Below are 230,686 nucleotides of genomic sequence, written 5' to 3' on the forward strand. Positions count from 1 at the left end.
CAAATCACCCTGACACCGAAGAAGCGGAAGTTGGGCAAACGCTATGGTTAACAACAGACGTCGCACGTCAGTTTATTTCTATTTTAGAAGCCGGTATTGCAAAAATAGAATCCAGTGACTACCAGGCAAATGAGTACCGGCGACATTAATGTCATGTCTAAACCTCACCCAAAAAGGCACCTTACGGTGCCTCATTTATTTCGGCCTTGTATAACCGTCACGTCTTAATTACCCTGCTAAGCAACGAAACGCGTAAAGAGAATCTGATGAAATACGATTTAATTATTATTGGCAGCGGATCTGTCGGTGCAGCGGCAGGTTATTACGCAACACGCGCCGGTCAAAACGTCCTGATGATCGATGCCCATATGCCGCCCCACACCGAAGGAAGCCATCACGGCGACACCCGCCTGATGCGTCACGCTTACGGGGAAGGTGAACGCTATGTGCCGCTGGTTTTACGCGCGCAGGCGCTGTGGGATGAGCTGGCCGACATCAGCGGCGAACCGGTCTTCGAACGCACGGGGGTGGTCAATCTGGGACCGTCCGATTCCTCGTTCCTGGCAACCGTTGAGCAGAGCGCCCGCCAGTTCAATCTTAATCTTGAGCGGCTGGACGCGGCGGCGGTGATGAAGCGCTGGCCTGAAATCCAGGTTCCTGAGGGTTATATCGGTCTGTTTGAGGCCGAGTCCGGGGTCCTGCGCAGCGAGCTGGCGATCAAAACCTGGATTGCGCTGGCGAAAGAGGCGGGCTGCGCGCAGCTGTTTAACTGCCCGGTCACCGCCATTTCCCATCAGGACGACGGCGTCACCGTCGAAACCCCGGAGGGTCCGTATCGTGCGGATCGCCTGCTGGTAAGCGCCGGTACCTGGGTATCGCGTCTGGTGCCCGGCCTGCCGATCCAGCCGGTGCGCAAGGTCTTCTCCTGGTTCCAGTCCGACGGGCGTTACAGTCATCAGAATCGCTTCCCGGCCTTTACCGGCGAGCTGCCTGACGGAGATCAGTTCTACGGCTTCCCGTCAGAGAAAGATGCGCTGAAGATCGGCAAACACAACGGCGGGCAGGTTATCAACTCCCCGGAAGAGCGCAAACCGTTCGGTGCCTGGCCTGGCGACGGCTCCGAAGCATTCAAGTTCCTGCGCAACGTGTTGCCGGGTATCGGCGGCCTGTTATACGGGGCAGCCTGCACCTATGACAACACGCCGGACGAAGACTTCATCATCGATACCCTGCCGGGCCATGATAATACGCTGCTGATCGCCGGCCTGAGCGGCCACGGGTTCAAATTTGCCAGCGTGCTGGGTGAGATTGCCGCGCAATTCTCACAGCAGATCGCCCCGCCGTTTGATCTCACGCCTTTCTCCCTGTCGCGCTTTAGCCGATAATGCTGTCAGGCTTCGGGTTGCCGAAGCCTTTCATCATCTCCATTACCGGTATCCTCATGCGTCGTATTGTTAATTATGTGGTCAATAATATTCGCGAGCATCTGATGCTCTATATTGTGCTGTGGTCGTTACTGGCGATCCTCGATATTCTGTACATTGTATTTTTCTGATGAGACATATTGACAAAAACTGACGATTCTTAAGATAACTATAATTTCACAATAAATTATTTGAACATTATAAAATCGTCATAACCCGCCTTAAATCAGCCTGTATCACAAAGTATTAACAGCTATATTGACCATCATTACTTATTTTGATTCAAAATAATTGAACAACTAAAATTAATAATGAATATCTGTAAATATCATTTGCATTAATGTTTCCTCCACGCCATTTTGAGCGCTTACTTATTAATGACGGTATTCACAATGCAGGTGCGTAATTCCCCCACACGCTATGGCGTTATTTCCATGAGTTTACACTGGCTAATGGCTATTGCGGTGTATGGCATGTTTGGCCTTGGATTATGGATGGTGACCCTCAGCTATTACGATGGTTGGTATCACCAGGCACCAGAGCTGCACAAAAGCATCGGTTTTATGCTGATGCTGGCGCTGGTGGTGCGTCTGCTGTGGCGCCGTTTTTCCCCGGTGCCGCCGGCGCTGAAAAGCCAGTCGCGCGTCACGCGTCTGAGCGCCGCAGCCGCGCATTTTGCCCTGTATGCGGTGCTGTTCGCCATTCTCATCAGCGGCTATTTAATTTCCACCGCCGACGGCAAGCCGATCAGCGTCTTTGGCCTGTTTGACGTCCCTGCCCTGCTGGCGGATGCCGGGGCGCAGGCCGATCTGGCTGGGACCGTCCACCTGTGGCTGGCCTGGGGCGTGGTCTCGTTATCTGCACTGCATGGTCTTGCGGCCATCAAACACCACTTTATCGACAAAGACGCCACCCTGACACGAATGTTGGGCAAAGCGTCACCTGACTCTGGAGCATAAAATGAAAAAAAGCCTGCTGGGATTAACCTTAGGTTCTCTGCTGTTCACCACCGGCGCCGCGGTGGCAGCCGACTACAAAATTGATAAACAAGGTCAGCACGCCTTTGTGAATTTCCGCATCCAGCATCTGGGCTACAGCTGGCTGTATGGCACCTTCAAGGATTTCGACGGCTCCTTCACCTTTGATGAGGGTAATCCGGCGGCCGATAAGGTCAACGTGACCCTGAATACCAACAGCCTGGATACCAACCACGCCGAGCGCGATAAGCACCTGCGCAGCGCAGATTTCCTCAACGTGGCGAAATACCCGCAGGCGACCTTTACCTCGACCGAGGTGAAGAAGGATGGCGAGGGTCTGGATATCACTGGCGATCTGACGCTGAACGGCGTAACCAAGCCGGTTAAGCTGGATGCAAAACTGATTGGTCAGGGTGATGACCCGTGGGGCGGCAAACGTGCCGGGTTTGAAGCGACAGGCAAAATCCACCTGAAAGACTTTAACATCACCACCGATCTGGGTCCGGCGTCGCAGGACGTGGAGCTGATTATTTCGGTGGAAGGGGTACAGCAGAAGTAATGCCCTCGCCCGGTCAGCATGGCGCGACCGGGCAAGGTTACAGGGTTACTCCGGGTCAGGAATACCCAGGCGGGTGTTCAGACGCCCACGCGATTTATTAAAGATCTTATTGCCGTTCTCGCGGCCCGCACGGCGGCGGCGCTGCTCCTCTTCCGGCAACATACTCTCCTCGCTACACAGCTCGCTGCAGCAGCCGTTGAACTTCTCGGCGCAGGCAGGGCACTGAATAAACAGCAGGTGACAGCCGTCGTTTTTGCAGTTGGTATGGGTGTCGCAGGCGGTGCCGCACTGATGGCAGTGGGCGATCACATCGTCAGAGATACGCTCCCCCATCCGCTCGTCAAAGACGAAGTTCTTGCCGATAAAACGCACCGGCAGCCCCTGTTCACGCGCGCGACGGGCATACTCAATGATCCCGCCCTCGATATGCCAGACTTTATTGAAGCCCTGATGCTTCATGTATGCGCTGGCTTTTTCGCAGCGGATCCCCCCGGTGCAGTACATGACAATTTTCTTGTCCTTATGCTCCTGCATCATCTCAACCGCTTTAGGCAACTGCTCGCGGAAGGTGTCTGCCGGGATTTCAAGCGCGTTTTCAAAATGGCCCACTTCATATTCGTAGTGGTTACGCATATCGATAAACACGGCGTCGGGATCGTCGAGCATGGCGTTAACGTCGGCCGCTTTCAGGTACTCACCCACATCGCTGGCGTCAAACGTCGGGTCGTCAATGCCGTCGGCCACAATGCGTTCGCGCACTTTCAGGCGCAGCACCCAGAAAGATTTGCCGTCATCGTCGAGGGCAACGTTCAGGCGCAGGCCGTCCAGCGCCGGGTCAAAGGCGTACAGGAAATCACGCAGGGCCTCGACGTTGCTTTCAGGCACGCTGATTTGCGCATTGATACCTTCGTGCGCCAGATAGATGCGGCCAAAGACGTTCAGGGCAGTTAACGCCTTATACAGTGCGTCACGCGTGGCCTGTGGGTTAACGACGGTGAAATATTTATAGAACGAGATCGTCGTGCGCGGCTCGGTTTCAGCTAACATGCGCGCTTTCAGCTCTTCGTTCGAAATGAGGTTGTGTAACACTGGCATGGTGTACGGTTCCTGCAATCGTAGTGAGAATGAAAATCGGGCGGCATCATATAGCAAACAATGAGAATTTACATCCCTTCATTTTGCGCTACATTTCATACCTCTTAATGCCCGGGCAATAACATTTGACGTTTTTATGAACATTCCGTTGTCATCCGTTTTGGATATGAAACGAATAATGCGACAATCTGCCGACAGGACGTATTAAAAACAGGAACGACATGACTCAATTACCTAAATTTTCCACTGCGCTATTACATCCTCGTTACTGGCTGACCTGGGCTGGCATCGGTTTATTATGGTTACTGGTGCAGCTGCCCTACCCGCTGATCTACCGTCTCGGCTGCGGCCTGGGTCGCCTGGCGATGCGCTTTATGTCCCGCCGCGCCTGGATCGCCCGACGCAATCTGGAACTCTGTTTTCCTGAGATGAGCGAGCAAGAGCGTCACGACATGGTGGTCAAAAACTTTGAATCCGTCGGCATGGGGCTGATGGAGACCGGGATGGCATGGTTCTGGTCCGATAAACGCATGGCGCGCTGGACCGAAGTGACCGGCACCGGCATGGAGCCCGTGCATCAGCTCCAGGCGCAGAAAACCGGCGTACTGCTGATTGGCGTTCATTTTCTCACGCTGGAGATCGGCGCGCGGATGTTCGGCATGCAGGCCCCCGGCATCGGCGTCTATCGCCCGAACGACAATCCGGTGATCGACTGGCTGCAAACCTGGGGCCGGATGCGCTCCAACAAGAGCATGATCGACCGTAAAGATCTCAAGGGGATGATCCGGGCGCTGAAATCCGGCGAGGTGATCTGGTATGCGCCGGACCATGACTACGGCCCTGGCGCCAGCGTCTTCGTTCCGTTCTTTGCCGTCGATGAAGCGGCCACTACCACAGGTACCTGGACGCTGGCCCGTCTGTCGCAGGCGGCAATTGTGCCCTTCGTACCGCGCCGCAAATCCAACGGTAAGGGCTATGAGCTGATGATGCTGGAACCAGAGTGTTCCCCACCGCTGGACGATGCGAAAACCACCGCCGCGTGGATGAATGAGGTGGTTGAGAAGTGCATCCTGCTGGCACCGGAACAGTATATGTGGCTGCATCGCCGCTTCAAAACCCGCCCTGAAGGCGTACCTTCCCGCTATTAACGTTCTGCCCTGCGGCCTCTCCGGCCGCACCACCCTTTTGACTTATCATGCTTTCCCGCATTGCAGCAACCATCACCCAGGCGCATAATTAGCAGGCTTATTACTTCTTTAAATGATGATGCCGCTGCGCATCATAATGCGGATAGCTATGTCTCCCTCAGAAACGCCAATTAACTGGAAGCGGAACCTCATGGTGGCCTGGCTGGGCTGCTTTCTCACCGGGGCCGCCTTTAGCCTGGTCATGCCTTTCCTGCCGCTGTATGTCGAACAGCTGGGCGTCAGCGGCCACAGCGCCCTCAACATGTGGTCGGGGCTGGTCTTCAGCATCACCTTCCTCTTCTCCGCCATCGCGTCTCCGTTCTGGGGTGGGCTGGCCGATCGCAAGGGGCGTAAGATTATGCTGCTGCGCTCGGCGCTGGGGATGGCGATTATCATGCTGCTGATGGGGATGGCGCAAAACATCTGGCAATTTCTGATCTTACGCGCCGTGCTGGGACTGCTGGGCGGGTTTGTGCCCAATGCCAACGCGCTTATCGCCACGCAAATTCCTCGCCATAAAAGCGGCTGGGCGTTAGGCACCCTCTCCACCGGTGCGGTGAGCGGCGCTCTGCTCGGCCCGTTGGCCGGCGGGCTTCTGGCGGACAGCTACGGTCTGCGCCCGGTCTTTTTCATCACCGCGGGCGTCCTGTTTGCCTGCTTCCTGCTGACCTTTTTCTGCATTCGGGAAAATTTTACTCCGGTGCCCAAAAAAGAGATGCTGCATGCCCGCCAGGTGTTCGCCTCGCTGAAAAACCCCCGACTGGTAATCAGCCTGTTTGTCACCACCATGATCATTCAGGTAGCGACCGGGTCCATCGCGCCGATCCTGACCCTGTATGTACGCGACCTCGCCGGCCACGTCAGCAATATCGCCTTTATCAGCGGCTTAATCGCCTCGGTGCCGGGCGTGGCCGCGCTGATCAGCGCCCCGCGGCTGGGTAAACTGGGGGATCGCATCGGCCCGGAAAGGATCCTGATTGTCGCCCTGGCGATCTCCGTCCTGCTGCTTATCCCGATGTCCTTCGTGCAATCGCCGTGGCAGCTGGGCGTACTGCGCTTTTTGCTCGGGGCGGCCGATGGTGCCCTGCTGCCTGCGGTCCAGACCCTGCTGGTCTATAACTCCACCAATCAGATTGCCGGCCGTATCTTCAGCTATAACCAGTCGTTCCGTGATATCGGCAACGTCACCGGCCCGCTTCTCGGGGCCGGTATCGCGGCCAGCTACGGTTTTCGCGCGGTGTTTATTGTGACCGCCTGCGTGGTGATGTTTAACGTCTTTTACTCCTGGGTAAGTCTGTCGCGGGCCGTTCGCCAGCCGCGGTCTTTCCACGAGCCGGATAGGGTATCTGCGCCAGATTAAGACAACTTCGTGAATGCTTTTACGGCTTTCATACTTGCAATTATGGAGAATCAGCTATTCTTTCCCTGAACACCATGTCAAATCACAGGGAGACGCCGATGACTATGTTTGCCACTCTAGAGGCAGAGTAAAACAAAATACATATTGTTTTATTTGCGTTTTTTCTTGAGCTGATTGCTAGTACTTTAACCGTCCACCAACACATGTATCACTACCGCCCCGTCATGTACCACTCAAAATCAGCACCAGCATCTTGATCACATCGTCCAGTACTACAGGTGGCAGCCATACGCCGAACACTGCCAGTACAAGAGGTGCAATGACATAGTTGTATACGATGAGAAAAACGAACACGTAAGCAATGTAGTGCTTCCATGAACTATCAGCCTTAACACTACCCTTAGTCTTTACCTTGCCAGGCTTTGTAGTCTTACCCTGCCCCAGTAGCTTTAGTAGCCATCCCTTCACGAACTCAATCATGTTAAGTCCTCCAGGAGTTCACGAATTTTCTGCATGTGCTCTTTATCCATTCCTGCTGTGAACTTGAATTTCGCCATCAACGCTTTATTCAAACTGCCCCACTGAGAACACAACATACAGATCAGTGCAGACTCACAGTGAAGTGCTTCGGCATATGTTGGATAACACGCCAAGATGCTCTTTTTATACGGTTCACCCGCTTCGATCATTTCATTCACTGACCTACTTGAACTGGTGTAATCGTTCCAGTTCGACTGTTTAGAAGTACTCTTAATCTCTGAGACACTTTTTACCGATTTCCATACTCGTTTCTGACCAATATAGAATTCACCACTATTCGGAAACTGGATTATATATACGAAACACGCTGTTTCTTCTGGAATGAAGTATTCATCCTGATACCACATTGCCCATTTCATTTCTTGTTCTGCATTTGACGCCATTTTTTACCTTCCTTGATAAATAAGTCATACAACTATTTATGAGGAAACATCAAAATGAGCATCGAAACAGACGCAATCGAGTTACTGAAAAAACTTGAAGGTACTAAACAATACCAGACCAAAATGAAGTACTTCAGAAATGGAATGTTTCATATTTATAAAGACTCAGAAGGCTTTGAAACTATCGGGTACGGTCATCTGGTTAAACAAAGTGAACGTATTAAATTCGTGAACGGAATTACAGAACAGCAAGCCGATCAATTACTCCTGGTCGATTACCAGAAAGCAAAGCGTGATGCTGATTCATTCAATCTGGATTTACCGGAACGCTGGAATGCATTAGTCTCTATTCTCGTATTCCAGTTGGGTAAAGCTGGTTACTCTAAGTTCGTTAAGCACCTTGCCGCACTGAAAAACCACAATTACGCTACTGCAATTGCAGAACTGAAAAACAGCAAACTTTATCAACAAACACCAAATCGTATTGACCAGTTACTGTACTGGGTAACAAACTAAAACAACAAAGGCCAGCTATTATGCTGGCCTTTGTTGTTTTTCATGCTGCAATTCTAAAATGGTCAATACGCGTGACAGTTTCACATCAATTTCGTTGATTTTCATCTGAACGTTTTTCAATTCAGACTCTAAAACAACCTGCTCATTTTCAATTTTGTCTAAACGTTGTTTCAGTAGTTTCTGTTCAGATTGCAAGTCTGCAATGCGACGTTCCAGAGCCTCTGTATCCTGTTTGAACTCACGGTATCGTGTGAATGCAAAACCCAGTACTGCCACGGTCGCACTTACACCCGCAATTAATGTACCTGTAATCATCATACGCAAATCCCGAGAAACAGACTCAGCGTAACGATTGTCCATAATGGCAAGCCAACAGTATGCAGTGCAGCAAGTCCTACTACTGCTGCTGCATAAATGCCAAACTTGATTATTTTTTCTTTATCCATATTATTATCCTCTCTCAATTGTACTGAGAGTATTTATTATTTTTATTGTAAAAACGGCTGTTTTAACTGTACCAGGTAGTACTGAATGTCCAGACCCTTAACGAACAATTTGTATACGTCAATTACCTGCACCTGGTACACATCATCGTAATATTGCCAGTCAACAATATCACCACGGTTCAGTACTGGATCGTTAACCTGCATGAATGCAATGTTCATACAATCATTACCCATTACATCAAGTCCGTAATCGTTAAAGTACTTTGTATTGATGAATGCCTGATTGAATGGCTTATTGCACATCAGAACGTCCTTACACGCTAATTTGATGTTCTCTGTAACTTCTACGCTGAAATGCTCTTGCATTAGTTTCTCCTGAATATAAATATTCCTTTCATATTATTTATCACTAATCTCGCTTTTTGTTCAGTTTCATCAAAGAAGTCATAAATCATATTGCGTTTTTTCTTCTCATATTTACCGATAATACGTTTACTCCGTTTTTTCTTTTTCAGACTGGTATCAATCAAATACTTTTTACCGTTCTGTTCCACTACCTTGTACTTTTTACCCATCTGGGTATGCAGTCCTGCAATGTTGCCCTGTGCAGTCATACGAGCGTTAGCAGTTGGAATAATTTTGTTAAACGTTGCCGGATCATCTGTCAGTACTGAACGCAGATAAGCAGCCTGTGAACCTCGTACTATGATCTGGTTCGTTCTCGTACCATTACCGTGCTGAATGAAATTGAAGAATATCGCCCGTTTGGTAAAAGCAACAGAACCACCCTCAACACTGTTGTTGATGTCATCCTGAATCTGTTTCGATAATGCACGGCATCGTTTTGTTAATTCTGACTGAAAATCTGTTATAAACACTTTGCCCTGACTATTCAGTACTCGTACTGCGTCGGCGGGAGTTGGCCCCCGCCTAAAATCGCCTGATATCATTTTGTTCTCCTTATGCTCTACCCACGATTACAGTTATATTTGCACCGTTGTAAGCACCCACATTATTGTTAGAACGCTGTTCAATTGTTAGTGTTACCGCTACGCCTGCTGGAATTGTCATCGTACCCGACCCCACTGCAATATCGGATGACAGACCTGTAGCAGAAGCACTAGTGAATACAAGGCCAGCACCATTTGCATATATGTTTACACCACGAATATTAGTAGACTCTCTAGGTGGGTTGTAATTTCCGTCATAACCGCCTTTTACAGTGACCGGAACGCATGGGATTGACAGAATACGGGCAAATTGTGGTTCTGCTGGGATAGTGATACCGCCACTGCCTAACAGGAATACACGCATAATATCGCCCTGAATACTGTTCGCTTTCAGGTTATCAATCGTACAGTTACTGAAATAGCCATTAGTGAATGAACCGCCTGACGCATATACAGTACCCTTGAAATAGCCGCTCTCCGCGTAAACGTCACCTTTGAAATAACCGTTCTCCGCAAAAACACTACCCCGGAAATATCCGTTATTGAAGTAGCTCGTACCATCTTTTCTTATGCACCAGCCTTGTCCGCCATTAGCAGGCCATGCATCATTCCAGTTGTTTGAACTAATCTGATTACCAATCTTAGCGTTATTAATACTACCGTCCTGCACCTGAAGTGACCCCACACTCGCTGATCCGAGGTGAGCCTGACCTATACTTGCGTTAGCAATCATTGCTGAATTGATGTAAACGGTATTGTTCTGTACGGCAAACGGAATTACCGGGTTAGATACTGCACCAGATGTTTTAGCCGTGATAATTTTAAAATCATCTGCTACAAAATATACAGCACTTGCTTTTGTATTTGCATCAGCATAGATACCCATACCTGCAATAGTACCGTTAGCATTTACTTTCAATTCGTAATGGCTATTAACGGTATTTTTTAATGCATCGATATTGGTAGTCATGGCAGTACTGACACTTGAAATATTACCGTTCAGTTCAGATTTTGCCTGAGATAGTGCAGTACTTTGAGCCGTGTCTTTACTGGTGATAGTACTGTTCAGTGTTGCAACCTGGGACGTAATATTACTGTTGATACTACTAACCTGTGCATTCAGTGCCTGTGTCTGAGCCGTATCTTTAGTCGTAATAGTCTGATTCAGTGTTGTGACTGCTGCACTGATATCTGTAGCTGTTTTACTGGTTAGCTGGGTAATACTGGTCGCGTTTGCCTTATCTCCATCAGTGATTGCCTTATTCAACGTAGTGACCTGTGCTGATAAATCCGCTGCTGTAGTTGCCTGCAAATTGGTAATTGCCGTTGCGTTAACCTTATCACCGTCATTAATCAACTTTGTCGTTTTGGTTTCTGATGCACCTATCTTAGTAGTGGTGTTCACGTTGGCCTGTGACACTGCGTCGTCAATAGCAGTACTAATCTTGTCGTCCAGATGTAGAAAATCGTTCAGTGACTGTTCATCCTGTGCTGACCAGTTAACTTTTGATTGCAGATCAACATATACCCCTGCCGTGAAAATAATTGCGTCCTGTCCGAACTCGTCATAAGCACCTGCACGTACATAGTACTTCCCATCATCAACAGGGAAACTGTGCATGAACGGACTGTTAGTACCGAACGTTTTCAGATTCTGTGTGAACGTACTGTTCGTGGCAACCTGTACCTGTACACCTGCGAAATCACTGACACCTGCTTCCGGGTTATTGTACGTCACGAAAATAGACTCATAACCAGCGTTAGCCGTAAACCCGGTCAATGCCGGGCATTGTGGGTTAGTCACCGTGATACGGGCTTCTGCACTGTAGATACTGCTGTTATGACCCCATGCCACAACACCGAAAGTACGGGTACGGCTGAGAGTGTCTAATTTGTTCATCGCATAGGTGTACGTGAATTGGTTAGCCTGAATGAAGTACGACCGCTTCTTAACCATGCCAGTGTCATACACAATGATTTCGTATTTGTTGAAATACTCGCTGAACTTTTTGCCGTTCACGTTCAGATATGACTGATCATCCCAACCGATTATGAAGTCCAGAGCATCTGTAGTATTGGCAGTACTGCCACGGTTGATCAGATTCAGGCCAGTAATAGCAGGCAGGGTAAACGCGAAATCAGGTACAACACCGTTCTGTGTCACCTTGTCTGACACAATGCCGAGGTTGTTGAATGCTGCTACTGCAAAATCATACTGAACGCCTGCTGTGAGGCCGTATAGCTCGTAACTCTGTACGTACTGGTTCGTGCTGCCACCATACGTCCAGGTTTGCGTACCCGTCTGACGGTAATAGACGTAGTAACCCCTTAAGTACTGATCGACACTAGCCGCCCATGAAAGTACTACAGTCTGCCCCTGATTCGTTGCACCCTTCTTAACAACAGATAGGTTTGACGGTGGCAGTACTGCTACTGGCTTCGGTAATGTACCTTCCCAGCCGTACATCGGAACGTCTACGCCTTCATAAATGCCCTGGTGATACTCTACGCATTGCAAATTAACCATGCCGATACTGTCGGTATTCGTGCTAATCGATTTACCCGCAACCCTGAACAGCTTATTTTCGTAGCCATGTTCCGGGAGAGTTACCGTAATTACATCCCAGACCTTTAGATCCCAGCCTGAGTCAGTATTGAAGCTGATTGTATTATGGCTGTATTTGCCCTTCAGCAATTCGATGTTAATCAGGTGTTCAACCTGGTCTTTGTCATATACCCATGAATAATCGAGACTCTTAGCAATAACAAGGCCATCACTGGTTAATACATCACTGGCAGGAATATCTGACGGTATACGCAAGATATCATCACTATAATTGTTAGTGGTGTTCTTCCATGTTGCATCGATGGTATTGAAATAGTCACTGATACCACTCGTAGTACTGACAAATTCACCGAAAATTGTTGATTCGTCAAATGTCTGTACTGACAGTGCCGGAATATCTACAGTTAAATATAGCTTACCGCAATGAATGCTTGTGATGCCCCCAAATGTCATCAACATCTTTTCAATGTTTGATTTATAAGTGGACTGATAATCAATAGCACCATTACTGAACATCTGATAACGGGTACAGTACTGTGCTGCTGTCTGGAATGATGGCAAATCAATATTACCAGGACTGACACCGAGACCATACTCTGTATTGGTCACATAATCGTATAACTGGTTTACTGGGTTATTACTGACAATAGTAGTTCCAGACACTAAATCGTAAATTTTCTTACCAGAACATTCAGCTGTTAATACGTAACTATCGTTGACCAGTAGATTATCTTCTAATGATTTTTGAGTTTTCTTGATAACGGTATAAATCTGTACAATCCCGTTACCTTTGAACGTACTGTTATTCCATTGAGTACCCGCATACGTACCAGCTAATACTTTACCCCCCGTGTAATTAGGCTTCCCGAAATATACCTCTAACTGCAAAATATCACGGTATTTCGCATCGATACTGGTATTCGGTACGACCCCTTCAACAGTGACAGGAGTTGTTAAAATCGGCTCGTCATCAAGCCAGATTTGGCTGACCTTGTTGATCTCTCCCATTGCCAGGGCATGACTCGTAAACAGGTACTGGCTGCTGCTGTTCTGGACGTTGTACCAGTTAACGATTGAACCGCATTTAACCTTTTCACCGTACAGGATAGGTATACCCGTTTGTGGGCTAGTAGAACGGCTGAGAGTCGTTGCACTGTCTGTATGAGGTGTAATACCCGGCATCTGTGACAACATCGAGGTTGCGATCAAACTCGCAGAACCAGCAGCGGCTCCCCATGCCGCCGCTGCTGAAAGACTTGCACCGCCCGTATAGACCGCTGCCGCTACAGCTACAGCCGTGATCAGTGCACCGACAATACTCATTCCTGAGATTTTACCGCCCATTATTCACCCCCTTCCGTGCCTGCCGTGCCTGCATCAGGAGTGATCCGGTAAAACGTCCAGTCATGTAGCCAGGGCAGTACTGCCAGGTTGAATCCAGTACTGTCAGCATTAAGGGCAATATACTTACCATCCAGTACTACAGAACCGTGAATACCGTTAACCATGATGTCACCGAACACTGGCTGATCGACCTGTACGCCATGCTTCTTACAGATCTGTTCCAGTGAACCCAGTTCGTGTTTAGTGAACAGTTTCTGACCTGCTTTGATGGTTTTATATTTCCCCATTGCTAAATCGGTATATGCAGTACCGCATACCTGATCGATAACTTTCAGTACCAGAATATTGCAATCATTTTTGCCTAACAGGAATTCAGTACTGATACATTCCTGAGCAATGTTGTGAATCTTAATTATTTGGTTTCTCATTTCTTATACTTCCATGTTTGCTGAGAGTTAATTTTTCCTAGTAATGAAAAGTACGCGTCATTCTTATGTGTACTTTGGTGTACTGAGTTAGCGGCTAAGGTACGCTGCTGTACGTCCAGCTTCTTCCATATGCTATTGACGTATACGGTTAATTCATTTTTTAAATCATCGTTATTCGAAATCGATTCGAAATAATCTATATAGCCACTGAACATTAGAGAGTTATCCAGTACTGTAGCGTCTGCTGGATTCAAAATAGTCAGCCACATATTTACCTGTGCATTTTTCAGACCTCCTGATAATGCCAGCACCTGGAACGACTGTGATACATTGCTAACTTTGAATGACATTGAATCATTACTGATATCTTTCTGTTCACTGAATGAGCCGAAACTGTCATTAATGAAGTCCGGGAATGAGGTGTACAAATTACCGCTGATATTCAGATCGATATAACCATCATTTAGATGAAGTGCCTGAACACCCGACCCCTGAACGGGGTAGATATCAATACATTTAACGGTCACGCCTAATTGCATAACTTCTGATACTGATAACTGTGTTTTATTACCGCCCCTGGTAGCATTCCAGTACTTCAATAGTGCTGAATTCGTAAATACTGCCTGATTCATTATAACGCCTCCGTCGCTTTGACTTGCAGAGTCATAATGTTTTTGGATTGCAGATTTAAATCACAGTCAATATCGATAATGAATGTTCCGGTGATACCCTGAAAGCGGATTACTTCACCCGCCTGTACGTTCTGACGTAACGCCGGGAAAACGGTAATTGAAGTGCCTGTATTGGCGATAATGCGATGAATTTTAGTACTGTTCTGGAAGGTTACTAACGTTCCAACTTCAAGCATATTTGCTGTGCAAGGGATAACAGACCCGCCTTTATTAATAGTTGCAGTACTGTATACTGTTGCAAAATGCTTGCCTGTATATTGACTGTAATAACCTAAATCTGTACTGAAAGGTTTGCCCTGCGAATATTGAGCAATAAAATTCAGTACTTCCTGTCGGTCTGCCTGATTGAACTGGATATTGAATGTTAATTGATAGTACTGAATACCCGTACTGCGGCGTATCTGTGAGCCTGTCCAACTTTTATTAGAGTATGCTGGTTCAATACTCTGCATTTGGAAGTCACTAATTTTAATGTCGTTCGAAAATAAAGCCATTTGAAATCTCCTGATTTATAGTATTTATCAGGAGAACGAAAACAAAAAAGCCAGCGTGAATGCTGGCTTTTGATATTAAGTGTTTCTCTTTTGTGCTGCCCGAACTGACTGCATAACGTTATTAGAATGCTTCTTTAACATTGTCTGGAATTGTTCATCAGTAATTTGACCACCACCATTAACTACCAGTGGTGCATTAATGACAATCTGACCAGTACTGTTACTCTCCTGCTTATCCTGCTGTTTCAGGAATTGAGTTAAATCACGGTTGTTATCGTTATTCAGAACACGTTCACCCGCTTTCAATACCCATGTTGATTCATCTTTGCCACCCAGTTTAGGTACTGAATCAATACCGCTGTGTGCCTGCCCCTGAATCTGTGTACCACGTGCAGTACTGATAATGGATGCCCCTAAACTTGCCACCTGTGCATAGTTCGCAAAGTTGGCAGGCCACGGCGTAGCCATCGCATTCGCTAATGCTTCCTGAATTTTCATAACAATATTGGCAATCGATATACTCTTACCTACCACAAAAGCGGCTTGAGCGGCCTTGTTGCCCTTTCCTGCAACACCTTCAAGCATGGTTCCAATATTCATGGCTGAATCTGCAAACATCTGGATCTGTGCCTGGCTGTTCTGCCGTTCCACTTCTGCCGCTTTGTTATTGTATTTTGCAGTCAAATCAGCTTTACGTTTTTCAAACTGTTCTTTACTAATCAGTTTGTTCTGGTACATTTGTTCATCAACCTGAATTTCAAAATCACGCTGTTTATATATTTCATCCTGCTGCTGTTTGATATCTGCCTGATTGCCAAATGGGTTAGTTGGATCATGCAGTCCAGAACGGATATCCTGTGCTGAAAGCATTTTTGAAATATGTTCGGATGTAATATTCTGGGTATTACCGATAGTCAGTGCTGCCAGATTCTCACTTAATTGTTTAGGATCTGTTGCTTCCAGCATCTCAGTAATAATACGTTTAGAACCTTCAAGCCTCGCTGTTTCCTGCCGGGAAATAATATTTGTTTTCTGGGTTTCATTTAGATTTAGAATAGTTAAGGACTCATCCAGTTTTTTACGTAACTCGTTCTGTGTGTAGTTATATTGCAGTACTTGCTGTTCGGCGGAATTCTTACCCAGTTGAGACATTACCTGATTAAGGTTAATTTTTGCCTGTAGCTGTTTAAGCTCCAACTGTTTAGCGGCATCTGCGGCTTTTTTGGCTGCGTCTGATGCTTTCTTCTCACCTTCTGGATCTTTGAGTTTATAGGGCTTGCTGGTTGGCTGTTGCGTAGGTACTGCACCTGCCGTTGTACTGTTAGAGTACTGACCTTTGCCCCATGAATCCGGCAACGCATGATGATCACCCAGTGACGCAAAATCATATGCAAATCGTTTAAGATTTCCTCCCATCTGATCGAATGATGGTAATTTCCATTCACCAGAAAATATGTTGCGTAGCTCGTTGAGTGCTTCGATGACGGGTAATAGTGCGTTAACTCTGAGTTCCTGGAAGTTGCGATCCAATTGAGCAATATTCTGTTGATAGCGTCCGTATGCCTGTGCCGTTTCAGTAGTAATACCAGCATGTTGTTTTTCAATAGCATTGATCGCTTCAACTTCTGATTTGTACTGTCTCAGTACTGGCAATAGCTTACTACTGTCACTGGCGATAGACTCCATAGCGTTCGTGATCTCAGCATTCGACTTACCCGCTTTTTGCAGTTCGTAGAACGTCTTGATAATCATCTTGATACCGCCATCAGCATCATTCATGTACTTCGTAAAACCCTGTAGATTGACACCCCAGGCTTTCAGGTCATCCCCGAAACCACCCTTGCCTTCACGGAAGAAATCACCCATGTGATCAAGAGCATCTTTGTTGAAATCACTGAATTTGTCATATTCGATGTTCAGTGAACCAAAAGCACCCTGTAGCTTCTGTAATTGTTCTACGGTCATTCCAGAAGTTTGTGAGGCTTCATTCAGTACTTTAACGTAATCAGATGCTGCATTTACCTGGCTGATTGTAATAGCGGTTAGTGCACCGAACCCTGCACCTACAGCAAGTAGACCTGAGTTCATCCCGGCCAGCTTGCCAGTAATATCACCGAACCCACCAGATAATGAAGCGAGCGAACCGCCCGCCTCACGACTGAATGCATTTAAGCTGTTCCCGGCTGTACCTAAAGCACGTTGCAGGCCAGTAGCATCACCGTTGATATTGTGATCTTGACCCGCCATCTCCGGACAGCTTTTGTATCTTAAGTTAACGATGTCCGCTGCCGCCGATATTCCCTCGGGGAGTGATATCCCAGCGCGCTGTGCGGGTGGTTTTCATTGTAATGTGTGAACGCTGCTGCAAGGTTTCGCAGGGCTGTTCTCACATCTGGTTTTGCCATGAACGCGATATAGTCTTCCTTCATCGTCTTCACGAACCGTTCGGCCATGCCATTGCTCTGCGGGCTGCTCACCGCTGTTGTACACGGCTCCAGATTCAGCTCTCTGGCGAACCTCCGCGTTTCATGCGCGGTATATGCTGAACCGTTATCCGTCAGCCATTGAACCGGTGTGGTCGGCAGCCCGTCGCCGAAGCGCTTTTCCACCGACCTCAGCATCACATCCTGCACCGTCGAACTGTCGTAGCCTCCTGTGCTCGCTGCCCAGTCTATGGCTTCTCTGTCGCAGCAGTCCAGCGCGAACGTGACCCGCAGCTTCTCACCGTTGTCGCAGCCGAACTCGAAGCCATCTGAACACCAGCGCATATCGCTTTCTGCCACCGCGATTTTGCCCTTATGTTCACGCTTCGACCGCTCTGGTTTGTCATGCAGTAACAGCAGATTATGCTCGCTCATAAGCCGGTAAAGCCGTTTGGCGTTCACGGGGGCAGTCCCTCTGTACGACGTTGCGTACGCAGGATGCCCCACACACGGCGATAGCCGTAACTGGGCATATCGCTGATGATATCGAGGATCTCTGACAGTATTTCAGCGTCTGCTTCGTCATCACGCCGGTTACAGCGCCTGTCCTGCCAGTCGGCAGAACGGTTAATTCGCAGTGACAGCTGCGCACGCGACACGCCCATGGTGCGGCTGACCAGGGCTATTCCCCGTCCTTTGGCAACAAGGGCGCGTGCGCTATCCATTTTCGCGACTGAGCGTACTCCACGGCTTCTTTCAGGATCTCAACTTCCATCGTCTTCTTGCCCAGCAGGCGCTGAAGCTCCCGGACCTGCTTCAGAGCAGCAGTAAGCTCAGAAGCTGGAACAACTTCTTCTCCGGCCGCAACGGCGGTGAGGCTGCCTTCCTGATATTGCTTCTTCCACTTAAACAGCAGGCTGGGCTGGATGCCATGCAGGCGGGCGACATGGGAGACATTCATGCCCGGCTCCATCGTCTGCTGGATAATGGCGATCTTCTCCTGAGGAGTTTTACGTTTACGGACTTCTTGTCCTAACAGGATCCCGGTCATCTCAAAATTGGCGTTAGTGTTAGACATATATTCAAGCCTATCTCGGTGATGCTGCCAACTTACTGATTTAGTGTATGATGGTGTTTTTGAGGTGCTCCAGTGGCTTCTGTTTCTATCAGCTGTCCCTCCTGTTCAGCTACTGACGGGGTGGTGCGTAACGGCAAAAGCACTGCCGGACATCAGCGCTATCTCTGCTCTCACTGCCGTAAAACATGGCAACTGCAGTTCACTTACACCGCTTCTCAACCCGGTACGCACCAGAAAATCATTGATATGGCCATGAATGGCGTTGGATGCCGGGCAACCGCCCGCATTATGGGCGTTGGCCTCAACACGATTTTTCCGCCATTTAAAAAACTCAGGCCGCAGTCGGTAACCTCGCGCATACAGCCGGGCAGTGACGTCATCGTCTGCGCGGAAATGGACGAACAGTGGGGATACGTCGGGGCTAAATCGCGCCAGCGCTGGCTGTTTTACGCGTATGACAGGCTCCGGAAGACGGTTGTTGCGCACGTATTCGGTGAACGCACTATGGCGACGCTGGGGCGTCTTATGAGCCTGCTGTCACCCTTTGACGTGGTGATATGGATGACGGATGGCTGGCCGCTGTATGAATCCCGCCTGAAGGGAAAGCTGCACGTAATCAGCAAGCGATATACGCAGCGAATTGAGCGGCATAACCTGAATCTGAGGCAGCACCTGGCACGGCTGGGACGGAAGTCGCTGTCGTTCTCAAAATCGGTGGAGCTGCATGACAAAGTCATCGGGCATTATCTGAACATAAAACACTATCAATAAGTTGGAGTCATTACCGCCTATCTCTTATCTGGAGATACAGCTACTGTCTGGTGTTTCAGGGGGCTACATCATATTGAATACTAATTGTTGATTGTTCTGTGCCATCCTTAGCCCCCAGTACCAATACTGCCAGTAATGAATTGCATCATGGCTGACTGTTGTAATTGTTGTTGTGTCAGTTGTTTTTGTTCTTCATCCTGCATACGTTCATATACAGTTTTATTAGAAAGCAGGCCGTGCATATCCCAGTCATGTACAGTGGCCTTCTTCATCCCGTCCTGTGTCAGATTGCCACTGCTCATTAATATCAGGTGGGCAAGGTTTGAGTATTTGATATGTTCAAACCTTGCTCCTGATGGCTCAATACTGGAATCGTAAATCATCATGTACTCAAATAGTTCAGGATCTAATGACTCCAGTTCTGATGGACTCAACCCACGTTTGTTTAATAGTTTCAGGGTAAACATCAAACGCGGATTGTTTCTTATTTTTTTTCGATCTGATCCTGAACTTGTGGTTCGTCTGCTTTAGGCCACAATTTCATTACTGCGGTGTTAATTTCACCTACGATCAGTGCATCAATAGAATTAACGTTAATTTTACCGTCTTCATCTACATCAGAGAAAATAGGTGTACCGTTTTCATCTGCAACTGTGTAAAGAAGAGTTGATTTTGCATCAATGCATTTTTCGAAATTGCTGATAGCAGGTCGATGAATATGCAGTACTGCACCGTTCTTGAGGGTAATTTCATGCAATTCCGGTTTCAGGGCTGCAAATAGAGTATGAATATCCATTATGGCAGTAATCCCTGTGCTACTGGTGCACCGTCGCAAGCGAAATTAAGAGTCAAGTTCACTACTTTATCCCGATCACTCTCGATCTTGCGTTCTGTAATAAAACCGTTATAGGTGACATATGAACCAGTAGTTTTAGTGGCATCGTTGAAATAACTGAACTTCAACTGAATACGTGTACCGTTTTCAAAAGCGGTAACAAGTTGTTGATGAACTGTGTTATCTGGCATCCAGTTAAGCTGTAAAGTCACGTCGGCGTTAGTCTTTGAACCTACTAGTTTACGATTGTATGAAGTATTGAAAGAAACTACTTCGATTACTGTTGCAGTACTACCAGTACCTGGGAATGCTGCAATTTCTGGAATATTGGTAAATGTGGTAGCTTGAGTAGCTCCGGCTGTACCGATGCCTACTGCAAGATTACTACCCGTGAAAACATCCATTGGCATAATGATATCCTTATCATGTTGTTAATATTCAGTACTGGCATCCTTGCCAGTACTGAATTGTTGTTTTGTTTACTTACTTATTTATGGCTGCAATCATTGCCCGTAATTCAGCAATTTCATTTTCCATTGCTTCAATTTTTGCAATTGAATGATTTAGTGCAAGTGCGGTATCCATCATAATGACGTTATTATCAAGGGCCAAGGTATCATCCTTATCACAACGATTACCTTCATCGTCATATTCCGGTGCGGCTGGTACTAACTTGACATACTCACTATCAATATCGCGTAATGCGTCCTGTGCAATAATGCCACGGCGTTCACGTTCCATCGGATCGAAGTTATATATGAAAGTGCAGGGTTTCAGCTTTTTGATATTTTCATAAGATTCTTTACCATCGTTATATTCAATATCATGTTTTAGTGTTGCATCAGAGGTTGCTGCTTTCTGGAATGTGTAACTACCTGACCAACCGCCACCCGCTGTACAGCTCAAATCACCTGAAGCTGGAGTAAAGTACCAGTACCGGGTTCCCGCGTTACCTGAATCACCAAACTGAGTTAAAGAGGTGTTACCCCAGGCAATGTTTCCGTTTCCAACGTTGCCCCACATTGATCGCAGTTCATAACCACCGTTATGTCTATATGCCCATGACAATGCACCAATAGCACTGACACCAGCGGGATCGGTAGTCATATTTTGATAGATACCGGATTTACCTGACTGTGCTGATTCCCACCACGGTGCAGGAACTGGCGAACCTATTGATAAGAGGCTTCTGAAAGTACCATTAGTCGCTAATAAACTACCATCCTGACCGATATCAAAATAACTCTGATTAGAGGGAGAACCACCCGAGGCGATAATACGTGCCTTACGTGTTTCAACACCGCTTGAGGATTTTTCATATACAGAGAACATATAAGCGGCTGATAATTCTGCACCAGCAGCACTAATTGTAGATCTAACAAGACCACCAGCACCCGAGAAGTTATTAGGCGGTGTTGCCGCTAAAACTTCATCTGCCTCAATAACACGGGTAGTTAATTCACCTGTATTAGACAATTTGAGTAGCTCAGTTGTATCAGTAGTTCCCGTCGCAATTCTATAAGTGGTTCCCTGTACGGTTTCATGGAAAGTAGCATCAGTGGAACCCGATCCGCCTTTGAACTTTCTAAGGTATGACTTACCACCCGCTGTACCAGTACTCATAGATGTATGACCGTAGGTACTTTGGGCAACTGAATCCTGGTTGATAGTGTTCTTAACAGTGAGAGTACTGTTGAAAGTACTGGCACCTGTTACCGTGCCACCTGCCAATGCAAAACCACCCAGTGCTGCAAGGCCAGCCGCTGCTGTTGTGGCTCCTGTACCACCACCACTGATCGGGATAGTACCGCTGAAATCACCCTGAGTCAGTGTGATGTCACCAGTTAACGGAATGCCGTTAATCGTCAGTGATGAAGGTACAGTACCTTCGATATCAGCCTGTGTAAGAACCACATTACCCGTAAGAGGCTTACCATTAATGGTGCGACTAGTCGGTACTGCTCCAAGATTCGTTAAAGCTGCGGCTGCTGTTGTAGCTCCCGTGCCGCCACCAGTGATCGGGATTGCTGTAGTCAGTCCGGTAAGAGACTTGATAGTACTGTTCACACCTGCACTGGTAATATTTGCAGTACGAACCCATGCAGACCAGGTTACAACACCACTGCTATTACTTGTTCCTGTACGGTTATAGATATCATCAGCATTAGCCGGGTAATAGACCTGAGTACAGCTATTAGCATGTGTTAATCCATTTTTAAGTACAGCTAACGTACCTGCTGCAACTGCTGGATAATTCAATGCCACGGTAGCATTTGCACTTACAGGCTGTTCGTATATGCCATGAACAGAGCCGTTCAGGGTATTCAGATTGACGCCAGCCCCGATGGTTCCGTAGTACGGCATTGCTGATACATCGAGTGCCCCCAGTACTACATCATCGCTGAGTACTTGCCCGTTGATCGTTCTTGACGTTGGTACTGCTGATACATCTGCTGCATTCAGAACGATGTTGGCACTTAAAGGTTTCGAGTTCACTGTTACAGTTTTCGCTACCCCGCCGAGATTTGCTAAACCGGTTGCGGCTGTAGTACTTCCTGTGCCACCACCAGAAATAGGGATAGCAGTAGTCAGTCCAGTAAGAGACTTGATAGAACTGTTAACGCCTGCGGTAGTGATGTTTGCAGTACGAACCCATGCTGAGAAAGTGACTGTACCAGTGTCGTTAGAAGTTCCTGTACGGTTATAGATATCGTCAGTACTGGAAGGATAATAAACCTGAGTACATGAATTCGCGTGAGTTACGCCACTCTTCAGTACAAACAACGTACCACCCACTGCAACCGGATAGCTTAAAGCTGTTGTTGCGTTTGCCGTAACGGGTTGTTCATATACTCCAAAAACACCGCCGTGCAGAGTATTAAGATTAATTCCAGCGGCGATAGTTCCGTAGTACGGCATTGCTGATACATCGAGTGCTGAAAGGTCTACGTTAGAACTCAGAGCCTGACCATTAACAGTACGGCTGGTTGGTACTGTTCCGGCAATATCAGCCTGTGCCAATACAATATTTGTAGAAAGAGCCTTACCGTTAACGGTTAGAGTATTCGGTACAGAGCCTGCAATATCAGCCTGTGCTAATACAATGTTTGCAGAAAGAGCCTTACCATTTACTGTACGGCTGGTTGGTACTGTTCCGGCAATATCAGCCTGAGCAAGCGTAATATTACCTGTTAAGGCTTTACCATTCACAGTTAATGAAGTTGGTACAGTCCCTGCAATATCAGCCTGAGATAATACAATATTGCCTGATAATGGTTTGCTATTAACTGTTAAAGTACTGGGTACTGTGCCTGCAATATCAGTCTGAGATAATGTAATATCTGAGGTTAAGGGATAACCATTAACCCTACGGGCAACGTTCGAACCAGTACCGCCAGAACTGATAGGCAAAGGCGTACTTAACGTTGCACCAGTCGCCGTCAGAGCACCAGTAATCGTCAGGTTGCCAGTACTGGAAAGTGTCAGGGCATCAGAACTATCGGTAGTTGCACCAGTGGCTAATCGGTAGTTCCCTGCCTGTACGGTTTCATGAAAAATAGTATCACCAGTACCGCCACGCATTTTACGTAGATATGATTTCGTACCTGCGGCTGCTGAACTCAGTGATGTATGACCATAGGTTGCTGCTGCAACACCGTCCTGGGAAATTGTGTTGTTTACCGTTACTGCACCTGTAAGAGTACTGGCACCTGTCACGGCTAAAGTACTGGATAGTGACAGTGTTGTGCCTGTGACCCCACCAGTGAATGCACCGCCCGTTTTCGGCATCCCGCCGAGGTTAGAGAGTGCAGTACTTGCCACGGTTGCCCCTGTGCCGCCAGAACTGATAGGCAATGTTCCGGTTACGCCCTGCGTTGCACCTGCGGCCAGAGAGGGCTTATTTGCAGTACTGTAGACCTGATCCCATCCAGTACTGTCAGTGTTCCTGATGTACATGCGAGGTGTTGCAGTCTCAGACACTACGATCTGTGCCTTATTAGTGCCACCACCATCAACCATGCCTACACCCAGTAGATCTACACCCAGCGGGTTATCGGTACGTGTTGCACCAACTTTGATAAATGCGTTACCAGTTGGATCGGCTTCGTAATGTGGGACGGTTGTACCGTCTGCACCCAGACCATAATTACCGATTAATAATGGGGCTGGTTCGTCAATGCTGCCCTGATTGACTACAGAAGTCGGGGTATATGTCCATGTACGCCCGTACACCTTATTAATATCAGCATCGTCTTTCTGTGCGGTTATCTTTCCGTTCAGAATAATGAAGTGCTGACGTAAACTGGTTGGGCTTTCATAGATACTAAATTTCAACTGGAATACTTTGTTAGTACTGTATGCACTATTCAGAAATTGATGACCAACGTTTGACGGGTCATAATGTACAACAATACTGATGTTGCTGATCTTCAAATCACCTCGCAGTACTGCTAGGTATTCTTGATCATATGTTTCGATAGTCTGATTTGAACTACTGATTTTTACTTCTGGAAATGCACCGAGGTTATCAATGTTTGTATATACTGCTGTTGGGTAGTAGTTATTGATGTCAGTACTGTAAGATAGCAACGTGCGGTTGCCGAGCATGATCCCTGCCATTATTGTTATTCTCCATTATTTGTAGGACGTGCGATGTAATTAATCTGGCACGTTGTCATAATGGTATTTATGGCTAGACTTGCATCAGGGTCTGTATCATCGACTACTGAAATCAATTTTAGTGAACTAACATTAATACCCTGCTCCAGTAGGCCAGTAATTAATTCAGTACTGAAAAGTACTTCCTGTACTTTTGTCATCGTTTGCTGTGCTTTTAATTCACTCTGCGATGTAACCAGTACATCCATTGTCAGCATTACAGAATGACGATTGCTGTATTCAAGTTGTTCGTATTGTTCGGTTACATTACTGATCATCAGAATGTAATCATTGGCTGTCTGAGTGTTAGTTTTAGCGGCCTTGCGTACCTTCAAACCATTAGATACAAAAAGGCTTGATACATGATTTTTAATAATTGAAATATTCATGTGATCAAGCCTCTCTGTAATAAACGTTACATAGACCTGACAGATCATCAATGATGTTGTAAACCTCGTGCCGAACATTATTCAGTACAAAAGAGTCATCATAGGTGATTTTATCACGGCGGCATGTAAAGTAATTTTCTGTTGTTTGTATAAGTCCTTCGGTAGTTTGAATTGCTATTTCGGACTGTTCGAAAATGACAGTAAGAGTACTGCCATTATCTAGTACTAAAGGTTCGCCAAAACTGTTAATCAGAGCATCCATACATTGCGTATTAAATGCTCTCATCAGATTAAGCCAGTTTGATGATACGGAAGGCTTCAGGCACCAGTACTGCGAAGTCCAGATCAGCCCAAACGCGAGCGATTACAGAACCACGATTACGGTTAGTGGTATCGTCCATATCCAGCTCAAGAGAATCACCCCACTGTGCAATAGCAACTTTGGAGAAGTCACCGAGGATAATGAAGTTCTGACCAGCCAGTACTTTAGAGTCGTAGGCAGGTACACCACACAGATCGCCTTCATCGAACAGGTAAACGCCTGCGGTGTTCTCACCACGCAGAGTACTACGCAGAGTAGCTTTGGTCTGTGGAGACATTACAGCTGCAATAGAACCGTAAGAAACGCCTTCATCACCCAGTTGGCCTTGTGCTGCTACGATGCCTGCATAGGTATATGCGTCTACAGTTTCGACTTTACCCGCTGCTACTACTGCATCTACGATTCCTTTCAGGATCAGGGCTTCCAGACGTTCAGCAGAACCGGCAACAATAGCCTGTGAAACAATTTGTTCTACTTGTGGGCATGAACGAACCACCGAACGTGATAACGGAACTGAACCAGTGAAGGTCTTAGGTTTCAGTACTACAGATTCGAAATTAGCATCAACTTCTGGTGATACACCATTCTCAGAAATAAAGCCGAAACCTGCGGTGAAATCGCCAGCCAGTTTAGGTACTGCAATTTCAGAGGTCAGTCCGGTAAACATCTGTACTGGGAAATTCTTAAGAACAGATTCAGCACGCAGAATATCTACGAATGAACCGTACAGTACATCAGTGTGAATAATATCCTTTGCAGTAGTGGTAGTTACACCAGCACGTACAGCCTGTGCGAAATCAGCGTTAGCAACTACTGCACCGTTTTTACCGGATGGCAGAGATTTGTCACCGTCCATAATAGAACGGATCAGAGTGTTTAGAGAGAATTCCATTTTATCATCCTTGATAATGGGTTTATTTTTAATTTGTTGGCGAAACGCATCAATGCTTAAGCCAGTTTCGATTGCCTGATTTGTAATTTCAGCGTGGATATTGAATGCACGTGAAATAGCGTTAATTTCGGCAATGCGTTTTTGATCTTCTTCGGCCTGTTCTTCCTGAACGGCTGAATCATCATTTTGTTCTTCTGGTTCCGGCTGTTCGCCATCGCCATTACTTTCACTGTTATTTATCGTTTCCGCTTCGGTATCGATTTCGGGATCAGACTCAGTAGCAGTAGTAGTACTTTCAGTATTTTCATCGGGTTCATTTTCAGTTTCCTCGTTTCGTTCCTCTTGTTCGGCTGGCTGCTCGTCGTTATTTTCGGGTTCAGGTACTTCTGGTTCCTGCTCTTCTTCAAGAGAACGCCCTACTCCGACTAGATCGTCAGCAGGCACGGATACAGTACTGATCTCAAATGGAGTCCACTTAGTAATTAAGAGGTTGTCGCCTTCAATACGATATTCGTCGATTGAGTACCCTAATGATACTTTGGTCAGTGTACCCTCACGTACCATTTCATATTTTTCAGCACCCATACCTACAGAACTAAAACGTACTAAAGCACGTCCTACGCGGTCAGCATCAATACTGGCTGATTCAACGACACCGATATGATTGTCAAAATCATGATTGAAAAGCAGAGCGGCCTTATTCTGTAGTCGTTCTAGATTGACGTTCTCAGGGTTATGCAGAAGGATTTCGTTATATTCCTGACCACCAATAGTACGTACTACTGGATTTTCAGAACTGAAAGCTAACAGTACTGTACGGTCGTTATTATCTGAGAGTACGTCACTCGTTAACGTCATCTCCCGTTTTTGGTTCTTGAATTTCATTTGAACTATCCTTGTTCATTGTTTCTTTTTTATTTATCTCCGCTTCTCGTTTGAGTTCTTCAAATACGTGCTGTGGCTCCATGCCTAAATCACGGATAATTTGCGATTTCGATTTAACACCCATATCTAATAGTGTCTGCTCGTACTGAGCATCTTTATTAGGATCGAGACTTACCTGTTTGACAGTTATGAAAGTACTGTTAGCGATGTTCTCAAAGTTCGTGAAACTCAATTCTTTAAGTTCAGTAACCATAATTCTTTTAATAAACTCACGGTAGATAGGCTTGAGTACTTTAGAAATAAGAAGATTTGAACGAGTCTTAAACCCTTCACGGCTGATTCTGTCTGCCATCTTCGCAGCACTGAAACTAGCGTTTTGTGTGTCGCCAGTTAACATAGACTTTGGTACAGATAATCCAGTACTGATAGTTGTTAAAACAGCGTCTGAAAACTCTGTGATTTTGTCAGTACCTGCCTGCGGGTTCAGAGTCTGAATCTGTTGGCCTGGTGCAAGTTCTTTAATACTGCCCGGTTCAAAGTGTTCAACGTATTCACGCTGGTCTGGTTCACCGTCTAAGAGTTCATCCTGTGTATTATCGCTATTGGTAATGAACCCCATAGCCGAACTTGCGATCTTCTTCTGTAGTACTGCCGCTTCGTTATAGCTATTAAAGTCCTCCAGGGTTTTCATTACTGCAATACAGTCCGGGAAACCTCGCTCCTGTCCTGGGAATTCTGGAATGAAATAATGCAGTACTTCACTGGCTGGTACACGTTGAGTACTGTTGGTCTGAATCGTGTAATTCAATGGGTTAATATCGGCTACGTGATAGGCCAGTACTCGACCGTGCTGATCACGTTCTATCCCATTACTGATGTACGAACCATTTTTCAGTAACTCGTTCTTAGTACTGGGAATACGACTAGCATCGATAATTGATACCTGTAGTTCATCACCGTCTGTATGTAGTCGAACAAAACATTCACCATCGGTAGCTCTTGCACGCTCTACCAGTTGTTGAAAGATGTCGAATGACAGAGAACCATCAGTACTAAAGCGGTTTGCATCTGATGCCCACTCGTAAAACAGCTTGTCTAAGCGGTCTGCCAGTACTGGATCGGTTTGACCATCGAGGCCAATCGGTGAAGGTCTAACGGTGATACCGTCTGCCCCTGCAACTGTGCCAGAACTCAGTGACACGTATCGACGTGCATACGGGTTTTGCAGTACCAGTGAACGGCTTGCATCACGTAGCGATGTTAGAGACTGTCTCAGTACTGCATTGATGTTGACGTTCTGAACACCAGTACCGTAAGAGCCGATAATCTTTGTTGGTAGGCCGGTTAGTGAACGGCTTTGGGGTTTGAATTCAGTACTGGTAGGTTGATATTTACGGGTTTGTTTGGCGGGTTTCGGGGCTGGTACTGCGGGTTGTTCAATTTGCCGTTTGTTAAAAGGCCACATTCCGTGTGATCTCCTGTTATTAGCGGCAATGAATAGTACTTTTAAAGAACGTATTGCTGCTTGTTTTGTTTAGTTTTTTCTTGAGGTCATTGACCTGTTTAGTAATACCATTTCTCAGACTGGTCAAAGTATTAAGATCTTCTTTTACGAGAGTCTTGTTGTTTATAGTCAGAGTACTGGTATCACCTGTAATTCTTGCACTGATGATTTTATTAAGGTCATCAAGTTGTGATTGCAGTTCTGTTAATCGTGATGTCTGTGCCATCGGGTCAATGACGGTGACAGTACTGATAGTTAATTCACCATTATTGTTATATACGACTGAGTAATAACCCGGATTCCAATTTGTGGTGTCGATAGTTACCGTTTCAGTATCGTTCTGTGTGTTGTGTGTGAATAACGTATCAGTACTATTCCCGATTTTTAATTTTGTATTAGGTTGTAGTACTTCGTGAAGTACTTGACCGATATATACTGTTTCTTTCATGTTTATTTATCCTTAGCCGAACCATGATTTACCAATACTTTTAGCAGTTGGTTTAGTGTATTTATTGTTTTGTTCGGAAGGTTGTTTGACGGGTTGTGATTGTTCAGTACTGGTAGTTTCGGTACGTTTGCTACTGCGATATTCACGCAGTTTCTTGAACGGTTGACCGCCTAGTTTACTCAGAGCCAGTTTCATCATGCAGAGGCTGTAGAACAGCGTATCAAGTGCCTCATTACGACGGCCTGTGATCTGCTTCCATCGAACACCACTACCCGAACGTTCTAGGTTCTCTGCTGTGACCTGTTCGAAATAGTCATCAGGCAAATCGTGTGCAAAATGTATGGTTAACGGTGCATCCGTTTTATCTGCTACTGCGTTGTTAAGTAGGCTACGTACCCAGTTCTTACCCTCGTGTACGTTCAGCATGTAGAACTGACGGCCTTCTGAGGTACTGCGTTTGAACAAGTCACCTTTGGTATTCGAGCTGCCTTTAATCATTTCGAACTTCTTATACTGCTGACAGAAACTGTGTACCGTCTGCATTGCCCTACCGTTACCACCGTCAACAGCTACTTTCAGTACTGGCAAATCACGCCCGGATACTGTTTTGAAACGTTGATTACAGAATGTCGCAAGGTCTGTATAGGCTTTTGCCCCTTTGATTTCACAGTTAGGGCTATAGAAGTAACGATGACCGAGTACGAATAGTTCTGTTTCGTTAAAACCTAATACAGTTGCTTCAAGTCGGTCTAACTGTTGGTCACAACCTACGACAATTCCCAGTACTGAATCCGGTATATTCATTAAATCGAATGAGTCATCACGTAAGTTCTCTAATGCTAGATCGTCAATTTCTTCTTGTAGGTCTGAATAATGAAGTCCGAGTACTGTATTGTAAAATGACTGGTAGTTGTATTCGAACCATGCTAGTTCAAACTCTTTTGCAATAGCCTGAATAGTACTGTTAGGACTGTACAGGCGGCTAATATAGAAACCTGCTGTATCAGTTACAGATGGGTTTTGTGCTATCCAACGTCCACCAGCTACCATCTTAATACGCTGTGATTCTGTTATTTCATTATTGCATTCTGGGCAGTGTAATTTTGCAGTACTGGAATCTGGAATATCTCGCTTGCCGTTCTTCTTCCAATCGAATTTTACGTTTTCCCATTTCAACGTGTGTTCATGCTGGCAGTGTATGCACTTAACAAAGTATTCTCGTTGGTCTGAGTTCTGATATTCAACATCTATTGCATCGCCTGAAAATGTAGGAGTACTTGAAATGAGGATTTTGGCTTCCTGTCCGAAGTCAGTAGCCCTCTGCTCTGATAAGCGGATCGGGTTCCCCTCTTCTGAGTGCTGATCGATTGCAGATACTTCATCAAGTATGATTCGCTTGAGGGTTTTACCGCGTAGTGCTTTAGCAGATCCGAGAGTCATGAAATACAAGAAAGAACCGTCTTTTAGTTCTGTCTGCTGTTGGTTATTTGCTTTCGTCTTGTCGTTCTTGTCTGTTACTAATTCTTGAAGTATTGGTATTTGCTCTATGGTCTTGTCAATCTTCGCTGACTTCCACTGTTTTAATTCTGACAATGAACTCTGGGCAATGCCAATATTAGAACTATCAGTACCCATCCAATAGAACAGTGCTGAGTTCAGTAGTGTAGTCTTTGCAATCTGGGCACTAGTTTTATAAACAACTTTGCGGTACTGGTCAGACTCAATAATATCTAGCATCTCTTTCTGAAATGAATATAGCTTTAACTTCTGTCCGGCTGCTGCACCATCAGGGAGTACTAAATGAGTCTCAGCCCATTCACTGGGCTTTAACTTCTGTGGAGGTTTGATTATTGGTACTGCATTTTTCAGTACTGCTATTGTCTTGTTCATTATCGGCATCCTTGCCTTGTTCGTCCTCTTCTGGTACTTCGAATTTCATATCGCCAATTTCATTGAGCATTTCGTCAATTCTGGCCTGTAATACTCGCTTAACTTTCAGTACTGAATCTTGTTCGAATACTTCGTGTTGAATTTTGTTCGGTAGTGAGCGGATATAATCACGCAACGTCTTAAAGTACTGGGTAAGTTCTCTATGAACTTCATCGGCTTCGATTAGTTGATCTAGTTTTAACTTTACTTCTGCTTCGGCTAAATCTGCCTCTGCCTGCATTTTGCGTAGTCGTGCCTGGTCAATCTTGTCTCGTACATCACCATCACGTAGCGGCGTTAAAATGTTGTCTACGATCCATGCACGTGCATTCTCTTCTGTGTCTGTAGGCATCCCGCGTTTCTGCCATGCCAGTACAGTACTGTGTTCATAGCCGTAATCACGGCCTAACTTTCTGATTGAAATTGAGGTGGACATAATATTTCCCTGACTGTTGTTCTTATATTTATCAGGGTTCAGTACTGCATCTGGTGATAACAAGTGATCCACATCTTTTTCAGTATTATAAGGATCACTATTAGGATGTGGATCACTTGCCATTACTGAACATCTAAATGACGAACGGATTCAGTACTGCATATTTTGTGGTGTGGTTCGTTGATCAAAAATCGCACATACGCAAAAAAGAACTCGCTGCCGAAACTACGCGAGGCTTCGCCCGTCTGGGAGTACCTTTTAATGCTTCTGTATCTCTCTGTATGCGTCTGTACTGAATTAAACGCGTCCGTGCGTGAATAATTTTAGCGTTGTTTATGAAGTGATACAGGCTGTTCTATGAGGTATTCTAAATAGTAATCACGGATTGCAATAACTTCTTCTTTATAGAACGTATGGTTAACACCAGAATATAGCTCTTCTACAGTTTGCCAGTACTGAACATTCATGAAGTCTTCTGCGACAGTCAGTAATAGGCAACAAGCCCTGCCCAGTTCTTTAGCGGTTGGTTCTTCCGAACCTTGTTCAAACTTCGAAATTAGTTCTAAAGCGTTGTGGGTCAGTTTGATACTTTCATCAGCAGACAATGATTCAAATACCAGTGTATCGCCTGCGATACTTTGTACGATTTTCATACACTTCCCGGTGTTATTGTTTAAACTCCGGCCAGTCTGGATCTTATTCTTACTGTCTGCAATACTGTACAAACATACAGTATAAATGGAGGGTATAGGGATGGGGAACAAAGATGGCTACGATGCTTCAATCACCAGTGGTATACAGCGGTTCGTACATCATGGGCAGTGGGCTACTGTGTGCTATTGGGGTTCAGCTCTAGATGAGTTCAGGATGGGTGATAAAGTCTTCTTTCAGAACGAGCATAGGCAGTACTGGTTAGGTCAGATTCAACCTGATTGCTTTGTACTGCTCTACCCTGAACCTCTACCACGAGTGCTAGACGGCCTTACCTATCTGGACTCAGTACACCGTATGCATCTGATGCATGACGATGATGATTGGTTCTGTGACCAGGGTGAACTGCCGTTCTAACAGTGCCAGTGGTAATCAGCGCAATAGAGTAATACCAGGCCCTGCATGAAGTTCTGTTGATCGGGTTCTGGATGGCTAAAAAAGATGTGCAGTACTTCACTATGTTCATCGTACTGCATATCTAATTTGATTAGTGGTTCTGTATCGATGACTGCTAGTAGTTCCTGAACCTGATGTAGCCCCCTGAAACACCAGACAGTAGCTGTATCTCCAGATAAGAGATAGGCTTGAATATATGTCTAACACTAACGCCAATTTTGAGATGACCGGGATCCTGTTAGGACAAGAAGTCCGTAAACGTAAAACTCCTCAGGAGAAGATCGCCATTATCCAGCAGACGATGGAGCCGGGCATGAATGTCTCCCATGTCGCCCGCCTGCATGGCATCCAGCCCAGCCTGCTGTTTAAGTGGAAGAAGCAATATCAGGAAGGCAGCCTCACCGCCGTTGCGGCCGGAGAAGAAGTTGTTCCAGCTTCTGAGCTTACTGCTGCTCTGAAGCAGGTCCGGGAGCTTCAGCGCCTGCTGGGCAAGAAGACGATGGAAGTTGAGATCCTGAAAGAAGCCGTGGAGTACGCTCAGTCGCGAAAATGGATAGCGCACGCGCCCTTGTTGCCAAAGGACGGGGAATAGCCCTGGTCAGCCGCACCATGGGCGTGTCGCGTGCGCAGCTGTCACTGCGAATTAACCGTTCTGCCGACTGGCAGGACAGGCGCTGTAACCGGCGTGATGACGAAGCAGACGCTGAAATACTGTCAGAGATCCTCGATATCATCAGCGATATGCCCAGTTACGGCTATCGCCGTGTGTGGGGCATCCTGCGTACGCAACGTCGTACAGAGGGACTGCCCCCGTGAACGCCAAACGGCTTTACCGGCTTATGAGCGAGCATAATCTGCTGTTACTGCATGACAAACCAGAGCGGTCGAAGCGTGAACATAAGGGCAAAATCGCGGTGGCAGAAAGCGATATGCGCTGGTGTTCAGATGGCTTCGAGTTCGGCTGCGACAACGGTGAGAAGCTGCGGGTCACGTTCGCGCTGGACTGCTGCGACAGAGAAGCCATAGACTGGGCAGCGAGCACAGGAGGCTACGACAGTTCGACGGTGCAGGATGTGATGCTGAGGTCGGTGGAAAAGCGCTTCGGCGACGGGCTGCCGACCACACCGGTTCAATGGCTGACGGATAACGGTTCAGCATATACCGCGCATGAAAACGCGGAGGTTCGCCAGAGAGCTGAATCTGGAGCCGTGTACAACAGCGGTGAGCAGCCCGCAGAGCAATGGCATGGCCGAACGGTTCGTGAAGACGATGAAGGAAGACTATATCGCGTTCATGGCAAAACCAGATGTGAGAACAGCCCTGCGAAACCTTGCAGCAGCGTTCACACATTACAATGAAAACCACCCGCACAGCGCGCTGGGATATCACTCCCCGAGGGAATATCGGCGGCAGCGGACATCGTTAACTTAAGATACAAAAGCTGTCCGGAGATGGCGGGTCAAGATCAGTGCCTTCTCAACATCTTCTTTCAGGGCTTCGTCGACGGCGAAAGCTATGATAGAAGCAAATAATAAACCTAACCCAATCATTTTAGTCATTAAAATTCTCCAGCCCCTAGAGGTTGCTTATCCGTTGCAAAAAGGTGCATCACTTTATCGATCGGTCAAACCTTAAATAATTACCGTATTAATAGCCTGGGACGCTCAATATTTAAGACATTTCTCCTACCAACTTTGGTAGTACAGGGATACCGATAAATTACGTTTACCTCTAAAGTGGTGGTGTTCAGGCTTCGCTTGGGGCGGTTTTGTGGGAGAAAGTGACTAGATGCAGAGCGGCGTATACAACACGTACAGGAATCGTTTATAACTGTTTCTATACCCTTATGTTTGGTAGGGGTAAACAGTCAATTACGAGAGCTTAAATCAAATGACATAATGTTGTGGCTGACAGGGTGCAGTACTTGCAATTCTAATTATTCAAATTCAAATCAAGAAACATATATTATATAGCGGGTTAAATATGGAAATCATCGGCTTACTACTTTTAGCATGGTTAGGTTACGTAATTTTTGGAGGTTACAACAAAGCAAAAACACGCAGGTATCATGCAGTAGTTGCACGAGCAAAAAGAACCATAGATGAAACGAATGAACTTTATCGTCCAACCTGGATTAATAACGATAACAAAAGGAATGAGTTTATCGATGTCGTGAGAAGTCTCAGCTCAAAACAAGGTGTGCCAGGTAATTACTTAGACCACCTTTTTAACAATGAGGCTTTCAACCGCATGGTGCTAATGAAATTCACAGCCATCTTAGAGCAAAATAAGTTGAGTTTTACAGATCAGAAGAATGCTGTTAGTGAACTCATTCGGGATTTGTGGAAAGATGGCGTTGAAATGCCGCCATCAAATTCTAATCTGCAACAGATTGTCAGTTTTCTTGATACCAAAATTTTTAATAGCTTTGATGCTTCTGCTGTTGCAGCACGTCTATATCTGGATGCTAATTTCATACACGCGGTTGAAACATTCAATAATCCATCTGCTGTTTCTTTTGAAGAGAAATATGGTCATACCATTTCAAGTGAAGCTAAAGAATTCTTTGACAAAATTGAAGTCACGAACGGTGCTCAATATATGGAATTGAATTACCAAAGTCACGGTGTTAATCTTACCGAAATCAGTAGATACATTTCATCATTTAGTAATAATAAATCATCAGAAGAATTAATTCTTAAACTGTTGACCGCTGAGCATCTGATTGAAACCTGGAAGCTCCGCTAATAACTTCTACTTATTTTGGTAGTACTCAGTACTGGTAGCATCCCTACCAGTACCGAACCCTAATCAACAAACCCCAAACGGTTCAGTACTGGCAGGGATTCACAGCTTACCATGACTTAACAAACATCGTAACGACTAGATTGATGTCAAACATGTACCAGTACTGTGTGGTAATGTAGAATCTCCGAACAAACAATAACTAGCGGTGTAACGTATGAACAAACCCATACCTGCCATCCTGTACAAATATAGAGCGTTCAGTATTAACAGCCTGGACTCACTGATCAACGATACTGTTTACCTAGCTGATCCTATTACGTTCAATGATCCTTTTGATTGCCAACCCTATTTAGTTAATGATGTTAAAGAAATACATAAATTGCGTGAGATAACTGCTTCGTTGATGTTCGAAACTCAAGCACGTGAAATTATACTGCGAAAAGATGCTGTCATGGATTTTTTAGAATACAAGCATACTTCCAAATTGAAATCCGCACCATTATCTTTAGGCCTTTATAATGAAACTCCTCTACAGATGTCTGATAAGTTCAGAAAAGAAAGCAGGAAAGATTATACCAACTTGACCTGCCCCCACGATTAGATACAACACTCAGTTAGTAACGTCGGAATCTTCATTCTCAGAATGACCCTTTCTCCAGCCCGCTGCAAATTCAGACGGTGTCTGATAATTCAGCGTGGAGTGCGGGCGGCATTCGTTATAATCCTGCCGCCAGTCATTAATAATTTTCCTGGCATGAACGATATCGCTGAACCAGTGCTCATTCAAACATTCATCGCGAAATCGTCCGTTAAAGCTCTCAATAAATCCGTTCTGCGTTGGCTTGCCCGGCTGGATTAAGCGCAACTCAACACCATGCTCAAAGGCCCATTGATCCAGTGCACGGCAAGTGAACTCCGGCCCCTGGTCAGTTCTTATCGTCGCCGGATAGCCTCGAAACAGTGCAATGCTGTCCAGAATACGCGTGACCTGAACGCCTGAAATCCCAAAGGCAACAGTGACCGTCAGGCATTCCTTTGTGAAATCATCGACGCAGGTAAGACACTTGATCCTGCGACCGGTGGAAAGTGCGTCCATGACGAAATCCATCGACCAGGTCAGATTGGGCGCCGCCGGACGGAGCAGCGGCAGACGTTCTGTTGCCAGCCCTTTACGACGTCTTCTGCGTTTTTACGCCCAGGCCACTGAGGTGATAAAGCCGGTACACGCGCTTATGATTAACATGAAGCCCTTCACGGCGCAGCAACTGCCAAATACGACGGTAGCCAAAACGCCTGCGCTCCAGTGCCAGCTCAGTGATGCGCCCTGATAAATGCGCATCAGCAGCCGGACGGTGAGCCTCATAGCGGCAGGTCGACAGGGGATAAACCTGTAAGCCTGCAGGCACGACGTTGCGACAGACCGGTCGCATCACACATCAACATCACGGCTTCCCGCTTCTGGTCTGTCGTCAGTACTTTCGCCCAAGAGCCACCTGAAGCGCCTCTTTATCCAGCATGGCTTCGGCAAGCAGCTTCTTGAGTCTGGCGTTCTCTTCCTCAAGCGACTTCAGGCGCTTAACTTCAGGCACCTCCATACCGCCATACTTCTTACGCCAGATGTAAAACGTGGCATCGGAAATGGCATGCTTGCGGCAGAGTTCACGGGCGGGTACCCCAGCTTCGGCTTCGCGGAGAATACTGATGATCTGTTCATCGGAAAAACGCTTCTTCATGGGGATGTCCTCATGTGGCTTATGAAGACATTACTAACATCGGGGTGTACTAGGTTTTGTACGAAAAGTCGTTGTGGCTAAAATTGCCGCCATGACCGGTTGGAGGCCCGTATGGCAAGGCGTTACGAACTTTCTGATGCGTCATGGGAGCTGATCAAGGATTTGGTTTCTCCAGAACAGAAAATGGGCCGTCCTCGCAACAATGATCGTCAGGTTCTCCACGGAATTCTGTGGATCCTGTGCTCGGGCGCTCCCTGGCGCGACCTGCCTGAACGCTTTGGGCCTTGGTCAACGGTGTATCAGCGTTTTCGTGACTGGCGCGACGACGGCACATTCGAGCGAGTACTGGAGCGTCTGCATATTCGGCTGAACCGGGAAGGACTGATCGACTTGGACACCTGGATGATCGACTCCACCGCAGTACGAGCAACCCGAGCCTCTTCAGGCGCCGGGAAAAAGGGGGGCCTGAAGAACCGTTAGACCATGCCTTGGGGCGCAGTCGAGGCGGTCTGACCACCAAGATTCACATGGTGTGCGATGCCAATGGCGTGCCATTGCATTTCAGGCTTTCACCAGGACAAGCCAGTGATGTCTCCCACGCTCAGCCGCTGCTGGATGCTGTAAGAATTGCTGGCAAGCCAGGACGACCGCGTAAACGTAGCCGGTGGTTGCTGGCTGACAAGGGATACGATGCCGAGCACCTGCGCCAGTACTGCGACCGTTACCGAATGCAGCCGGTAATCCCATTGCGCGCTATGCCGCGCAAACCTCGACCTGGCTTGCCCCGACTGTTTGACCGGCCCAAATACCGGCAACGGAACATCATTGAGCGGATGTTTGGCTGGCTGAAAGAAAATCGCAGGATCGGCACTCGCTATGACAAGCTGGCCAAGAGCTTTGCAGCCATGGTCACCTTGGCCTGCAGCCTACGTTGCATGCGGCAATACTTTTCGTACAAAGCCTAATCAACGGGGAGCAGGTCACCACTATCTTTAGCTACTGCTTTCCCTACCACTCTACCTAAATATTGTGCCTAAAATTCATATTTACATACAGATAATGCGATTTTAATGAAAACTCGTTGTTCACTAATATATATTAAGGCACAAACTCACTTCGCTGTCGCTTCAGTTCGTTCGGCCTGCGAATCCTCATACTTCGCTTTGCTCCGTATTCGTATTCCCTGCTCTTCTTTACTATTAGTTTTACAACTCATGAAAAAAGCAAAGGTTTGAGCGTTTTAGAGTCGTCGCAGACGGCGATAAAACCGATAAACCGCATGCGTAGTTCAATAGCGAGCACGCGAGCTATTGGACTATTTCATTAGTCATTACACTATGTATTGAGGCACAAACTCACTTCGCTGTCGCTTCAGTTCGTTCGGCCTGCTCTTCGAAAACTCGCCTGCTCGTTTCCTGTGAGCTGGTTTTTTTAATGAGTTATTTAGTAGATCTTGCGTTCGCTCCGCTCACTACGCCTCTTGAGTTCTGACGCCCTCAACTCGCTTTGCTTCGTTCGGTTGCCCCCGCTCGTATTAAACTCGCATTGTCAGTACTGTTATCTGTCTGAGCGAAGCGAGTACAGTAATGGTAATATTATATTGAGTTACGGTTATTCGTTAAAATGCATAATACCACTGCATTTAGCATTGTTATGCAATTTTGCCACCAAATATTGATTAAGCATTCACTCCCGTACAATAATAACCGTATTTCCCCATTTTCTAATACGGTTATAGTTACGGTTATTATTTGAGTAATGTTCGTAGGTATGCAATACGCTCCTGTACTGTAAATTTATTCTCAGTGACCTGCCCCCAGGATTAGATACAACCTTCAGTTAGTAATGTCGGTTGGTTTTTCTTCATATTTCCCGTTTCGCCAGCCAGCTGCAAATTCAGCTGGAGTCTGGTAATTCAGCGATGAATGAGGACGGCACTCGTTATAATCTTGTCGCCAGTTATTAATGATTTTCCTGGCGTGAACAATATCGCTGAACCAGTGCTCATTCAGGCATTCATCGCGAAAGCGTCCGTTAAAACTCTCAATAAATCCATTCTGGGTCGGCTTGCCCGGCTGGATAAGTCGCAGCTCCACGCCATGCTCAAAGGCCCATTGATCCAATGCGCGGCAGGTAAATTCCGGCCCCTGATCGGTTCTTATCCTCGCCGGATAGCCGCGAAACAGTGCAATGCTGTCCAGAATACGCGTGACCTGCACGCCTGAAATCCCGAAAGCGGCGGTAATCGTCAGGCACTCTTTCGTGAAATCATCCACGCAGGTCAGACACTTGATCCTGCGACCGGTGGCCAGTGCGTCCATGACGAAATCCATCGACCAGGTCAGGTTCGGCGCATCTGGGCGCAGAAGGGGAAACCGCTCGGTCGCCAGCCCTTTACGACGTCGTCTGCGTTTTACGCTCAGGCCGTTAAGGTGGTAAATGCGGTATACCCGCTTGTGATTGACGTGAACGCCCTCCCGACGCAGTAACTGCCAGATGCGCCGGTAACCAAAACGCCTGCGTTCAAGCGCCAGTTCAGTGATGCGCCCTGATAAATGCGCATCCGACGCCGGACGCTGCGCTTCATAGCGGCAGGTCGACAGGGACAAACCTGTCAGCCTGCAGGCACGACGTTGCGACAGACCGGTCGCACCACACATCAACTCCACGGCTTCCCGCTTCTGGTCTGTCGTCAGTACTTTCGCCCAAGAGCCACCTGAAGCGCCTCCTTATCCAGCATGGCTTCGGCGAGCAGCTTCTTGAGTCGGGCGTTCTCTTCTTCAAGCGACTTAAGGCGCTTAACCTCAGGCACTTCCATACCGCCATACTTCTTACGCCATGTGTAAAACGTGGCATCGGAAATAGCGTGCTTGCGGCAGAGTTCACGGGCAGATACCCCGGCTTCAGCCTCGCGGAGAATACTGATGATCTGTTCGTCGGAAAAACGCTTCTTCATGGGGATGTCCTCATGTGGCTTATGAAGACATTACTAACATCGGGGTGTACTAATCAACGGGGAGCAGGTCATCAGACATCTGTGAATAATGTTGCTCTTGTTCTTCGGTCATTACTTTACCAGGCCTGTACTTAGCAAACCCACACAGATCGATACCCTCATCCAATAATTTCTCAAACGATATAGCAACGAGTGTTGTCACTCTTTTGTATTTTTCAATTGATGATTCACCATGAATCGTCTTTTCTTTATTTTTTATACGATTCATGTTCAAATGATGTTCCGTGAGTTCCTTACTAATCTCGAAACATTCACGAACAATGTAGAATACATCGTCTTCAGCCACTTTGTACTTGCCTAGGAATTCACAACCCTGAATAGTATCTGTTAGTGCTTTACGGGCTTCTGGTGATAATGATGCATATGATTTTCCGACGAGTGCCGATTGGATACGTGCGTTATCGTAAATTGTTTCTCTTTTTGCCATGATAAATATCCTTATGAATTTATTTTACTTAATATAGAAGGGCATACACTCCAATGTATGCCCTTTTGAAAGTACTAGAGTCGCCAGTACTTTATGTTTACAGTTTTACTGTTATGCATTTATTACGAATATCATTTTTCAGTTTCCGAATACGCAATTTCAGTGCTGCAATGATTTCACGTAACGGCATTGGTTCAGTTTTATACCTCGCTATTACTTTTTCAATTGCTACTATTTTTGCTGTTTGCCATTCACGGTGTGCCAGTTCAGGTGTTTTGAATGTCCCAAAAGCTACTGATTTCGGTTTACCGTTTATTTGCATTTGACTGCAATGGGCCTGAAAACCTTTACCGTGCATACTGACTCCAAGCGGCAGTATTCCGCGATATTTACCACGATCTAGCAACACGTTATTGACGTATTGCGGTACATACCTACAAGCAGTTTCTGAATACTGTTTATTGCCAGGAACTAGAATATCCTTGTCCAAGCAATAACCCGGTATATAGTGATCGTGAATTTTCGAATTTTTGAAATTCGAAGCTATCAACCAGTCGGGATGGACTGTCACATTTGCATATGTGGGTCGCCTCATTTTGAGTTTTGGGCAATATCCCCGCCTCATTACTTGACACCAATTTTTTCCTTCACGTGTTTTTGAAAACCCAAGCACATCATTGATGCCAATACCATATACTTTTTTCTTACTCATTTTATGCATCCTTGCATTGTTGAACCGGAATTCCTTTCCGGTAGTTGGGAGTACCGCCATTTCTCATAAAAATTACAGTACAGTTATATGCAGAGCCTGAATTACTTCATGTTGTTCAGGCTTTTTTATTTCAGTACTACGAATTCAGAACTGTGCTCTGATTTATTAAGTACTGTATTGCCGCTGCATTACCCGGTTTTAAGTTCTTAGTACTGCTAATACGTTCTAATTCTGCAATTTGTGCAGGGGTGAGCCTTACCATTACTGGTACTGTTTTTTTATCGGTCATTGGATTTATCCTGTAATCATTTGGACTCAAAATCGACGTGAAGAAACGCCCCTAATTGCAAGGGGCTTACATAATCACAATCGAAAAGGAGTCGAACTTGTCTTGATATACTGATTGTAACGCATCATGGAAAACCATCCCAAAAAAGGGCGTTATTTTTCTGTTCTTACATGTTTATTTATCAAATTACTCAGAAATGACGCTGAAACGAACCCAGAAACAAGAAAACCCGCTTAGACGGGTTCTCTGTATGTTCTAGTACTGAAAAATTTTAGAAGTCTAGTTCTAGGAGTGCCTTATTACCTTGTTCAATGACCTGTACTGTTTCGCATAACAACTTGAAGCGTTGAATAATCAGTTCATTTCTACAGGTGGCAATCATAGGATTAAGAGTACTTATAACAGCCTCTGCATCCTTCAGTACTTGATCAATGTTATCACCATCAGCAAACGTACTTTGAAGTCCTTCTACCTTACTGCTTAAAGTGTCCAGTACTTTAATTGTCTCGTTATCAATTAGTTCAAAAGCGATTTCAAACCCTGTATTCAGATACTCTAAGAATACTTTGGTCATTTCAACTTCCGTTACGGTAGGCTGTCTAATCATGTCAACACGATGATTCATTATGTCAATTTTCATGTAACCTACATCTAAAACACAATTATTCCATATGGTAATCATGCTTTTCAGATTGCATCTATTATCAGTAATTAATACATGTTTTAGCACGTCCTTGTGATAACTAATGTCGTAAATGTAAATAGTCCCATCTGACAGATCGAAACGGCCACATTTAATTGAACTGATAACATTGGAAAAGTGCATGTTTGTTTTGCGTCTGAGCACTGTATTATCCTGATCACTAATAGCTTTCATATCGTAATCATAATTCATCTTCACAATATGGCTTTCGTTCTCTATTTTGTAGATTTTTTCAGTGATCGTTTCGCGTTCTGTAATGCGTTTACGCTTGAATCCCATCAAAAGGAACAGCTCTTCCTCGTCAGATGCACTCTGCATTTGCACATTTAACGCATCAATTTTAGAACTGATATCTGATAACTGACTTTTGAGCGATTCAACTGATGACTGTTCTGTATCTTGTCCATAGATAACATTAAGATCTAAACCTTTAATATGGTTCAGCAGGAAACGTTCACTATCTCCATAACGTATCAGTTTAGAATCACAGTGCTCGTCCTTTGTACGCTGTCTATAGCATCTAAAATACTGGCTACCGTTTGACATACTCTGAACGTTCATGGGACTACCACATACAAGACACCTGCTAATGCCGTTAAACAAATTACGCTGTTTAGTTGTAGTACTTCTAGGTTTTCTGGCCTGAATGTTTTTATCCATAAGTGATTCAACTTTTGAAAAAAGTTCATCCCCTATTACGATTGGATAGATCCTAATAGCATTCAGGTTTGCCTCATGTCTTGCCTTACGATTTTTCAGAAGTCTTTTTTCAGCTTCCTCATCCGTTTCATCATCTCTCTGAGACACGGTTTTATATTTACCGACCAAATAGCCATTTAACCGTCTGTCGCGTAATTTATTGTAAACAGTGACGAGGTTCCAACCCCTGTCGTTGTATCTGTCACCATTAGCGTTCAGAGTTTTTACGATTTCAGTAACACCCATACCGTTAACATACATTTTGAAAATGTTTGTTATTTTTTCGACATTTACAGTATTAATTATATAACCCTGCTTATCTTCAGTCAGTGAAAGCCAGTCAGGAGTATTGTTATTTAATGCAGTACCATGTTCTTCGGCGGCTGCTTTTCGCTTTTTCCACGACTTCTTACTGAAATTGGATTTCCGCAAAGACTCATTGTACGCACGACTAATAGACATATTGAGTACTGTACTGGATTCTGGAATCTTGTTACTGAAACAGCTACCGGACTCTACTTCTAGAATGTCTATCCCATTCATAATAAGAGTACTTAACTTGTTGTAAGCCTCGTAATTGCTAAGGCGTACTAGGCGATCAACGTTCTCACAGACTAGTACACCACTAGTTATTTTTCTGTCTACTACAGCTTTGTAGAACTTTCCGAGCGAACTTTTAGCAGCCCAGTTTGCCCCCTTGAATGCAGACTTCCCAATGTCTGAATCTAGGATTTCATAATTTTCTGGATCGAGTTGATAACCCAAACGCTGATCTAGGGTCGCAAAACTGAGGTAGTCTTTAACAGTAGAAATCTGCCTGTCAATCCCGAATCCGTGCTGTTGTTGCATCGTCGATACACGACTGTAAATGAACGCTTTGACACTTTTCATTATGAGACCTATAAGTTTTGGTAACGCCAATTAACCCTTTGCGAGGCACATTACCATGTCACATGAAGATTATGTATTTTATAGTACCCTGCAGGAAGCGATTGATGCCGCGCGCGAGGAGTTCCTCGCTGATAATCCCGGCATTGAGGAAGATGACGCGAATATTGAGCAACTCAATATCCAGAAATATGTCATGCAGGATGGGGACATTATGTGGCAGGCCGAATTTTTTGCCGATGACGGCGAAGACGGCGAATGTCTGCCGGTGCTGAGCGGTGAAGCGGCTCAGGCAGTGTTTGATGGCGATTATGACGAAATTGAGCTCCGTCAGGAGTGGCTGGAAGAGAACACCCTGCATGAATGGGATGAGGGTGAATTCCAGCTTGAGCCGCCGCTGGATACCGAAGAGGGCCAAACCGCAGCGGATGAGTGGGATGAGCGTTAGTTACTCATAGGGCCCATGCTGAGCGTCGATGGGCAGCAGCAGGGTATCAAAAACCAGCGAGAATGGCAGATCCAGCACCGTCAGGTAACGCCACGCGGAGTCGCGAACGTCCCACTGCACGCCCGGATAGTATTGATTGCCGTGTCCCTGCCCCGGGATGGTCCGGCTGATAATACTCCCGCAGCCGCTCAGTAATAATGCCATCGTAATGACGATGAAAAATCGCATTTAATACCTCAAAGATAAAAATACCGGCCCTGGAGCCGGTATTTATTTGCCGGGTGGCGCTACGCTTACCCGGCCTACACGTCATGCAACACTGACGGCTTATTTGGTCTTCAACGCCTGCGGGTTCATCTTCAACGTCTGATAATGGTTCACCCATGAAGAGTATTTCTCCGGGGCGGACCAGACACGATAATGCAGGCGCGACAGGGTGACCGGGTCGCTCAGCAACACCAGACGACGATCGCGGTTCAGCTTCTCCGGGGTCTCGTTCAGCGCCTGCTCAACGTGACGATCGCGGGCGATCTCCAGCACATGGCTGGCACGGTGACGGGCAGTCGCCATGGCGGTGGCCAGCGCGTTGAACGATGGGTTAAACACGGCGTGCATAAAACCATCTTCCAGCGAACGGCTGCGGTTGAGCTCCAGATACCTGTCGGTATCCACCAGCACCTGCGGCGGGGAATACTCTTCCGGGATCAGGAACAGCTTCCAGCGTTTGGTGCGCAGACCCACGGTCGACCGGCTGGAGATCACCGACACGAACGGCGACAGGATCAGCGAGAAGACAATCGGTGCCAGCCAGAACAGGAAGCGCAGATCCAGCCACGCCATCCCTACGGCCCACACCAGGCCAAGCAGCATCTGCGAGCCGTGACGCATAAAGGCTTCACTCCACGGGGTGGAGTCATCGTCACGCTGCGGTGAGTTCCAGACCACTTCCCAGCCGAGGAACGCGCTGACCACGAAGACGGTGTGGAACAGCATACGCACCGGTGCCAGCAGTACTGAGAACAGCACTTCCAGCAGCAGGGAGAGCGTTACGCGGAAGAAACCGCCGTACTCTTTCGAGCCCTTACACCAGATTAGCACGATACTGAGCAGCTTCGGCAGGAACAGCAGCACCATCGTCGAGGCAAAGAGCGCGATCGCCAGCTCAGGACGCCACTGCGGCCACACCGGGAACAGCTGGCGCGGTTGCAGGAAGTACTGCGGCTCGGTCAGGGCGTGCACTACCTGCAGCGCGGTCGACAGGGCCAGGAACATAAACCACAGCGGCGCGGAGAGGTAGGACATCACGCCGGTCAGGAACACGGCACGGTGTACCGGGTGCATCCCTTTGACGAGGAACAGGCGGAAGTTCATCAGGTTACCGTGACACCAGCGGCGGTCACGCTTCAGCTCATCCAGCAGGTTCGGCGGCAGCTCTTCATAGGAGCCCGGGAGGTCATAGGCAATCCACACCCCCCAACCAGCACGACGCATCAGCGCGGCTTCCACGAAGTCATGCGACAGGATCGAGCCCGCAAACGAGCCTTCACCCGGCAGCGGTGCCAGGGCACAGTGCTCGATGAACGGCTTCACGCGGATGATGGCGTTATGCCCCCAGTAGTGGGATTCACCCAACTGCCAGAAGTGCAGACCGGCGGTAAAGAGCGGCCCATACACGCGCGTTGCAAACTGCTGGCAGCGCGCATACAGCGTGTCCATGCCCGACGCTTTTGGCGAAGACTGGATGATCCCGGCGTTGGGGTTGGCTTCCATCAGGCGCACGAGACCCGTCAGGCAGTCACCGGTCATCACCGAGTCCGCATCCAGCACCACCATGTAGCTGTACTGGTTGCCCCAGCGACGGCAGAAGTCATCGATATTGCCGCTTTTACGCTTCACGCGACGACGGCGACGACGGTAGAAGATCTGCCCTTCGCCCTGCACTTCGGCGATCAGCTCCATCCAGGCTTTCTGTTCCGCTACGCAAATGTCGGGGTTGTAGCTGTCACTCAGGATGTAAACGTCGAAGTGTTCGCCGTTACCGGTAGCTTTCACCGACTCCCAGGTAGCGCGCAGGCCGGCGAAGACGCGATCGACGTCTTCGTTACAGATAGGCATGATCAGCGCCGTGCGGTGCTCAGGATTGATAGGTTCATCCCCCACCGTCGACGCAGAGATGCTGTATTTGTCCCGGCCGATCAACAGCTGCAGGAAGCCCATCAGCGCGGTCCAGAAACCGGCCGATACCCAGCAGAAGAGAATGGCGAACAGCAGCAGGATGCCGCTCTGCAGAATATACGGCAGCAGCTGCATAAACGAGACCAGCAGATCCTGGCCGAACATATCGGCCGGATTGATCAGCGCCCAGCCCTGGTAAGGCAGAATGGTCTTCATATACCAGGTGGCGACGACGGTCTGCGCGATGGTCAGCAGCAGCAGGATGTAGCGGCGAATACTGCCGACGGTGCGCCATTTTTCCTCGCTGGCCTGCTGCTCTTTGGTCAGGCGAGAGAGGTAGCGCGGGGTCACGTCGCGGCCACGCAGGCGATCCCAGAAACGGCCCACCGGGTTGGTGCGCCAGGGATCCGGGAACATTGAGGAACGCGTCGCTTTCGGCATCGCCTCAAGCTGGGTACGCCCTTCGTCATCGCGAATCAGCTGGCCTTCGGCCAGTGAGTCGGGCCAGGCCTGCTCAAGGCGGCTTTTAACCGAGCCCAGCGGGGTATCATCTTCACGGGTAAACGGATGATGATCGGCATCCAGCGCGGTATGCACCGCGCTGATGTCACCCTTCGGCAGTGCCGCCTTCTCGATATCGGTCAGCGGCATGGCATCGATATACTCAGTTGTCTTATTCATTGGCAGGTAGCTGATAGCTCCAGGTTTCACTCAGCGGCTGGTCAGCGTTCACCAGAGAGGCACGCATCTCAGTCGGTTGTTTCGCGTCTTTCAGTTTCACACGCAGGGTTAAACGCCAGCCTTTAGTGACCGGGTTATAACGCACGTTGTTTTCAACGATTTCACCGTTATCACCGATGCTTGCCTGCGCGGTGACCGGGGTTTCCGGCGCCAGTTTAGCCATCTCCTGACCGGTGAAGTCCACCACGAACGCGATAGTGCCATCCGGCTGACGGATAAGATTCGACTGCTTCACGTCACCGGTTGAACGGCGCGTCTGCAGCACATACGCGTTTTCTGGCGCATGCAGTTTGTCTTCATCGCGGCTCATGGTGATGGAGTAGTTGAAGTTCATCTCCTTCCCGGCTTCCGGAAGCTGATCCGGCGTCCAGTACGCGACGATGTTGTCGTTGGTTTCGTCGTTGGTCGGGATCTCTACCAGCTCAACTTTACCTTTGCCCCACTCGCCTTTCGGGGTGATCCAGGCGCTTGGGCGCAGATCGTAACGATCGTCCAGATCTTCAAAGCGAGAGAACTGACGACCGCGCTGCAGCAGGCCGAACCCCTGTGGATTTTCCATGCTGAAGCTGCTTACCGCCAGATGTTTCGGGTTGTTCAGCGGACGCCAGATCCACTCGCCGTTCCCGGCAAGAATCGACAGACCGTTAGAGTCATGCAGTTCCGGGCGGAAGTTGGTGGCGGACGACGGCTGGTTAGGCCCGAACAGGAACATACTGGTTAATGGCGCAACGCCCAGCTTGCCGACTTTATCGCGCAGATAGACTTTTGACTGCACGTCAACCACGGTGTCTCGGCCCGGAATAATGACGAAACGATAGGCACCGGTCGCACGCGGAGAATCCAGCAGGGCATAGATAGTCAGGCGTTTGTCGGTCGGTTTTGGACGCTCAATCCAGAACTCGCGAAAACGAGGGAACTCTTCCCCGGAAGGCAGGGCGGTATCGATCGCCAGACCACGCGCAGAGAGGCCGTACACCTGGCCGCCGCCGATCACGCGGAAATAGCTCGCCCCCAGCATGCTGACAATTTCGTCGTTCTTATCTTTACTGTTGATAGGATAAAGCACTTTAAAGCCCGCAAAGCCCAGATCTTTCACGGTGTCTTTATCGTGTTGCACATTGCCGAAATTAAAATAATCCGGGCTGTACTTGATCTTACGTACCGCATTGGCTGTCACTTCATTAATAGTAACAGGCGTGTCGAAGTACATCCCCTGATGATAAAACTCAAGCTTGAATGGGGTCTTAATCTTATTCCAGTACGCTTTATCGTGATTAAACTGGATCTGCTGATAGTCCGCATATTTCATGTCGCGGAAAACGGAGGGCAAGTTACTTTTTGGCGCTTCGTACCCTTTACCCGCCATCGATTTTGCCTGTTTTGCGACGTCGTCGATGGTAAAGGCCAGGGCCGATGAGGTATACAGAGACAACAAGACGGCTGCCCCTAACCAACGCATTTTCATCATATGTGGTGTATGTTTCATAATAAGTAAGCACTTCCCCCTTTGTGTGCTTATATCGATCCGATCCATTTTAATGGAAAATCAGGCATTCCGACAACATAATCACCGCTTTGTTCAGCGTGCTGGCTCATGGATTAAGCAAATGAAAGTAACCCGTTTTCACTTTGCGTGCTTATCCTGGAGACAGTATGTCGGACTTCGTGTAGGGTTGGCCCCGAATGTAACCACTATTGGTCTTAGGGATAAGGCGATAAGTCTGAGAATGCGCAACGTCATATGAGTACCGTACCCGCACAACGCGAATATTTCCTTGATTCTATTCGGGCCTGGCTCATGCTGCTGGGGATCCCATTTCACATCTCATTGATCTATTCGAGCCACGTCTGGCACGTCAATAGCGCCGAGTCCTCGTGGTGGCTGACGCTATTCAACGATTTTATCCATTCCTTCCGGATGCAGGTCTTTTTCGTTATTTCGGGCTATTTTTCCTACATGCTTTTTCTGCGCTACCCGCTTAAACGGTGGTGGAAAGTGCGCGTCGAGCGCGTCGGCATCCCGATGCTCACCGCTATTCCCCTGCTCACGCTGCCGCAATTTATTATGCTGCAGTACGTAAAAGGCAAAGCGGATACCTGGCACAACCTGTCGCTGTACGAAAAATACAACACCCTCGCCTGGGAACTGATCTCGCACCTGTGGTTCCTGCTGGTGCTGGTGGTGATGACCACGATCTGCCTGTGGCTGTTCAGCCGCATGCGCCGCCATCTCAGTACCCGGACGGAGACGTTTTTTGCCGACATCAGCTGGGGCAAACTGTCGATTCTGTTTTTACTGCTGGGCATTGCCTATGCTGCGCTGCGCCGCACGCTGTTAATGGTTTACTCGCCGATCCTCAGCGACGGTCTGTTTAATTTTGTGGTGATGCAGACGCTCTTCTATCTTCCTTTCTTTATGATTGGCGCGCTGGCATTTGTGCATCCCAAACTGAAAGCCCTGTTCACTACCCCATCGCGCGGCTGCACCCTCGGGGCGGCGCTGGCGTTTGTCGCCTATCTGCTGAATCAGCGTTATGGCAGCGGTGATGCGTGGATGTATGAAACCGAAAGCGTGATCACCATGCTGCTTGGGCTGTGGATGGTAAATGTGGTCTTTGCCCTGGGGCACCGCCTGCTGAACTTTAAATCCGCGCGCGTGACTTATTTTGTCAACGCCTCGCTGTTTATCTATCTGGTGCATCACCCGTTGACGCTGTTCTTTGGCGCTTATATCACGCCGCATATCAGCTCAAATCTGCTGGGCTTTATCTGCGGGCTGGTGTTCGTGGTCGGGATTGCGATTGCGCTGTATGAAATTCATCTGCGTATTCCGCTGCTGCGCTTCTTATTTTCCGGTAAACCGGCCAGCAAACCCAATAACACCCCGCAGGCCACCAGCTAAATGTTGTGCGCCGGTCACTGAACCGGCGCCGCTTTAAAGTAGCCACTCTACGGGTAGCCAGTAGGCCAGCCGCACCAGCATCCGCTGCCAGAAACGGGTTTTGGGTTCCTTTGTGTGCACAATTTCCTCTCCATCCTTGCGCTCAATCCAGTTCAGTCGTCCCAGACTGTCCAGCTTTATCTGCCAGGCCTCATGGCGTTGACTGCGGACAAAACGGGTATGGATCAGTCTCGCCAGCACCTCGCTTTCAATGACAAAGCCCATCTCGGTATTGAGCATGGTTGACCGGGGATCAAAATTAAGCGAACCAATAAACACTTTCTCACCGTCGATACTGAACGTCTTGGCATGCAGGCTGGAACCGGAGTTCCCGGTAATACCGCGGTCGTGCACCACCGGTACGCCATCCTGGGTCGGCTTAAGTTCATACAGTTCAATGCCGTGGCGTAACAGCTTCTTGCGCCAGCGGGCATAGCCTGCATGCACCACGGCGACATCGTTAGCCGCCAGGGAATTGGTCATAATGGCGACTTTTACCCCTTTACGTACCATCTGCAGCAGCAGGGCTACCCCCGCCCGGGTCGGAACAAAATAGGCGGAGATAATCGCAATTTGCTCCACCGGCGAGCCCATGACGTCCAGCAAACGCTGCGGCAGCAGCGAATGGCGTTTTGCCCTGCCCTGCCCTTTACGCGGATCGTCACTGAGCAACCGGGTTTTCGCCCAGATCAGCGGCAAATTACCGGCCTCGAGGCGGGTAATAAACTCGCTGGACTGGAGTTTATCCAGATAGCGGCGGGTGATATCGTCCCGATACCACTCTTCAGGCGGGTGAATTTTATCTTCGATCTCGGTCTCCGACAGCTCCAGCACCTGCTGGAGCGTGGAAACCGAGGCGCAGTTCCAGTAGCGTTCAAAATCATCGGCCACGTCCTGAACTACCGGACCTGTTGCCATCACATCCAGATCGGAGAATAAAGGCTCCTCGCCCGCGCCAAAATAGGCATCCCCGATATTTCTGCCACCAACAATAGTGACCTCCCCGTCCACGGTAAAACTCTTGTTATGCATTCGCCGGTTGAGTCGGGCGAAGTCCGTGAGGTAACCAAGGGCGCGCAGGGTGCGAAATGAGAAAGGGTTAAACAGACGAACGGAGAAATTAGGATGTGCGTCCAGCAGGCGCAGGATAGCGTCCAGCCCCTGCGTATTGTTGTCATCCAGCAGCAGACGCACCCGCACGCCGCGCATGGCGGCGGAGAGCAACACGGAAAACAACAGTCTTCCGGACATGTCATCTTCCCAGATGTAATACTGCACATCGAGGGTCTTTTCCGCCATCTCCGCCAGCCGGTAGCGGCAGGCGAAGGCGTCAAGACTGTTATCAAGAGGGAGAAGACCACAAAGGCCAGGATGAGCAGAGCTGACCGGCGCAATAGCGCGCCCAAGTCGCGTGTTATGCGTCGGTTTCCTGACCTCGTTGGGTAAGCAGTCGCTTGTATAGCCGGGCATTTTCTTCATCATAGCAGACAAAGTATACCCGCTCCGGCAGAGGCTTGCGGGTGAGATAATCCGAAACCGTATTAACGGCGATTTCTGCCGCTGCGGCACGCGGATAACCGTACACACCGGTGCTGATTGCCGGGAATGCGAGGGTATGATAGCCGTTGGCTGCCGCCAGGTTCAGGCTGTTGCGATAAGCCTCTTCCAGGATCCGGGCTTCATGACGATCGCCTCCATGCCAGACGGGGCCAACGGTGTGGATCACCGCTTTGGCTGGCAGGTCGCCTGCCAGCGTAATGACCGCCTGGCCCGGCGCGCATTCGCCCTGCTGCTGACGTACCACCTTGCAGGCCTCCAGCAGTGCGGGCCCGGCCGCCCGGTGAATGGCGCCATCCACGCCGCCACCGCCCATCAACGAGGGATTGGCGGCATTGACCACCACATCGACATGCAGGGTGGTGATATCACCGAGAAAAACTTCAATACGCGAGTTCATAATCAACCTCTGCTGACGCTTTTTTCTTAAGTGTATCGCAGAGGATGGGGTGTGTAAGCCCTGCAATCAGAAAACCGCCCCGCCTTAGCGGTAATCCACCTGAACAATAGCCAACGATTTTTCAGGGTTAATGTACTTCATACTGATGGTCGCGCGATCCGTTACAGCAGCCCCATATAAGGCATCTGAATAGCTCACCTGTTGGGTATGCATTTTTGTATTCTGCGGACAGGTCACCGAAATGGTGTGCGACGCCGGGGAGATCACGCAGGGATCTTCGACAACCTGTCCGGTGAAATGGATGACTGTCGCGGCATAAGCCGGGGTGAACGTCACCGCCATCACGAGCGCGGCGGAAAGTTTGATACGGGACGAGATCATCGGTGCGATCCTTAATGAAAATCGTCCTTGATGATAATAAGACAGGCCCCGGGCTGGGCTGTCGACTGGCATCGACGATGCCAGCAACATCAGAATAACCACACACAAACATTTACGCTACATTAATCAATCCATTGATTTCATGAATATTTTACCCATTATGCTTTTGACGGCGGCCACTGCTGCGACAGGTGCAGTGATTTGCCATCCGACACCGTAACAATGACATTCACTTTGTCGTTGGGTCCCGAGTTAACGGTCATTCGGGAAAGATTGACCGTTTTATTAGCCGGTAATGAGACGGTATTTTGCTGCCGCGAGGTACTCTGCCCGCCGGGTCCGCTGCGCGAGGTGAGGATCTGCACCTGGCATAAACAGGGTTCGGTCACCGTTACCTGAGGAATAATGGTTAACATTTCGCCTTCAGTGGCCGTCTGAAAGGTAATCTGGCTGGTGAGCGCAGCAAGCAGTAAAAGTGTATTCATGATCTTCTCCCAAAAAAAAACAGGGCCTCAGCCCTGTTTTTTCGTCGTACGGACGTCAGCGTTAGTACTGGCCAGCAGTAACGGTGTTGCCGAAGCCAACCTGAGTGATGTTAGCGGTAGCACCATTAGAGGTCTGATTCAGACTCACTTCGTTACGACCACCAGACTGACGAACGTTAGCGGTGAGGTCACGACCACTCCACTGGCTGATGGTTGCTTCGTTACCCTGGCCACGCTGGTTCAGATCGATTTCGCTGTTATCAGCGCCCTGTGACAGGTCAGCATCGTTACCGAAACCGTTCTGAGTTACGGTGATTTCAGACCCACGAGCGTCGCTCTGCAAAGCGTCTACGTTGTTACGACCACCGTACTGATAAACAGTCAGGGTTTCTGGGCTAACGTTATTTCCACCATTGTTACCGCCGCCATGATTATTGCCCCATTGTGGAATGGAGCCAGCCATAGCACTGCCAGAAACCACGATTGCTGCAATTACTGCCACTTTTAAAAGTTTCATTGTAAAGCCCCCATCGGATTGATTAATTCATCACTCAATAGCTAGCGTTGGATTACGCGAATCGCCATTTGTGACTGTCTCTGCACTACAACTGCCGTTTTTTGCGTACCGTACTGCGTAATATTCGCTCTGTTACCAGAACCTTTCTGAATAATCATTGCGGTATTACCATATGCACCTTGATTAATACTCGCACTGTTCGAGTTCCCTTTTTGATCAACGTAGGCAAGGTTATAACTGCCTGATTGTTCAATGTTCGCCCGATTATTTCCGCCTTCCTGGGAAACGACAGATAACAATTTCGTGCCCTGCTGGAGAACAGTTGCGTTATTATTAACGCCCTGCTGTCCAATAATAGCGGCCTGGTTATAGGATGATTTACTCAATTCATTAACCGCAAAATTGTATTCTGAAGCTGCCAAATCAGGGGTAGCGAAAACAAATCCAGGTGCACCCAGTAATGTAAACATCAATAACAACTTGTTCTTCATGTTATCACCCTGGACCTGGTGGTAAAATAACTTGCGTTAACAAGGTGAAATATTTTGTTAACCCGGCGTTACGATGAAGAGTATGTCTGCCGAAACAATTTTAATATCTCACCCGCCAGTTGTATTTTTATTTCCATCGTCACCCCAAAGTATTAAAAAAAATTAAACACCCCGGTGATACAGCGGTTTAACAGGCCTTTTAAAAAGCGCATATACAGATTTCGGAAATGGATAGCGGTGAAAATGCTGATTTGCCGTTTCGCCTGCCTTGCAGGTGAGTTTGACGATATATCCATGAATGCGTGACAAACTCCGTGATTTCTTAAGACGTTTACACATTGTAAAAATAGGCTTAGCGTTTTGACCAAGCTCATACCTTACCCTTAACGGCACCTTAAATATATATCTCTTAATAATCAACAAGATAATATAATTTGTATGATTTTTAAAATGTGTGCATCAATATGTTTGTGTACAACTTTTTGATGAAGCCTCATCAATTCATGAACTCAAATTTTACAAGTTAATATTGATTTTTACATCTTGTTACACGTTTAACACTTGCTTTAAAAATCGTAATAGCTAGATTGAAAACAGAAGTTCGGCATTGTTATTTTATTTTCCCTTACTTCAAGGGATATGGTCTTTCTTCTACACACAGCAGTGCAACATCTGTCAGTGCTTCTGGTGCCCCCAATAATATTATTGGGGGCAGCTGCCAGATGTTTCAAAAAAGGGGTTTCATCATGTTTAATGAAGTCCAAAGCTTTCATGGTCAGACATTATTGTTAGTGACCAAGCCTTCTTTACAGGCGACAGCCTTACTACAGCATTTAAAGCAAAGTCTTACATTGAGCGGAAAATTGCATAGCATTCAACGCTCTTTCGATGACATTGCGCCTGGCAGTATTATTCTTTTCGATATGATGGAAGCGGATAAAAAACTTATCCAATACTGGCAAGATATTTTAAGCAGAAAAAACAACAATATCCGTGTGCTATTGTTGAATACGCCTGAAGAGTATCCTTTCAGGGATATTGAAAGCTGGCCGCATATCAATGGTGTCTTCTATGTCAACGAGGACGAGACGCGCGTGGTTGATGGCCTGCAGGGCGTTCTGCGTGGTGAATGCTACTTTTCGCAAAAACTTGCCAGCTACCTCATAACGCATTCCGGAAATTATCGCTATAACAGTTCAGAGTCTGCGTTGCTGACCCATCGCGAAAAAGAGATTCTGAATAAATTACGCATCGGAGCTTCAAATATTGAAATCGCCCGTTCGTTATTTATCAGCGAAAATACGGTTAAGACCCATCTTTATAATCTTTTCAAGAAGATAGCTGTTAAAAACCGGACGCAGGCGGTTTCATGGGCGAACGATAACCTCAGGCGTTAACAGTATGAAACGCACAATGAGTTGGATTGCCGCAGCAGGCTTTTGGCTTGCTGCCGGGAATCTGCATGCGGTTGAAGTTGAGGTTCCAGGATTGTTAACCGACCACACTGTCTCGGCAGTTGGACACGCTTTTTATCGCGAGTTCAGCGACAAATGGGAAAGTGACTATCCTGGGAACTTAACGATTAATGAACGGCCCAGTGCGCGATGGGGAAGTTGGATCACCATAACGGTCAATCAGGACGTTATATTCCAGACATTTTTATTCCCAACGAAAAAAGACCTCGATCAAAACGTGGTCTTCGCTCTGGCTCAAACCGAAGAAGCAATAAATCGTCTGCAGATCGATAAAGCTCTGCTCAGTACCGGCGATTTAGCGAAAGACGAATTTTAATTCGGAGGCATTCATGCGTGTTGTCCATGCAGCTATTGCTTTAATGCTCATTCCATCGTTGAGCTGGGCCGGAAATATGACCTTCCAGTTCCGGAACCCTAACTTCGGTGGTAACCCCAATAACGGCTCTTTTCTTTTAAACTCGGCCCAGGCGCAAAACTCCTATAAGGATTCGAGCGCCGACGATGACTTCGGTATTGAGACCCCAAGCGCCCTGGATAACTTTACCCAGGCGATCCAGGCCCAGGTTCTGGGCGGATTATTGACCAACATCAACACCGGCAAACCGGGCCGTATGGTGACCAGCGACTTTATTGTCGACATCGCCAATGCGGACGGACAAATGCAGTTAAATGTCACGGACCGGAAAACGGGGAGAACGTCCACCATTCAGGTTGCTGGCTTGCAAAATAACTCTACCGACTTCTAAGCAATGTCGAGATAAGGACAATAATCATGCAGCGCTTTCTCATACTTGTTGCAGTATGCTTATTGAGCGGTTGTTTAACTGCTCCCCCGAAACAGGCGGCAAAACCGACATTAATGCCTCGCGCCCAAAGCTATCGTGATTTAACCCAGTTACCACTGCCAACGGGTAAAATCTACGTGTCGGTTTACAATATTCAGGATGAAACGGGTCAATTTAAACCTTATCCGGCAAGTAACTTCTCCACTGCTGTCCCGCAAAGCGCCACCGCGATGCTGGTCACGGCGTTAAAAGATTCTCGCTGGTTTATTCCTCTGGAACGCCAGGGGCTGCAAAACCTGCTCAACGAACGCAAAATCATTCGTGCAGCGCAGGATAACGGCACCGTGGCGATGAACAACCGTATTCCGTTGCACTCACTCACGGCGGCAAACGTCATGGTTGAAGGCTCGATTATCGGTTACGAAAGTAATGTGAAATCGGGGGGCGTGGGGGCGCGCTACTTCGGTATCGGCGGTGACACCCAGTACCAGCTTGACCAGATCGCGGTGAACCTGCGTGTGGTCAACGTCAGTACCGGGGAGATCTTATCCTCCGTCACCACCAGCAAAACGATTCTCTCTTACGAGGTTCAGGCCGGGGTGTTCCGCTTTATCGACTACCAGCGACTGCTGGAAGGCGAAATCGGCTATACCTCGAACGAACCGGTGATGCTGTGTCTGATGTCGGCTATCGAAACCGGGGTAATCTTCCTGATTAACGACGGTATCGATCGCGGCCTGTGGGACCTGCAAAACAAGAACGAAGTGAAAAACGATGTTCTGGTGAAATACCGCGAGATGTCATCGCCGCCAGAATCCTGACAGAAAGCGCATTAAAAAGGCGAGACCAGGGTCTCGCCTTTTTTATTTGCTTAACGCCGTGACGTTTCGCGTCCTGTCCCTGCGCGCCGCCAGCCACAGGCCGCTGTTTTTCATCGCGTAGCCAAACACCAGCCCTAAGGCCAGCGAAGGAACCACCAGCCGCCAGTCCCCCTGCCCTGCAAAGGTGGCGCAGGCGCCCATAAAGGTGCCGGGTACAAACGACAGCAGCAGATGTTTCGCCTGGATACACATCAAAAACGCCACCACGCCGGTCATGACGTAGCCGACAATCTCCAGATGGGGTGCCAGCGCGCTGCCGTGGATAATAATCATTGCCCACACCACACCGCTGATCAGCGTACACGCCGAGATAAACAACCCCTTCACGCCACCCTGTGGACAGGCGAAATAGGCCGTGCAGCCCAGAAAACCCGCCCAGCTCAGGAGGCCAAGGGAGACGGCGACCCATCCCCATATGCCGGAGAGGATCCCTGTTGTGATTGCAATAGAAAGTAATATGTTCATGGCGCGCATCTTAGCAGATACGCGGCCATGAAATGAGATCAAGAACACATAATATGCAAATTGAGATTTGCTGTTACATTAATAAGGTGATACAGATCACTCTTCGTTCTCTTCCTGCAGTTCGTCCCACATAGCGGCAACGGCGTCGCGGGTGAGAGGTGCCATAGTGCGCCAGAACGGCGACGCAGCATGCGCCTCTACCTTGCCGAGAAACGCCCCACACCAGGGTAAAATGTACTCCCCAAAGAGCGTTTCCAGCGCCTCGTTTTCGTCTTCTGCCGCGTGATCTTCAATCCACGATGCCGCCAGCAGCAGCGTGCCGATATGATCGGCTGGCGTATCGGTCAGCGGCATACCGCGTGAAGAGAGAAACGCACGTACTTCAGCTTCGGTAGCCCCCTCTTCCCAGGCGGAGCGATAAGGCGACACGCGACACTCTTCCCCGACAAACAGCGCGTTGTAATCGGCTGCAATCTGCTGCATGTCGCAGCTGTTTTGCAGACGCAGCAGCAGCTCATCCTGCTCAAGCGGCCAGCTCTGGGCCAGCTTGCCTTCGCGGATCAGGGTAAACAGCGGCACCAGCAGCGGATCCTGCGGCTGACGATAGTAGAGGGAACCCAGTACGCGGCAGAGGATGGAAAACTCGTTCATTTATTTAGTCCATTACACAGTTAAAATTCAGCAAATTCGGCGATCGGCGCCATACCACGCGACGCCAGGAAGTCGAGTAAACGACGTGGCGTCACGTTCAGAATGCGCTCTTCAGGGAAGCCTACCGCATCGAGGATCTTGCGGCACTCGCTAAAATCACCCAGCGTAAAGGCGGTATGGGAGTCGGATCCCAGCGCCACGTATCCGCCAGCGTCACGCACCGCCGCCGCGACGTCACGGCAGTTCGCTTCACTGCCCTTGCGGGAGTGAATAAACGAGGAGTTGTTGATCTCCAGCGCTACGCGATGCTCTGCCGCCGCACGGGCGACGGCCTGAATGTCGATAGGGTATTTCGGGTTGCCCGGATGGCTGATGATATGCACGTTGCCGCTGGCAATAGTGGCAATCATCGCCTCGGTATTGGTGGCTTTGTCCTGCGGGGCAAATACCGGCTCATGAAAACCGGCGAGGATCATATCCAGCGAGGTCAGCATCGGGCCGGTACAGTCAATCTCACCCTGGGTGTTTTTGATGTTGGCCTCAATTCCGCGCAGGATCCCCACGCCATCCACCACCCGCGGCCAGATACGCATATTCACAAAGTGCCAGTAGTGCGGGGCATCTGCCATATCCGGACCATGATCGGTGATCGCAAAGAGCTTGATGTTCTTTACCTTTGCCTGGGCGATGTAGTCATGAAGATTGCTGTAGGCGTGAGTGCTGGCGACGGTGTGCATATGCAGGTCAACGGGGTACATCGTTCTCTCCTCTCGTGTTTCCCAAAGGATAGCAGTTATCCCAGGCGTTTATTAGCAAAAACCCGGCGATGGCCGGGTTTGACTCAGTAACCGCGCTGCCTGTCGACCTGCCCGGTGACCGGCTCGCCTTTTTCCAGCTGGGTGATGGTGCGCGCGATATAGGCCACGGCTTCGGCCGGACGCGTCACCGCCGCCACGTGTGGTGTCATGGCCACGCGCGGATGGGCCCATAAAGGATGGTCGGCAGGCAACGGCTCTTTACTGTAGACATCCAGCATCGCCCCTTTCAGCTTGCCACGCTCAAGCGCCGCCAGCAGATCGGCCTCCACCACGTGAACGCCGCGCGCCAGGTTCATCAGATAGCTGTTATCCGCCAGCTGATTCAGCAGACCGCTATTGATGATACCGACCGTCTCCGCCGTATTTGGCAGGAGGTTAATCAGCACCCGCGTGCCCTGTAAAAACTGCGGCAATTCATCCATACCGGCAAAGCTGGTCACGCCAGGGTAGTCCTTACGGGTGCGGCTCCAGCAGCGCAGCGGGAAGCCCCAGGGCGCCAGCGCCTCGGCCACCTTAGAACCCAGCACCCCGGCCCCAAGAATACCGATGGTAAAATCTTCGCGCTGATAATCTGCCAGCGGCTCCCAGCGGGCCTGCTGTTTTAACGCCTGATAGTCATCAAAACGGCGGAACCAGTGCAGCACCTGACTTACGGCATACTCCTGCATCTGCTGGCCCATGCCGGTATCTTCAAGGCGAAACAGGGGGATCGTCTCCGCCAGCATTTCCGGGTGCGCTTTCAGTTTGCTGAGGATCGAATCCACCCCGGCGCCGAGGGCAAACACCGCCTTCAGATTACGCCCCTGCAGCATCTCTACCGGGGGATGCCACACCAGCGCATAATCCGCCGGTTCGTTATCACCGCGTTTCCACTCGCGAACCCGCGCGCCCGGCAGCGCCGCCGTAAGCGTTTTAATCCAGTAAGCGTTATCAAATGTTGGGTGGTAAAAAATGATGTCCATTGCGATTGCCTTCTGTTGCGCTGTTTTACGTTCATTTTCAACTGCATCGCAGCATAGCAAAATTTGTTGCCGCGGTCGTTGTTGATAAAAAAGGCACTTTCAGCACAATTAGAAATCAGGTTGGTTGAAGTTTGTCTCAACGCGCTAATTTACTGAAAAAGTTGATTGACGTAAGTAAGGCTTTTCCTTACATTAGCGCCCGTCCCAGCAACAACGGGATGACAATATGGTGAGGTGTCCGAGTGGCTGAAGGAGCACGCCTGGAAAGTGTGTATACGGCAACGTATCGAGGGTTCGAATCCCTCCCTCACCGCCATATTTAAAGAAGAGCTCGCATGAAAATGCGGGCTTTTTTTTCGCATGTAGCACGCCGCCGGGAGGGATGAGACCCCTCGACTGAGGGTTCGACAACTGGCGACAGCCAGTTGGACAGCCTGAGAGCGCAGCGAACAGGCTGCCCGCAGGGCGAGCGAAGCGAGTCAATCCCTCCCGGTGCTATATGCAACACCGTGCAGTCTGGAAATGTCGGGTGGCGCTAACGCTTACCCGACCTACAAAATCCAGACCCGGCCTCGCCCCGTAGGCCTGATAAGCGCAGCGCCATCAGGCGTTTTCACCAAATGCAACACTGTGCGGTCTTCATGTCGGGTGGCGCTAACGCTTACCCGACCTACAAAATCCAGACCCGGCCTCGCCCCGTAGGCCTGATAAGCGCAGCGCCATCAGGCGTTTTCACCAAATGCAACTCCGTGCGGCCTGCTTGTCGGGTGGCGCTAACGCTTACCCGACCTACAAAACCCAAACCCGGCGTCACTCCTCCACCATCCGCGCATACTCCCCGGTCAAAAAATCCACCAGCGTTCTGACGGACGGTAACAGCCCACGCCGCGAAGGATAGACCGCGTGGATCACCTCCCGCCGTGGCTCCCACGCCTCGAGCACTTTTATCAGCTCCCCCGACGCGAGTTGATCCTTGACCATCAAAATCGGCAGCTGGACCAGGCCCACCCCTGCCATCGCCGCTTCCCGCAGCGCCAGCATGTCGGTCGTAATCAGGCGCGGTTGAAAATGAATCTCCGCCCTGGCCCCTTCCGGCCCGCTCAGCGCCCATTTGTGCACCTGTTTTCCCTCCCCCATACTCAGGCCGGGCCAGGCGCTGAGTTCAGACGGCACCACTGGCGTGCCCAGCCTGTCAATCAACTGCGGCGAGGCCACCAGACAGTGCCCTCTGTCGGCCAGCACCCGCAGGACCAGATCGCTGTCGTCAAAGGGGCGCGGGCGCACGCGGATCGCCACATCAATGCCCTCCGCCACCAGATCCACTCGCCGGTTAGTTGCCTCAAGCTGCAAATTGATGCCGGGATAGCGCGCCATAAACTTCGCCAGCATCGGCCCGACGTGAACATGCAGGAGCGTCACCGGGCAGGTGATCCTGACCATGCCGCGGGGTTCAGCCTGCAATGCCGCGACGGCTTCCTCCGCGGCCTCGGCTTCTACCAGCATCGCCTTACAGTGCTGGTAGAAGGTATGCCCCACCTCCGTAACCGCAAACTGGCGTGTGGTGCGCTGGATCAAGCGCACGCCGAGCCGCTCTTCCAGCTGGGCAATCCGGCGGCTAAGTTTAGATTTTGGCTGATCGAGCGCCCTGCCTGCCGCCGCGAAGCCGCCATGATCCACCACTTTCACAAACCATACGAAATCATTGAGATCCTGCATAACGTCCTCATCGTTCCATTTCTGGAACAGTGCATGTCATTTTCGCTATCTACCGGGATATTAAACCTGAATATAAGCTAATTACATCAACAGAACATCAGGAGAAGACGATGAAAAACGTAACAGGCATTTATACCGCACCCCGCCAGCACTGGGTTGGCGACGGTTTCCCGGTGCGCTCGATGTTTTCTTACCAGACCCACGGCGAACCGCTTAGCCCGTTTTTACTGCTGGACTACGCCGGGCCGCACAGTTTCCCGGCAGATGGGGCAAAGCGCGGCGTGGGTGAACATCCCCACCGTGGCTTTGAGACGGTCACCATCGTCTATTCCGGCGAAGTGGAGCATCGTGACTCGACGGGTAAAGGTGGCGTGATTGGCCCGGGTGACGTCCAGTGGATGACGGCCGGTTCCGGCATTCTGCACGAGGAGTTCCACTCCAGCGCCTTTGCGCAGCAAGGGGGCGAATTAAAAATGATGCAGCTGTGGGTCAACCTGCCGGCGAAAGACAAGATGGCGACACCGGGCTACCAGAGCATCACCAAAAACCAGATTCCGGTGGTGGCCCTGCCCGATAACAGCGGCGAGCTGCGGGTGATTGCCGGGCGCTACGAGGACGTGACCGGCCCGGCCCACACTTACTCCCCGCAGAACGTCTGGGACATAGCCCTGCGTCAGGACAGTCATCTGACGCTCGCTCAGCCAGAAGGCTGGAGCACGGCGCTGGTGGTGCTGGAAGGCAACGTGACGGTGAACGGTTCCGCCCAGGCGGGTGAAGCTCAGCTTGTTGTCCTGAGTCAGGAAGGCGAGAAGCTGCATCTGGAGGCCAGCAGCGACGCCAAAGTGCTGCTGATGGCCGGAGAGCCGCTGAACGAACCGATTGTCGGCTACGGCCCGTTTGTGATGAACAGTAAAACCGAAATCGCTGAAGCTATTCGCGATTTTAATTCCGGCCGCTTCGGCCAGATCTGAACGTAATAAAGGAGAGAACCATGTCTACCCCAGCTAACTTTAACGGTGCACGTCCGGCTATTGATGTGAATGATGCGGTGATGCTGCTGATCGACCACCAGAGCGGCCTGTTCCAGACCGTTGGTGACATGCCGATGCCGGAGCTGCGTGCCCGCGCTGCGGCGCTGGCGAAAATCGCCAGCCTGGCGAATATCCCGGTGATCACCACCGCCTCCGTGCCGCAGGGGCCAAATGGGCCGCTGATCCCGGAGATCCACGCTAACGCCCCGCATGCGCAGTACGTAGCGCGTAAAGGTGAGATCAACGCCTGGGATAACCCGGAGTTCGTGGCCGCCGTGAAGGCGACCGGACGCAGGACGCTGATTATCGCCGGCACCATCACCAGCGTCTGCATGGCTTTCCCGTCGATAAGCGCGGTGGCTGACGGCTATAAAGTTTTTGCGGTGATCGATGCCTCGGGCACCTACAGCAAGATGGCGCAGGAGATCACCCTGGCGCGGGTGGTGCAGGCGGGCGTTGTCCCTATGGACACCGCGGCTGTGGCCTCGGAGATCCAGCGCACCTGGAATCGTGAGGATGCGGCGCAGTGGGCAGTAGTCTACACGCACATTTTCCCGGCGTATCAGTTGCTGATTGAAAGCTACGGCAAGGCGCAAGAGGTGGTGAAGAACAGCGAAGCCCTCGATTCGCAGCGTTAAGGGATAGCTCCACGGCCCGAAAACCGTGGAGCTGATTATTGCTTAACCGAACGCGCGGTAAAGCAGAAAATCTGCTTGACCGATTTAGCCCGACTCCCTATAGTAGCGCCCCGTTGCCCCCGAGAGGAAAGGCAGCAAAACAATATGGTGAGGTGTCCGAGTGGCTGAAGGAGCACGCCTGGAAAGTGTGTATACGGCAACGTATCGAGGGTTCGAATCCCTCCCTCACCGCCATATTTAAAGAAGAGCTCGCATGAAAATGCGGGCTTTTTTTTCGCATGTAGCACGCCACCGGGAGGGATGAGACCCCTCGACTGAGGGTTCGACAACTGGCGACAGCCAGTTGGACAGCCTGAGAGCGCAGCGAACAGGCTGCCCGCAGGGCGAGCGAAGCGAGTCAATCCCTCCCTCACCGCCATATTTAAAGAAGAGCTCGCATGAAAATGCGGGCTTTTTTTTTCGCATGTAGCACGCCGCCGGGAGGGATGAGACCCCTCGACTGAGGGTTCGACAACTGGCGCAGCCAGTTGGACAGACCGCGAACGCAGTGAGTGGGCTGCCCGCAGGGCGAGCGAAGCGAGTCAATCCCTCCCTCACCGCCATATTTAAAGAAGAGCTCGCATGAAAATGCGGGCTTTTTTTTCGCATGTAGCACGCCGCCGGGAGGGATGAGCCCCCCCGACCGAGGGTTCGACAACTGGCGACAGCCAGTTGGACAGCCTGAGAGCGCAGCGAACAGGCTGCCCGCAGGGTGAGCGAAGCAATCCCCCTTCACCACTCCTATAAAAAAACAGCCCGTACTTTCGTACGGGCGCTTTTATGCGTCCTTAACTTACTGTACGACTTCCCGGTAGAGAAGATGTGTCACCCGAATTCACATCCTTTTCATCTTTAGGTTCTTTAACCCAATGATCGGCATTTTTAATCCCAAGCCGAATCGGATCAAATTGCGGATCGATACCTTGCGCCTTTTGCGCTTCATAATCTTTAAGACTGACAAAGGCTTTTTTATGTAAAAGAACAATTGCAATAATGTTAAGCCACGCCATCAGACCGACCCCAATATCGCCCAAGCCCCATGCCAGATCCGCAGTACGCACGGTGCCATATACCGTAGACGTTAACAGAAATATTTTCAGCAAGAACGTCAGCCATGGGCGGTGAATTTTACGGTTGATATACGCGATATTCGTTTCTGCAATGTAGTAGTAGGCAATAATAGTTGTGAAGGCAAAGAAGAACAGCGCAATGGCAACAAAGTAATTACCAAAGCCAGGCATCATGCTTTCCATCGCGGTCTGCACATAACCAGGGCCTGCCGCCACGCCCGCAATGCCCGTGTAGATTGCCGCGCCGTCGACGCCCTGCACGTTATACAACCCGGTAATCAATAACATGAACCCGGTCGCGGAACAGACGAACAGCGTGTCGATATAGACTGAGAAGGCCTGCACCAGCCCCTGTTTCGCCGGATGACTCACTTCGGCCGCTGATGAAGCATGTGGCCCTGTACCCTGTGCCGCCTCGTTGGAATAAACACCGCGCTTAACACCCCACATTATCGCCTGACCCAAAACAGCACCAAAGCCCGCTTCAAGGCCAAATGCGCTTTTCCAGATCAGCAGAATAACGGAAGGAAGTTGGTCAATATTAAGGGCGATAATAACGCAGGCGACAATAATATAGCCGAGCGCCATAAAGGGAACGACCATGCTGCTAAAGCTGGCGATCCTTTTCACACCACCAAAAATAATAAAACTTAACAATATAGCCAATAATGCGGCGGTGACATTTGGATTGAGCCCAAAGGCAATATCCAGGCTGGCGCCAATAGAATTTGCCTGTACGCCGGGAAGTAATAATCCGCAGGAGAAAATAGTCACTATAGCAAATAACCATGCGTACCATTTTACGCCCAAACCTTTTTCAATATAAAAGGCTGGACCGCCACGATATTCGCCATTGATTTTTTCTTTATAAACCTGACCCAGAGTGGATTCAACAAAAGCAGAGCTGGCGCCCAAAAACGCCACCATCCACATCCAGAATAGCGCGCCAGGCCCACCAAACGTAATGGCGGTCGCCACGCCAGCGATGTTCCCGGTCCCCACGCGTCCCGCCAGCGTCATTGTCAGCGCCTGAAACGACGATACGCCTGCATCCGTGGCACGTCCCTGGAACATCAGAGCCACCATATGTTTGACATGGCGTAATTGAAGAAAGCGACTACGCAGTGAGAAATAGAGGCCGACACCCAGGCATAAAAATATTAACGCCGGGCTCCAGATAACACCATTAATTGCACTAACCAGTTCGTTCATGTATGGCCCTCAGCGTGATGGTCCAGAGAAAAGTCTTTCCTGGAGTTTCTTTTTAGAATTGTGTCTGAATGACTACGAAACATAGATAATAGCCCGAAAGTTACCAACTTAATATTCGCCTGGCAGTAATGAATTGTGACAACATTCACGTTTAATTGATTATTTATAATTAGCCTGATCATGGTTCTAATAGATATTTTGTGGGTATTATGAATTAATATCACATTTCTGCCATTTTTATTAAAAAGCCCTATGAGTTAACAACAAGACTTATAGATACAGCAAAACACCGGGTAATACCCGGCATTTTCTATACGAAATAAATATGTCATCATCATAATATGATCTTGTGAAAGACAACCAAACAGATGAGTTTCAACCAGGGGTCAGATGCAGCTTCCCGGCATTGCGCCGGGAAGGGGGTAAAACAAGCAAGTAAAACGAGAAGGTTGTGCTATGTCCGGGAATAGACATGCAGCGTCCGCTGGCACAGCGCAGAGCGCACGCAGTCGTCTTTATCAAAACGTACGATGCCCACCATCTCATCCTCAACGAAACGTGCCAGCGCATCGCTCAGACCCGATTTGACGCCGGCCGGCAGGTCGCACTGGGTGATATCCCCGTTCACGATCACCGTCACGTTTTCCCCGAGGCGCGTTAAAAACATCTTCATTTGCGCAGCAGTTACGTTCTGAGCCTCGTCGAGAATCACAACTGCATTTTCAAATGTACGTCCGCGCATATAGGCGAACGGCGCAATTTCTACCTTGCCGATTTCCGGCCGCAGGCAGTACTGCATAAAAGATGCGCCCAATCGCTTCACCAGCACGTCATAAACGGGCCGGAAGTACGGCGCAAATTTCTCCGAAATATCACCGGGCAAGAAGCCGAGATCTTCATCAGCCTGCAATACCGGCCGGGTGACAATGATCTTGTCGACGTCTTTATGAATCAGAGCCTCCGCCGCCTTGGCTGCACTTATCCAGGTTTTTCCGCACCCGGCTTCACCGGTGGCGAAAATCAGCGACTTACTCTCAATAGCATTCAGGTACTGCGCCTGAGCGTCATTGCGTGCAACAACTGGCGTCATATCCCGGCTGTCCCGCGCCATGCCAATTGCTTCAACGCCACTCATCTGCACAAGCGAGGTGACCGACTCTTCTTCACGCTGTTTATGGCTACGTGAATCCCGTCTCAGCACACGTTTTGCTTCACGACGAGCTTTGATCACTGCTTTTTGTCTTCCCATGGATAGCACCTTGAGTTGTTGGTATTCATCACTCGTACCGGCATCGGTACGATTAGGCGAACAAACATCTGAGGGTTGGCTTCCTTCTAAGCCATAGCTTACTTGGTTAAATGACCCGGCCGAATCGCTATGCTCACCATTCGACGGATCGGAGAAATCAGGATTTGCTGTGGAGGGAGAGAATTTTTCGGTGAAGAGATCGCTGCCGGAGTTTGAGCCTCCGCGCCGGTTACTGCGGTTATTGCGTTTACCCTGTCCAGTTGAGGACCCAACCATTCGCGATCTCCAGAGCGATTCATGATCACTGTAAGGTTTACCGCTATCTTAATGTAAGTACATCAGGATTTAGCATGAATGCAACATTATTTTTACCTGAGTGCAACTTTTAAGATTCGCCTGACAGCGTTGATTAGTCTGCTACGGAAATATTACAGAATTATAACAAAGAGATAGCGGGACATAAAAAATGTGTCCCGCTTAAGGGGTAAGCGGGACGGGATTCAGGCGCGGAGCAGCTCTTCTGCAAGCCAGCCGTTTTTATCGCGCACGCCCGGCAGGGCGAAGAAATAGCCCCCGCCTACCGGCTTGATATACTCTTCCAGCGCCTCGCCGTTCAGCCGCTTCTGCACGGTCAGGAAGCCCTGCTCCAGATCGTGCTGGAAGCAGACAAACAGCAGGCCCATATCCAGCTGCCCGGAGTTAGTCACCCCCAGCGAGTAGCTGTAGCCCCGGCGCATCATCAGGTTTGATTCGGTCTCCTTTGTGCGCGGGTTGGCGAGACGGATATGGCTGTCGAGGGCGATCACATTGCCGTCGGGGTCGCTGGCGTAATCCGGCACGTCGTGCTCGCTTTTCATGCCCAGCGGGGCACCGCTGTGCTTGTCGCGGCCAAAAATGGTCTGCTGCTCTTTCAGCGGCGTGCGATCCCAGAACTCAACGTGGAACTGGATAATGCGCACCGCCTGATAGCTGCCGCCCACCGCCCAGGCCGGTTCACCCTGATCGGCCGTCACCCACACCACGCTGTCCATCAGGGGCGCATCCTGGCTGTTCGGGTTGGCGGTGCCATCCTTAAAGCCGAGCAGGTTCACCGGCGTCTCTTTGCCTTTGCTGCGCGCGGCGTGGTCAGAGATAAACCCTTCCCGCTTCCAGCGCACGCTCAGCAGATCCGGGGTGTGCTTGATGAGATCGCGCAGGGCGTGGATCACCGTGTCCTGGGTGTTGGCGCAGATCTGGATCAGTAGATCGCCGTGGCACAGGGCCGCGTCCAGAGAGTCATTCGGGAAACGCACCATTTTCTGCAAGGATTTCGGTTTCTGTGGGGCGAGGCCGAAGCGATCGTCAAACAGCGAGGCTCCCAGTGACACCGTCATGGTCAGGTTATCCGGGGCGATAAAGGCGCCCAGGATCCCGGAATCCATCGGCGGCAGACGCGGGTTTGGCGTGTCGGGCGCCGGGCCGCCGGTAGTCAGAAAGGCAATGCGCTGGGTCAGGAGGCGGAACAGACGCTCCAGCTCGCTTTTGTCGCTGGCCAGCACATCAAAGGCCACCAGCATCATCGACGCCTGCTGCGGGGTTAAAATCCCGGCCTGATGGGTAGCGTAAAAAGGCTGCGTCTCCATCCGCGCGTCCGGAGAGAGCGTGCCCGGCGCGCTCTGCGGTTTTGCCGCATGCGCCACCGGGCAACCACCTGCCAGGGCAAGGGCGCCGCCAAGCGCCCCTACCCCTTTTAACAACCGACGTCGTGACGGTTCAGCCACGTCGTACTCGTCATGCTTGTTCATCAACTTAGTCCAGACCCAGTACGCCACGCAGCTGCGCCAGATCTTCTGCCAGAGTGGTGATCGGCCCTTTCAGGGCGTTACGGTCGGCATCGGTCAGCTTGTCGTAGGTTTCAAACCCGTCTTTGGTGCGGTATTTCGCCAGAATGGTGTTCACTTTTTTGAAGTTGGCATCCACTTTCGCCAGCAGTTCGCTGTTATCTTTCTGCAGCTGCGGACGCAGCAGGTCAACAATCTTCTGCGCGCCTTCGACGTTGGCCTGGAAGTCCCACAGGTCGGTATGGCTGTAGCGGTCTTCTTCACCGCTGATCTTGCTGGCCGCCACTTCTTCAATCAGCCCTGCCGCGCCACCCACCACTTTTGACGGCGGGAAGGCCAGCTCGCTGATGCGTTTTTGCAGATCCAGCACGTCGCTGTTGAGCTGCTCCGCGTACTGCTCCATGCCTTTGGTGGCGTTGTCGCCAAACAGCGCTTTCTCCAGACGGTGGAAACCGGTGAATTTCGGATCGGCGGCTTTCTGCTCGTAATCATCTTCACGGGCATCGATGCTGCCGTCGAGATCGGAGAACAGCTCGGCAATCGGCTCGATGCGCTCGTAGTGCTGACGGGTTGGCGCATACAGGGATTTCGCTTTTTCGATATCGCCCGCTTTCACCGCGTCGGTAAAGGCTTTGGTGCCGGCAACCAGGTCCGCCGTCTCTTTGGTGACATACGCTTTGTAAGCAGTGATGGCGTCGCCGAGGCTCAGCAGCGCGTCGCCCTTCGCGGCGTCAGCGGTAGCGGCACCTTTCACGATCAGCTTGCCTTTCGGGTTGGTCAGCAGGCCGCAGGTCATGTCGTATTCGCCCGGCTGCAGGTTGGCGGTCATCTTCTGAGTGAAGCCCGGGGCGATGTTCTCGCGCTCTTCCACCACCATCACCCCTTTGAGGATCTCCCACTCCAGCGCTTTCTGGCTGTGGTTCTGGATGATGAACTGGGTTTTACCGCTGTTGACCGTGATGGTCATCGGCTCACACTGTTTATCATTGACGGTAACTTTAACCTGCGGAACATCCGCGGCCTGCGCGGCGAATGCTGACGCAATCAGCGCTGCTAAGCCCGCCTGTAATGCACTGCGACGAAAGTGGATTGCCATGACTTTTCCCTTAACCTTTTAGAGTATGTTGTAACTACAATGAACACTTCAGGGCGCAGTATGCGACGGCTGCGTGCCTGGCCGCGATGGCATAAAGAACAGCGCCAGCGCCGGAATGAGATAGATAAAGTACACCGCCACTTCACTGACGCTCGGCGCTTCCTGATAGCCGAAGATCCCTTCGAGGAGCGTGCCGGTGAGAGAGTGAGTCGAGAGGACGTTACTGAGATCGAACGCCACATCCTGGAAGTGGTTCCACAGGCCCGCCTCGTGGAAGGCGCGGATCGTCCCTGCGGCCAGCCCGGCGGCCACCAGCAGAATGAACAGGCTGGTCCACTTGAAGAAGACAGCGAGGTTAAGACGGATCCCACCCCAGTAGAGCAGGAAGCCGAGCACCACCGCGGTTGCGAGACCCAGCACGGCGCCCAGCGGCGGCCAGATCCCGACATCCTGCTGGAAAGCGGCCAGCAGGAAGAAGACCGACTCCAGCCCTTCACGCGCCACGGCGAAAAAGACCATCATGATCAGCGCCCAGCCGTGGTGATTGCCTTTCGCCAGCGCGCTGTCCACCGCCTGCTCCAGCTGAACCTTGACGTTACGCGACACTTTACGCATCCAGAACACCATCCAGGTGAGGATCACCACCGCAATCAGCGCCACGAGGCCTTCGAACAGCTCCTGCTCTTTTTGCGGGAATTCCCCGGTGGTTTCGTTGATGGCAATGCCCAGACCGAGGCAGAGGGCGGCAGCCAGAAAGACGCCAATCCACATCACGCCGATCCAACGGCCGCGCTGGGTGCGTTTCAGATAGCTGGCGATGAGGCTGACAATCAGGGCCGCTTCCAGGCCTTCACGTAACATAATGAGAAATGGTACAAACATGCCGACACCTTAAATGTTTTTCGCGGTCAACTGATGCAAAGAAAGGTAAATTCTTGTGATAGTGATTATCATTACGGCAATAAGAAATACAAGCGAAATATGCTGCATTTTAATGACAGGATGTAAACCCATAAGGGGAAAATAATCACCCAGGTAACTAAAAGGTTTATAAGTTAAGACGTAAAAGTTCATTTACGGTTAAAGCAGGCTGTGGCTAAATGAGCGCCTCATTAATCTGCTGAAAATCAACTATGTATCAATTCCTGCACTTCCTGCTGGCGCTGGTGGTTATCCTTGCGCTGGCCTGGCTGGTCAGCTTTGACCGCCGCAACGTTCGCATTCGCTACCTTATCCAACTTATCGTCATTGAAATTGCGCTGGCGTTCTTTTTCCTTCACGCCGAAAGCGGTCTGTTTGTTATTCAGTACGTCTCGGGCTTCTTTGAGTCGTTACTGAAATATGCCGCCGAAGGGACAAACTTTGTATTTGGCGGGATGGGTGAAAAAGGGCTGGCATTTATTTTCCTCGGCGTGCTGTGCCCGATTATCTTTATTTCGGCACTGATCGGTATTCTTCAGCACTGGCGTATTCTGCCGGTGATTATTCGCGTTATTGGCACCCTGCTGTCGAAGGTTAACGGCATGGGCAAGCTTGAATCCTTTAACGCCATCAGCTCCCTGACGCTCGGCCAGTCGGAAAACTTCATTGCTTACAAAGGGGTGTTGGGCGATCTCTCATCGCGTCGTTTGTTCACCATGGCGGCTACCGCGATGTCGACCGTCTCGCTGTCGATTGTCGGGGCCTATATGACCATGCTGGAGGCGAAATATGTGGTGGCAGCGCTGATCCTGAATATGTTCAGCACCTTTATTATCCTGACGGTGATTAACCCGCCCCGCCCGGAAGCGGAGCCGGAAATTAAGCTGGAGAAGATGCATGAATCCCAGAGCTTCTTTGAGATGCTGGGAGAATATATTCTGGCCGGCTTCAAGGTGGCGATGATTATTCTGGCGATGCTGATTGGCTTTATTGCCCTCATCAGCGCCGTTAACGCCCTCTTCTCCAGCGTCTTCGGCCTGAGCTTCCAGCAGATTCTGGGCTATGTCTTCTATCCGCTGGCGTGGCTGGTGGGGATCCCGCTGAGTGATGCTCTGCATGCGGGCGGGATTATGGCAACCAAGCTGGTGGCGAACGAGTTTGTGGCGATGATCGAGCTGCAAAAAATTGCCGCCCAGATGACGCCGCGCGGGCTGGGCATTCTGTCGGTGTTCCTCGTCTCCTTCGCCAACTTTGCTTCCATCGGTATCGTGGCCGGGGCGATTAAGGGGCTGAACGAGCAGCAGGGCAACGTGGTATCACGCTTTGGTCTGCGTCTGGTGTACGGCGCAACGCTGGTCAGCCTGTTGTCGGCGAGCTTTGCGGGATTAGTTCTTTAATACTGTGCAAATGCCGGGTGGCGCTGCCGCTTACCCGGCCTACAAAACCGTAGGCCCGTGCAAGCGCAGCGCCGCCGGGCGGGTTTAAAACTGTACGCACACCGGCTGGTCTACGCGCATCACCGATTCCTGGGCAAAGCGCTGCTTATAGATCCCGCGCAGTGCCTCAATATTGCTCTCGCTCTGGGCATCTTTGCCGTGGATCAGCATCAGCGCCTTGCTTGATTCGCGCGCTACCTTCCCGTCATTCCCCAGCCACTGCCCACGCGCATCAAATACCGTTAAGCCATCGCGAAAACGCGGCGTCACGTCCTGGTCAACAAATTGCTGCCACTCCTGGCCGGTGATCGCCTCCCCTGCCGGACGGTTCAGGCCGAAATAGAGGGTGGTTTGCTGCATCTGATTATCAGCTTTGCAGGTGTTTTCCGCCGTGCTGCGCGATGGGGCGTTGCAGCCTGCCAGCAGTAAAATTGCGCCAGCCACAAGCCCTGTTTTGATTGTCATTATTCGCTATCCTCATCATTTTTTAGCACAGCGATATGAGCGTAAATCACGGAAATTAGCAATAAAAAAAGCCGGGCGAGCCCGGCTTACAGCGTGTCTTAAACTTACTCAGCCTGTAACTTCGTTGGCGGCGCGGTGTGGTAATGCGCATCCGCTTCCGCAAAGCGTTTCTGCATCGCGGCAGACGGAGCTTTACCCAGCAGGCTGAAGACCACAATCCCGATGCTGCCGAAGATAAAGCCCGGAATGATTTCGTACAGCCCCAGCCACGCGAACTGCTTCCAGACTATGACGGTAACTGCACCAATAATCATCCCGGCCAGCGCGCCGTTGCGGGTCATGCGGGACCACATCACCGAGAACAGCACCACCGGACCAAAGGCGGCACCGAAGCCTGCCCAGGCGTAGCTCACCAGACCCAGCACGCGGTTTTCCGGGTTTGCCGCCAGCGCGATGGAGACCAGGGCCACCACCAGCACCATAAAGCGCCCTACCCACACCAGCTCTTTCTGGCTGGCGTTCTTACGCAGGAAGGCTTTGTACAGGTCTTCGGTGATGGCGCTGGAGCAGACCAGCAGCTGGCAGCTCAGGGTGGACATCACCGCCGCCAGGATCGCAGAGAGCAGAATACCGGCGATCCACGGATTGAAGAGGACCTGCGCCAGCTCGATAAACACGCGCTCGGCGTTCTGGTTCACCGCACCCGCCAGGGCCGGGTTGTTGTTGAAGTAAGCAATACCGAAGAAGCCTACCGCACAGGCGCCGCCCAGACAGAGGATCATCCACGCCATGCTGATACGACGGGCATGGACGATGGTGTGGTGAGAGTCTGCCGCCATAAAGCGCGCCAGGATGTGCGGCTGGCCGAAGTAACCCAGCCCCCAGCCCATCAGGGAGACAATGGCGACGAAGTTCAGCCCTTTCAGCATATCGACATTTTCGATGCTCTTCTGCTGGATCACCGCCAGGGAATCACCCAGGCCGCCCACGGAGAGGATCACAATAACCGGGGTCAGGATCAGGGCAAAAATCATCAGGCTGGCCTGCACGGTATCGGTCCAGCTTACTGCCAGGAAGCCACCCACGAAGGTATAAAGGATGGTTGCTGCGGCGCCCGCCCAGAGGGCAGTTTCATAGCTCATGCCGAAGGTGCTTTCGAACAGGCGCGCCCCGGCCACGATGCCGGAGGCACAGTAGATGGTGAAGAACAGCAGAATAACCAGCGCGGAGATAATACGCAGGATGCGGCTGTTATCTTCGAAACGGCCGGTGAAGTAGTCCGGTAGGGTCAGGGCATTGTTGTTGGCTTCGGTATGCACGCGCAGACGCCCGGCCACCAGCTTCCAGTTAATCCATGCGCCCAGGGTCAGACCGATGGCAATCCAGCTTTCCGAAATCCCGGAGAGAAAGATAGCGCCAGGCAGGCCCATCAGCAGCCAGCCGCTCATATCCGATGCACCCGCAGAGAGCGCGGTTACGAACGGGCCTAAACTGCGTCCGCCGAGAATGTAGTCGTCAAAGTTTTTGGTTGAACGCCACGCAAGGAACCCTATCAGGATCATGCCAAAAATATAGATAAGAAATGTCACCAGCATCGGTGTGCTAATTGCCATTTAAATACTCCGCAAAGATGTTCGACAGCCTTCCCGACTGTCTTTATTCCACCCCCGGAACGAGGGGGTGATGATGTGTGTTTCTGTTGGCCGCGCGTATCCTGCCGTATGCGCTGCCACGACACAAACGATTTAACACTGCATTTACATCAATTTCATCCCCGGTTTCACACCAGATTCCTGGAGGTTGCACTCGCTCACGTTTTTCGCGGTTGCACCTGCAAAAAGTGTTAAGCGCCGCATGAAACCAGGGTTGATAACCAAAATCCACACCTTTTTTCCGGTTAACCATGACGTAACAATCCATTCATTTTTCAGCTTGCAATCCGGGTCACATTTAACGAGGTTGCACAAAGTTGCAACATAGTGGATATTTCACGTTAACTACACTAGCGCTACTGAATCACAGGAGTTTTTGGCATGGGCATGACCACCATGGGGGTTAAGCTGGATGACGCGACCCGCGAACGGATTAAATCGGCAGCCACGCGGATCGACCGCACGCCGCACTGGTTAATTAAGCAGGCCATCTTTAACTATCTGGAAAAGCTGGAGAGCAACGACGACCTGCCAGAGCTGCCTGCCCTGCTGGCCGGTGCCGCCAATGAGAGCGACGAACACACCGACGCCGCGGAAGAGATCCACCAGCCGTTCCTCGAATTTGCCGAGCAGATCCTGCCCCAGTCGGTGAGCCGTGCGGCCATTACTGCCGCCTGGCGCCGCGCAGAGACCGACGCCGTGCCGATGCTGCTGGAGCAGGCGCGCCTGCCGGAGCCGATTGCTTCCCAGGCCCACAGCCTGGCGTATCAGCTGGCCGAAAAGCTGCGCAACCAGAAAAACGCCACCGGCCGTGCCGGGATGGTGCAGAGCCTGCTGCAGGAATTCTCGCTTTCCTCGCAGGAGGGCGTGGCCCTGATGTGTCTGGCGGAAGCGCTGCTGCGTATCCCGGACAAAGCCACCCGCGACGCGCTGATCCGCGACAAGATCAGCAACGGCAACTGGCATTCGCACATCGGCCGCAGCCCGTCGCTGTTCGTTAACGCCGCCACCTGGGGCCTGCTGTTTACCGGCCGTCTGGTCTCCACCCACAACGAAGCCAGCCTCTCCCGCTCCCTGAACCGCATTATCGGCAAGAGCGGCGAGCCGCTGATCCGTAAAGGCGTGGACATGGCAATGCGCCTGATGGGCGAGCAGTTCGTTACCGGAGAAACCATCGCCGAAGCGCTGGCCAACGCCCGCAAGCTGGAAGATAAAGGCTTCCGCTACTCCTACGATATGCTGGGCGAAGCGGCACTGACCGCCGCCGACGCGCAGGCCTATCTGGTCTCTTACCAGCAGGCGATCCACGCCATCGGTAAAGCCTCTAACGGTCGCGGCATTTATGAAGGCCCGGGGATCTCGATTAAGCTCTCCGCCCTGCACCCGCGCTACAGCCGCGCCCAGTACGACCGCGTCATGGAAGAGCTCTATCCGCGCCTGAAATCCCTGACCCTGCTGGCGCGCCAGTATGACATCGGGATCAACATTGATGCCGAAGAGGCCGACCGCCTGGAGATCTCCCTCGATCTGCTGGAAAAACTGTGCTTCGAGCCGGAGCTGGCGGGCTGGAACGGGATTGGCTTCGTGATCCAGGCCTACCAGAAGCGCTGCCCGTTTGTGATTGATTACCTGATTGACCTCGCTACCCGCAGCCGTCGCCGCCTGATGATCCGTCTGGTGAAGGGCGCCTACTGGGACAGCGAGATCAAGCGCGCGCAGATGGACGGTCTCGAGGGCTATCCGGTCTACACCCGCAAGGTCTATACCGACGTCTCTTACCTCGCCTGCGCCAAAAAGCTGCTCGGCGTGCCGAACCTGATCTATCCGCAGTTCGCCACCCACAACGCCCACACCTTAGCGGCTATCTACCAGCTGGCCGGCCAGAACTACTATCCGGGCCAGTACGAGTTCCAGTGCCTGCACGGCATGGGTGAACCGCTGTACGAGCAGGTCACCGGTAAAGTGGCGGATGGCAAACTGAACCGTCCATGCCGTATCTACGCCCCGGTCGGCACCCATGAAACCCTGCTGGCCTACCTGGTGCGTCGTCTGCTGGAGAACGGGGCTAACACCTCCTTCGTGAACCGCATCGCCGATACCACCCTGCCGCTGGACGAGCTGGTGGCGGATCCGGTGCAGGCCGTCGAGAAAATGGCTGCCCAGGAAGGTCAGGTGGGCCTGCCGCATCCGAAGATTTCCCTGCCGCGCGAGCTGTACGGCAACGGGCGCGTCAACTCCGCCGGTCTGGACCTGGCGAACGAACACCGCCTGGCATCGCTCTCCTCGTCGCTGCTGAACAGCGCCCTGCAGAAATGGCAGGCCAGACCGATCCTCGAGCAGCCGGTTATCGCTGGCGAAATGCAGCCGGTGGTCAACCCGGCCGAGCCGAGAGATATTGTCGGCTTTGCCCGGGAAGCGACCGAACAGGAAGTGGATCTGGCCCTCGACAGCGCGGTGAACAACGCGCCGATCTGGTTCGCCACTCCGCCGCAGGAGCGCGCCGCGATCCTCGAACGTGCTGCGGTGCTGATGGAAGATCAGATGCAGCAGCTGATTGGCATTCTGGTGCGCGAGGCGGGTAAAACCTTCAGCAACGCCATCGCCGAGGTGCGCGAAGCGGTTGACTTCCTGCACTACTATGCCGGTCAGGTCCGCGACGACTTTGACAACGAAACCCACCGCCCGCTGGGGCCGGTGGTCTGTATCAGCCCGTGGAACTTCCCGCTGGCGATCTTCACCGGGCAGATTGCCGCCGCCCTTGCCGCCGGTAACAGCGTGCTGGCGAAACCGGCCGAGCAGACGCCGCTGATTGCCGCCCAGGGGATCAACATCCTGCTGGAAGCAGGTGTCCCGCCGGGCGTGGTGCAGCTGCTGCCAGGCCGCGGCGAGACCGTCGGCGCAAAACTGACCGCCGATAACCGCGTGCGCGGGGTAATGTTCACCGGCTCCACCGAAGTGGCCTCCCTGCTGCAACGCAATATCGCCACCCGTCTCGACGCCCAGGGCCGTCCGACCCCGCTGATCGCCGAAACCGGCGGCATGAACGCGATGATCGTCGACTCCTCCGCCCTCACCGAACAGGTGGTGGTGGACGTGGTGGCCTCGGCCTTCGACAGCGCCGGACAGCGCTGCTCTGCCCTGCGCGTGCTCTGCCTGCAGGATGATATCGCTGACCACACCCTGAAAATGCTGCGTGGCGCGATGGGCGAGTGCCGGATGGGCAACCCGGGCCGTCTGACCACCGACATCGGGCCGGTGATCGATGCCGAAGCCAAAACCAACATTGAGAATCACATCCAGGCGATGCGTGCCAAGGGCCGTCCGGTGTTCCAGGCGGTGCGTGAGAACAGCGAAGACGCACGCGAGTGGACCAGCGGCACCTTTGTGGCGCCAACCCTGATCGAGCTGGCCAGCTTCGACGAGCTGAAGAAAGAGGTCTTCGGCCCGGTGCTGCACGTGGTGCGTTACAACCGTAACAACCTCGATGCGCTTATCGAGCAGATCAACGCCTCCGGCTACGGTCTGACGCTGGGCGTGCATACCCGTATCGACGAAACCATCGCTCAGGTGACCGGCAGCGCGAAGGTCGGCAACCTGTACGTAAACCGTAATATGGTCGGCGCGGTCGTTGGCGTGCAGCCGTTCGGCGGCGAAGGGCTGTCGGGCACCGGTCCGAAAGCCGGGGGGCCGATGTACCTGTACCGCCTGCTGGCGAACCGTCCGGCCAACGCCCTCGGCGTGACCCTGGGTCGTCAGGATGCACAATACCCGGTGGATACGCAGGTGAAAGCGGTCCTGACTCAGCCGCTGGAAGCTCTCGCGACCTGGGCTGAAAAACGTCCTGAACTGCGTGCGCTGTGCCAGCAGTATGGCGAGCTGGCGCAGGCCGGTACCCAGCGCGTGCTGCCTGGCCCGACCGGCGAGCGCAACACCTGGACCCTGATGCCGCGCGAGCGCGTGCTCTGCGTGGCGGATAACGAGCAGGATGCGCTGGTTCAGCTGGCGGCGGCGTTAGCGACCGGATGTGAAGTGCTGTGGACGGAAGATGCCCTGCACCGCGACCTGGCGAAGCAGCTGCCGAACGCGGTAACCGCGCGCATTCACTTTGCGAAGGCGGATGTGCTGACCAGCCAGCCGTTTGACGCGGTGATCTATCACGGGGACTCCGACCAGCTGCGCGAGCTGTGCGAGCAGGTTGCAGACCGGAAAGGCGCCATTGTGTCGGTGCAGGGCTTCGCCCGCGGCGAAGACAATCTGCAGCTGGAGCGTCTGTACGTGGAGCGCTCCCTCAGCGTCAACACCGCTGCCGCAGGGGGTAACGCCAGCCTGATGACCATCGGCTAAGCGTGCAAACTCACCCCGGTGGCGCTACGCTTACCGGGGCTATACTGTGCGGCCTGATGCCCGGTGGCGCTACGCTTACCGGGCCTACGGTTTTGATGTTGTAGGCCGGGTAAGGCGAAGCCGCCACCCGGCTTTTTTATACGGAGGGAGAGATGAAACGAGCTTTGATCGCAGGTGCTGCGTTACTGCTGAGCACCAGCGCCCTGGCGGATGAGTGCGCCAACACCAGCACCCAGGTTGAACTGAACACCTGCACCGCGCAGCAATATCAGGCGGCGGATAAAACCCTGAACCAGACTTACCAGGCCGCCATGAAGCGCGCCGCGGCCCCCCAGCGCGATCTGCTGAAAAAGGCCCAGCAGGCGTGGATCGCCCTGCGCGATGCCGACTGCGCCTTTGTCGGCTCGGGCACTTCAGGCGGCTCCGTTCAGCCAATGATTGTGAATCAGTGTCTGGCGGATAAAACCCGCGAGCGGGAAGCGTATCTGGCCTCGCTGATGCAGTGTGAAGAGGGCGATTTAAGCTGCCCTCTCCCACCGGCAAATTAACGCACCCGGATCCCTTCGATAATCATCCGCTGCACGTTATCCACGGTGCTGTGAAAGAAGTCGTCATCCTTAAGCGACTTGCCGGTCACCGCCTCCACCTGGGCAGAAAAGTCGGCGTAGTGCTGGGTGGCGGCCCAAATCATAAAGATCAGATGATGCGGATCTACCGGCGCCAGTTTGCCGGTGGCAACCCACCCGGCAATGATCGCCGACTTCTCATCCACCAGCGATTTCATATCGCCGCTCAGCACCGTTTTCAGCAGCGGTGCCCCCTGCAGCATCTCCAGACAGAACAGCCGCGAGGCCTGGGGATAGTCCCGGGAGACCTCCAGCTTGAGGCGGATATACTGCTGGATCGCCACCAGCGGGGTGAGCTCCTCGCGAAACGCCTTCAGCGGCGCCAGCCAGATATCCAGGATCTGTTGCAGGACGGCAACGTACAGCGCCTCTTTTGAGGGGAAGTAGTAGAGCAGATTGGTTTTTGATACCCCCGCCAGCTCGGCCACCTGTTCCAGCCGCGTGCCGTGAATGCCAAACTGCGAAAAGGTCTCCAGCGCCGCCGAGAAGATCGCCTGTTTTTTCGCGCTCACCGCCTGCGAACGTTTACCGCCTGTTTTCACTGCGCCTTGTGCCATGTGCTCACTCCTTGTTGATCTGTTCCCAGCATAGCAAAAACCCTTGAGTGACCACGACTATCTGCACCGCGACCGCGCACGACTGCCTGCTTTGTGTGCAACTATTTTGACCAGACAGTCCACTTTTTCCGCCAGCATTTTATCAACCATCAGTTAACACATTAATAACATTGCCAATTTCAAACCTGGCATCCGCTTTGCAAAACAGGCTTACGCGGCTGAACAGGAGATGCAGGATGCAGCGCCACGTCTGACTTTCACCCCCTATGTTGAGATGAAGAGAGGTTAGCGATGAAAATTGGCGTATTCGTTCCCATTGGCAATAACGGCTGGTTGATCTCCACCCACGCGCCGCAGTACATGCCGACCTTCGAGCTGAACAAAGCCATCGTGCAAAAAGCGGAGCACTACCACTTCGACTTTGCCCTGTCGATGATCAAGCTGCGCGGCTTCGGCGGTAAAACCGAATTCTGGGATCACAACCTGGAGTCCTTCACCCTGATGGCCGGGCTGGCGGCGGTTACCTCGCGGATCCAGATCTACGCCACCGCCGCCACCCTCACCCTGCCTCCGGCAATCGTGGCGCGGATGGCCTCCACCATCGACACCATCTCCGGCGGTCGCTTTGGCGTTAACCTCGTCACCGGCTGGCAGAAGCCGGAGTATGAGCAGATGGGCCTCTGGCCGGGGGATGAGTACTTCTCTAAACGCTACGACTACCTCACCGAGTATGTGCAGGTCCTGCGGGATCTGTGGGGCACCGGCAAGAGCGACTTCAAAGGCGAGTTCTTCACCATGAACGACTGCCGGGTCAGCCCCCAGCCGTCGGTGCCGATGAAGGTGATCTGCGCCGGACAGAGCGACGCCGGGATGGAATTCTCGGCGAAATATGCGGACTTCAACTTCTGCTTCGGCAAAGGGGTCAACACCCCGGCGGCCTTTGCGCCCACGGCGGCACGGATGAAAGAGGCCGCGGAGAAAACCGGGCGCGACGTCGGCTCCTACGTGCTGTTTATGGTGATTGCCGACGAAACCGACGAGGCGGCACGGGCGAAGTGGGAACACTACAAAGCCGGGGCCGACGACGAAGCCCTGAGCTGGCTCAGCGAGCAGAGCCAGAAGGACACCCGCTCCGGGGCGGACACCAACGTGCGGCAGATGGCCGATCCTACCTCGGCGGTGAACATCAATATGGGCACCCTGGTGGGCTCGTATGCCAGCGTGGCGCGGATGCTCGACGAGGTCGCCAGCGTACCGGGCGCTGAGGGGGTACTCCTGACCTTTGATGATTTCCTCTCCGGGATTGAAACCTTCGGCGAGCGTATCCAGCCGCTGATGCAGTGCCGCGCTCATCTTCCAGTTTTCACTAAGGAGGTCGCGTAATGGCCACCCTGCCCGCACGTCCGGAAGCCATCACCTTTGATCCGCAGCAAAGCGCGCTGATTGTGGTGGATATGCAGAACGCCTACGCCAGCCCTGGGGGCTATCTCGACCTCGCCGGGTTTGACGTCTCCGCCACCCGGCCGGTGATCGACAATATCCGCACCGCGGTGGCCGCCGCGCGCGCCGCCGGGATCCAGATAATCTGGTTCCAGAACGGCTGGGATGAACAGTACGTGGAGGCGGGCGGCCCCGGCTCGCCCAACTTCCACAAATCCAACGCCCTGAAAACCATGCGCCAGCGCCCGGAATTGCAGGGCAAGCTGCTGGCGAAAGGCGGCTGGGATTACCAGCTGGTGAACGAGCTGGTGCCGGAGCCGGGCGACATCGTGCTGCCGAAACCGCGCTACAGCGGCTTCTTTAATACCCCGCTGGACAGCCTGCTGCGCAGCCGCGGGATCCGCCATCTGATCTTTACCGGCATCGCCACTAACGTCTGCGTGGAGTCGACCCTGCGCGACGGCTTCTTCCTCGAATATTTCGGCGTGGTGCTGGAAGACGCCACCCACCAGGCGGGCCCGGCGTTTGCCCAGCAGGCCGCGCTGTTCAATATCGAAACCTTTTTTGGCTGGGTTACTGATGTCGCCACCTTCTGCGACGCTCTTTCCCCTGCCACCTATGCCCGTATCGCCTGAGGAGTGAACCCATGCCAAAATCTGTGATTATCCCGCCAGGCACCAGTACGCCAATCGCCCCCTTTGTGCCAGGTACGCTGGCAGATGGCGTGGTTTACGTCTCGGGCACCCTGCCGTTTGACGCCCACAACAACGTGGTGTTTCCCGATGACCCAAAGGCGCAAACCCGCCACGTGCTACAGACCATCCAGCGCGTTATCGAAACGGCGGGCGGAACGATGGCGGACGTGACCTTCAACAGCATCTTTATTACCGACTGGAAAAACTACGCCGCGATTAACGAAATCTACGCCGAGTTTTTCCCCGGTGATAAGCCTGCGCGGTTCTGCATTCAGTGCGGGCTGGTGAAACCCGAGGCGCTGGTGGAGATCGCCACTATCGCCCACATTGGCCGGTGAGGTTGCCATGAAACTGTCTATTTCACCTCCGCCCTTTGCGGACGCGCCGGTGGTGGTGCTGATCGCCGGGCTGGGGGGCAGCGGCAGCTACTGGCTGCCCCAGCTGGCCGACCTGGAGCAGGAGTATCAGGTGGTTTGCTACGACCAGCGCGGCACCGGCAACAACCCCGGCGAGCTGCCGGAGGCGTACAGCCTGGCGCAGATGGCCGATGAGCTGTGGCAGGCGCTGAGCGAGGCCGGGATAACACGCTTTTGCGTGGTGGGCCATGCGCTGGGGGCGCTGATTGGCCTCCAGCTGGCACTGGATCGGCCCGGAGCGCTCAGCGTGCTGGTGTGCGTCAATGGCTGGCTGACGCTGCATCCCCATACCAAACGCTGCTTCCAGGTACGCGAGCGGCTGCTGCATGCCGGTGGCGCCCAGGCCTGGGTGGAGGCCCAGCCGCTGTTTCTCTATCCCGCCGACTGGATGGCCGCCCGCCAGCCGCGCATGGAGGCCGAAGAGGCGCTGGCGCTGGCCCATTTCCAGGGCAAAAACACGCTCCTGCGCAGGCTCAATGCCCTGAAGCGGGCCGATTTCAGCTGCCAGGCGCTGCGGATCCGCTGCCCGGTGCAGATTATCTGTTCCGCCGACGATCTGCTGGTGCCCGCCGTCTGTTCAACGCAGCTGCACGCCGCCCTGCCCGGGAGCGTCATCACAGTGATGCCCCGGGGCGGCCACGCCTGCAACGTCACCGAGCCGGAGGTCTTCAACGCCCTGCTGCAAAACGGGCTCGCCAGCCTGCTGCACCGCCACGAACGCTTATCCAAGGAGTTGCCATGAGTGAAGCCATCACCCCGACCGCGCAGCATGCGCTGTTTACCGAAGCACGCACCCACAACGGCTGGCTGGATCGCCCGGTCAGCGACGAGACGCTGCGCGACATCTACGACCTGATGAAGTGGGGCCCCACCTCCGCCAACTGCTCCCCGGCGCGGATGGTGTTTATCCGCACCCCGGAAGGTAAAGAGAAGCTGCGCCCGGCGCTTTCCAGCGGCAACCTGCAAAAGACCCTCACCGCCCCGGTGACGGCCATCGTGGCCTGGGACAGCCAGTTTTATGACCGTCTGCCTGAACTGTTCCCCCACGGCGATGCCCGAAGCTGGTTCACCGCCAGCCCGCAGCTCGCCGAGGAGACCGCCTTTCGCAATAGCACCCTGCAGGCGGCCTATCTGATTGTGGCCTGTCGGGCGCTGGGGCTCGATACCGGGCCGCTCTCCGGCTTCGACCGGGAGAAGGTGGATGCGGCCTTCTTCACCGGCAGTAACCTGAGAAGCAATCTGCTGATCAACATCGGCTATGGCGACACCAGCAAACTCTACGGGCGCCTGCCCCGCCTGAGCTTTGACGACGCCTGCGGGCTGGTATAAGGAGCGCTCATGAACATTGATAAACAAGCCTTTCGCGATGCCATGGCCTGCCTGGGGGCGGCGGTGAATATCATCACCACCGACGGCCCGGCCGGACAGGCGGGTTTTACCGCCAGCGCGGTGTGCAGCGTCACCGATTCGCCGCCAACCCTGCTGGTGTGCCTCAATCGCGGTGCCTCGGTGTGGCCGGTGTTTCACGACAACCGCACCCTGTGCGTCAACACCCTCAGCGCCGGGCAGGAGTCGCTGTCGAATCTGTTCGGCGGCAAAACCCCGATGGCGGAGCGCTTCGCCGCCGCCCGCTGGCAGATCGGGGAGACCGGCTGTCCGAGCCTGGCAGACGCGCTGGCCTCGTTCGACTGCCGGATTAGCCAGGTGGTGAGCGTGGGCACCCACGACATTCTGTTTTGCGAGATCCTTGCAATCACCCGCCACCCGGAGCCGCAGGGCCTGGTGTGGTTTGACCGCGGCTACCACGCCCTGATGCGACCCGCCTGTTAACCCTCCTTAAGGAGCAGCTGATGGCACTATTCGGTTTTCCTCACTGGCAGTTGAAATCGACCTCTGATGAACGCGGCGTGGTCGCGCCGGATGAACGTCTCCCGCTGGCGCAAACCGCGGTGATGGGCGTCCAGCACGCGGTGGCGATGTTTGGCGCCACCGTGCTGATGCCCATTCTGATGGGGCTGGATCCCAATCTGTCGATACTGATGTCGGGGATCGGCACCCTGCTGTTCTTTTTCATTACCGGCGGACGGGTGCCGAGCTATCTGGGCTCCAGCGCGGCCTTTGTCGGGGTGGTGATTGCCGCCACCGGCTTTAACGGCCAGGGGATCAACCCGCAGCTGAGCGTCGCCCTGGGCGGGATTATCGCCTGCGGCGCGATCTACACTGCGATTGGCTTGGTGGTGATGAAGCTCGGCACCCGCTGGATCGAAAGGCTGATGCCGCCGGTAGTCACCGGGGCGGTAGTGATGGCGATTGGTCTGAACCTGGCCCCGATTGCCGTCAAAGGCGTTTCCGGCTCGGCGTTTGACAGCTGGATGGCGGTGGTGACGGTGCTGTGCATCGGCCTGGTGGCGGTCTTTACCCGGGGGATGATCCAGCGGCTGCTGATCCTGGTGGGGCTGATCTTCGCCTGCGTGATCTACGCTCTGCTGACCAGCCTCTTCGGGCTCGGCAAACCGGTCGATTTCGCCCTCGTGCAGCAGGCAGCGTGGTTTGGCCTGCCGCAGCTGACCTCACCCACCTTTAACGGCCAGGCGATGATGCTGATCGCCCCGGTGGCGGTGATCCTCGTTGCGGAGAATCTCGGCCACCTGAAGGCGGTGGCCGGCATGACCGGGCGCAATATGGACCCGTATATGGGCCAGGCCTTTGTCGGTGATGGGCTGGCCACCATGCTGTCGGGCTCGGTGGGCGGCAGCGGCGTGACCACCTATGCCGAGAATATTGGCGTGATGGCGGTGACCAAAGTCTACTCGACGCTGGTGTTCGTGGCGGCGGCGGCCATCGCCATGCTGCTCGGCTTTTCACCCAAATTTGGCGCGCTGATCCACACCATTCCGGCGGCGGTGATTGGCGGGGCGTCGATTGTGGTGTTTGGCCTGATTGCGGTGGCCGGGGCGCGGATCTGGGTGCAGAACCGGGTCGATCTCAGCCAGAACGGCAACCTGATTATGGTCGCCGTCACCCTGGTGCTGGGGGCGGGTGATTTCGCCCTCTCCCTCGGGGGCTTTACCCTGGGCGGGATCGGCACCGCCACCTTTGGCGCGATCGCGCTTAACGCCCTGCTCAGCCGCCGGATGGCCGGGGTGACGCAGGGCGAGGTGGCGGTTCAGGATCCTTAGTCGATAGTGGCGCTGTCGATGTCGGGCAGCGCCTTTTTCTTTCTCTTAAGCTTCAGCTCGCTCACCAGCACGCCGGCGATGATAAAGGCCGCCCCCACAAGGGCGAGTAGCGGCAGGCGCTCCCCGGCCAGACGGCCAAAGATCCCCGCCCACACCGGCTCCCCGGTATAGATCACCGTCGCCCGGGTCGGTGAGACGCTGCGCTGGGCCCAGTTCATCGTCACCTGAATAATGGCGCTAAAAATCCCCAGCCCAAGGGCGACAATCACCAGCCCGGATGAGATCGGCGGGACGGACTCCCCGGCCGGGATCATCAACAGAAACGCCACCAGCGAGGCGGTCGCCAGCTGCACAACGGTGACGCGCTTGACGTCCACCTTTCCGGCCCAGGCGCTGATCAAAATAATCTCAGCGGCAATCGCCACCGCCCCCACCAGGGTGATTATCTCCCCCTTTCCGAGCGCCAGCAGGTTATCGTCCGGCCCCGCCAGCAGGATCAGGCCGATAAAGGCCAGCACGATCCCGATGCAGGACATCACCCCCGGTATGCGGCGCAGGCAGAGCCACTGCAACAGCGGTACCAGCGGCACATACATGGCCGTGATAAACGCCGACTTACTGCTGGGAATACTTTGTAATCCCCAGGTTTGCAGGCTGTAGCCCAGCGCAATGGAGACGCCGATCGCCAGCCCGGCTTTCAGCTCGGTCATGGTCAGGCCGGGCAGTGTTTTCAGGGAGATAATCGCCACCGCAATGGCCGCCGTGGCGAAGCGCAGGCCCACAAAAAAGAAGGGATCGCTGAGCGTGACGGCGTACTGCACGGCAAGAAAGGTCCCGCCCCAGAACATGGTGATAAGGATCAGGATCGCTTCCTGCGGTTTGATCGAGAAGGCATAACGGGAGGAGGACATGGGGCACCAGCACAAAGAGTCAATCCGCTAGTGTGGAAGGAATTTGATAACACTTCAATAACAGGCATAAAAAAACCGCCGGGGATCCCGGCGGCGGGGGGTGCCAGTGGTCATGTGACCCATACTTCAGTTGGCTACAACTTAACTGCTCTTGTTGCCGCCATGGCTATTTTTGCCCCCTTTTTTGCCAGCTTCGGATGCGCGTTGAGGGTCGTTTTTAAAGTTCCCCCCGCTTTGCTGGCCACCTTTACGTCCTGCTTCTGATGCTCTTTCACGGTCTTCTGCAAAATTACCAGACCCACCACGATGGTTTGCCATGTCGGACCTCCAGAGTTATAAAACATAAGACTTAATACTGTATTCAGTGAAGGCTATTCTTTCACCTGGCGGCGCTAAAAAAGTGTCTTTATCTGCGCCACGTGAACCTAAGCTTAGTGGAGTATGAGCATTCATCCAGCTAACCGTAATATTCTGCAATACGAAATCAGCCTTTCGTATGACGCTCGTCGAAACGGAACCATAAGCCTTTCTTATCATTCTAAAAATTCACAATAGCGAAAATGTGTCATTTTGCTACGAAACAAAGGCCATCCGCTTTTTTGTTTGAAATCAAATAAATGGCGGCCAGATTTGCAGTCTCGCTGTCACGTCATATCTTTAAAAGAGTGCAGCATGCCGCTGCCTTAAAAATCATGCGAGGAGTGAAGCGAAATGACGAAAATTCTGGTGCTCTACTATTCCATGTACGGACACATCGAAACCATGGCTCATGCAGTGGCGGACGGCGCCAGGAAAGTCGAGGGGGTTGAGGTGGTAATCAAACGCGTACCGGAAACCATGCCAGCGGAAGCCTTTGCCAAAGCCGGGGGGAAAGCGCAGGACGCGCCGGAAGCCTCGCCGCAGGAGCTGGGCGATTACGACGCCATCATCTTTGGCACCCCGACCCGCTTCGGCAACATGTCCGGACAGATGCGCACCTTCCTCGACCAGACGGGCGGGCTGTGGGTGAAGAATGCGTTACACGGCAAAATCGCCAGCGTGTTCAGCTCCACCGGTACCGGCGGCGGTCAGGAGCAGACCATTACGTCGACCTGGACCACCCTTGCCCATCACGGTATGGTGATTGTGCCGATCGGCTACGGGACACCGGAGCTGTTTGATATTTCGCAGACGCGCGGCGGTACGCCGTATGGGGCGACGACTATTGCCGGCGGTGATGGCTCGCGCCAGCCGTCGGAAGCGGAACTGAACATTGCCCGCTATCAGGGTGAATATGTTGCCGGTCTGGCTGCTAAACTGAAAGGTTAACTCTCAACAGGAGGATTACTATGCCAACTCAAGAAGCTAAAGCACATCGCGTCGGAGAATTTGCGCGTTTACGTAATACGTCACCGGAGATCGCCGAGGCGATTTTTGAAGTCGCAAAATATGACGAAAAACTGGCAGAGAAAATCTGGGAAGAAGGCAGTGATGAAGTGCTGGTGATAGCCTTCGACAAAACCGACAAAGACTCGCTGTTCTGGGGCGAGCAGACCATCGAGCGCAAAAACGTCTGATACGCGTGCTGACAAAAAACGCCTGATGGCGCTACGCTTATCAGGCCTACGGGGTGCGGACCCGACCCTGGACTTGTAGGTCGGGTAAGCGAAGCACCACCCGACGTTTTGTTCCCTCTTCCCTGTGGGAGAGGGAACACGCTTATTTCGCCGCCGTGTTCAACACCTTATTAAAGGTCTCCACCGGGCAGAATCCATCCGCATCTACCGGGCAGCCGCTCAGCTCCAGCGTCACGCGCTGCGCCGGGGCTTTTAACGTCAGCACCTGGGCATTACGCAGCTGCTCCGTACTCTGATAAACATACTCAATTTTCATCAAATCACGGTTGCCGGTCTTATCATGCCAGCGCTGGAAGACGATCTTGCCGCCGATCGGCGTGCGCTCGTACTGACCGGGCAGCTGATAGGGTTTAAAGTCGAGGGCTTTCAGCAGCGAGGCGATGTTGGAGTCATGCCCCACCAGCAGCGTGACCTTCGGCGCTTTCGCCTGGTCGGTGACCAGCGCGTTGTCAATATACTTCACCAGCGGCTTCGCCACGTTCCGCGCCACCTCCGCTGAGGTAAACAGCGAGTCCTGATAGCCGTTTTTCAGCTGGGACAGCACGCGCCACTGCTGATCGGTTTTGATCTCGCCCCAGGCCACCTGATCCAGCGGGAAGCCTTCGTAATATTGCAGAGTGAACGCATCCACCAGCGAGTTACCCACCTTCAGCGGACCAGAGACGCCGGGTTCTTTCTGGTACTCGGCGCTGTAGGTGTCTTTCGCGTCGGTCAGGGAGCAGACCTGTTTCTCTTTGCAGGACGGCGAATCCTTGTAGTCGGTCATCTGCTCCAGCAGTTTGTAGCTCTCGTCGAGCTTCATCCCCTGGCGCTCGGTGTTCATCGCCTGCAGAGCTTTCTCGCGGAATTCCGGGGAGTTGTCGGTGATCACCGGGTTAAAGGTGGGGTCCATGGTGCCCATCTGTTCCTGATGGTGCACCGGCACATCGCAGCCCGGGAAGGCCCCGGTGATAAAGAACTGCGCCGTCGCCACCGTGCGCTGCAGGCTGTTGGCATAGGCATAGACGCTGTTCGCCGTCGGGCACTCCCCGGCGGTCACCACGCCCTCCTCCGCCAGCCACTCGCGCATGTAATGGCCCATATAAACCTCCAGCACACCGCCTTTAGTGGTGAGCTGTCCGCCCGGCACATCCCACTCCGGCCATTTTTCCGGGGTTGACTGCTCCAGCACGCTGCCGTTATTGGCCAGCGGCGCGCGCAGGTTGTGACGGCTCATAATCAGAACCTGTTCCAGCTGATACCCTTCCGGCGCGGTTTGCGCCTGGACACCGCAGGACAGGCCGATGCTGCCCGCCACGGCGACAGCAATTAGTGCTTTTCTCATCCCTAATTCCTCACTCTGTTTTATCGTCGTAAACAGTGTGACAGATTTGTGACGGATTACCTGGAGCCTGCCCGCAAAGTGACGGCTTACTTTGTGTATGAAGGCGAATTGGTTTTATAATAAAACTTACCGCTAATAAGGAGCCCCCGTGAAACGAACCCGCCTGGAAGAGAGTCCCTGCCCTGTTGCCCGCTCGCTGGATATTATCGGCGACTGGTGGTCACTGCTGATTGTGCGCGATGCCCTGCGCGGGGTGACGCGTTTTGGCGAGTTTCAGAAGAGCCTCGGCATCGCAAAAAACATGCTGGCGACCCGGCTGAAACTGCTGGTGGACGAGGGGATTCTGGTGCTGCAACCCACCTCCGACGGCAGCGCGTGGCAGGAGTATGTCCTGTCGGAAAAGGGCCGCGCCCTGCAAACCGTGCTGGTGGCGCTCTCCCAGTGGGGGAATGCGCATCTGTTTGCTGAAGGGGATGTCGGAACGGTAATGGTGGATGCCCGGGATCGGTTGCCGCTGCGCAAGCTGGCGATGGTGGCGAGCGACGGGCGGGAGCTGGGGCCGGAGGAGGTCGTGGCGAAATATCCGCCGGCAAAGGGGTGACAGGGCCTCAGCCTTCCACCACCGGGGCATCAGCAGGTTCGCGGTTTAACCGTTCCGGATCCTCCCGTCGATACCAGGCTGAGGTTTTCCAAACAGATAGCCTTGTGCAAGATCGCACCCCAGTGCCTGAAGATTTTCCAGCTGTTCCAGCGTTTCAACCCCTTCTGCGACCGTTTTCATATTGAGGGACTTCGCCATCCCCGTAATGAGTTTGATGATGTTAAGGGCGTCTTCCTGGGTAGATATCGAATGCACAAAAGACTTGTCTATTTTGATTTTATCGAAGGCGAGTTTACTCAGCCGTGAAAGAGAAGAGTATCCCGTACCAAAATCATCAATGGAGATTTTCACGCCCAGCGCTCTGAGCCGGTTAAGCGTATTCAGCGGCGTACTGTTTTCGGTAAAGAGAGAAGACTCCGTCACCTCCAGTTCAAGGCGGTCAGCCGCAAGCCCTGTCTCTTTCAGAATGGTTAACACTATTGCGGCAAAGGCTTTGCTGCTTAGCTGAACAGGGGAAACATTGACTGAAATTTTTACCGGAACCGCCCAGGAAGCCGCTTCCCGGCAGGCCAGTTCCAGCACCGTTTTGCCCATCTCGTTGATCATTCCTGTTTTTTCAGCAACAGGAATAAAGCTGTCCGGCGACAGAAGGCCCTTCAGAGGATGCATCCATCGAATAAGGGCCTCATAGCTGTAGATCTCCTGACTGAACGAATCGACAATAGGCTGGTAATAAACCACAAATTCTTTGTTCACTATGGCCATGGCCATATCATGCTTAAGGGTTCTGCTTTCCTGCAGTTTTTCTAACATGCGTTGGCGGAAAACTTTTATATGTCCGGAGCCCTCTTTTTTGGCTTCATACAGGGCCAGATCGGCAAATTTGTAGAGATAGTCGGCGCGGCGTTCGGTTGCAGAGATAACAATCCCCACACAGGTGGCGATATTTATAATCGTGTTATCAATAGTGTAGGGCTGGTTGATAGCGTCACATATTTTTTGGGCGCGCGAAACCGCGCAGCTCTCAGTCAGACCGCTCGAGAGAAAGGCAAACTCATCCCCCCCTAAGCGATAAAGCGTTTCTGACGTCAGGCTTATCGACATCAGGCGGTCGGATATCTGGCGTAATAACCTGTCGCCGGCATCATGCCCCCAGGTATCATTGACCTCTTTGAAGCGGTCTAAATCAAATAGCATCACCGCCACAGAGGCATTATTCCTTTCTGCCGCTTCGATGATTTTTTTTAAATTATCCCAGAAAAACTGGCGGTTATTCATCCCGGTAAGCGAATCGTGGTAGACGTCATATTCCAGCTGGGCGTTCTGAATTTGCAGTTTTTCTTTCGATGTCTGGAGCTCTTCCGCAAGGCTGGTGACCTGCAGATGCGCCTTCTGAATATTTCTGTTCTGATAGAAGATCAGCGTCCCGAGGATGGCGCTCAGTATTATCAGCAGTACAGAGGTTGCGGAATAAATATAGTACAGGGTTTGAATTTTGAGGTTAGCGCCGCTAATCGAGTTAACGTCCTTGTCTAATGCACCGGATGAAAGACGGCTGAGCGGCGCATCAAGCGTATGCATTGTTTTAAGGTAGTTCTCGAGTTCCGGACGGTTCATTTTCTCAAGATGAACATCCAGATATTTAAGTATCGTTTCAAGTTGTATAGCCAGTTCATGGTGTGATTTATTGCTTTCGATATAACGCCCCAAATCACCTTCTTTGGTTAAATCACTCTGGCTGAGCATAATGTCAAGACGCAGGCGCACATCATCGATCGACAGCGTATCATCAATAGTATAAAGACCAAGCACTGATTCGAATCGGTAATATTCTGATACCAGCTGTGCAGCAGACCATGAATCAGTGTAGTGAGTCAGTTTTTGTAACTCTTCCTGTCTTTCATGTACAAGAAAAGATATATATCCCGTAGAGATAAAAAGGAAAAAAATGATGCCCGCCAGTATCCTGTTCATGATGCTCTCCTGAACGCCTATTCGATCATCATTTTGCTGACCTGCCATGCAGACCTTGAATAGAAAATCTGATTATTCAGTTCAGGCAGGCTGTCATAAGGATAGACGACGAATAGCGGCCCTTTATCACGGATACGCATATATTCTCCGTTGATTTTCAAGGCAAGGATGACGTTGTATTTTTTGAAATCATTGAGCGGAATAACGGTAGTGTAGTCATTGAGCGCCGTGACCTTAACGATAGAACCTTTCGCCCCGACATAATCCATGAGCTTTTGCAGTGGAACACCCGTAAAGGTAGGACGCCCATTATACCAGGGAGAGGTGGTCTGAAAACTTACCATGCCCAGTTTCTCAAGGCTGGCGATATCAAAAACGGCTTTCCCGTCTTCATTTGTATTTTGGATATTACCGGACAGGGTTAAAAGGACTTTACCGGCAGGTTTGGGAAGCTCACCCGCCCAGACCTGAGTGGCTGCCACGAGGCCTAACAACAAGACAATCAAGCGCATTCTAACCTCACCTTTCCATCAAATGTAAAGAAGTATAATTTAGTTATTATGCTATTAATATATGTCGTCAGACTATTATGGATTCAATAAATTACAATTGGCATTTATAACAGTAAAATCAACAAGTTAAACCCCATTGGGATTCATGATATTGCTTAGGCATGGTCTGAATTGTTATTTGAGATAGGTTAACGCCTTTCTTGCCTGTACAAAAAACAAGCTACCGGGTTATTAAGTGTAAATATACCCGCACAGAGACGAAGGTTTAATTTCTCTTTGCAGCCACACAGGATACTCACCCGCATGCCGAACGTGCTTCATGCGTTGCAGCCCACGGTAGCACATTTGCTGCGCGAGTCCTTTGCCATGCAGACGTTCGTTCCTGGATGCAGCGCGTCTCTGGACCAGCCCCGCAACTATTCAGATCGGTGCAGGGATTTATTTAAATATTTCCCGCTCGACGCCAGCCTCGTTCGTTGCATAATATTTAATTTCGGCTTTTTGCAGCCGCGTTCCGCTCATACGTCCGGTGTGAGTGGCCATCTAACAGAAGTGAGGTAATACATCTCTGCAAGCCCCAGCGATTATATTAGTGTAAAAACCTATATTACCTGGACTTGTCCATCTGAGATACTCAGTGCATTACGCTTAAACTCAGAAACAATTTACAAATGCGTTTTACGGTATCGATAATTTATATTCGTTTTAATTTATTATTTCTGACTATGCCACGGACTATTTTCTGTAAATAAAGTCCGTTCCCGGATGCGGGCCCCGAAAGCGGCTGTCAACAGCCGGTCGAGAAGCCTGTCAGAGCGTAGCGGCATGCGTTTAGTTCGCGTCGAAAAAGGGCAATACGTGTCCGGTGAGCTGGACACGGAATTATGGGAGATCACGCGTGAGGAGTGGCAGCGATTGGATCCGTAACCCCGCTTGCCACATACCCAATACGGTAATTCTCCATCCCCGCCTGGGGCGCGTCGCCGAATTCCACCTGCAAAAGCTGCCAGCGGCTGACATCCCAGGCACAGAGCGGCGCGTGCATCGCCAACGCCGACAGGTCGCTGTGGGCGGCTATTGGCTGACGATCGATAGACAGCCAGGCGGCATCTTTGACCTCATCAACTGCAGGCAGGCGCAGCGCCAGCCAGGTATCAATCTGTGGCCAGCCAAAATCCTGCGTCAGCTTGCGAAAGCCTGGGCTCTGTAAAAACCGCGCCATCGCCCCGGCATCTTCCCAGACGTAGAGAGGCGCATAGCGGTTCTCTTCGGTATATTCGTCTTCACGTCGGGAAACGAGGTACGCCTTAAACAGCAGCCCGGCGAAACCATCCAGCTTCGCGCCATTCTCCGCAATGCGGTTCTCAACGATCGCCATATCGTAATTGGCTGGCAGGGTGAAGCGGTATTGCATCACGATCATAACCCCTCCTCCGACAGCATCCGCCCCTGGCTGAAGCTCCAGTCATCGGCGGTGTTGAAGTGAATCATCACCATCACGTCATCCGGGTGAATATCCAGCGCCGTATGCAGCCGTTCGCACAGCAGGCGACAGAAGTTGTGCTTCTGCTCGCGCGTGCGAGGCTTGCCCGCCAGAATGTGGAACTGGATAAAGTTGTCGCTGCGCCCATTGCTTTTGTAATGGCGGTCAAACACGCGCAGTCTGGCCGGAAGCAGCTCGAAAATCTGAAAGCGATCCCCCGGCGGGACGGCAAACTCGGCCTCCAGGCTCTGCTGCAGAATGTCTGAGATCTGCATTATCTGTGCGTCGCTGTACCCCGGACGCAGGGAGATACGGGTGAAAGGCATCGGCGCTACTCCTCGTCCAGGCAGCCAAGAGCCGACACCGCCGCCGGCCAGCCGGCGTAAAACGCCAGATGGGTGAAGGCTTCGGTGATTTCCTCTCTGCTCAGGCCGTTTTGCTGCGCGAAATCGATATGCCAGGGCAGCTGCTGCACGCGCCCCAGCGCCGTCAGGGCGGCCAGGGTGATCAGGCTGCGGTCGCGCGGGGAGAGCGCGTCACCTTTCCAGATATCATTGAACAGGACCTCCCTGCTCAGCTCGGCCAGCTTAGGCGCGACGCGGGACAAAGTTTCAGCAGTAAGTGATTTCGCCATGGTGTTCTCTCCGTATTGACAGTAAGGCGATTCTGGCGCCATATTTTCATCCTGAAAATCAAATAATCTGCGGCCTACCATCCCGCTTTTCAGGACGATTATGAACAAGCTTCCCCCAACGCTCGACCTCGACGCTCTGCGCACTTTTGTTACCGGTATGGAGTGCGGCAGCTTCGCTCAGGCCGCCATCCGCCTTTGCCGCTCCACCTCGGCGGTGAGCGCCCAGCTGAAAAAGCTGGAACAGCAGTGCGGGGCTGAACTGGTGATGAAAAAGGGCCGTGGCCTGGCGCTGACCCGCGACGGCGAGATTGTCATGGGCTATGCCCGCCGGATGCTGGCGCTGAATGATGAGATGCAGAACGCCCTGAAGGGCGAACAGCTGCAGGAGGAGATCCGCATCGGCATGCAGGAAGATTTTGGTGAGTCGCTGATGCCGGGCATCCTGGGCCAATTCAGGCGCCACCATCCCGGCGTGCGGATCATTGCCCGGGTGGATCGCAACCGGGCCCTGCTCAACGCCTTTGACGCTAACGACCTCGATATGGTGCTGCTGTGGCAGAACGAGCGCGAACTGCGTCAGGGCCGGACAATCGGCCAGAGCCAGATGGTGTGGATCCAACACCCGGATCTGGACATCAGCGCCCTGCTGGCCAAGGGCGAACCCCTGCCGCTGGTGATGTTTGAACACCCCTGCCTGATGCGCTCCCGCGCCATCGACTGCCTGAACCGGGCGGGCATCCCCTGGCGGGTGGTATTTGTCAGCCATAGCCTGAGCGGGATCTGGGCGGCAGTGCAGGCGGGGCTTGGCATCACGCTGCGCACGCGTATCGGGATGCCGCGCAACCTGCGGGTGGTGAGAAACGTTCTGCCCGCGCCGGGCAGCCTGGGGATCACCCTGGAGCAAAAGGACGGGACCAACGCCCGGACGATGCTGGCGCAGCTGATGGAAGCGGCGCTGCCTGAAGCGACGTGATATGGCGGATCCTCACCACAGGTTGTCAGTTTTGCGCCAGTACCCTCCCCCGTTATTCGCCAGGATAAAAACACAACATCACCTGGAGAAACGCTATGCTGACCAACCCCTCGCAAAAGTACGCTGCCTTTGCCCCGATTGCCTTACCCGATCGCCAGTGGCCGGACAAGACCCTGACCCACGCCCCGCGCTGGCTCTCTACCGACCTGCGCGATGGCAACCAGGCCCTGGCGGAGCCGATGGATATCCCGCGCAAGCTGCGCTTTTGGGAACAGCTGCTGAAGTGCGGATTTAAGGAGATCGAGGTCGCGTTTCCCTCCGCCTCAGAGACGGACTTTCAGTTTGTCCGTCAGCTGATTGAGGAGCAGCGCATCCCGGAAGACGTCACCATCCAGGTGCTCACCCAGGCCCGCAGCGATCTGATTGAGCGCACCTTTGCCTCGCTCGACGGGGCAAAACGTGCCACGGTGCATCTCTATAACGCCACCGCGCCGCTGTTCCGCCAGCTGGTGTTCCGCCAGAGCAAAGAGGAAATTATCCAGCTCGCCGTCAGCGCCACGCGCCAGATCCGCACCCTGTGCGAGGCCAACCCGCAGACGCGCTGGAGCTACGAATACTCACCGGAAACCTTCTGCTTTACCGAGCCGGAGTTTGCCCTGCAAATCTGTGAGGCGGTGGCGGATGTCTGGGAGCCCTCTTCCGCACGGCCGATGATCGTCAACCTCCCCGCCACGGTCGAGGTCAATACGCCCAACGTTTATGCCGATCAGATCGAGTACTTCTGCCGTCACTTTTCCCGCCGGAGCGAGGTCTGCATCAGCGTGCATCCCCATAACGATCGCGGCAGCGGCGTCGCCAGCGCCGAGCTGGCCCTGCTTGCCGGGGCCGACCGGGTGGAAGGCTGCCTGTTTGGCAATGGAGAGCGTACCGGGAACGTCTGCCTGGTGACGCTGGCGATGAATCTCTACAGCCAGGGGGTCTCACCCCGCCTCGATTTCAGCGATATGAAGCAGGTCGTGGAGCTGGTAGAGCAGTGCAACCAGCTGCCGGTGCATCCGCGCCACCCTTACGCCGGCAAGCTGGCGTTTACCGCCTTCTCTGGCTCACACCAGGACGCGATCAAAAAAGGCTTTCACGCCCGGGAACAGTCGGCCTCACCGCGGTGGGAGATGCCCTATCTTCCGGTCGATCCAAACGATATCGGCTGTAGCTATGAGGCGGTGATCCGCGTCAACAGCCAGTCCGGCAAAAGCGGCGCGGCCTGGATGCTGGAGCAGAATCATGGCCTGGTGCTGCCCCGGGCGCTGCAGCAGGATTTCAGCCGCCACGTCCAGGCCCACACCGACCGGAAAGGCAACGAGATGACGCTGAGTGCGCTCTGGCAACTGTACCGTGAGCTGTACGGACCGCATCAGCACGCCCCCCGGCAGCTGCTGGATTACCGGACCGAAAGCCAGGCCGACGGCGGGCTGGCGCTGTGGGCCCGCGTACAGACCGCGGACGGTATTGTGACCTTAGAGGGGAAAGGTAACGGCCTGCTCTCGGCCGCCGCCGGGGCGATAAAGGCCAGCTTTAATCTGACGTTCGCCATCGAGGATTATCACGAGCACACGCTCGGCAGGTGCAGCGAAAGCCGGTCGGCGGCCTATATTCGCTGCAGTTCTAAGCAAGGAGCGAGCCGCTGGGGAACCGGCATCGACAACGATGTTTCCCGGGCGTCGCTTCAGGCCTTGCTGAACGCGCTGCCGGAGAGCGACTCCGGCTGGAAGTAGTCGCTCGGGGCCACGCCGAGGGTGCGGCGGAACATGGCGCTGAAGGCGCTGTGGCTCTCATAGCCGAGATCCAGCGCCACCCGGAGCACGGACTGTCCCTGCGCCAGGCGGTTCAGCGCCTCCATCAGCCGCGCCCGGCGCAGCCATTCGCTGAACGCCAGCCCGGTCTGCTGGCGAAAGTGTCGCAGCAGGGTGCGCTCGCTGATATTTAACTGACTGGCAACCCGCGCCGTGGTCCAGCGGATGCCAGGGTCGGCCTGGATCTGGCGGCACAGCGCCAGCAGCGCGGGTGACTGAGGCTCAGGAAGATTGAACGGCAGCACGCTTATCCCGCGGATTTCATCGAGGATCAGCTCATAAATGCGCTCCGCCCGGCTGCCCGCCGCATAGCTCTCCGGCAATTGCAGCGAGGCGATGATCAGCTCGCGCAGCAGGGTCGAAATCTGCACCACCTGGCAAACCGACGGCAAATCCGCCCGGGCAAAAGGATCGATAAACAGCGTCCGGGCCGCCACGTTGCCGGTGATCAGCAGGCGATGCTGCGTCCCGGCAGGCAGCCAGACGCCGCGCCCCGGCGGCACAATCCAGAAGCCCTGCGCGGTCTCCACGCGCACCACTCCACTCAGGGTATGCAGGAGCTGAGCGCAGGTATGGCTGTGCCAGGGCTCCGTTTCGCCGTGGGTGTAATCATGGGCAAAGGGCACCAGCGGGCGTGTGGTAAAGCTGAACTGCTGTTGGGTTGTCATGGTTTATTTATTTTGCGCTATCTGCACGTTGATAAAGTCAAACACTTCCGCTGCTTCACCGGCAGAAGCAAAAACCCGTTCCGGAATAACCACACAATTATCATTCTTCATATGGATAAAAATAAACCCATTTTTCCTGTAGCAGTCCTTAACGTTTTTCCAGTAGATCTTACCGCTGGCGTTAGGAGTAATAGTTTCGACAAAAAATCGGTTTAATTTAACTTTTTGTAAGATCCCGGCGTCCTCCTGCTCAACCGGTTGCTGCTTCTGCATGGCGTTATTCATCAGCACGTCATAGAGTTTAAACAGGGCCAACGCGACGCCAAACAGCACCAGCAGAGCAATACTGAACATTTTTGTTCTTGCCAGAAAATCACTGTCCAGCGTGGTTCTCAGGCTAAACTGCAGCAAAGTAATCACATTAAATAAAACCGCTACCGCTAAAATAGCGACCGCAGCCTTTTGAATGAGAGAAATATAACCGTAGGGTTTGAGATATTCTTTTTTATGATCGTGGATGAGCTTGCTGGCCTGAGTTCGCTCTAAAACGGATAACGAGTAACCCACAACGATCCTGTTTTTTCTTATCATGCAACCCTCTTGCTAATCTATTCAAGTCCCGTTTAATTGTACCGGGTTAATACCACTCGGAGAAGCCTTAATCGCCCCGGTATCAGCGACAGGCTTTACACGCGGTTTTACCGCCTGATGACGTCGCTTATTTTTGGGTATGTCATAAAGAGAGAAAAAGCAAAAATATATCCAAAAGAAGAATAGTCCGAATTATGCCGTCCGGAAATGTGTCTCTTGTCACAATGGCTATTATTTATATTCAATAACTAAGGAGGCCGGGATGACATCAGGAAACACCACTTCAAAACACTACCCACGTCCACCCTTTGTGGAGCAGCCACAACAAATGCCCGGACTGGCATCAGAAATGAAGCCAATTCCCGATCACGGCGAGACAAGTTATATCGGATCCGGGAAACTTGCAGGTAAAAAAGCACTTATTACCGGTGGTGACTCCGGTATTGGACGCGCCGTCGCAATCGCTTATGCCCGCGAAGGTGCCGATGTGGCCATTGGTTATTTACCGGAAGAAGAAACTGATGCTGCGGCCGTTATCGCGCTTATTCAGGCTGAAGGGCGTAAAGCCGTCGCTATCCCCGGTGATATTCGGGTAGAGTCGTTTTGCGATACCCTGGTTGAACGGGCAGTGAGTGAACTGGGCGGTCTCGATATTTTGGTTAACAATGCCGGCCGACAGCAGTATTGCGAGTCCATTGAAGAGCTGACGACAGCCGCGTTCGACGCCACCTTCAAAACCAACGTGTATGCCCCCTTCTGGATCACGCGCGCCGCGCTGCGTCACCTCACGGAAGGCGCGGCGATCATTAACACCTCCTCGGTTCAGGCCTTCAAGCCCAGCGAAATTCTGCTGGATTATGCCCAGACCAAAGCCTGCAACGTGGCGTTCACGAAATCCCTGGCAAAACAGCTGGGTCCGAAAGGCATTCGGGTGAATGCCGTGGCCCCGGGCCCATACTGGACGCCACTGCAATCCAGCGGCGGACAGCCTCAGGAGAAGGTGCAGCAGTTTGGTGCTGATACCCCGCTGGGAAGACCAGGCCAGCCGGTTGAAATTGCCCCTCTGTATGTTCTGCTGGCGTCCGAAAGTTGCTCTTATGCCTCAGGTCAGGTCTGGTGCTCCGACGGTGGTACCGGCGTCGCGTAGCGGTTTATTAAATCCGGCGCGCCTGATGAACAGTAAGGAATATTATAAAATCCGTTACCTTAAGCGGTAACGGATTTTTAATGAGCACGACACCCCGTCCTGAATATTATTGCAGGCGCGTAGATTGTGCGGGAAATTCTTGACTCAAGCATCACCGCTGCCGGCACGCTTATTTCTTTGGATCAAAACGTGCCCGGTGCAAAATTATCAACTATCCTAAGATCATTGATTAGATTTCTATATTCAATTTTCAGCTGTTTTATTTTCTTAAACTTTTAGCGATGGTCTCGTTATAAGTTGTATCGATCGGTCCTGAAAGCGTTTCAATGTTGAAGTTGATAATGATTCCTGTTTTTTCAATCAGTTCCTGGTACTGAACGCATAACAGACCTGCGTTCCGGCATAAGATTATTTAAAGGACAACAGCTATGACTCACATTCACGATCATTCCACTGCTAACACTCAGTATGTTGATCCGCGTCTGCCCCTGCCCGACGCGAGCAGCAGTAGTGCCGTATCATGGGGCGCCATCTTTGCTGGCGCGGCGGCGGCGGCTTCCTTGTCGTTGATCCTGCTGATGCTGGGCGCCGGGCTAGGCCTGACTTCCGTCTCGCCATGGGAAAACGAGGGGCTCGAAGCCGGTACGGTTGGTATTGCGGCGATAGGTTGGCTGACGTTCACGCAGATCGTGGCGTCCGGTATGGGAGGTTATTTAGCCGGGCGACTGCGCACCAAATGGGTTTCTACCCATACCAATGAAATTTACTTCCGCGATACTGCGCATGGATTTTTGGCCTGGGCGGTCGCTGCGCTGGTCTCGGCAATGCTGTTAACCTCCACCGTGAGCTCCATTGTGGGAGGAAGCGCGAAAGTCGTGGGTTCCGTAGCAGGCGGGGCTGCCGCAGCCACGGTAGGCGGCGCGGCGGGTATGGCGAACGCATCATCTGAAGGTTCCGGTTCCCCAATGGCGTATTTCGTTAATTCGATGTTCCGTCCGGGTGCCCCGGCTGCGACACCTGATACGTCAGTAACCCCGGATGCGCCAGCAGCGGCTCCCGCTACACCGGCGCCCTCCGCGCCTCAGCAGGAGCTCACCCCAGCTCAGCTGAATGAAGTGACCGGTATTTTTACCAACAGTATCACCACCGGCCAGTTACCTCAGGAAGATCGTCAGTATGTCGCGCAGCTGATTGCTCAACGTACCGGTATCAGTCAGCAAGAGGCTGAACAGCGGGTACAAACCACGTACGACAAAGCCCAGGCGAAATTAAAAGAGACGAAAGAGAAAGCTCAACAGGCGGCTGATACCGCACGTAAAACGACTAGCTATCTCATGCTCTGGACATTTATTTCTCTGTTGGCGGGTGCTTTTGTCGCCAGCCTGTGTGCGACCTTCGGTGGCCGTCAACGCGATCTTTAATACTTAATTAAGCAGGAGGTTTACATGCGCTCATTACTACTGTTCTTTTTAGGCGTCCCGATCCCAATCATTATTCTGATTGCGCTGTTCTGGCACTAATCGGTATCTGACAGGATACATCCAGTTAAAACATAAATGCCCGGAAGGGCATTTATGTTTTCTGCGTGGGTTGCTCCCCCTCCCTCAGGAGGGGGGCGTTGCGCAGATCCCGCCGCAGTTGTCCTGGCTTTCAGGTTATTCGCGGACGATAGCGCCCGCATCCTGGCGGATCGTCGGCCCCTCTTTCACCTTCAGGCTGAGTCCTTTAGTCTCCAGTTCGGCATTGCGAATGCGCAGCCCCTGAGCGGCTTTAATATTGACGTTGGTGAAATGGAAACCGCTGAGTGGGGCTTCCGGGGTGCCAATAATATAGGCTGCCGCCTTGCTGTCACCGGTAGACGTTAAGTTCTCCACAGTGATGTTACTGAAGTGCGGGGTGGTGTGTTTGTCGAAGGGCTGTTTCGGATCGCTGTCCGGCGGATAGATCTGCTCCCCGAGGGTAAAACCGCCCGCCTGCAGCAGCTTGTCAACCTCTGCCTCAACAATAGGCGCGGCTTTATAGTAGGCGGAGAAGACCAGGGGCACTTCGACGTTGTGCATTTTGGTATTGCGGTAAACGATGTTTTTCACCTCGCCCCCCTTACCGCGCGGGCTTTTGATGCGGATGCCGTACATCGACCCCTCGAAGGTGTTGTTTTCCACCAGCACGTTATTCACCCCACCCGCACTCTCGCTGCCGATGGAGATCCCGCGTCCCTGCTTCAGGGTGTTATTGGCAATATAGATATTATCCACCACGCCATCCGGGAAGCGTGGGTCCGCTTTTTCCGCTTTGATGGCGATGTGATCGTCGTTGCAGTCAATGTAGTTATTGGTGATACGAATGTTCTGGCTGTCGATAGGATCGATGGCGTCGGTATTTGGCGCATGCCAGGGGGAGAGAATGCGCGTCCCGTTAATATCGACATCGTGCGCATAGCGCGTCACCACGTGGAAGCTCGGCGAATGGGTCAGTGTGACCCCATCGATAAGCACGTTGTTCGAGCGCGTAATATAAATCAGCCGTGGCCGATCGGTCCCGCCCTTCTTACCTGTCGCGCGGATGTTTTCCCGCCAGCGCTCCCACCACACGGCGCCCTGACCGTCGATAGTGCCTTCGCCGACGATAGCGACATTTTGCGTATCCGCGATGCTGATAAACGGCAGCCAGCCGTTTTCCGCTTCGGCATATTTTGATTTTTCATCGGCACGATAAGCCGCAACTTCGGTTGACGCCACCAGGGTGGCATCTTTCTCCAGCTTCAGCTGGATGTTATTGCGCAGAAAGAGCGGGTTGGTCAAAAAATTGCCTTTGGGTACCAGCACGGTTCCGCCGCCTGCGGCAGCGCAGTCGTCAATCGCTTTTTGAATAGCCCCGGTGTTGAGAGCAATCTGTAATCGATGGCCCTCTGCGCCGTAGTCGGTGACCTTACAGACTTTATCGGGAAATTTAACGGAACTCGCGGCCTGGACGGCGTGAAGCGGTATCAGGCTCGCCACAGCGGCGGCAGCCCACAGAGGTAAAGTGCGGGAGATCATAACGTCATCCTTTTATGGTTTGTTGTTTTGCAAAATTAGCACCGCTGTTTCTTTTCTGTGAGTGTGACGATCACGCTTTGCTGCATGTCGTTATTTTGCCTGAAAATAACGCTGATTTTTTGGGCAAATGACACAACTTCCCCGCCCTTTCCCCTTCGCAAAGATAAAAAAACCTTCCGCAATTGGTTGCATTATAAAACCACATAGCGCAGGCTTTATTTAGTTTTATGTTGAAACCAATTAACGCATTCCGAGGTATCACAATGAGTACGCAACGTTCTACGGCTTTGATTACAGGTGCATCTTCCGGGATTGGCGCGGTCTACGCCGACCGTCTCGCCGCCCGCGGTTACGATCTGGTACTGGTGGCCCGCCGGGAAGCGCGCCTGCTGGCGCTGGCGGAACAGCTGGAGCAGCGCTACGGGGTGAAGGTTACCACCCTGACGGCGGATCTTACCGATGAAACCGGGATCCGTGCCGTGGAGGAGATCCTGCACAGCAATACCGCTATCGATACCCTGATCAACAATGCCGGCACCGCGCAGATGACCCCCTTCCTCGCGGGAGATGTGGTGCAGCATCAGGCGATCAACATGCTCAACACTACCGCCCTGATGCGCCTCACCTATGCCCTGCTGCCGCGGCTGGCGCAGAACAACCGCGGCACCCTGATTAACATCGCCTCGGTGCTGTCGATTCATGCCCGGGCGGGCAGCGCGCTCTACAGCGCCACCAAAGCCTGGGTGCTGAATTTTACGCGCGGGTTGCAGGAGGAGTTTGCCGACAGCCAGGTGCGGATCCAGGCGGTATTACCGGCAGCTACCGCCACCGAAATCTGGGGGCTGTCCGGCATCACTGCTGACGATCTGCCCGCCGGATCGGTGATGACTACCGACAATATGGTGGACGCAGCGCTGGCGGGGCTGGATCAGGGGGAGTTGATCACCATTCCGCCGATGCACGACGAAACCCTGTGGGCGCGCTACGAAGAGGCGCGGCTGGCGCTGTTTGCCAGCGCCCGCACCGGGGAACCGGCACCGCGCTATCTGCCCCGCTGAGGATTAACGCTTAAGCGGGTCACGTACTCGTTCATCCAGGCGGCCAGCGTGGACGCTGATCTCAACCCTGCGACACAGCTGTCGCGGGGTTAGGTTCTCTCTGGCATAGTGAAGCAGACGCAGCCTGCTGATAAGGAAGAACCCCATGCTCGAACTTCGCCCGAACTGTGAATGGTGTGACTGTGACCTGCCCCCTGACGCCCGGGACGCCAGAATCTGCTCCTTCGAATGCACCTTCTGCGCCGCCTGCGCCGAAACCCATCTCAACCATCGCTGTCCCAACTGCCAGGGGGAACTGGTGCGCCGCCCGGTGCGGCCGGCAAATAAGCTGGTGAATTCGCCGGCTTCCACCCTGCGGGTCCACGCGCAAAAAAGGGCCTGACTCCCCGCTTTCTGACGATGAGGTAAATGATGATCCAGTTGCAGACCATCCCGGCACCGCGCCAGTTCACCGGGGTGGCCCCGGTATTGCTCACCGATGCCACCCTGCTTGAGCGTAAAAATAAGGTGCTGACCCGCATGAACGAGGCAGGCTATGACGCCCTCGTGATTTATGCCGACAAGGAGCACGGGGGGAACTTCGAGTACCTGACCGGGTTTGTACCCCGCTTCGAGGAGGGGCTGCTGATCCTTGATAAGTCGGGCGCTGCTACGGCAATTCTGGGCAATGAGAACCTGAAGATGGCGCAGCATTCGCGGCTCCCGGTCACCCTGAAGCACTGTCCGTATTTCTCGCTGCCCAATCAGCCGATGGACAATGAGACCTCGCTGGAGACGCTGTTCAGCGACATCGGCCTTCACCGGCTCGGCAAAATGGGTCTTGTGGGCTGGAAAATGTTTACCGCTACAGGGGCCGATAATAAACACCTCTTCGATCTGCCGTACTTTATTGTCGAGGCGCTCAAAAACAGCACCGACGCGCAGCTGGAGAATGCCGCGCACCTGTTTATCGGCGGCGATAACGGTGCCCGGGTGACCAACAACGAGAACGAAATCGCCCATTACGAATATGGCGCTAATCTGGCCTCAGGCTGCATGCTGAATGCCATGAACGCGGTGGAGCCGGGGATCCGCGAAACCGAGCTGGGGGCGTTGCTCGCGGCGGAAGGCCAGTATCAGACGGTGGTGACCATTGCCGCCGCCGGGCAGCGTTTTGAGAAAGCGAATTTTTACCCCACGTATAAAAAGCTGGAGCGCGGCCAGCCGCTGTCGATGACCACCGGCTTTAAAGGCGGGCTATCGAGCCGGACCGGGTTTGTGATTGCCGACGAGAGCGAGCTGCCTGAAGCGCAGAAAGATTATCTCGATCGGGTGGCGAAGCCCTATTTTGCGGCGGTCGCCAGCTGGCTTGAGACTATCCGCATCGGGATGCCGGGCGGCGAGATGTACGCCCATATCGAAAAGGTGCTCAACAAAACGCAGTATGGCTGGCACCTCAACCCCGGGCATCTCAGCGCCGATGAAGAGTGGATGTCCTCCCCCATTTATCCTCACTCCACCGAGACGCTGAAAAGCGGGATGATCCTGCAGATCGACATTATCCCCTCCGTACCGGGCTACACCGGGGTGAGCGCCGAGGAGAGCATCGCGCTGGCTGACCCGGCGCTGCAACGCAAAATCCAGACGCTCTATCCGGATGTATGGGCGCGGATTGTGACCCGCCGGACCTATATTCGCGACGTGCTGAAGATCAATCTCGCGGATGAGGCGATCCCGCTGTCGAATACCGTGGCCTATTTGCGCCCGTTCCTGCTGGCGAAGGAGAAGGCGTTTACCTGCTGAGGCGAAGGCTGGTACTGCCGTTTGCAATGACCAGATAAAGTATCAATAAATAACCTACCTCTCCCCCTCTCCTTTAAGGATGAGGGGGAAAAGACCGCCCCTGTAGTCGGCCCTTCACTTACCGTACCGGATCACACTTTCTCTATCCTGGCCGGTAACCCCTGGCGCACCGAGGAGCCCGTCACCCACTCCAGCCACGGACCGGGCACCTTACGGGTGGGATCGGCAAAACCGAGATCGTTGAGATTCACCCCAGAAGCAATCTGGCTTCGCTGCGCCATCGGCTCACCATCCAGCCAGTGTTGCCGCGCCCCCATCTCTTTGTGCCCGTAACCATGCTCCATGGCAATCACCCCTGGCATCACCCCGGAGAGTAAACTCACCTGCGCCTCCACGCTACCGCCCGGCGTCCGTATTCGGGCGAGATCGCCGTGCTGCAGGCCAAACCGCGCACCATCCTGCGGGTGGATCACCACCAGCCCCGTCGGCTTCACGTGGTGCAGCCGTTCCACGACGGTGCTTGAGCTGCTCATCACATTTGATTTAAACGACATCAGCTGCATCGGCCACTCCGCTGGCGGGTAGACCGCCTCCAGCGCCCGGCCATCAGACAGGCGGGCCGGATACCAGGTCGGGCAGCCGCTGAAGCGCTCGCCGGTGATGGCGTGTTTGTATGCCGCGACCTGCGGGTTCCAGATATGCAGCGGTTTAGCCCATTCGGTTCCCACCGTCTCCCCTGAGCGGCCCGAGGCATCCGGCGCAAACCGCCCTCCCCGGCTGTAGAGAAACGCCACCGGTAGCGCCTCCCGGGCCGTTAGGATCTGTTTGATGGCCGGGAAGATGCGATCCACGCCGGATAACAGGATGTCCTGCTCGTTGGCTCCGGGCAGCGGTTTCTGCCCGGCAAAGGCGATATTGGCGGCGGCGCGCAGGTAGTAATCCTCCGCGCGGTGTAGCGGGTGCATCTCCCCCTGCGCATCCGGGATGGCGTTGTCGCCAAACCCCGGGAGCTGCATTCGTGTGGCCACCGCAATGCAGAAGGCCTCCATGGAAACCGGCTCGCCCCCGGCGGTTTTCGCCGTCGCGGCGGCCACCACCGGCCAGCGCGCGGTGGTGGTTTTACTCGCCACGCCGCCCCACGGGGCGCTGAATCCCCAGCTTTCGAAATTATGCGTATCCGGCACGATATAGTCCGCCAGGGCGGTGGTCTCATTCATGAAAGCATCGATGGCGATAAACAGCGGCAGGCGCTGCGGATCCGCCAGGCGCTCCTCAATCACCCCCCGCAGCCCCGGGACGCCGTACAGCGGGTTGGTCATGTTGGAGATCCACGCCTTCAGCGGATAGGGGTACCCCTCCAGCGCGGAGGGCAGCAGCTCGGTCAGCTGCCCGGCGACAAAGGGATACCAGGGGGCACGGGCAGGCCACGGCGACTGGCCTGCGGCGATCTTCGCCTGATACTCCTCCGATTGGGCGTAGTCGGCTTTGCTGCGGGCGATATTGAGCCCTTTGGGCGCCACCTTGCCGGGGAACTGCTCCAGGTTGTAGCAGGGCCCGTTCACCTCGCCGTTGAATTTCCCGCCGCCGACAAACACCCCGCCGCTGAGGCTCATGTTCCCCAGCAGCACGTTGAGCATCATTACCGCCCAGGCGTTGTAGAACCCGTTCCCGGACATCATGCCGCCGTGGGTCACTACCGCCGCCTTGCGCCCGTAGCCTGTAAAGGTCGTGGCCAGGGCGACGATCTGATCCACCGCCACCCCGCACTGCTGGCTGTACTGCGCCAGGCTGAAGCGGTGGGCCGACTCTTTCAGACACTGAAAACTGCTTTTCACCGTCACCAGGGTGCTGTCGTGCAGGGTGACCTGCTGCGTCACGTAAAGCGCGCCGCGATCGCACTGGCTGACGGGCACCAGCTCGCCCGCCTCGTTCACCACCAGCGCCTCATCCCCCTGCCCGTCGCCGCCGTTCAGATGGGAAAGGTGTAAATGCTGGCCCGCCAGAGGGTGCGCTTCATCGGTAATGACCAGCCAGGTGGCGTTACTCCAGCTCTTCTCCCCGGCACGCGCCATCGCCTCGCGGCTGGTGAGCGTCAGATACTCTGCGGTATAGCGCTCGTTATCGATGATCCAGCGGATCATCGCCATCGCCAGCGCCGAGTCCGAACCGGGCTTCACCGCCAGCCAGTGGCCGCGATCGTCGGCCAGCACCGTGGTCAGCGGCAGGGCCGGCGAGACCACCACGTAATTGAATTTCCGCAGCCGGGCGCTGGCAAGCTGGCGGGCCTGACGCTTGAAGGGGTTACCCGACTGGGCCGGCGAGGTGCCCATAAACAGGGCAAACTCGACGTTTTCCCAGTCCGGTTTGGCGTGCGGGTTTTTATCCAGATCGCCCATCAGCGCCCCGGACCCGGCGCGGTAGGCCAGGCCGCAGTAGGCCCCGTGGGCACCAAAGTTCTTCGAACCGAAGCTGTTGAGGGCAAAACGGCGCAGGAAACCGTCCCGCCCCTCATCGCTGGTGTTGGTCACCAGCAGCTGATTGGCCTTCGGCCCCCAGGCGGGATGGCGGGCATCCACCGGGGTGGTGAGATCGCGAATGGCGCGCAGCCCGTCCACGTGCCCCTCGCCGAACAGGTTACCGCCCTCCACCACCTCTTCGATCAGCTGCTCAAAACTGATGCGTTGCCATTTGCCCTCGCCGCGTTTGCCCGCGCGCTTCATCGGGGTGAGGAGCCGCAGGGGGCTGGTCAGGCTTTCCAGCAGGGTGGCACCGCGCGCGCAGGCGGTGGAGAGGGACCCGAGCCCGCTTTCTCCGGCAAGGCGGGACATCGCCCCGGCAAACGGCATGCTGCTGGGGAACGGTTTCTCATGGGAGAGCGGATGCCAGGGGTTACCGGCGATGCGCAGCACCTGGTTCGCCTGCTTGTCGACCCGCACCCGGATGCCGCACAGCGTCCAGCAGCCAAAGCACTGGGTCATGGAGACCGCCTGGCCGGGCGTGTTCTGCCAGCCGTTATGGACGCTGCCTTCCGGCGGGAGCGAGTTTCCGTGGATCCGGTCGCGGGTCACCTTGCCGGAGGTGCCGTTGACCAGCCCCTCGAGGGCCCGTTGTGCGACATCGCGATAGCTCAGACCGAACGCGGCAAAACCCCCGGCGGCCACGCCGATTTTCAGCCATTGACGGCGGGATAATTTAGGCATGCTGATATCTCCTTGAAAGCCAGGTCACGCACTCCCCGAGGATAATCATCAGGGCCAGCCACAGGCCGAAAGTGCCGATAATCGCCAGCAGGCCGTCGGTGCCCATCGGCAGGGAATAGTCATTTGTCAGGGCGTTGTATTTCGGGATAATTTGCCCCCCCATCAGCACCGCCCAGCGCAGCGTCCAGCAGAGGATCGCCACCAGCAGCGCGCTTGCGAGGGTGATAAAGAACGGGGGCTGATACCGACTGGCATACAACGAGACTGCCAGCGCCGCCGCCCACAGCAGCATCAGGGTAAGCAGGTAAAGGCGGATGTCACCGCCGAGCTGCCACTGCTGGCGCAACGCTTCCCCCGACAGGGTATCGCCGAGAGACCACGCCAGCATCACCGCCCCGAGCAGGACGAGGGCCACAACCTGCCCCTGCGCCAGCCGCCGGGCGAGGTCGCGCATCACAAGACCGAGCAGCGCCAGCAGCGCGCTCATGGCGCTGAAGAACATCGCCACCGGGAGCCAGTAGCTGAACCACACCGGCCTGGCGCGCACCACGGAGACTTCCCGCCCGGTATAGAGCAGCAACCCGATGGCGGTCAGCGCCGCCGCCAGCGCCAGCCCGCGCAGCAGCCGGTTATTGCCCTTGCGCAGGTGAAACAGTAAGAACCACAGCCCCAGCAGCAGAGTGAACAGCGGTAAAAAGAGCGCGCCCCAGGGCATCCATGACCAGGGGGTCGGCCAGGCGTAAAAGTGCCAGAAGCGCGCGGTCTGGTGCAGGTCGGCGGTCAGCGCCAGCGGGGCGGTGATCCCGCAGGTCAGCGCGATGAACAGGCACACCCGCTCAAACCGCTCGCTGTGCCGGTGTCGCAGCCAGCGGGCCGCGCAGGCCAGCAGGACGGCGCAGGAGGCAATCCCGATAAAGAAAAAGTACTGCACGGCCCAGGGCAGCCAGGTGATGGCCTGGGGTTGAGCCAGCATCTCATCAATGATCATATTCCACCTCCTGCCAGAGTGCGGGTCGGGCGCGGCCCTGCAGCGGCGAGACAAAGGCCTCATCCAGGCCGAGATAGAAGACCTGCGGACGGGTGTTATTTTCCGGCTTCAGCACCTTGATTTCGTCCCGGTGCGTCGCCAGCATCCGGCTCAGGGTGCTGCGGGGATCTTTCAGGTCGCCGACGATCCGGGCGCCTCCCACGCAGGATTCCACACAGGCCGGCAGCAGCCCGGCTTCGAGGCGGTGCGCGCAGAAGGTGCATTTATCCGCCGTCTGGGTGGTATGGTTGATAAAGCGGGCATCATACGGGCAGGCCTGCACGCAGTAGGCGCAGCCCACGCAGCGGGTGTTGTCGATCACCACAATGCCGTCCTTGCGCTGGAAGGTGGCCTGCACCGGGCACACCGGCACGCAGGGCGGGTTATCGCAATGGTTGCACAGCCGGGGCAGCAGCACGTTGGTCACCTCGTCGCTATCGGCAAGCCGGACCTGATACTGACTGACGGTGGTGCGGAACGCCCCTTGCGGCGTCTGGTTCTCAATGGCGCAGCTTACCGTACAGGACTGGCAGCCGATGCAGCGGCGCAGATCGATAAGCATGGCGTAGCGATGCTGGTCGGAACCGCCATGCCGCTCAGGGCCGAACGCGATCTCTGCCTCTGCCAGCGGAACCAGCGCCGCGCCGGCCGTGACAACGCCCATTTTCTGTAAAAACTGGCGCTTACTGATGTCCATGTTGCCCTCCACTCAGTGCGCGTAAGAAAACGATCAGGGATGGTATTACCTGACCAAATGTGGTTATTTACAGTCTAAAAATCTGGCCGGGTCGCTCACTATTGTGGTTAACCACATAAACCCGATGGGCTTGATCTAACGCAAAAGAAAGGGGCAGGTATTGCATGGAGCGCAGCGTAAAAATCCTTTTGTTCCTGATCGTTACCGGCCTCACCTCCCCGCTGCTGGCAGCCGACTGGACCATCGGCATCCTGGCCTTACGCGGTGAAACCGCCACCCGCACCCACTGGCAGCCGCTGGTCGACTCGCTTAATCACGCCGTGCCCGATGCCCACTTCCGCCTGCTGCCGCTGGATCTCAACGGCATGCGCGAGGCGGTAAACCAGGGCACCATCCAGTTTGTGCTGACCAACCCGGGGCAGTTTGTCCAGCTCAACAGCCACTACCATCTGCGCTGGCTGTCATCGCTGCGCTCCGGGCAGGGATCCGCCGTGGAGAGCATGACCACCGGCAGCGTCATACTGGTGCGCAGCGCCAGCAGCATCACCCGCCCACAGGATCTGGCCGGAAGAACGCTGGGAGCGGTGGATGCGCAGGCCTTTGGCGGCTATCTGCTGGGCTACCGGGCGCTGCGTGATGCCGGGTTACAGGTGGATGACAGCAAGGTGCGCTTTGTCGGTTTTCCGGCCGATGCCCTGCTCTATTTGCTGCGTGAAGACGCTATTCAGGCCGCCATCGTGCCGGTCTGTTTACTCGAGAGCATGGACAGCGAGGGGCTGATCGACAAAAGCCAGTTTCGCGTGCTGCTGCAAAAAAACGTCGCCTTTCACTGCCTGACCAGCACCTCGCTCTACCCTGACTGGTCGTTTGCCGCGCTGCCCGGCGTGGACGACCGGGTGGCGGACGCGGTGACCCGGGCCCTGCTGAGTTCGCCCCGCTGGGGGGCTCCGACCTCCACCAGCGATACCGAAGCCCTGCTGCGGGAACTCAACCGCCACCCGGAGCAGCAGCGGATCGGGCAGACGGTGATCGACTGGATGCGCCAGCACCGGCTGGCTATCGGGCTGTGTTTACTGCTGGTGGTGCTGTTTATCGCCAACTATGGCTGGGTGATGGTGCTGGTGAATCGCCGTGGCAGGGCGCTGGAGCAGGCAAATAGCCAGCTGCTCGCCCAGCAGCAGACCCTGGAGCAGGCCCGACAGATGAGCATTCTGGGGGAGATGGCCTCCGGTTTTGCCCACGAGCTCAACCAGCCGCTGGCGGCCATCCGCATGTATGCCCAGGGCGGGCTGAACCATCTGTCCGCGGCTGAAAACCGTGCCGCGGTCGAAAAGGCGCTGGTCAATATTGAATCGCAGGCCGAACGCTGCGGGTTGATCATCCGCCACCTGCGGGAGTGGGCCAACCCGGCGCGACAGAGTGAACAGGCGACGGAAAGTGTGACCCCCTGCGATGTTGCCGGGACCCTCAGGCAGGTACTGACCCTCCTGCAGCTGGAGAAGGCCGCGCCCGGCCTTGCCGTACATCTGACCCGCCACCAAACCGTTATGCTCTTTTTGCCGCCGGTGGTGCTGGAGCAGGTGCTGGCAAATATCATTTTGAACGCGGTTCAGGCGGGTGCCAGCAACCTGTGGATTGACCTGGATCGCGATGAGCAGCAGCACCGGATAACCCTGCAGGATGATGCCGGCGGCGTCCCTGCGGAACAGCTCGCTGAGCTGTTCCGCCCCTTCCATTCCGGTAAAAAAACGGGCATGGGCCTGGGGCTGGTTATCTGCCAGCGGCTGCTGCGTGGCGTTAATGGCGATATCAGCGTAAACAACCACCGCGCGCCGGACGGGAGCGACGGGACGCGCGTGACCCTTACCTTTGCGATCGGCGAACACAACGGAAAAGCGTAATGATTCATTTAGTTGACGACGACGAGGCGGTCACCAGCGCCTGTTGCTATTTACTGGAGAGCCTGGGCCACAGCGTCCAGTGCTGGAACCGGAGTGAGCAGTTTCTGCGCGAAGCCCCGCTCGGGACGACCGGCGTCGCGCTGCTGGATATGCGGATGCCGGAGATGGACGGGCATGCGCTTTTTCAGGCCATGCGCGAGGCCAACAGCACCCTGGCGGTGATCTTTCTCACCGGGCACGGCGACGTACCGATGGCCGTCCAGGAGATCCAGTCTGGCGCGGTCGATTTTTTACAGAAACCCGTCGCCGCCGGGGCCCTGACGGCGGCCATTGAGAAAGGTTACGCCCACTCAGCGCGCCTGACACAGACCAACGAACTCAGGCTGCGCTACGCCACGCTGACACCAAAAGAGAAAGAGGTGGCACACTGGGTCGCCGCCGGCCTGATGAATAAAGATATTGCGCTAAAGATGCATATCGCGCTCCGCACGGTGGAGGTTCACCGGGCGCGGGTGATGGAGAAGATGGACGCGAAAAGCATGGCGGAGCTGGTGTTGCAGATTAACCGTTCAGGCGCATAAAAAAGCCTGCCGAAGCAGGCCTCCGTTATTACTGCAACGCGTCGAGAATGTGATACGCCGCCTTCACCCGCTCCGGATTGGGGTAATTTTTATTCGCCAGCATCACAATGCCGAGATCCTTCTCCGGGATAAAGGCGATGTAGCTGCCAAACCCGCCGGTCGCCCCGGTTTTATGCACCCATGAGGCCTTTACCGGCGGCTGCGCCGGGGTGATGGCCACGGCATCCCGCGCCGCCAGGGCGTACTTGTTATCCGCCCCGGCCTCCAGCGTTTGGGATGTCACCGGCCAGTTTAGCATCTCCCAGCCCAGCCCCTGATACATCTCCCCCACCTGCCAGTAGCGTGACTGGGCGATCGCCACCCCTTTTTTCAGGGACGCATTCTGAATGCCATCCGGCCGGAGGTTGGCCTGTAGCCAGCCCGCCATATCCACAATGGAGGTTTTCACCCCGTAGGCTTCTGCATCGAGCATGCCCGGTGAGACGTGCACCGCCTTGCCGTCCCGGTAGCCCCAGGCATAGTTCGCCCGCTCATTTTCCGGAACAGCGATCCACGTATGGGAGAGATTTAGCGGTTTCAGCACCCGATGGGTGAGCGCCTGCTCAAAATTCATTTTCGAAGGTTTCACCGCCAGGGCGCCAAACAGACCAATACTGGCATTGGCATACTGGCGCCTGGTCCCCGGAGCCCATTCCGGCTGCCAGGCCTGGTAGTATTTTTCCAGCGATGCGGTATCGGTGACGCGGTCCGGTACCTGTAGCGGCAGGCCGCCCGCGGTATAGGTCGCCAGATGCAGAAGCGTGATCCCTTCCCACTGCTTGCCCGATAACGCAGACCAGTACTTGCTGGCAGGATCGCTGAGCGCAATCTCCCCGCGCGCTACCGCATCGCCGCCCAACACCCCGGTAAAAGTTTTGCTTACCGAGCCGAGTTCAAACAGCGTCTGGCGGGTGACGGGCTTGTTCCCGGCGACGTCCGCCTGCCCCCAGGTGAAGAAGTAGGGTTTGCCCTGATAAATCACCGCCACCGCCATACCCGGGATCGCCTGCGCCTTCATCAGCGCCGTGATGGTGGGGTTAACCACCTGCGCGACCTGCGCCGCCTCCGGCGTAGTGGCCAACGCGGAACCGGACAGGCAGACAAGGAGCGCACAGAGCAATGATTTCTTCATCGGGATGATCTTTATCGAAAAGTGAGGAGGCTATTTTGCAGATCTGACGGAGGAATGTAAAACGGACCAGGGAGCCTGCACGGCCCCCTGGGGTGATGCTTGATGGTTCCCGATTATGCCCGGCCGAAAAGCAGTCGATCCCCTATCTTCATCCCCATTTCGCGTAAATACTTGCCGCGTAAAATTTGTTCCCTTTCCCACTCAGCCAGGGCCTTATCCGTGTCATCCGGCCAGGCTTGCAGGGCATCGCCTAAGGCCAGGGCGTTGGCGGCCGCTTTGGAGGTGCTCGCCGCGGTATGGGGCCGGGGAACAGAGGCGGCGTCACCCAGTAAAATCACCCTACCCTTCACCATCTTATCGACGGCGAGATCGCGTATCGCCTGGGCAAAGGGCTCCTTTGTCGCCTGTACAATTTCGCGGAAGCCGGGCGGGAGGAGCCGCTGTGCTTCGTCCATCAGATGCGCTTTCCAGCGTGCGGCCAGCAGCCCTTCCGGCACGGAATAGCTTCGCGCAACACCGTCGGTTCCCGTCATGATCGCTTCCCGCTGCGCATCACCGACGACCCGGTACCAGACCCAGTTGTAAAAACGGTGGCCTGGCCGTAAATCGTTATCCGCCCCCGGCACCAGATAGCCCAGAATGTGCGAGCCCGCGTTGCTGGCGAAGGCAAAATCGCCGTGAAGCTGCTGTCTGGCCAGCTCAGGCATGTCGTTTTCGGCAACCAGCCCGCGCCATGCGATATACCCGGCGTATTCGGGCGTGTCTTTCCACAGCAGGTTGCGCACAAAAGAACCGTTGCCATCAGCACCGATCAGCAGATCCCCGGTCTCCTTGGCGCCGCCTTCAAAGATGGCGGTGACGTGCTGGTTGTCAGGAAACGCTACATCCGTAAGTACATGGTTTTTATGATAATGAATATCGCGGATCGTCGAGCGCATCAGCGAATAGATCAGTGACCACGAGGTTTGCACCTGGGGGGCATACTGCCGCTGCTCCACCGAGCCGTCCGGGCGATACACCACTCTCTGCGATGAGCGCACGCCCAGAGTGTCCCAGTCGCGTTCGATACCGCTGCGGCGGATTAACGCCACCACTTCGGGCTGGAGCACAATGCCGCCGCCTCTGCTGTCGAGATCCCGGGCCGAGCGTTCGAAAATATCGACGTCCCAGCCCGCCTGCTGCAACATATTCCCTGCAAATAATCCCCCTAACGAGCCGCCGATAATCAGGGCCCGTTTTCTGGGGGGCATTTCACCGATCATATCGGGCTCCCTCTCGTTTAATCAGGTCGCGATAAGCATCCATAATGTAATAGCGGAGCTGATCCACCGGAACGGCGCCCGTCAGCCTGATACCGGCAATATCAAAGGTGGGAACGCTGCTAATATCGCCCTGCCGCGCCAGGTCTTCCAGCTGGATCACCTCCGCCTCTCCCGCGGTACTCAGCAGATAAATGCGCGCGGCCTCTTTGTCCATCCCGCATTCGCCGGCCACCTCCGCCAGGACATCAAGGTCGCCAATATCTCTTCCCTCCTCGAAGTATGCCTGAAACAGGCGCTTAACCAGCAGGGATCGGGCCTTTCCGGCAGGGGCAAAAAGCGTCAGCCGATGCGCCGCAAAGGTGTTAGGAACGCGCTGAATGGCCGGGTAGTTAAAGGCAACATCGTCCGTTTTCCCCTTCTCAACGGTGTGCTCATCCAGCTGATGCGAATATTCCCAGCTCCCGAATTTAGCGCGGCGATAGGCGACACGTTCCATGCCCTCCAGCGGCATACCGGGGTTAAGCTCAATGGGCAGCCAGTCGACCTCGACCCCGACATCTTCGGGCAACGATTGCAGTACCTTTTCCAGCCGGGCATCCGCAATCCGGCACCAGGGACAAATAAAATCTGACGTAATCTTGATGGATACTTTCATGTTTCACCTCTCACTGCGGAGAAGGCTAACACTGTTACTTAAAGGTGATAATATGGTTAAAACAGCTTACAGAGTTGCGCAAGACGCAACGATGCGGGGAGAGAAAAATGGATATGCTGGCATCGCTTGAAGCCTTTATTACGGTAGTCGAAGAGGGTGGCTTTGCACCCGCCGGCAGAAAGTTAGCCCTGGCAACGTCTTCGGTCACCCGACAGATTGACGGCCTGGAAAAGGTGCTCGGCACCCAGCTGCTAACCCGATCGACCCGCAGCGTGGTGCTGACGGCGGCCGGGCATGTTTACTTCGAGCACGCGGTCAGGATCCTCAACGACCTGGAGTATGCCAATCAGGAGGTGCGGGACCAGACGGGGGAACCCCGGGGGGTGTTAAGGATCAGCCTGCCGGTCTCGTTTTCCAGGCTGCATATCGCCCCGCTGCTGGCCCCCTTCTCTCGCCGCTATCCGTTGATCTCTCTTGATCTGACCTTTACCGATGAGGTCGTCGATTTGGTGGAAAAGCGGCTAGACTTGACTGTCCGACTGGGCAAGGTCGACTCCCCCAATCTGATCGCACGCAAGCTGCTTTCCCAGCGTCGGTGCGTTTGCGCCAGCCCGGACTACCTGCAAGCGCAGGGTTATCCTGACGTACCTGCGGATCTTAAAAACCGTAACTGCCTGATCTTTTCCTATTCGTCCGGCAAAACGAAGTGGTATTTCAACGGGGAAAGCCAGGTCGCTATCGATGTGAAAGGCACGCTGAAGTGCAACAACTCAGAAATACTGCGCGAAGCGGTGTTAAGTGGCTATGGCATCGCGCTGCTGCCTGACTGGCTGATCGGCAAGGATATCCAGGAGGGGAAGCTGATCGGGTTACTGCCGCAATGGCGCGCAGAAGTGAACGACGGTGAGGATGATTCCGCGATTTATGCCATCTACCATCCCACCCGCAGGAACACCAAAAAAGTGAAGGTGTTTGTCGATTTTCTGATGGCGCATCTTTCCCCGGAGACGGAAAGTGAATAGTGCAAATTCAACAGCGTTGCGTCTGACGCAACGTACTTTTGCGTAAACGTCATGTTCTGTTATCGCTGGCTGTACGGTATGTTGATGAATATTCAAGGATAAAAATCGCTAAACCCCATTTCTAACGCTGCAATCCGGAGTGACATGTATGTCTAAACCCAAGCTGTTTACACCGTTACGTATCCGCAATCTTGAACTTGAAAACCGTATCGTGATCGCCCCCATGTGCCAGTATTCTGCCGAAGAGGGCTGTATGACTGACTGGCATACTCTCCATCTGGGGCAACTGGCCCAGTCCGGCGCGGGCCTGCTGACCATTGAGGCGGCAGCCGTCTCCCCCGAAGGGCGAATCACCTACGCTGACGTCGGGCTCTATGATGACAAAACCGAAGAAGCGATGGCCGGGGTGCTCAAGACTCTCCGTAAGTGGTCAAATATTCCTGTCGGCATCCAGCTGGCCCATGCGGGCCGCAAAGCCTCAACCTACAAGCCCTGGGATAAGCACGGGCAAATCCCACCCGATCAGCAGGGTGGCTGGCAGACCTTAGCCCCTTCCGCAGTGCCTTACAGCGAGGGCTATACCCTCCCGACCGCTCTCGACAGCAACGGGTTAGCCGAAATCCGCAGCCAGTTCGCACAGGCCGCAAAACGTGCCGCCCGACTGGGTATTGACCTGATCCAGATCCACGCCGCGCATGGCTATCTGTTACATCAATTTTTATCCCCGCTCTCTAACCAGCGCACGGATAATTACGGCGGTTCGCTGAAAAACCGGGCCCGCTTCCCGCTGGAGATCGTCGACGCGGTGCGGGAAGCCTTCCCTGCCGATAAAGCGATCAGCGTGCGTATCTCCGCGACGGACTGGGTTGAGGGCGGGTTTAACCTTGAGGAAGCCGTGGAGTTCTCGAAGATGCTTGAAGCCCGCGGAGTGGATGCGATTCACGTCTCCAGCGGCGGCCTGCACCCCGATCAGCAGATTGAGGTCTACCCAGGCTATCAGGTGCCGCTGGCAAGAGCGGTGAAAGCTGCCGTGAAGATTCCTGTGGTGGCGGTGGGCTTAATCACCGACCCGGAACATGCAGAATCCATCGTCGCCAGTGGAGATGCGGATATTATCGGGATCGCCCGTGGCGCGCTCTACAATCCGCGCTGGCCGTGGCATGCGGCGGCGGAGCTGGGTGCGCAGGTGCATGCGCCGGATCAGTATCTGCGCTGTCAGCCCCACACGCTGAAGAACCTGTTTAAGTCCTGATCCTGTCTCTGGCAAGTACCCGTGGCATCACGGGTACTCTTCAAGCGCTCAGAGATAAAAAAGCCCAAAACTCTGCGAGAACAGATTAGATAATGATGAAGTGAACCAAAGCACTCACCATTGCTAAGTTAAAAAAGAGACAAGTTCTGCTCGAAGGCGCGGGAATAAGAATTAACGCAAAATCATATATGCCGCGCAGAGCGTAAACAAAATAACAAATATCCAGCTGAACCAGTAAAATGCATTACTTGCCCCCAATCCTGTGCGAGAAACAAAGACATTATCCGTTGCAACAAATAATCCGGACGTCTTACGAAATTGAGCAATATAATAAACGCAATAACCCAGCATGAAAAATATGAATAACACACCACCGACCTTATGAGAAAAGATCGCCAGCAGCAAGCTAACAGCTATTATGCCCAAATAGACGACTGCTGCGGTAGATTCCATTTTTTTTAATTTTTGCCTGATGGCGCTATCATGCAGCGCTTTCCAGCGTCGAAGTGTACTGATACTGAAAGCATATTTTTCGCACAACGCTTTATCAGGTACGCCTTCTTTAGCCTGGCGAAGAAAATCTGCAATTTGTTCGTCTGTAAAACGCTTTTTACTCATCGAGTCTCTTCCTTCGCAGAACATAGATGGGATTTGCCCTCACCTGCAAGATGAGTAACGGAAAAGATTCTGAGTGAAAGAGGTACAGATTCTAGATACAAAAAAGCCCGTTTTCACGGGCTTTTTATGCAGGAGAAATCGAAAATTATCGTAAATTTTGATTTCGCCTTAAATTTGGCGGAAGCGTAGAGATTCGAACTCTAGAACCCTTTCGGGTCGCCGGTTTTCAAGACCGGTGCCTTCAACCGCTCGGCCACGCTTCCAGAGTGAGGCGCACTATAAACATCTCTGTGCGCTATGTAAAGAGGCTAATTGAAGAATTTGATAATGTTCCGGTTTTGCACCCGGCGCACTTTTTTGCACATATGTGCAAACTTTTAGCAAAAATGTAACATTGCGTCGATATATTCCTGACTGTCTTTCACAGCCAGGGGTCAACGAGTGTCTTACCCATCTGATATCTACCCACGCCACAGCGCGTGGCAAAAGCTCCGCCATACTCTGTCGATTGTCAGCCATGAGCCCGCCAACCTGCTGGCTGTGCTGCTGCTCGCGCTGTTCAGCTGGATAATCCTGGCTCCGGTCATTTCCGTGTTGCTGAACGCGGTGCTGGTGCAGAGCGGCGATGAAGGCCGTACCGGAGCAACCGAGGGGGCATTTACCGCCTGGTACCTGCTGCGCACGCTCAGTTCACGTATGTCCGATATCCTGCTCTGGACGCCGTTGCTTAATACCCTGGCGGTGGCGCTGAGCACCGTCGCCATCGCCCTGGTGGTTGGCATCGTGCTGGCATGGCTGGTGAATCGTACCGATATCGCGGGCCGCAAGTGGTTTGCCACCCTGCTTATCGTCCCCTTTATGCTGCCCTCCTGGACCTTCGCCCTGGCATGGAGCACCATCTTCAAGAATCACGCCATCGGCGGGCAGCCGGGATGGCTGGAGGCGATGGGGATCCAGACCCCGAACTGGATGGCCTACGGCTATTTCCCCATCGTGACCATTATGGCGCTGCACTGCGCCCCGCTGGTGATCCTGATTGTCGGCAATGCCCTGAAGCGCATGGACAGCCAGATGGAGGAGTGCGCCCAGGTTCTCGGCGCATCCCGCCGGGTTATCGCCTTTAAAATTATCATCCCGCTGGTACGCCCGGCGCTGCTCTCTGCCGCCCTGCTGATTTTCGCTGACTGTATCGGCGAGTTCGCCCTGCCCTATATTCTTGGCCTGCCGGTGCATTTCGATACGCTCTCCACCGGGCTGTACCGGGCCATCGGCACGCGTCAGTCCGGCGTGGCGGCGGTGATTGCGGCGGTGATCATGCTGATGGGCATGCTGACCCTGATGCTGGATATGAAAATGCTGCGCGAGGCGAAACGCTTTGTGACCCTCGGCGGAAAAGGGGTGATGGAGCGCCGGCGTAGCCTGGGACGCTGGCGCAGCGCCGCTACCGCCCTGCCGCTGGTATTCGTGCTGCTGGGTGTGGCGATCCCGCTGCTGACCCTGTTCCTGTCAACGGTGATGATCCTCCCGGGCCGCTTTAGCGCCGATAACTTCACCCTCGATTACTGGATTGGTCACAACCTCGACACCGTAGCCCTGCACAACGGTATTCTGCTGAGCCCCGAATTCTGGTGCACGGTGGGGAACACGCTGGTCATCGTCGGCTCGTCCTCTCTCGCCTGCGGCGTGCTGGGCCTGCTGGTGGGCTACGCGGTGCTGCGCTGCCACTTCCGCTGGGTCGCCGCCTTCCTGCGCCAGCTGACCTTCCTGCCCTATCTGGTGCCGGGCATTGCCTTCGCCGCCGCCTTTCTGTCGCTGTTTGCCGTGGCCCGGGGGCCGGTTCCGGCCCTGTACGGCACCCCGTTTATTCTGATCCTCGCGCTGATTGCCGAAAAAATGCCCTACGCCAGCCGCTCCGGCATCGCGGCGATGACCCAGCTCGGCAAAGAAGCCGAAGAAGCGGCGCGGATTGCCGGTGCCGGCTGGTTCGCCCGACTTCGCCGCATCGTTATCCCGATTCAGGCTGCGCCGCTGGCGACCGGGATCCTGCTGCCGTTTATCTCAGGGATTAAGGGGGTCAGCCTGTTCGTCATCCTCGCCACCCCGGCCACCGACGTGCTGACGACCTGGTCCCTGCGCCTGATTGACTACAACTACCAGCAGGCGGCCAATGCCGTGGTGCTGATGATTGCCCTGATTTCATGGGCTGGCACGGTGATGATCCAGCGGATCACCGGTACCGGTCTGGCTGATGGTCTGGAGAAATAAGATGCCTGATATTCAATTAACGAATCTCACCAAAACCTACCCTGGCAGCGATGCTCCGGCGGTGAACAACATCAACCTGACGGTGAAAGACGGCGAGTTTATGTGTCTGCTGGGGCCGTCCGGCTGCGGCAAGACCACCATCCTGCGGATGATTGCCGGCATTGAGCATGCCAGCGGCGGGGAAATTAGCATTGGCGACAAGGTCGTTGATTCCATCGCCCGGGGCACGTACGTGCCGCCGGAAAAGCGCGGCATCGGGCTGGTCTTCCAGAGCTATGCGCTCTGGCCGCATATGACCGTCGAGCAGAACGTGGATTTCGGCCTGCGGCTGCAGAAAGTGCCCGCCAAAGCGCGTATCGCCCGCTGCCAGGACGTGATGGAAAAACTGCGCATTGCCGATTACGCCAAACGCTATCCGGCGCAACTCTCCGGCGGCCAGCAGCAGCGCGTGGCCCTGGCCCGTATGCTGGCGGTCAATCCTGGCGTGCTGCTGCTGGACGAGCCGCTCTCGAATCTCGACGCCACGCTGCGCCTGGAGATGCGCGCCGAGCTGCGTCGCCTGCATGAAACTTTCGGCACCACCATCGTGTTTGTCAGCCACGATCAGTGGGAGGCGATGACCCTTGCCACCACCATTGCGGTGATGAGCGCCGGACAGATGCAGCAGGTGGGCACCCCGGATGAGATTTACGCTACCCCGGCCAACCGCTTTGTCGCGGAATTTATTGGCACCCCGCGCCTGAACATGATCCCGCTGCACCAGCCCTGCAGCGAGCTGGCGCAGCATCTGCAACGGCGCTTTACTCTGCACGATCAGACCCAGCTCTGCGGTATCCGCCCGGAAGAGATTGTGCTGAGCGCAGAGTCTTGCAGCAACGCCGTTCCGATGACCATCGATAACATTATGCCCACCGGTGGAAGCTGGGTGATTGAGCTGGTGGCCGGCGAAGATCGGCTGTTCCACTCCACGCAGCTGCGACCGCGCTGGCAGGCGCGTCAGCAGGTGCATTGCCAGCTCCCGACCTCGTCCCTGCACTTTTTCAACCGCAACGGACTGCGTCACGACGTGACCGCGAATTAACCCCATTGACCCTTAAGGAACTCACATGAAGCGCAAGTTGTCCGCCGTCCTTATCACCAGTGCCCTGCTGAGCAGCGCCGTCGCTCAGGCTGAAACCTTCGATCTGCAAAAGCTGATCGCCGCCGCGAAACAGGAGCAGCCGATTACCGTTTATGCCTCGACCGGTAAAATCGTGCAGCAGGCAAAAGCCTTTAGCGAGCAGTACGGCTTGCAGGCCGTGGGCGTGAAAGCCGATGCGCCGCAAATCATTGAGATCATGAGCCGGGAAGCGCAGGCCAAAAACGTTCGCGCCGATGTCGCTATCGTTGAGGACGCCCCTGCCGGGATGACGCAGCTACTCAAAAAAGGCTATGTCCAGAGCTGGGTGCCGGACGATCTGAAAGACGACATTGCTGCCCGCTATCAGGAGCCCCTGACGGTGGTGCTGGCGCCAAACGTGTTTGCCTATAATACCGATCATCACGCTACCTGCCCGGTGACAAACCTCTGGCAGTTGACCGAGCCGAAATGGCGGGGCCGCGTCGCGATGCAGGATCCCACCAGCAAACCGGCCTATACCGACTGGTTCAGCCAGATGGAAACCCACTACGATCGGCAGGTTCGCGATGCTTATCAGCAGCAATTTGGCAAGCCGCTGCAAACCGACGAAAAATCCGCAACCGCAGCCTTTGTGAAGGCGCTGGCGGCCAACGGTGTACTGCTCACTCACTCCGATAACGACGCGGCATCCGCCATCGGCGCGCCGGACAGCAAAACCGACTTTGTCGGCCTGGTGTCAACCGCCAAGTTCCGCGACAACAAGCAGGGGATGAAGCTGGGTCTGTGCAGCGGCCTGAAGCCGTTCATCGGCTGGAACTACCCCAGCCTCGGCGTGGTCGCCACCGGCAGTAAAAGCCCGAACACCGCGAAGCTCTTTACCCACTATCTGCTGACCGCCGAAGGCATCGCGCCCCAGGGCGTGGACGGTAAAATGTCCACCAACCAGAAGGTCAACCTCCCCGCCGACGAAGCCTCCGGGATTGAAAAACATCGCGGCGAGCTGATGGAATACCTGACGGCCACCGCCCAGGGCGACTGGGCAAGCCGCCAGGACTGGCAGGACATCTGGAGCCTGAACTACAAAAAGTAGTTTTCAGCGTACATTTTCATTCTGAACAGGCAGCACACTTTGACTACTCATGATATTGAACAGCGGGAAGCCGCGCTGAGGCGCATTATCGTTGACGCCGGGGATACTGCCCTGCGCTTCTTCCGGTCGCGAAAAGCGGGCGAGTATGAACTGAAGGGCCATCAGGATCTCCTGACCGAGGCCGATACCTTCGTTGAGAAGCAGGTTCTGGAGGCCCTTGCCGGGGCGTTCCCGGACGATTTGATCCTCGGCGAAGAGTCCGCCAGCCAGCCTGCCAGCGCGGAGAGCCTGTGGGTGGTGGATCCCATCGATGGCACCGCCAACTTCGCCCGCGGCATCCCCCATTTTTGTGTCTGCATGGCGTGGGTTCGCCAGGGTGTTACCGAGCTGGGGGCGATTTATAACCCGGTAAGCCAGGAGCTTTATCTGGCCCGTCGCGGCCATTACGCCCTGAAAAACGACCAGCCGCTGCGCTGCACCGCCATTACCGACCCGCAGCGGGCCGCCGTTGAGCTGGGCTGGTCTTCCCGTCATAGCCAGAATCACTATCTTAAGGTACTGGGCTCGCTGCTCACGCTGGGCGCCAGCGTGCGTCGGGGCGGCTCCGGGGCGCTGGCGCTGGCCTGGGTGGCGGAAGGCCGCACCGACGGGTATCTCGAAATTCATATGAACGCCTGGGATTGCCTGGCGGGGCTTTTACTGGTGCGCGAAGCCGGTGGCGTGACGGGGGTTATTCCTGAAACTGCCGGGGGAATTTTCAACGGCCTGCCGGTGCTGGCTGCCGCGCCGGGCATTGCGGCGAAACTTGCGGCTGCGGCAGGGATCCCGCTGACGATCGAAACAGAGGCGAAACCCGCGGCAGGGCACTACCCTCGCCCGCCCATCAGCCTGATCGCCGAGGATTTTCCCGGCTGGGGCGTGGATATTTATATTGGCGGATCCAGTGGTGTCAGCGATGCGGCCCTGCTGGCCGAACATGATATCGGGGTCGTGATTAACTGCGCGGTCAACCTCGATATCGACTGGGTGATACGTCCGGAAGCCAGTGCGCCTCCGCACCTGTTATCTCATGGCTCAGGCCCGGTCCGCTATTACAAGCTGGGGCTGGTCGACGGCGAAGGCAATGCACCAGAAATGCTGCACGCTGGCTATCAGCTGATGCGTTCGGCGTTGCTCCAGCAGATCCCGGATAAAGCCTCCTACCCTGTCCGCAAACGCGGCAATATCCTCGTCAACTGTCGCGGCGGGCGCAGCCGCTCTGTCGCTCTGGTGGCGCTGTTTATGCATCTGGAGTGTCCGGCGCGCTTCCCGACGCTCGAGGCGGCCATCGATCTTATCCGCGACCGACGCCAGCTCCAGCCGGACGAGTGGTATGAAACGCCGAAGCCGTCGCTGATCCGCCTGGCCGAACATGCCATTATCCGCGAACGGGCCATCGCCGGAGTGGAACAGCGTCATGAGCAATAACAGCCTGCGGAAAAATCCCGGCTTCGCCAGCGCCACCGAGGTGGCGCGCCTGGCGGGGGTCTCCCGTTCTGCGGTGTCACGCACCTTTACGCCGGGTCGCAGCGTGTCTGAGGATACCCGGCGTAAAGTGCTGGCCGCCGCTGAAGCGCTGAATTACCACGTCAATCATCTGGCGCGGGGGCTCTCCCGGGAGGAGAGCCGTCCGGTCTGTATTCTGGGCGGCAATCTGTCGTTTCCCTGGCAGTCCAGCCTGCTCGACCACCTGACCCGCCGTCTGCACCAGGCCGGACGCGCGGTGATGGTGATCAATACCGACGACGACGAAGCGAGTGCCCGGGAGGCGCTGCAGCAAACGCTGAATTATCGCTCAACCGCCACCATCGTGCTGTCGGGCAAACCACCCGGGTCATTGATTGAACTCTGCCTGCAGAGCGGGCAACAGGTGATTGCCATCAACCGTATGGGCCAGTTCCCCAGCGCGGACAATATTGATATCGATTACAGCTCGACGATGAAAGAAGCATATGACTGCCTGATTGCCGCAAACTGCCGCCGTCTGGCTGTGGTCTCCTCCTCTGCTCGCTCCCCGAGCATGATTACCCGTGAAACGCGCTTTCTGGACGCCGCCGCCGAAACGGGGAGCGAGGTCACGCTTATCCGTCCCGGTAGCGCCAGTTACCAGACCGGCGTCCTCGCCGCACGGGAATTGCTCAGCCAGGCTTCTGTGCCGGACGGCGTCTTCTGCGTCACGGATCTCATCGCCTGCGGTTTTATCGATGCCGCCCGCCACGAGTTTGGCCTGAGCATTCCGGAGGACATCAGCGTTATTGGTTTTGATGATATCGAACAGGCAAGCTGGCTGGGGTATCAGTTGACGACCTTCGCCCAACCGCTGGCAGAGATGGCGGAGGCTGCCTGTGACATGCTGCTTGCAGCGGATGCGGAAAAACCGGCCTGCCGGGTGTTCAGGGCGCAGCTGGTGAAACGGCGGACCACGGGTCTTGCCCGGCGGCGCTGCGCTTGCACGGGCCTACAAAAACCGTAGGCCGGGTAAGCGCAGCGCCGCCGGGCGCAGTTGATTTAGAACCAGGCTTCCCACATCGCGCCGACGTTGAAGTCGTCGAGCGTTTCATCTTTCGTGTTGTTCACGCGGGCGGTGCGTTCGTTATCCACCTTGCCGCCGGTGACGTAGAAGCGCAGCATCGGACGGAATTCCGGGCCCATCGCGATGGACATGTTCTGCGACAGGGTCAGCTTCTAGCCCTTGTTATCCCCGCCGTTGTCGTAATCAACATGCTGCCAGCCCGCTTCCAGCCAGGTGGAGTGCACGTCGTTCCACCAGTGCATCGGCCGCACGATGGCGTTGTAGTTCTTGCGGTTGTCGGTGCTGTCACGGCTGTTGTCGTAGTCGTGGAAGGCCAGAATGTACTCCACCTGGGTCGCCTGGGTGAACTTGTGCAGCCCTTCGAAGCTGGCGTACACCGTGGTCAGATCCTCGGTTTTGTTGAACACGCTGTTATCGGAGTTATCAGAGTAGCGGGCGATCACCTTGTTCACGCCGCTGTCGTTGGTGTGGCTCAGGACCACGCCGCCCTGCCAGGCGTGGGTGCGCTCTTCCGTTTCGATGGCTTTCGAGTCAAAGCCGTAGTTGGCGTACAGCTCCAGGTCGATGGGGCCGAGCTTCATGCCGTGAATTTTGGAGGTGGCCGCGTAGTTGCCCTTGTCGCCAGTGCCGGAGCCGCCGGTACAGGTGATGCGCGACGGGTTGGCCTCGTCGTCCATCACTTCCGGGCTACAGGATTCGACTGCCGCCACGGTCGCCACGTCAAACTGCACGCCGCCGATGTCGAAGTTCTTCACCCCGGCACCCTGGCCGTCGTGGTTCATCCAGAAGTAGTCGTTGATACCCTGCTGCGGACGCTGGTGGAAGTCACGCCCGGCCCAGAGATAGGCGTTCGGGTTGGACGCCAGAATATTGGTCACCCCGGCGTAGGCCTTCTTCAGGTTAACCTCGTCGCCCCAGTGGTCGATCATCACGTTGACGTCCCAGATGGCGCCGTTTTCGCCCTTGAAGGCTTTTGAGAGCTGGAACTCACCGCCGTTACCTTCGTTACCCAGACGGCCGATCGCCGAGGCGCCGTTATAGGACCCGTCCACCGCGACGTATTTCTGATCGGCGGCCTGGAAGTGCGCCCCGTAGCGGGCATAGCCGGTAAATTTAATCCCGAACGGGATCGCCATATCCGGGGACTGGGCGGCGCTTTGCGGTTCGTTGATGACGTCGGCTTTTTTCGCCACCGCGGCATCCATTTTCGCCTGGCGATCGGCCAGGGCTTTATCCACCGCTCTGGCCACAATGACGTCGATTTGCTCCTGCGTAAATTCCTGTGCGAATCCGGAAACCGGGCAAAGCGCGGCGATTACCGCCATTGTTAATGGAAGTTTTTTAATCATATTCATGGTTATCTCAATATATTTAAATTTTATTCAGACAATAACCACCCCGTTCCGGATTGACAGAATATGTCGCTATCATCAGAAAAGGTTGATTTTTATTTTTTAGGGTCCAGAGGTTCACACTATTATCGTAAGGTTATCTCCTTCACAGAATTATTCATGTTGAATTCAAAAAATGCGGGCGCTCACAGGAAGCGGCCAATAATCGGCTGAGACATACCCTCTATTTTTCTGGCCGATTGCTCAATTACGTTATTTCACTATCAGAGTAAGATAATGCTCAAACGTGAACCGCGTCGCAAAAATAACCTTATATTTCCACCACATTGACAACCCGGCGGCTGAACTATTTAGCGAGTCTATATAAACCAGCACTCGACGATCACAGAAGTAAAAAAACATAATTACTTAATTTAAAAACGTAATGGATTCTCCCGGACCACCTGTGTCAGAAAGAGCTTAACATTCATAAAACAAATCGGAGATCGGATTAGAATGAGTAAAAACATAATGCAAAGCCGGCATGATGAATATCATAAATTATCTCGTGGGGAACGGATTGGTTACGGGATGGGTGACTTTGCGCAAAACCTTGTGTTTGGGACGATAGGGGGTTTTCTGGCACTTCACATGTTGACCGTAAATACAATCGGTACAGCAACGGCGGGATTCATATTTCTTTTTGTGCGCATCATCAACGTTTTTTGGGATCCGATGGTAGGCACCTATGTTGACAAAAGAAGTTCAGCGGCTGGCAAGTATCGCCCCTGGATTTTAAGGGCCGGCGTTCCGCTCGTTATTCTTTCCGCTTTACTTTTTGCGCCCATTCCGGGCGTCAAAGGTTCCGTTCCCTTTGCGTTTATCGTTTATCTGGCACTGGATCTCGTTTATTCCGTAGTGAACATACCTTATGGTTCCCTGAATGCTTCTTTAACAAGAGATCCTGAATCGATTGATAAACTGACCAGTACGCGAATGATGTTGGCTAACAGTGCCAATCTGCTGGTCTATACCCTCTTCCCTATGTTTGTCCAGATGGCCTCGCCAAAGGATCGGAGCCTTAAGGATACGGGGTTCTTTGGCCTTGAGCTCAATATGGGGAACTATACCGATCCATCAGCGAACTACGCCTGGTTTGGCGTTTACTCGATTTATATGGTAATCGGAGCGGTTGCACTTTTCATTTGCTATAAATTCACTAAAGAACGTGTGGTTGCCTCTGCCGAGCAAACGGCCAACGTAAAAACGACAGATTTATTCCTTGAACTCAAAAATAACCGCCCTCTGGTTATTCTCGGACTCTTTTTCATGCTGGCCTTTACGTTCATGTTCTTCATGAACACGGTAAATGGCTTTTTCAATCAGTATGTTGTAGGCCATTCCGAATGGATGGGCGCCGTTGGCCTTGTCGCCTCAATTCCGGGCATCCTGTTCCCGATTTTTTGGCCCAAACTGAAGAAAATCTTCGGTAAAAAAGGGTTCTTCCACATTTTCCTGGGCATGTTTATTGTAGGGGAATTATTAACTTACGTTTGGTCACGTGAGGGTATGCATGATGCGCTCTGGCTGGCTTACATCGCTACATTCATTAAACAGTGGGGCTTAACGTCGGCTACCGGATTCATGTGGGCACTTGTTCCTGAAGTCATTGCTTATGGTGAATTAAAATCAGGCAAGCGAAATGCTGCCATCATCAACGCCATTATGGGTCTCTTTTTCAAAATTGGTTTTACTATCGGCGGAGCGATTCCACTGTGGTTACTGGCTGTTTATGGCTTTAACGAAACAGGGGCACAGCAGAGCGCCAATGCTATTGACGGAATAATCATCACTGCGGTCTGGATCCCAATCGTGTTAGCGTTTATCTCGATGATCGTCATTCACATTTATCCTATCTCAGATAAACATGTCACGGATATTAACCGTCAGCTTGATGAGATCCGCGTTTAGTTTTATTTTCATTAAAAAGTCTTAGAACGATATAAGTCAGTAAAATTTAAAAGGTAGAATGTTATGTCACTTATTCAGAACCCTGTACTCCCTGGTTTTAACCCAGACCCAAGCATTATCCGTGTAGAAGATACCTACTATATCGCAAACTCAACGTTTGAGTGGTTCCCTGGCGTTCGCTTGCATGAATCAAAAGACCTGCAAAACTGGACTCTTCTGCCCAGTCCTCTGTCCACAACAGCGCTTCTGGATATGAAAGGCAACCCCTCTTCTGGCGGGATTTGGGCTCCGGCGCTCTCATACGCCGATGGCAAATTCTGGTTGGTTTATACAGATGTGAAAATCACAGAAGGCGCTTTTAAGGACATGACAAATTATCTGACCACCGCAACAGATATACGTGGTCCGTGGACCGATCCCATCAAACTAAATGGCGTCGGCTTTGATGCGTCACTGTTCCATGATGAAGACGGGCGTAAATATTTGGTTCAACAAACCTGGGACCATCGCGAATACCATCATCCCTTTGATGGTATTACCTTAACGGAGCTGGATACCCGGACATTAAAATTAAAACCAGAGACCGCGCGGACTATTTATCGCGGCACTGCCGTTGCACTGGTAGAGGGGCCACATCTCTACAAGCTGAACGGGTACTACTATCTTTTCGCCGCTCAGGGGGGAACCGTGTTTACCCACCAGGAGGTTGTTGCGCGTTCCAAAACGTTAGATGCCAACAGTTTTGAAACAGAGCCCGGCGAAGTCTTCTTAACTAACGTCGATACGCCAGACAGCTATATCCAGAAGCAGGGGCATGGGGCGTTGGTGTCCACCCCCAGCGGTGAGTGGTATTATGCCTCGCTCTGCGCACGTCCGTGGAATCGTGCAGGTGAGTCAGCCTACGATCCTCGTGGTTGGTCAACCCTTGGCCGGGAAACGTCTATTCAGAAAGTGTACTGGGATGAAGATGGCTGGCCACGTATTGCGGGAGGCCATGGTGGAAAAACCTTTGTCGAGGGGCCGGCCGATGCCATTTATACCGAAAGCGCAAAAGACCATAGCCAGCACGATGATTTTAAAACGGCGACACTCGATATTAACTGGAATACGCTTCGTGTCCCCTTTACAGAAAAAATGGGTACCACGGGCGATGGAAGGCTGACGTTAACGGGACAGGGTTCTTTAGCGAATACCCATAACCTTTCGCTGATTGCCCGACGCTGGCAAGCCTTTTATTTTGATGCTCAGGTTAAAGTCAAATTTAATCCATTTAATTACCAACAAATGGCCGGATTGACGAATTATTATAATGACCGCCACTGGAGTTTCGTTTTCATTACCTGGAATGAAATCAACGGCTCTGTCATCGAAATAGGTGAGAATAACCGTGGAAAATATACCTCTTATTTGAAAGATAACGCCATCAAGATCCCGGAGGGGACAGAATACGTCTGGTTCCGCACGAAAGTTCGGAAGGAAACTTATACGTATGAATACAGCTTCGATGGCGTCACTTTCACAGAGATCCCTGTTAAATTAGATGCCGCTATTCTTTCTGATGATTATGTCCTGCAAAGCTACGGCGGCTTCTTTACCGGAGCGTTCGTTGGCCTGGCGGCAGTCGACTACTCTGGTTACGATGCCAGCGCAGAGTTTTATAACTTTGTTTATCAGGAGCTTGGCGACAGGCTAACTGCAGATAACGCCTGGAGCTGGGACGCGAGCGAATCACGTTTTGATTAAATAATAAAACGCCTGCGTTATTGCAACGATAACGCAGGTTCTAAGGGGCTACCTGATACCGTGACGCCGCGCGTGTAATAGCAAACGGCTTTATGCGGCACCCGGGTAGATGAAGCAATGCTGGCCCTGGCAAACCTCTCCTGCACAAATAATTGCCAGAATATCTCTTCCGCTTGGCATAAGCATCATGATTATTAGTAGGTTTATCATAAATCATTCGGTGCTTAGTTGCTGAAGAGATTAGCATGTAGTATTTTGAAATTTTCACAGTAACGCTGATTTTTCAGGAAGTTATTAAGTTTCATAATAAATATACGATTAAATGAGCTTCGCGGCAGAATATAAATAGATCACTTACGGCGATTTATTTCCCCAGGGAAATAAAGCATGACTAAGAAGGAGCAGGTAATGACTCCAACTTACTGATAGTGTTTTATGTTCAGATAATGCCCGATGACCTTGTCATGCAGCTCCACCGATTTTGAGAACGACAGTGACTTCCGTCCCAGCCTTGCCAGATGTTGTCTCAGATTCAGGTTATGCCGCTCAATTCGCTGAGTGTAACGCTTGCTGATTACGTGCAGCTTTCCCTTCAGGCGGGATTCATACAGCGGCCAGCCATCCGTCATCCATACCACGACCTCAAAGGCCGACAGCAGGCTCAGAAGACGCTCCAGTGTGGCCAGAGTGCGTTCACCGAAGACGTGCGCCACAACCGTCCTCCGTATCCTGTCATACGCGTAAAACAGCCAGCGCTGACGTGATTTAGCACCGACGTAGCCCCACTGTTCGTCCATTTCAGCGCAGACAATCACATCACTGCCCGGCTGTATGCGCGAGGTTACCGACTGCGGCCTGAGTTTTTTAAGTGACGTAAAATCGTGTTGAGGACAACGCCCATAATGCGGGCGGTTGCCCGGCATCCAACACCATTCATGGCCATATCAATGATTTTCTGGTGTGTACCGGGCTGAGAGGCGGTGTAAGTGAACTGTAGCTGCCATGTTTTACGGCAGTGAGAGCAGAGATAGCGCTGATGTCCGGCAGTACTTTTACCGTTACGCACCACGCCTTCAGTAGCTGAGCAGGAGGGACAACTGATGGAGATGGAAGCCACGGGAGCACCTCAAAAACACCATCGTACACTAAATCAGTAAGTTGGCACCATTACCAGCGATCAGATGGATCCGAGTAAAGCCACTGTCTATTCGCGTTTAATTATACAGAAAGACTGAGTGCGTTCGGTTGCTGTATATTCTTTATAAACTCCGCACTACGACAGAACAGAGATTCCCGGCAGACATACCGGGAATCAGATAAAACTGCCAATTTCATAAATGAACAACTGGACAGGATATTAATCAAAGATAGGGGAACATTTTAAAAGCCGACCATAAGTTATCATTGAGCGCAACAAGCCCAACGGAAATATAGGCCAGTATCGCGAGAAACCCTGTCAGGTATAAAATGGGTTTTTTAATTTTTCGCCTGAATTTATAAATGACGACTGTAGTGATCGCCATCACAATGGCCTGCCATATCAGATTTGTACCCGGATCGTAGGGATTAACCACACTCCCTATCATCATGGGTACAGTAAGAATAGAGTATGCACCCTTGAGTACAAACCATACGATCCCGCCAGGAACTGCGAGAATACCGCCCTGATAAACTAACATACCCGCAGAATTGAGCCCGGGAATGAGAATTAAACCAAAAACAATCGCCCAGGCCAGGCAAGCGACTATAAGATACCCAATAGCCTGACCTATAACCTGATCACCCTCATGATGCGACGAATTAAGAGCAGAGTTAGCAAGTTCTGATTGATATTTTTCCTTCGCGTCTGCAATTCGAGCCTGTGATTCAGTATCGTACTGTAAATGAGGTCTGGCATTTGTTACATAATTCCCATCACCATCTTGTCTTACACCCATAACAAATCCTCTTTATTATTAATTAGCTTTGATGCGTAGTTAACAACTTATTTTCTTATGAGAATTTACTCACCCATATCTTCAGGTGAATATTGTAACTAAGTAGAAAAGAAAATGAAGACAGCAGAGAAATTATATTTTCATTGCAATATGAAGTACTTCATTCCTGATTGCTATTTCTATTCATTTAGCATTCCTGTCCTTCCGGCTGGTGACCGCAACACTGGCCACTGCCTGTGATGACCGGTGGGCCCTGCTCAGTGAGCTGGTTAAACTCATTGTTTAAACGGTATCAGCTTTTAATAAAAAGCAGTAACAAAAAAGCCCTGCGATATTGCTATTGCAGGGCTTTCAAATTTGGCGGAAGCGTAGAGATTCGAACTCTAGAACCCTTTCGGGTCGCCGGTTTTCAAGACCGGTGCCTTCAACCGCTCGGCCACGCTTCCTAAGTGAGGCGAACTATAAACACCTCCGGGCACCCTGTAAAGCGCACCCGCGATCGTTCGCCTGAAAAATAGTCAAAATGCGTTTAATCGGTTGAATAGACGACACTCTGACCATTTTATCAGCACAACATCTCACCGCCGATACTCAGTGCTTTTTGATGTACATGTCTTTGGTGTAATAGTACCCCAGCTTATCCGGCGTAAAGCCCCCTACCCACGGCTTCACCAGGTGGGTGCGAACATAGTGATAAACCGGGATCGCCGGCACGTCCCGCGCCAGCAGATCTTCAGCCTGCTGGTAGAAGGTGCCGCGCTCGGCGGTGGTCTTCGCTTTTGCGGCGTTGTCCAGCGCCTCGTCATAGGCCGGATTGCTGTACTGGCTGGTATTTTGACTGTCGCCGGTACGGAAGTTATTCAGGAAGGTGGCCGCATCGTCGTAATCGGCGATCCAGGCATAGCGCACCGCATCAAAGTTGTGGGTGTGCATGGTGTCCAGCATCGTTTTCCATTCCTGGTTTTGCAGCTTCGCCTCCACGCCGAGGTTTTTCTTCCACATCGAGCTGGCAGCGATGGCAATCCGCTGGTGCGACTCCGAGGTGTTATACAGCAGATTAAAGCTCAGCGGATGGCTGTCGTTATAGCCCGCCTCGTTCAGCAGTTTTTTCGCTTCGGCAATGCGTTTTTCCAGCGGCCAGCTGGCGTAGTCCGGATTGTGCAGTTTGACGCCGCCGATATCCGGCTGGCTGATGACCCACGCCGGACGCTGCCCCTGCCCTAACACCTTCCCGGCGATAATGTCTTTATCCAACGCCAGGTTCAGCGCCTGACGCACGCGCGGGTCGTTAAACGGCGGGCGGGTGGTGTTGAATTCGTAGTAATAAGTCGCCAGTTGCGGGGAGACATCCAGCTCGCTGCCCAGCGTTTTTTGCAGCTGGGAAAACTGGTTGATTGGCACGGTATAGACAATATCAATTTCGTCCGCCTTGTAGCGGTTGACGTCGGCGGCTTCGGAGGCGATCGGCAGGTACGTCACCTTGTTGATCACCGTATGGGCGTTGTCCCAGTAGCGCGGGTTACGCTCGGCAACGATCCGCTCGTTGACCACCCACTGGCTGAGGGTATAGGCCCCGCTGCTGACAAAGTGCTCCGGCTTGGTCCACTTATCGCCATAGCGGCCAATCAGCACCTTATCGACCGGCACCAGCGACGGGTGCGCCAGCATGGCAAGGAAGGCGGCGTTAGGCTGGGTTAGCGTCACTTCAATGGTGGTGTCATTCAGGGCTTTTACTCCCAGGGTGTCGGGAGATTTCTTGCCCTCGGCGATATCGGTGGCGTTCAGCAGATGCATGCTGCCGGGGTAGCTGGCGTAGGGCGAAGCAGTTTTAGTATCCACCAGCCGTTGCCAGCTCCAGACCACGTCCTGAGCGGTGATGGCAGTGCCGTCACTCCAGGTGATGCCCGGGCGGAGATGGAACGTCCATACGGTGTTGTCTTTGTTCTCCCATTTTTCGGCCAGCCGCGGCTGGATCTCCCCGTCCGGCGAGACGCTGACCAGACCTTCGAACAAATCGCTGATAATATTGAATTCGACGTCGCTTTCGACTTTATGCGGATCGAGCGATGCCGGTTCATTGCCATTATTCCTGACCAGTTCCTGCTTCTCTGCCAGCTCAGTGCCTGCCGGTACGCTGGCGGCAAAGGCCGTTGCGCTTGCGCAAAGGATGCCTGCCGTCAGCAAAGAGAGTGTAAATGTCGCGCGTGATGATGGTTTCATGTCCTTCGCCTTATCGTTTCGTTTTGTCGACGCAAAATAACTCTTAGCGTTGCGGCTGGAATAAGGCAATATATTTCAGTGGCCTATAAGAGCTTGATCTGATTAATCCTGACAAACCGCGGTTCGTTCTGCATATGGTGCGTTGTGGAACATTTCATGCTGGCTCTTCCCCTAAGACGCTGAGTAAAGATGGGTAAAACCACTTTGTAACCGGCGCGTCGTTTCCTATTCTTGCCGTTAATTACATCTGTCATAAGAGAGTGACTCATGGATCGTATAATTAGTTCTTCACGCGACCGCACATCGCTACTCAGCACACACAAGGTGCTGCGCAATACCTACTTTATGCTCAGCCTGACGCTGGCCTTTTCTGCACTGACGGCAACCGCCAGCACCGTGCTGATGCTGCCGTCTCCGGGTCTGATTCTGACGCTGGTCGGCATGTACGGTCTGATGTTCCTGACCTACAAAACCGCTGACAAGCCGGTAGGTATTTTGTCCGCCTTCGCCTTCACCGGTTTCCTGGGCTATATCCTGGGGCCAATGCTTAACACCTACCTGTCTGCCGGGATGGGCGATCTGATCGGCCTGGCATTGGGTGGTACGGCGCTGGTGTTCTTCTGCTGTTCCGCTTATGTGCTGACCACCCGCAAAGACATGTCTTTCCTCGGCGGTATGCTGATGGCGGGCATCGTGGTGGTGCTGATTGGTATGGTGGCAAACATCTTCCTGCAGCTGCCGGCTCTGCACCTGGCCATCAGCGCAGTGTTCATCCTGATCTCCTCCGGGGCGATCCTGATGGAAACCAGCAACATCATTCATGGCGGCGAGACCAACTATATCCGCGCCACCGTGAGCCTGTATGTGTCGCTGTATAACATCTTTGTTAGCCTGCTGAGCATCCTGGGCTTCGCCAGCCGCGATTAACCCTCAGTGCTGTATAAAAATCCCCGCTTATGCGGGGCTTTCTTTTTTGGTAAACTGCCGCAGTTTTCGATAAACCTGTGATGATTATGCTGAACTTTGAAGGTAAAGAGATTGAGACCGATAGCGAAGGCTATCTGAAAGAGACCAGCCAGTGGAGCGAAGGGCTGGCGGCTATCATTGCCGAAAAAGAGTCTATCGCCCTGACGCCGGAGCACTGGGAAGTGGTGCGGTTCGTGCGTGACTTTTATCTGGAATTCAACACCTCCCCCGCCATCCGCATGCTGGTGAAAGCGATGGCCAATAAGTATGGCGAGGAGAAAGGCAACAGCCGCTATCTGTATCGACTGTTCCCGAAAGGCCCGGCAAAACAGGCGACCAAAATCGCCGGCCTGCCTAAGCCCGTGAAGTGCATTTAATAGCGAATACCGAAATTGACGTAGTCCCGGTCGGGTTGATGCGGTTCTGACAGGACCTTTTCAACCCGGGCGATGCGGGGCCCGCCCGCTTTAAGCCAGGCAAGCAGTTTGTCGACCTGTTCCGCTTCGCCGCAGGCCACCACCTCAACGCTGCCGTCATCCATATTGCGCGCGTATCCGGTCAACCCCAGATCTGTAGCTTCACGCTGCGTGCTGTAACGAAAGCCAACCCCCTGAACCGTGCCGTGAACCCACGCGATTGTGCAGACTTTTGCCATGATATTTCCCCTTATCCGTGCCTGGCCCTGAACCACAAGAATAGCAAATTATGGCCGGACGATTAGCGTAACGTTTTGGGTAAGCACCCGTAATGCTGGCGGAAACGGGCCGTAAAACGCGAGCTGGAAAGGTACCCACACTGCATGGCGATCTCACCGACGGGCAGCCGTGTCGACTGCAATTGAGACAGCGCAACCGCCATGCGCACCTCCTCCACGATCTGGCGAAAGCTGTGCGACTCTTCGCGTAACCGTCGGCGTAAGGTCGGCACGCTGACGGCCAGACGGCTGGCAACATCCTGCGCGGTCCATGCCCGGGCGGGAGACATCATGATGAACTGCCGTACCTGCTCGGTGAGATTGACGTTGCGTTCGATAAGCAGCGGCCCCGCCACCCCATCATGCAGCAGCGCCAGCAGCAGCCCGAAAGCCTGATGCTTTTGCAGTTCGTCGGAAAAATCATGCCGGACTGCATGCAACAGGTTGCCCCACATAAAGGCCAGCCCTTCGCTGAGCGGCGCACAGAGCGAGTCGGTTTTGCTGCGCGGCCAGGATTGCAGGTAATGGGCTTTAAACGCCGCGATAATATCCGGCGACAACAGCAGCAAATCAGAATGGAAAATGCCCTGCGCTGGCTGATTAACGATCTCCATCGGCGTATTCGCCGGGATAATGATCAGCTCATCGGGGGTGGCAACCAGACGGCTATCCTCATGAATAATCACCTTACTGCCGTGCGTGATATGGCAGATGGCAGGATAAAACAGCTTAACCTGATGCAGGCGATGCATTTTGCTGGCACTGACCTCAGCCGCGGTCAGATGTTTATGTTGAAAATGAAAATCCTGCACCGGGCCACCTCTATCTTGCGTATGTTGCGGTTAATTGCGCTTTCGCCAGCGCGTGGCTGTTGAGCATGAAACCGACCAGTGCGCCGCTGGCGCTTTTATCGATGGGCAGTTTATCCACATCCAGCGCCCAGACGGTTATCTGGTACGGGTGAGGCTTGTCTCCTTCCGGCGGGCACGCGCCGCCAAAGCCAGAGTAACCGAAATCATTACGTCCCTGCACAGCTCCTGCGGGTAATTTCTCGTTATTCTGGTTGCCGGCACCGGCAGGGAGCTCCTGCGTTTGTGCAGGAATGTTCACCACCGTCCAGTGCCACCAGCCGCTGCCGGTAGGCGCAGCGGGGTCATACACCGTGATGGCAAAACTTTTCGTACCCTGCGGCTGATTTTTCCATGTCAGCTGCGGCGATTCGTTGCCGCCATGACAACCAAAGCCGTCGAAGACCTGATTCTGGGTTAATCGCTGTTCGCCGGAAATATCCCGGCTGTTGATGCTGAAAGGTAATGCCGCTGAGACCGTAAAACTCATCCCCGCCAGAGTGGCTGCTGCGATTGCAATGTGCTTTTTCATTCGAGTTTCCTTTTGCTGAGCTGGAAACATCAATGTAAATCCCGCAGCAAAGGGGTAATGTGCCAGAGCGATTTTAAATTGTGCCGAAACGCTCAATAGTGTCCGCAGATGATTGCCCCTGACCATCTGTGCTACTCTACGCGCCATTTCCCTGGAATCGACAGAATAGTAAATTATGAGTGTACGTTTAGTGTTAGCCAAAGGGCGCGAGAAATCCTTGTTGCGCCGCCATCCCTGGGTCTTCTCCGGCGCGGTTGCGCGTATGGAAGGCAAAGCCAACCTCGGTGAAACCATCGATATTGTTGATCATCAGGGGAAATGGCTGGCGCGCGGCGCATACTCGCCAGCGTCTCAGATCCGCGCCCGCGTCTGGACCTTCGATAAAGATGAAACCATCGACATCGCTTTCTTCGTTCGCCGTCTGCAGCAGGCGCAGCAGTGGCGCGACTGGCTGGCAAAACGCGACGGGCTGGACAGCTATCGTCTGATCGCCGGTGAATCCGACGGTCTGCCGGGCGTGACCATCGACCGTTTCGGTAACTTCCTGGTGCTGCAGCTGTTAAGTGCGGGTGCTGAATATCAGCGCGCGGCGTTAATCAGCGCCCTGCAGGCGCAGTATCCTGAGTGCGCTATTTACGATCGCAGCGACGTTGCGGTGCGTAAAAAAGAGGGAATGGAGCTGACCCAGGGCCCGGTCACCGGTGAACTGCCGCCGGCCCTGCTGCCTATCGAAGAGCACGGCATGAAACTGCTGGTGGATATTCAGGGTGGCCATAAAACCGGTTACTACCTCGATCAGCGCGACAGCCGTCTGGCGACCCGTCAGTACGTTGCCGACAAACGCGTGCTGAACTGCTTCTCCTATACCGGTGGTTTTGCGGTTTCGGCCCTGATGGGCGGCTGCAGCCAGGTGGTGAGCGTCGACACGTCTCAGGAAGCGCTGGACGTGGCGAAACAGAACGTTGAGCTGAACAAGCTGGATCTGAGCAAAGCCGAATTTGTGCGCGATGATGTCTTTAAGCTGCTGCGCAAATATCGCGACCAGGGTGAGAAGTTTGACGTTATCGTGATGGATCCGCCGAAATTCGTCGAGAACAAAAACCAGCTGATGGGCGCCTGCCGTGGGTATAAAGACATCAATATGCTCGCGATCCAGCTGCTTAATCCGGGTGGCGTGCTGCTGACGTTCTCCTGTTCCGGCCTGATGACCACCGAATTGTTCCAGAAAATTATCGCGGATGCCGCTGTAGATGCTGGCCGTGATGTACAATTTATAGAGCAGTTCCGTCAGGCGGCCGATCATCCGGTGATCGCTACCTATCCGGAAGGGCTGTATCTGAAAGGATTTGCCTGTCGCATCATGTAACTTGAAAAGTGGAATGTTGCCCTCACCTATAGAGTAAGTAACGTTTCCCGGGAGGTGACTATGATTGCCAGCAAATTCGGTATCGGCCAGCAGGTCCGCCACTCCCTGTTAGGATACCTGGGCGTGGTCGTGGATATCGACCCGGAATATTCCCTCGACGAACCGTCAGCGGATGAGCTGGCGGTGAACGCAGAACTCCGCGCCGCCCCCTGGTACCACGTGGTGATGGAAGACGACGAAGGCCAGGCCGTGCATACCTATCTTGCCGAAGCCCAGCTCAGTGGCGAGCAGCAGGATGAACACCCTGAACAGCCTTCCATGGATGAACTGGCGCAAACGATCCGCAGACAGTTACAGGCCCCGCGCCTGCGCAACTAACCAGAAACCCGGTAGCCAAAGGCTGACCGGGTTTTTTATTACTTCGCCATCCCCAGTCGAGGGATCTCAATTGCCGGGCAGCGGTCCATCACCACGTTCATGCCCGCGTCACGCGCCAGCACTGCCGCCTGTTCGTTAATTACCCCAAGCTGTAACCACAGGGTTTTCGCCCCGACGGCAATGGCTTCCTGCGCGACGCCCCAGGCAGCTTCAGAATTACGGAACACATCCACCATATCGATTTTTTCCGGTACCTCTGCCAGGGTGCCGTACCCCTGCTGGCCTAACAATGTTTTGCCTGCCACTTTTGGCGATACCGGGATCACGTGATAGCCCTGATCGAGCAGATATTTCATCACCCGATAGCTCGGGCGATCGGGTTTGTCACTTGCTCCCACCAGCGCAATAGTTCGGGTGGTGGAAAGGATCTCAGCAATATCGTTCTGTTTCATGAACTTCCTCCTGGCGTGTTCAACATCAATATCCATGCAGTGAGAGCAACCTGTCATCCCATACGTCTGCATGAGGGCAAATTGCCGGCTTATGTCTATATGTTAGTAAATATGATTGAAGAAAAATTTTGATACATTATTCATGACGCGCGTCTTTTAAGAGGGGTTTTTATGAAAACCGGCATTGCCTGGAGTCTGTTTGCGCTGCTCATGCCGGTTTGCGTTTTTGCCACAACGCTGCGGCTCTCTACGGACATCGACCTGCTGGTGCTGGACGGAAAAAAAGTCTCCAGTTCCCTGCTGCGCGGTGCGGACAGCATCGAGCTGGATAACGGCCCGCATCAGATTGTGTTTCGGGTAGAGAAGACCATTCGCCTCGGCAATCATGAAGAGCGGGTCTATATCTCCCCTCCTCTGGTCGCCAGCTTTAACACTCAGCGCATCAGTCAGGTTAATTTTAGCCTTCCCCGACTGGAAACAGAAAAAGAGTCACAACTTTTTGATCATTCACCGCATATTGAATTACTGGATGGCGATGCGACCCCGATCCCGGTGAAGCTGGATATTCTGGCGATCACCGATACGCCGACCGGCGTTAACTATGAGTACGATACCGAGCGTTATAACAAAGCCGGTCAGAGCGCCTCGCTACCGCAGTTCTCCACCACCATGGCCGATGACAGCACTCTGTTATCCGGCGTCTCCGAGCTGGATATGCCGCCCCCGCAGTCGCAGAATCTGACAGAGCAGCGGCTAAAATACTGGTTTGCCCAGGCCGATCCCGAGACCCGCCGCCGTTTTCTGCAATGGGCGAAGCAACAACCCTCGTCCTGAGCCGCATTTTTTATCCCTTTCCCTTGCAGCATCAGGTGCTTCCAGTAATCTGTAACCAGTTAACTAACGGATAGAGATTATGGAACTCACAACCCGCACACTGCCGGACCGCAAACATATCGCGCTGGTGGCACACGATCACTGCAAACAGATGCTGCTCAACTGGGTACAGCGTCACAAATCCCTGCTGGAAAAACACCGCCTATCAGCCACCGGGACCACCGGTAACCTGATTCATCGAGAAACCGGGCTGGAGGTTAATGCCATGCTGAGCGGCCCCATGGGCGGCGATCAGCAGGTGGGTGCACAGATTTCGGAAGGAAAAATTGATGTGCTGATCTTCTTCTGGGATCCCCTGAATGCCGTACCGCACGATCCGGACGTCAAAGCGCTGCTGCGTCTGGCAACGGTGTGGAATATTCCCGTCGCCACCAACCTGTCAACGGCGGACTTTATCATTGCCTCTCCGCAGTTCAACGACCAGGTGGAGATTTTGATCCCGGATTATCAGCGCTATCTGGCTGAACGCCTGAAGTAAGTGCCCGCCCTGCCGGGTGGCGGCTTCGCCTTACCCGGCCTACGAAAAGCCCAAAACCGTCGACCCGCACACCCGTAGGCCCGTGCAAGCGCAGCGCCGCCGGGCAACACACCGCTACGGTTTTCGCGCCACCGGTACATCTATCTCCTTCAAAATGTCCACAAAGCGTGAAGGCTGCTCTTTGTTAAACAGCAGCCAGACGCGGTGACGCGCGCGGGTGATCGCCACATACAGTAATCGCCGCTCTTCCGCATCGGGGAACTCTTCCATCGCCGGCAGCAGAACCTGCTCCATTACCGATTCACGCGCAGGTGCCGGGAAGCCATCGCTCCCTTCCTGCAACCCCACCACAATGACGTAATCCGCCTGCTGCCCCTTACTGGCGTGAATAGTCATAAAATCGAGCTGCAATTTCGGCCAGCGGGTCGCGGCTTTCTCCAGGCTGGCAGGTTTAAGGTGGTGATAGCGCGCCAGCACCAGAATGCGCTCCTCCGGCCTGGCGTAACCGCTCAGTTTATCCAGCAGGGCATCGAGCTGATCTTCAGCCAGCAGCGTGACCGCTTTTTTGTCCCCGGCCGACAGGCTGCTCAGCGGTTTTGCCAGCTGATGCGGGTTCTGCTGGATAAACCGGGTGGCGATCTCACCGATCCGGTTATTAAAGCGGTAGGTGGTATCCAGATCGCAACGATCGCCCTCGCCAAAGTAGTGGTGGAACGCCGTGGTCAACGACAGCTGCGCGCCGCTAAAGCGGTAGATCGCCTGCCAGTCATCCCCTACGGCAAACAGGGTGGTGTGCTTATTCTGCGCCCGTAGCGCCGCCAGCAGCGCCGCGCGCTGGGGGGAGATATCCTGAAACTCATCCACCAGGATGTGCTTCCACGGGCTGATAAAGCGCCCCTTCTCGAGAATAATGATGGCCTGATGGATCAACCCGGAAAAATCGACGGCATTTTCTTCCTTAAGGGCGGTTTTCCACGCTTTTAACAGCGGAGCCATCAGCTTCACCCGCTTCGAAAACAGGGTCCGGATCGCCTCGGGCGCGCCGGCAATCATCTCGGCCTGCGCGCCGCCGTGCATTCGCATCAGGCTCACCCAGCGATCGAGCCGCGGAGCCAGCCGACGCGCCAGCTTTTCGTTTTGCCAGAAACTGCCTTCCGGCACGCTCCAGCCAAGCTCCTCTTCCAGCCACTGACGCCACCCTTTGGCCTGCGCTTTTTTCTCGCTGCACTGCTGTTGCCAGGCCTCGATAAAAATCTGTTGCCGCGCCACGGTGTCGTTCTCCAGCTTGCTGACGACCGGCACCTTTTTGCTCCCCTGCTGGATGATGTGCAGGGCCAGGGAGTGGAAAGTTCTGGCGGTAATGTCGCGGGTATGCAACCGGGCCTCGATCCGCTCATCCATCTCCTGGGCCGCCTTGCGGCCGAATGCCAGGAGTAAGATTTGCTCGGAAGCCGCTTCATTGCGGGTCAGCAGCCAGCCCGCCCGCGCCACCAGCACCGAGGTTTTGCCGCTGCCGGCCCCCGCCAGCACCAGTAGCGACTGCTCGCCGTTAACCACTGCCCGGGCCTGGGCCGGGTTGAGAGGAGATGACTCAATATCGGCAAAAAAGTCGGCATACTGGCTGAGCATGGCGGTGGTCCACGCCTGGTTGTGCGCCAGCCGGCTCCGGTCAATATCGTCCAGCCAGGCCCGGCACTGACGCCAGGCGTCCCGGCAGTTATCAAACTCTTCCAGCCGCGAGACCGACAGGGGGAGCGCCTGTAATGCCTGCGTAATTTTTTGCTGCAGGCCCAGCGTTTTTTCCCGCGTCAGCCAGCTGTTTTGCTCATTGCTGGTGGAAATGTCATTCAGCGCGTTTTGCAGTACCTGCGCCGCCACCTCGCTCATTTCAGCACTCCATTGCTGCCAGAGCGTATTCAGATGGTGGTGAAAACGCTGGGTTTCCGCCCACTCCGTTCCGTGCAGCCGCACCACTTTCTCTTCGGGCAGGACAAACTCCAGCTCGCCCCAGACCAGGCCGCGCTTACAATGAATGGCCAGCAGCTGATTGAAGGGAATGAGGTATTCGTGGCGTTCGCCAGAGACTTTCACCCCGGCATTGAGCAGAACGACTTTGTCGTACGGATGTTGTGCCAGGCGTTTGCCTAACGAAGTTGCTTTCAGTTCCATGTCCAGCCCGATCCACGACGTGAGAAATTGCCTGATAGTTTAACTGCCAGTTTTCAGGTGCTCCAGCGCAAAAAAACGTTACAATCAGCAGGGCTTCAACATTATGGAAAGAATTGAGGTTTTATGCGTACCGTTCTGAATATTTTGAATTTTGTCCTGGGTGGTTTTGCCACCACGCTCGCCTGGCTGCTGGCAACGCTGGTCAGCGTGGTGCTGATCTTCACCCTGCCGCTGACGCGCTCCTGCTGGGAGATCACCAAACTGTCACTGGTTCCGTACGGTAACGAAGCCGTTCACGTGGACGAGCTGGAGCCTGACAGCAAAAGCGCGCTGATGAACACCGGCGGAACGCTGCTCAATATCTTGTGGCTGATCTTTTTCGGCTGGTGGCTGTGCGTGATGCACATTGCGGCGGGGATCGCCCAGTGCCTGACGCTTATCGGTATCCCGGTCGGGATCGCCAATTTTAAAATTGCCGCCATTGCCTTGTGGCCTGTCGGACGCCGGGTCGTCCCGGTGGAAGTTGCCCGTGCCGCGCGGGAAGCCAACGCCCGCCGTCGTTTTCCGTAACAAGGATCCCGTGCGCACATGCTAAGCCCGCTGATTCGCCGCTACACTCTCAACAGCGCCTGGCTGTACAACGCCAGGATCTTTATTGCCCTGTGTGGCAGCACCGCCCTGCCCTGGTGGCTGGGCGACGTGAAGCTGACCATTCCGCTGACGCTGGGCGTCGTCGCCGGGGCGCTGGCCGATCTGGATGACCGTCTCGCCGGTCGGCTGCGCAATCTGGTTATTACGCTGATCTGCTTTTTTATCGCCTCGGCGTCGGTGGAGCTGCTCTTCCCCTGGCCGTGGCTTTTCGCCATCGGGCTGATGCTCTCCACCAGCGTCTTTATCCTGCTGGGCGGGCTGGGCCAACGCTATGCCACTATCGCCTTTGGCGCGCTGCTGATTGCTATCTATACCATGCTGGGGGTATCGCTTTACGACCAGTGGTATCAACAGCCGGTGCTCCTGCTCCTGGGAGCGGTCTGGTATAACCTGCTTACTCTCTCCGGGCACCTGATCTTCCCCATTCGCCCGTTGCAGGACAATCTGGCCCGCAGCTATGAGCAGCTGGCGCACTATCTGGAACTCAAGTCCCGGCTCTTTGACCCGGACATTGAAGGTGACGGTCAGGCGCCGCTGTACGATCTGGCCCTGGCTAACGGCCAGCTGGTGACCACGCTGAACCAGACCAAAGCCTCGTTGCTTACCCGTTTACGCGGCGATCGTGGTCAGCGCGGCACCCGCCGCACCCTGCATTACTATTTTGTCGCACAGGATATTCACGAACGCGCCAGTTCCTCGCATATCCAGTACGCCGATCTGCGCGAGAAGTTTCGCTACAGCGACGTGATGTTTCGCTTCCAGCGCCTGCTCTCCATGCAGTCTCAGGCCTGTCATCAGCTGTCGCAATCCATCCTGCTGCGCACCCCTTATCAGCACGATCCGCGTTTTGAGCGGGCCTTCACGCACCTGGATGCGGCGCTCGATCGCGTCCAGGCCAGCGGGACCTCAGCCGAACAGATGAAAGCCCTGGGTTTCCTGCTGAACAACCTGCGCGCCATTGATGCCCAGCTCGCCACCATCGAATCCGAGCAGGCGCTGGCAATGCCCGGTAATGATGTTGAAAACCAGTTAGCCGACGATAGTCTGCACGGTTTTAGCGATATGTGGCTGCGCTTAAGCCGCAACTTTTCGCCGGAATCGGCGCTGTTTCGCCATGCGGTGAGGATGTCGGTGGTGCTCTGTATTGGCTACGCCTTTATACAGATAACCGGCCTTAACCATGGCTACTGGATTTTGCTGACCAGCCTGTTTGTTTGCCAGCCCAACTATAATGCCACCCGCCACCGGCTGGCGCTGCGTATTCTCGGTACGCTGGTGGGGGTCGCTATCGGACTGCCTATCCTTTACTTCGTCCCCTCACTGGAAGGCCAGCTGATCTTAATTGTGATCACCGGGGTGCTGTTTTTTGCGTTTCGCAATGTGCAGTACGCGCACGCCACCATGTTTATTACCCTGCTGGTGCTGCTCTGTTTCAACCTGCTTGGGGAAGGCTTTGAAGTAGCACTGCCGCGCATCATTGATACCCTGATCGGCTGCGCCATTGCCTGGGCTGCGGTGAGCTTTATCTGGCCGGACTGGCGGTTCCGTAATCTGCCGCGGGTACTGGATCAGGCGATGAATGCCAACTGCCGGTATCTGGACGCCATTCTCGAGCAGTATCACCAGGGCCGCGATAACCGCCTGGCGTATCGCATAGCCCGACGTGACGCCTATAATCGCGATGCAGAACTGGCTTCGGTGGTCTCGAATATGTCCACCGAACCGCGGGCGACAGCGGAAACGCGGGAAGTCGCGTTCCGTCTGTTGTGCCTGAATCATACCTTTACCAGCTACATTTCGGCGCTGGGCGCGCATCGCGAGCGGCTGACCAGTCCAGCCATCCTGGCCCTGCTTGATGACGCCGTTTGCTACGTGGATGATGCGCTTCATCAACGTCCGGCGGATGAACCTCGTGTTCAGCAGGCCCTGACCGAACTGGCGCAACGCATTTCGCATATTGAACCGGGTGCCGAGAGCAAAGCGCCGCTGGTGCTGCAGCAAATCGGTCTGCTTATCGCGTTGCTACCAGAAATATGTCGTTTACAGCAGCACGTTAATCAACTGCCGGAGTGAGTGCTGTTATCCACCGGCAGCCTTTTGTACCACTCCACCAGCTCCCGGCGCCTTGTCTCCGGGAGCGCAGCTTCATGCAATCCGACGATCGCCCCTTCCAGTGCGAACAGCACTTTGTAGCTCAGGTGCCTGTTAAGCTCTCTGATCTTCAGCCAGCACTGCTCGGCCCCGAGGGCGCGTAACGCCTCTTCGTTGGCGATGCCCGCCTCGTTCAGCAGGATCTCAAGCTGAAAGGTGAGATTGGGTAAATCTTTCAACCTGTCGCGCTTGTACCGTTCCCGGCGTTCCCGCCGCGCGGCCTCAAGCGCAAATGAGGAGAGCTGCAGGAGCTTATCCCGATCCTGCCAGAGCGCCTCATCGACGCGATAATAATTTAACAATACTGCGCGCCCCCGCTTCACCAGCGTTAAGTATGAGGAGGCATTTTTGACGCAATACTGGGCGCTCTCTTCGCAGGCGCGCAGGTATAGCTCCCCGTCTGACACCATCGCAAAGACCGCGTCATCCACCGCCAGTGTGTATCCACCAAACAGGGCACGATGCTCAACATCACCGAGAGGAGAAAGATATTTTGTTGATTGATAGATCCGTTCGTAAGATAACTTTTTCATGATATTTCCCTTGTAAATCATGGAGTAAAATTAAAGTTGTTTGTTAACGGATCCGTTAGCCAAAAAATAGGTAACTTACGATCGAACGGCAAGATGATTTTTCAATCCGCCTGAATAACAAACCAAATTTGCGAGGCGCTTTCAGAAAATGAGGTTGATCTTTAGACGCACAGGGGTTACTGTATATCCATACAGTAACTACAGGGCTGGATTGATTATGTACTCTTCAGGCTATGCAAACCGTTCAACAACTTTCTCTTCTTCCGCTGGCAAAAGTGCACGGAGTTCCGCTGCGTATATGTCCACCGGGTTGATTAGTGAAGTGCTTTACCGTGAAGACCAGCCCATGATGACGCAGCTGTTATTGCTGCCCCTGTTACAGCAGCTGGGTCAACAGTCTCGCTGGCAGCTGTGGCTAACGCCGCAACAGAAGTTGAGCCGGGAATGGGTGCAGTCCGCAGGCTTACCGCTGACTAAAGTGATGCAGGTTAGCCAGATGGATCCCTGCCATACTGTAGAATCGATGGTGAGAGCACTGCGTACCGGGAATTACAGCGTGGTGATTGGCTGGTTTACGGAAGAATTAACCGAAACGGAGCAACATCGTCTGGCTGAAGCGGCCGAAGAAGGTAATGCACTCGGCTTTATTATGCGTCCCGTTCGGATGAATGCTCTGGGCAACGGACACCTTTCTGGGCTAAAAATTCACTCGAATTTGTATCACTAAGTAAAAATAAGAGTTTTCCTGGAATTTATTTTGCAGGCTCTGTACGCCATTGGTTCCCTTTCTAAAAGCCGCGACAAGTCTTGTCTGCCGCGGCTTCCTCCAGTTTAGCACGCCCAAATCTTCGCCATAAATGTTAAATATTGTGTATACAAAACTTTTTTTTCATATGCCTGACGGAGTTCACACTTGTAAGTTTTCAGGTACGTTGTAGACTTTACATCGCCAGGGGTGCTCGGCCTAAACCGAAGATATCGGTAGCTTTACTCTTTGTCCCCGCCCCCCGGTGAAGGATTTAACCGTGACTCTCATTGAGATTCTCATGGCGATTTTTGGATGATAACGAGGCGCAAAAAATGAAAAAGACAGCTATCGCGATTGCAGTGGCACTGGCAGGTTTCGCTACCGTAGCGCAGGCCGCTCCAAAAGATAATACCTGGTACGCTGGTGGTAAACTGGGCTGGTCTCAGTTCCACGACACCGGCTGGTATAACGACGGTCTGAACAACGACGGTCCAACTCACGAAAGCCAGCTGGGCGCAGGCGCGTTCGGTGGTTATCAGGTTAACCCGTACGTTGGTTTCGAAATGGGTTACGACTGGCTGGGCCGTATGCCTTACAAAGGCGACAACACTAACGGCGCATTCAAAGCTCAGGGCGTTCAGCTGACTGCTAAACTGGGTTACCCAGTAAATGACGCTGTAGACATCTACACCCGTCTGGGCGGCATGGTATGGCGTGCAGACTCCAGCAACAGCATCGCTGGCGACGACCATGACACTGGCGTATCTCCAGTATTCGCAGGTGGCGTTGAGTGGGCTATGACCCGTGACGTTGCTACCCGTCTGGAATACCAGTGGGTTAACAACATCGGCGACGGCAACACCGTTGGTGTTCGTCCAGACAACGGCATGCTGAGCGTAGGTGTTTCCTACCGTTTCGGCCAGCAGGAAGAAGCAGCGCCAATCGTTGCTCCAGCTCCAGCACCAGCTCCAGAAGTACAGACCAAGCACTTCACTCTGAAGTCTGACGTTCTGTTCAACTTCAACAAAGCAACCCTGAAACCAGAAGGTCAGCAGGCACTGGATCAGCTGTACACCCAGCTGAGCAACCTGGATCCTAAAGACGGTTCCGTTGTGGTTCTGGGCTTCACCGACCGTATCGGTTCTGACGCTTACAACCAGGGTCTGTCCGAGAAACGTGCTCAGTCCGTTGTTGATTACCTGATCTCTAAAGGTATCCCGGCTAACAAGATCTCCCCACGTGGTATGGGCGAATCTAACCCAGTTACCGGTTCTACCTGTGACAACGTGAAACCTCGCGCTGCACTGATCGACTGCCTGGCACCAGATCGTCGCGTAGAGATCGAAGTTAAAGGCATCAAAGACGTTGTAACTCAGCCAGCGGCATAAGTTATCGTCTTATAAAAAAACCCCGCCATGTTGCGGGGTTTTTTATTACCTGAAGAAAAGTAAAACGCTACTTCTTATTGGCGAGCAGCGCCTGGAGATCGGTTTTCAGGGTCGACATCTGGTTGGCGTACTTCTCTTTATGTTCCGCATCTTCAATCAGCTGCACGATAGTCTCAGACAAGGTTTTTCCGCGGCGCTGGGCAAGCCCCGCCAGACGTTGCCAGACCATAAACTCCAGATCGATCGACTTCTTCCGGGTATGCTGGTGCTCAGCATTGAAATGCCGTTTTCGCCGCGCGCGGATGGTCTGCTTCATGCGGTTCAGGAGCGCCGGATTGATGTGTTTATCTATCCAGCCGTTGACCAGAATGGGTTCATTTTCGAGGGTCAGCAATAAATCTACAGCTTCTTTTGCAGCACTGGCTTCGAGGTAGCACGTGATCAATTCCCCTTCACGGTGTTTTTTGACCAGATACTTCCATTTCCAGCCGCTTTCGAGATTTTCCAGTTGTTGGTATTTCATTGCGATCTCAGTGTGACCGTGTAACTGTGTTCAGAATATCAGTTTTTTGGCAATCTGCTGAAAAGAAATCGTATCCTGTGACACGCGGTGACGTATTCATCGCTGGAAACGCCCATTCCCTCATGGGCAGAGCCTGCGCCTTACGGTATACTCCATCGTTTTACTTCTGACTAAAAAACATCAACTTTGACCATTACGAAACTTGCATGGCGTGACCTGGTTCCGGATACCGATAGCTATCAGGAACTGTTTGCACAGCCAGATCTCGCGAAAGAACACGAATACATCCTCAGTGACACACAGCCCCGTTTGCATTACGCACTGGAGCAGGTGTTAAGCCCGTGGGCCACCTCACCGTTCATGTTGTTGAAAGCGCCAGACGAAGCGGAGTATCTGAGTCTTCTGGCGGATGCCATGCGGCAGCTGCAACCAGAAACCGGGACGGTCTTTGGGGGTGAGTACAACATTAACGGGCATACTGTTACCTTTGAACCGGCGACCGTACCCGATGGCCGTTTTGCTGTCACAGGCAACATTGTCCCGGCGGGCTGGACAGAAGCTGAACAGCTGTTCGGCTGCCTGCGTCAGTTTAACGGCGAGTTAACCCTGCATCCCGGCATGGTCCATCAGGCCAATGGCGGCGTGCTGCTCATCTCCCTGCGCACGCTTCTGGCACAGCCTCTGCTGTGGATGCGCCTGAAAAATAGCGTCAGCCAGCAGCGGTTTGACTGGGTGGCGTATGATGAGTCGCGCCCTCTTCCGGTTGCAGTGCCTTCTATGCCGCTCTCCCTGAAAGTGGTGCTGATTGGCGATCGCGAAGCGCTGGCCGATTTCCAGGAGATGGAACCCGAACTGGCGGACCAGGTGGTGTACAGCGAGTTTGAAGACAGCACGCAGATCGCGGATGCCGAAGATATGCTGCAATGGCTCCAGTGGGTGCATGCCGTTTGCGAACGCGCGCAGTTGCCAACCCCGGCAGCCGATGCCTGGCCGGTGCTGATCCGCGAAGCGGTGCGCTACACCGGCGACCAGGAGACCCTGCCGCTTTGTCCTCTCTGGCTTGGCAAGCAGTTGCGTGAAGCCGCAGCCATGACGGAAGACGACACCATTACCGGCGAACAGCTCTCCCAGATGCTGGTGCAGCGAGAGTGGCGCGAGGGCTACCTTGCCGATCGCATGCAGGACGAGATCCTGCTGGAGCAGATCCTGGTCGAAACCGAAGGTGAACGCGTCGGACAGATCAACGCCCTGTCGGTGATTGAGTTCCCGGGTCATCCGCGCGCCTTTGGCGAGCCGTCCCGTATCAGCTGCGTTGTACACATCGGTGACGGTGAATTTATCGATGTGGAACGTAAAGCCGAGCTGGGCGGGAACATTCACGCCAAGGGCATGATGATCATGCAGGCTTATCTGATGTCGGAACTGCAGCTTGAGCAGCAGATCCCCTTCACCGCCTCGCTGACCTTCGAGCAGTCCTACAGCGAAGTCGATGGCGACAGCGCCTCGATGGCAGAACTGTGCGCGTTAATCAGCGCCCTGGCAGATGTGCCGGTGAATCAGAACATTGCCATCACCGGTTCGGTGGATCAGTTTGGTCGCGCGCAGCCGGTCGGCGGTCTGAACGAGAAGATTGAAGGCTTCTTTACCGTTTGCCAGCAGCGCGGGTTGAGCGGTAAACAGGGCGTTATTATTCCCCTGCCGAACGTGCGTCACCTCAGCCTCAGTCAGGAACTGCTGACCGCGGTAGAAGAGGAACAATTCAGCCTCTGGGCGATCGAAGATATCGCAGATGCGCTACCCTTACTGACAAACCTGGAGTGGGATGCCGAAGGGCAGAACACGCTGATGCACAGCATCCAGGAGCGTATTGCGCAGGCAACACAGCAGGAAGCACGCCATCGTTATCCCTGGCCGTTACGCTGGTTGAACTGGTTCACGCCGAACTGATCGGACTTGTTCAGCGTACACGTGTTAGCTATCCTGCGTCCTTCACTAAAATAAGGCATACTGAGAACATGGTAGATAAACGCGAATCCTATACAAAAGAAGATCTTCTTGCCTCTGGTCGCGGTGAACTGTTTGGTGCTAAAGGCCCGCAGTTACCGGCCCCGAACATGCTGATGATGGACCGTGTCGTTAAGATGACGGAAACCGGCGGCAACTTCGATAAGGGTTACGTAGAAGCAGAGCTCGATATCAACCCGGACCTGTGGTTCTTTGGTTGCCACTTTATTGGCGATCCAGTGATGCCAGGCTGCCTGGGTCTGGACGCGATGTGGCAGCTGGTTGGTTTCTACCTCGGCTGGCTGGGTGGCGAAGGCAAAGGCCGCGCTTTGGGCGTTGGCGAAGTGAAGTTTACCGGTCAGGTTCTGCCGACCGCGAAAAAAGTGACCTACCGTATTCACTTCAAACGCATTGTTAACCGTCGCCTGATCATGGGCCTGGCGGATGGCGAAGTGCTGGTTGACGGCCGTCTGATCTATACGGCGAATGACCTGAAAGTGGGTCTGTTCCAGGACACTTCCGCATTCTGATTTTTGCTTTTACCAAAGCATAAAACGGCGAAACCTCCGCACTGCGGAGGTTTCTTTTTTTAAAGAGACGCTATCAAGCAAGTACTGCCCTGTCTCCGATGGCTTCTCGCCAGCCCCCTAACCATTGCGACCTTTGATTGATGGTCTGATAGGGACACATTTCTTTAGAACGTCCGGCGATGCCAGCCTGATAACCACGTTGATGAGCCCTTTCAAGGCGATCTCGTTTCTGTCTCTTCATGCCTCGTTTCCCTCATTATTTGATCTGGTGGAAAAGAAAACAGTGATTACAAAACGTGCAACCACAGATAACGAATACCCTGATTCCCGCTTAGCGTCAATGCGCAAAATTCACGCCAGTGTCATATTTGTGACCTGGTCAGAAGTTCATTTGTACAAAAAGTGTGACGCGGCACAAGTAACGGCCTGAGCATAAAACGAAAAAAAGCCGCAATTAGCGTGACGCTAACTGCGGCCTGGTGCGATGAATTTTACTTATGGCAGACGAGAAATTTCTCTGGCAATACTGGCGGACTCCTGCGCCCACCCCTGTGCCAGCACTTTCACCATCTCATCATAACCATCCTTTTGCTGGGTTAACTCGAGATGGAAAGGCCGCTTTATCAGCTGGCCCTGATGATTCAGCAACCATTCACCACTGACAATCACCCTGCCATCATAGCGACCATGGAAGTTGGTCACGTTGACGTTGAGCGTATCCTGGTCGCTACCCAGCGGCTGCGACGCCACCACCCATCCCGGCAGCTGGCTGCTGAGATTGGCAACCAGCGTGTTGCGCAGCTGCTGATCCAGCGGGCTGGCCCACAGGTTGTTATTGGCGATGACATACTGCACATCGCTGGTTTGATAAACCACACCATTACCGGCCAGGTAATCCGGTACCGCCACCTGCTCGACCCACAGCAGACGGTTCCCCTGGCTGGCGATGCTTTGCCCGCCCGCCTGCGCTGCCACAGGCAGCTGGTAATAGCTCTTGTTCTCTGCTGAGCTGCAGGCGGTCAGCAGCGCCACTGTGGCGATCGTTAGCCATTTTTTCATTATTTAGCCCCCTTCGGCTCAGGGTCCTTTTTGTCTTTCGCTTCGAATACCAGCGCGTTGCTCTTCGTGTTCAGCGTCTTCAGCACCGGCTGCAGTTCACGCAGAACCTGATCGAGGCGCTGCATATCTGCCACCATCTTGTTGTACGCCGCTGAGCCCGGCTGGAAGCCCTGCATACTGCGGTTCAGCTCGCGCAGCGTTTTCTGCATGTCCTGAGGCAGCTGCTGCATCGACTGGCTGGCGGTCAGCTTGTTGAGGTTATCCAGCGTAGTCTGCAGACGGCGCATCGTCGCCTGGCTCTCACTGAGCGTGTTGGTGGCCTGTTGGATCATCGGATTGAGCGGCAGATTGTTGATCTTATCCAGGGTCTCCATCAGACGCTGTTGGATCTGCGCCAGACCACTGCTTACGGTCGGGATGATTTTATAGCCCGAAAACTCGCGGATCTCTTTAACCGGCGGCTCTTTCGGGAAGAAGTCCATATCCACGTACAGCGCCCCGGTCACCAGGTTACCGGTTTTGAGCGAGCCGCGCAGGCCACGCTTCATCAACCCCTCGATATGCTGAGCGATATCAGGCGTGTCGCCCACCTGATTAATCAGACGCTCCGGCTCAATGCGGATCAGCACCGGAATACGGTAATCGTCATCCAGCACCTGACGCATGCCCGGCGCAAAGAACGGCACTTTGCCGACGGTACCAAGACGGATGCCGCGGAACTCCACCGGCGCTCCTGGCTGCAGGCCGCGCACAGAGTCCTTGAAGAACATCAGGTAATCGATATGGTCGGTATAGAGCGAATCCTGAATGCTCTTCTGGTCGTCATACAGTCTGAACGCGGTCTTTTGCGCCACCGGCTGTCCCTGATCCATCCCTTCCGGCACGTCAAAGCTAACGCCACCGCCGAACAGCGTGGAGAGTGAGCCCATCTCGACGCGCATCCCCGCCGAGGTTAAATCCACGGCGATACCGCTGTCTTTCCAGAAACGGACGTTGCCGGTGACCAGACGATCGTTCGGCGCATTGATAAACAGCTGGTAGCTGATGGTGCGTTTTTGCGTGTCAAAGGTGCTGGTTTCAACGGAGCCAACACGATAACCGCGGAACAGCACCGGATCGCCCGGGCTCAGCTGGCCGGCTTTTTTACTGTCGAGGGTCACGCGGATCCCCTTCGCATCCGGCGGCGCCAGCGGCGGAGAATCCAGCAGTTGATACTGCCCCGGTTGAGATCCCTTTTTCCCCGGCTGCAGTTCGATATAGGCCCCGGACAACAGGGTTCCCAGGCCGCTGATGCCTTCGCGGCCCACCTGCGGTTTCACCACCCAGAACACCGAGTCGCCATGCAGCAGCTTCTCCATACCGGCGTTGAGGCGGGCTGTGATTTCTACGTGCGTCAGGTCGTCGGTCAGGGTTGCACTCTCAACCACTCCCACATCCACGCTGCGGCTCTTGATGGTCGTTTTACCGCCCTCAATCCCCTCGGCGTTGGTGGTGATTAGCGTCACGACCGGGCCCTGATGGCTGTAATGATAAAACAGGATCCAGGCACCGATCAGCGCGGTCACGATGGGGAAAATCCACACCGGCGACCAGTTTTTGACCTTCTGCACTTTCGCCTCTCCACTCTTATTTTCCATGCTTTTCTTCATCCTCATGGCTCGACTCTGGCTCACGATCCCACGATAAACGCGGATCGAAGGTCATGGCCGCAAACATGGTCATAATCACGACCAATGCAAACATCAGCGCCCCTATTGCGGGGTAAATACTCATAAGCCCGCCTATCCGCACCAGTGCAGAAAGAACGGCAATCACAAACACGTCAATCATTGACCAGCGTCCGACAAACTCGACCACTTCATAAATCAAATGCATTCGCTCGCTGTCACGCTTGCCGTGTCCTTTGGCATCCCAGCACAGCCAGGCAATGGCGATCATTTTGAGCGTAGGCACCATGATACTGGCGATAAAAATCACCAGCGCCACCGGATAGGATCCCTCCCCCCAGAGCAGAATTACCCCGGCCATAATGGTCGAGGGCATTTCATCGCCCAGCAGATTGGTGATCATAATCGGCAGGATGTTGGCGGGGAGATAGAGCATGATCGAGGTGACGAGCAGCGCCATCGTCCATTGAAGACTGTTTTTACGCCGCACGTGCCCTTTCGTTTCGCAACGCGGACAGATTTCCTGGTCGGCGGGGAGGATTGCCGTACAGCAGGAGCACAGGCGTAGATTCTGGTGAATCCCCGGCACGCCGACCTTCAATGTCTGCGGCAGCGCAGGCGCTGGGGCGATATCGTCCCATGCCCAGCGGCGGTCCACACACTGAAATGCCCGCAGCTGCAGGACGCAATAAAGACACCAGGGAATAAAACTGCTGCCAACGCCCACGTCACCGTAGGCCATCAGTTTGACAAAGCTCACCAGGATCCCGGCAAGGAAGATCTCCGCCATCCCCCAGCTTTTTAACTGAAACAGGATCCGCGCCAGCCTGATTTTCAGTGCCCTGGGCATCTGCACGCGGTTCACGAGCAGCAGGATAACCACCAGACAAAACGCCGGCACGATCTGGACGAAAAGCATAAAGAAGGTGCCGAGGCTGGCGTAATCTTCCGAGAACATGACGCCAGGTATCTCCAGCAAATGCACTTCGCTGGTGATACCGCCCACTTTCATATAGATAAAGGGAAACAGGTTGGAGAGAAACAGCATGAACAGCGCAGCAATAGCATAAGCAGTGGGACGCTGCCGCGGCGCATCCCACTTCGTTGTCAGCGTTGTCCCGCATCGCGGGCATGCCGCTTTGTGTCCATGCTCGAGCGCGGGTAGCGCCACGAGCATATCGCACTGGGAGCATAAAATATGCCGATCGGCATGGTGATGTTCACACATACTGGCTCCATGTTTAACTTATGCGCCGTTTTTCAGAGCCTCAAGATATTCCCAGCGTTCAAATGCCTCTTCCAGCGCCCGCTCAGCCTGGGTCATATCGGCCAGCACTTTTTGCGTATGGTCATGCGGCTGGCTAAAGAATGACGCGTCGGCCACCTGAGCCTGCAAACTTTCCAGACTCGCTTCCAGCTCTTCCAGACGCTGCGGCAAGCTTTCCAGTTCGCGTTGGAGGTTATAGCTTAGTTTGTTACTGCCGCGTTTGACCGTTTCTGCTTTGGTTACAGCAACTTCCGCTTCGCTCTTCGCTTTTGACTGCTTTGTCGCCAGCGACTGCGCCTGCTGTCCGCGGGCATCGTGGTAGCCGCCGACATAGCGTCCGATACGGCCCTGACCTTCGAAGATCCAGCATTCGGTCACGGTATTGTCCACGAACTGACGATCGTGGCTCACCAGCATCACCGTTCCCTGATAACTATCAATCAGTTCTTCAAGAAGTTCCAGCGTTTCCACATCAAGATCGTTCGTTGGTTCATCGAGAATCAGCAGGTTGCTGGGTTTCAGGAACAAACGTGCCAGTAACAGGCGGTTACGCTCCCCACCGGAGAGGGCACGAACCGGGGTCATGGCCCGTTTTGGATGGAACAGAAAGTCCTGCAGATAGCCCAGCACATGGCGCGGTTTCCCGTTCACCATCACTTCCTGCTTACCTTCTGCGAGGTTGTCCATTACCGTTCTGTCCGGATCCAGTTCGGCACGGTGCTGGTCGAAGTAGGCCACTTCCAGCTTGGTCCCGCAGTGGATGCGACCGCTGTCGGCTTTTAGTTGATCCAGCATCAGCTTCAGCAGCGTGGTTTTACCGCAGCCATTCGGGCCGATAAGGGCAATTTTATCCCCGCGCTGCACCTGGGCAGAGAAATCTCGCACCAGCACTTTGCCGTCAATCTGGTAATTGACGTTTTCCATCTCAAAGACGATTTTGCCGGAGCGGCTCGCCTCTTCGACCTGCATCTTCGCGCTGCCCATCACTTCACGGCGCTCGCTACGCTCACGACGCATCGCTTTCAGGGCACGGACGCGGCCTTCGTTACGGGTACGGCGGGCTTTGATGCCCTGACGGATCCACACCTCTTCCTGGGCCAGTTTGCGGTCGAACTCGGCGTTTTGCAGCTCTTCTACGCGCAGGTTTTCCTCTTTTTCCAGCAGGTAGGTGTCGTAATCGCCCGGATAGGTCACCAGCTTGCCGCGGTCGAGATCGACAATGCGGGTCGCCATATTGCGAATAAACGAACGGTCATGCGAGATAAAGATAATGGTGCCGCCGAAGGTTTTCAGGAACCCTTCCAGCCAGTCGATGGTTTCGATATCCAGGTGGTTCGTCGGTTCATCGAGCAGCAGCACTTTTGGCCCGCTGACCAGCGCCCGGCCCAGGGCAGCTTTACGCAGCCAGCCACCGGAAAGAGAGGCCAGCGGCATGTCGGCTTCCAGACCTAACTGCGCCAGCACTTCGTTGATGCGGTTTTCCAGCTGCCACAAGCCGTGGTGGTCCAGCAGCTCCTGCAGACGCGCCATCTCGTTGAGGTTTTTGGTGCTCGGGTCGGTCATCACCAGGTGCGAGATCTCGTGGTAACCCTTCAGGTACTCCGCCTGCTCGGCGATCCCTTCGGCCACAAAATCATAGACGCTGCCCTGCACGTTACGCGGCGGATCCTGCTGCAGACGCGCCACCACCAGGTCCTGCTCGTAAACGATACGCCCGTCATCCAGCCCCTGCTCGCGGTTCAGGATCTTCATCAGGGTCGATTTACCGGCGCCATTACGGCCTACCAGACAGACACGTTCGTTATCTTCGATATGCAGTTCTGCGTTATCGAGAAGGGGTGAGTCGCTGAACGACAGCCACGCGCCATGCATACTAATTAATGACATTTACTTTTCCTTTCAGGCGGCGGTGATGAGCCAGCAGTTGTGGATCTGACGGTTACGGGCAAAATCCTGGGACAAGGTTTTTTGACTGATCTCTTGTGCTTTCAGCCCCAGTTCAGCTAACCCGTCATGATCCATGCGGAAACCGCGCTTGTTGTTCGAGAACATGATAGTGCCGCCTTTACGCAGCATCCGTTTAAGATCCTTCATCAGCGCCAGATGGTCGCGCTGAACGTCAAAAGACTCTTCCATGCGTTTGGAGTTGGAGAAGGTCGGCGGATCGATAAAGATCAGATCGAACTGCTCTTCCGATTCGCGCAGCCAGCCCAGCACGTCGGCCTGCAGCAGACGGTGCGCCCGGCCGGTCAGGCCGTTGAGACGCAGGTTGCGCTCTGCCCACTCCAGATAGGTGCGGGACATGTCCACGGTCGTGGTCGTGCGCGCGCCGCCCAGACCGGCATGCACGCTGGCGCTGCCGGTGTAGGAGAAGAGGTTCAGGAAATCCTTGCCTTTGCTCATCTGGCCCAGCATACGGCGGGCGATACGGTGGTCAAGGAACAGGCCGGTATCGAGGTAATCGGTCAGGTTGACCCACAGGCGCGCGTTATATTCGCCTACTTCGATAAACTCGCCCTTGCTGTTCATCTTCTCGTACTGGTTTTTCCCCTTCTGACGCTCACGCGTTTTCAGGATCAGCTTGTTCGGGGCGATGTTCAGCACGTTGATGGTCGCGGCAATGATATCCAGCATCCGCTGACGCGCTTTCTGCGGATCGACGGTTTTTGGCGGGGCGTACTCCTGCACCACCACCCACTCGCCATAGCGGTCGACCGCGACGTTGTACTCCGGCAGATCGGCGTCATACAGGCGATAGCACTCAATCCCTTCCTGCTTCGCCCATTTTTCAAATTTCTTCAGGTTTTTACGCAGACGGTTGGCGTAATCTTCCGCAATGCTGGCCGGTTTGCTGTCGGCTTCTTTCTCGGCCAGATGGTAGTTTTTCTGCACGCAGTCCAGCGGGCCGTTTTTGGCCTTGAACTGACGCTCGGCGCGCAGCTGCAGGCAGCTCAGCAGCTCCGGCGAGGCGCTGAACAGGGAGAGGTTCCAGCCGCCAAACAGATCCTTCATGGTGCGGCCCAGCAGGCTGTGCAGGGCAATCAGCGCCGGCTCGCTGTCCAGACGTTCGCCGTAAGGCGGGTTGCTGATCACCGTCCCGTACGGACCTTTCGGCAGCGGGTTGGTGAGCTGGGAGACATCTTTCAACTCAAAGGAGACCAGCTCGCCAATCCCGGCGCGACGGGCGTTGCTGCGCGCGCGTTCAATCACGCGGGCATCGCTGTCAGAACCGTAGAAACGGGATTCATAGGCAGCCAGACCGGCACGGGCGCGGGTCTGGGCTTCGGCTTTCACTTCCTGCCAGGTGGCTTCGTCATGCTGTGCCCAGCCCTTGAAACCCCACTGGCCGCGGTGCAGACCCGGTGCGCGATCGGTCGCCAGCATGGCCGCTTCAATCAGCAGCGTACCGGAACCGCACATCGGATCGAGCAGCGGCGTGCCCGGCTGCCAGCCGGAACGCATGACAATGGCCGCCGCCAGGTTCTCTTTGATCGGCGCGATACCCGCCCGGTCGCGGTAGCCGCGCTGGTGCAGGCCTTCGCCACACAGATCCAGCGCGATACTGGCGATCTCTTTGTTCAGACGCACGTTAATGCGCAGATCCGGGTTTTCACGATCGACGTTCGGACGTTCCAGATTTTTGCGGGTGAAACTGTCGACGATGGCATCTTTGACCTTCAGCGCGCCGTACTGGCTGTTGCGGATCTCGTCGTTGAGGCCGCTGAAGTGCACGGCAAAAGTGGCGCCCAGAGCAAAAATCTCTGTCCAGTCGATCGTCTGCACGCCCAGATAAAGATCGAGATCGCTGTAAACCTTACACTCTCTCATCGGCAACATGATGCGTGAGGCCAGGCGACTCCACATCAGGCTCTGGTAAATAAGCCGCGTGTCGCCCTGAAAATGGACACCACCCTGAACCACTTGGCACTCTTGCGCGCCCAGACTTTCCAGTTCAGTTTTTAACAGCTCTTCCAGCCCACGGGCCGTACTGGCAAACAGAGAATTCATATCGTCACTTTTACTCTAAGAAAATTGCTGCGCATTATAGCCAATCTGGGCTCTATGTCATAAAGTTGAGGGCTTATTTTCATTTGAGGGGACGGTGCCGTGGCGACGTTATCCAGGCTTTTCATTCATCCGGTCAAATCCATGCGCGGTATTGGGCTCACGCATGCCTTCGCAGACGTCAGCGGTTTTGCCTACGATCGCATTTTCATGGTCACCGAACCGGATGGCACGTTCATTACCGCCCGCCAGTTCCCGCAAATGGTTCGTTTCACTCCGGCCCCGGTTCAGGATGGTCTGCATCTCACCGCGCCGGACGGTTCCAGTAGTATCGTTCGCTTCAGCGATTTTGCGTCAGCGGATGCGCCTACCGAAGTGTGGGGCAACCACTTTACCACGCGTATCGCCCCGGAGGCGATTAACCGCTGGCTGAGCGAGTTCTTTTCCCGCCCGGTACAGCTTCGCTGGGTCGGGCCTGAACTGACGCGACGCGTGAAAAATTTCGCCGGGGTGCCGCTGTCGTTTGCCGACGGTTTCCCGTTCCTGCTCACCAACGACGCCTCGCTGCGCGATCTGCAAAAGCGCTGCCCGGCAAGCGTGCAGATGGAGCAGTTCCGCCCGAATATGGTGGTCACAGGCGCAACGGCCTGGGAAGAAGACACCTGGAAAGTGATTCGCATCGGCGACGTTATCTTTGACGTGGTGAAACCCTGTAGCCGCTGCATCTTTACCACCGTCAGCCCGGAAAAGGGGCAGAAGCACCCCGCCGGCGAGCCGCTGAAAACGCTGCAATCCTTCCGCACCGCGCAGGATAACGGCGATGTTGATTTCGGCCAGAACCTGATCCCGCGCTCCAGCGGCGTGATCCGCGTGGGCGACGAGGTGGAGATCCTCTCGACCGGGCCAGGGCGGATCTACGGCGCAGGTGCGGAAGAAGAGGCTCCAGAGGTGGAGATCCAGCCTGCCACGGCGGTGACCATTCAGTGGCAGGGTCAGACGATTCGCGGTAACAATCAGCAGGTGTTACTGGAGCAGCTTGAACAGGCCGGGATTCGCGTGCCCTATTCCTGTCGTGCGGGGATCTGCGGATGCTGTCGCATCACGCTGGTCGAAGGCGAAGTGAGCGCGTTGAAGAAATCGGCCATCGGCGGTGACGGCACTATTCTGTGCTGCAGCTGCGTACCGAAAACCTCGGTACAGCTGGAAGCCTAAACGGCCTGCTCGAGACTGAAGCTGACCGGCTGGGGTTTGAGTCGGTCATTCATCACTTTGATCGGGTCGCCCAGCTGCATGGTGCGCCCGGCAATAGTCACCGCCGGCTGCGCCAGTAAACAGAGCGCGGCGTTATCGCCCGGCTCCACCACCAGCAAATTCACCAGCTCGGCATTTTCGCTCAGGCTGACGCATGCGGCATCGCCGGTGACCGGCGACCAGCGCTCACCGTGAGCAAGAAAGTGCCAGCTTTTCGGCATCTGAGGTTTAAGGAAGCGGATCGCCACCAGCGCATTGAGCACCAGTTCGGCGCGTTGTTCTTTCGACAGGTCCAGATCGCGGCACTTCTCTTCAAAGGAGAAATAGAGCGCGGCATCGTCGACGCAAAAACCGGTATCGGCAAAGGCGTCCGGGGTTAACATCCGGCGGGCAAAACGCGAACGAAACAACATACCATTGGCGAGATCGAGCATCATGCGATCGTGCTCGTCACAGAAATACCAGCGCCAGTTATCGTCAGGTTTAATTCGCATCTGTCTCTCCCGTTCCCGAAACGTCCTGTCGTAAGAAAGTCCTTATTTGCCGCTTCGCTTTTTTAACTTCAATAATCAAAGACTACAATGTCTAATAAAGCAACAGTCCGGGAATATAAAACAACCAGAGCTGGAAATAAAGCCCTGGTTGTAAGTCATGCTAAAAGATTAGATATGATTAACGATTTCTTTAATCAGCGGCGGGCCTTTGAAAATAAAGCCTGAATATATCTGCACCAGCGAAGCGCCAGCCGCCATTTTCTCGCGCGCGGCCATGACCGAATCAATACCGCCCACCCCAATAATCGGTAGGCGACCCTTTAATTCCTGCGACAGACGGCGAATAATTTCAGTGCTTTTTAACTGCACCGGACGCCCGCTCAGGCCACCCATTTCATCGCAATATTTCATCCCCTGAACCAGCGAGCGATCGAGGGTGGTATTGGTGGCGATAACACCATCAATATTATGGCGAACTAAACTGTCGGCGACCTGTACCAGCTCTTCTTCAGTCAGATCCGGGGCGATTTTAACGGCCACCGGGACATATTTATGGTGCGTCGCCTGGAGTTCATTTTGCTTATTTTTAATGGCGAGTAATAAATCGTCGAGGGCTTCACCATATTGCAGCGTACGCAGGCCCGGGGTGTTCGGTGAAGAGATATTCACCGCAATATACCCGGCATAGGCGTAGACTTTTTCCATACAAATCAGGTAGTCATCTTTGCCCTGCTCGACCGGCGTGTCTTTATTTTTGCCGATATTAATGCCCAGAACGCCATCGAAATGGGCTTTCTTTACGTTCTCAACCAGATGATCGACGCCGAGGTTATTAAAGCCCATGCGGTTGATCAGCCCTTCGGCCTCAACCAGTCGGAACAGGCGCGGCTTGTCATTACCCGGCTGCGGGCGTGGCGTGACGGTGCCAATCTCGATGGAGCCAAAGCCCATCGCACCCAGTGCATCAATGCACTCACCATTTTTATCCAGTCCTGCCGCCAGACCCAGCGGGTTTTTAAAGGTTAATCCCATGCAGGTGACCGGCTTCTCCATCACTCGCTGGCGCACCAGCGCTTCAAGCGGGGTTCCCGTAATACGGCGTAATTGCTGGAATGTAAATTCATGAGCGCGCTCAGGGTCGAGCTGGAAAAGGGCTTTACGAACGAAGGGGTAGTACATGAACTCTCCTGGATTCCCGGTGTGCAAACCGGGGCCGAATTATCAGCGATCGCAGCGGGAAAGGGAATTGACCTGCGGCAAAAAAAACCTCACCAGACGCAATCGTTTACTTTTCACCCCTCCTTTATTCATTTTTTGGCATTTATCTTGCGGATAAATCATTTAGTGGAATAAGTCAGCGATGCCACACTGCCAACAAATGTTATCAATGTTAGATAAAAGCAAATAATTGGTTATAAGGAGCATCTATGCGCGTCATTACGTTGGCCGGCAGTCCGCGATTCCCTTCCCGCTCCAGCGCGCTGCTGGAGTATGCCCGGGAGCAACTGACTTCTCTGGATGTGGAAGTGTTCCACTGGAATCTGCATAACTTCGCCCCGGAAGATCTTCTCTATGCCCGCTTCGATAGCCCGGCGCTGAAGACCCTGAACGAGCAGCTTAAGGATGCCGACGGGCTGATCGTCGCCACCCCGGTGTATAAAGCCTCATTTTCCGGCGCTCTGAAAACCCTGCTCGATCTGCTGCCGGAGCGCGCCCTGGAGGGCAAAATTGTGCTGCCGCTGGCGACCGGCGGCACCGTCGCTCATCTGCTGGCGGTGGATTATGCCCTGAAGCCGGTGCTCAGCGCCCTGAAGGCCCAGGAGATCCTGCACGGCGTGTTTGCCGATGACTCGCAGGTGATCGACTACCAGCACAAGCCGCACTTTACCCCGAACCTGCAAACCCGCCTCGACAGCGCGCTGGAGACTTTCTGGCAGGCGCTGCATCGCCGTGACGTTCAGGTTCCCGCCTTCGGTCTTCAGAAAGGAGTCGCCCATGTTTAAAACCCTTGCACGCCTGAGCCTGGCGGGTCTGGTGGCCCTCTCTGGCCTGGCCCACGCCGCCGATCCCGCCCCCGAGAGCCTGCGTATAGGCTACCAGAAAGGCAGCGTCAGCATGGTGCTGGCGAAAAGCCATCAGCTGCTGGAAAAACGCTACCCGGACACCAAATTCTCCTGGGTGGAGTTCCCGGCAGGCCCGCAGATGCTGGAGGCGTTGAACGTCGGCAGTATCGACCTCGGCAGCACCGGCGATATCCCGCCGATTTTTGCTCAGGCCGCCGGCGCGGACCTGGTCTACGTCGGCGTGGAGCCGCCAAAACCGAAAGCCGAAGTGATCCTGGTACCTGAAAACAGCCCGATTAAAACCGTGGCGGATCTTAAAGGCCATAAAGTGGCTTTCCAGAAAGGTTCCAGCTCGCACAATCTTTTATTGCGCGCCCTGCAGCAGGCGGGTCTGACCTTTAAAGATATTCAGCCGGTTTATCTGTCCCCGGCGGATGCCCGCGCCGCCTTCCAGCAGAACAACGTCGATGCCTGGGCAATCTGGGATCCCTACTACTCCGCGGCCCTGCTGCAGGGTGGCGTGAAGGTGCTGAAAGACGGCGAAACCCTGAAACAGACCGGCTCCTTCTACCTTGCCGCTCGCCCTTATGCGGAGAAAAACGGTGAATTTGTTCAGGGCGTACTGAATACCTTTAGCGAAGCGGATGCCCTCACCCAGAGCCAGCGTCAGGCCAGTATTGCCCTGCTGGCAAAAACGATGGGCCTCCCGGAGCCGGTCATTGCTACCTACCTTGACCACCGCCCGCCAACCGTTATCAAACCGGTAGATGCCAGTACCGCCGTGTTGCAGCAGCAAACCGCTGACCTCTTCTATGACAATCGCCTGGTGCCGAAAAAAATCGATATTCGCGACCGTATCTGGCAACCCACAGCGCAAAAAGGAGCTAAATCATGAGTCTGAATCTGTTCTGGTTTTTACCTACCCACGGTGATGGTCATTATCTGGGTACCGACGAGGGCGCACGCCCGGTGGATCATGCTTATCTCCAGCAGATCGCCCAGGCCGCAGATCGGATTGGCTTTACCGGGGTGCTGATCCCGACCGGACGCTCCTGTGAGGATGCATGGCTGGTGGCGGCGTCGATGATCCCGGTGACCCAGCGCCTGAAGTTCCTGGTGGCCCTGCGCCCGAGCGTGACCTCTCCGACGGTAGCCGCCCGCCAGGCCGCCACCCTCGACCGCCTGTCGAACGGACGCGCGCTGTTTAACCTGGTGACCGGCAGCGATCCGCAGGAGCTGGCGGGAGACGGCGTCTTCCTGGATCACACCGAGCGTTACGAAGCCTCCGCTGAGTTCACCCACGTCTGGCGTCGTCTGCTGGAGGGGGAAAATGTGACCTTCGAGGGCAAACATATTCATGTTCGTGATGCCAAACTCTTCTTCCCGCCGATCCAGCAGCCGCGTCCACCGCTCTATTTTGGCGGTTCATCGGACGTCGCTCAGGATCTGGCCGCCGAGCAGGTGGATCTCTATCTCACCTGGGGCGAGCCGCCGGAGCTGGTCAAAGAGAAGATCGAACAGGTGCGCGCCAAAGCCGCGGCTCACGGTCGTAAGGTGCGCTTCGGGATCCGCCTGCATGTGATTGTGCGCGAAACCACTGAAGAGGCGTGGCAGGCCGCCGACCGCCTGATCGCCCATCTCGACGATGCCACCATTGAGAAAGCCCAGGCCGCCTTTGCCCGCACCGATTCCGTCGGGCAGCACCGGATGGCCTCCCTGCACAACGGCAAGCGAGAAAATCTGGAGATCAGCCCGAACCTGTGGGCGGGCGTGGGGCTGGTGCGCGGCGGCGCGGGTACGGCGTTAGTTGGGGATGGCCCGACCGTGGCGGCGCGAATTAATGAATACGCCGACCTCGGTATCGACAGCTTTATTCTGTCCGGTTATCCGCATCTGGAAGAGGCGTACAAGGTAGGCGAGCTGCTGTTCCCGCATCTGGATGTCGCCATTCCGCAGATCCCGCAGCCGCAGCCCCTGTCGCAGCAGGGTGAGGCGGTCGCCAACGAATTTATCCCGCGTAAAGTCGCCCAGAGCTAAGGAGAACGCATGGCTAAACCTTCCCGAAAATGGCTGCTGCGCATTGCACCCTGGCTGCTCCCTGTAGGTATTGTCCTGATCTGGCAGCTGGCATCCTCCGTGGTTTGGCTGTCGAGCCGCATTCTGCCCTCCCCGGAGGGCGTGGTGGAGGCCTTCTGGTCCCTGAGCGCCAGCGGTGAGCTGTGGCAGCATCTGGCGATCAGCTCCTGGCGCGCGGTGATTGGTTTCTCCATCGGCGGGTCGATTGGCCTGACGCTGGGACTGATCAGCGGTCTGTCCCGCTGGGGCGAGCGTCTGCTGGACACCTCCATCCAGATGCTGCGCAACGTGCCGCACCTGGCGCTGATCCCGTTGGTGATCCTGTGGTTTGGTATCGACGAGACGGCGAAGATTTTTCTCGTCGCCCTTGGCACCCTGTTCCCGATCTACATCAACACCTGGCACGGCATTCGTAATATCGACCGCGGGCTGGTGGAGATGGCGCGCAGCTACGGTTTGTCCGGCTTCACCCTGTTCATCCATGTGATCCTGCCGGGCGCCCTGCCCTCGATCATGGTCGGCGTGCGCTTCGCCCTCGGCCTGATGTGGCTGACGCTGATCGTAGCGGAGACCATCTCTGCTAACTCCGGTATCGGCTACCTGGCGATGAACGCCCGAGAATTCCTGCAGACCGACGTAGTGGTAGTGGCCATTGTTCTTTACGCCCTGCTCGGCAAACTGGCAGATGTCAGCGCCCAGTGGCTTGAACGCCGCTGGCTGCGCTGGAACCCGGCCTACGTGATTAAGGAGGCACACGCATGAATACGGCTCGCTTAAATCAGGGGACGCCGCTGCTGCTTAACGGCGTGACCAAACGCTACGGCGAAAACACCATTCTCTACGGCCTGGACCTGCACATTCCCGCCGGACAATTTGTGGCGGTGGTGGGCCGCAGCGGTGGCGGTAAAAGTACCCTGCTGCGCCTGCTGGCCGGGCTTGAAGCGCCAAACGACGGTGAACTGCTGGCCGGCAATACCCCGCTGGCGCAGATCCAGGAAGACACCCGAATGATGTTTCAGGACGCGCGTCTGCTGCCGTGGAAAACGGTGATTGATAACGTCGGTCTGGGGCTGCAAGGCAACTGGAAAGCGCAGGCGCTACAAGCTCTGGCCGCCGTCGGGCTGGACAATCGCGCGGGTGAGTGGCCTGCCGCCCTCTCCGGCGGACAAAAACAGCGCGTGGCGCTGGCCAGGGCGCTGATCCATCGCCCTGGGCTGCTGCTGCTGGATGAACCGCTGGGGGCGCTGGATGCGCTGACGCGGATCGAGATGCAAGACCTGATCGTTTCGCTATGGCAGGAGCACGGCTTTACGGTGCTGCTGGTGACGCATGACGTGAGTGAAGCCGTCGCGATGGCCGATCGGGTATTGCTGATTGAGGATGGCAAGATAGGGCTGGATCTGACGGTGGACCTTCCACGCCCTCGCCGGGTGGGTTCAGTGCGGCTGGCGGAGCTGGAAGCGGAGGTGCTGGATCGGGTGATGAAGCGTGGCGCAAATGAGGTGTCTGTCAGAAAGCACGGATAAAAATGCCGGGTGGCGGCTTCGCCTTACCCGGCCTACAAAACATAACCATAGGCCCGGTAAGCGTAGCGCCACCGGGCATCAGGCCGCACAGCATTGCCGGGTGGCGGGCTTCGCCTTACCCGGCCTACAAAACCGGCCCCAACTTTCTATCAGGCCAGCGCCTTACTGATCTTCTCGTACAGATCGCCAGAGAGATTCTCCAGCCCTTTCAGCTGCTCCAGCGCCGCACGCATCTTCGCCTGACGCTCTGCATCATAGCGTTTCAGACGGATCAGCGGCTCAATCAGACGCGACGCCACCTGCGGGTTACGGCTGTTAAGCTCCGTCAGCATCTCCACCATAAACTGGTAGCCGCTGCCATCTTCCGCATGGAAGGCGGCCGGGTTGCTGCTGGCGAAGGCGCCAATCAGGGAACGGACGCGGTTCGGGTTGCTCAGGGTGAATGAGCGGTGCTGAAGCAGGCTGCGCACCTTGTTCACCACGTCAGCGGCCGGGCTGGTGGACTGCAGAATGAACCACTTGTCCATCACCAGACCATCCTGATGCCATTTGTCGTCATACTCCTGCATCAGGGCATCACGGCACGGCAGTTCCGCGGCAACGCTTGCGGCCAGCGCGGCAAGAGCGTCGGTCATGTTGTCGGCAGTATGATACTGCTGGCTGACCAGTTCGTTAGCGAGCGCTGTTTCGCCAAACGCCAGATAGCGCAGGCAGGTGTTACGCAGCGCGCGCTTGCCAATATCAGCATGCTCCACGCGGTATGCATCCAGCTTGTGATGGTTGTAGATGGCGAGGAACTCATCCGCCAGCTCGGTCGCCAGGGTACGGGTCAGGGCTTCGCGCACGGCCACAATCGCAATCGGGTCAATAATCTCGAACAGCTCGGCGATTTCAGTCGCGGACGGCAGGGTCAGAATTTCAGCCGCCAGCGCCGGATCAATCTTCTCATCCAGCAGAATGGCGCGGAAGGCATCCGCAACATGGACCGGCAGAGACAGCGGCTGGCCCTGTTGATGACGATTGACGTTCAGCTTGATGTAGGTTGCCAGCAGGCTCTGCGCGGCATCCCAGCGGGAGAAGTCGTTGCGCGCGTGACGCATCAGGAAGGTCAGCTGCTGATCGCTCCACTTGTACTCCAGCTTAACCGGCGCGGAGAATTCGCACAGCAGCGCAGGCACCGGCTGGAAGTAGACGTTATCAAAGACGAAGGTCTGTTCGGCCTGGGTCACGTTCAGCACGTTATGCACCGGATGACCGCCCTTTTGCAGCGGGATCGCTTTGCCTTCGTTATCGTACAGCTCGATGGCAAACGGAATATGCAGCGGGTGCTTCTCTTCCTGCTCGGCCGTCGGCGGCGTGCGCTGGCTGATGGTCAGGGTGTACTGCTCGGTTTCCGGGTTGTAATCGTCTTTGACGGTCACAATCGGCGTACCGGCCTGGCTGTACCAGCGGCGGAAGTGGGACAGATCGATATTAGAGGCATCTTCCATCGCCTGCACGAAGTCGTCGCAGGTGGCGGCGCTGCCGTCATGGCGCTCGAAGTAGAGCTGCATCCCTTTCTGGAAATTCACTTCGCCCAGCAGAGTGTGGATCATGCGGATGATTTCGGAACCCTTCTCATACACCGTCAGGGTGTAGAAGTTGTTCATCTCGATCACTTTGTCCGGGCGGATCGGGTGCGCCATCGGGCTGGCGTCTTCGGCAAACTGCAGGCCGCGCATGGTGCGCACGTTGTTGATGCGGTTAACCGCGCGTGAGCCGAGGTCAGAGCTGAACTCCTGATCGCGGAAGACGGTTAAACCCTCTTTCAGGCTCAGCTGGAACCAGTCGCGGCAGGTGACGCGGTTACCGGTCCAGTTATGGAAATATTCGTGGCCGATGACGCGCTCGATATCGAGGTAGTCTTTATCGGTGGCGGTATCGGTCCGCGCCAGCACGTACTTAGAGTTAAAGACGTTGAGGCCTTTGTTCTCCATCGCGCCCATATTAAAGAAGTCGACGGCGACAATCATATAGATGTCGAGGTCATACTCGAGGCCGAATCGCTCTTCGTCCCACTTCATGGAGTTGATAAGCGAGGTCATCGCCCACGGAGCGCGATCGAGGTTGCCGCGGTCGACAAACAGCTCCAGCGCCACTTCACGGCCAGAACGGGTGGTGAAGGTGTCGCGCAGAACGTCAAAATCGCCCGCCACCAGCGCAAACAGGTAGCACGGTTTTGGGAACGGATCCTGCCACTGTACCCAGTGACGGCCATTTTCCAGCTCGCCTTCACCGACGCGGTTGCCGTTGGAGAGCAGGAACGGATAGGTAGCTTTATCAGCAATGATTTTGGTGGTGAAGCGGGCCAGCACATCCGGGCGGTCGAGATACCAGGTAATGTGGCGGAAGCCTTCGGCTTCGCACTGGGTACAGAGGGCGACACCCGACTGGTATAGCCCCTCCAGCGCGGTGTTGGACGCCGGGCTGATTTCGTTGACGATGCGTAAGGTAAAACGCTCCGGCAGGTTGTCGAGCACCAGCTGGTTGTTTTCTTCTTTATAGTCGGGCCATGCGGTGTCGTTGACGTGCACCGACACCAGGGTCAGATCTTCGCCATCAAGACGCAGCGGCACCGCCGTGGCGTTATGGCGGGTCACCTGGCTTACCGCCGTGACAACGGTTTTTGTGGCATCCAGGTCAAAAGTCAGATCGATATCGCTAATCAGGTAATCCGGCGCACGGTAGTCGTGGCGGTATTTGGCTTGAGGCTGTTGTGTCATAGAAAACCTTTTGCATCGTTTGTCGAATAACGAGTCAGTCTATTCCTGTTGTGTAAATCGCGCTATGCAGAATGTTCATCTTTTCAGTTACAAACACGCTATTTGCTACATTTGTATAACACGCGGCACGAAATGCACTCGACCCTGAACCAGGCTTATGGTGTGATCGGGGTTCAATAAATCGCTAAACAGGGTATACTCCAGCGGTTTCAATAGTTGTTTATTGTACTAAACGCTCCCGTGAGAGGATGCTATTGCGCGCCTATGACTCGATTCGCTTCACCTGTTCTGCATACGCTGCTGGATACCGACGCGTATAAACTGCATATGCAGCAAGCCGTTTTTCACCACTACCACGACGTACAGGTCGCGGCGGAGTTCCGCTGCCGTGGTGATGATTTGCTTGGGATCTATGCTGATGCCATTCGTGAGCAAGTCGACGCTATGCAGCATCTTCGTCTGCAAGATGATGAATTCCAGTGGCTTTCCGGCCTGCCTTTCTTTAAAGAAGACTATCTGCAGTGGCTGCGGAATTTCCGCTATGACCCGACCCAGGTCCAGATCAGCAATGATAACGGCAAGCTGCATATTCGCCTTGAAGGCCCGTGGCGGGAAGTGATCATGTGGGAAGTGCCGCTGCTGGCGGTGATCAGCGAGCTGGTGCACCGCTTCCGCTCCCCGGAGGCCGGCGTTGAGCAGGCGCTGGCCAACCTGGAACACAAGCTGGTTGATTTTGCCAGGCTTACCGAATCGTTGGATATGTCGCGTTTCCGGCTGATGGATTTTGGCACCCGCCGCCGTTTCTCCCGCGAGGTGCAGCAGGCCATCGTTGAGCGGTTGCAGCAGGAGCCGTGGTTTGTCGGCACCAGCAATTACGATCTGGCCCGCCGTCTCAACCTGACGCCAATGGGCACCCAGGCGCATGAGTGGTTCCAGGCGCATCAGCAGATCAGCCCGGAACTGGCGACCAGCCAGCGTGCGGCGCTGGCGGCCTGGCTTGAGGAATACCCGAACCAGCTCGGCATCGCCTTAACCGACTGTATTACCATGGACGCGTTCCTGCGCGATTTCGGCCCTGAGTTCGCCACCGCCTATCAGGGGCTGCGCCACGACTCCGGCGATCCGCAGGAGTGGGGTGAGAAAGCCATTGCCCATTATCAGAAGCTGGGCATCGACCCGATGAGCAAAGTGCTGGTCTTCTCCGATAACCTCGACCTGCCAAAAGCGGTAGGCTTGTACCGCCACTTCTCCTCACGCATCAATCTGGGCTTTGGCATCGGCACCCGTTTGACCTGCGATATTCCTCAGGTAAAACCGCTGAATATCGTCATTAAACTGGTGGAATGTAACGGCAAGCCGGTAGCAAAACTCTCCGACAGCCCGGGTAAAACCATCTGCCATGACAAAGCCTTCGTGCGGGCGCTGCGCAAAGCGTTCGACCTGCCGCAAATTAAAATAGCCAGTTGATTTTCGCTAAAAAGGGCCCCTGCAGGGACCCTTTTGTATTTCCTTGTTCTACAGCGGCAGACGGGTTCTGACGATCTCCGCAAAATACTCCGCGCCGGTCAGTAAAATCTCATCGTTGAAGTCGTAGCAGGCATTGTGCAGCGGCGTATTGCCCTGCGGGTCCGACGCATCGCCATTGCCTAAAAAGACAAAGCAGCCGGGCACCTGCTGCAGGAAAGCGCCGAAATCTTCGGAGATCATCATCGGCGCGACGTTGCCCTCCACCCGCTCCGCGCCCACCACGTTTACCGCCGCGTTCACGGCCACATCCACACACTGCTGCCAGTTCACGGTCGGTGCGAACTCATGGGTGTAAATAAATTCGCACTGCGCCCCGTGCATGGCGCAAATCGCTTCGCTGATGGTGCGCATCCGTTCCTCGAGCAGGGCCTGCACCTCCGGGGAATCGCTGCGGGTATCGCCTTTGATTTCGACATGGGTCGGAATGGCATTGCGGATGCCGTCTGTGTGCAGCTCCGTACAGGAGATCACTGCCGGGACGTTGGGATCGACGTTGCGCGAGACAATGGTTTGCAGGGCCAGAATAATCTCCGCCGCAATCACCAGCGGATCTTTGGCCATGTGCGGTCGCGCGGCATGCGCCCCCTGGCCGGTAATACGAATAATAAAGTTATCTTCGCTGGCCATAATGCCGCCAACCCGGGTGGCTATCGTTCCGGCCTTCATGCTCGGCATATTGTGCAGGCCATAAATCTCTTCAATGCCAAAGCGCTCGATAACCCCGTCCGCCATCATCGCCTTCGCACCGTAACCCGGCTCCTCGGCTGGCTGGAAGACAAAGCAGACGGTGCCGTTGAAATTCTGCCGCTGTAACAGCAGCTGCGCCGCCCCCAGCGCAATACAGGTATGACCGTCGTGACCGCAGCCGTGCATGCGTTCCGGCGTGTCCGAGCGATAAGACATCTCGCCCTTTTCCGTCAGTTGAATGGCGTCGATGTCGGCGCGGATCGCGATGACGCCCTGACCTTCCCCGCATTTCAGGACCCCAACCAGCCCGGTTTTGCCAATGTCACGATGCACCTCAATCCCCATGCTCTGGAGTTTTTCCGCAATAAACTGCGCGGTTTTTACCTCTTCAAAGGCGCTTTCCGGGTTGGCATGCAGATGGTGACGCCATGCGGTAAGCTGCTGTTTGAGCTGTTCCTGATTCATCATAATCTCCAGTTAAGGTTAAGCCGGGCGCTGGGCGCGCTGTAAAACCACCTGCAGCAGCACGTTGGCACCGGCAATCAGGTCTTTGGGATCGCTATGTTCGTTGACGTTATGACTGATGCCGTCGACGCAGGGGACGAAGATCATCCCGGCCGGACACACCGAGGCCATAAACTGCGCATCGTGGCCTGCGCCGCTCGGCAGCCGTCGTGCGCTCAGGCCCTGACGCTTCGCCTCGTCTTCCACGGCGTTGACGATATCATCGGCAAAAATAACCGGATTAAAACGCACCAGCGAACGGCTGGTAATTTTTACCCCTTCGTCCTGGGCCGTTGTGGCGATAAAGTCCGCCAGCTGCTGTTCGGCCAGTTTTAAGATCGCGTTATCGGTATTGCGTAGATCCACCGACATCACGACCTGGTTGGGAATGACGTTAATCAGATTGGGTTTGACGCTAATGTGCCCCACCGTGGCGACCTGATCGCCGCCGAGGTTCAGCGCCAGTTCACGGGCAAAGACGGCGATTTTTGCTGCCGCCAGACCGGCATCGTGACGCATAGACATCGGCGTCGTACCGGCGTGATTGGAGACGCCCGTCAGGGTAAGTTCCTGCCATGAGATCCCCTGCACCCCGGTAACCACACCGATATCGGTTCCCTCTTTGTCGAGGATTGGCCCTTGCTCAATATGCAGTTCGACGTAGCTATCCACCGACATATCGCCAGGCCTGCGTTCGCCCCTGTAACCAATCGCCCGCAGCGCCTCGTCAAGGGTAATGCCCTCGCGATCTTTCGCCGCCAGCGCTGCCTCCAGCGGATATTCTCCGGCAAACACCACGCTGCCCATCATATCGGGCTGGAAGCGCACCCCCTCTTCATTGGTAAAGAAGGTGACTGCCAGCGGACGCCTGGCACGGAGCCCCGCCTCCTGCAGCGTGGCAATCACCTCAAGCCCGGCCATGACGCCATAGTTGCCGTCATACAGGCCACCGGTGCCGACGGTATCAATATGCGAACCCATCATGACCATGGGCAGCGCCTCTTCCCCGGCATACACGCCGGTAACGTTACCGATCGCATCAACACTGATATCCAGCCCCAGGGCCTTCATTCTGGCGACAACAAAATCTCTGCCCGCTTTGTCCTCTGCGGTGGCCGCGAGGCGACAGACACCCCCACCCTCCAGCGCGCCGAACTCGCCGAGAGCGAACAGAGAATCGATAAGCCGCTGGCCGTTAATCTGTAGATAATGATGCATATAAATCTCGCTATTGATCGTGGTTACTGGAACATGCCGTAAAAAATGGCGGATACGGTAATCAGCCCAATCAGGGTGACAAAAACGTTGCTGGCTTTGCCGCGGTACGGCGCCAGCGCGGGTAATTTATGGATGGCGTACATGGGTAACAGCAGGAGGATCACCGCCCCGGTGGGGCCGCTGATGTATTCAATAATGCCGAGGATGCTGGGGTTTTTGTAAGCGGCGAACCAGCAGGTCAGCACCATAAAAATCAGGATCGCGGCGTCAACCGAGCGGATGGCCGGTTTTTTACCCCGCGCGCCGGCGGTTTCAACGATCAGATCGCGCAGCGATTCATAGGCCCCGATATAGTGGCCGAGGAAGGATTTTGTAATGGCGACAAAGGCGATAATCGGTGACAGCCAGGCGATAACCGGCGTATCAAACTGGTTAGCGAGGTACGAGAGGATGGAGAGATTTTGCCTCTTTGCCTCCGCCAGCTGCTGCGGCGACAGGCTTAACACGCAGCTCAGCACGAAAAACAGTACCACCAGGGTCATCAACAGGATCCCGTAGCGCTGGATCTGCCCGCATTTACGCTCGGCCAGTGCCAGGCCGTAGCGCTGCTTCTGGCGCACCACCATCGGGGAGATAATCGGATAGTGGTTAAAGGACATCACCAGCACCGGAAATGTCATCCACAGGGTCAATAACATGCCGTGCCCGTCACCCACCGTACTGAGATTCAGGGTATGCAGGATCGCTCCGTTCCAGTGAGGGATCAGAAACAGCGCCATAAAAATAAGCGAGAGAATAAAGGGGTAAACCAGCGCGCTCATCACCCGCATGATCAACCGCTGCCCCAGCCGGACGATAAACATCAGCCCGAGGAGCAGGCCTATAGCCACCAGCGCCCGCGGCGGCTCCGCCATTCCCAGTTGATGCGTGATAAAACTCTGCGCGGTATTGGTTATCGCCACCGCATACATAATCAGAATGGTATAGACGGCGAAGAAATAGATAACGGTAAATACCTTCCCGGCCAGCGCGCCGAAATGCTCCCCTATCGCATCGGTAATGGTGCTTTCCGGGGTAGTCGACGAGTAAATAAATCGCGCCAGCCCGCGGTGTGCCAGATACGTAATGGGAAAGGCGAGGACGAAAACGATCAGCAGCGGCCAGAAGCCGCCAATTCCGGCGTTTATCGGCAGAAACAGCACTCCGGCGCCAATCGCCGTTCCGAAAAGGCCAAGTACCCAGACGGTATCTTCGCTATGCCATTTTGCGGGATTACATCCTCTTTCTGTAACAGCATTTTCACTATTCATCGGTCATGTTCTCTCTGTGCATTACGCGATACCGCGTATGTTTTATTGTCAGAACGCGTGCCATACCGAGGGCCTGTAGGGTAGGTAAAATGGCCCTCTTGCTATTACCGGGAGCGATTAACCGTTACGGCCAAACCAGACGATCTCTTCATAGATGTCCGGGGAGGTGTCTCCTTCTGTGCTGATTAACAGGACGTGGGCATCGGCATTGAGGCGCAGGGATTCGGCCAGTTCGCGATGCTCCGGTTGGGTCATCAGGGCATGCAGCACCCCGGCACCGATAGCACCAGACTCCCCGGAAATAAAGGGCTCATCGGTACCGGGGCGCGGCGCGGCAAGCAGGCGCATGCCGTTGGCGGCAAGGCGATCGTCGGCAGAGATAAAACAGGTGGCGTGGTCGCGCAGCATCGGCCAGCTGGTAATATTCGGTTCCCCACAGGCCAGCCCGGCCATCAGGGTGGCCATATCGCCCCCCACGCTATGCGGTTGTCCGTCATTGATGACCACCGAGCGATACAGGCAGTTCGCCTGATGTGGTTCCACAATGACGATCGTCGGCGCCTGATGCTGCATCTTCTCGACAAAATAGCCCATGATGCTGCCCGCGAATGACCCCACGCCGGCCTGTAAAAAGAGGTGCGTCGGTAACGGCGTGCCGCTTTGCCGCAGCTGTTCCCAGGCTTCAACGGCAAGGGTCATATAGCCCTGCATAATCCAGGTGGGGATCTGCTCATAACCCTGCCAGGCCGTATCCTGCAGCAGCACCCAACCCTGCTCGCGGGCCGCTTTGTCGGCCAGCCGCACGGTATCGTCGTAGTTGAGATCGGTGATGGTGCATTCGGCGCCGTGCTGGCGAATATTCTGCGCCCGCACCGGCGAAGAACCTTTTGGCATATAAACCACCGCCCGCAGGCCGAGCTGCTCTGCCGCCCAGGCGACGCCGCGTCCATGATTACCATCGGTGGCGGTGACAAAGACAATATCCTTAATGCGGGCTTTTATTTCCGCTGAGTTAAGGTCGGCGAAACTCAGGGTATTAATGTCGCGTCCAAGCAGGTCGGCGAGATATTTCCCCATGGCATAAGACCCCCCAAGCCCTTTAAAGGCATTGAGGCCGAATCGCTGGGCTTCATCCTTAACATGTAACGACCCCAGCCCCAGACGCTGGCTTAAGTGGTCCAGCCGGCGCAGCGGCGTCACCTGATAAGCGGGGAATTTTTGATGAAAAGCAAGCACTTCGCCACCGATCTGCTCATTGAGCAAGCTGAGGCTCACCCCCTGGCCATAGGCTTTGCGTCGGGCGTTAAAATGAAAATTAATCCTGTCCGTCATAAGTGCACCTTTATCGTGTGAAATCGCGTGGGCTGACTATTTGAAGCGACTTAACGCTTTCCCGGTGATAGTGATGGTACACTTCGCCCGATGCGCAAATGGCGCAAAATTGCCCACTGTTGCGCAATTTCCGCCCTTATTTACCTCATCAATGCAACAAAATTGCATTAGTGAGGTCGATCACACTGTTTAAAGGCTGCCAACACGATGAAACTGGATACTTGGGATAAAAAAATCCTCACGCTTTTACAGCAGACGAATCGCCTCTCGCAGCGGGGAATTGCCGATCGCGTTAGCCTGTCTGCCTCGGCGGTCAACAGGCGGATCGCCGCGCTGGAGGAGGCAGGCATTATCAAGGGCAGCGTCAGCGTGGTGGACGCCAGCAAGGTGGGCCGCCCGATCACCATCATGGCTCAGGTCACCATTGAGAACGAACGCCTGGATTTGCTTGAGGAAGATAAGCAGCGGTTCGTGAATTGTCCGCAGGTACAGCAGGTGTATTACGTCACCGGAGATTTTGATTTTCTGCTGGTGATTAACGTGCGCGATATGGCGGAATACGAAGGGCTGACCCGCGAGCTGTTCTTCGCCTCGGGGAATATTAAGTCCTTCCGCACCATCGTTTCGATGCAAAATGCCAAGCAGGAGATGACGGTAGTGATTGAATAGTTTGCGTGAAAGGCAATGGCAGAGGGTAATGAATCTGTCCGCACCATTATTATTTCCGAAATCCGCTCTTTCATATGCGAATTCTACTTGTCTGATGGAAGATGACAGGTAACATAGATATCCCCCCATTGAAGGGGATACAGATTTTATTTTTGGACTACATAGAGAGACTATTATGAGCGTTGTGCCTGTAGCCGACGTACTCCAGGGCCGCGTTACCGTTGACAGCGAAGTCACCGTGCGCGGATGGGTGCGTACCCGCCGAGATTCAAAAGCTGGCTTTTCATTCCTCGCCGTTTATGACGGTTCCTGCTTTGATCCTGTACAGGCCGTTATTAATAATTCTCTGCCCAATTACAATCAGGAAGTGCTGCGTCTGACCACCGGCTGTTCCGTGGTCGTCACCGGCAAAATCGTGGCCTCTCAGGGCCAGGGTCAGAGCTATGAACTGCAGGCCACCTCGATTGAAGTGACCGGCTGGGTTGAAGATCCGGATACTTACCCGATGGCGGCAAAACGTCACAGCATTGAGTATCTGCGTGAAGTGGCTCACCTGCGCCCGCGTACCAACATGATTGGCGCCGTGGCCCGTGTCCGTCACACCCTCGCGCAGGCGCTGCACCGTTTCTTTGACGAGCAGGGTTACTTCTGGGTCTCCACCCCGCTGATCACCGCCTCCGACACCGAAGGCGCTGGCGAGATGTTCCGCGTCTCCACGCTGGACATGGAAAACCTGCCGCGCACGCCGGAAGGCAAAGTGGACTATGACAAAGATTTCTTTGGTAAAGAGTCCTTCCTGACCGTATCTGGCCAGCTCAACGGCGAAACCTACGCCTGCGCACTGTCCAAAATTTACACCTTCGGCCCAACCTTCCGCGCTGAAAACTCCAACACCAGCCGCCACCTGGCGGAGTTCTGGATGCTGGAGCCGGAAGTGGCCTTTGCCAACCTCGACGACGTGGCTGGCCTGGCGGAAGCGATGCTGAAGTACGTCTTCAATGCCGTACTGACCGAGCGCGCAGATGACATGAAGTTCTTCGCCGAGCGCGTGGACAGCGATGCTATCTCCCGTCTGGAGCGTTTCGTCTCTGCCGATTTTGCGCAGGTGGATTACACCGATGCGGTGACCATCCTCGAAAACTGCGGCCAGAAATTCGAGAATCCGGTGTACTGGGGTGTTGACCTCTCCTCCGAGCACGAACGCTATCTCGCCGAGAAACACTTCAAAGCCCCGGTGGTCGTGAAAAACTATCCGAAAGACATTAAGGCGTTCTATATGCGCCTTAACGAAGACGGTAAAACCGTTGCCGCGATGGACGTACTTGCCCCGGGCATCGGTGAAATCATCGGTGGTTCTCAGCGTGAAGAGCGTCTGGATGTGCTGGATGCGCGTATGGCTGAGATGGGCCTTAACAAAGAGGACTACTGGTGGTACCGCGATTTACGTCGTTACGGCACCGTTCCGCACTCCGGTTTCGGTCTCGGCTTCGAACGTCTGATCGCTTACGTGACCGGCGTACAGAACGTGCGTGATGTGATCCCATTCCCGCGTACCCCGCGCAGCGCCACCTTCTGATTTATTAACATTCCATGGCCAGCTTATGCTGGCCATTATTTTATCCTGCACTGTCAACTTATGTCAGTCGAAAGTCATTATCCTTAAAGAGCAACCCCGCAAAATCCTCTCCACTGTTACGCTTTATTTCTATGAAATATTTTTGCACACAAAATAAACCATAGTCTTATTGCGCCTAATACACTTCTCAAGCTTTAGCACAATTTTCAACCAAACAACTGGCTATCCAGAAGTCCATTTACAGAAATAAGAAAAACAGTGGGCAAATGGTTCGCAACATAAAAAAAGTCGTTAGATAAAATTATGATAAGTAATTCATATAGATAGAAATGATGGAGGTTTAATTTTCGCCACTCAACTCTGAAGTTTGAGATAGTTCACAAAGTTCCTTAAAATACATGTTTTGTTACACATATTTTCTTTTTGTAACTGTATCTTGATGTTTGTAGCACTTTCAGGGTGGCGAAACGGTAATTTGAATGGAAAGATGCCTGTCAGACACATAAAGACACCAAACTCTCATCAATAGTTCCGGAAATATTTATTGACGAAATTTATTGGCGGCAGTGGCGAGTGTCATAAAAAAACAAATGAGGGTAATAAATAATGATGAAGCGCAATATCCTGGCAGTGGTTATCCCTGCTCTGCTGGTAGCCGGTGCAGCTAACGCTGCTGAGATCTATAACAAAAACGCCAACAAACTGGATCTGTACGGCAAAGTTGTTGGTAAACACATCTGGGATAAATCTGGCGGCGACAACAACAGCGCTGACGACTCTTATGCTCGTATTGGCTTCAAGGGCGAAACTCAGGTAAATGACCAACTGGCTGGTTACGGTCAGTGGGAATACAACCTGAACGCAAGCAAAGCTGAAGGTTCTCAGGACACCAGAACCCGTCTGGCCTTCGCAGGTCTGAAAGCGGGCGACTACGGCTCATTCGACTACGGCCGTAACTATGGCGTGTTCTATGATGCGCTGGCATCTACCGATATGCTGGTTGAATACGGCGGCGACACCCTGTGCCAGACTGACAACTTCATGACCTGCCGTACCACTGGCGTTGCGACCTATCGTAACTCCAACTTCTTCGGCCTGGTTGATGGCCTGTCTCTGGGTCTGCAATACCAGGGCAAAAACGTTAACGGTCACGGCGTTGAGCGCCAGAACGGCGACGGCAACAGCTACTCTTTAGGCTATGACTTCCTGGATGGCTTCAACGTCACCGCGGCATACACCAACTCTGACCGTACTAACGGTCAAGAAGCTGATGGCCAGGGTTCTCGCGCTGAAGGTTGGGCAACATCTGCTAAGTATGATGCCAACAACCTGTACGCTGCGGTTATGTACGGCGAATCAAACAACATGACTCGTGAAAACGATGATACGTTCGCCAACAAAACCCAGAACTTCGAAGCTGTGGTTCAGTACCAGTTCGATTTCGGCCTGCGTCCATCCGTGGCTTACGTACAGTCTAAAGGTAAGGACCTGGTTGGTCGTTCTAAAAATGGCGCAACCTTCAACGGTGGCGATGCTGACCTGGTGAAATACGTAGAAGTGGGCTCATGGTACTACTTCAACAAGAACATGAACGTGTACGGTGCATACCGTTTCAACCTGCTGGATAACAACAACTACACCCGTAGCGTTGAGCTGGCAACAGACGACACCTACGTTCTGGGTCTGGTATACCAGTTCTAATCAGTACACCACTTTGTTATATGTCTAAAAAACAGGGCTTCGGCCCTGTTTTTTTATGCCCGAAAGCTAAAAATGGCGACTTTTGAAAAGCCGCACGCTTTTTGTAGCAAACGGTTGGCATTTTGTAGAACTATCGTTAACCTGATAGCGGATTTCACTTCCGTAACCACAATGGAACTTCGTCATGTTTGAGAACATTACCGCCGCCCCTGCCGACCCAATTCTGGGCCTGGCCGATCTGTTTCGTGCCGATGACCGCCCTGGGAAAATCAACCTGGGTATTGGTGTCTATAAAGATGAGACCGGCAAGACCCCGGTACTGACCAGCGTTAAAAAAGCTGAGCAGTATCTGCTGGAAAACGAAAATACCAAAAACTACCTCGGCATCAACGGCATCCCGGAATTTGGTCGTTGCACTCAGGAGCTGCTGTTCGGCAAAGGCAACGCGATTATCAGCGATAAACGTGCCCGCACCGCACAGACCCCTGGCGGTACCGGTGCCCTGCGCGTGGCGGCGGATTTCCTCGCCAAAAATACCAGCGTAAAAACCGTCTGGGTGAGCAACCCAAGCTGGCCGAACCATAAGAGCGTCTTCAACTCTGCCGGTCTGGAAGTGCGTGAATACGCTTACTACGACGCGGCTAATCACGCTCTCGACTTTGACGGTCTGCTGGCAAGCCTGAGCGAAGCGCAGGCGGGCGATGTGGTCCTGTTCCACGGCTGCTGCCATAACCCAACCGGCATCGATCCAACGCTGGAACAGTGGGAACAGCTGGCGAAACTCTCCGTCGAAAAAGGCTGGCTGCCGCTGTTTGACTTCGCCTACCAGGGCTTTGCCCGTGGTCTGGAAGAAGATGCTGAAGGCCTGCGTGCGTTCGCTGCACTGCATAAAGAGCTGATTGTTGCCAGCTCCTACTCCAAGAACTTCGGTCTGTACAATGAGCGCGTAGGCGCCTGTACGCTGGTGGCTGCCGACGAGCAGACCGTCGATCGTGCGTTCAGCCAGATGAAATCCGTTATTCGTGCTAACTACTCCAACCCACCGGCTCACGGTGCGTCTGTAGTGGCAACCATTCTCAGCAACGACGCGCTGCGCGCCATCTGGGAACAGGAACTGAACGACATGCGTCAGCGTATTCAGCGCATGCGCCTGCTGTTCGTGAACACCCTGGCGGAAAAAGGCTCAGATCGCGACTTTAGCTTCATCATCAAGCAGAACGGCATGTTCTCATTCAGCGGCCTGACCAAAGAGCAGGTTCTGCGTCTGCGTGAAGAGTTTGGCGTGTACGCGGTGGCTTCCGGTCGTGTTAACGTGGCGGGTATGACGCCGGATAACATGGCGCCGCTGTGCGAAGCGATTGTGGCTGTGCTGTAAAAAACTGTCGGGTGGCGCTTGCGCTTACCCGACCTACAAAAGCCACGTAGGCCCGCGCAAGCGTAGCGCCGCCGGGCAAAAAAAAGCCTGCTGAAAGCAGGCTTTTTTAATTCGTCATTACCAGACAGGCATTTCATCCTGCAGGAACGGGTTGTGCAGCCGCTCGTAGCCCAGCGTCGACATTGGGCCGTGGCCGGAGATAAAGGTCACATCATCCCCCAGCGGCAATAACTTCTCTTTAATCGAGCGAATCAGCTGACCATGATCGCCACGCGGGAAATCACTGCGCCCTACTCCGCCTTTAAAGATCACGTCGCCGGAAATCAGCAAGCGGGACTGGTCATCAAAGAAGACAATGTGGCCTGGCGTATGGCCCGGGCAATGCAGCACCTGTAAGGTCACATTGCCGACGCTGACGGTTTCACCTTCGTTCAGCCAGCGATCCGGCGTCAGCGGCAGACACTCATCCAGACCAAACATGCGGCTTTGTGCCGGCAATCCCTGCAGCCAGAACTCGTCTTCTTTTTCCGGACCCACGATCGGTACACCGTAGTGTTGCGCCAGCTCGGCCGCAGCCCCCACGTGATCGAGATGACCGTGGGTGAGTAAAATCTGCATTAAGGTCACGCCAGCGGCGGCGACTTCCTGTTTGATCTTCTCTGCATCACCACCCGGGTCGACCAGGGCGGCCAGTTTGGTTTGTTCGCACCAGATAATCGAACAGTTCTGGGAGAACGCGGTGACTGGAATAATACGATAGTTCATACTGCTCCTGATTTCGTTATTACCAGTGCCGCAGTGGCCCGGTATCAATATGCACAAAGTTGCTACGTGGGTAATATCCTACACCACCTGCGCGCATAGATAACGCAGCTTTGCGAACATTGGCTAACGAAACGCCTTCAATATGAAAATCCATCGCTTGCCCTTTGGTGTGATAACTTTTTTTAGCAACTCCACGGCTGCGGGCGCGTAATTCGTTATTGGTATCAAGGGAGCGGTAACCAGAGATAAGCTGGACCGGTTTACGGGTTCCCAGCAGGCCCTGCAGGCGGTAAAGCTGATCGAATAATCCTGGATCGATGGCTTTAATCTTATTTGCGCGGAAATCACGGAAAAAATGATTAAGCTTTGCTAATTCATCCTGAATATAGCCCCGGCCATCAAAAAACTCGGCTTTTATTGACTCACCTGTATGCAGGTTATTAAGCGTCAAAATGCGTGGTCGTGGGGTAGAGAGCGTGGCAAATGATGGCGTCGGTAAGATGGCAGCGCCCAGCGCAATGCCCCCTAACGCCAGCAACTTACGGCGATTAGCGTCGAATTTATCCATGGTAATCAGGTCTACAGGTCAGTGTTATCGTATAAATGCAATACAGCGCACGAAGGGCACATTACCGGGCAAACCTGTCAGCGTCAAGGCAGCAAAACCAGGAAATACGGGGCTTGCAGCCGCAAGCCCCGTTTCTTTTTCTTCCTCAGGCTACCAGAATTTTCCGAACTTCTTCATTTACCTGATCAATTGCTCTGCCTTGGGCAGAATCTGAGTGTTCGATCGGGCAATCTCATCATAATTGTAAATATCTGTACGATACTGGGTCCGGCCGTCCTTACCCACGAATGCGGTCAGATAGTACAGATTAACCGGAATATTTTGGCGGATATTCACATAACGCGTGTCGCCCTGCTTCAGCGCGTCGGAGATTCGTGTGTCGTTCCAGCCTGCATCCTGTAACAGCATGTTAGCCAGTTCTGACGCCTTGTTTACACGCACGCAGCCGGAGCTGAGCGCACGAGCATCTTTCTGGAACAGGTTGTGGTTAGGCGTATCGTGCAGATAGATAGCGTCCGAACTCGGCATATTGAATTTATAACGCCCCAGAGAGTTATGCGCCCCGGGAGCCTGCTGGAAACGGAACGGCAGATTCGCTGGCGTAATGGTCGCCCAGTCTACCCGCCACGGATCGATAGCCTCTTTACTGTTCCAGCCCCGCAGGACGGTATAGTTGTGGCGCTCAAGATATCCCGGGTCATCCCACAGTTTCGGCAGAATGTCTTTGCGCGCCAGCGTCGGCGGCACGTTCCACGGCGGGTTGACCACCACGTTATTTAGCGCGCTGCTCATCATCGGCGTTTTGCGATCCGGACGACCGACAATCACTCTTGATGCCAGCACTTCATTGCCGTTCTGATAATAGACCAGCGAAAAGGCCGGGATATTCACCATAATGCCGGTGGAGAGCGTTCCCGGCAGCAGGCGCAGACGCTGGATATTCAGCGCCAGCACGCCGGCACGCTGGGCAGGGGTGAGATTCAGCGCGTCACGCGTTGCCGGGCCAATCACCCCATCCGCGCCCAGCCCCTGGGTGGTCTGGAAGGCTTTGACCGCCTCAACAAGGCTACGGTCATAGGAGGCCGGCTTGCTGGAGACGGGCTTCGTTTTCTTCTCAACCGGCGGGGCTGACGGGCTGACAACCACGCTTTGCGGATCGTCACCCGGCAGGGCAATTTTCGGCCCACCGTCAATCACGCCGGAGCGTTTCAGGATTTCGCGCAGGGCCGGAACGTCGCTGCTCCACTGCCCCGGACTCAGTTTGGCGGTTCCCTGCAGCTGTGGCCAGGGTTGCGTATCGGCCACCAGCTGCAGCAGCGACTGGTGCATCACCGCATACTGCGGATGCGTCGGTGCAAGTCCGGCAATAAAATTCGGTACCGTCCCGTTATCCAGCGCCAGCTGCCACTGGTTGATGACCGACAGCGGCGGCGTCGCCATCTTGTAGGGTTTGGTGCTGTAGAGCCAGCGGTTACCGTTGACCGGGATCCCCGCCACAAACTGCAGATAGCCCATCATCGCATCCGACAGGACCACGTCCCGCGCCATACCGGTTATCGCAGGCTGGGTCAGCAGTTCCACCCAGGCGGTAAACTGCGGCTGGAAACCGGCGATAGCGACTTCAGCAAGCTGTTGCTGGAACGCCCGCACGGCATCGCGATCGTCCCACATGGGTTTCATGTCGCGTGCGGCATACAGCAGCGTAAGCTGATTGAGATAGACCGGGGAGTAACCCGCCGGCAGAGCTGATAGTAGCTGCTCGCGGCGTTGTTCCGCTGTGACATCGGCAGGCAGCGGTCGGATACCGGCCATAATGGCGGTGGCTGGCGATTGTTCCAGCGGTTGTGACAGCGACGTAGGCTGTGCGCCCATGGTGGCGGAGCTGTCGACAGGAACCAGTTCGGGCTCATCGGCCCGGGCAGAAAACAGTGGAGCCACTACTACCGTCAGGCACAAACTTAGCGCCGACAGCTGACGACCATACATTTTATTCAGCAACATCCCTTGCCCCCTGTTTGCTTTACGTCGCGCCCTCATCACCGGGGCTTCATTTCATTATAGGAAGACAGACCGGCACCAGCCTTGCCTTATGTAAAGAAGTTTAAAGTTAACGCAGCCGCCAGTACAAGCTCAAGGAATAAAAAAAGGCGGCCCGGGGGCCGCCATGGTTCACTTTCAGATTCATCAGGAGGCGTCAGCCGTCCCCGGGAGAGATTCAGGCGGCTGCGGGGCAAAGCCGCGCAGGCCGACAACGTGAACGTGCTCGCTGTTCTGGTAGACCTTACGCACCAGTTTATAGGTGGTGCCTTTCTCCGGACTGATGTTCTCCGGCGCCGCGATAATCAGCTGCATATCCAGACGGTCGCACAGCTCAAACAGCGTGGCGATCGAACGGGCATCCAGACGCGCCGCTTCATCGAGGAACAGCAGGCGGCATGGAGAGATATCCTTGCCGCGCAGACGCCGGGATTCATCCTCCCAGCTCTGCACCACCATTACCAGAATCGACATCCCGGTGCCGATCGCTTCCCCGGTCGACAGGGCGCCGGATTCCGCACGCAGCCAGCCGTCGGAACCACGGTTAACTTCCACTTCCATCTCCAGATAGTTGCGGTAGTCCAGCAGCTCCTCACCGATGGTTTGCGGCGTGCGCTGGCCCATGTCGATCTGCGGGTTCAGACGCTGATACAGCTTCGCCAGCGCTTCGGAGAAGGTCAGGCGGTTGCTGTTGAACAGATCCTGATGCTGCTCGTGCTGCTCAGCCAGTACGTCCAGCAGCGTGGCGTGGGCTTCACGCACGTTGACGTTCAGTCGTACGCTGTTAACCTGGCCGAACGACACGCTTTGCAGGCCCTGGTTCAGCTGACGAATACGGTTCTGCTCGCGCTGAATCGTCTTGCGGATAATATTCGCCACGCTGCGGGAGCTGATTGCCAGCTTCTGCTCGCGGGAAGTCAGCTCTTCCGTCAGACGGCCCAGCTCGATCTCCATCTGTTCGATGGCTTCGACCGGATCGTCGGTACGGATGATGTCCTGGCGGATACGCTCGCGCAGGTGCTGATAGACCGCCACAAAGAACTGAATTTTGCGCTCAGGGCGTTTCGGATCTTCCGACATGCGCAGGACATCGCGCAGGTGTTCGTTATCCGCCACCGCCAGACGCAGCGCGCCGAGCGCCTTATCCGACATAGAGCGCAGCTCATCTCCGGAAAGATAGGCCAGCTCGCGGCGGTGCAGACGACGTTCAACCCCGTTGTCTTTCACCATTCGCATCACGGCACACCAGCCCGCTTTGGCGGTAACCACCTGCTCGCGCTTCTCGTGGTAGTCGCGTTCCAGCTTGCGCAGACGACGGGTCAGGTTATCCATCTCCGCTTCGCAGAAGGTCAGCGCTTTTTCCAGCTGGTTGCGGCGCGCGCGGTTGTTGCTGAGCTGGGCATGCAGTTCGTCGCGACGAATACGCGCCCGCTCCTCTGCGCCGCTATCGGCACGTACGCCGATATCCTGCAGCTCTTTGTGCAGGTCGGTCAGCAGCTCTTTCTTGGTATCAAACGAGCTTTTCAGCGACGCCAGCACCTGGCTGTACTGGCTCAGCTGCGCGGCATGGCTACGCATCGCTTCACGGGCGCGGGTACGTTCCGCTTCTGCCTGCTCCAGACGCTGACGCAGTTTCTCGTTCAGATCGCTGTTGCCGTTCAACATTTCCGCCGAGTCGGAGTAGCTGAAGTGCGCCCGACGCTGGGCCACTTCGGTCAGGGCAAAGGCCTGCTGACGGGCTTCGCGCTGAACCTGTTGCGACCAGGCATAATCTTCTTTCAGCTGTTCGAACTGCTCCGGGTCGCTCTGCAGGACGGAGAGCATCGGTTCCAGCTTCGCCAGCTGATTGCCGTACTGCTGCACGAAGCGCGCGGCTTCCTGTGCTTCGTCGAGACGCTCCTGGATCTCATCCACCCGATCGGCAAGGGTGTCATCCGCCAGCAGGTTGAGGCGCGGCAGAATACGGTTCAGGGCAGCGACACCCCCTTTGGCCTGCTCGAACTGGACGCGGCTCTGCTGGTTGTCGTTCTCGTGGGCGGACAGCGCGCGTTCAAGCTCGGTACGACGCGTGGTGAACTTGCGGATCTCCGCTTCCGGATCGGCTTCAAAGGCGACGGCCAGATGGCTACCGATAAAGCGGCTGAACGCCTGGTGCAGACGCTGGGTTTTCTGCACATCGAAAGAGAGCGTGGCAAAGCGTTCGGAGAGCGCCTCGCGCTCGGTGTGCAGACTTTCAATGCGGTTTTCACGCGCGGCACGGCCAAACAGCGGCAGCGACGGGAAGCGCGAATAACGCCACTGGCGGTCGGCGATTTTCACTACCACCGCTTTTTCCAGCTCGTCGACGCCAAAGACGCTGTCATCGAACGACTGCGGATCCCCTTCGATCAGATAGAGATCTTCCGGGCAATCTTCCAGCCCTTCGAGCTGGTCAGCAATCAGGGAGAGATCCGGCACCACGATAGCGTGGCGGGACGGGCCATACAGCGCAGAGTAGTAAGGCGCATCTTCGAGGCTGACGTCGTCATAAATTTCAGACAGCAGCACGCCGCCAAAACGCTCTGCCAGGGTGTTCAGGCGCGCGTCTTCTGCACCGCCCGGCTGGCTTAAACGCTCAATTTCTTCGTCGACCGCGCGTTTGCGCGCGCCCACTTCATCACGCTCAACAATCGCTTCGCGTTCACGCTCCAGCAGCTGCTGGAGGTACTCCGTAACGTCCTGGCTGGATTCGAACTCCTCCCCACACTGCTCGCTGAGCTGGCTGAGGCTGCTCTGGGCTGCCAGCCAGATCGGGGCGCGCTGCATCAGCGTCTGAATACGCGACTGCAGCTGCTCCAGCTCCTGGCGCAACGCCATGCGTTGTTCGCTGGCGCTGGAGACGCTGTCAGACAGCGACGCGATACGGGCTTCCAGCTCCTGATGCAGGGACTCGAGATCGTCAATATCGACCCGTTTGCCCTGACGCTTGCAGAATTCAGCCAGCAGACGCTCCGCCTCCTGCTGTTCGCGCAGGCGTTGCTCCAGCTCGTTCAGACGCATACGCAGCGGCTGAACCTGTTCCGCCTGATGACGCTGATTGACGCCGTCACGCAGCAGCTCGCGGGCCACTTCCCACGCCTCGCCGCGCGCCAGCGGGCCGTTAATAGCCGCCACCAGCTGGTAAGCCTGCTCAAACTGGCTGTGGGCGGTTTGCGCCACGCTCATCTTCTGGTCGAGGTTGAGCAGCTTCTCGGTCGCTTCCTGCTCTTTAGCCTGGAAGGTTTCCAGCCATTGATCGGCGCTCTCCGGGGTCAGATCCGGTAAATGGCAGAGATCTTTCGCGCGCTGCAGGGCCTGCAACGCCTGGTTGTACTGAATGGCGCGGGTCTGCTGGACGTCCAGCGCCTGCTGATAGTCGGCAAGCTGGCTTTTCAGCTCATCCACTTCCAGTTCGGCGGCTTCGGCGCGGCCTTCGTTCTCTTCCTGCTTGTCGGCGGCTTCGGCCACCACTTCGTTCTGCTCTTCCAGACGAATTTGCAGTTCATCGAGATCTGCTTCGTAGCGCTCAATTTTTTCCTGCTGGCGCAGCGCGGTCTGCACCAGGTTCAGGTGATCGCTGGCGGCCTGGTAATCAGCCTCCAGATCCCCTTCCGCCCCATTATGCTCGGACAACTCACGCGCCATCTCGACGTGCTTGTACTGCTCGGACGCCAGCTGCTGACGCGAGGTAAAGAGTTCGCGGCGATACTCAAGGGCCTGATCCAGATGGATACGGCGCTCGTTGGCGTGGCGCATATAGTCGGCGGCCACATAGTTGGTGGCTTCGCTGATCAGATGCTTGAACAGATCGCGATCCGACTGGGTCACGCGAATCGCTTCCAGCGTCATGCGGTTTTCCCGCAGCGCCGCTTCCATGTCCTGGAAGGCCTTACGCACGCCGCTGTTTTCCGGCAACAGGTAGTCGCGCAGGGAGCGGGTAATGGCGCTGGAGATCCCGCCGTACAACGAGGCTTCAATCAGGCGATAGTACTTACTACGATCCGACGCCGAGCGCAGACGACGCGCGACCACGCCCAGATCGAACATCAGCGAGTGGTATTCGGTAATGGAGTTGAACTGCTTAAACTGCACGCCTTCGATGGCTTCCAGCTTGTCTTTCAGCTCCTGAAGCGTCAGCACGCGCGCCTGGCGCTCGTTGAGGGTTTCCGTTAACAGCGAGGTTGGCTGAACGGAGGTGGGCAGCCCCTGAATGGCGAACGGCTTGATATCCACCTTACGGTCACGCCCGGCGACCTGTTGCAGACGCACGCCAACGACCACGCGCTGGTGACGGGAGTTGATCACGTCCAGCACGGAGTAACAGACACCCGCCTTCAGCTTACCGTGCAGACCCTTATCGCGGGAGCCGCTGGTGGCACCGGCTTCGGTGGTGTTACGGAAGTGCAGCAGCGTCAGATCCGGGATCAGGGCGGTGACGAACGCCGCCATGGTGGTGGATTTCCCTGCCCCGTTACCGCCCGAGAGCGTGGTCACCAGCTCATCGAGATCAAAGGTGCGGGCAAAGAAACCGTTCCAGTTAATCAGCGTCAGTGAGCGAAATTTACCGCGTTCAATCATTACTCTTCCTCCCCGCTATCCGGCTGATTGTCTTCATGCTCATCATTGAGCTGCAGATGGTTTTCCACCGGCATCGCTTCGCCATCGCGGATCATGCGCAGCTGCGCTTCACGGGCGTCATCGCCCACGCGCACGTCGGCGCCGAAGCGGAAAACCGATTCCGTGATGCGGAATTTACTGCTGTCATGCCCCATAAACCACACCATGCCCAGACGACGCAGGCGGTTCAGGGAGGAGCGCACTTTTTCCTGTAACTTCTGACGGTCCACGTCGGAACCGGTAGAGCGGTTGTTCACCAGCTTCAGCAGTTTGCCTTCGTCCGCCAGCGTCAGCAGCTCGTCATAGAGCTCCTGCTGGGTGAAGATACCTTCGTTAGCCAGACGCTCCGGGCTGAGATAGAGGTAGCAGAGGATCTTGCCGACCATCATATCCAGTTCGGAGAGCACCGAGCGCGGAATAAGCGTGGTGGAGCGCGGGCGCAGGTAGAAGAAACCTTCCGGGGCGCGGATCAGCTCCACGTTATAGCGGGCGTAAAACTCTTCCAGGTATTCCTGAAAATCCATCAAAAAGGCGTGATTATCCAGCTCGTCGAGACCAATGTGACGACCGGCACGCAGCTGGCTGTCCAGCGCCGGAAAGATCGGATTTGCCAGCGCCTGGGCCAGCTTAACTGGCATCACGTGTTCAATATTTGTCAATGACATGCGCCTGTACCTTGGCTCCGTAATCGTTAATCGGCTGCCACTTCGGCGGCAGGCCGGTGAAATCTGCTTGCGCGACGCCCAGGCGTACCGCCTGATCGACCACGATGCGGGCAATATCGAAATGGCGCGCACGTGGGTATTGCGCGAGGTAGTCGCGCACCACCAGGCCGAGATCGAGTGGTGTGTTTTTGGCTTTGAAGATCGCCAGCTGCTCCTCGATCATCGCCGCAAGCTGTTCCCGTATTTCGTTAAATTCTTCATATTCCAGGTCTGCCGGCAGTTCGCCGGTCACCTCTTCGTCACGCAGGCTCATCTCTTCGTCACGCATATCGAGCAGACGGTCGGCACTGGCGTAGGTCAGCGCCCATGGCGCATCGAAGTAGGTCTGGACCGACTGGCGCAGGCGCTGGGCAAAGACGCGGTTTTTATCCATATCGATGGCGGTACGGATAAATTTATGCACGTGGCGGTCATAGCCGATCCACAGGTCGATTGCCTGCTGGCCCCAGCTGATAATGCGGTCGAGTTTGCTTTGCAGATCGAAAACCAGACGATCGACAAAATGCAGGTTGTCATGGGCCAGCGTCGCATCCTGAATGCGCAGCAGGTTAGCCTGCAGCTTGTCCCCCGCGGCTTCGAGCGTATCCTGCAGTTCGCGCAGGGTGCCGGAGGTTTCTGACAGCAGCATTTCGCAGCTGGAAATCGCCGCCCGCCAGTCTTTGTTCAGCAGTTGGGCGATATCGTCTTTGACCAGCTGTTGCTGCTCATCCATGATGCGCTGGGTCAGATCGATGCTGTCGAAAATCTCGGCCACCGAATATTTCAGCGGCGCGTAGACGTTGCGGTGCCAGTGGAACTCGTCGCCGTTCTCGTCAGCGGCATCGGCCGCACGCTTCAGTTCGCCCGCCACAATAGAGAGCTGCATAGAGAGGCGCAGGGTCGAGAATTCGCGCTGGCGAATGTAGTAGTCGGTGATACCAATGCCCAGCGGTGTCAGGCGATAGATGGCATTCCCTTCCGCCAGCTCGCTGGTAAAGCGGTTCAGCAGACGTTGACGCACCATATCGTTAATCGCGTTATTGGCACGCACATTAATGGTTTCGCTGGTTTGCTCAAACGCATCACTGACATGGCGGAACGCATCCACCAGTTCGCCCTCGCTCATTTCTCCATCCATCCGTTCGCTGTTCAGCGTAGCCACCGCCAGCAGAAAAGAGAGTCTGTCTACCGGCAGCGAGAGGGAGAAATCGTTTTTTCGGGCCCAGGCAACCAGTTCGGGGACTGTCTGGGAAAATTCACTCATAAGTTATCCTTGCTCTGCGGCTTGTGCGCGGTGACGTGTATGTAACGGCCAAGGCTGATCCAGGGTTCCTGGCGACAGTACCGCGTCTCTAATTCTGTCAGGGCGTCAAAGCACTCATGCTGCTTTTGTTTATCACGCAGATAATCGTGAAACACCCTGATGCCGGTTTTCCCGGCGATCTGCCAGCCCATCGCTTCCAGCCAGCCATAGACCTGCTGCGGATCGCGCGGAAAGTCCGGTGAAAGCGTGCGCCGTTTCTTTTTGTACATGCCCTGCTGCACGTAGCCGAAATTGCCCACCAGCACGTTACGCATTAGCAGGCCGTTGGCGTTGTAGAACATCAGCGACAGCGCACCGCCGGGGCAGAGTATCGACCACAGCGTCTGCAACAGCGCCTGGGGATCGGCCACCCACTCCAGCACCGCATGAGACAATATCAGATCAACCGGGCTTTCCAAATGTTGAGCGATGTCCTGAGCGGCGCAATGTATAAATTGCATGTTATCGCTCACACCTTTCTGTGCCGCGGCGCTTTCGGCACGGGCGATCATCTCTACTGACAGGTCGCACAGGATGACATGGTGTCCGCGCTCGGCCATTTTTATCGCCGTCTGACCTTCACCGCCGCCAGCGTCGAGAACACGCAACTTTTTTGAGCCAAAGCGGGCGAGCAGCAGGTCCAGATCCTGCCAGAGGATCGTTTGACGCAGCTGGCCCTTGGTCGTGCCATAAATATTGCGGGCAAACTTTTCCGCGATGTCATCAAAATTGCGATCCCGCATTGGGAGAGCTCCACCCGCTAACAACAAAACCGCTATTTTGTCACAGCCGGGCGGAGAATGAACCTCTCTGGTGTAATATCGCTGACAATCCTCAGCTGTATGGTCAAAAAAGGAGCCAGAAAGGATGCTTTTTACCCTAAAAAAATATATTGGCGGCATGATGCTTCCCCTCCCTCTTCTTCTGCTGTGTATCGCGCTGGGCCTAGGGTTGTTGTGGTTCAGCCGCTTCCAGAAAACCGGCAAAATTTTTGTGACGGCAGGCTGGCTGGTACTGCTGCTGCTGAGCCTGCAGCCGGTGGCTGACGGGCTGTTACGTCCGGTGGAAAATAAGTACCCCACCTGGCAGGGAAAACAGAAGGTTGCGTACATTGTGGTGCTGGGTGGCGGCTATACCTGGGATCCGGACTGGGCACCCAGCTCGAATCTCATCAACAACAGCCTGCCGCGACTCAATGAAGGGATGCGTCTGTGGCTGGCCAATCCCGGTTCGAAGATGATCTTCACCGGCGCGGCGGCGCAAAGCAATCCGGTGAGCACGGCAGAAGCAGGTGCACGCGTGGCCCTGTCGCTGGGGGTGCCGCGCGAGGCCATTATCACCCTCGATAGCCCAAAAGATACCGAAGAGGAAGCCGCAGCGGTGAAGCAGGCGATCGGCGATGCCCCGTTCCTGCTGGTGACCTCCGCCTCACATCTGCCGCGGGCGATGATCTTCTTTGAACGCGAGGGTCTGCACCCGCTACCTGCCCCGGCCAACCAGCTGGCGATTAGCGCTCCGCTCAACCCCTGGGAACGGATTATTCCGTCCCCGGTCTGGCTGATGCACAGCGATCGTGTTGGCTACGAGACGCTGGGGCGCGTCTGGCAATGGCTGAAAGGCCTGTCAGGCGAGCCACGGGAGGAGTGATTTCGACGCCAGATCGACGTTAGCGCGGTTAAAGCGCCCGGTATTCACCAGCTGCGCCACTTCGTCCCACAACATATACAGCCAGCGCCGCCAGAGGAAGGACTCTGAGACCGGCGCCCGCTGCAGATAGTACCAGAGGAGATCCTCAGCGAGCCCGCTCTCGCTGAGCCGAAACAGTTCGTACTCCCGCGGGGCCCATAGCATCACTCCTGGCCCAACCATCGCCAGCAGCTGATCGCTGCGCGGATCCTTGAGCATACTGCGCAGGGTAAAGTTGCCGTGGATGAGCACGCTGTTGTCGTTGAAGCCTTCAAACAGGGCGGGCAGACATTCACGGGTCCGAAACAGGATCCGTTTGTCCTGCATGGTCAGGCCGGTATTGTGATACTGATTCAGCGTTCCCCACAGGACCTCGACCCGCTGGCGATACCAGAGCGGCCAGAGGTTCTCCTGAGTGCTGTCCACCGCACCGACTAATCCTCCGCTATCCATCCGGTGCCAGGCCAGCAGCGCTTCAACAATCTGGTCTTTCAGCTGTTCCCAGCGTTCCGGCGTGCGGGCCGGTGCTTCAACCGGGACACCGCGCAGGCGCTCAAGCAGCAGCACGTCAGGGCCCGGATGCTCTTCATGGGTCATTACGCCATATACGGTCGGCATTCTGACCGTACCGCTGCGGGCCAGCATAGAGATTTTCCACGCCAGCTGTCGGGCAACATCCGGTGAAGAGAAGCTTCGCGCCAGTAACGGCATGGGGTTTCCATGGCTGTCATATAACGACCACAGGGTGGTATCCGCCTTTTCATGCACGCATTCCAGGCGGCTCAGTTTTTCACCCAGCAGATGGCTGAGCTCAACACGCAGCTGTTCCATTTGATATTACCCCCATTAAGACTACTGCTTTTATAATGAGCGCGTGGCGGGCGGATGTCACTCTTGTGAGGCGATTCTGATGAAGAAATTCGGAAGAAAAGCATCCCCCCGGATGAGGGGATGACGGGGATTAACGAAGCTCGGCGCGAACGCGGGCGAGATCCTCTGGTGTATCAACGCCTGTACCAGGGACTTCCTGCGCGACGGCAACATGGATCTTCTCGCCGTACCACAGCACGCGCAGCTGCTCGAGCATCTCGATGTTCTCCAGCGGGCTCGGCTGCCAGGTTACGTAACGGCGAATAAAGCCGGCGCGATAGCCATAAATACCCAGATGACGCAGGATACTGTCGCCAATCTCTTCGCGGGAGGCTGCAAAGCGATCGCGATCCCACGGGATAGTCGCGCGGGAGAAATAGAGCGCGTAGCCTTCGCCGTCCAGCACCACTTTCACGGCGTTGGGGTTGAACGCCTCTTCGGCACTGTGCACCGGCACGGCCAGCGTCGCCATGCCCACCTGACGCTGGGCGAGGTTCTCTGCCACCTGGCGAATAATGACCGCCGGGATCATCGGCTCATCGCCCTGCACGTTGACAATCACCGTGTCGTCGCTGAAACCGCATTTCTCAACCACTTCCGCCAGACGCTCGGTACCGGACTGGTGATCGGCGCGGGTCATGCACACTTCGCCACCCGCCGCTTCAACCGCACGCGCCACGTCGTCGTGATCGGTGGCGACAATAATCCGTTCAGCGCCGGACTCGCGCGCACGCTCCAGCACATGGACAATCATCGGCTTACCGTTGATGTCGACCAGCGGTTTACCCGGCAGACGCGTGGAGGCGAAGCGCGCCGGAATAATGACAACAAAACTCATGGTTTGCTCTCTTCTGCCGCCAGCGAACGGGCTTCGGTTTCCAGCAGGACGGGAATGCCGTCGCGCAGGGGGAAGGCAAGGCTGTCCAGTTTGCAGATTAACTCCTGCTTATCCTGGCTGTAGTAGAGTTTGCCGTTGCACACCGGGCAGGCAATAATTTCCAGTAAACGGTGATCCATAGTTCCTCCGTATCAATGATCGGTAAAGCTTACCATATTCCTTTTTCAGACCGCGTCTATTTCCCAGCCACTTCGACAGGCGGCAAAAAGTCCGTCGGGAAGATGGCCCAGCGCGATCCGTGTTGCCCCCTGCCAGCCCGCAAAATCGCTGATGGCGGCAGTGAGCCCCTTCTCCAGCGCGGCGCTGACCCGGACGCCCTCTTCCAGATAAAGGGCGATAATTTGCAGCTCACCGGTTTTACGGTGCATTTTGGCATCCATCCGCCCGACCAGCTGTCCTTTGTGCAGCAGCGGCAGGACGAAATAGCCGTACTGGCGTTTCGGGGCTGGGGTATAACACTCCAGCCGGTAGCTGAAGTTAAACAGCTGCTCGGCGCGCTTGCGATCCCAGACCACCGGATCAAACGGCGACAGGACGGCACTGTGGGTGGCGGTGAGTTTTCCCTCTTCGGCGAGGGGAAGCAGCGGCAGCAGATCGACATGCAGCCACATCTCGCCCAGAGACTCCACCTCGACGCGCACCACCTGCTGCTGCGCCTGCCAGCGTTCAAGCAGCGGAGCCAGCGCTGGCTGGCGCAGGCGATAATAATCGGCTAACCACCGGGGGCGAAAGATGCCTAAGCTACGGGCGCTGTTTTCCAGCATCACGGCTTCGGCCGCCGCCTGGGTCAGCATATCCCGGCCGCCGCCTGGGTCAGCATATCCCGGCTGTCATCCCACTCCGGCATCACCCGGTGGGTGAGATCGTAAACGCGCTGGAAATTACGCCTTTCGACCACCATTACTTTCCCGGCGGTAAACAGCCCCTCAAGATGGCGTTTGTGCGGCTTCCACTCCCACCATCCGCTGGCCCCTTTACGGGGGTGTTCAAAATCGGCGGAACGTACCGGACCCTTTTCATGGATATGGGCGATAAGCTGGTCAATCTCCTCCGCGTGCTCCTGCATCCAGGCCTGACGGTATTTCCAGCCCATGTTGTCGGGGGAGAGCATCCGGTGACGCACCAGGGCAAAATCGCTGCGCGGCAGGAAGCACGCCTCGTGCGCCCAGTACTCCATCAGCTCGCCCTGACGCAGGGCATTATCCAGCCATTCGGGCTGATAGTGACCGAGACGGCTGAACAGCACCAGATACGGGCTGCGGGCGACGATATTGATGGTGTCGATCTGCAGCAGCGACATACGCTGGATGGTGGTAAGAATATCGGCGGGCTGCGCGCGGCGGCGGGGCTTTTTCAAAAGCCCCTGCGCGGCAAGATGAAGATGACGTGCGGCTGAAAGCGTGAGTTGCGGTAAAGCCATGCCATGTCCTGTCAGTTAGTGCGCGGGTGAAACCCCATTACCCCCTCCTGCGAGGGCAATCAGTTCCTGTAGCAGTCGTTCAGGCTGTTCGCCCTGCAGCTCAGCATCAACCGGTAAATACCACCAGTTGTCGCGGGCAAACGACCGGCATTTCACCGCATCTTTTTCGGTCATGATCAGCGTCTGGCCGGGTACGGTAAAACCTGCAACCTGCGACAGGCTCAGCGCCTGATGATCGGCCAGCGGCACCCTGTTGAGAAGCCGGGCACCGCAGGCTTCGAGAGTAGAGAAAAAGCGCGGGGGATGACCAATACCGGCCATTGCCACCAGACCAGGGAGTTCAGCGACATCACGCCGCTCGCCGGTCAGCAGATTCACGGCCAGGCCAGGGCGCAGCTGCATCGGGATCTCTCCCGCCTGCGCCGTACCGCCGTTGACGATGACCGCATCCACAGAACGTAAGCGAGACGCGCGCTCGCGCATCGGCCCGGCGGGTAACCACCAGCCGTTACCAAAGCGGCGCACGCCGTCAATCACCACAATCTCTTTGTCCCGGGCCAGGGCGTAGTGCTGCAGCCCGTCGTCGGTGATAACAATCTGCACATCCGTCTGGTTCAGCAGAGCCTGAACCGCCTCGCTACGCACCGGCGAGACCGCCACCGGCGCACCGGTGCGCTGAAAGATCAGCACCGGCTCATCCCCCGCTTCTGCGGTGGTGGTTTGCGGGGTCAACAGCAGTGGATAGCGCTCCGCCTTACCGCCGTATCCCCGGGAGACGACCCCCACGCGGATACCGCGTCTGGTCAGCTGTTCCACCAGCCAGATCACCACCGGCGTTTTGCCGTTGCCGCCGGCGGTGAGGTTACCCACCACCACCACCGGTACCGGGGCACGCCAGGCCCGTTTGAGCCCCACTTTATAGCTGAGACGAATCAAGCCGCTGACCAGGCCATACAGCCAGGAGAGCGGCAACAGCAGCAGCCAGAGCGGAGACTCACCGGACCATATACGGGCAATCATGCGCCAAACTGCATCTTATGAAGTTGCGCATACACGCCCTGATGCGCCAGCAGATCGGTATGGCTGCCGCGCTCGACGATGTAGCCATCTTCCACCACCACGATTTCGTCGGCTTTTTCGATGGTCGACAGGCGGTGTGCGATTACCAGCGAAGTACGGTTCTTCTGCAGCTCATCCAGCGCAGACTGGATGGCGCGTTCGGATTCCGTATCCAGCGCCGAGGTGGCTTCATCGAGGATCAGGATCGGGCTGTCACGCAGCAGCGCACGGGCAATGGCGATACGCTGGCGCTGACCGCCGGAGAGCAGCACGCCATTTTCACCGATAATAGTATCCAGGCCGTTATCCATCTTATTGATGAAGTCCATGGCGTAGGCCATTCGCGCCGCCGCTTCAATCTGCTCACGGCTGTACTCTTCGTTACGGGCATACGCAATGTTATTGGCGACGGTGTCGTTGAACAAATGCACATTCTGCGAAACCAGAGCGACCTGATTACGCAGCGACCTCAGGGTGTACTCCCGCAGATCGTGGCCATCAATCAGGATCTCACCCTCATCAATATCGTAGAAGCGGGTGATCAGGCTGGCGATGGTCGATTTACCCGAGCCAGAGCGACCCACCAGCGCCACGGTCTTCCCTGCCGGGATCTTCAGATTGATGTTACGCAAGGCAGGCGCATCACGACCCGGATAGGTAAAGGTCACGTTGCGGAATTCAACATCGCCGGTTGAACGCTCGATCACGCGTTTGCCTTCGTCTTTTTCCTGTTCGGAATCGAGGATCGCAAACAGCGTCTGACAGGCGGCCATCCCGCGCTGGAACTGGGCGTTAACGTTGGTTAACGACTTCAGCGGGCGCATCAGGGCGATCATCGACGAGAAGACGACGGTAATGGTACCGGCGGTTAAGGTTTCCATCACGCTCGGGAAGCTGGCGGCATACAGTACAAAGGCCAGTGCCAGAGAGGCGATAAGCTGAATAATCGGATCGGAGATGGAAGAGGCGGAAACCATCTTCATCCCCTGCAGGCGCATCTTATTGCTGACCTTATCGAAGCGTTTGGTTTCCACTTCCTGACCACCAAAAATGAGCACCTCTTTGTGCCCTTTCAGCATCTGCTCCGCGCTGGTAGTTACCTGCCCCATCGTGTTCTGCATGTTCTTACTGATGCTGCGGAAACGTTTGGAGACAACGCGGATCGCTATCGACACAATCGGCGCCAGTACGATAAGGATCAGCGACAGCTGCCAGCTGTACCAGAACATCAGGACGAACAGGCCAATGATTGAGGCCCCTTCACGCACGACGGTGATCAGCGCGCTGGAGGAGGAGGAGGCAACCTGCTCGGAGTCGTAGGTAATACGCGACAGCAAGGTACCGGTGGACTGCTTGTCGAAAAACGCTACCGGCATGCCCATCATGTGGCTGAACAGGCGACGGCGCATGGTCATGACGACTTTGCCCGATACCCAGGAGAGGCAGTAGCTGGAGATATAGCTGGTGATGCCGCGTAAAATCATCAGGCCGATAACCACCAGTGGCATCCAGAGCAACACTGAGCGGTCCGTTTTACCAAAACCGTCGTCCAGTAACGGTTTGAGGAGCGATAACATGAAGGTATCGCTGGCTGCGTTGAGGATTAACGCTACGCCCGCCACGATAAGGCCCGTTCTGAAGGGTGCAATCACCGGCCAGAGTCGGCGGAAGGTCTGCCACGTGGAGAGATCTTTGTCGTTATGCATTCAAAAAACCAGCATTTGTTGAAATAGCCGCATATTCTACCCGTTATCTCCGGGCGCGCCAAACCACTGATGATACCAACGAGGTAAAATTTGATCCCGTAAGCGTTGGATTTGCCAGCCATGTTGCGAAAAGGAAACCGTGATTTGCCCGGATCGGGGGGTTGTTAGCCAGAGATACCCCTCCTTTCTGTAACGGCGAGCCACCTTGTTCGAGGGCAGTCGCCACGCGTTGTATCGGGATGCCGACACCAGAGCGATACGCCCACCTACGCGCTGCACCAGAGGAAGTGACGACGAGGTATTACTGCCGTGGTGCGGCACCTGGATAAGTGTAGACGCAAGATATTGCCAGTGACGACTGAGCATCGCTTTTTCTCCCTGCGCCTCAATATCCCCGGTTAACAACAGGCTATGGGTACCATCCTCAATTTTGACCACGCAGGAACCGTTGTTGCCGCGCTGCGGAGCGGTGGCAAGGGGCCAGTGCGCGCTGAAGGTCAGCCCCTGCCATTGCCAGCGTTCGCCGCGAAAACAGGGATTATGTCCGTCCCGGCGCAGCGGGCTGCGTATCCACATGTTCGGCCACGCCTCGCGTAGCGATGCCAGCCCACCGATATGGTCCAGGTGTTCATGGCTGACAATCACCCCCTCCGGACGCAAGTGATGCCAGCGTAGCCAGGGGATAATCAGCCGTTGCCCGCTGTCCCCGCCCGGCCACGCCGGACCGGTGTCATATAAAATCGCTTTCCCCTGTCGCTCAATAACCACTGCCAGCCCCTGCCCGACATCCAGCATATGCACCGCCCAGCCTTCCGTTTTGTTCACCCGCCATAACGGACTGGCCGCCAGCACCAGTGCCGAGACACAGACAACCGGACAGGCTTTTGTGCCGCGCATCCGCCAGGCGATAATGGCTCCCCAGGGTAGCAGGGTCAGCCACAGCCAGCGTTTATCGACCGGGATCCAGCCGTCGGGCAGCGTAGTTAAGAAATCAAACAACAGGGACAGTGAGCCATCTGCCAGCGTCCAGACCTTATGTTCCGCGAGGGGCCATATCCCGAGATGCAACCACATCCCCAGCAAAATGAGCGGTACAGAGATAAAGGTCACCAGCGGTACCGCGACCAGGTTCGCCACCAGCGATGACAGGCTAAACCCGTGAAAGACCAGCACCTGCACCGGCAGCAACAGTAAAAGCATGCCGAGCTGCAGGTGCAGTAGATTCACCACTGCCCTGCCTACCCACGGCCCGGATAAACGGGGTCTGGGCATCCACTGATACCAGAAAATCAGTCCCGCCACCGCAAAGGCCGACAGCATAAGGCTATGGGATAATACCGCCAGCGGATCGACCAGCAGAATGGAGGCAATACAGATCCGCCATACCTGCCAGGGCGACCAGAGACGGCCGCTCAGCTGCAGCGCCAGATATACCCCCAGCGAGACGACGGTGCGCAGCGCGGGGGGCTGCATCCCGGTGAGCCAGGCATAAAAAGCGGCAAAACAGAATCCTGCCACCAGGGGGGCTCGCCAGCCCACCCAGCGGACCGGAATAAAATACTGCCCACCCCGCACCAGCAGCCAGATGACCGACGCCGCCAGCGCAATGTGCAATCCCGAGATCGCCATCAGATGCGACGTGCCCGTTTCCCGCATCAGATTTTTAATGTCAGGCGTCACCGACAGACGCTCCCCCATGCCAAGCCCCAGCAGGACCGGGCCCCAGGTATAAGACGAGAGCCTGGCTGTCAGGGTGGCAAGATATCGGGCGCGTAAGCTGCAGCGGGCATCGACCACGTCTGCGTGGGTAAAACGTCCGGTCAGCGGCTGATGCTGCGTCAGGGCATAGCGCTGGGCATCGAATCCTCCTTCGTTGAGCTGCCCATGAACGGGCCTTAAGGACAGGGTCATCTTCCAACGTTGTCCCGCACAGCCGGGTTGCGGCAGCGCGTTGCCATACAGCGTAACGCCCACCGCGGGCAGCATCGTTCTGCCATTAAGCCGGACAATGCGGGCCTGGTACATCGTGTCGCTCCCGGTCGCCAGGATCTCCAGTTCAGCCTTCTGCGGCCCGCTGGTCAGATGCTGCATCGGCCAGACTTCGCCCAGCGCGGCAAGCCCGCCCCAAGCAAAAAAGAGCAGCCAGAAGCCCAGATAGCGCGCAATCTGATGACGAATTAAAGCCAGCGGGACCCCGACGACGATTATGGCCTGAAGTACCGTCAACTCCGGCAGCGCGGGCAACCACAGCAGCGGTAAGATGGCCAGGATCAGACATGTCGCGAGCGTTGACAAACACATTCACACCTCCCTGTATCAGGGCAGTGTGCGGCGGGTCGCGTGGCTTGTCAGGCAGGGAAATGTGAGGTTGCGGCGCAGACTGGCGGGAAACGATCGGTTTGCAGCAACCGACCGCAAAACTTGCAGCGTCGATTCAGGATCGGCAAAACAGAAACAAAAAAAGCACCCGCAGGTGCTTTCTTGAGGTTACTCAGTTTCGCCCGCAGGCCAAACTCAGTCGCCGTAAATATTGGCGCGATCGCGCAGTTCTTTACCCGGCTTAAAGTGTGGAACGTATTTACCTTCCAGCTCTACTTTGTCGCCAGTCTTCGGGTTACGCCCGGTGCGTGGAGCACGATAGTGCAGAGAAAAACTACCGAAACCGCGGATTTCAATGCGCTCGCCCTGTGCAAGAGTGGTCGCCATATGCTCCAGCATCTCTTTTACGGCATCTTCCACTGCTTTAGCAGGTATGTGCGATTGCTGGCTGGCAAGTCTTTCAATCAATTCTGACTTGGTCATGATTCCTCCGGTTCCTTCAAACCCATTAGCTAAACAGCTTAAACAAGGGCGGCCGTAGCCGCCCTTTGTTATTGATTACAGGACGAATCCTGCAATCTGTCAAGTTACTCTACGAGTAACTTATTCGCCTTTAGCTGCTTTGAAAGCTTCAGCCATTGCGTTGTTAGAGAAGTTTGCATCTTCCTGTTTGTTAACAGTTGCGATTGCATCTTTCTCATCAGCTTCGTCTTTAGCACGAACAGACAGGCTGATTGCACGGTTTTTGCGGTCAACGCCGGTGAATTTAGCTTCAACGTCGTCGCCTACGCTCAGAACCAGAGTTGCATCTTCAACGCGGTCACGTGAAGCTTCAGAAGCGCGCAGGTAACCTTCAACGCCGTCAGCCAGTTCTACGGTTGCGCCTTTCGCGTCAACTGCAGTCACTTTACCGTTTACGATTGCGCCTTTCTTGTTCAGTGCAACCCAGTTGTTGAACGGATCTTCTGCGAGCTGTTTAACGCCCAGGGAGATACGCTCACGCTCTGCGTCAACCTGCAGAACAACTGCTGCGATTTCGTCGCCTTTTTTGTATTCACGTACTGCTTCTTCGCCTGCAACGTTCCAGGAGATGTCAGACAGGTGAACCAGGCCGTCGATGCCGCCGTCCAGGCCGATGAAGATACCGAAGTCAGTGATAGACTTGATTTTACCTTCAACACGGTCGCCCTTGTTGTGGGTTTCCGCGAACTGCTGCCATGGGTTGTTTTTGCACTGCTTCAGGCCCAGGGAGATACGACGACGTTCTTCGTCGATATCCAGAACCATAACTTCCACTACATCACCAACGTTAACAACTTTGGATGGGTGGATGTTTTTGTTGGTCCAGTCCATTTCGGAAACGTGAACCAGGCCTTCAACGCCTTCTTCGATTTCAACGAAGCAGCCGTAGTCGGTCAGGTTGGTAACGCGACCAGTCAGTTTAGTACCTTCTGGGTAACGTTTAGCGATAGCAACCCATGGATCTTCGCCCAGCTGTTTCAGGCCGAGGGATACACGAGTACGCTCGCGGTCGAACTTCAGCACTTTAACAGTGATTTCGTCGCCCACGTTCACGATTTCGCTTGGGTGCTTAACGCGTTTCCACGCCATGTCGGTGATGTGCAGCAGGCCATCAACGCCGCCCAGGTCAACGAATGCGCCGTAGTCAGTGAGGTTCTTAACGATACCTTTGACTTCCATGCCTTCCTGCAGGTTTTCCAGCAGCTGATCGCGTTCTGCGCTGTTTTCGGATTCGATAACGGCACGACGGGAAACAACAACGTTGTTACGCTTCTGGTCCAGCTTGATTACTTTGAACTCAAGCTCTTTGCCTTCCAGGTGCAGGGTGTCACGAACTGGACGAACGTCTACCAGTGAACCTGGCAGGAACGCACGAATACCATTCAGCTCAACAGTGAAGCCGCCTTTAACTTTGCCGTTGATAACACCGACCACAGTTTCAGCTTCTTCGTAAGCTTTTTCCAGCGTGATCCAAGCTTCGTGACGTTTAGCTTTTTCACGGGACAGCAGGGTTTCACCGAAGCCGTCTTCCACTGCATCCAGAGCAACGTCAACTTCGTCACCAACCTGGATTTCCAGCTCGCCCTGGGCGTTTTTGAACTGCTCTGCCGGAATGGCAGACTCAGATTTCAGACCGGCGTCAACCAGTACGATATCTTTGTCGATAGCAACAACAACACCACGAACGATGGAGCCCGGACGGGTTTCGATTTCTTTTAAGGATTCTTCAAACAGTTGAGCAAAAGATTCAGTCATGTTTAATCTTCAGGTTAATATTAACGTCCACCTGGCTCCGTGCCGGATGGGGTTGTTTCACATACCCGCCGTCAATCCATTGCAGCGGGGGTACTGCTAAATCGGTCGCGATTACGCGATTGCCAGTTTTTGGCGCGCATATTGTAGCGCTTTTTCAATCACTTGCTCAATAGTTAAACTGGTAGAATCCAGAACTAATGCATCATCTGCAGGAACAAGTGGTGCAACGGCGCGATTGCGGTCGCGATCGTCGCGCTCTTTTATCTCAGACAAAAGACGTTCAAAGTTAACACTAAAGCCCTTTTCCTGCAACTGCAGCATGCGGCGCTGCGCACGCTCTTCCGAGGAAGCGTCGAGGAAAATTTTGACCGGCGCATCAGGGAAAACCACGGTTCCCATGTCGCGTCCGTCGGCGATCAGGCCGGGAGCATCACGGAAGGCGCGCTGACGGCGTAAAAGCGCCTCGCGAACGCGCGGGAATGCAGCGACCTGAGAGGCGGCATTCGCCACGTCCTGGGTGCGGATCTCACCGCTCACGTCTTCCCCTTCCAGAATCACTTCCAGATTGCCGTTGGTGGAGACAAAACGCACGTCCAGATGGGCGGCCAGCGGCACCAGCGCCTCTTCAGAGGCCACATCAACATGGTGATGCAGAGCAGCCAGCGCCAGCACACGATAGATTGCGCCCGAATCTAAAAGATGCCATTGCAATGCTTCCGCCATCGCTTTGCACAGAGTACCTTTACCTGCGCCACTCGGCCCGTCAATGGTGATAACCGGGGCAATTGCCGTCATCTTTTTCTCCTTAAATTAGGCATACCGTTGTGTAAACGCCGCGCATTATACGCGTCAACGTGCACAACTGTTACCTTTGCGTGCAAATTACGGAATGATTGAAGCTGAGTGTAGAAGAATTGGACGATGACAGCGTCATGAAGTGTAAGTAATTAATTGCCGCACCGGGCGGTGCGGCAGAGAAGCGTCAGGCAAGCGTACTGATACGCGCCAGCTGGTCAAAATAGTCCGGGAAGGTTTTCGCGGTGCATTTCGGATCCAGAATGGTAACCGGCGTATCCGACAGCGCCACCAGCGAGAAGCACATCGCCATCCGGTGGTCGTTGTAGGTACCAATTTCCGCAGCCTGCAGCTGGGCCGGTGGCGTAACGCGGATGTAGTCCTCGCCCTCTTCCACCTCGGCACCTACTTTACGCAGCTCAGTGGCCATCGCAAACAGGCGATCGGTCTCTTTTACACGCCAGTTGTAGATGTTGCGCATTGTAGTCGTGCCTTTGGCGAACAGGGCCGCCGTGGCAATGGTCATCGCCGCATCGGGGATATGGTTCATGTCCATATCGATGGCGTTCAGTTCACCGCGCGTGCAGGAGATAAAGTCATCGCCCCAGGTGACCACCGCGCCCATCTTCTCCAGCACATCGGCAAAGCGAATGTCGCCCTGCACGCTGTTGCGGCCAATACCGGTCACTTTGACGGTGCCGCCTTTAATGGCGCCCGCAGCAAGGAAATAAGAGGCAGACGAGGCATCGCCTTCCACCAGGTAGTTACCCGGCGTCTGGTACTGCTGCCCACCGCGCACCACGAAACGCTGGTAGCTGTGGTTTTCAACCTCAACGCCAAAGGTCTTCATCAGGTGCAGGGTGATATCGATATAGGGTTTGGAAACTAGCTCACCTTTGATGGTGATAGTGGTGTTCTGTGGCGCCAGCGGTGCGGTCATCAGCAACGCGGTCAGGAACTGGCTGGAGACGCTGCCGTCCACCGCCACTTCGCCACCGGTAAAGCCACCACGCAGACGCAGCGGCGGATAATCTTCCTGCTCCAGATAATCAATCTGCGCGCCGCCCTGACGCAGCGCATCCACCAGATGGCCAATCGGACGCTCTTTCATGCGCGGCTCGCCGGTCAGCACAATGTCGTTGCTGCCCAGGCACAGGGCCGCCGCCAGTGGACGCATAGCCGTACCAGCATTGCCGAGGAACAGTTCCAGCGCGTCAGCAGAATGGAACGCCCCGGCATTGCCCGTCACTTCGCAGCGGGTGCGATCGGCGGACAGGGTATAGTGGACTCCTAACGCTTTCAGCGCATTGAGCATATGGCGAACGTCATCGCTGTCCAGCAGGTTAGTAAGAACAGTGGTGCCGTTTGCCAGCGCTGCCAGCAGCAAAGCGCGGTTCGAGACACTTTTTGAACCAGGCAGATTAATGGTGCCATCTACCCGCGCGATAGGTTGTAACGTCAGGGATTCCATGAAACTTAACTCTCAATTCAACATAATAAAAACCCCGCAGCCAGGCCGCGGGGGAATAAACACGGGCGTGATTAACCGTGGCGACGTTCGAAGTCAGTCAGGAAGTCGGTCAGTGCCTTAACGCCTTCGAGCGGCATAGCGTTATAAATAGACGCACGCATTCCGCCCACGACGCGGTGGCCTTTCAACGCGTGCAGACCTGCGGCGAAGGACTCTTCCAGGAACAGCTTATCGAGATTGCTGTCGGCCAGCTGGAACGGCACGTTCATGCGAGAACGGTTCGCTTTGGCAACGTCATTACGGTAGAAGTCGCTGCCGTCGATCACGCTGTACAGCAGCTCAGATTTCTGCTGGTTGATCTTATCCATCTGCGCCACGCCGCCGTTGTTTCTCAGCCATTTAAAGACCAGGCCAGAGAGGTACCAGGCAAAGGTCGGCGGGGTGTTGAACATGGAGTCGTTGTCGTTCAGCACGGTGTAATCCAGAATCGACGGGCAGGATTTGTGGGCTTTACCCAGCAGATCTTCACGGACGATCACCAGGGTCAGACCGGCCGGGCCGATATTTTTCTGCGCGCCGGCGTAGATCACGCCATAGCGGCTGACATCCAGCGGCGCCGAGAGAATCGTGGAGGAGAAGTCCGCCGTAACGATCGCGTTCTCGCCAAAGTTCGGCTCTTCGTGAATGGCGATCCCGTCGATGGTCTCATTTGGGCAGTAGTGCAGGTAGGCCGCATCCGCGGAGAGCTGCCATTCGCTCATCGGCTTCACCGCGCGTAACCCGTCCACGGTGACTTTGGCATCAATCACGTTCGGGGAGCAGTATTTGTGCGCTTCTTTTACTGCGCTGGCCGCCCAGTAACCGGCATCAACGTAATCCGCGGTGGTTTTGTCACCCAGCAGGTTCAGCGGGATGCCCGCGAACTGACCGCGTCCGCCGCCGTGGCAGAATAATACTTTGTAATTTGAGGGGATATTCAGCAGGAAACGAAAATCTGCTTCTGCCTCTTCTGCCACCTGAATAAACTCTTTACCACGGTGGCTGACTTCCATCACCGACGTGCCAAGACCGTTCCAGTCACACAGCTCCTGTTGAGCCTGTTTGAGCACATCCGCCGGTAACATTGCCGGACCTGAACTAAAATTAAAGACCTGAGCCATTTCCCCTCACCACGCTAAAAGCAATAAGTTATAACTGTGGATATCGGTTTTATCATTCAGTGACACGCGCCGCAATGTCTAAAACTTATGACCCGGAAAATGTGCCCGCCGTCACACAATACATTCTGCCAGCGGGCTGTCACAAAACCGACAAAATGGCTGTCAGGTGATGCGTTTGGCCCGGCTAACCTTCGTCCATTCCGGATTCGTGCAGCGTGGACATAATTGATGTGCCCCGGCCGATAGAGTCTCAACATGACCACAGCGTCGGCAGGCATACTCGCCGACTTCCGGTATGGTCATAAAACGTTCCACAAATTCATCCGGCAATATGCACAACCCGGGCTTAACCTGGTCGTCTTCGTAAAAGTAGACGCTTATCTGCCCGTTGGTCTCCATAATGGCAAGCTTAACCTGCCCAAGCTGCTCGACGCTGCTCACCCGCAGCTCCATAAAGAACTCAAACTCGGTCATGTTGGCGCGCTGTACTTTTTCCCAGGCCAGCTTGCCCTCTTCGACAATGGCTACCGGTTTCCCCTCCAGCAGATCTTCCAGCTTTTCACTTTTCGACATCAGCCACATCACCAGCCGGTAGAGCAACGCCAGGGTGACAAACACGATAAAGACCGGGATCATCGGCACATCGTCATAAAACGCTACGTCACCCGCCGCCGACCCCAGCGTCAGAATGATTAACACTTCGAAGAGCGACATCTGGCGCACGCCGCGCCGCCCGGTAAGTTTAAGGAACAGGAAAACCAGCACAAAGGTATAGAGACTTCGCAGCGCGACCTCGCCTAAAAACTCAACGGGTACTTTATCAAAGGCCATTCGTTGAAGATCGAATGCTTCCATTTTTATATTCCTTTACAGTAGGTTACTCAATATAAGCATAGCTCAGCCTTTTATTTTCGCCGAAACCGCCGGGGAGATAGCGCCTGCCATGCAAAACCCGTATCATTGCGCGCTTTCCGTACGATATAAGTGATCGCCATGACTCAAACGTTTATCCCCGGCAAAGACGCCGCCCTGGAAGATTCCATCGCTCGCTTCCAGCAAAAACTGACCGACCTGGGTTTTAACATCGAAGAGGCCTCCTGGCTCAACCCGGTTCCCCACGTCTGGTCCGTGCATATTCGCGATAAAGAGTGCGCGCTGTGCTTTACCAATGGCAAAGGCGCGACCAAAAAAGCGGCGCTGGCCTCTGCGCTGGGTGAGTATTTTGAGCGTCTGTCCACCAACTATTTCTTTGCCGATTTCTGGCTGGGCGACACCGTGGCGAATGGCCCATTCGTTCACTACCCGAATGAAAAATGGTTCCCGCTGACCGACGATGACGAGCTGCCGGAAGGGATCCTCGACGATCGTCTGCGCGCGTTCTACGATCTGGAAAATCAGCTGACCGCCAGCATGCTGATCGATCTGCAATCAGGTAACGAGGATCGCGGTATCTGCGCCCTGCCGTTTACCCGTCAGTCTGACGAGCAAACCGTCTATATTCCGATGAACATCGTCGGCAACCTGTATGTCTCCAACGGCATGTCCGCAGGTAATACCCGCAACGAAGCGCGCGTTCAGGGCCTGTCCGAGGTGTTTGAGCGTCATATAAAGAACCGCATTATCGCAGAATCCATCAGCCTGCCGGAGATCCCGGCTGACGTGCTGGCCCGCTATCCGGGCGTGGTGGAGTCCATTGCCAAACTGGAAGCCGAAGGTTTCCCAATCTTTGCCTATGACGGCTCTCTGGGCGGTAAGTACCCGGTGATCTGCGTGGTGCTGTTCAACCCGGCGAACGGCACCTGCTTCGCCTCGTTCGGCGCGCACCCGGACTTCGGCGTGGCGCTGGAGCGTACCGTTACCGAGCTGCTGCAGGGTCGTAGCCTGAAAGATCTCGACGTGTTCACCCCGCCGACCTTCGATGACGAAGAAGTGGCTGAGCACGCCAACCTGGAGACGCACTTCATCGACTCCAGCGGCTCTATCTCCTGGGATATGTTCAAGCAGGACGCGGATTATCCGTTCGTTGACTGGAGCTTCGCCGGCACCACGGAAGAAGAGTTTGCCACGCTGATGGCGATCTTCACTGCTGAAGACCAGGAAGTGTATATCGCCGATTACGAACACCTGGGCGTGTACGCCTGCCGTATTCTGGTTCCGGGCATGTCCGATATCTATCCGGTAGAAGATCTGTGGCTGGCGAACAACAGCATGGGTGCGCACCTGCGCGAAACCCTGCTGGCGCTGCCGGAGAGCGCGTGGGAGAAAGAGGACTACCTGAACCTCATCACCCAGCTGGACGACGAAGGCCACGACGACTTCACCCGCGTGCGCGAGCTGCTGGGCCTGGCGACGGGCAAAGACAACGGCTGGTACACCCTGCGTATCGGTGAGCTGAAGGCGATGCTGGCGCTGGCAGGCGGTGACCTGGAGCAGGCGCTGATCTGGACCGAGTGGACCATCGAGTTCAACGCCTCGGTCTTCAGCGCAGAGCGCGCGAACTACTACCGCTGCCTGCAGACGCTGCTGTTGCTGTCGCAGGAAGAGGATCGTGAGCCGCTGCAGTATCTTAACGCCTTTACCCGTATGTACGGCGCCGAAGCGGTAGAGAACGCCAGCGCAGCCCTGAGCGGCGAAGCGCCATTCCACGGCCTGCAGGCGGTGGACAGCGATCTGAAAGCCTTCCCTGCTCACCAGTCGTTGCTGAAGGCCTATGAGAAATTGCAGAAGGCCAAAAGCGCTTTCTGGGCTAAATAACGTTAAATAACATGACAAACAGTAGGCGTATACAATCGCCTACGTTATATTACGGGGCGATTTTTATTGCCCCGTTTTTTATTTCTGCGGCAATAAGTTTTAGTTGTAATAATAAAGTTAAATATTGGTAGCTATAATAATGGCGACCTGGCGGTTATTGTTACTTTTTATATGAAATACTCCATTCTAATTAACTGCCCGGGGGAAGGTCAGAAGAAAAAAATCAACTCATTTTGTAACTTTTAAAATTTATTTTTATACGGATAATCAAATACTTACACCGCATTCACTGGAAAACCACGCGCTTTGCGGGCCTATAAGCCAGGCGAGATATGATCTACATCAATTTCTCTTCTATAATGCTTTGTTAGTATCTCGTCGCCGACTTAATAAAGAGAGAGTTAGTGTGAAAGCTGACAACCCTTTTGATCTTTTACTCCCAGCTGCAATGGCGAAAGTTGCCGAAGAAGCGGGTGTCTATAAAGCAACGAAACAACCGATGACGACGTTCTTCCTGGCCATCACTGCCGGGGTGTTCATCTCCATTGCCTTTGTTTTCTATATCACCGCCACCACCGGTACTGCCGGGATGCCTTTCGGTATCGCTAAGCTGATCGGCGGCATCTGTTTCTCACTGGGTCTGATCCTGTGCGTTATCTGCGGCGCTGACCTCTTTACCTCAACGGTTCTTATCGTCGTCGCGAAAGCCAGCGGTAAGATCACCTGGGGCCAACTGGCAAAAAACTGGCTCAACGTTTATGTTGGAAACCTGATTGGTTGCCTGCTGTTTGTCCTGTTGATGTGGTTGTCGGGTGAATATATGACCGCCAACGGCGCGTGGGGGCTTAACGTCCTGCAAACCGCCGACCACAAAGTACATCACACATTTATTGAAGCCGTTGCGCTTGGCATTCTCGCCAACCTGATGGTCTGCCTGGCCGTCTGGATGAGCTACTCCGGACGCAGCCTGATGGACAAAGCCATGATCATGGTTCTGCCAGTCGCCATGTTCGTTGCCAGCGGCTTTGAACACAGTATTGCAAACATGTTTATGATACCTCTGGGTATTGTAATCCGTGATTTTGCCAGCCCGGAGTTCTGGACCGCAGTAGGTTCCAGCCCGGAAAGTTTCTCTCATCTGACCGTTATGAACTTCATCACTGATAACCTGATCCCAGTCACAATCGGGAACATTATTGGCGGTGGTCTGTTGGTTGGGTTGACATACTGGGTCATTTACCTGCGTGGCGATAACCATCATTAATGGTTTTCTCAGGCAGTAAATAAAAAATCCACTTAAGAAGGTAGGTGTTACATGTCCGAACTTAATGAAAAGTTAGCCACAGCATGGGAAGGTTTTGCCAAAGGTGATTGGCAGAATGAAGTCAACGTTCGTGACTTCATCCAGAAAAACTACACCCCGTATGAAGGTGACGAATCCTTCCTGGCCGGTGCTACCGACGCAACCACTGCCCTGTGGGACAGCGTTATGGAAGGCGTTAAGCAGGAAAACCGCACTCACGCGCCTGTTGATTTCGACACCTCCGTTGCATCCACCATTACTTCTCACGATGCGGGTTATATCAATAAATCCCTCGAGAAGATTGTTGGTCTGCAAACTGAAGCACCACTGAAACGTGCGATTATCCCGTTCGGTGGTATCAAAATGGTTGAAGGCTCCTGCAAAGCGTACGATCGCGAGCTGGACCCAATGCTGAAGAAAATCTTCACCGAATACCGCAAAACCCATAACCAGGGCGTATTTGACGTTTACACCAAAGACATCCTGAACTGCCGTAAATCAGGTGTTCTGACCGGTCTGCCAGATGCGTATGGCCGTGGCCGTATCATCGGTGACTACCGTCGCGTTGCCCTGTACGGTATCGACTTCCTGCTGAAAGACAAATACGCACAGTTCCTGTCCCTGCAATCCGATCTGGAAAACGGCGTAAACCTGGAAGCGACTATTCGTCTGCGTGAAGAGATCTCCGAACAGCACCGTGCGCTGGGTCAGATCAAAGAGATGGCCGCGAAATACGGTTGCGATATCTCCGGTCCTGCAACCAACGCTCAGGAAGCTATCCAGTGGACCTACTTCGGTTACCTGGCAGCGGTTAAATCTCAGAACGGCGCAGCAATGTCCTTCGGTCGTGTATCCACCTTCCTGGATGCTTACATCGAACGTGACCTGAAAGCAGGCAAAATCACCGAGCAAGACGCTCAGGAAATGATTGACCACCTGGTCATGAAACTGCGTATGGTTCGCTTCCTGCGTACCCCTGAGTATGATGAACTGTTCTCCGGTGACCCAATCTGGGCAACTGAATCTATCGCCGGTATGGGCGTGGATGGCCGTACTCTGGTCACCAAAAACAGCTTCCGCTTCCTGAACACCCTGTACACCATGGGGCCATCTCCGGAGCCGAACATCACCGTTCTGTGGTCTGAAAAACTGCCACTGAACTTCAAAAAATATGCCGCTAAAGTGTCCATCGACACCTCTTCTCTGCAGTATGAGAACGATGACCTGATGCGTCCTGACTTCAACAACGATGACTACGCGATCGCTTGCTGCGTAAGCCCAATGGTTGTTGGTAAGCAAATGCAGTTCTTCGGTGCGCGTGCTAACCTCGCGAAAACCATGCTGTATGCAATCAACGGCGGCGTTGATGAAAAACTGAAAATGCAGGTTGGTCCTAAGTCTGAGCCGATCAAAGGCGACGTCCTGAACTTCGACGAAGTCATGGATCGCATGGATCACTTCATGGACTGGCTGGCTAAACAGTACGTCACCGCGCTGAACATCATCCACTACATGCACGACAAGTACAGCTACGAAGCCTCTCTGATGGCGCTGCACGACCGTGACGTTGTTCGCACCATGGCATGTGGTATCGCAGGTCTGTCTGTTGCAGCTGACTCCCTGTCTGCTATCAAATATGCAAAAGTTAAACCGATTCGTGACGAAGACGGCCTGGCTGTAGACTTCGAAATCGAAGGCGAATACCCGCAGTTTGGTAACAACGACGCGCGCGTTGATGACATGGCGGTTGACCTGGTAGAACGTTTCATGAAGAAAATTCAGAAACTGACCACCTACCGTAACGCTATCCCGACTCAGTCTGTTCTTACCATCACCTCTAACGTGGTTTATGGTAAGAAAACCGGTAACACCCCAGACGGTCGTCGTGCTGGCGCGCCATTCGGACCAGGTGCTAACCCAATGCACGGCCGTGACCAGAAAGGTGCAGTTGCCTCTCTGACCTCCGTTGCGAAACTGCCGTTTGCTTACGCGAAAGATGGTATCTCTTACACCTTCTCTATCGTGCCAAATGCGCTGGGTAAAGACGACGAAGTACGTAAAACCAACCTCGCGGGTCTGATGGACGGTTACTTCCATCACGAAGCGTCCATCGAAGGTGGTCAGCACCTGAACGTGAACGTTATGAACCGTGAAATGCTGCTCGATGCGATGGAGCATCCTGAGAAATATCCTCAGCTGACCATCCGTGTTTCTGGCTACGCAGTACGTTTCAACTCGCTGACTAAAGAACAGCAGAAAGACGTTATTACCCGTACTTTCACTCAGTCCATGTAAGTGGTTTTGACTGAAATCACGCCGTAAAACGCGTACAATAAAGGCTCCACGCAAGTGGGGCCTTTTTAACACCTCCCGCACCACAGTCTCTTTTGCCCGCTATCTATAATAAATGGATAACAGCCAAAACAGACTCGACACAGCCGCTTGAGTTGTGCGCATACACAGGCCCCGGACGGGCCGAATCTGGAGATATCACCGCAATGTCAACTATTGGTCGCATTCACTCCTTTGAGTCCTGTGGCACCGTCGATGGCCCAGGCATCCGCTTTATCACCTTCTTCCAGGGTTGCCTGATGCGCTGCCTGTACTGCCATAACCGTGATACCTGGGATACTCACGGCGGCAAAGAAGTCACCGTTGATGAATTAATGAAAGAGGTGGTGACCTATCGCCACTTTATGAACGCTTCCGGCGGCGGCGTGACCGCGTCCGGCGGGGAAGCGATCCTGCAGGCCGAGTTTGTCCGCGACTGGTTCCGCGCCTGCCATAAAGAGAGCATTCACACCTGTCTGGATACCAACGGCTTTGTCCGTCGTTACGATCCGGTGATTGATGAGCTGCTGGAAGTGACCGACCTGGTGATGCTGGATCTCAAGCAGATGAACGACGAAATCCACCAGAATCTGGTCGGCGTCTCTAACCATCGCACTTTAGAGTTCGCAAAATACATCTCAGCCAAAGGCATCAAAACCTGGATCCGTTATGTTGTGGTGCCGGGCTGGTCAGATGATGACGACTCTGCCCACCGTCTGGGTGAGTTCACGCGTGATATGGGCAACGTTGAGAAAATTGAGCTGCTGCCGTATCACGAGCTGGGCAAACATAAATGGGTGGCGATGGGTGAAGAGTACAAGCTGGATGGCGTTAAACCACCGAAAAAAGAGACCATGGAACGCGTAAAAGGCATTCTGGAGCAGTACGGTCACAAGGTCATGTATTAATAAAAAGCCCGGTTTTCACCGGGCTTTTTATTTATTAGTCAAAGACGCCATTAATAATGGTGGTCACAATCGCCGTACTCAACGCAATTAAGACCAGATCCCTCCCGACTACCCGCCATTCATAGCCAGGATAAGAGGGTAATTGACCTAACATTGACGCCGGTACGGTCTTTTTGGCGATACCCGGAGGCAGTGGTTTACCGCGCGCGAGGTTTTTCGCAATCCCCGGCGGCAGGGAATCATAACCCGTTAAACCATAATTCAACGCCAGATGCCGGGCATGGTCGTAACTGACGCGGGCATCGACGTCGTCTTTGACGCTTTTATTTGATTTGCCTTGATTCTGGTGACCGTTATTTTGTTTGTGGTCCTGGTTACCGGTATTCCCTTTACCGGAATTACCGTTGCCATGATTGCCGCTATTACCTTGCCCATTACCATGGCCATTTCCATTTCCATTTCCATTTCCCGGATTGGCCATAGCAGGTGCAGTTGCAAAGGTTAAAGACAATACTACTGCCAGCGCTGTAGTGGTAAAACGACGAGTAGACATAATGGCTGCCTTTTAGTGGTAGAACGCCTCTGAATTATCGCCTCAGGCAATAAACAAACAATGCGTAAAACTCTTATATGTGACAGAGACAAAAAAGCCTGTCATCGACAGGCTTTTATTTACTCAGGCATGAGCCACCGGTGTAGGATGTTCGCCCGCTTTACGCAGCAGCATGAGCAGATAAATAAATGACACGCTGGCGATCATGATAAACAGCAGATTGTCGGAATAGTTCTGCATCAGCATGGCGGTAAAAGTCGGGCCCAGCAAACTGCCGATGGTATAGCTCAGCAGCAGCGCCTGGTTCATGGCCACCAGCTGATGATGTTCAACCTTCTCACAGGCCCAGGCCATCGCTACCGGATAGAGGGTGAAGCCCGCCGCGCCCAGAATAAACAGTGCCGGTGCCATAGCGGCATTACTCAGCATGGCAAGACAGCCCATGATCACCACAAAGACCTGAACGCGCAGCACCAGCAGGCGTCCAAAGCGGTCGGCAAGACGGCCAACCGGCCACTGCCCGATAATGCCGGCGCTGACCATCACCGCCATCCAGAAACCGATCCCGGAATCACTGACGCCCTGATGATTCAGATAGAGCGGCATCAGACCATAGAGCGAGCCGAGCACAATCCCGGAGATAATGCAGCCGTTCACTCCGAGACGCGCATGACGCAGTCTCAGCATCGGCCAGATATGGGTCGCTTCCTGATGCTCACTGCTCTGGTTCACAATGCGCGTAAAGAGCAGTGGCAGGATCGCAGCCAGCACCATGCCGGTTACCCACGGCAGGACGCTCATCAGGTCGGTTGGCAGTTTGCTGACCATCAGTTGCCCCAGCACGGTGCCGACATAATAGACCATCATATAGGCTGCCAGCAGACGGCCACGGTTGCGGGAAGTACCGCTGCACATCAGGGCGCTTTCCACTACCACCCAGATCATGGCGCAGCCGACGCCCGCAATAAAGCGCCAGACCATCCAGCTCCAGAAGCCGACCATCAGCCCTAACCCGGCACAGCCGACGGCAAAAATCAGCGACGCCAGATAATAGCTGCGGTTAAAACCAAAGCGTTTAATCAGGCTTCCCGTCATCAGGGTGCCCAGCAAATTACCGGTAAAAAAGGACGAGCTGACCATACCCACCTGCCAGGTCGGTAAGTTTTCATGGGCGAGCCACAGCGGGACGAGGGTGTTTAACACCGCGATCGCGAGGGTCAGCAAAAGCAGGCCACAGAGCAACAGGAGCACTGGCCGGGTATAGATCGACATGGATTAAAAACCGTGAGGAAGTTCAGATTTCGTGCGCATCATGCCACTGGCAAAAACAAAGTCAATCCACCCGATCGGGCCGCACGCACAATATGTTCTCTGTCGATTGAAAAAACTCATCCTGCTAATGCAAAGTCTGCTATCGATAATAATTATGTGTTTGTTTTTGTTTATTTAAGGCCAAAATTAAAACCAAACGACAGTTGAAAAATTTCATGATTGAAAAAAGAAAAGCCGGGCACTAAGTCCCGGCTTTATATAACAATAATCAGCGCTAACTGGCGATGGCCATTCCAACGGTCATATGCAGACCGTAAAACACTCCACGTCCAATCAATTCACCTGCCAGCAGCAGCACAAATGCCAGCGACAACAGCGGGAGCGCAGGCTGATAGCCTTTCAGCTGCGGCACGATCCAGCACACCAGCGCCGCCGCCAGCAGCACCACACGCCAGGCCATCAGCGAGCCGTAATCAGGCACAAGGGCCGAGGCCTGCTGAATGGCGCTGTGGATCGTCGCCAGCTCCGCGCCCTGCATCAGGGCCACCACCGTACTTACCGCCAGCGCCAGTAGCGACACGGCAGGCAGTAAACGCATCGCCCAGCCATCGACGCCCGCCACCCGCAGGAGCAGGAAGCCCAGCAGCGGCCCGCCGATAAACATGGTCAGGAAGAAACTCATTGGCGTCCAGACGCTGTACCAGGTCGGCACCGTATCAATGGTGTTATAGACCCGCACCATCATCCAGACGAAGACCACGCCCAGCACCATAGTTGCGATCAGCCACAGATTGCGTAACGCTACCGGTAGTTTTTTCACGACTGCAAGCAGCCAGCCCAGCCCGCCGACAGCAAAGAAGAGCGCCCCGCTGGCGATCTCGTTGCTAAGTGAAGACGCGCCCACGCGGTTCAGGGAGTTGAACGCGCGCATGGGTGAACCGAGGTGCAGGGTGGAGGCGATAAACCCGATCCCCATCAACACCCACAGACCAAACATACTCAGCACCAGCCGCTGCTGTTGCTCCCTATTCAGTTCGCCTTTTAACAACGCCAGGGCGAGGACGATAAAACCGCCCGCCACACACTGTCCGAAAACCGTAAAAATCATTAACGGCCATTCATGCCATCCGTTTCCCATCTCACACCTCCTTCGGATTGGCCAGGTAGCCGGTGGTATCACCCGTGGGTCGGCTGTTGGCATTGGGTTTTATGACGATACTCGGCTTCGTGAAGTGCGCCGACGGCAGCGGGGCGACGGCGGCCAGCTTGCCGTGTTTCTTACGCAGCTCCTCAATCGGGCCGAAGTCCAGGGCCCGCAGCGGACAGGATTCGACGCAGATCGGCTTGTGACCCTCCGTCACGCGCTCGTGGCAGCCGTCGCACTTGGTCATATGGCCTTTCGCGGCGTTGTACTGCGGGGCGCCGTACGGGCAGGCCATATGGCAGTAGCGACACCCGATGCAGACATCTTCGTCCACCACCACAAAGCCGTCGTCGCGCTTGTGCATCGCCCCGCTGGGGCAGACTTTGGTGCAGGCCGGATCTTCGCAGTGGTTGCAGGCGATGGAGAGGTAGTAGGCAAACACGTTCTGATGCCAGACCCCGTTGTCCTCCTGCCAGTCGCCGCCCGCATACTCGTAAATGCGGCGGAAGCTGACGTCCGGGGTCAGGTCCTTGTAATCCTTGCACGCCAGCTCGCAGGTTTTGCACCCGGTGCAGCGGCTGGAATCAATAAAAAATCCATACTGAGTGGTCATCGGCTACTCCTTACGCCTTTTCAACCTGAACAAGGTTACTGTGAGACGGGTTGCCTTTCGCCAGCAGCGACGGGCGTTGGGTGGTCAGCACGTTAATGCAGCCCGCCTGATCGATACGGTTCGCATCGGGGTTGTACCAGGCTCCTTCGCCTAGCGCCACCACACCCGGCAGGATGCGCGGCGTGACTTTGGCTTCGATATGCACTTCACCGCGTCCGTTGAAGATCCGCACCCGGTCGCCGTTGGCAATTCCGCGCCGCTGTGCATCCAGCGGGTTGATCCAGATCTCCTGACGGCAGGCCGCTTCCAGGACATCAACGTTGCCGTAGGTGGAGTGCGTTCGCGCTTTGTAGTGGAAACCGGTCAGCTGCAGCGGGAAATCTTTGCTCTGCGGATCGTCGTAGTTCTCAAAGCCCGGGCTGTAAACCGGGAGCGGATGGATCACATCGCCCTGCTCCAGCTCCCAGGTCGCGGCAATCTGCGCCAGCTGAGCAGAGTAGATCTCGATTTTGCCTGACGGGGTAGTCAGCGGATTGGCGGCTGGATCGGCGCGGAAGGCTTTATAGGCCACGTGATGCCCTTCCGGGTCGCGCTGCTTGAACATGCCCTGCTGACGGAACTCATCAAACGGCGGCAACTCAGGAATGGCCTGGCGCGACTGCTCATACAGATGGCGCATCCACCCTTCCTGGGTGCGGCCTTCGGTGAACTGCTGCTCAACGCCCATGCGTTTTGCCAGCGCGGTGGTCATCTCATAGATGGTTTTGCACTCAAAACGCGGTTTAATCGCCTGGTCGGCAAAAATCACGTACGACATGTTGCCGCATGAGGCATCCAGGGCGAAGTCCATCTGCTCAGAGGCGGTGCAGTCAGGCAGCAGAATATCGGCGTACTTCGCCGACGAGGTCATATGGCAATCCACCACCACAATCAGCTCGCATTTTTTGTCGTCCTGCAGAATGTCGTGGGTGCGGTTGATCTGGGAGTGCTGGTTGATCAGACAGTTGCCGGCATAGTTCCAGATCATCTTGATCGGCACGTCGAGCTTTTCTTTGCCACGCACTCCGTCACGGGTGGCGGTCATTTCCGGGCCGCGCTCGATGGCGTCGGTCCACATAAACATCGAAATACTGGTCTGAACCGGATTTTCCAGGGTTGGCATGCGCACAAACGGCAGAGAGTACGAGCCTTCGCGCGCCCCGCTGTTGCCGCCATTGATCCCCACGTTGCCGGTCAAAATCGCCAGCATGGCGATGGCACGGGATACCAGCTCGCCGTTGGCATGGCGCTGCGGGCCCCAGCCCTGGGAGATAAAGGCCGGTTTCGCCCCGGCGATTTCACGCGCCAGCTTAACGATACGCGCCTCGGGAATACCGGTAATGGCCGCGGCCCAGGCCGGAGTTTTGGCGATCCCGTCATTGCCCTGGCCGAGAATATAAGCTTTATAGTGGCCGTTCGCCGGGGCGCCTTCCGGCAGCGTTTTTTCTTCGTAGCCAACGCAGTATTTATCGAGAAATGGCCGATCGACGAGGTCCTCGTTGATCATCACCCAGGCCAGGGCAGAGATCAGCGCCGCATCGGTTCCCGGGCGGATCGGGATCCACTCATCCTCGCGCCCTGCCCCGGTGTCGGTATAGCGTGGATCGATGACGATCATCCGGGCGTTCGATTTTTGCCGCGCCTGTTCGATGTAGTAAGTCACCCCGCCGCCGCTCATGCGCGTTTCACCGGGGTTGTTGCCGAACAATACGACGAGCTGGCTGTTTTCGATATCCGACGGGCTGTTGCCATCGGCCCAGCCGCCGTAGGTGTAATTAAGACCTGCGGCAATCTGCGCGGTGGAGTAGTCACCGTAATGGTTGAGATAGCCCCCGCAACAGTTCATCAGGCGGGCAATCAGGGTTTTGCCCGGCGGCCAGGAGCGGGTCATGGTCCCGCCGAGGGTGCCGGTGCCGTAGTTAAGGTAGATAGACTCGTTGCCGTAGTCTTTAATCAGGCGCTGCATATTGCTGGCAATGGTATCGAAGGCCTCGTCCCAGCTGATACGCTCGAATTTGCCTTCCCCGCGCTTGCCGACACGTTTCATCGGGTATTTCAGACGATCCGGGTTATAGACGCGGCGGCGCATGGAACGGCCACGCAGACAGGCGCGCACCTGGTGTAGCCCCTCGTAGTGATCATCCCCGGTATTGTCGGTCTCGACGTATTTGATCTCGCCGTCGATAACATGCATCCGCAGCGGACAGCGGCTGCCGCAGTTCACCGTACAGGCGCTCCAGACCACCTTTTCATCCGGCTTAACGGCGGCGATGGCTTCAGACGCCGACGACAGGCGAGAAAAAGGCAAAGTAAAGGCGCTACTGGCAACCGCCAGGCCGCCAATCGCGGTAGTTTTCATCAGCCCGCGACGGCTCACCTCGGCAGCCAGTAAGGCATCAGGCGTTTTAATTTTCATAGACTCTCACTTTGATTGCTCACAAAGTTCCATGTGCGGCAGCACCGCTATATAGTTATTTATATAAGGAGTGATTGCGTTAACAGAGGTTTATGCTAACTACCTGGAAAGTATTACTACTTTGGAAGGAGGGGATATTGCCTGATGTCAAAACCGGGGCATAAAAAAAGCGCCCGCAGGCGCTTTTTTACGTAAAAGCAAATTAACCGATGTACTGCTGGCCTTTCATGTAAGGGCGCAGTACTTCAGGAATTTCGATACGTCCGTCAGCCTGCTGGTAGTTTTCCAGCACCGCCACCAGGGTACGACCCACTGCCAGGCCGGAGCCGTTCAGGGTGTGCACCAGACGGGTTTTCTTGTCGGACTTGCTGCGGCAGCGGGCCTGCATGCGACGAGCCTGGAAATCGCCAACGTTGGAGCAGGAGGAGATTTCGCGATAGGTACCCTGCGCCGGAACCCACACTTCCAGATCGAAGGTTTTGCAGGCGCCAAAGCCCATGTCACCGGTACAGAGCGCCATGCGGCGGTACGGCAGACCTAACAGCTCGAGCACTTTTTCCGCGTGACCGGTCATCTCTTCCAGCGCATCCATGGACGTTTCCGGACGCACAATCTGCACCATCTCAACTTTGTCGAACTGGTGCATACGGATCAGACCACGGGTATCACGGCCATAAGAGCCTGCTTCAGAACGGAAGCACGGAGAGTGTGCAGTCAGTTTGATTGGCAGATCGTCTTCGTCGATGATCTCATCACGCACGAGGTTGGTCAGCGGCACTTCTGCGGTTGGGATCAGCGCGTAGTTGCTGCTGTCTGCTTCCTCATCCAGCGGACGGGTATGGAACAGATCGCCGGCAAATTTCGGCAGCTGGCCGGTACCGTACAGCGTATCGTGGTTGACCAGATACGGCACGTAGGTTTCGCTGTAGCCGTGCTGCTCGGTGTGCAGATCCAGCATGAACTGGGCCAGCGCACGGTGCAGATGGGCAATCTGACCCTTCATGACCACGAAACGGGAACCGGTCAGCTTAACGGCAGCCGCAAAATCGAGCCCCGCGTGCATTTCGCCCAGCGTGACGTGATCGCGAACCTCGAAGTCAAACTCGCGTGGGGTGCCCCAGCGTTTCACTTCGACGTTATCATTTTCGTCTTTACCGACAGGGACGCTGTCGTCAGGGGTGTTCGGGATCGCCAGGGCGATATCACGAATTTCGGCCTGAAGAACGTCCAGATCGGCTTTCGCCTGATCCAGCTCTTCACCGAGTTTGTTCACTTCCAGGCGTAATGGCTCAATATCTTCCCCGCGCGCTTTCGCCTGGCCGATGGATTTCGATCGAGAGTTACGCTCTGCCTGCAAGTTTTCGGTTTGTACCTGCAGAACTTTACGACGCTCTTCAAGAGCGCGCAGCTTATCTACATCCAGTTTAAAGCCCCGGCGTGCCAGTTTTTCAGCGACTGCGTCTGGCTCGTTACGCAGCAGATTGGGATCGAGCATGCTTATCCTGTGCTTATCGAATTAAAATAGGAAATGTGACCACAGCCTGCGGTCACAAAGATACAATTGCCAACATTACCGCAACGATAGCCCTAACGGTAGCGTTTTATAGGGCTATTTTGATCCTGTCCGGCAAGCCAGGTGAGCTTTTCGCCAATCTTGCCCTCAAGGCCTCTGTTTGTCGGGCGATAATAGCGAGTTTGTGCCATTTCCTGCGGGAAATACTCCTCCCCGGCGGCATAGGCGTTGGGCTCGTCGTGTGCGTAACGATATTGCTGACCATAGCCCATCTCTTTCATCAGCTTGGTCGGGGCATTACGTAAGTGGTCAGGAACATCGTAATCAGGGCGTTCACGGGCATCGGACATCGCCGCTTTAAATGCGGTATAGACCGCATTGCTTTTCGGGGCGCAGGCCAGATAGACAATCGCCTGGGCAATGGCGCGCTCGCCTTCGGCAGGCCCGACGCGGGTGAAGCAGTCCCAGGCGGAGATCGCCACCTGCATCGCGCGCGGATCGGCATTACCGACATCTTCAGAGGCAATCGCCAGACAGCGGCGAGCCACGTACAGCGGATCGCCCCCGGCGGTGATAATGCGCGCATACCAATAGAGCGCGGCATCGGGCGCGCTGCCGCGCACCGATTTATGCAGCGCCGAGATCAGGTCGTAAAAGCGGTCGCCTTTGTTATCAAAGCGCGCGCTGCGTTCGCCGGCGATTTCGGTCAGCAGTGCCGGAAGCAGCACCCGCTTGCCGCTGTCGTCGGCTTCGGCCATATCGGCCATCATCTCCAAGGTATTCAGCGCCCGTCGCGCGTCCCCGTTAACCAGTTCTGCAATGGCTCGGCGGGTGTCGTCGGGCAGCACGATATTCTGGCTGCCGTAGCCGCGGGACTTATCGTCCATCGCCTGGGTCAGCACCAGCTCAATGTCTTCGGTGGTTAACGATTTCAGGAGATAGACGCGGGCGCGGGACAGCAGTGCGGAGTTGAGTTCAAACGAAGGGTTTTCGGTAGTGGCACCGATAAAGGTGATGGTGCCGTCTTCGATGTGCGGCAGAAAGGCATCCTGCTGGCTCTTGTTGAAACGGTGCACCTCATCGACGAACAGGATGGTGCGGCGACCGGCATTACGGTTCTGGCGGGCACGCTCGATGGCCTCACGGATCTCTTTCACTCCCGAGGTGACGGCGGAGATGCGCTCGACGTCGGCATCGGCGTAGCGGGCAATCACTTCCGCCAGCGTCGTTTTACCGGTGCCTGGCGGCCCCCACAGGATCATGGAGTGCAGATGCCCGGCCTCAATGGCGCGCGGCAAGGGTTTGCCCGCAGCCAGCAGATGCTGTTGGCCAATATACTGCGCTAAATTTTCTGGCCGCATACGGGCGGCCAGAGGTTGAAACGCATTATCTGAAAAATCGAGCGACAGGTTGCTCACGCACGCCTCTTACTTATTACGTTGGTCATCCACCGTCACGCCCTTCGGCGGGGTAAAGGTGAATTTCGATGCATCAACCGCCCCGTTCTGCTGGGATTTCAGCTGATAGCTGCTGCGCTGATCGTCCTGCTCAACAGCGCTGAACTGATTGATGGTACCATTGCTGCTCACGTTAATGGTGAACTGCTTCAGGTTGCCGTTGCTGCCTTTCGGGGTCAGCACAAAATCATCGCCGTTCTGTTTAATGTTGTACTGCTGCCAGTCGCTGGTCTGGTTACGGGCGATCAGCATAAACGGCGTGTTGCTGGTGGCATCTTTCAGCCAGGTCGCCGTGGCCTGCTCAACAAACGGGTTGAAGAACCACAGGGTTTTCCCGTCGGAAACCAGGATGCTCTCATCCGGCTGCGTCATATGCCAGTTGAACAGATTTGGACGTTTCACCCACAGGTCACCCTGACCTTCCTGCACCGCATTGCCACTGCCGTCAGTCACTTTCTGGGTGAAGCTGGCGTGGAAACTGCTGACTTTGTCCAGACGGTTTTTGAGGTCGCCGGCGGCATCAGCCCAGACGCTGCTCGCGACAAAGCTGGTCAGTAATGCACAGGTGATTGCAATTTTTTTCATTGGTAGTCCTTACAAAGCGTCATCCCAAAATGGGGGTTTTCTGTCAACTATTCTGGACCTGCCCGCAGGCAGGCGACAGAAGAAAATGCTTAATTATTGCTGATTTACCCATCTTTGCAATCGAGGGGGGGATCACTCAAACGGCGGCGGGGCAAGCACTTCACGGTTGCCGTTGTGCCCCTGCTCGCTGACGATGCCCTGCGCTTCCATCTGCTCGATGATACGCGCCGCGCGGTTATAGCCGATACGGAACTGGCGCTGAACCCCGGAGATGGAAGCTTTGCGTTTCTCGGTGACGAAGTTAACTGCCTGATCGAACAGCGGATCCAGCTCTTCGCCGCCATCTACGCCGCCGCCACCGCCGCCTTCGCTTTCGCTGTCAGAGGTGATGCCTTCAACGTACTGCGGACGACCGCGCGCCTTCCAGTCCTGCACCACGGCATGCACTTCCTGGTCACGCACAAAGGCACCATGGACACGCACCGGCGTGGTGGAGTTCGGGCCGGAGTAAAGCATATCCCCCATACCCAGCAGCGATTCCGCGCCCCCCTGGTCGAGGATAGTGCGGGAGTCAATTTTGCTCGACACGGTAAAAGCGATACGGGTCGGGATGTTGGCTTTAATCAGGCCGGTGATCACATCCACCGACGGACGCTGGGTCGCCAGCACCAGGTGGATCCCCGCCGCACGCGCTTTTTGCGCCAGGCGGGCGATCAGCTCTTCCACCTTCTTACCGACGGTCATCATCAGGTCAGCAAACTCGTCCACCAACACCACGATGTACGGCAGTTTTTCCAGCACCGGATGCTCGGCATCCATGCTGTCGCCCGGTTTCCAGTACGGATCCGGGATCGGACGTCCCATCTTCGCCGCTTCGGCGATGATCTCGTTATAACCGGCAAGGTTACGTACCCCCAGCGCGGACATCAGCTTGTAGCGACGCTCCATCTCGTTGACGCTCCAGCGCAGGGCGTTGGCGGCATCTTTCATGTCGGTCACGACTTCGGTCAGCAGGTGCGGAATACCTTCGTATACCGACAGTTCCAGCATTTTCGGGTCGATCATGATGAAGCGCACATCTTCCGGCTGCGCCTTATACAGGATGCTGAGGATCATGGCGTTCACGCCGACGGACTTACCGGAACCCGTCGTACCCGCCACCAGCAGGTGCGGCATTTTCGCCAGATCGGCCACCACCGGTTCACCGGCGATGTCTTTACCCAGCACCACGCTCAGCGGCGACGGGTTATCGCGGAATTTGGCGTTATCCAGCACTTCACGCAGGTAAACGGTCTGACGTTTTTTGTTCGGCAGCTCCAGGCCAACATAGGGTTTACCCGGAATAACCTCGACCACGCGCACGGCCACGGTAGACAGGGAACGCGCCAGGTCGCGGGAGAGGTTGGAAATACGCGCGGCTTTCACACCCGGGGCCAGATTCAGCTCGAAACGGGTGATCACCGGACCAGGTGAATAATTCACCACATCCGCTTTAATCCGGAAGTCGGCCAGGCGGAGTTCAACCAGGCGCGCCATCTGATCGAGGGCGAAGGTATCAACCGGCTCGACTTCCGTTGGCGGCGGGGTTAACAGGTCAAATGACGGCAACGGCGTGGTCGGTCTTTGCAGCGGGCGGCTGTCACCGTTACGCATCAGCAGCGGATGGATCAGGCTCTGCTGAGCCGGTGGCTGCTGCGGCTGCGCAGGCTGTTGAGGCTGAGCGTACTGCTGAGCCTGTGCCGGTTGCTGAGGCTGAGCAAACTGCTGCGGCTGTACAGGCTGCTGAGGCTGAGCAAACTGCTGCGGCTGTACAGGCTGCTGAGGCTGGGCAAACTGTTGCGGCTGTACAGGCTGCTGAGGCTGGGCAAACTGTTGCGGCTGCGCAGGCTGCGGCGGCGTAAACGCCTGACGCGGCGGCTCGACCTCCGGCATCACACCCGGCGTGAACAGCGGTTCACTCGGCGTATCATCCACCAGATCTTTCATCGGTGAGAATTCAAAATCCGTCAGCGAGAACGGGTTCGCCCCTGTCGGCTGTTCACCAGCGTAACGCTGCTGCTGCGTGGCGGCAAACTGGCGAGCCAGCTCCGCTTCGGCGGCATCATCTTCGTCATCCTGGGTCTGATACTGCTGTGGCTCAGGCTGATATTCTTCGCCATAACGCTGCTGTTGCTGCTGGGCGAACTGGCGGGCCAGCTCGTCCTGCTGCATTTCGTCAGCGTCGTCTTCGTACTGGTCGTCATCGTACTGCTGACGCCCGGCTTTACGCGCTTCCTCTTCCGCCATTCGCTGCGAAGGCAGCTTGATGCCATACGAGGCCAGTTCACGGCGGGTAGGAACGCGCACGCGGTTCGGACGCGGCAGCTGCGGACCAATGCCCTCTTTCACCTGCGGACGCGCCGCGCCGCCGGTGGCCAGGCTGAATAACGGTGCAGCAGCGCCAGCCGCAGCGGCACCTGCGGCTGTTGCCTGCTGCACGCTCGCCGCAACCGGTGCCACGACGGAGGCAGGCTCAACGGCCGGAACCGGTACAGACGGGATTTCAGCTGCTTTTACCGGGGCAGGCTCTTGCACTGGCTCCGGTACAGGCTGATACCAGGCCGCGAGCTGTTCGCGCTCACGGGCACGTTTCTCTTCCACCTCTTCGAAGTAGTAAAGCGGCGGCCGGGACGGTTTCACCTCTTCAACCGGCGGCGCTTCGACGACCGGCGGAGTTACCACCGGCTCAGGCTGATACACGGCCTGCTGCGGTTCATACTGCTGCGGCTGCTCATACTGAGGTTGTTCGTACTGTGGCTGCTCGTACTGAGGTTGCTGATATTGCGGTTGTTCATACTGCGGCTGCGCGTATGCCGGTTCAGGCTGATAAGGCGGTTGCCACTGCTCCTGCGGCGCGGCGGCGGCATAAGGCTGTGGCTCTGGCGCATAGGCCGGTGCTGCTGGTGCAGTGGGTTCCCCATGCCATTCAACCGCAGGCGGCTGCAGATGGGTATCTGGCATCGAAGGGGTTGGCGGGATCACTGGATCAACGGGCGCAGCAAAGGCCTGAGTGGCGGTAGTCGCCGCGGCAGCGGCGGCAAGCGGCTCAGCCACCGAGTGGCCGTTGAGCAGCGGATCGTACTCATCATAGTCGGAGGCCAGCGCGCGATTGCCGGAGAACAGCACATCATCCGGATCGGCGGCTACGCCACGGGCGCTGTAAGCTACCTCTTCGTCGTCCATCCTTTTGCCAGAGAACAGGGCCGCATCCGTCTTGCGCCCCAACGGATTTGCGAACTTCTCTGCTACGCGCTTACGGCGCGCCAGCGCCCCGCGCATAATGCGCGCGCGGCGGGATTCACGACGCTCGGCGGTCGGCTCAGCGTCATCGTAGTCGTCGTCTTCATACTCTTCATCGACCCAGGTATCATCGCGACGGGTACGGTTGCTGGCAAAGGTAAGAATGTTGAGGATCACGCTGCCGATTTTTTCAGCAATACTGACCCATGACCAGCCGGTAAAGAGCGTCAGCCCTGCGCCCCAGACGCAGAGCAGCGCGATGGTGCCGCCGCTGCTGTGCAGCATCGGCTGCAGCGCGGTACTCAGCAGGCTGCCGATTACCCCACCGGAGGCAAAATACCAGATGTCATCGGCGTTAATCGCCGCCAGACCGCACGAGGTGAGGATCAGCGCCAGCGCACCAATGAGGCGCAGCGAGACGGCAAAATAGTCGATGTAATCATCGTTCTGACGATGACGCCAGGCAAACCAGCAGCCACCAATAATGATGACGGGAAGGGTGTAGGCCATCACGCCAAAGATAAAGAACAGCGTATCTGCCAGCCAGGCGCCCGGTACGCCGCCTAAATTATGAATAGGCTCGTGCCATGCGGTCTGTGACCAGCTGGGATCGGAGGGATTGAAACTGAGTAAGGCTGCCATCAACCAGACGGCAAAAAGAGCAACAAGGATCAGTAACGCCTCAAGGAGTCGGCGCCCACTGCTGAGCTTGGTTAAATTGACTTCTTTGTCTTCGGTATATTCCTGGCTCAAAACAGGCTCTCCAGGTATCAGGCAATTCCTGCCCGAGTGCTAAACGGACAACAGTGCCGGGAGGCCCGACACTGTTGCTGTATGGATTACCAGGAGTGTAATCAAAGTACGCTGATAATGCACCTGTTCCGTGTTAGCGCGTCTTAATAACCAGACGATTGCTCTGTTTGACTTCTTCCATTACCACGTAGGTACGGGTGTCGTTCACACCAGGCAGTCGCAGCAGGGTTTCGCCCAGCAGCTTACGGTATGCAGACATATCAGGTACGCGGGTTTTCAACAGGTAGTCGAAATCACCGGAAACCAGATGACACTCTTGAATTTCTTCAAGTTTTTGCACGGCGGCATTGAACTGCTCAAACACATCCGGCGCACCACGATTCAGAGTAATCTCAACAAATACCAGAAGTGAGGCATCCAGGTAATGCGGGTTCAGCAGCGCTGTATAGCCCTGAATAAAACCCTGTCTTTCCAGTCGGCGCACACGCTCAAGGCATGGCGTCGGGGAAAGTCCCACACGTTTTGAAAGCTCGACGTTGGAAATACGCCCATCCTTTTGCAATTCATTAAGAATGTTACGATCGATACGGTCGAGATCTTTGCCAGGGCGCTTCTTGCTATCTACCATTATTATTGTCTCTCTGTATTCCTTCCCTAACTCCTGCCAGGACCCTGTGCACTTCACTGTTCAGAGTCTTTCCCCGCGGTTAATCGCATCGCCTGTTTTATAGTTTGCGCGATTCGATTGGGGTTATGTGGTATGAAGACCGTTGCCCAGAGGCGGCCATCAACATCACGAATGGCATCTGTCCACACCATGCGTAGATTTCGCTGACCCGGTAAAAATGGTGATTTTGTGCATGACTATGCGTTACACAAAGACCGTTTTTTTTCTTCCTTGAATGTTTTCGCAAAACAGCAGGGGATTGTCAAAGCAAAACATCGATTTTTAGTACAACATGCCGGATATTCATTACGACCGGCGATTAATCCTCATTTTATCGCCGTCGTTTCGAGCGATTTGCCATGATTATTGTTATAAAATCACCTTCCCTGCCCCGCCGTTGATTGGCGCTTTCTATTACACACATCGTTAACAAAATCGCTGCGCCCTTTTTTTACGGCAACAAATTCCCTACAATCCGGGGAAAATGTCTGCCAACAACAATGGGGATCTCATGGGCACGGCCAAACACAGTAAACTTCTCATCCTGGGTTCCGGACCTGCGGGATACACCGCAGCGGTCTACGCGGCACGCGCTAACCTGCAACCGGTACTGATTACGGGCATGG

General features: G+C 54.5%; 199 protein-coding genes, 4 tRNA genes, 1 other RNA gene and 7 pseudogenes (2 of these 211 only partly in view). 85 read left to right on the forward strand and 126 right to left on the reverse strand.

Annotated elements, in window-relative coordinates; translation table 11 throughout:
* From bssS to LRS40_RS21640, 5 genes are all read left to right on the forward strand, one after another.
* Positions 1 to 149: the 3' portion of a biofilm formation regulator BssS gene (gene bssS / locus LRS40_RS21620; protein WP_142489051.1), read on the forward strand. Its footprint begins 106 nt before the window's first position; 149 of the gene's 255 nt are visible here — the last part of the coding sequence; the start codon falls outside the window, past its left edge; the stop codon is at positions 147 to 149.
* Positions 150 to 266: 117 nt separating this feature from the next.
* On the forward strand, positions 267 to 1,385 hold the full coding sequence (gene solA, locus LRS40_RS21625; RefSeq protein WP_231312637.1) for an N-methyl-L-tryptophan oxidase: 1,119 nt from the start codon (positions 267 to 269) through the stop codon (positions 1,383 to 1,385).
* A 56-nt stretch (positions 1,386 to 1,441) separates the two neighbouring features.
* Entirely contained in the window at positions 1,442 to 1,555 is a 114-nt protein-coding gene (locus LRS40_RS21630) for a YceO family protein (RefSeq protein ID WP_142489049.1), read from the forward strand.
* Between the two features lie 261 nt (positions 1,556 to 1,816).
* Complete coding sequence (locus LRS40_RS21635) at positions 1,817 to 2,383, forward strand: cytochrome b (protein WP_156263444.1); 567 nt, start codon at positions 1,817 to 1,819, stop codon at positions 2,381 to 2,383.
* A gap of 1 nt (position 2,384) precedes the next feature.
* Positions 2,385 to 2,960 (forward strand): YceI family protein, encoded by a 576-nt coding sequence (locus LRS40_RS21640; protein WP_231312638.1) that lies wholly within the window; start codon positions 2,385 to 2,387, stop codon positions 2,958 to 2,960.
* A 45-nt stretch (positions 2,961 to 3,005) separates the two neighbouring features.
* Here LRS40_RS21640 and LRS40_RS21645 read toward each other — a convergent pair whose 3' ends face one another.
* Entirely contained in the window at positions 3,006 to 4,055 is a 1,050-nt protein-coding gene (locus tag LRS40_RS21645) for a rhodanese-related sulfurtransferase (RefSeq protein ID WP_231312639.1), read from the reverse strand.
* Between the two features lie 221 nt (positions 4,056 to 4,276).
* Between LRS40_RS21645 and LRS40_RS21650 the strand changes: the two genes are divergently transcribed.
* Both LRS40_RS21650 and mdtG read left to right on the forward strand, forming a co-directional pair.
* The gene (locus LRS40_RS21650; RefSeq protein ID WP_142489045.1) at positions 4,277 to 5,203 is read left to right on the forward strand and encodes a Kdo(2)-lipid IV(A) acyltransferase; all 927 of its coding nucleotides are present in this window, start codon (positions 4,277 to 4,279) and stop codon (positions 5,201 to 5,203) included.
* 148 nt (positions 5,204 to 5,351) lie between these two features.
* A complete protein-coding gene (gene mdtG, locus LRS40_RS21655; RefSeq protein ID WP_231312640.1) occupies positions 5,352 to 6,602 on the forward strand; it encodes a multidrug efflux MFS transporter MdtG in 1,251 nt (416 codons plus the stop codon).
* 222 nt (positions 6,603 to 6,824) lie between these two features.
* Here the strand turns inward: mdtG and LRS40_RS21660 are convergent, their stop codons facing one another.
* Both LRS40_RS21660 and LRS40_RS21665 read right to left on the reverse strand, forming a co-directional pair.
* Positions 6,825 to 7,082, reverse strand: a complete 258-nt coding sequence (locus LRS40_RS21660; protein WP_231312641.1) for a hypothetical protein — start codon at positions 7,080 to 7,082, stop codon at positions 6,825 to 6,827.
* Positions 7,079 to 7,525 (reverse strand): hypothetical protein, encoded by a 447-nt coding sequence (locus LRS40_RS21665; RefSeq protein WP_231312642.1) that lies wholly within the window; start codon positions 7,523 to 7,525, stop codon positions 7,079 to 7,081. Before LRS40_RS21665 ends, LRS40_RS21660 begins: the two co-directional genes overlap by 4 nt.
* Positions 7,526 to 7,579: 54 nt before the next feature.
* On the opposite strand from LRS40_RS21665, the gene LRS40_RS21670 reads away from it, so the two are divergent.
* Positions 7,580 to 8,041: a glycoside hydrolase family protein gene (locus LRS40_RS21670; RefSeq protein ID WP_231312643.1), complete on the forward strand. Its 462-nt coding sequence runs from the start codon at positions 7,580 to 7,582 to the stop codon at positions 8,039 to 8,041.
* Positions 8,042 to 8,059: 18 nt separating this feature from the next.
* Here the strand turns inward: LRS40_RS21670 and LRS40_RS21675 are convergent, their stop codons facing one another.
* The 10 genes and pseudogenes from LRS40_RS21675 to LRS40_RS21715 all read right to left on the reverse strand — a co-directional run bounded on the left by LRS40_RS21675 (position 8,060) and on the right by LRS40_RS21715 (position 18,435).
* Positions 8,060 to 8,359, reverse strand: coding sequence for a hypothetical protein (locus LRS40_RS21675; protein WP_231312644.1), 300 nt, complete (start codon positions 8,357 to 8,359; stop codon positions 8,060 to 8,062).
* A complete protein-coding gene (locus tag LRS40_RS24705) occupies positions 8,356 to 8,487 on the reverse strand; it encodes a hypothetical protein (RefSeq protein ID WP_255474656.1) in 132 nt (43 codons plus the stop codon). Before LRS40_RS24705 ends, LRS40_RS21675 begins: the two co-directional genes overlap by 4 nt.
* Positions 8,488 to 8,529: 42 nt before the next feature.
* Entirely contained in the window at positions 8,530 to 8,853 is a 324-nt protein-coding gene (locus LRS40_RS21680) for a hypothetical protein (RefSeq protein WP_231312645.1), read from the reverse strand.
* Entirely contained in the window at positions 8,853 to 9,437 is a 585-nt protein-coding gene (locus LRS40_RS21685; RefSeq protein ID WP_231312646.1) for a hypothetical protein, read from the reverse strand. The genes LRS40_RS21680 and LRS40_RS21685 overlap by 1 nt, the downstream gene beginning before the upstream one ends.
* 10 nt (positions 9,438 to 9,447) lie before the next feature.
* Positions 9,448 to 13,347, reverse strand: a complete 3,900-nt coding sequence (locus LRS40_RS21690; RefSeq protein WP_231312647.1) for a fibronectin type III domain-containing protein — start codon at positions 13,345 to 13,347, stop codon at positions 9,448 to 9,450.
* On the reverse strand, positions 13,347 to 13,775 hold the full coding sequence (locus LRS40_RS21695) for a hypothetical protein (RefSeq protein WP_231312648.1): 429 nt from the start codon (positions 13,773 to 13,775) through the stop codon (positions 13,347 to 13,349). Before LRS40_RS21695 ends, LRS40_RS21690 begins: the two co-directional genes overlap by 1 nt.
* Positions 13,772 to 14,407, reverse strand: a complete 636-nt coding sequence (locus LRS40_RS21700; protein ID WP_231312649.1) for a DUF2163 domain-containing protein — start codon at positions 14,405 to 14,407, stop codon at positions 13,772 to 13,774. Before LRS40_RS21700 ends, LRS40_RS21695 begins: the two co-directional genes overlap by 4 nt.
* Positions 14,407 to 14,961, reverse strand: coding sequence for a hypothetical protein (locus LRS40_RS21705; RefSeq protein ID WP_231312650.1), 555 nt, complete (start codon positions 14,959 to 14,961; stop codon positions 14,407 to 14,409). Before LRS40_RS21705 ends, LRS40_RS21700 begins: the two co-directional genes overlap by 1 nt.
* A 75-nt stretch (positions 14,962 to 15,036) precedes the next feature.
* Positions 15,037 to 17,208 carry a hypothetical protein gene (locus LRS40_RS21710; RefSeq protein WP_231312651.1) on the reverse strand — a complete coding sequence of 724 codons (2,172 nt, stop codon included), beginning with the start codon at positions 17,206 to 17,208 and terminating at the stop codon, positions 15,037 to 15,039.
* 20 nt (positions 17,209 to 17,228) lie between these two features.
* Positions 17,229 to 18,435, reverse strand: a pseudogene (locus LRS40_RS21715) (IS3 family transposase).
* A 99-nt stretch (positions 18,436 to 18,534) separates the two neighbouring features.
* On the opposite strand from LRS40_RS21715, the gene LRS40_RS21720 reads away from it, so the two are divergent.
* Positions 18,535 to 19,233: an IS1-like element IS1B family transposase gene (locus LRS40_RS21720; RefSeq protein WP_001390876.1), complete on the forward strand. Its 699-nt coding sequence runs from the start codon at positions 18,535 to 18,537 to the stop codon at positions 19,231 to 19,233.
* 107 nt (positions 19,234 to 19,340) lie between these two features.
* On the opposite strand, the gene LRS40_RS21725 is transcribed toward LRS40_RS21720, so the two are convergent.
* The 11 genes from LRS40_RS21725 to LRS40_RS21775 form a co-directional block, all read right to left on the reverse strand.
* Complete coding sequence (locus tag LRS40_RS21725) at positions 19,341 to 19,700, reverse strand: hypothetical protein (RefSeq protein WP_231312652.1); 360 nt, start codon at positions 19,698 to 19,700, stop codon at positions 19,341 to 19,343.
* 17 nt (positions 19,701 to 19,717) lie between these two features.
* On the reverse strand, positions 19,718 to 20,029 hold the full coding sequence (locus LRS40_RS21730; protein WP_231312653.1) for a hypothetical protein: 312 nt from the start codon (positions 20,027 to 20,029) through the stop codon (positions 19,718 to 19,720).
* Positions 20,029 to 20,478, reverse strand: a complete 450-nt coding sequence (locus tag LRS40_RS21735) for a phage tail tube protein (protein WP_231312654.1) — start codon at positions 20,476 to 20,478, stop codon at positions 20,029 to 20,031. The genes LRS40_RS21730 and LRS40_RS21735 overlap by 1 nt, the downstream gene beginning before the upstream one ends.
* 73 nt (positions 20,479 to 20,551) lie before the next feature.
* Positions 20,552 to 24,688 carry a tail fiber domain-containing protein gene (locus LRS40_RS21740; RefSeq protein WP_231312655.1) on the reverse strand — a complete coding sequence of 1,379 codons (4,137 nt, stop codon included), beginning with the start codon at positions 24,686 to 24,688 and terminating at the stop codon, positions 20,552 to 20,554.
* A 5-nt stretch (positions 24,689 to 24,693) separates the two neighbouring features.
* The gene (locus LRS40_RS21745; RefSeq protein WP_231312656.1) at positions 24,694 to 25,116 is read right to left on the reverse strand and encodes a hypothetical protein; all 423 of its coding nucleotides are present in this window, start codon (positions 25,114 to 25,116) and stop codon (positions 24,694 to 24,696) included.
* Positions 25,117 to 25,406: 290 nt separating this feature from the next.
* On the reverse strand, positions 25,407 to 27,215 hold the full coding sequence (locus LRS40_RS21750) for a phage major capsid protein (protein WP_231312657.1): 1,809 nt from the start codon (positions 27,213 to 27,215) through the stop codon (positions 25,407 to 25,409).
* Positions 27,172 to 28,680: a phage portal protein gene (locus LRS40_RS21755; RefSeq protein ID WP_231312658.1), complete on the reverse strand. Its 1,509-nt coding sequence runs from the start codon at positions 28,678 to 28,680 to the stop codon at positions 27,172 to 27,174. The genes LRS40_RS21750 and LRS40_RS21755 overlap by 44 nt, the downstream gene beginning before the upstream one ends.
* 19 nt (positions 28,681 to 28,699) lie before the next feature.
* Positions 28,700 to 29,167: a hypothetical protein gene (locus tag LRS40_RS21760; RefSeq protein ID WP_231312659.1), complete on the reverse strand. Its 468-nt coding sequence runs from the start codon at positions 29,165 to 29,167 to the stop codon at positions 28,700 to 28,702.
* Positions 29,168 to 29,179: 12 nt separating this feature from the next.
* The gene (locus tag LRS40_RS21765) at positions 29,180 to 31,057 is read right to left on the reverse strand and encodes a terminase gpA endonuclease subunit (RefSeq protein ID WP_231312660.1); all 1,878 of its coding nucleotides are present in this window, start codon (positions 31,055 to 31,057) and stop codon (positions 29,180 to 29,182) included.
* Positions 30,984 to 31,655: a hypothetical protein gene (locus LRS40_RS21770; protein WP_231312661.1), complete on the reverse strand. Its 672-nt coding sequence runs from the start codon at positions 31,653 to 31,655 to the stop codon at positions 30,984 to 30,986. Before LRS40_RS21770 ends, LRS40_RS21765 begins: the two co-directional genes overlap by 74 nt.
* Before the next feature lie 200 nt (positions 31,656 to 31,855).
* Complete coding sequence (locus LRS40_RS21775; protein WP_231312662.1) at positions 31,856 to 32,185, reverse strand: hypothetical protein; 330 nt, start codon at positions 32,183 to 32,185, stop codon at positions 31,856 to 31,858.
* Between the two features lie 677 nt (positions 32,186 to 32,862).
* Here LRS40_RS21775 and LRS40_RS21780 point away from each other — a divergent pair.
* Positions 32,863 to 34,070: pseudogene (locus LRS40_RS21780) on the forward strand (IS3 family transposase).
* On the opposite strand, the gene LRS40_RS24710 reads toward LRS40_RS21780, so the two are convergent.
* Complete coding sequence (locus LRS40_RS24710; protein WP_255673275.1) at positions 34,067 to 34,198, reverse strand: hypothetical protein; 132 nt, start codon at positions 34,196 to 34,198, stop codon at positions 34,067 to 34,069. The pseudogene LRS40_RS21780 and the gene LRS40_RS24710 sit on opposite strands and share 4 nt — an antisense overlap.
* Positions 34,199 to 34,622: 424 nt before the next feature.
* Between LRS40_RS24710 and LRS40_RS21785 the strand changes: the two genes are divergently transcribed.
* Both LRS40_RS21785 and LRS40_RS21790 read left to right on the forward strand, forming a co-directional pair.
* Positions 34,623 to 35,387, forward strand: coding sequence for a hypothetical protein (locus LRS40_RS21785; RefSeq protein ID WP_231312663.1), 765 nt, complete (start codon positions 34,623 to 34,625; stop codon positions 35,385 to 35,387).
* Between the two features lie 214 nt (positions 35,388 to 35,601).
* Complete coding sequence (locus LRS40_RS21790; protein WP_231312664.1) at positions 35,602 to 35,988, forward strand: hypothetical protein; 387 nt, start codon at positions 35,602 to 35,604, stop codon at positions 35,986 to 35,988.
* Positions 35,989 to 35,997: 9 nt separating this feature from the next.
* On the opposite strand, the pseudogene LRS40_RS21795 reads toward LRS40_RS21790, so the two are convergent.
* A pseudogene (locus tag LRS40_RS21795) lies at positions 35,998 to 37,120 on the reverse strand (IS3-like element ISSen4 family transposase).
* Between the two features lie 111 nt (positions 37,121 to 37,231).
* Between LRS40_RS21795 and LRS40_RS21800 the strand changes: the two are divergent.
* Positions 37,232 to 38,085, forward strand: a protein-coding gene (locus tag LRS40_RS21800; protein ID WP_104456750.1) for an IS5 family transposase whose coding sequence is annotated in 2 segments (ribosomal slippage) — positions 37,232 to 37,585 and positions 37,588 to 38,085 — 852 coding nt in all. Because the reading frame shifts where the segments join, the coding sequence is not laid out codon by codon here.
* 870 nt (positions 38,086 to 38,955) lie between these two features.
* Here the strand turns inward: LRS40_RS21800 and LRS40_RS21805 are convergent.
* The 4 genes from LRS40_RS21805 to LRS40_RS21820 form a co-directional block, all read right to left on the reverse strand.
* Positions 38,956 to 40,076 (reverse strand): IS3 family transposase gene (locus LRS40_RS21805; protein WP_231312665.1). Its coding sequence is split into 2 segments (ribosomal slippage): positions 38,956 to 39,818 and positions 39,818 to 40,076, totalling 1,122 coding nucleotides; the frame shifts between segments, so codons are not numbered across the junction.
* A 49-nt stretch (positions 40,077 to 40,125) separates the two neighbouring features.
* Positions 40,126 to 40,563 carry a hypothetical protein gene (locus LRS40_RS21810; RefSeq protein WP_231312666.1) on the reverse strand — a complete coding sequence of 146 codons (438 nt, stop codon included), beginning with the start codon at positions 40,561 to 40,563 and terminating at the stop codon, positions 40,126 to 40,128.
* Between the two features lie 97 nt (positions 40,564 to 40,660).
* The gene (locus tag LRS40_RS21815; RefSeq protein WP_231312667.1) at positions 40,661 to 41,275 is read right to left on the reverse strand and encodes a hypothetical protein; all 615 of its coding nucleotides are present in this window, start codon (positions 41,273 to 41,275) and stop codon (positions 40,661 to 40,663) included.
* Positions 41,276 to 41,835: 560 nt separating this feature from the next.
* On the reverse strand, positions 41,836 to 43,857 hold the full coding sequence (locus LRS40_RS21820; protein ID WP_231312668.1) for a recombinase family protein: 2,022 nt from the start codon (positions 43,855 to 43,857) through the stop codon (positions 41,836 to 41,838).
* 55 nt (positions 43,858 to 43,912) lie between these two features.
* Between LRS40_RS21820 and LRS40_RS21825 the strand changes: the two genes are divergently transcribed.
* On the forward strand, positions 43,913 to 44,302 hold the full coding sequence (locus tag LRS40_RS21825; RefSeq protein WP_231312669.1) for a MysB family protein: 390 nt from the start codon (positions 43,913 to 43,915) through the stop codon (positions 44,300 to 44,302).
* Here LRS40_RS21825 and LRS40_RS21830 read toward each other — a convergent pair whose 3' ends face one another.
* The 3 genes from LRS40_RS21830 to mdoG all read right to left on the reverse strand — a co-directional run bounded on the left by LRS40_RS21830 (position 44,303) and on the right by mdoG (position 48,686).
* Complete coding sequence (locus tag LRS40_RS21830) at positions 44,303 to 44,530, reverse strand: YceK/YidQ family lipoprotein (protein WP_114387444.1); 228 nt, start codon at positions 44,528 to 44,530, stop codon at positions 44,303 to 44,305.
* Between the two features lie 99 nt (positions 44,531 to 44,629).
* Positions 44,630 to 47,158 (reverse strand): glucans biosynthesis glucosyltransferase MdoH, encoded by a 2,529-nt coding sequence (mdoH, locus tag LRS40_RS21835; protein WP_142489043.1) that lies wholly within the window; start codon positions 47,156 to 47,158, stop codon positions 44,630 to 44,632.
* Positions 47,151 to 48,686, reverse strand: a complete 1,536-nt coding sequence (mdoG, locus tag LRS40_RS21840; RefSeq protein WP_142489042.1) for a glucans biosynthesis protein MdoG — start codon at positions 48,684 to 48,686, stop codon at positions 47,151 to 47,153. Before mdoG ends, mdoH begins: the two co-directional genes overlap by 8 nt.
* A gap of 273 nt (positions 48,687 to 48,959) precedes the next feature.
* Here mdoG and mdoC point away from each other — a divergent pair, with 273 nt between their 5' ends.
* Entirely contained in the window at positions 48,960 to 50,120 is a 1,161-nt protein-coding gene (gene mdoC, locus LRS40_RS21845; RefSeq protein WP_231312670.1) for a glucans biosynthesis protein MdoC, read from the forward strand.
* A 33-nt stretch (positions 50,121 to 50,153) separates the two neighbouring features.
* Here mdoC and LRS40_RS21850 read toward each other — a convergent pair whose 3' ends face one another.
* From LRS40_RS21850 to csgB, 6 genes are all read right to left on the reverse strand, one after another.
* Positions 50,154 to 51,638 (reverse strand): phospholipase D family protein, encoded by a 1,485-nt coding sequence (locus LRS40_RS21850; RefSeq protein ID WP_185902421.1) that lies wholly within the window; start codon positions 51,636 to 51,638, stop codon positions 50,154 to 50,156.
* The gene (gene ymdB, locus LRS40_RS21855) at positions 51,574 to 52,116 is read right to left on the reverse strand and encodes an O-acetyl-ADP-ribose deacetylase (RefSeq protein ID WP_156263437.1); all 543 of its coding nucleotides are present in this window, start codon (positions 52,114 to 52,116) and stop codon (positions 51,574 to 51,576) included. Before ymdB ends, LRS40_RS21850 begins: the two co-directional genes overlap by 65 nt.
* Positions 52,117 to 52,200: 84 nt before the next feature.
* Positions 52,201 to 52,587: a type 1 fimbrial protein gene (locus tag LRS40_RS21860; protein ID WP_231312671.1), complete on the reverse strand. Its 387-nt coding sequence runs from the start codon at positions 52,585 to 52,587 to the stop codon at positions 52,201 to 52,203.
* Between the two features lie 68 nt (positions 52,588 to 52,655).
* Entirely contained in the window at positions 52,656 to 52,982 is a 327-nt protein-coding gene (gene csgC, locus LRS40_RS21865; RefSeq protein WP_142489038.1) for a curli assembly chaperone CsgC, read from the reverse strand.
* Between the two features lie 61 nt (positions 52,983 to 53,043).
* Entirely contained in the window at positions 53,044 to 53,499 is a 456-nt protein-coding gene (csgA, locus tag LRS40_RS21870) for a curli major subunit CsgA (RefSeq protein WP_142489037.1), read from the reverse strand.
* 41 nt (positions 53,500 to 53,540) lie between these two features.
* The gene (csgB, locus tag LRS40_RS21875; protein WP_142489036.1) at positions 53,541 to 53,990 is read right to left on the reverse strand and encodes a curli minor subunit CsgB; all 450 of its coding nucleotides are present in this window, start codon (positions 53,988 to 53,990) and stop codon (positions 53,541 to 53,543) included.
* Positions 53,991 to 54,736: 746 nt separating this feature from the next.
* Between csgB and csgD the strand changes: the two genes are divergently transcribed.
* The 4 genes from csgD to csgG are packed head-to-tail and all read left to right on the forward strand — an operon-like array spanning position 54,737 to position 57,071.
* Entirely contained in the window at positions 54,737 to 55,387 is a 651-nt protein-coding gene (csgD, locus tag LRS40_RS21880; RefSeq protein WP_142489035.1) for a biofilm master transcriptional regulator CsgD, read from the forward strand.
* 4 nt (positions 55,388 to 55,391) lie between these two features.
* Complete coding sequence (gene csgE / locus LRS40_RS21885; RefSeq protein ID WP_142489034.1) at positions 55,392 to 55,781, forward strand: curli production assembly/transport protein CsgE; 390 nt, start codon at positions 55,392 to 55,394, stop codon at positions 55,779 to 55,781.
* A 13-nt stretch (positions 55,782 to 55,794) separates the two neighbouring features.
* Entirely contained in the window at positions 55,795 to 56,211 is a 417-nt protein-coding gene (gene csgF, locus LRS40_RS21890; protein ID WP_231312672.1) for a curli production assembly/transport protein CsgF, read from the forward strand.
* A gap of 26 nt (positions 56,212 to 56,237) precedes the next feature.
* Complete coding sequence (gene csgG, locus LRS40_RS21895) at positions 56,238 to 57,071, forward strand: curli production assembly/transport protein CsgG (protein ID WP_032617498.1); 834 nt, start codon at positions 56,238 to 56,240, stop codon at positions 57,069 to 57,071.
* A gap of 42 nt (positions 57,072 to 57,113) precedes the next feature.
* Here csgG and LRS40_RS21900 read toward each other — a convergent pair whose 3' ends face one another.
* The 4 genes from LRS40_RS21900 to ghrA all read right to left on the reverse strand — a co-directional run bounded on the left by LRS40_RS21900 (position 57,114) and on the right by ghrA (position 60,027).
* Positions 57,114 to 57,596 carry a DUF1097 domain-containing protein gene (locus LRS40_RS21900; protein ID WP_142489032.1) on the reverse strand — a complete coding sequence of 161 codons (483 nt, stop codon included), beginning with the start codon at positions 57,594 to 57,596 and terminating at the stop codon, positions 57,114 to 57,116.
* Positions 57,597 to 57,692: 96 nt separating this feature from the next.
* Positions 57,693 to 58,247: a molecular chaperone gene (locus LRS40_RS21905; protein WP_142489031.1), complete on the reverse strand. Its 555-nt coding sequence runs from the start codon at positions 58,245 to 58,247 to the stop codon at positions 57,693 to 57,695.
* 20 nt (positions 58,248 to 58,267) lie between these two features.
* Positions 58,268 to 59,005 (reverse strand): phosphatase, encoded by a 738-nt coding sequence (locus LRS40_RS21910; RefSeq protein ID WP_231312673.1) that lies wholly within the window; start codon positions 59,003 to 59,005, stop codon positions 58,268 to 58,270.
* 83 nt (positions 59,006 to 59,088) lie between these two features.
* Positions 59,089 to 60,027, reverse strand: a complete 939-nt coding sequence (gene ghrA / locus LRS40_RS21915) for a glyoxylate/hydroxypyruvate reductase GhrA (RefSeq protein WP_142489029.1) — start codon at positions 60,025 to 60,027, stop codon at positions 59,089 to 59,091.
* A 228-nt stretch (positions 60,028 to 60,255) separates the two neighbouring features.
* Here ghrA and LRS40_RS21920 point away from each other — a divergent pair.
* Positions 60,256 to 60,343: transfer RNA gene (locus LRS40_RS21920), tRNA-Ser, on the forward strand.
* 494 nt (positions 60,344 to 60,837) lie between these two features.
* On the opposite strand, the gene LRS40_RS21925 is transcribed toward LRS40_RS21920, so the two are convergent.
* Positions 60,838 to 61,743, reverse strand: a complete 906-nt coding sequence (locus LRS40_RS21925) for a LysR family transcriptional regulator (RefSeq protein WP_156263405.1) — start codon at positions 61,741 to 61,743, stop codon at positions 60,838 to 60,840.
* A 110-nt stretch (positions 61,744 to 61,853) separates the two neighbouring features.
* On the opposite strand from LRS40_RS21925, the gene LRS40_RS21930 reads away from it, so the two are divergent.
* The 4 genes from LRS40_RS21930 (at position 61,854) to LRS40_RS21945 (ending at position 64,014) form a co-directional block, all read left to right on the forward strand.
* Positions 61,854 to 62,714, forward strand: a complete 861-nt coding sequence (locus LRS40_RS21930) for a pirin family protein (protein WP_231312674.1) — start codon at positions 61,854 to 61,856, stop codon at positions 62,712 to 62,714.
* Positions 62,715 to 62,734: 20 nt separating this feature from the next.
* Positions 62,735 to 63,412 (forward strand): isochorismatase family protein, encoded by a 678-nt coding sequence (locus LRS40_RS21935; protein WP_231312675.1) that lies wholly within the window; start codon positions 62,735 to 62,737, stop codon positions 63,410 to 63,412.
* Between the two features lie 146 nt (positions 63,413 to 63,558).
* A tRNA-Ser gene (locus LRS40_RS21940) sits at positions 63,559 to 63,646 on the forward strand.
* A gap of 230 nt (positions 63,647 to 63,876) precedes the next feature.
* Positions 63,877 to 64,014, forward strand: a non-coding RNA gene (locus LRS40_RS21945) — RtT sRNA.
* Between the two features lie 225 nt (positions 64,015 to 64,239).
* Here the strand turns inward: LRS40_RS21945 and LRS40_RS21950 are convergent.
* From LRS40_RS21950 to efeU, 5 genes are all read right to left on the reverse strand, one after another.
* Complete coding sequence (locus LRS40_RS21950) at positions 64,240 to 65,733, reverse strand: sodium:alanine symporter family protein (protein ID WP_231312676.1); 1,494 nt, start codon at positions 65,731 to 65,733, stop codon at positions 64,240 to 64,242.
* Between the two features lie 454 nt (positions 65,734 to 66,187).
* Positions 66,188 to 66,982, reverse strand: coding sequence for a phosphate starvation-inducible protein PhoH (gene phoH / locus LRS40_RS21955; RefSeq protein WP_185902420.1), 795 nt, complete (start codon positions 66,980 to 66,982; stop codon positions 66,188 to 66,190).
* Positions 66,983 to 67,482: 500 nt separating this feature from the next.
* On the reverse strand, positions 67,483 to 68,766 hold the full coding sequence (gene efeB, locus LRS40_RS21960) for an iron uptake transporter deferrochelatase/peroxidase subunit (RefSeq protein WP_156263401.1): 1,284 nt from the start codon (positions 68,764 to 68,766) through the stop codon (positions 67,483 to 67,485).
* Between the two features lie 4 nt (positions 68,767 to 68,770).
* Complete coding sequence (gene efeO / locus LRS40_RS21965) at positions 68,771 to 69,898, reverse strand: iron uptake system protein EfeO (protein ID WP_142489022.1); 1,128 nt, start codon at positions 69,896 to 69,898, stop codon at positions 68,771 to 68,773.
* A 48-nt stretch (positions 69,899 to 69,946) separates the two neighbouring features.
* On the reverse strand, positions 69,947 to 70,780 hold the full coding sequence (gene efeU / locus LRS40_RS21970) for an iron uptake transporter permease EfeU (RefSeq protein ID WP_156263399.1): 834 nt from the start codon (positions 70,778 to 70,780) through the stop codon (positions 69,947 to 69,949).
* Positions 70,781 to 71,031: 251 nt separating this feature from the next.
* Here efeU and LRS40_RS21975 point away from each other — a divergent pair, with 251 nt between their 5' ends.
* Positions 71,032 to 72,216 carry a NupC/NupG family nucleoside CNT transporter gene (locus LRS40_RS21975; protein ID WP_231312677.1) on the forward strand — a complete coding sequence of 395 codons (1,185 nt, stop codon included), beginning with the start codon at positions 71,032 to 71,034 and terminating at the stop codon, positions 72,214 to 72,216.
* Between the two features lie 84 nt (positions 72,217 to 72,300).
* Here the strand turns inward: LRS40_RS21975 and LRS40_RS21980 are convergent, their stop codons facing one another.
* A complete protein-coding gene (locus LRS40_RS21980) occupies positions 72,301 to 72,720 on the reverse strand; it encodes a DUF3574 domain-containing protein (RefSeq protein WP_231312678.1) in 420 nt (139 codons plus the stop codon).
* 104 nt (positions 72,721 to 72,824) lie between these two features.
* Positions 72,825 to 74,333, reverse strand: a complete 1,509-nt coding sequence (gene putP, locus LRS40_RS21985) for a sodium/proline symporter PutP (RefSeq protein ID WP_156263396.1) — start codon at positions 74,331 to 74,333, stop codon at positions 72,825 to 72,827.
* Positions 74,334 to 74,753: 420 nt separating this feature from the next.
* On the opposite strand from putP, the gene putA reads away from it, so the two are divergent.
* Both putA and LRS40_RS21995 read left to right on the forward strand, forming a co-directional pair.
* On the forward strand, positions 74,754 to 78,716 hold the full coding sequence (gene putA / locus LRS40_RS21990; protein ID WP_231312679.1) for a trifunctional transcriptional regulator/proline dehydrogenase/L-glutamate gamma-semialdehyde dehydrogenase: 3,963 nt from the start codon (positions 74,754 to 74,756) through the stop codon (positions 78,714 to 78,716).
* 152 nt (positions 78,717 to 78,868) lie between these two features.
* Positions 78,869 to 79,264, forward strand: a complete 396-nt coding sequence (locus LRS40_RS21995; protein ID WP_231312680.1) for a lysozyme inhibitor LprI family protein — start codon at positions 78,869 to 78,871, stop codon at positions 79,262 to 79,264.
* On the opposite strand, the gene rutR is transcribed toward LRS40_RS21995, so the two are convergent.
* Entirely contained in the window at positions 79,261 to 79,899 is a 639-nt protein-coding gene (gene rutR, locus LRS40_RS22000) for an HTH-type transcriptional regulator RutR (RefSeq protein ID WP_142489014.1), read from the reverse strand. The genes LRS40_RS21995 and rutR overlap by 4 nt on opposite strands.
* Before the next feature lie 291 nt (positions 79,900 to 80,190).
* On the opposite strand from rutR, the gene rutA reads away from it, so the two are divergent.
* From rutA to rutG, 7 genes are read left to right on the forward strand one after another with little or no spacing between them, the layout of a single operon-like run.
* A complete protein-coding gene (gene rutA, locus LRS40_RS22005) occupies positions 80,191 to 81,282 on the forward strand; it encodes a pyrimidine utilization protein A (protein ID WP_156263393.1) in 1,092 nt (363 codons plus the stop codon).
* Complete coding sequence (gene rutB / locus LRS40_RS22010; protein WP_231312681.1) at positions 81,282 to 81,974, forward strand: pyrimidine utilization protein B; 693 nt, start codon at positions 81,282 to 81,284, stop codon at positions 81,972 to 81,974. Before rutA ends, rutB begins: the two co-directional genes overlap by 1 nt.
* Before the next feature lie 11 nt (positions 81,975 to 81,985).
* The gene (gene rutC / locus LRS40_RS22015) at positions 81,986 to 82,372 is read left to right on the forward strand and encodes a pyrimidine utilization protein C (RefSeq protein ID WP_106992667.1); all 387 of its coding nucleotides are present in this window, start codon (positions 81,986 to 81,988) and stop codon (positions 82,370 to 82,372) included.
* A gap of 7 nt (positions 82,373 to 82,379) precedes the next feature.
* Positions 82,380 to 83,192, forward strand: a complete 813-nt coding sequence (rutD, locus tag LRS40_RS22020) for a pyrimidine utilization protein D (protein ID WP_231312682.1) — start codon at positions 82,380 to 82,382, stop codon at positions 83,190 to 83,192.
* Complete coding sequence (locus LRS40_RS22025; protein ID WP_142489010.1) at positions 83,189 to 83,779, forward strand: malonic semialdehyde reductase; 591 nt, start codon at positions 83,189 to 83,191, stop codon at positions 83,777 to 83,779. Before rutD ends, LRS40_RS22025 begins: the two co-directional genes overlap by 4 nt.
* 9 nt (positions 83,780 to 83,788) lie before the next feature.
* A complete protein-coding gene (rutF, locus tag LRS40_RS22030; protein ID WP_231312683.1) occupies positions 83,789 to 84,280 on the forward strand; it encodes an NADH-dependent FMN reductase RutF in 492 nt (163 codons plus the stop codon).
* 20 nt (positions 84,281 to 84,300) lie between these two features.
* A complete protein-coding gene (gene rutG / locus LRS40_RS22035) occupies positions 84,301 to 85,629 on the forward strand; it encodes a pyrimidine utilization transport protein G (protein WP_231312684.1) in 1,329 nt (442 codons plus the stop codon).
* Here the strand turns inward: rutG and LRS40_RS22040 are convergent.
* Both LRS40_RS22040 and LRS40_RS22045 read right to left on the reverse strand, forming a co-directional pair.
* The gene (locus LRS40_RS22040; protein WP_142489007.1) at positions 85,626 to 86,540 is read right to left on the reverse strand and encodes a DMT family transporter; all 915 of its coding nucleotides are present in this window, start codon (positions 86,538 to 86,540) and stop codon (positions 85,626 to 85,628) included. The genes rutG and LRS40_RS22040 overlap by 4 nt on opposite strands.
* A 141-nt stretch (positions 86,541 to 86,681) precedes the next feature.
* Positions 86,682 to 86,858, reverse strand: a complete 177-nt coding sequence (locus LRS40_RS22045) for a general stress protein (protein ID WP_032617468.1) — start codon at positions 86,856 to 86,858, stop codon at positions 86,682 to 86,684.
* 393 nt (positions 86,859 to 87,251) lie between these two features.
* Between LRS40_RS22045 and wrbA the strand changes: the two genes are divergently transcribed.
* Together wrbA and LRS40_RS22055 are read left to right on the forward strand one after the other, a co-directional pair.
* The gene (gene wrbA, locus LRS40_RS22050) at positions 87,252 to 87,848 is read left to right on the forward strand and encodes an NAD(P)H:quinone oxidoreductase (RefSeq protein WP_142489006.1); all 597 of its coding nucleotides are present in this window, start codon (positions 87,252 to 87,254) and stop codon (positions 87,846 to 87,848) included.
* 20 nt (positions 87,849 to 87,868) lie between these two features.
* Positions 87,869 to 88,096, forward strand: a complete 228-nt coding sequence (locus LRS40_RS22055) for a YccJ family protein (RefSeq protein WP_142489005.1) — start codon at positions 87,869 to 87,871, stop codon at positions 88,094 to 88,096.
* Between the two features lie 142 nt (positions 88,097 to 88,238).
* Here the strand turns inward: LRS40_RS22055 and agp are convergent, their stop codons facing one another.
* Positions 88,239 to 89,480 (reverse strand): bifunctional glucose-1-phosphatase/inositol phosphatase, encoded by a 1,242-nt coding sequence (gene agp, locus LRS40_RS22060; protein ID WP_231312685.1) that lies wholly within the window; start codon positions 89,478 to 89,480, stop codon positions 88,239 to 88,241.
* Between the two features lie 148 nt (positions 89,481 to 89,628).
* Here agp and LRS40_RS22065 point away from each other — a divergent pair, with 148 nt between their 5' ends.
* Positions 89,629 to 90,081, forward strand: coding sequence for a helix-turn-helix domain-containing protein (locus LRS40_RS22065; RefSeq protein WP_231312686.1), 453 nt, complete (start codon positions 89,629 to 89,631; stop codon positions 90,079 to 90,081).
* Positions 90,082 to 90,126: 45 nt separating this feature from the next.
* Here LRS40_RS22065 and LRS40_RS22070 read toward each other — a convergent pair whose 3' ends face one another.
* Positions 90,127 to 92,055, reverse strand: coding sequence for a bifunctional diguanylate cyclase/phosphodiesterase (locus LRS40_RS22070; RefSeq protein WP_231312687.1), 1,929 nt, complete (start codon positions 92,053 to 92,055; stop codon positions 90,127 to 90,129).
* Positions 92,056 to 92,072: 17 nt separating this feature from the next.
* Positions 92,073 to 92,567 (reverse strand): molybdopterin-dependent oxidoreductase, encoded by a 495-nt coding sequence (locus tag LRS40_RS22075; protein WP_142489001.1) that lies wholly within the window; start codon positions 92,565 to 92,567, stop codon positions 92,073 to 92,075.
* Between the two features lie 765 nt (positions 92,568 to 93,332).
* On the opposite strand from LRS40_RS22075, the pseudogene LRS40_RS22080 reads away from it, so the two are divergent.
* Positions 93,333 to 93,494, forward strand: a pseudogene (locus LRS40_RS22080) (GNAT family N-acetyltransferase); the annotation flags it as partial.
* Here LRS40_RS22080 and LRS40_RS22085 read toward each other — a convergent pair.
* From LRS40_RS22085 to LRS40_RS22095, 3 genes are read right to left on the reverse strand one after another with little or no spacing between them, the layout of a single operon-like run.
* Positions 93,460 to 93,990, reverse strand: a complete 531-nt coding sequence (locus LRS40_RS22085; protein WP_231312688.1) for a DUF4865 family protein — start codon at positions 93,988 to 93,990, stop codon at positions 93,460 to 93,462. The pseudogene LRS40_RS22080 and the gene LRS40_RS22085 overlap by 35 nt on opposite strands.
* The gene (locus LRS40_RS22090; protein ID WP_231312689.1) at positions 93,987 to 94,376 is read right to left on the reverse strand and encodes a tautomerase family protein; all 390 of its coding nucleotides are present in this window, start codon (positions 94,374 to 94,376) and stop codon (positions 93,987 to 93,989) included. Before LRS40_RS22090 ends, LRS40_RS22085 begins: the two co-directional genes overlap by 4 nt.
* A 5-nt stretch (positions 94,377 to 94,381) precedes the next feature.
* On the reverse strand, positions 94,382 to 94,684 hold the full coding sequence (locus tag LRS40_RS22095; RefSeq protein WP_231312690.1) for a carboxymuconolactone decarboxylase family protein: 303 nt from the start codon (positions 94,682 to 94,684) through the stop codon (positions 94,382 to 94,384).
* Positions 94,685 to 94,784: 100 nt separating this feature from the next.
* Here LRS40_RS22095 and LRS40_RS22100 point away from each other — a divergent pair, with 100 nt between their 5' ends.
* On the forward strand, positions 94,785 to 95,657 hold the full coding sequence (locus tag LRS40_RS22100; RefSeq protein ID WP_231312691.1) for a LysR substrate-binding domain-containing protein: 873 nt from the start codon (positions 94,785 to 94,787) through the stop codon (positions 95,655 to 95,657).
* Positions 95,658 to 95,752: 95 nt separating this feature from the next.
* Positions 95,753 to 97,429, forward strand: a complete 1,677-nt coding sequence (gene leuA / locus LRS40_RS22105) for a 2-isopropylmalate synthase (RefSeq protein ID WP_231312692.1) — start codon at positions 95,753 to 95,755, stop codon at positions 97,427 to 97,429.
* Here the strand turns inward: leuA and LRS40_RS22110 are convergent.
* Positions 97,381 to 98,175 carry a helix-turn-helix transcriptional regulator gene (locus tag LRS40_RS22110; RefSeq protein ID WP_156263382.1) on the reverse strand — a complete coding sequence of 265 codons (795 nt, stop codon included), beginning with the start codon at positions 98,173 to 98,175 and terminating at the stop codon, positions 97,381 to 97,383. The genes leuA and LRS40_RS22110 overlap by 49 nt on opposite strands.
* 3 nt (positions 98,176 to 98,178) lie before the next feature.
* Positions 98,179 to 98,742: a YcxB family protein gene (locus LRS40_RS22115; RefSeq protein WP_231312693.1), complete on the reverse strand. Its 564-nt coding sequence runs from the start codon at positions 98,740 to 98,742 to the stop codon at positions 98,179 to 98,181.
* A 286-nt stretch (positions 98,743 to 99,028) separates the two neighbouring features.
* On the opposite strand from LRS40_RS22115, the gene LRS40_RS22120 reads away from it, so the two are divergent.
* Both LRS40_RS22120 and LRS40_RS22125 read left to right on the forward strand, forming a co-directional pair.
* Positions 99,029 to 99,913, forward strand: coding sequence for an SDR family oxidoreductase (locus LRS40_RS22120; protein ID WP_142488994.1), 885 nt, complete (start codon positions 99,029 to 99,031; stop codon positions 99,911 to 99,913).
* A 428-nt stretch (positions 99,914 to 100,341) separates the two neighbouring features.
* A complete protein-coding gene (locus LRS40_RS22125) occupies positions 100,342 to 101,334 on the forward strand; it encodes a hypothetical protein (RefSeq protein WP_231312694.1) in 993 nt (330 codons plus the stop codon).
* 234 nt (positions 101,335 to 101,568) lie between these two features.
* Here LRS40_RS22125 and LRS40_RS22130 read toward each other — a convergent pair whose 3' ends face one another.
* The gene (locus LRS40_RS22130) at positions 101,569 to 102,951 is read right to left on the reverse strand and encodes a glycoside hydrolase family 28 protein (protein ID WP_231312695.1); all 1,383 of its coding nucleotides are present in this window, start codon (positions 102,949 to 102,951) and stop codon (positions 101,569 to 101,571) included.
* Positions 102,952 to 103,214: 263 nt separating this feature from the next.
* Here LRS40_RS22130 and LRS40_RS22135 point away from each other — a divergent pair, with 263 nt between their 5' ends.
* The 3 genes from LRS40_RS22135 (at position 103,215) to LRS40_RS22145 (ending at position 105,791) form a co-directional block, all read left to right on the forward strand.
* The gene (locus LRS40_RS22135; RefSeq protein ID WP_231312696.1) at positions 103,215 to 104,009 is read left to right on the forward strand and encodes an SDR family oxidoreductase; all 795 of its coding nucleotides are present in this window, start codon (positions 103,215 to 103,217) and stop codon (positions 104,007 to 104,009) included.
* Positions 104,010 to 104,154: 145 nt separating this feature from the next.
* On the forward strand, positions 104,155 to 104,391 hold the full coding sequence (locus tag LRS40_RS22140; RefSeq protein WP_231312697.1) for a DUF1272 domain-containing protein: 237 nt from the start codon (positions 104,155 to 104,157) through the stop codon (positions 104,389 to 104,391).
* A 26-nt stretch (positions 104,392 to 104,417) separates the two neighbouring features.
* Positions 104,418 to 105,791, forward strand: coding sequence for a Xaa-Pro peptidase family protein (locus LRS40_RS22145; protein ID WP_231312698.1), 1,374 nt, complete (start codon positions 104,418 to 104,420; stop codon positions 105,789 to 105,791).
* Positions 105,792 to 105,922: 131 nt separating this feature from the next.
* On the opposite strand, the gene ttrA is transcribed toward LRS40_RS22145, so the two are convergent.
* The 3 genes from ttrA to ttrB are packed head-to-tail and all read right to left on the reverse strand — an operon-like array spanning position 105,923 to position 110,715.
* The gene (gene ttrA / locus LRS40_RS22150; protein ID WP_231312699.1) at positions 105,923 to 108,991 is read right to left on the reverse strand and encodes a tetrathionate reductase subunit TtrA; all 3,069 of its coding nucleotides are present in this window, start codon (positions 108,989 to 108,991) and stop codon (positions 105,923 to 105,925) included.
* On the reverse strand, positions 108,984 to 109,979 hold the full coding sequence (ttrC, locus tag LRS40_RS22155) for a tetrathionate reductase subunit TtrC (RefSeq protein WP_231312700.1): 996 nt from the start codon (positions 109,977 to 109,979) through the stop codon (positions 108,984 to 108,986). The genes ttrA and ttrC overlap by 8 nt, the downstream gene beginning before the upstream one ends.
* Positions 109,969 to 110,715, reverse strand: coding sequence for a tetrathionate reductase subunit TtrB (ttrB, locus tag LRS40_RS22160; protein ID WP_142488986.1), 747 nt, complete (start codon positions 110,713 to 110,715; stop codon positions 109,969 to 109,971). Before ttrB ends, ttrC begins: the two co-directional genes overlap by 11 nt.
* A 164-nt stretch (positions 110,716 to 110,879) precedes the next feature.
* On the opposite strand from ttrB, the gene ttrS reads away from it, so the two are divergent.
* Together ttrS and ttrR are read left to right on the forward strand one after the other, a co-directional pair.
* Entirely contained in the window at positions 110,880 to 112,616 is a 1,737-nt protein-coding gene (gene ttrS, locus LRS40_RS22165; RefSeq protein WP_231312701.1) for a tetrathionate respiration histidine kinase TtrS, read from the forward strand.
* Positions 112,616 to 113,197 carry a tetrathionate respiration response regulator TtrR gene (gene ttrR / locus LRS40_RS22170; RefSeq protein ID WP_231312702.1) on the forward strand — a complete coding sequence of 194 codons (582 nt, stop codon included), beginning with the start codon at positions 112,616 to 112,618 and terminating at the stop codon, positions 113,195 to 113,197. Before ttrS ends, ttrR begins: the two co-directional genes overlap by 1 nt.
* 28 nt (positions 113,198 to 113,225) lie before the next feature.
* Here ttrR and ampC read toward each other — a convergent pair whose 3' ends face one another.
* From ampC to LRS40_RS22185, 3 genes are all read right to left on the reverse strand, one after another.
* Positions 113,226 to 114,368: a CMY2/MIR/ACT/EC family class C beta-lactamase gene (gene ampC / locus LRS40_RS22175; protein ID WP_231312703.1), complete on the reverse strand. Its 1,143-nt coding sequence runs from the start codon at positions 114,366 to 114,368 to the stop codon at positions 113,226 to 113,228.
* A gap of 113 nt (positions 114,369 to 114,481) precedes the next feature.
* Entirely contained in the window at positions 114,482 to 115,630 is a 1,149-nt protein-coding gene (locus LRS40_RS22180; RefSeq protein WP_231312704.1) for an FAD-dependent monooxygenase, read from the reverse strand.
* Positions 115,620 to 116,285, reverse strand: a complete 666-nt coding sequence (locus tag LRS40_RS22185) for a DsbA family oxidoreductase (protein ID WP_231312705.1) — start codon at positions 116,283 to 116,285, stop codon at positions 115,620 to 115,622. The genes LRS40_RS22180 and LRS40_RS22185 overlap by 11 nt, the downstream gene beginning before the upstream one ends.
* A gap of 107 nt (positions 116,286 to 116,392) precedes the next feature.
* Here LRS40_RS22185 and LRS40_RS22190 point away from each other — a divergent pair, with 107 nt between their 5' ends.
* Together LRS40_RS22190 and LRS40_RS22195 are read left to right on the forward strand one after the other, a co-directional pair.
* Positions 116,393 to 117,307: a LysR family transcriptional regulator gene (locus tag LRS40_RS22190; protein ID WP_231312706.1), complete on the forward strand. Its 915-nt coding sequence runs from the start codon at positions 116,393 to 116,395 to the stop codon at positions 117,305 to 117,307.
* Between the two features lie 148 nt (positions 117,308 to 117,455).
* Entirely contained in the window at positions 117,456 to 118,559 is a 1,104-nt protein-coding gene (locus tag LRS40_RS22195) for an NADH:flavin oxidoreductase/NADH oxidase (RefSeq protein ID WP_231312707.1), read from the forward strand.
* 171 nt (positions 118,560 to 118,730) lie between these two features.
* Here LRS40_RS22195 and LRS40_RS22200 read toward each other — a convergent pair whose 3' ends face one another.
* Both LRS40_RS22200 and LRS40_RS22205 read right to left on the reverse strand, forming a co-directional pair.
* Positions 118,731 to 119,177, reverse strand: coding sequence for a transposase (locus tag LRS40_RS22200; RefSeq protein WP_142488978.1), 447 nt, complete (start codon positions 119,175 to 119,177; stop codon positions 118,731 to 118,733).
* Positions 119,178 to 119,352: 175 nt separating this feature from the next.
* Positions 119,353 to 119,440: transfer RNA gene (locus LRS40_RS22205), tRNA-Ser, on the reverse strand.
* Positions 119,441 to 119,618: 178 nt separating this feature from the next.
* Between LRS40_RS22205 and LRS40_RS22210 the strand changes: the two genes are divergently transcribed.
* Genes LRS40_RS22210 through LRS40_RS22230 form a run of 5 tightly spaced genes read left to right on the forward strand, consistent with a single transcriptional unit; the run spans position 119,619 to position 126,164 of the window.
* Complete coding sequence (locus tag LRS40_RS22210) at positions 119,619 to 121,442, forward strand: iron ABC transporter permease (RefSeq protein WP_231312708.1); 1,824 nt, start codon at positions 119,619 to 119,621, stop codon at positions 121,440 to 121,442.
* A 1-nt stretch (position 121,443) separates the two neighbouring features.
* A complete protein-coding gene (locus tag LRS40_RS22215) occupies positions 121,444 to 122,523 on the forward strand; it encodes an ABC transporter ATP-binding protein (protein ID WP_231312709.1) in 1,080 nt (359 codons plus the stop codon).
* 25 nt (positions 122,524 to 122,548) lie between these two features.
* Complete coding sequence (locus LRS40_RS22220) at positions 122,549 to 123,652, forward strand: ABC transporter substrate-binding protein (RefSeq protein ID WP_231312710.1); 1,104 nt, start codon at positions 122,549 to 122,551, stop codon at positions 123,650 to 123,652.
* Between the two features lie 39 nt (positions 123,653 to 123,691).
* Complete coding sequence (locus LRS40_RS22225; RefSeq protein WP_231312711.1) at positions 123,692 to 125,119, forward strand: inositol monophosphatase family protein; 1,428 nt, start codon at positions 123,692 to 123,694, stop codon at positions 125,117 to 125,119.
* Positions 125,109 to 126,164: a substrate-binding domain-containing protein gene (locus LRS40_RS22230; RefSeq protein WP_231312712.1), complete on the forward strand. Its 1,056-nt coding sequence runs from the start codon at positions 125,109 to 125,111 to the stop codon at positions 126,162 to 126,164. Before LRS40_RS22225 ends, LRS40_RS22230 begins: the two co-directional genes overlap by 11 nt.
* A gap of 35 nt (positions 126,165 to 126,199) precedes the next feature.
* On the opposite strand, the pseudogene LRS40_RS22235 reads toward LRS40_RS22230, so the two are convergent.
* Positions 126,200 to 127,579: pseudogene (locus tag LRS40_RS22235) on the reverse strand (carbohydrate porin).
* A gap of 507 nt (positions 127,580 to 128,086) precedes the next feature.
* Between LRS40_RS22235 and LRS40_RS22240 the strand changes: the two are divergent.
* Both LRS40_RS22240 and LRS40_RS22245 read left to right on the forward strand, forming a co-directional pair.
* A complete protein-coding gene (locus LRS40_RS22240) occupies positions 128,087 to 129,526 on the forward strand; it encodes an MFS transporter (protein WP_185902419.1) in 1,440 nt (479 codons plus the stop codon).
* A 63-nt stretch (positions 129,527 to 129,589) separates the two neighbouring features.
* Positions 129,590 to 131,269 carry a glycoside hydrolase family 43 protein gene (locus LRS40_RS22245; RefSeq protein ID WP_231312713.1) on the forward strand — a complete coding sequence of 560 codons (1,680 nt, stop codon included), beginning with the start codon at positions 129,590 to 129,592 and terminating at the stop codon, positions 131,267 to 131,269.
* 419 nt (positions 131,270 to 131,688) lie between these two features.
* On the opposite strand, the gene LRS40_RS22250 is transcribed toward LRS40_RS22245, so the two are convergent.
* The 4 genes from LRS40_RS22250 to LRS40_RS22265 form a co-directional block, all read right to left on the reverse strand.
* Positions 131,689 to 132,386, reverse strand: a protein-coding gene (locus LRS40_RS22250; RefSeq protein WP_231312714.1) for an IS1 family transposase whose coding sequence is annotated in 2 segments (ribosomal slippage) — positions 131,689 to 132,137 and positions 132,137 to 132,386 — 699 coding nt in all. Because the reading frame shifts where the segments join, the coding sequence is not laid out codon by codon here.
* Between the two features lie 244 nt (positions 132,387 to 132,630).
* The gene (locus tag LRS40_RS22255; protein WP_231312715.1) at positions 132,631 to 133,206 is read right to left on the reverse strand and encodes a hypothetical protein; all 576 of its coding nucleotides are present in this window, start codon (positions 133,204 to 133,206) and stop codon (positions 132,631 to 132,633) included.
* A gap of 358 nt (positions 133,207 to 133,564) precedes the next feature.
* A tRNA-Ser gene (locus LRS40_RS22260) sits at positions 133,565 to 133,652 on the reverse strand.
* A 145-nt stretch (positions 133,653 to 133,797) separates the two neighbouring features.
* On the reverse strand, positions 133,798 to 135,426 hold the full coding sequence (locus LRS40_RS22265; protein ID WP_231312716.1) for an ABC transporter substrate-binding protein: 1,629 nt from the start codon (positions 135,424 to 135,426) through the stop codon (positions 133,798 to 133,800).
* Positions 135,427 to 135,693: 267 nt separating this feature from the next.
* Here LRS40_RS22265 and yccA point away from each other — a divergent pair, with 267 nt between their 5' ends.
* Together yccA and tusE are read left to right on the forward strand one after the other, a co-directional pair.
* On the forward strand, positions 135,694 to 136,353 hold the full coding sequence (gene yccA / locus LRS40_RS22270; protein ID WP_032617416.1) for an FtsH protease modulator YccA: 660 nt from the start codon (positions 135,694 to 135,696) through the stop codon (positions 136,351 to 136,353).
* Positions 136,354 to 136,439: 86 nt separating this feature from the next.
* Positions 136,440 to 136,769, forward strand: a complete 330-nt coding sequence (gene tusE, locus LRS40_RS22275) for a sulfurtransferase TusE (protein WP_103823605.1) — start codon at positions 136,440 to 136,442, stop codon at positions 136,767 to 136,769.
* On the opposite strand, the gene yccX is transcribed toward tusE, so the two are convergent.
* The 3 genes from yccX to LRS40_RS22290 all read right to left on the reverse strand — a co-directional run bounded on the left by yccX (position 136,766) and on the right by LRS40_RS22290 (position 138,466).
* Positions 136,766 to 137,047, reverse strand: a complete 282-nt coding sequence (gene yccX, locus LRS40_RS22280; RefSeq protein WP_142488965.1) for an acylphosphatase — start codon at positions 137,045 to 137,047, stop codon at positions 136,766 to 136,768. The two genes, tusE and yccX, sit on opposite strands and share 4 nt — an antisense overlap.
* A 62-nt stretch (positions 137,048 to 137,109) precedes the next feature.
* The gene (locus LRS40_RS22285) at positions 137,110 to 137,898 is read right to left on the reverse strand and encodes a helix-turn-helix transcriptional regulator (RefSeq protein ID WP_231312717.1); all 789 of its coding nucleotides are present in this window, start codon (positions 137,896 to 137,898) and stop codon (positions 137,110 to 137,112) included.
* Between the two features lie 10 nt (positions 137,899 to 137,908).
* The gene (locus LRS40_RS22290) at positions 137,909 to 138,466 is read right to left on the reverse strand and encodes a kinase inhibitor (protein WP_142488964.1); all 558 of its coding nucleotides are present in this window, start codon (positions 138,464 to 138,466) and stop codon (positions 137,909 to 137,911) included.
* 175 nt (positions 138,467 to 138,641) lie between these two features.
* On the opposite strand from LRS40_RS22290, the gene rlmI reads away from it, so the two are divergent.
* Positions 138,642 to 139,832 (forward strand): 23S rRNA (cytosine(1962)-C(5))-methyltransferase RlmI, encoded by a 1,191-nt coding sequence (rlmI, locus tag LRS40_RS22295; RefSeq protein ID WP_142488963.1) that lies wholly within the window; start codon positions 138,642 to 138,644, stop codon positions 139,830 to 139,832.
* Positions 139,833 to 139,892: 60 nt separating this feature from the next.
* Positions 139,893 to 140,210, forward strand: coding sequence for a heat shock protein HspQ (hspQ, locus tag LRS40_RS22300; protein WP_032617412.1), 318 nt, complete (start codon positions 139,893 to 139,895; stop codon positions 140,208 to 140,210).
* Positions 140,211 to 140,248: 38 nt separating this feature from the next.
* On the opposite strand, the gene LRS40_RS22305 is transcribed toward hspQ, so the two are convergent.
* Complete coding sequence (locus tag LRS40_RS22305; protein WP_106992629.1) at positions 140,249 to 140,662, reverse strand: CoA-binding protein; 414 nt, start codon at positions 140,660 to 140,662, stop codon at positions 140,249 to 140,251.
* Positions 140,663 to 140,833: 171 nt separating this feature from the next.
* Between LRS40_RS22305 and LRS40_RS22310 the strand changes: the two genes are divergently transcribed.
* Positions 140,834 to 141,496 (forward strand): DUF2057 family protein, encoded by a 663-nt coding sequence (locus LRS40_RS22310; RefSeq protein ID WP_142488962.1) that lies wholly within the window; start codon positions 140,834 to 140,836, stop codon positions 141,494 to 141,496.
* 79 nt (positions 141,497 to 141,575) lie between these two features.
* A complete protein-coding gene (gene mgsA, locus LRS40_RS22315) occupies positions 141,576 to 142,034 on the forward strand; it encodes a methylglyoxal synthase (RefSeq protein WP_142488961.1) in 459 nt (152 codons plus the stop codon).
* A gap of 114 nt (positions 142,035 to 142,148) precedes the next feature.
* On the opposite strand, the gene helD is transcribed toward mgsA, so the two are convergent.
* Positions 142,149 to 144,203, reverse strand: coding sequence for a DNA helicase IV (helD, locus tag LRS40_RS22320; protein ID WP_231312718.1), 2,055 nt, complete (start codon positions 144,201 to 144,203; stop codon positions 142,149 to 142,151).
* 123 nt (positions 144,204 to 144,326) lie between these two features.
* On the opposite strand from helD, the gene LRS40_RS22325 reads away from it, so the two are divergent.
* The gene (locus LRS40_RS22325) at positions 144,327 to 144,773 is read left to right on the forward strand and encodes a YccF domain-containing protein (RefSeq protein ID WP_142488959.1); all 447 of its coding nucleotides are present in this window, start codon (positions 144,327 to 144,329) and stop codon (positions 144,771 to 144,773) included.
* 18 nt (positions 144,774 to 144,791) lie between these two features.
* The gene (yccS, locus tag LRS40_RS22330) at positions 144,792 to 146,927 is read left to right on the forward strand and encodes a YccS family putative transporter (RefSeq protein WP_156263358.1); all 2,136 of its coding nucleotides are present in this window, start codon (positions 144,792 to 144,794) and stop codon (positions 146,925 to 146,927) included.
* On the opposite strand, the gene LRS40_RS22335 is transcribed toward yccS, so the two are convergent.
* Positions 146,912 to 147,538, reverse strand: coding sequence for a TfoX/Sxy family DNA transformation protein (locus tag LRS40_RS22335; RefSeq protein ID WP_142488957.1), 627 nt, complete (start codon positions 147,536 to 147,538; stop codon positions 146,912 to 146,914). The two genes, yccS and LRS40_RS22335, sit on opposite strands and share 16 nt — an antisense overlap.
* Before the next feature lie 217 nt (positions 147,539 to 147,755).
* On the opposite strand from LRS40_RS22335, the gene sulA reads away from it, so the two are divergent.
* Together sulA and ompA are read left to right on the forward strand one after the other, a co-directional pair.
* Positions 147,756 to 148,265 (forward strand): SOS-induced cell division inhibitor SulA, encoded by a 510-nt coding sequence (gene sulA, locus LRS40_RS22340; protein ID WP_142488956.1) that lies wholly within the window; start codon positions 147,756 to 147,758, stop codon positions 148,263 to 148,265.
* Positions 148,266 to 148,618: 353 nt separating this feature from the next.
* Positions 148,619 to 149,674, forward strand: coding sequence for a porin OmpA (gene ompA / locus LRS40_RS22345; RefSeq protein ID WP_231312719.1), 1,056 nt, complete (start codon positions 148,619 to 148,621; stop codon positions 149,672 to 149,674).
* Positions 149,675 to 149,741: 67 nt separating this feature from the next.
* Here the strand turns inward: ompA and matP are convergent, their stop codons facing one another.
* A complete protein-coding gene (gene matP / locus LRS40_RS22350) occupies positions 149,742 to 150,197 on the reverse strand; it encodes a macrodomain Ter protein MatP (RefSeq protein ID WP_142488954.1) in 456 nt (151 codons plus the stop codon).
* Between the two features lie 186 nt (positions 150,198 to 150,383).
* Between matP and LRS40_RS22355 the strand changes: the two genes are divergently transcribed.
* Positions 150,384 to 152,144, forward strand: coding sequence for a Lon protease family protein (locus LRS40_RS22355; RefSeq protein ID WP_231312720.1), 1,761 nt, complete (start codon positions 150,384 to 150,386; stop codon positions 152,142 to 152,144).
* A gap of 68 nt (positions 152,145 to 152,212) precedes the next feature.
* Complete coding sequence (fabA, locus tag LRS40_RS22360; protein WP_000227926.1) at positions 152,213 to 152,731, forward strand: bifunctional 3-hydroxydecanoyl-ACP dehydratase/trans-2-decenoyl-ACP isomerase; 519 nt, start codon at positions 152,213 to 152,215, stop codon at positions 152,729 to 152,731.
* Positions 152,732 to 152,804: 73 nt separating this feature from the next.
* Here the strand turns inward: fabA and rmf are convergent, their stop codons facing one another.
* The 6 genes from rmf to rlmKL form a co-directional block, all read right to left on the reverse strand.
* Entirely contained in the window at positions 152,805 to 152,972 is a 168-nt protein-coding gene (rmf, locus tag LRS40_RS22365) for a ribosome modulation factor (RefSeq protein WP_032617397.1), read from the reverse strand.
* Positions 152,973 to 153,226: 254 nt separating this feature from the next.
* On the reverse strand, positions 153,227 to 153,790 hold the full coding sequence (pqiC, locus tag LRS40_RS22370; RefSeq protein WP_231312721.1) for a membrane integrity-associated transporter subunit PqiC: 564 nt from the start codon (positions 153,788 to 153,790) through the stop codon (positions 153,227 to 153,229).
* A complete protein-coding gene (gene pqiB, locus LRS40_RS22375) occupies positions 153,790 to 155,427 on the reverse strand; it encodes an intermembrane transport protein PqiB (RefSeq protein ID WP_231312722.1) in 1,638 nt (545 codons plus the stop codon). Before pqiB ends, pqiC begins: the two co-directional genes overlap by 1 nt.
* A complete protein-coding gene (gene pqiA, locus LRS40_RS22380) occupies positions 155,417 to 156,685 on the reverse strand; it encodes a membrane integrity-associated transporter subunit PqiA (protein WP_231312723.1) in 1,269 nt (422 codons plus the stop codon). Before pqiA ends, pqiB begins: the two co-directional genes overlap by 11 nt.
* Positions 156,686 to 156,703: 18 nt before the next feature.
* Positions 156,704 to 158,611, reverse strand: coding sequence for an ABC transporter ATP-binding protein (locus tag LRS40_RS22385; RefSeq protein WP_231312724.1), 1,908 nt, complete (start codon positions 158,609 to 158,611; stop codon positions 156,704 to 156,706).
* A gap of 12 nt (positions 158,612 to 158,623) precedes the next feature.
* Positions 158,624 to 160,732, reverse strand: a complete 2,109-nt coding sequence (gene rlmKL / locus LRS40_RS22390) for a bifunctional 23S rRNA (guanine(2069)-N(7))-methyltransferase RlmK/23S rRNA (guanine(2445)-N(2))-methyltransferase RlmL (RefSeq protein ID WP_231312725.1) — start codon at positions 160,730 to 160,732, stop codon at positions 158,624 to 158,626.
* Between the two features lie 99 nt (positions 160,733 to 160,831).
* Between rlmKL and LRS40_RS22395 the strand changes: the two genes are divergently transcribed.
* On the forward strand, positions 160,832 to 161,941 hold the full coding sequence (locus tag LRS40_RS22395; RefSeq protein ID WP_231312726.1) for a YcbX family protein: 1,110 nt from the start codon (positions 160,832 to 160,834) through the stop codon (positions 161,939 to 161,941).
* Here LRS40_RS22395 and zapC read toward each other — a convergent pair.
* Positions 161,938 to 162,474 (reverse strand): cell division protein ZapC, encoded by a 537-nt coding sequence (zapC, locus tag LRS40_RS22400; RefSeq protein ID WP_142488946.1) that lies wholly within the window; start codon positions 162,472 to 162,474, stop codon positions 161,938 to 161,940. The two genes, LRS40_RS22395 and zapC, sit on opposite strands and share 4 nt — an antisense overlap.
* Positions 162,475 to 162,642: 168 nt before the next feature.
* Positions 162,643 to 163,653, reverse strand: a complete 1,011-nt coding sequence (gene pyrD, locus LRS40_RS22405; protein ID WP_156263354.1) for a quinone-dependent dihydroorotate dehydrogenase — start codon at positions 163,651 to 163,653, stop codon at positions 162,643 to 162,645.
* A 248-nt stretch (positions 163,654 to 163,901) separates the two neighbouring features.
* Between pyrD and ssuE the strand changes: the two genes are divergently transcribed.
* The 5 genes and pseudogenes from ssuE (at position 163,902) to ssuB (ending at position 168,139) form a co-directional block, all read left to right on the forward strand.
* Complete coding sequence (gene ssuE / locus LRS40_RS22410; protein WP_059308351.1) at positions 163,902 to 164,477, forward strand: NADPH-dependent FMN reductase; 576 nt, start codon at positions 163,902 to 163,904, stop codon at positions 164,475 to 164,477.
* Positions 164,470 to 165,469 (forward strand): annotated as a pseudogene (locus LRS40_RS22415) (sulfonate ABC transporter substrate-binding protein). The gene ssuE and the pseudogene LRS40_RS22415 overlap by 8 nt, the downstream one beginning before the upstream one ends.
* Positions 165,429 to 166,574, forward strand: a complete 1,146-nt coding sequence (ssuD, locus tag LRS40_RS22420) for an FMNH2-dependent alkanesulfonate monooxygenase (protein ID WP_142488943.1) — start codon at positions 165,429 to 165,431, stop codon at positions 166,572 to 166,574. Before LRS40_RS22415 ends, ssuD begins: the two are co-directional and overlap by 41 nt.
* 9 nt (positions 166,575 to 166,583) lie before the next feature.
* On the forward strand, positions 166,584 to 167,375 hold the full coding sequence (gene ssuC / locus LRS40_RS22425; RefSeq protein ID WP_231312727.1) for an aliphatic sulfonate ABC transporter permease SsuC: 792 nt from the start codon (positions 166,584 to 166,586) through the stop codon (positions 167,373 to 167,375).
* Positions 167,372 to 168,139 carry an aliphatic sulfonates ABC transporter ATP-binding protein gene (ssuB, locus tag LRS40_RS22430; protein WP_231312728.1) on the forward strand — a complete coding sequence of 256 codons (768 nt, stop codon included), beginning with the start codon at positions 167,372 to 167,374 and terminating at the stop codon, positions 168,137 to 168,139. The genes ssuC and ssuB overlap by 4 nt, the downstream gene beginning before the upstream one ends.
* A 149-nt stretch (positions 168,140 to 168,288) precedes the next feature.
* On the opposite strand, the gene pepN is transcribed toward ssuB, so the two are convergent.
* Positions 168,289 to 170,901, reverse strand: coding sequence for an aminopeptidase N (gene pepN, locus LRS40_RS22435; RefSeq protein WP_231312729.1), 2,613 nt, complete (start codon positions 170,899 to 170,901; stop codon positions 168,289 to 168,291).
* A 264-nt stretch (positions 170,902 to 171,165) separates the two neighbouring features.
* Here pepN and pncB point away from each other — a divergent pair, with 264 nt between their 5' ends.
* Positions 171,166 to 172,368, forward strand: a complete 1,203-nt coding sequence (gene pncB / locus LRS40_RS22440) for a nicotinate phosphoribosyltransferase (protein WP_231312730.1) — start codon at positions 171,166 to 171,168, stop codon at positions 172,366 to 172,368.
* 48 nt (positions 172,369 to 172,416) lie between these two features.
* Here the strand turns inward: pncB and LRS40_RS22445 are convergent, their stop codons facing one another.
* The 4 genes from LRS40_RS22445 to dpaL form a co-directional block, all read right to left on the reverse strand.
* Complete coding sequence (locus tag LRS40_RS22445; RefSeq protein ID WP_231313929.1) at positions 172,417 to 173,580, reverse strand: M20 aminoacylase family protein; 1,164 nt, start codon at positions 173,578 to 173,580, stop codon at positions 172,417 to 172,419.
* 18 nt (positions 173,581 to 173,598) lie between these two features.
* The gene (locus tag LRS40_RS22450; RefSeq protein WP_231312731.1) at positions 173,599 to 174,837 is read right to left on the reverse strand and encodes a Zn-dependent hydrolase; all 1,239 of its coding nucleotides are present in this window, start codon (positions 174,835 to 174,837) and stop codon (positions 173,599 to 173,601) included.
* A 23-nt stretch (positions 174,838 to 174,860) separates the two neighbouring features.
* A complete protein-coding gene (locus tag LRS40_RS22455) occupies positions 174,861 to 176,147 on the reverse strand; it encodes an aromatic amino acid transport family protein (protein WP_231312732.1) in 1,287 nt (428 codons plus the stop codon).
* A gap of 117 nt (positions 176,148 to 176,264) precedes the next feature.
* Complete coding sequence (gene dpaL, locus LRS40_RS22460) at positions 176,265 to 177,479, reverse strand: diaminopropionate ammonia-lyase (RefSeq protein ID WP_231312733.1); 1,215 nt, start codon at positions 177,477 to 177,479, stop codon at positions 176,265 to 176,267.
* Between the two features lie 207 nt (positions 177,480 to 177,686).
* On the opposite strand from dpaL, the gene LRS40_RS22465 reads away from it, so the two are divergent.
* From LRS40_RS22465 to LRS40_RS22480, 4 genes are all read left to right on the forward strand, one after another.
* On the forward strand, positions 177,687 to 178,148 hold the full coding sequence (locus LRS40_RS22465; protein WP_231312734.1) for an Lrp/AsnC family transcriptional regulator: 462 nt from the start codon (positions 177,687 to 177,689) through the stop codon (positions 178,146 to 178,148).
* Positions 178,149 to 178,323: 175 nt separating this feature from the next.
* Positions 178,324 to 179,724, forward strand: coding sequence for an asparagine--tRNA ligase (gene asnS, locus LRS40_RS22470; RefSeq protein ID WP_156263347.1), 1,401 nt, complete (start codon positions 178,324 to 178,326; stop codon positions 179,722 to 179,724).
* A 606-nt stretch (positions 179,725 to 180,330) separates the two neighbouring features.
* A complete protein-coding gene (locus LRS40_RS22475; RefSeq protein ID WP_304608187.1) occupies positions 180,331 to 181,425 on the forward strand; it encodes a porin in 1,095 nt (364 codons plus the stop codon).
* 184 nt (positions 181,426 to 181,609) lie between these two features.
* The gene (locus tag LRS40_RS22480) at positions 181,610 to 182,800 is read left to right on the forward strand and encodes an amino acid aminotransferase (protein ID WP_231312735.1); all 1,191 of its coding nucleotides are present in this window, start codon (positions 181,610 to 181,612) and stop codon (positions 182,798 to 182,800) included.
* Positions 182,801 to 182,917: 117 nt separating this feature from the next.
* Here LRS40_RS22480 and LRS40_RS22485 read toward each other — a convergent pair whose 3' ends face one another.
* From LRS40_RS22485 to cmoM, 7 genes are all read right to left on the reverse strand, one after another.
* A complete protein-coding gene (locus LRS40_RS22485; protein ID WP_142488931.1) occupies positions 182,918 to 183,565 on the reverse strand; it encodes an MBL fold metallo-hydrolase in 648 nt (215 codons plus the stop codon).
* Positions 183,566 to 183,584: 19 nt separating this feature from the next.
* Entirely contained in the window at positions 183,585 to 184,133 is a 549-nt protein-coding gene (locus LRS40_RS22490) for a YcbK family protein (RefSeq protein WP_142488930.1), read from the reverse strand.
* A gap of 177 nt (positions 184,134 to 184,310) precedes the next feature.
* Entirely contained in the window at positions 184,311 to 186,134 is a 1,824-nt protein-coding gene (gene ldtD, locus LRS40_RS22495) for a L,D-transpeptidase (protein WP_231312736.1), read from the reverse strand.
* A 183-nt stretch (positions 186,135 to 186,317) separates the two neighbouring features.
* Complete coding sequence (mukB, locus tag LRS40_RS22500) at positions 186,318 to 190,766, reverse strand: chromosome partition protein MukB (protein ID WP_231312737.1); 4,449 nt, start codon at positions 190,764 to 190,766, stop codon at positions 186,318 to 186,320.
* Positions 190,766 to 191,470 (reverse strand): chromosome partition protein MukE, encoded by a 705-nt coding sequence (gene mukE / locus LRS40_RS22505; protein WP_142488927.1) that lies wholly within the window; start codon positions 191,468 to 191,470, stop codon positions 190,766 to 190,768. The genes mukB and mukE overlap by 1 nt, the downstream gene beginning before the upstream one ends.
* On the reverse strand, positions 191,451 to 192,773 hold the full coding sequence (mukF, locus tag LRS40_RS22510) for a chromosome partition protein MukF (RefSeq protein WP_142488926.1): 1,323 nt from the start codon (positions 192,771 to 192,773) through the stop codon (positions 191,451 to 191,453). Before mukF ends, mukE begins: the two co-directional genes overlap by 20 nt.
* Complete coding sequence (gene cmoM / locus LRS40_RS22515) at positions 192,770 to 193,555, reverse strand: tRNA uridine 5-oxyacetic acid(34) methyltransferase CmoM (protein ID WP_231312738.1); 786 nt, start codon at positions 193,553 to 193,555, stop codon at positions 192,770 to 192,772. The genes mukF and cmoM overlap by 4 nt, the downstream gene beginning before the upstream one ends.
* A gap of 124 nt (positions 193,556 to 193,679) precedes the next feature.
* On the opposite strand from cmoM, the gene elyC reads away from it, so the two are divergent.
* On the forward strand, positions 193,680 to 194,459 hold the full coding sequence (gene elyC / locus LRS40_RS22520; RefSeq protein ID WP_231312739.1) for an envelope biogenesis factor ElyC: 780 nt from the start codon (positions 193,680 to 193,682) through the stop codon (positions 194,457 to 194,459).
* Here the strand turns inward: elyC and LRS40_RS22525 are convergent.
* The 13 genes and pseudogenes from LRS40_RS22525 to LRS40_RS22585 all read right to left on the reverse strand — a co-directional run bounded on the left by LRS40_RS22525 (position 194,436) and on the right by LRS40_RS22585 (position 209,328).
* A complete protein-coding gene (locus LRS40_RS22525) occupies positions 194,436 to 195,329 on the reverse strand; it encodes a YcbJ family phosphotransferase (protein WP_142488923.1) in 894 nt (297 codons plus the stop codon). The genes elyC and LRS40_RS22525 overlap by 24 nt on opposite strands.
* 130 nt (positions 195,330 to 195,459) lie before the next feature.
* Positions 195,460 to 196,206, reverse strand: coding sequence for a 3-deoxy-manno-octulosonate cytidylyltransferase (gene kdsB, locus LRS40_RS22530; protein WP_231312740.1), 747 nt, complete (start codon positions 196,204 to 196,206; stop codon positions 195,460 to 195,462).
* Positions 196,203 to 196,385 carry a protein YcaR gene (ycaR, locus tag LRS40_RS22535; protein WP_039029479.1) on the reverse strand — a complete coding sequence of 61 codons (183 nt, stop codon included), beginning with the start codon at positions 196,383 to 196,385 and terminating at the stop codon, positions 196,203 to 196,205. The genes kdsB and ycaR overlap by 4 nt, the downstream gene beginning before the upstream one ends.
* A 45-nt stretch (positions 196,386 to 196,430) precedes the next feature.
* Positions 196,431 to 197,686 (reverse strand): annotated as a pseudogene (locus LRS40_RS22540) (winged helix-turn-helix domain-containing protein).
* Positions 197,687 to 197,701: 15 nt separating this feature from the next.
* Complete coding sequence (lpxK, locus tag LRS40_RS22545) at positions 197,702 to 198,706, reverse strand: tetraacyldisaccharide 4'-kinase (RefSeq protein WP_231312741.1); 1,005 nt, start codon at positions 198,704 to 198,706, stop codon at positions 197,702 to 197,704.
* Positions 198,703 to 200,451, reverse strand: a complete 1,749-nt coding sequence (msbA, locus tag LRS40_RS22550; protein WP_032617360.1) for a lipid A ABC transporter ATP-binding protein/permease MsbA — start codon at positions 200,449 to 200,451, stop codon at positions 198,703 to 198,705. The genes lpxK and msbA overlap by 4 nt, the downstream gene beginning before the upstream one ends.
* Positions 200,452 to 200,487: 36 nt before the next feature.
* Positions 200,488 to 202,752: a ComEC family protein gene (locus tag LRS40_RS22555; protein WP_231312742.1), complete on the reverse strand. Its 2,265-nt coding sequence runs from the start codon at positions 202,750 to 202,752 to the stop codon at positions 200,488 to 200,490.
* A gap of 213 nt (positions 202,753 to 202,965) precedes the next feature.
* Positions 202,966 to 203,253 (reverse strand): integration host factor subunit beta, encoded by a 288-nt coding sequence (gene ihfB, locus LRS40_RS22560; RefSeq protein WP_032617358.1) that lies wholly within the window; start codon positions 203,251 to 203,253, stop codon positions 202,966 to 202,968.
* 120 nt (positions 203,254 to 203,373) lie between these two features.
* A complete protein-coding gene (rpsA, locus tag LRS40_RS22565) occupies positions 203,374 to 205,047 on the reverse strand; it encodes a 30S ribosomal protein S1 (RefSeq protein WP_032617357.1) in 1,674 nt (557 codons plus the stop codon).
* A 111-nt stretch (positions 205,048 to 205,158) separates the two neighbouring features.
* The gene (cmk, locus tag LRS40_RS22570) at positions 205,159 to 205,842 is read right to left on the reverse strand and encodes a (d)CMP kinase (RefSeq protein WP_032617356.1); all 684 of its coding nucleotides are present in this window, start codon (positions 205,840 to 205,842) and stop codon (positions 205,159 to 205,161) included.
* A 187-nt stretch (positions 205,843 to 206,029) separates the two neighbouring features.
* Positions 206,030 to 207,313 (reverse strand): 3-phosphoshikimate 1-carboxyvinyltransferase, encoded by a 1,284-nt coding sequence (aroA, locus tag LRS40_RS22575; protein WP_231312743.1) that lies wholly within the window; start codon positions 207,311 to 207,313, stop codon positions 206,030 to 206,032.
* A 71-nt stretch (positions 207,314 to 207,384) separates the two neighbouring features.
* Positions 207,385 to 208,473 carry a 3-phosphoserine/phosphohydroxythreonine transaminase gene (gene serC, locus LRS40_RS22580; protein ID WP_231312744.1) on the reverse strand — a complete coding sequence of 363 codons (1,089 nt, stop codon included), beginning with the start codon at positions 208,471 to 208,473 and terminating at the stop codon, positions 207,385 to 207,387.
* Between the two features lie 162 nt (positions 208,474 to 208,635).
* Positions 208,636 to 209,328: a DUF421 domain-containing protein gene (locus tag LRS40_RS22585; RefSeq protein WP_142488916.1), complete on the reverse strand. Its 693-nt coding sequence runs from the start codon at positions 209,326 to 209,328 to the stop codon at positions 208,636 to 208,638.
* A gap of 138 nt (positions 209,329 to 209,466) precedes the next feature.
* Between LRS40_RS22585 and ycaO the strand changes: the two genes are divergently transcribed.
* The 4 genes from ycaO to pflA all read left to right on the forward strand — a co-directional run bounded on the left by ycaO (position 209,467) and on the right by pflA (position 215,769).
* The gene (ycaO, locus tag LRS40_RS22590) at positions 209,467 to 211,227 is read left to right on the forward strand and encodes a 30S ribosomal protein S12 methylthiotransferase accessory factor YcaO (RefSeq protein WP_142488915.1); all 1,761 of its coding nucleotides are present in this window, start codon (positions 209,467 to 209,469) and stop codon (positions 211,225 to 211,227) included.
* 406 nt (positions 211,228 to 211,633) lie between these two features.
* Positions 211,634 to 212,491, forward strand: coding sequence for a formate transporter FocA (focA, locus tag LRS40_RS22595; protein ID WP_142488914.1), 858 nt, complete (start codon positions 211,634 to 211,636; stop codon positions 212,489 to 212,491).
* A gap of 51 nt (positions 212,492 to 212,542) precedes the next feature.
* Positions 212,543 to 214,825, forward strand: coding sequence for a formate C-acetyltransferase (gene pflB, locus LRS40_RS22600; protein WP_142488913.1), 2,283 nt, complete (start codon positions 212,543 to 212,545; stop codon positions 214,823 to 214,825).
* Positions 214,826 to 215,028: 203 nt separating this feature from the next.
* Positions 215,029 to 215,769, forward strand: a complete 741-nt coding sequence (pflA, locus tag LRS40_RS22605) for a pyruvate formate lyase 1-activating protein (protein WP_142488912.1) — start codon at positions 215,029 to 215,031, stop codon at positions 215,767 to 215,769.
* Between the two features lie 34 nt (positions 215,770 to 215,803).
* Here pflA and LRS40_RS22610 read toward each other — a convergent pair whose 3' ends face one another.
* The 10 genes from LRS40_RS22610 to lrp form a co-directional block, all read right to left on the reverse strand.
* Positions 215,804 to 216,322 carry an anti-virulence regulator CigR family protein gene (locus LRS40_RS22610; protein WP_142488911.1) on the reverse strand — a complete coding sequence of 173 codons (519 nt, stop codon included), beginning with the start codon at positions 216,320 to 216,322 and terminating at the stop codon, positions 215,804 to 215,806.
* A 123-nt stretch (positions 216,323 to 216,445) separates the two neighbouring features.
* A complete protein-coding gene (locus LRS40_RS22615; RefSeq protein WP_142488910.1) occupies positions 216,446 to 217,594 on the reverse strand; it encodes an MFS transporter in 1,149 nt (382 codons plus the stop codon).
* A gap of 274 nt (positions 217,595 to 217,868) precedes the next feature.
* Positions 217,869 to 218,732 (reverse strand): dimethyl sulfoxide reductase anchor subunit family protein, encoded by an 864-nt coding sequence (locus LRS40_RS22620; RefSeq protein WP_142488909.1) that lies wholly within the window; start codon positions 218,730 to 218,732, stop codon positions 217,869 to 217,871.
* Position 218,733: 1 nt separating this feature from the next.
* A complete protein-coding gene (locus tag LRS40_RS22625) occupies positions 218,734 to 219,351 on the reverse strand; it encodes a DMSO/selenate family reductase complex B subunit (RefSeq protein ID WP_231312745.1) in 618 nt (205 codons plus the stop codon).
* 10 nt (positions 219,352 to 219,361) lie between these two features.
* Positions 219,362 to 221,806: a dimethylsulfoxide reductase subunit A gene (gene dmsA, locus LRS40_RS22630; RefSeq protein WP_231312746.1), complete on the reverse strand. Its 2,445-nt coding sequence runs from the start codon at positions 221,804 to 221,806 to the stop codon at positions 219,362 to 219,364.
* Positions 221,807 to 222,008: 202 nt separating this feature from the next.
* Positions 222,009 to 223,301, reverse strand: a complete 1,293-nt coding sequence (gene serS, locus LRS40_RS22635; protein WP_142488906.1) for a serine--tRNA ligase — start codon at positions 223,299 to 223,301, stop codon at positions 222,009 to 222,011.
* Between the two features lie 92 nt (positions 223,302 to 223,393).
* The gene (rarA, locus tag LRS40_RS22640) at positions 223,394 to 224,737 is read right to left on the reverse strand and encodes a replication-associated recombination protein RarA (protein ID WP_142488905.1); all 1,344 of its coding nucleotides are present in this window, start codon (positions 224,735 to 224,737) and stop codon (positions 223,394 to 223,396) included.
* A gap of 9 nt (positions 224,738 to 224,746) precedes the next feature.
* Positions 224,747 to 225,361 (reverse strand): outer membrane lipoprotein chaperone LolA, encoded by a 615-nt coding sequence (gene lolA, locus LRS40_RS22645; RefSeq protein ID WP_142488904.1) that lies wholly within the window; start codon positions 225,359 to 225,361, stop codon positions 224,747 to 224,749.
* Between the two features lie 132 nt (positions 225,362 to 225,493).
* Positions 225,494 to 229,393 (reverse strand): DNA translocase FtsK, encoded by a 3,900-nt coding sequence (gene ftsK, locus LRS40_RS22650; protein WP_231312747.1) that lies wholly within the window; start codon positions 229,391 to 229,393, stop codon positions 225,494 to 225,496.
* A gap of 133 nt (positions 229,394 to 229,526) precedes the next feature.
* Positions 229,527 to 230,021 (reverse strand): leucine-responsive transcriptional regulator Lrp, encoded by a 495-nt coding sequence (gene lrp / locus LRS40_RS22655; RefSeq protein ID WP_000228469.1) that lies wholly within the window; start codon positions 230,019 to 230,021, stop codon positions 229,527 to 229,529.
* A gap of 550 nt (positions 230,022 to 230,571) precedes the next feature.
* Here lrp and trxB point away from each other — a divergent pair.
* Positions 230,572 to 230,686, forward strand: partial view of a thioredoxin-disulfide reductase gene (gene trxB, locus LRS40_RS22660; protein WP_185902346.1) — the 5' end (the start) only. 854 nt of this gene lie beyond the right edge of the window; 115 of the gene's 969 nt are visible here — the first part of the coding sequence; its start codon is at positions 230,572 to 230,574; the stop codon falls past the right edge of the window.

The organism is Leclercia sp. G3L (assembly GCF_021117075.1).
Lineage (GTDB): Bacteria > Pseudomonadota > Gammaproteobacteria > Enterobacterales > Enterobacteriaceae > Enterobacter > Enterobacter adecarboxylatus_C.

What these genes read in the sequence shown, in the direction of transcription:
- solA (WP_231312637.1), top strand. Translation starts at nt 267, where the DNA reads ATGAAATACGATTTAATTATTATTGGCAGCGGATCTGTCGGTGCAGCG.
- LRS40_RS21630 (WP_142489049.1), top strand. Translation starts at nt 1,442, where the DNA reads ATGCGTCGTATTGTTAATTATGTGGTCAATAATATTCGCGAGCATCTG.
- LRS40_RS21635 (WP_156263444.1), top strand. Translation starts at nt 1,817, where the DNA reads ATGCAGGTGCGTAATTCCCCCACACGCTATGGCGTTATTTCCATGAGT.
- LRS40_RS21640 (WP_231312638.1), top strand. Translation starts at nt 2,385, where the DNA reads ATGAAAAAAAGCCTGCTGGGATTAACCTTAGGTTCTCTGCTGTTCACC.
- LRS40_RS21645 (WP_231312639.1), bottom strand. Translation starts at nt 4,055, where the DNA reads ATGCCAGTGTTACACAACCTCATTTCGAACGAAGAGCTGAAAGCGCGC.
- LRS40_RS21650 (WP_142489045.1), top strand. Translation starts at nt 4,277, where the DNA reads ATGACTCAATTACCTAAATTTTCCACTGCGCTATTACATCCTCGTTAC.
- mdtG (WP_231312640.1), top strand. Translation starts at nt 5,352, where the DNA reads ATGTCTCCCTCAGAAACGCCAATTAACTGGAAGCGGAACCTCATGGTG.
- LRS40_RS21660 (WP_231312641.1), bottom strand. Translation starts at nt 7,082, where the DNA reads ATGATTGAGTTCGTGAAGGGATGGCTACTAAAGCTACTGGGGCAGGGT.
- LRS40_RS21665 (WP_231312642.1), bottom strand. Translation starts at nt 7,525, where the DNA reads ATGGCGTCAAATGCAGAACAAGAAATGAAATGGGCAATGTGGTATCAG.
- LRS40_RS21670 (WP_231312643.1), top strand. Translation starts at nt 7,580, where the DNA reads ATGAGCATCGAAACAGACGCAATCGAGTTACTGAAAAAACTTGAAGGT.
- LRS40_RS21675 (WP_231312644.1), bottom strand. Translation starts at nt 8,359, where the DNA reads ATGATGATTACAGGTACATTAATTGCGGGTGTAAGTGCGACCGTGGCA.
- LRS40_RS24705 (WP_255474656.1), bottom strand. Translation starts at nt 8,487, where the DNA reads ATGGATAAAGAAAAAATAATCAAGTTTGGCATTTATGCAGCAGCAGTA.
- LRS40_RS21680 (WP_231312645.1), bottom strand. Translation starts at nt 8,853, where the DNA reads ATGCAAGAGCATTTCAGCGTAGAAGTTACAGAGAACATCAAATTAGCG.
- LRS40_RS21685 (WP_231312646.1), bottom strand. Translation starts at nt 9,437, where the DNA reads ATGATATCAGGCGATTTTAGGCGGGGGCCAACTCCCGCCGACGCAGTA.
- LRS40_RS21690 (WP_231312647.1), bottom strand. Translation starts at nt 13,347, where the DNA reads ATGGGCGGTAAAATCTCAGGAATGAGTATTGTCGGTGCACTGATCACG.
- LRS40_RS21695 (WP_231312648.1), bottom strand. Translation starts at nt 13,775, where the DNA reads ATGAGAAACCAAATAATTAAGATTCACAACATTGCTCAGGAATGTATC.
- LRS40_RS21700 (WP_231312649.1), bottom strand. Translation starts at nt 14,407, where the DNA reads ATGAATCAGGCAGTATTTACGAATTCAGCACTATTGAAGTACTGGAAT.
- LRS40_RS21705 (WP_231312650.1), bottom strand. Translation starts at nt 14,961, where the DNA reads ATGGCTTTATTTTCGAACGACATTAAAATTAGTGACTTCCAAATGCAG.
- LRS40_RS21710 (WP_231312651.1), bottom strand. Translation starts at nt 17,208, where the DNA reads ATGGCGGGTCAAGATCACAATATCAACGGTGATGCTACTGGCCTGCAA.
- LRS40_RS21725 (WP_231312652.1), bottom strand. Translation starts at nt 19,700, where the DNA reads ATGTTTACCCTGAAACTATTAAACAAACGTGGGTTGAGTCCATCAGAA.
- LRS40_RS21730 (WP_231312653.1), bottom strand. Translation starts at nt 20,029, where the DNA reads ATGGATATTCATACTCTATTTGCAGCCCTGAAACCGGAATTGCATGAA.
- LRS40_RS21735 (WP_231312654.1), bottom strand. Translation starts at nt 20,478, where the DNA reads ATGCCAATGGATGTTTTCACGGGTAGTAATCTTGCAGTAGGCATCGGT.
- LRS40_RS21740 (WP_231312655.1), bottom strand. Translation starts at nt 24,688, where the DNA reads ATGGCAGGGATCATGCTCGGCAACCGCACGTTGCTATCTTACAGTACT.
- LRS40_RS21745 (WP_231312656.1), bottom strand. Translation starts at nt 25,116, where the DNA reads ATGAATATTTCAATTATTAAAAATCATGTATCAAGCCTTTTTGTATCT.
- LRS40_RS21750 (WP_231312657.1), bottom strand. Translation starts at nt 27,215, where the DNA reads ATGAAATTCAAGAACCAAAAACGGGAGATGACGTTAACGAGTGACGTA.
- LRS40_RS21755 (WP_231312658.1), bottom strand. Translation starts at nt 28,680, where the DNA reads ATGTGGCCTTTTAACAAACGGCAAATTGAACAACCCGCAGTACCAGCC.
- LRS40_RS21760 (WP_231312659.1), bottom strand. Translation starts at nt 29,167, where the DNA reads ATGAAAGAAACAGTATATATCGGTCAAGTACTTCACGAAGTACTACAA.
- LRS40_RS21765 (WP_231312660.1), bottom strand. Translation starts at nt 31,057, where the DNA reads ATGAACAAGACAATAGCAGTACTGAAAAATGCAGTACCAATAATCAAA.
- LRS40_RS21770 (WP_231312661.1), bottom strand. Translation starts at nt 31,655, where the DNA reads ATGGCAAGTGATCCACATCCTAATAGTGATCCTTATAATACTGAAAAA.
- LRS40_RS21775 (WP_231312662.1), bottom strand. Translation starts at nt 32,185, where the DNA reads ATGAAAATCGTACAAAGTATCGCAGGCGATACACTGGTATTTGAATCA.
- LRS40_RS24710 (WP_255673275.1), bottom strand. Translation starts at nt 34,198, where the DNA reads ATGACTAAAATGATTGGGTTAGGTTTATTATTTGCTTCTATCATAGCT.
- LRS40_RS21785 (WP_231312663.1), top strand. Translation starts at nt 34,623, where the DNA reads ATGGAAATCATCGGCTTACTACTTTTAGCATGGTTAGGTTACGTAATT.
- LRS40_RS21790 (WP_231312664.1), top strand. Translation starts at nt 35,602, where the DNA reads ATGAACAAACCCATACCTGCCATCCTGTACAAATATAGAGCGTTCAGT.
- LRS40_RS21810 (WP_231312666.1), bottom strand. Translation starts at nt 40,563, where the DNA reads ATGGCAAAAAGAGAAACAATTTACGATAACGCACGTATCCAATCGGCA.
- LRS40_RS21815 (WP_231312667.1), bottom strand. Translation starts at nt 41,275, where the DNA reads ATGAGTAAGAAAAAAGTATATGGTATTGGCATCAATGATGTGCTTGGG.
- LRS40_RS21820 (WP_231312668.1), bottom strand. Translation starts at nt 43,857, where the DNA reads ATGAAAAGTGTCAAAGCGTTCATTTACAGTCGTGTATCGACGATGCAA.
- LRS40_RS21825 (WP_231312669.1), top strand. Translation starts at nt 43,913, where the DNA reads ATGTCACATGAAGATTATGTATTTTATAGTACCCTGCAGGAAGCGATT.
- LRS40_RS21830 (WP_114387444.1), bottom strand. Translation starts at nt 44,530, where the DNA reads ATGCGATTTTTCATCGTCATTACGATGGCATTATTACTGAGCGGCTGC.
- mdoH (WP_142489043.1), bottom strand. Translation starts at nt 47,158, where the DNA reads ATGAATAAGACAACTGAGTATATCGATGCCATGCCGCTGACCGATATC.
- mdoG (WP_142489042.1), bottom strand. Translation starts at nt 48,686, where the DNA reads ATGATGAAAATGCGTTGGTTAGGGGCAGCCGTCTTGTTGTCTCTGTAT.
- mdoC (WP_231312670.1), top strand. Translation starts at nt 48,960, where the DNA reads ATGAGTACCGTACCCGCACAACGCGAATATTTCCTTGATTCTATTCGG.
- LRS40_RS21850 (WP_185902421.1), bottom strand. Translation starts at nt 51,638, where the DNA reads ATGAAGAAAATGCCCGGCTATACAAGCGACTGCTTACCCAACGAGGTC.
- ymdB (WP_156263437.1), bottom strand. Translation starts at nt 52,116, where the DNA reads ATGAACTCGCGTATTGAAGTTTTTCTCGGTGATATCACCACCCTGCAT.
- LRS40_RS21860 (WP_231312671.1), bottom strand. Translation starts at nt 52,587, where the DNA reads ATGTTGCTGGCATCGTCGATGCCAGTCGACAGCCCAGCCCGGGGCCTG.
- csgC (WP_142489038.1), bottom strand. Translation starts at nt 52,982, where the DNA reads ATGAATACACTTTTACTGCTTGCTGCGCTCACCAGCCAGATTACCTTT.
- csgA (WP_142489037.1), bottom strand. Translation starts at nt 53,499, where the DNA reads ATGAAACTTTTAAAAGTGGCAGTAATTGCAGCAATCGTGGTTTCTGGC.
- csgB (WP_142489036.1), bottom strand. Translation starts at nt 53,990, where the DNA reads ATGAAGAACAAGTTGTTATTGATGTTTACATTACTGGGTGCACCTGGA.
- csgD (WP_142489035.1), top strand. Translation starts at nt 54,737, where the DNA reads ATGTTTAATGAAGTCCAAAGCTTTCATGGTCAGACATTATTGTTAGTG.
- csgE (WP_142489034.1), top strand. Translation starts at nt 55,392, where the DNA reads ATGAAACGCACAATGAGTTGGATTGCCGCAGCAGGCTTTTGGCTTGCT.
- csgF (WP_231312672.1), top strand. Translation starts at nt 55,795, where the DNA reads ATGCGTGTTGTCCATGCAGCTATTGCTTTAATGCTCATTCCATCGTTG.
- csgG (WP_032617498.1), top strand. Translation starts at nt 56,238, where the DNA reads ATGCAGCGCTTTCTCATACTTGTTGCAGTATGCTTATTGAGCGGTTGT.
- LRS40_RS21900 (WP_142489032.1), bottom strand. Translation starts at nt 57,596, where the DNA reads ATGAACATATTACTTTCTATTGCAATCACAACAGGGATCCTCTCCGGC.
- LRS40_RS21905 (WP_142489031.1), bottom strand. Translation starts at nt 58,247, where the DNA reads ATGAACGAGTTTTCCATCCTCTGCCGCGTACTGGGTTCCCTCTACTAT.
- LRS40_RS21910 (WP_231312673.1), bottom strand. Translation starts at nt 59,005, where the DNA reads ATGTACCCCGTTGACCTGCATATGCACACCGTCGCCAGCACTCACGCC.
- ghrA (WP_142489029.1), bottom strand. Translation starts at nt 60,027, where the DNA reads ATGGACATCATTTTTTACCACCCAACATTTGATAACGCTTACTGGATT.
- LRS40_RS21925 (WP_156263405.1), bottom strand. Translation starts at nt 61,743, where the DNA reads ATGCAGGATCTCAATGATTTCGTATGGTTTGTGAAAGTGGTGGATCAT.
- LRS40_RS21930 (WP_231312674.1), top strand. Translation starts at nt 61,854, where the DNA reads ATGAAAAACGTAACAGGCATTTATACCGCACCCCGCCAGCACTGGGTT.
- LRS40_RS21935 (WP_231312675.1), top strand. Translation starts at nt 62,735, where the DNA reads ATGTCTACCCCAGCTAACTTTAACGGTGCACGTCCGGCTATTGATGTG.
- LRS40_RS21950 (WP_231312676.1), bottom strand. Translation starts at nt 65,733, where the DNA reads ATGAACGAACTGGTTAGTGCAATTAATGGTGTTATCTGGAGCCCGGCG.
- phoH (WP_185902420.1), bottom strand. Translation starts at nt 66,982, where the DNA reads ATGGGAAGACAAAAAGCAGTGATCAAAGCTCGTCGTGAAGCAAAACGT.
- efeB (WP_156263401.1), bottom strand. Translation starts at nt 68,766, where the DNA reads ATGAACAAGCATGACGAGTACGACGTGGCTGAACCGTCACGACGTCGG.
- efeO (WP_142489022.1), bottom strand. Translation starts at nt 69,898, where the DNA reads ATGGCAATCCACTTTCGTCGCAGTGCATTACAGGCGGGCTTAGCAGCG.
- efeU (WP_156263399.1), bottom strand. Translation starts at nt 70,780, where the DNA reads ATGTTTGTACCATTTCTCATTATGTTACGTGAAGGCCTGGAAGCGGCC.
- LRS40_RS21975 (WP_231312677.1), top strand. Translation starts at nt 71,032, where the DNA reads ATGTATCAATTCCTGCACTTCCTGCTGGCGCTGGTGGTTATCCTTGCG.
- LRS40_RS21980 (WP_231312678.1), bottom strand. Translation starts at nt 72,720, where the DNA reads ATGACAATCAAAACAGGGCTTGTGGCTGGCGCAATTTTACTGCTGGCA.
- putP (WP_156263396.1), bottom strand. Translation starts at nt 74,333, where the DNA reads ATGGCAATTAGCACACCGATGCTGGTGACATTTCTTATCTATATTTTT.
- putA (WP_231312679.1), top strand. Translation starts at nt 74,754, where the DNA reads ATGGGCATGACCACCATGGGGGTTAAGCTGGATGACGCGACCCGCGAA.
- LRS40_RS21995 (WP_231312680.1), top strand. Translation starts at nt 78,869, where the DNA reads ATGAAACGAGCTTTGATCGCAGGTGCTGCGTTACTGCTGAGCACCAGC.
- rutR (WP_142489014.1), bottom strand. Translation starts at nt 79,899, where the DNA reads ATGGCACAAGGCGCAGTGAAAACAGGCGGTAAACGTTCGCAGGCGGTG.
- rutA (WP_156263393.1), top strand. Translation starts at nt 80,191, where the DNA reads ATGAAAATTGGCGTATTCGTTCCCATTGGCAATAACGGCTGGTTGATC.
- rutB (WP_231312681.1), top strand. Translation starts at nt 81,282, where the DNA reads ATGGCCACCCTGCCCGCACGTCCGGAAGCCATCACCTTTGATCCGCAG.
- rutC (WP_106992667.1), top strand. Translation starts at nt 81,986, where the DNA reads ATGCCAAAATCTGTGATTATCCCGCCAGGCACCAGTACGCCAATCGCC.
- rutD (WP_231312682.1), top strand. Translation starts at nt 82,380, where the DNA reads ATGAAACTGTCTATTTCACCTCCGCCCTTTGCGGACGCGCCGGTGGTG.
- LRS40_RS22025 (WP_142489010.1), top strand. Translation starts at nt 83,189, where the DNA reads ATGAGTGAAGCCATCACCCCGACCGCGCAGCATGCGCTGTTTACCGAA.
- rutF (WP_231312683.1), top strand. Translation starts at nt 83,789, where the DNA reads ATGAACATTGATAAACAAGCCTTTCGCGATGCCATGGCCTGCCTGGGG.
- rutG (WP_231312684.1), top strand. Translation starts at nt 84,301, where the DNA reads ATGGCACTATTCGGTTTTCCTCACTGGCAGTTGAAATCGACCTCTGAT.
- LRS40_RS22040 (WP_142489007.1), bottom strand. Translation starts at nt 86,540, where the DNA reads ATGTCCTCCTCCCGTTATGCCTTCTCGATCAAACCGCAGGAAGCGATC.
- LRS40_RS22045 (WP_032617468.1), bottom strand. Translation starts at nt 86,858, where the DNA reads ATGGCAAACCATCGTGGTGGGTCTGGTAATTTTGCAGAAGACCGTGAA.
- wrbA (WP_142489006.1), top strand. Translation starts at nt 87,252, where the DNA reads ATGACGAAAATTCTGGTGCTCTACTATTCCATGTACGGACACATCGAA.
- LRS40_RS22055 (WP_142489005.1), top strand. Translation starts at nt 87,869, where the DNA reads ATGCCAACTCAAGAAGCTAAAGCACATCGCGTCGGAGAATTTGCGCGT.
- agp (WP_231312685.1), bottom strand. Translation starts at nt 89,480, where the DNA reads ATGAGAAAAGCACTAATTGCTGTCGCCGTGGCGGGCAGCATCGGCCTG.
- LRS40_RS22070 (WP_231312687.1), bottom strand. Translation starts at nt 92,055, where the DNA reads ATGAACAGGATACTGGCGGGCATCATTTTTTTCCTTTTTATCTCTACG.
- LRS40_RS22075 (WP_142489001.1), bottom strand. Translation starts at nt 92,567, where the DNA reads ATGCGCTTGATTGTCTTGTTGTTAGGCCTCGTGGCAGCCACTCAGGTC.
- LRS40_RS22085 (WP_231312688.1), bottom strand. Translation starts at nt 93,990, where the DNA reads ATGATCGTGATGCAATACCGCTTCACCCTGCCAGCCAATTACGATATG.
- LRS40_RS22090 (WP_231312689.1), bottom strand. Translation starts at nt 94,376, where the DNA reads ATGCCTTTCACCCGTATCTCCCTGCGTCCGGGGTACAGCGACGCACAG.
- LRS40_RS22095 (WP_231312690.1), bottom strand. Translation starts at nt 94,684, where the DNA reads ATGGCGAAATCACTTACTGCTGAAACTTTGTCCCGCGTCGCGCCTAAG.
- LRS40_RS22100 (WP_231312691.1), top strand. Translation starts at nt 94,785, where the DNA reads ATGAACAAGCTTCCCCCAACGCTCGACCTCGACGCTCTGCGCACTTTT.
- leuA (WP_231312692.1), top strand. Translation starts at nt 95,753, where the DNA reads ATGCTGACCAACCCCTCGCAAAAGTACGCTGCCTTTGCCCCGATTGCC.
- LRS40_RS22110 (WP_156263382.1), bottom strand. Translation starts at nt 98,175, where the DNA reads ATGACAACCCAACAGCAGTTCAGCTTTACCACACGCCCGCTGGTGCCC.
- LRS40_RS22120 (WP_142488994.1), top strand. Translation starts at nt 99,029, where the DNA reads ATGACATCAGGAAACACCACTTCAAAACACTACCCACGTCCACCCTTT.
- LRS40_RS22125 (WP_231312694.1), top strand. Translation starts at nt 100,342, where the DNA reads ATGACTCACATTCACGATCATTCCACTGCTAACACTCAGTATGTTGAT.
- LRS40_RS22130 (WP_231312695.1), bottom strand. Translation starts at nt 102,951, where the DNA reads ATGATCTCCCGCACTTTACCTCTGTGGGCTGCCGCCGCTGTGGCGAGC.
- LRS40_RS22135 (WP_231312696.1), top strand. Translation starts at nt 103,215, where the DNA reads ATGAGTACGCAACGTTCTACGGCTTTGATTACAGGTGCATCTTCCGGG.
- LRS40_RS22140 (WP_231312697.1), top strand. Translation starts at nt 104,155, where the DNA reads ATGCTCGAACTTCGCCCGAACTGTGAATGGTGTGACTGTGACCTGCCC.
- LRS40_RS22145 (WP_231312698.1), top strand. Translation starts at nt 104,418, where the DNA reads ATGATGATCCAGTTGCAGACCATCCCGGCACCGCGCCAGTTCACCGGG.
- ttrA (WP_231312699.1), bottom strand. Translation starts at nt 108,991, where the DNA reads ATGCCTAAATTATCCCGCCGTCAATGGCTGAAAATCGGCGTGGCCGCC.
- ttrC (WP_231312700.1), bottom strand. Translation starts at nt 109,979, where the DNA reads ATGATCATTGATGAGATGCTGGCTCAACCCCAGGCCATCACCTGGCTG.
- ttrB (WP_142488986.1), bottom strand. Translation starts at nt 110,715, where the DNA reads ATGGACATCAGTAAGCGCCAGTTTTTACAGAAAATGGGCGTTGTCACG.
- ttrS (WP_231312701.1), top strand. Translation starts at nt 110,880, where the DNA reads ATGGAGCGCAGCGTAAAAATCCTTTTGTTCCTGATCGTTACCGGCCTC.
- ttrR (WP_231312702.1), top strand. Translation starts at nt 112,616, where the DNA reads ATGATTCATTTAGTTGACGACGACGAGGCGGTCACCAGCGCCTGTTGC.
- ampC (WP_231312703.1), bottom strand. Translation starts at nt 114,368, where the DNA reads ATGAAGAAATCATTGCTCTGTGCGCTCCTTGTCTGCCTGTCCGGTTCC.
- LRS40_RS22180 (WP_231312704.1), bottom strand. Translation starts at nt 115,630, where the DNA reads ATGATCGGTGAAATGCCCCCCAGAAAACGGGCCCTGATTATCGGCGGC.
- LRS40_RS22185 (WP_231312705.1), bottom strand. Translation starts at nt 116,285, where the DNA reads ATGAAAGTATCCATCAAGATTACGTCAGATTTTATTTGTCCCTGGTGC.
- LRS40_RS22190 (WP_231312706.1), top strand. Translation starts at nt 116,393, where the DNA reads ATGGATATGCTGGCATCGCTTGAAGCCTTTATTACGGTAGTCGAAGAG.
- LRS40_RS22195 (WP_231312707.1), top strand. Translation starts at nt 117,456, where the DNA reads ATGTCTAAACCCAAGCTGTTTACACCGTTACGTATCCGCAATCTTGAA.
- LRS40_RS22200 (WP_142488978.1), bottom strand. Translation starts at nt 119,177, where the DNA reads ATGAGTAAAAAGCGTTTTACAGACGAACAAATTGCAGATTTTCTTCGC.
- LRS40_RS22215 (WP_231312709.1), top strand. Translation starts at nt 121,444, where the DNA reads ATGCCTGATATTCAATTAACGAATCTCACCAAAACCTACCCTGGCAGC.
- LRS40_RS22220 (WP_231312710.1), top strand. Translation starts at nt 122,549, where the DNA reads ATGAAGCGCAAGTTGTCCGCCGTCCTTATCACCAGTGCCCTGCTGAGC.
- LRS40_RS22230 (WP_231312712.1), top strand. Translation starts at nt 125,109, where the DNA reads ATGAGCAATAACAGCCTGCGGAAAAATCCCGGCTTCGCCAGCGCCACC.
- LRS40_RS22240 (WP_185902419.1), top strand. Translation starts at nt 128,087, where the DNA reads ATGCAAAGCCGGCATGATGAATATCATAAATTATCTCGTGGGGAACGG.
- LRS40_RS22245 (WP_231312713.1), top strand. Translation starts at nt 129,590, where the DNA reads ATGTCACTTATTCAGAACCCTGTACTCCCTGGTTTTAACCCAGACCCA.
- LRS40_RS22255 (WP_231312715.1), bottom strand. Translation starts at nt 133,206, where the DNA reads ATGGGTGTAAGACAAGATGGTGATGGGAATTATGTAACAAATGCCAGA.
- LRS40_RS22265 (WP_231312716.1), bottom strand. Translation starts at nt 135,426, where the DNA reads ATGAAACCATCATCACGCGCGACATTTACACTCTCTTTGCTGACGGCA.
- yccA (WP_032617416.1), top strand. Translation starts at nt 135,694, where the DNA reads ATGGATCGTATAATTAGTTCTTCACGCGACCGCACATCGCTACTCAGC.
- tusE (WP_103823605.1), top strand. Translation starts at nt 136,440, where the DNA reads ATGCTGAACTTTGAAGGTAAAGAGATTGAGACCGATAGCGAAGGCTAT.
- yccX (WP_142488965.1), bottom strand. Translation starts at nt 137,047, where the DNA reads ATGGCAAAAGTCTGCACAATCGCGTGGGTTCACGGCACGGTTCAGGGG.
- LRS40_RS22290 (WP_142488964.1), bottom strand. Translation starts at nt 138,466, where the DNA reads ATGAAAAAGCACATTGCAATCGCAGCAGCCACTCTGGCGGGGATGAGT.
- rlmI (WP_142488963.1), top strand. Translation starts at nt 138,642, where the DNA reads ATGAGTGTACGTTTAGTGTTAGCCAAAGGGCGCGAGAAATCCTTGTTG.
- hspQ (WP_032617412.1), top strand. Translation starts at nt 139,893, where the DNA reads ATGATTGCCAGCAAATTCGGTATCGGCCAGCAGGTCCGCCACTCCCTG.
- LRS40_RS22305 (WP_106992629.1), bottom strand. Translation starts at nt 140,662, where the DNA reads ATGAAACAGAACGATATTGCTGAGATCCTTTCCACCACCCGAACTATT.
- LRS40_RS22310 (WP_142488962.1), top strand. Translation starts at nt 140,834, where the DNA reads ATGAAAACCGGCATTGCCTGGAGTCTGTTTGCGCTGCTCATGCCGGTT.
- mgsA (WP_142488961.1), top strand. Translation starts at nt 141,576, where the DNA reads ATGGAACTCACAACCCGCACACTGCCGGACCGCAAACATATCGCGCTG.
- helD (WP_231312718.1), bottom strand. Translation starts at nt 144,203, where the DNA reads ATGGAACTGAAAGCAACTTCGTTAGGCAAACGCCTGGCACAACATCCG.
- LRS40_RS22325 (WP_142488959.1), top strand. Translation starts at nt 144,327, where the DNA reads ATGCGTACCGTTCTGAATATTTTGAATTTTGTCCTGGGTGGTTTTGCC.
- yccS (WP_156263358.1), top strand. Translation starts at nt 144,792, where the DNA reads ATGCTAAGCCCGCTGATTCGCCGCTACACTCTCAACAGCGCCTGGCTG.
- LRS40_RS22335 (WP_142488957.1), bottom strand. Translation starts at nt 147,538, where the DNA reads ATGAAAAAGTTATCTTACGAACGGATCTATCAATCAACAAAATATCTT.
- sulA (WP_142488956.1), top strand. Translation starts at nt 147,756, where the DNA reads ATGTACTCTTCAGGCTATGCAAACCGTTCAACAACTTTCTCTTCTTCC.
- ompA (WP_231312719.1), top strand. Translation starts at nt 148,619, where the DNA reads ATGAAAAAGACAGCTATCGCGATTGCAGTGGCACTGGCAGGTTTCGCT.
- matP (WP_142488954.1), bottom strand. Translation starts at nt 150,197, where the DNA reads ATGAAATACCAACAACTGGAAAATCTCGAAAGCGGCTGGAAATGGAAG.
- fabA (WP_000227926.1), top strand. Translation starts at nt 152,213, where the DNA reads ATGGTAGATAAACGCGAATCCTATACAAAAGAAGATCTTCTTGCCTCT.
- rmf (WP_032617397.1), bottom strand. Translation starts at nt 152,972, where the DNA reads ATGAAGAGACAGAAACGAGATCGCCTTGAAAGGGCTCATCAACGTGGT.
- pqiC (WP_231312721.1), bottom strand. Translation starts at nt 153,790, where the DNA reads ATGAAAAAATGGCTAACGATCGCCACAGTGGCGCTGCTGACCGCCTGC.
- pqiB (WP_231312722.1), bottom strand. Translation starts at nt 155,427, where the DNA reads ATGGAAAATAAGAGTGGAGAGGCGAAAGTGCAGAAGGTCAAAAACTGG.
- pqiA (WP_231312723.1), bottom strand. Translation starts at nt 156,685, where the DNA reads ATGTGTGAACATCACCATGCCGATCGGCATATTTTATGCTCCCAGTGC.
- LRS40_RS22385 (WP_231312724.1), bottom strand. Translation starts at nt 158,611, where the DNA reads ATGTCATTAATTAGTATGCATGGCGCGTGGCTGTCGTTCAGCGACTCA.
- rlmKL (WP_231312725.1), bottom strand. Translation starts at nt 160,732, where the DNA reads ATGAATTCTCTGTTTGCCAGTACGGCCCGTGGGCTGGAAGAGCTGTTA.
- zapC (WP_142488946.1), bottom strand. Translation starts at nt 162,474, where the DNA reads ATGCGAATTAAACCTGACGATAACTGGCGCTGGTATTTCTGTGACGAG.
- pyrD (WP_156263354.1), bottom strand. Translation starts at nt 163,653, where the DNA reads ATGTACTACCCCTTCGTTCGTAAAGCCCTTTTCCAGCTCGACCCTGAG.
- ssuE (WP_059308351.1), top strand. Translation starts at nt 163,902, where the DNA reads ATGCGCGTCATTACGTTGGCCGGCAGTCCGCGATTCCCTTCCCGCTCC.
- ssuD (WP_142488943.1), top strand. Translation starts at nt 165,429, where the DNA reads ATGAGTCTGAATCTGTTCTGGTTTTTACCTACCCACGGTGATGGTCAT.
- ssuC (WP_231312727.1), top strand. Translation starts at nt 166,584, where the DNA reads ATGGCTAAACCTTCCCGAAAATGGCTGCTGCGCATTGCACCCTGGCTG.
- ssuB (WP_231312728.1), top strand. Translation starts at nt 167,372, where the DNA reads ATGAATACGGCTCGCTTAAATCAGGGGACGCCGCTGCTGCTTAACGGC.
- pepN (WP_231312729.1), bottom strand. Translation starts at nt 170,901, where the DNA reads ATGACACAACAGCCTCAAGCCAAATACCGCCACGACTACCGTGCGCCG.
- pncB (WP_231312730.1), top strand. Translation starts at nt 171,166, where the DNA reads ATGACTCGATTCGCTTCACCTGTTCTGCATACGCTGCTGGATACCGAC.
- LRS40_RS22445 (WP_231313929.1), bottom strand. Translation starts at nt 173,580, where the DNA reads ATGAATCAGGAACAGCTCAAACAGCAGCTTACCGCATGGCGTCACCAT.
- LRS40_RS22450 (WP_231312731.1), bottom strand. Translation starts at nt 174,837, where the DNA reads ATGCATCATTATCTACAGATTAACGGCCAGCGGCTTATCGATTCTCTG.
- LRS40_RS22455 (WP_231312732.1), bottom strand. Translation starts at nt 176,147, where the DNA reads ATGAATAGTGAAAATGCTGTTACAGAAAGAGGATGTAATCCCGCAAAA.
- dpaL (WP_231312733.1), bottom strand. Translation starts at nt 177,479, where the DNA reads ATGACGGACAGGATTAATTTTCATTTTAACGCCCGACGCAAAGCCTAT.
- LRS40_RS22465 (WP_231312734.1), top strand. Translation starts at nt 177,687, where the DNA reads ATGAAACTGGATACTTGGGATAAAAAAATCCTCACGCTTTTACAGCAG.
- asnS (WP_156263347.1), top strand. Translation starts at nt 178,324, where the DNA reads ATGAGCGTTGTGCCTGTAGCCGACGTACTCCAGGGCCGCGTTACCGTT.
- LRS40_RS22475 (WP_304608187.1), top strand. Translation starts at nt 180,331, where the DNA reads ATGATGAAGCGCAATATCCTGGCAGTGGTTATCCCTGCTCTGCTGGTA.
- LRS40_RS22480 (WP_231312735.1), top strand. Translation starts at nt 181,610, where the DNA reads ATGTTTGAGAACATTACCGCCGCCCCTGCCGACCCAATTCTGGGCCTG.
- LRS40_RS22485 (WP_142488931.1), bottom strand. Translation starts at nt 183,565, where the DNA reads ATGAACTATCGTATTATTCCAGTCACCGCGTTCTCCCAGAACTGTTCG.
- LRS40_RS22490 (WP_142488930.1), bottom strand. Translation starts at nt 184,133, where the DNA reads ATGGATAAATTCGACGCTAATCGCCGTAAGTTGCTGGCGTTAGGGGGC.
- ldtD (WP_231312736.1), bottom strand. Translation starts at nt 186,134, where the DNA reads ATGTTGCTGAATAAAATGTATGGTCGTCAGCTGTCGGCGCTAAGTTTG.
- mukB (WP_231312737.1), bottom strand. Translation starts at nt 190,766, where the DNA reads ATGATTGAACGCGGTAAATTTCGCTCACTGACGCTGATTAACTGGAAC.
- mukE (WP_142488927.1), bottom strand. Translation starts at nt 191,470, where the DNA reads ATGTCATTGACAAATATTGAACACGTGATGCCAGTTAAGCTGGCCCAG.
- mukF (WP_142488926.1), bottom strand. Translation starts at nt 192,773, where the DNA reads ATGAGTGAATTTTCCCAGACAGTCCCCGAACTGGTTGCCTGGGCCCGA.
- cmoM (WP_231312738.1), bottom strand. Translation starts at nt 193,555, where the DNA reads ATGCGGGATCGCAATTTTGATGACATCGCGGAAAAGTTTGCCCGCAAT.
- elyC (WP_231312739.1), top strand. Translation starts at nt 193,680, where the DNA reads ATGCTTTTTACCCTAAAAAAATATATTGGCGGCATGATGCTTCCCCTC.
- LRS40_RS22525 (WP_142488923.1), bottom strand. Translation starts at nt 195,329, where the DNA reads ATGGAACAGCTGCGTGTTGAGCTCAGCCATCTGCTGGGTGAAAAACTG.
- kdsB (WP_231312740.1), bottom strand. Translation starts at nt 196,206, where the DNA reads ATGAGTTTTGTTGTCATTATTCCGGCGCGCTTCGCCTCCACGCGTCTG.
- ycaR (WP_039029479.1), bottom strand. Translation starts at nt 196,385, where the DNA reads ATGGATCACCGTTTACTGGAAATTATTGCCTGCCCGGTGTGCAACGGC.
- lpxK (WP_231312741.1), bottom strand. Translation starts at nt 198,706, where the DNA reads ATGATTGCCCGTATATGGTCCGGTGAGTCTCCGCTCTGGCTGCTGCTG.
- msbA (WP_032617360.1), bottom strand. Translation starts at nt 200,451, where the DNA reads ATGCATAACGACAAAGATCTCTCCACGTGGCAGACCTTCCGCCGACTC.
- LRS40_RS22555 (WP_231312742.1), bottom strand. Translation starts at nt 202,752, where the DNA reads ATGTGTTTGTCAACGCTCGCGACATGTCTGATCCTGGCCATCTTACCG.
- ihfB (WP_032617358.1), bottom strand. Translation starts at nt 203,253, where the DNA reads ATGACCAAGTCAGAATTGATTGAAAGACTTGCCAGCCAGCAATCGCAC.
- rpsA (WP_032617357.1), bottom strand. Translation starts at nt 205,047, where the DNA reads ATGACTGAATCTTTTGCTCAACTGTTTGAAGAATCCTTAAAAGAAATC.
- cmk (WP_032617356.1), bottom strand. Translation starts at nt 205,842, where the DNA reads ATGACGGCAATTGCCCCGGTTATCACCATTGACGGGCCGAGTGGCGCA.
- aroA (WP_231312743.1), bottom strand. Translation starts at nt 207,313, where the DNA reads ATGGAATCCCTGACGTTACAACCTATCGCGCGGGTAGATGGCACCATT.
- serC (WP_231312744.1), bottom strand. Translation starts at nt 208,473, where the DNA reads ATGGCTCAGGTCTTTAATTTTAGTTCAGGTCCGGCAATGTTACCGGCG.
- LRS40_RS22585 (WP_142488916.1), bottom strand. Translation starts at nt 209,328, where the DNA reads ATGGAAGCATTCGATCTTCAACGAATGGCCTTTGATAAAGTACCCGTT.
- ycaO (WP_142488915.1), top strand. Translation starts at nt 209,467, where the DNA reads ATGACTCAAACGTTTATCCCCGGCAAAGACGCCGCCCTGGAAGATTCC.
- pflB (WP_142488913.1), top strand. Translation starts at nt 212,543, where the DNA reads ATGTCCGAACTTAATGAAAAGTTAGCCACAGCATGGGAAGGTTTTGCC.
- pflA (WP_142488912.1), top strand. Translation starts at nt 215,029, where the DNA reads ATGTCAACTATTGGTCGCATTCACTCCTTTGAGTCCTGTGGCACCGTC.
- LRS40_RS22610 (WP_142488911.1), bottom strand. Translation starts at nt 216,322, where the DNA reads ATGTCTACTCGTCGTTTTACCACTACAGCGCTGGCAGTAGTATTGTCT.
- LRS40_RS22615 (WP_142488910.1), bottom strand. Translation starts at nt 217,594, where the DNA reads ATGTCGATCTATACCCGGCCAGTGCTCCTGTTGCTCTGTGGCCTGCTT.
- LRS40_RS22620 (WP_142488909.1), bottom strand. Translation starts at nt 218,732, where the DNA reads ATGGGAAACGGATGGCATGAATGGCCGTTAATGATTTTTACGGTTTTC.
- LRS40_RS22625 (WP_231312745.1), bottom strand. Translation starts at nt 219,351, where the DNA reads ATGACCACTCAGTATGGATTTTTTATTGATTCCAGCCGCTGCACCGGG.
- dmsA (WP_231312746.1), bottom strand. Translation starts at nt 221,806, where the DNA reads ATGAAAATTAAAACGCCTGATGCCTTACTGGCTGCCGAGGTGAGCCGT.
- serS (WP_142488906.1), bottom strand. Translation starts at nt 223,301, where the DNA reads ATGCTCGATCCCAATCTGCTGCGTAACGAGCCAGACGCAGTCGCTGAA.
- lolA (WP_142488904.1), bottom strand. Translation starts at nt 225,361, where the DNA reads ATGAAAAAAATTGCAATCACCTGTGCATTACTGACCAGCTTTGTCGCG.
- lrp (WP_000228469.1), bottom strand. Translation starts at nt 230,021, where the DNA reads ATGGTAGATAGCAAGAAGCGCCCTGGCAAAGATCTCGACCGTATCGAT.